The organism is Spiroplasma endosymbiont of Dasysyrphus albostriatus, assembly GCF_964019495.1.
Classification (GTDB): Bacteria; Bacillota_I; Bacilli_A; order Mycoplasmatales; family VBWQ01; genus Spiroplasma_E.
The window spans coordinates 57,672-288,357 of sequence record NZ_OZ026447.1; the positions used below are offsets into that span (position 1 = coordinate 57,672).

Consider the following 230,686-nt stretch of genomic DNA (forward strand, 5'->3'; position numbering starts at 1 on the left):
TAAATTATCAATATTTTCATAACTTAATAATGTCACTAACTGCTCTTTTATTTTTCTAACATTAGTTTGTAACACATTTTCATCTAATAAATTACGTTCTTTATTTTTACCACTTGGATCACCAATCATTGCTGTTGTACCACCAATAACAGCAATTGGTTGAAAACCAAATATAGCAAAACGATGCAATAAAATAATTTGTAGTAAATTACCTAAATGTAATGAATCATTACTTGGATCAAAACCACAATATATTCCTTTTCCTAATTTTCCTGCATTAATTACTTTATCTATGCTACTAATATCTTTTAAGATATTACGTCATTTTAATTCGTCAATAATATTGGATTTTATTATATTATTCATAGCATCTCCTATTTATTTTCATCTAAAATATCATCAACTAACAAATCAATAGTTGTAATAACTGTATCGTTATTATTACTTGCATTATTGTAATTAATAGATGTAGTTTCTTTAAATATTTTATCGCGAAATTCTAGATAGCGCGATGGTAAACTATCATATATTTGTTGTTGTTCTCTATTTTTTTTAATTTGTGCAATTCTAGTATTATCAAGATTACTAGAATTATTATACGCTACTTCTTTTTCACGAAAAATATTTTCTTTAGTTTTTTTATCAACATATTGCTCAATAGCGCTAGAACTACTATCGGCTTTTTTAATATTAATTGGAATCGTAGTTATTTTTTGATGATTAAGACCAAATATAGGTGAAATAATACTACTTAATTGATAAGGCTCTTTTTTAGCATTATCAACATTAGTAGTAACATTTTCAATTTCAACTTCTGTATTTTCTATTGTCATAATAACTCCTTAATGATAATCAATAATTAAATTATAACATTTTAATGATTAATTATTCCTAATATAAGGTGAATAATTTTCATAATCTTCATTAAGATAAAAAATTACTAGTGAATATCAATTAATTTTATAAAAAGTACTAATACTTTTCTCAAATTTATTTTTAATAAAAAATAAAATAATAAAAAAGTAGTACTTATTTATAAAGTACTACTAAAAGTGTATTAAATTGATTTTATTCAACACTAAATGTGTCATATAAATTTAAAGTATCAATATTATCAAACCCTACAGCAAAAAACTCACTAATAGATGAATCCAACCCATTAATTATTTTTAAGATTGCAACTAAAGATACGTTTCTTGTTCCTCTTTCAGCATCAGAAATATAATTACGATGTAGGCCGCTTGCTTCTCCAAGTTTCTCTTGTGAAAATTTTCTACCTTTTTGATTACGTAAAGTTTTCATTCGTTTTCCAAAAGCATTCAATAAATCTTGACGACCTTTGCTTAAAATTTCTTTCTTTTTCATTGTATGGCCTCCTCTTATACTTTTTATTATTAACTTACAATGTTTCTTGATACTTTTTCTTAATTTCGCGAATTAAATGATTAACCCCAGACTTAGTAATGACAAAATCAGTTTCTTGATAGTAAAGTTCACCCAATTCTGAAAGTGATGCTTCAGGATTTTTTAATCTTAAATTTGAAATAATTTGAGCTTTTAATGACAACGCTTTGAAAAGTTTTTTATCCTTTAAAACAGAAATCATTATAACTTGCTGGTCTCCAGCATTTAAAATTTTTTGTTGATTAGAAATATCAATATTATTAAAACGATTAATATTATTAAATAATTCTCGTGAAATGCGTTTATCTTCAAAAGCGAAAACTGCTTGTGGACAATCAATTATTTTTAAAAAGTCAGAAATTACATTAGATTTTTTTAGATAAAGCACCGTTTTATTACGACGTTTTATTGTTTTAAAGTTTAATTTAAAAATTTGTAATAAAATATTTTTAATTTTTTTAGCCAACATATCATTATGAAATTGTAATTCCAAATGGTAGTTAGGTGTTGAAGGAGAATTGATACTGCCAACTACAAGGAAGATTCCTGCGATATACGCTCTTATACAATGCTCTTTTATTATATGCTGGTGCATAGCTTCTTTCTCAATAAAAAGATATTTATCTTGAAGCATTAAATCATTAATAATAAAATCAATTTTATTATTAATACGAATATTATACACCTTTGGACGCTCAAATTTATTTAAAACATCCACCATAACTATCAATTTTACGTCTTTATATTGATTTTTTAAAAATTTATATATTAACCTAGTGGTTTTGTTATGAAAACTATGAATAATAATCTCATTATTTATTTTATCTGAATTTGTAATCTTACCATTAATAAGCGAATATGCTGATAGCAAAGATTTCTGACAACAATTTTTAAAACTTTTTTGACAGATTTCATCTTTTACACTTGTTGTAAATGATATCATTACTATCACCTCAATTGTACACTTTATTCATTAAAATTATCAATAAAATTTATTAAATATTGTGCTGCAATCGCTCCATCGTTAACAGCAGTTACTATTTGTCTTAAATTTTTAGCAATTACATCACCAGCTGCATATAATCCTGGGATTTTAGTTTGACACTTATCATTAACTATAATATAACCATTGCTATCACAAATATCTAAATCTTTAACAAATTTTGTAACAGGATCAGAACCAATATAAGGAAATAAGGCATCAGTAGTAATTTCACTAATTTCCTTAGTTTTAATATTTTGAATTTCTAATTTACCTACTTTTTTCTTATCCTCAGTACCTAATACTTTTAATACAACATGATCAGTTATTAAATTAATATTTTCATTATTTTTAACTTTATTAACAGTTTTATCATCAGCACGAAATTGATCACGACGATGAATAAGATTAACTTTATTAGTAAATCTTGTTAAATATAAAGATTCTTCACAAGCAGCATAACCACCGCCAACTACACTAATAATTTTATTCTTAAATAAAGCACCATCACAAACAGCACAATAAGAAACACCACGATTAGCATATTCTTCTTCACCAAGAACACCAATTTTACGTTCTAATGAACCAGTAGCTATAATTACTCCTTTAGCAATAAGAACATCACCACTACTTAAAAGGACTGTTTTAATTTTATGATTTTCACTATCTGTAATTTTAATAACCTCATCAGTAACAAATTCAACTTGTAGTTTCTCAACTTGCTTTTGCATTTTTTCTGATAATTCAGGCCCTAAAATATAATCATAACCTGGATAATTTTCAATTTCAGAAGTTTTAATCATTTTTCCACCAACAATATATTTTTCAATAATCACAGTTTTAAGATTTGCTCTTTGTGCATAAATAGCAGCTGTCATTCCTGCTGGACCACCACCAATAACTACTAAATCATAATCATATTTATTTTCTTTATTAGTATGATTTTTCATATAATCATTCTCCTTTACGAAATCTTGATGGTGCAATAATTTGTGCAAATATTACTAAAATAACACCTAAAATAATTCACATTCCAGAAACTATCATTGAAGTTGAAACATTGGCTATTTTCATAATGTCTCTATTATCACGAAGTGGTTCTAAAATCATTCTAATAATACCATAAAAGACAAAGTATAAACTACCTGATACTCCTGCATACGTTACTCGATAATTATTAGGATTATACATAGTATTTAAAGATTTAGAATGTGGTTGCATATTATATTTAATCTTTAAATATCATTTTTTTATCTTTGATTTAACTTTTGAATGTGTTTTAACATCTTTTCAAGGTATTTTTTCAAAACTTTTAACACTATTCTTATTGGGTGTAAAATCAAAATATGCTTGTTTTCAACTTTCATATTTAAATTTACGATATCCATGAATTTTTTTAATAACCGTTCAAGGTTTTAAAAAATCTTTTCCAACAATTGGATTAGTCTTTAAAGGCGAAATAAATTGCGAAGAATCTAATTTTCATGGTTTTTTACTAAATATTTGTCCTGTTTTTGGTACAAAAAACGTTAAAAAGAATCAACCAAATAATGAAGATAATGACTCATATAAAAATAAAGGTTGACGATAAACAGCAACAGGATCTGGTTTATCGCTATTAAAACCATAATGTAAATGATTATTTATTCATGTTGGTAATCAACTGAAAGGATGACCAACATCAGTTCCTAGTAATTCTTGATTAAAAAAATTACCTCATCTACCAATTGCTTGACCTAATAAAATATTTGGAACAATACAATCAATAAAAACTCACATTGAAATTTGTAACTGTTTTGAAGTACGATAAAAAATAAAGAACCCCACTATCATTCCAACTGTAACGCCTCCTTCAATTGCCATACCGCCTCTTCAAACGGCAACTACATCAAGTGCATTTTCAATTGTGCTAGTATTATTAAGAACATATCATGCTCTTGCTCCTATTAATCCTGCTAATGCAATAACTAATGTTCCTCATTCTAAAGTTTTAGTTGGAATATTACGACGATATAATTTTATTCATGAAGCAATGACAGCAGTTAAAAAACCTATTGCCATTAATACTGAATAAATATGAATTCCCGTTCCCGGAATATCGGTAATTAAACTATTGTATCCATCATCATTAATCATATTTTTTCCTTTTTGATAATTTAATAATTAAATTATTTCTTTTTTGTTAAATTTCTAATTATTTGTTTTTGAAAACTAGCAGTAGCGTCTTGACCTTCATCTTTTAACTTTAAACTAATAACTGCTGCTTCAATTAAATCAGCTAAATTTCTTCCTGGACTAACAGGAATAATTATTTTAGGCACTTTAATTTCAAAAAAAACATCAAAGTTATTATGATCACCAAGTCGATCAACTTTAGTTCAACCATCATTTTCAATTCTAATTAAATTAATAATTAAATTTACTTGACTCTCATGCATTATAACATGATATCCATACATTTTGGTAATATCTAGGATACCTATTCCTCTAATTTCAATTAAATTTTTAATAATCGGATTAACTTTTCCTACAATTTTATTATTGACTTTTAAAATATCAATACTATCATCACCAACAAATAAGTGCCCATTACGTAATAAATCTAATGTTGTTTCTGATTTACCAATACCACTTTCACCTGTAATTAGGACACCATAACCAAAAATATTTACTAGAGTACCATGTAAACGTTTAGATTCAGATAAACGTTCAACAATATACGTAGAAACTGTTGCTGCAAATTCAGAAGTAAAAAATAATACTTCAATAATTGGAACTGTTGAATTAATCGCTTTAGCACAGTCACATAATTCTTTTTTAAATTTAAAATTAGGTGTTACAAAAATAGCAGGAATATGATCTTCTAAAATATTACTAAAATGGTTCTTAAATTCTGTTTTTGGTAAAGAGGAAATATATTCGCTTTCTTTACTGCTTAATAAAATTATACGACGACTACGTGAGATTTGTTTAGTTTTAAATCCTGTTAACTCTAAACCACCACGATTAGTACCAATATTAGTAATAATTCTTTTTTCAATTGGAATTTTGGGATTAATATATAAAATTGTTAAATTAAATTTTGTTATTATTTCGCCAACACTAAGGTTTTCCATACTTAATTTCCTGCCTTTTATAATTAAAATTTTTGATTAATTTTAAACATAATATAATTATATATAATATATCAACAGAAAGTTTATTATTAACAAAAAATATACATAAGTTTCTAAAAACATTAAAAAAACTATTGAATAATATAATAAAAAATTATTAAACATTTCATTATCAAATAAAATTATTATGATATAATTTTTTAAAAATTGTTAAAAATTAAAATATTAGAAATTGGTGTTAACTTTTTATGAATAGCAACTATATTCCTTTTGAATTAGTATTAAAAAATATTATCTCATCATCTATCAATCAAAATTTAAATCATATTTATGAAACTATTGATAAAAATAAAAGGGAGCGTGTCGAAGATGTCGGTAACTAATCATTTTTAAAAATAAATACTTTCTTTTTTTACCCTTGAATTAAAAATAAATGACAAAAGACGAGAATAAAAATCTCGTCTTTTTTTTGTAATTGTAAAATTTTAAAATTTTTAATAACCGTCTTTAACGCTATTATCAACACGTGTTAGGGAACTAAAAAAGTGAACTACAACACAGTTGTTAAAAATAGTAGCTAGCATGTGGACTTGCATGGATAAATAAAAAGTGGAGTGATACCTAATAAAATATACTAACCAGTAAATGGTAATTCTTGGGGTGGGAGCGAATTGGAAACTAGTATATATAGACCTGCTTAGGGAACCTACTATGTTAATTCTATTCTTTATTTAACCAACCTTGCCACTTCCCAGTGAGCAAGTGTTGGTTTTATTTTTTATTTTTTTTGAAAAAATTTTTTTTGGGCGAGAAAATAAATTTCAAACTTGTAAAAAAAATTGAGCGGTGCCGGTTCAATTAAAATATTAATTTGCTAAACGCAAATTAAATAAATATTGAATCAAATGCCTCAATGTTTTTTAAAATTTCACAATTTATTTTTGAGCCCAGTTTTCATGGAATTAATAAAACTAATAGTAGTATTATTAATAATCTAAAAATCAAATTATATGTTCTTTATGCTAGAAGCAACAGAACATATTAGAAAAGGATTATTATGCAAATAGAATTTAAAAAAGAACAAATTGTTAAAGATAAACCACAATCTATTCTTATTGATTATGTTGAATATAAATTATCACTTCCAAAATGAATGATTAAAAATAATTCTTTTATTATTGATAATAGTTACACATATTGAGTTTTTAATTTAGAAAATATTAAAAGAGAATTAAGTGGTAATGAATTAATAAAATTATTAGAACCATATATTAAAGACCAAAAAATAACTGTTAATAAACCAATTGCTCCAAAAGAATATTATCTTAATGATATAAAACTTGAACCATTAACATTTTATGAACAGCATAATAGTTGATTTATGGGTGAAATAACAGATAACAAAACTAAAATTACTAATCCTTGTTTTAAATATAACATTACCTGAGAAGAAAACAGAAAAGATTTTAAAATAAATAATCCATATAAACATGATGATTTACCAATTAATTATATAGTTACTTCTTATAAGGAAATTTTAACTCATAATGAAAAAGTATTTTTGTTGAACATGTAAACAAAATAAATTAAATTTGGAATGGGCCACTTGCCACTTAGCCCTTTTTACTAGACCATTAATTTAAAAAATCTGAATGTATTCTAAAAACAATTGTGTTATATAATGAACACTAATTTTGACCTGAAAGGATTTTTATTAATGGATAAAATTAAACAAATAGCATTAATAATTAACAAATTAAATATCAAAGAAAAAATTAAAATTATCGATGATTGCAAAAATCAATATTCAATTAGAAACTTATGTCAATATCTTCAATTAAACAGATCAACATATTACTTTTTAAAAAATAAACAAAAACTTATTAAAAAAGAAAAAAATCATATTATTAATTGCAATCATAAATATCAAGAATTATGCCAACTTTTAATCGAATTTCATTCTACAAGAAAAGGTAGAATTTATGGATATTTAAGAATTTTTTCAGCTTTTAAAGAGTGATTAAAACAAGAGAAAAATATCATTTTAAATATAGAATTATCAACAAAACAAATGCGAAAAATTATGAAAAAACACAATATTCAAGGATTAAAACAAACTAAAAATAACTATCCTAAAAACAAAAAAAATCCAAATAAGTGAATACCTACAATGGATAAAGTAAACAAAGATTACAAAAGTACAACCGCTTCAAATCAAATTTGATCAATGGATACTAAACAAATAAACACCAAAGAAGGTTGACTATATCTTTTTGTAATTATTGATTTTTATTCAAATAATGTTGTTAGTTATAATACATTTTCAAATAAATCATATCAAGATTTAATTCTTCCTGCACTTGAAAAAATAAACAACCAATTTTCTTGAAATCAAATAAAAAACGTTATTTTACATTCAGATAACGCCAACGAATTTTATTGTCAAGAAATTACAAAATGAGCAAAAAACAAACAAATAATTTTAAGCAAAAAACAACCATATGATATTGGCGGTAATGTCATATCTGAAAATTGATTTTCACATTTATCTCAAGAATGATTGCCTAAAGACTCAAATCAATATTTAACAATCAATGAAGCTATTAATGATGTAAATCAATATGTTATGTTTTATAATTATGAAAGAATACATTCTAAATTTTTAAAACCACCAATATTACAAATAAAAATTTAGAAATATCTATCAAAATATGGTCCAGTAATTAGGGCTAACCACCGTTTTAAGTGAATTTAAAATACTATTTTTGAGTTTCACTTTCATATATTTTTTTTGTTTGCTTGCATAATTTAAAATAATCCTTTTTTTATTAATTTTAGATGTTCATTATCTACAACCTCACTATCCAAAACTAAAGTGTTACAGTAAAGTCATCAAAATATACTTGAGCTCAAACATGATAAACTGCAGTATAAGAACTAGTTTTTATGTCAAAGATACCAAAAATAGTTTCACTTTCTTTGTTTTTATCTACATAGGGAACTACATAAATTTCTGCTTTTTGATCTGTACCTCAGAAGTTATCATATTTATAATTTATAAGTCAAACTATTCTATGATAATTATTATCATCGGTTACATCACTGGTTTTAACTAAAAAATTTTCCTTTTCAACTGTATCACCTTGCCCTCCAGCACTGGCTTTTCCTAGAAACAAAAGATTTTTATATGTTTGTTTAAATTCTTCAAGTGAAGAAGCAAAATTTGTTCATTTAATTAATGGGATTCTTTTATCGTCATGGGTCTCACCTGAAGTTATAGCACCTGTAATTTTGAATTCAAATTTATGTTTATTTACTATACCTTTTTTAGCATCACTAACAAATTGTTTAATTTCCTCATTTTTACTATTTTCTATTTGTGTAAAAATATCAGTATATGTTATTCATTCAAATAATGATAAACCTACAGCAAATATTGCAGCACCCGCAGCAAAAATAACTGATGTTGTTCCTATAGTAACAAGAGAAAATTGTATTATTAAATATAAATCTCTAAAAAAAGAATAGACTAAACCTGCAGCATTAACACCAATTTCAATATTTTTATCTATTTTGTTCAGTAAAGGATTATTCATTGTTGTATAAATACTTATTCCTTCTGCAACAGCAGCACACGCTACTGAAATTATTGTTGCAGAAACAGCTCATGGTATACTTATTCCACCTAATCAAGCAGTTGTTCACAGTCCTGCTGCTAGTATAGCAAAAATTGCTGCTGAAGTAATAAAACCAATTTTAACTTCATTTAATTTATTTCAGAATTCTAATGCTTCTTTTTTTGTTTTTGATTCATCAATAAATCGTATAATATTATTAATTTTTAAATCACTTCTCATATTTGAGAATTCTTTTTTAAAATTTTTTTTGAAAACTTTATTTATTTCTCTGTCATATACTGTTTTAAATTTTGGAATTTCATTTTTAAATTTGCTTATCATTTGATTAAAAGACAGGTTTTTTTGTTTAATTTCATTTGTATAATCTAATGCTTTTTCAAATGCTATATCAATTCGGTTTTTTGAATCCAAATTTGTTGGTGATGATATACTTATTCCGTTATATTTATTATTAGTTTTATTTTTTTCATCTTTAAAATAATTTTCAACCTTATTAAAATCAATTTGTGGTTCATCATTAAGTTGTGTAAATTCTTTTAAATCTAGTTTTTCATTTTTTGCTATCGGTTTTAAAATATTTGTTGAAATCATACCTTCAATTAATTGATTTGTAGAAACCGTTGTAAGTACAAATGCACTTATCATAACTAATAATTTTTTCATGCTTTATCATCCTTTCAATTAAAAAATAAAAAACACCTAAAATTTGGTGCTTTTGTGATTAAAAAAGTAAATCCTAAAATAATAAATATAAAATTAAATATTAAAAAAACAATAATTTTATAAATTAACTATACATTAAATATTTGAGTTTTGCAATGATTTTAGTTGTACCAGATGAAAAAATGGCTAAATTCATACAAGAACAAATTAATAATTATAATTGATATCAAGAAGCTCATGAAATTTAAATATTTAATGACATAAATAAGTGTTAAAATATGAAATAAAACATAACAAAAAGTAAATATTAAGTAATTTATAATTCAATTTATATTGACATAACAATTAACTAATTGTAAAATACACAAAATTTGATAACATATAGCTATTATTCAATATATAAGTTTTAACCCATTACTTTATTTTAAAAGTAAATGGGTTTTAATGTTAAAAGGAGATATTAACATGACTGACAAAACAAAATCACAAACATATAATTTTCTATCAGAAAATAAATCAATAGAAGAAATTAAAAAACAGGAAAACATTGATGTTATAGAAAAAACAAGACATGGTGGAAAAACATTTAAAATTATTGAAAAAAATGTTAATAATCAGCTAGTTAATGATGACTTATCAGAAAATGAAATATTTTATGATAGTTATGATACTGTAGATAATTTAAATAATATTTCTACAGAAGAAATATCACAATTCCAAACAACAATTCAAGAACAAGCAAAGGAAATTCAGAAACTTAAAAAAGAAAATGAAGAATTAAAACTAAAACAAAGCAATACAAATTTAAATAAGTTTAAATATAATGCTGTAACAATTTATAATGAAAAACAAAGAAAAAATTCACGAAGAAATTTTACCAATTAAAGATGAAATAATTTTTGTAACTACTCTTGTACATATTAATAATTCTATTACCGAAGAAGTGATTGATTTTCAAGAACTTACAAACGGTAATATTGAAGTCATGAAACAATTGAAAAAATATGAAAATATCAATAAATATAAAGATGATCTTCTCTTAATTGAACCAAATTCAAATTATGAAAAAAATATTAAAATTGAACCTGTATCAATTAAAAAATTTTTAAGTGAACAAGAAAAAATATCAAACTGAAAAATATCAAAATTAGAATTAATAATATTTATTTCTCTTTCATTATTAAGTATTACACTTTTAGCAATACCTGTTGTTGTACCAGCATTAGTCCCTATTATATCAACAATATTATGAGAAAAAACTTTAGTATCAATAGTAGGTATTGGAATTGCTTGAATTGTTAATAAAGGAATATGAACTATTGCAACAGAAAAAACAAAAAAAGTTGAATCATGAATGAAACAAAAATTTTATTCATTAATTCGTAAAATACCATTTGTAAACAAAAGAAATCTTGGTAAAACTAAAGAAGAACTAGAAATTAAAAAAAATGTTGAAAAAAATATAGAAAATTTAACTAGTAATAAGTTAGAAACAAAATTAAAAACTCAATATGATATTTTAAAACAAGAATTAGATAATAGAAAAGATAAAAAACTAGACGAAATAATAAGTAATGAAACAATAAATCATAAATCAAATAGTGTTCTAGAAAATTCAAGTATTGAATCAGAAAATAATCAAAATTTTGATTCATCTATACGAAATACAATTAATCACCAAAACCAACAACCTTCAACAATTTCAACTAAAACTTGAAATAAAGTAAAATGTTTATTAACATAAGCAATAAGTAAATATTAAAGTCTTAATCACTATTTTTTAAAAATAGTGATTTTTTATTATTTTTTACACATTTTTTGTTTTAAAAATATATACTTTTCTTGGATATTTTAGATATTTTAAGGGTAGAAAAAAAATATTCAAAAATATTGAAGAGAGGAATTTTACAATATGGAAAAATGAAGTCAAGCAGATAAAGATAAACGTGCAAAAGACGCTGAAAGAATAAACAAAGCATGAGGAGAAAAAAACGAACGTGAAAGGCGAGAAAGAGTTGCTAATGCTCTTGGATTTGAAAAAGACAAATCAAAAGTAAACAGCGAAGCTTCAACAAGTAAAAGTCAAAGTTCTAGTAGTAAATCACCAAAAATGTAAATATAACTATTAAAAACCTCATAATGAGGTTTTTTTAAAACCTGAATTGTAAATATAAATGGGACAGTTTTTTAAAATAAGAGGCTTTTATGTAATCTGTGTAACTTACAAAAATAACTATGTTTAATTAACTCTAGTAAATATAATTAAATGACTAGAAAGAGTGAGTTACAGATGGCTAAAAAGCAAAATATTAATAATAATGATCCAATATCAAAAGCAGTAGATTTATTATTAGAAAATACTGAAGATTTAACAACAGTTTTTAAAGAGGGAGGATTATATAAAGAATTAACAAAAAGATTAGTAGAAAAAATGTTGAATTCTGAGATGCAAAATTATTTAGGATATGATAAGAATCAACATAGTAATAGTGACAATGCTCGTAATGGTATAAGTTCAAAAAAATTAATAACTCAACAAGGTAAAATTGAGATTGATGTACCGCGAGATCGCAATAGTAATTTTAATCCTGTAATAGTTGCAAAAAGACAAAGAAGATTTGATGGTTTTGATCAACAAGTTCTTTCTTTATATGCAAAAGGTATGACATTATCAGATATTAGAATGCAATTACAAGAGTTATATCATGGTGCTGATATTAGTGAAAGTGTTATTAGTCAAATTACTGATGATGTTATTGATGACGTCAAAGCATGGCAAAATCGACCATTGGAAAGTGTCTATCCGATTGTTTATTTTGATTGCATAGTAGTGAAAGTACGACAAGATAAAAGGATTATTAATAAATCAGTTTATATAGCTTTAGGAGTTGATTTAGAAGGTAAAAAAGATGTTTTAGGTTTATGAATTAGTGAAAATGAAGGTGCTAAATTTTGATTAGCAAATTTAACAGAAATGAAAAATCGTGGCTTAAATGATATTCTTATTGCCTGCAGTGATAATTTAACAGGCATGTCAGAAGCAATACAATCAGTTTATCTTAAAACAGAACATCAATTATGCATAGTTCATCAAATTAGAAATAGTTTGAAATATGTCTCATATAAGCATAGAAAATCTCTAGTTGCAGATTTAAAACCAATTTATACTGCATGTAGTGAAGAACAAGCAATGCAGGCTTTAGAATCCTTTGAAAATAAGTGAAATAAACAATATCCTCAAATTGCTAAATCTTGATATAAAAATTGAGATAATTTAATGGTTTTTATTAGTTATCCTGCAGAAATTAAAAGAGTGATTTATACAACAAATGCTATTGAATCTGTAAATAGTCAATTACGAAAAGTTATCAGAAATAAAAAAGTTTTTCCTAATGATATGGCAGTTTTTAAAATATTTTATTTAGCAATTGAAAATATAACAAAAAAATGAACAATGCCCATTCAAAATTGAAATACAGCAATTGCTCATTTTATGATAAAATTTGAAGATAGAATTAATCTAAACTAGTACTTTGTAAAACAAAGATACACAGATTACATAAAAGCCTCCAAATTTACTTTTCTTTATAGTACCAAATTCTTCATAATTATTAGCTATACCCAAAATAAAAATATTTCTCTTCAAATTATTATTAGTTGCAGAATTAAATATTTCTGCTTTTGAATCGCAATAATTGTTTAATAATAATGTTTTAAAATTAATGTTTTTAAAACAATTGTGACTTATAGAATTGAATAACTTACCATAAATTGTCAGAGAAAAAGAATCGTTTGAAAACCGTAATTCTGTTTCAGGAATAAATTTACTATATAAACTATTTTCTCCTATTGTTCCATCACCAACACCATAATATTTATCATTAATATCCAAATTAAGTGCAGTTAAATCAAGTGCATAATAATATCATACTTTAGTGCTTATTTTTGAAGCATAATGAGTACCCAAAAAGTAAATAGGTGTATCTTTTGTTAAAAAAATACCAGTTTCTTCTCTCATTTCATTATAAACTGTTTCCAAAGGATTATTATTTTCCACTCCACCAGTAATTGAACTATATTTACCCAACTTATTTTTATTAAATAAAGGATTACTCTCACATGTTTGCATAAAATAACGACTACCATCATCTTTAATTATAAATGGTAATATTGCAACACCTTTGTTATTACATCAAGGTTCTTCAACACCATGCATAAAGCCTACTTTAATTAATTTAACTCATTCTTTTTTCATATTTATTTTTTTCCTTTATAACAAAATTATAACTCTTATAAATAAATATTTCTAATTAATTCTTATTATCATTTATTAATTTAATTAATTCTTGAGCCATAATATTATGTGCTCATTTATTAGGGTAATGCTATCAAAAAAGAAATAATTATTAATATTTTCTTCATTAACACCTTCATTGAAATGAGGAACAATAATACCATTATTAATTATTTCACTAAAATCAGTAGTAACTGCTGCATCAATAATATTGTTATTAATATTCAAGCTTTTAAACTTATTAATAGCATTTGTTATCGCTGCAAACATATCATATTTAATAATATTTTTTTTATTTTTAAATAAAGGGATAATACTCATATTAGGAACATTACATAATAAAATACGTTGAGCACCCTTATTTATCAATTTAGTTAAAGCATTTTTTATTAACTCAACTGCTTTATTAATAATTTCTTCTTGGTCGTTTAATAATGATTGTTTAAAAGCATATAAAATATCATTACCACCAAACTCTACTAAAATTATATCATTACTATTAATATGATGCTGACTAATTAAAGCATCTACTTGATGAGTAATATCAAAATGATTAATAACAAAACTTTCTACTGTTAATTCTTTTTTTCTACTAGCTAAAGCTCCACTAACTGCATAATTATTACCAATTTGCTCATCAGCAAATAAAAAAAGGTCAAATCTTCAAGCAGAAGTTAAATTTATATGCAAATAATCGGCAATAATTTGTGCTGCCACAGGACCATTAGAAAAAGAATTTTTATAAAATGGTGGTAACATTTTAACTATTTTAGGTATTTTTAAATGCTTAAAAAGAGCTGTAAAACCACTTACTAATGCTCCTGTGTCTGATAAACTATCTCCTAGAACATAAAAATTACCTTTTATTTTTTGATTATCATTCATGACTTCTCCTTCTAACAATAAACTTAAACTGAAAATATCTTAACATAATTGATTTAGCTTGTCATAGTACAAAAAATAATTATGCTAAAAGTGGACATTATCATATTTAAATAATAGAATTTCCTCTTTGTTTATAATTTTTAATAATATTAATACTAATTAATGTTGCCATTAAACAAGTAATACAACTAATAATATTTAAAACAACACCAACAATAGTAATTTGATATGAAAAAACTTTATTATCATTAAATTGAGGTAAAAGCACAATAACACTAATAATTTCGCAACTTGTTCCAATAATACCTAAACAAAAACTAAGAAAATCAAGCGAAATACTAAATTGATCTTTTCGATATAATTTCATATTTTGTTTTATCAAAGTTTTCTTTAATCTAATTAAACGGAACATTAAGAAAAAAGGTAGAAAAGCTAAAGTAAAACTAGTAATATCAAAAAAAATTGCAACAACAGTTATTCAAAGTGATGCTTTATCATTATCTCAAAAAGGTTGTAATGCTAAAATACTTAGAATTCCCAAAAAAATACCTATTAAACCAGTTCCAAAACTTATTAAATCCATTTTAAGAATTTTTTTATTAAACTTTAAAAAATATACTCTTTTTTCCAAAGTGACAAATCCTTTCATGTATATATATAAGTAAAATTTTATCATATAAATGGAAATAATTTTCTCCAATTTTAGATTACAAATAAAAAGAATAACTATAGTTGTGTTATTAATCTATTGTTTGTTGAAATTTCAGTATTTTGTACATTAATTGAATTTATTTCCTTAACAAGAGAGACAATATTTTCTTTAAATAAATTAAGTCTTTGTCTTTTTTTTCTAATTTTTATTTCAACTTTATTCAAACTTTTTTTTGATATTACAAATTTTTAATCCAATTTTATAAAGTTGCTCTTTTTGATTATTTAAAACAACTTTTTCACATTCTATTCTATTAACTAATCTTATTTCAAAATTATAATAACCAAAAGTGAAAAACTTAACTAATTTACTTTTAAATTTAAAAATCTTACTTGTTTTCTGTTTTTGAAAAACTTCTAATTTTTTAAGACTATTATTATGAAAATTTAAAATAATTTCTTGTTGATTATTAATTTTATATAATTTTTCTTTTAATTCTCATTTTTTACTACTTAATTTACAATTTAATTCTATTTTTAATGCTGTAATTTTATCAATAAGTTTACCCTTTTCCTTCTGTTTTTGTTCCTCTCACATTAAAGTAAATTCAAGTAATTCAAACTCTAATTCTTTATCTCATGGAAAAAAATTTTCTTTTTCAAACTTAAAAGAAAGAAATTCAAGTTCTTTTCTTTCATCATTAAATACTTCATCTTTTACTTTCACTAAAAATTTTGCATTCATTGATACTGTTTTTCCATTATTTTTAAATTTTTTTTAAAAAAATCTTTTTCAAAAAAAATAAATCAATATTCTAAGTATTGTATATTAGAAGAAGTGCTAAAAACTTCTTTTAACTTTATTATATTACTTTTAACATTTTGTATAGTTGAATTTATAAGTATTTCTTTTAAATTTGGTACTACTTCTAAAGACATTTTATTTCTCCACTTCTTTTGTTAAAATTCAAGAATACTACAGAAAATATTTTAATTATTTTCTATTCAAATCGCGATTAATAACTGCTTTTAAATATTGTCCAGTATAAGACTTAGGATTTGTTATTACTTGTTCTGGTGTTCCTGTAGCAATGATTTCACCACCAAATTTACCACCCTCAGGTCCTAGATCAATAATGTAATCAGCAACTTTAATAACTTCTAAGTTATGTTCAATTACAACAACAGTATCACCATGATTAACAATTTTATTTAAAACTTCAATTAACCTTTTAATATCATCAACGTGTAAACCAGTAGTTGGTTCATCTAAAATATACATAGTTTTGCCAGTAGCACGTTTTTGTAATTCTTTAGCTAGTTTCACTCTTTGTGCTTCACCACCAGATAATTCAGTAGCGGGTTGTCCTAATTTTACATATCCTAATCCCACTTCTTGTATCATTGCTAACTTTTTATGGATTTTTGGATGATTAGCAAAAAAAGTTAATGCTAAATCAACAGGCAGTTCTAGTACATCATAAATATTTTTACCTTTATATTTAACTTGTAATGTTTCACTATTATAACGTTTTCCTTCACAAATTTCGCAAGTTACATAAACATCAGGTAAAAAATGCATCGCAATTTTAATAACACCATCACCAGAACAACGTTCACATCTTCCTCCTGGTACATTAAATGAAAATCTACCTTTAGCATATCCTCTAATTTTTGCTTCTGGTGTTTGTGTAAATAAATCACGAATATCATCAAAAACTGAAGTATAAGTAGCAGGATTACTCCTTGGTGTTCTGCCAATCGGTTCTTGCGAAATAGCAACAATTTTATCAATAAATTCAATCCCTTTTATTGCTTTATGTTTTCCTGGTCGTTGTCCCTTTAAACCTAAATACTTTTGAATACTAGTATATAAAATATCATTAACAAGCGTTGATTTACCACTTCCTGAAACACCAGTAACACAAATAAATTTACCTAAAGGTAATTTAACATTTATTTTACGTAAATTATTAGCTTGTGCTTCTTGAATTTCAATAACTTTGCCATTACCACTTCTTCTTGATTTAGGTAATGCAATAAATTTTTCACCATTTAAATATTGTCCAGTAATTGAATTAGGATTATTAGCAACTTGCTGTGGTGTACCTTCAGCAATTACTTCACCACCATAAATTCCAGCTTTTGGACCAATATCAATTAATCAATCTGCTGCTCACATTGTATCTTCATCGTGTTCTACTACTAATAATGTATTATCAAGATCTCGCATTTGTTTTAAAGTTTCAATTAACTTAACATTATCACGTTGATGTAAACCAATTGAAGGTTCATCAAGAACATACAATACTCCCGTTAATTGTGAACCAATTTGAGTTGCTAATCGAATTCGTTGTGATTCACCACCAGATAAAGTTTGTGCCATTCGTGATAAGTTTAAATATCCTAAACCAACATTAGTTAAAAAACTTAAACGATTAATGATTTCTACTAATATTAATTTAGCAATTTCTTGTTGATAAGGTAATAATTTAATATTTAACATAAATGTTAAACTTTCTTCGATGTCTAAATTAGTATATTGACTAATATTCATTTCTTTATTATTTTCATCTTTAATTTTAACTGCTAGTGCAAATTCATTTAATCTTGTTCCTTGACAAGTTAAACAAGTACGTTCACTCATAAATTTACGATAATAATCACGGGCAAAATCACTAGTTGTTTCTAAAAAACGTCTTTCAATTAAAGTGGCAATACCTTCAATATAATCATGATTAGGATATTTACGACCATTTGCCGAAGTAATACTGAAAGTAATAGCTTCATCACTACCACGCATAATATAATTAAGTTGTGCTTTTGTTAAATTTTTTAATGGCTGATTCAAATCAATTAAATAATGATAACAAAGAACTTTTAATTTTTGTCATTCTAAATTACTAGTACCAACTAAGTTTTTATAATACTCAATGCCACCATCATTAATTGATAATTTTAAATCTGGCATTAATAATTCTTCGTCAACTTCTAATTTTACTCCCAAACCTTTACAATCAAAACACGCTCCACTGGGTGCATTAAAAGAAAATAAACGCGGTTCTAAACTGGGAATTGAAAATCCACAAATTTTACAAGCATACTTTTGAGAAAATAATCACGTTTCATTTGTTTGCGATAAAATAACCTTTGCTAAACCATTACTATGATTTAAAGCAACTTCTAAAGCATCATGAATTCGTGAAATAGTATTATAATCATTGGTAAATTTAATACGATCAATAACAATATCAATATCATGACGTAATGATTTATTCAATTCAATTGGTTCATCTAAACTATATATTTTATTATTAATTTTAACTCGCAAAAAATTTTCTTGTTTTAATTTTGCTAATAAATCTTGATGACTACCTTTTTTAGCATTAATAACTGGTGCTAAAATTTCAATATTAGTATTATCTTCTAACGTTTTAATTTTATTAACCATTTCTTTTAAAGTTTGCGTGCTAATTGGACCATGACCCTTATTACAATAAGGAGTTCCAATCCGTGCATAAAGTAAACGCAAATAATCATAAATTTCAGTAACAGTACCAACAGTACTGCGAGGATTATTACTTGTAGTTTTTTGATCAATAGAAATTGCTGGTGCTAAACCATCAATAGCATCAACATCAGGTTTTTCACTGTTTCCTAAAAATTGACGAGCATAGGCTGAAAGTGATTCAACATATCTTCGCCTTCCTTCTGCATAAATTGTATTAAAAGCTAATGATGATTTACCACTTCCTGAGACACCAGTAATAACTACTAACTTATACTTTGGAATTTTAATATTAACATTTTTTAAATTATGTTCACGTGCACCTTTAACAGTAATATATTTTTGATTATCTGTCATTTATTCCTCCACTTATATGCTCTTTCTAATTAATTATATACTATATATAGTTAACTTTAATAGCATTATTGCTAATTAATACTAAAGAATATCAATTATAATTATTTTAAAATATTATCTAAATCAATATTTAAAATTTTAAAATTATTTAGTGCAAAAAAAGTATATAAAAACTTAAATTACAAAAAAATGAACAATATATATTCAAAAATGAAATACAGCAATTGCTCATTTTATAATAAAATTTAAAAAATAGAATTAATTATTACTAAAAAATGTTATATTCCAATATTTTTTTCTAATAAAAAATAATTGGAATAATTTTATTTACTTAAATTATATAAATTTATGGGAGCGTACCGATGTTGTCAATAATATTCAAATTTGTCTTAAAATTATAAAGTTAGACGAGAATAATTTTGACTTTAATATGCAATTGTATATTAATCTTAACACTTGAAAAATATTAGTCAACAATAATACTTATTTTTATAACTCAAAAATTCTTATTAAAGTTTACTTTAATAAGTTTTATTTTATTTTTGGTTTTTTAAAATCTTTAATTTTAATTTATAATAACTGGATGGCGGTATTTATTTGATAGCATTTAAAATTAACCATTTTTGTATACATATCAATGTTATAGGTTCTATCACCAATCATTTTTTTTAAAATTTGTTTAATATTAGTTTCAGTAAAGCAACCAATATTTTCAACTAGTGCTTGGTTTAATACACCATCTTTTGCATTAATAAAATAACCAACTTTTAATTTTTTATATTGCAAAGTTAATGATTGTAAAAAATCAATTAATTCATAATATTGACCTTTTTCAAATAAAGTTATTGCATTTTGATAGTGTAATTTAGCAATTTTATTTTTTCTTCTTCCAGCCATTATTCCAAGAAATAAAACATGAAAAGCATGGAATTTATCTAAAATAAATTTAGCATTTAAAATTGGAATGGGCCACTTAGCCCTTTTTACTAGACCATTAATTTAAAAAATCTGAATGTATTCTAAAAACAATTGTGTTATATAATGAACACTAATTTTGACCTGAAAGGATTTTTATTAATGGATAAAATTAAACAAATAGCATTAATAATTAACAAATTAAATATCAAAGAAAAAATTAAAATTATCGATGATTGCAAAAATCAATATTCAATTAGAAACTTATGTCAATATCTTCAATTAAACAGATCAACATATTACTTTTTAAAAAATAAACAAAAACTTATTAAAAAAGAAAAAAATCATATTATTAATTGCAATCATAAATATCAAGAATTATGCCAACTTTTAATCGAATTTCATTCTACAAGAAAAGGTAGAATTTATGGATATTTAAGAATTTTTTCAGCTTTTAAAGAGTGATTAAAACAAGAGAAAAATATCATTTTAAATATAGAATTATCAACAAAACAAATGCGAAAAATTATGAAAAAACACAATATTCAAGGATTAAAACAAACTAAAAATAACTATCCTAAAAACAAAAAAAATCCAAATAAGTGAATACCTACAATGGATAAAGTAAACAAAGATTACAAAAGTACAACCGCTTCAAATCAAATTTGATCAATGGATACTAAACAAATAAACACCAAAGAAGGTTGACTATATCTTTTTGTAATTATTGATTTTTATTCAAATAATGTTGTTAGTTATAATACATTTTCAAATAAATCATATCAAGATTTAATTCTTCCTGCACTTGAAAAAATAAACAACCAATTTTCTTGAAATCAAATAAAAAACGTTATTTTACATTCAGATAACGCCAACGAATTTTATTGTCAAGAAATTACAAAATGAGCAAAAAACAAACAAATAATTTTAAGCAAAAAACAACCATATGATATTGGCGGTAATGTCATATCTGAAAATTGATTTTCACATTTATCTCAAGAATGATTGCCTAAAGACTCAAATCAATATTTAACAATCAATGAAGCTATTAATGATGTAAATCAATATGTTATGTTTTATAATTATGAAAGAATACATTCTAAATTTTTAAAACCACCAATATTACAAATAAAAATTTAGAAATATCTATCAAAATATGGTCCAGTAATTAGGGCTAACCACCCCCATCCAACTGATGATTTAGATATTCCAAATAAGAAATATATAGATGAAAAAATAGATAAAAAGCAAGATAAAGAAAATTGAGTTGTAATAGGAAATAGAGTTGATAATAGAACATGAGATAATTTTGATATTCAACTTAATAAAACATATCGGGTATTTATAACATGACACAGAAATGCACCTGAACAAAATGGTTATCCATTAATGTTATTGTTTAAATCAGCAAAAGCAGTTGGAACTGGTACATGAACTCTTTTAATTGGTAAAATTGATAATAAAGATGCTTCTTTAATTCTTAAGGCTGATTATACTAAATCTAATAAGTGAAGTTTATTTATTAAATGTGAAATTGATGGTGGTGCTATATTTAGTTTTGAAGAATTAAAAGAAAATACTTATCAAATTAAAAGCAATACATTAGATATTACTTCACCAAATGTAATTAATATATAGCTAACGAAAGTAATGTTTACTCATAAATAATGTAAAATAATAATATGTAATTTAAACAATTCTTGCACTTACAAGTATAATTCAGCAATAATTAAAATAGATTAGGAAGATTAAATTATGCCAAAACCATACAGTGAGGACTTACGAAGAAAAGTAATAGAAGTTTATGAAAGTAAAAACATGAAAATTAAAGAAATTTGTAAAGTGTTCAATATCACTAGAAAGACTTTATTTTTATGAAGAAAAAGAAAGCAAAAAACCGGAAATATAAAACCAATTTTGAATTATCAAAAAGGACATAGCCACAAAATAAAGGATTTAGATGAATTAAAAAATTATTTAGCAGAAAATAAAGATGTTACAGTTCAAAAAGTAATTGAAAAATTTGGTGATATGACAAAAGAAACAGTTTATAACTATTTCAAAAAACTAAATTATACATATAAAAAAAACTTTTCTATATGAACAAAGAGATAAAAATAAACAAGAAGATTTTTTAAAAGAAATAGCGAAAATAATGAATGAAGATTTGGTATATATTGATGAATCTGGAATTGATGATAATGAATTTTATAAATATGGTTGGTCTGAAAAAGGTAAAAGATTATTTGATAATAAACCTGCATATAAAATAAAGAGAATGAGTATAATTGGTGCACTAAATAAAGGTAAATTAAAAGCTCTATGAGCATTTGAAGGACATTGCAATAGTAAAATTTTTGAATCATATGTTAAAAATATACTAATTCCAGTATTAAAGTGTGGACAAATTATAGTTTTAGATAATGCGACGTTTCATAAATCTAAAGCAACAAAACAATTAATTGAAAATGCTGGATGCAAACTATTATTTCTTCCACCATATTCTCCTAATTTAAATCCAATTGAACATTTTTGATTTGCTATAAAACATAATATAAGAAAAATATTACCAAATTATTGACCAAATATTAAAAACGCGATTGATTTTGTTTTTCAAGATATGAGTAAACATTACTTTAGTTAGCTATAGATAAACCAATTAAAATTAGTTCAAAAAGTTTAGAAACTAATGAAATAGAAGAAAATATTTGAGATATTGAATTAAAAAATAATCCAACACCAATTCCAAGTGGTTCAAATTGAAAAGAAGTAGGAACAAGAGAAAAAAATAAATGAGATAATTGACAAATTACTTATGATTTTCAAGAGAATAAACATTATAGAGTTTATTATTCTTGAAGTATATATAATCCAGTTTATACTATTCAAGAATTTATTATAACTGATAAAAAAATTGCTGGTGTACAAATACAAACCTTTAATGATAGTGCTAATATAGTAATTTTATCAGTTCAACATGCAAAATTGATTACTATTTATACTGTAAAAGGTAATTTAAAAGGTAATGTATGAAAATTAGAAGAATTACACGAATAATATTATGTTTTTTAAAATAATAAAAATTATTTTAGGTTTAATAGGAGTTTTATTATCTTCTGCAACTGCTGGTTTAATTATATTTATTATAGTAAAAATTGTATTAAAAATTAATCAAATATTTTAGAAAGGAGAAATAATATGAAATCTCTTTGACAAAGAAAAGATAAAAATAATAATAATGAAGAAAAAACTAAATTAACTTTTTTAAAAGGTAAAAGTACACATGCTTCTATTTTAAGTTATTTTGGTTTTAATGATTTTAACCATGAAACTTATTTTACTGATTTTGTAGCAGAAAATAATGCTAATTTATATAATGCTCCACTAGATATTAACAATGAAACTATTAAGCAATATTTAATTCAACAAGAATTTTATAGAAAAAATTGAAATTCTATTTTTAAATTAAGCAAATTAGGAATTAGTGGTTATTTAATTTTTATTGCAAATGATGACTTATATTTTCAAGTAGTTGATATACAACAAAGAGTTTATGATATTACTGGTAAATTAATTCAATGTACTATTTTTTATGATAGTTATGAACAAAATGCACAAATTGTAAGATTATTTGAAGTTTATACATTAAATAATGAACAAGTAACTATTAATCGTGCAATTTATAGTGTTAATGATAGTAAAAAACAATTTCCACTAGATTTTAAATCATTCATTAATAACCCTAATTTAGCACAAGAACAAACACTAAATATTAACTATATATAGCTAACGAAAGTAATGTTTACTCATAAATAATGTAAAATAATAATATGTAATTTAAACAATTCTTGCACTTACAAGTATAATTCAGCAATAATTAAAATAGATTAGGAAGATTAAATTATGCCAAAACCATACAGTGAGGACTTACGAAGAAAAGTAATAGAAGTTTATGAAAGTAAAAACATGAAAATTAAAGAAATTTGTAAAGTGTTCAATATCACTAGAAAGACTTTATTTTTATGAAGAAAAAGAAAGCAAAAAACCGGAAATATAAAACCAATTTTGAATTATCAAAAAGGACATAGCCACAAAATAAAGGATTTAGATGAATTAAAAAATTATTTAGCAGAAAATAAAGATGTTACAGTTCAAAAAGTAATTGAAAAATTTGGTGATATGACAAAAGAAACAGTTTATAACTATTTCAAAAAACTAAATTATACATATAAAAAAAACTTTTCTATATGAACAAAGAGATAAAAATAAACAAGAAGATTTTTTAAAAGAAATAGCGAAAATAATGAATGAAGATTTGGTATATATTGATGAATCTGGAATTGATGATAATGAATTTTATAAATATGGTTGGTCTGAAAAAGGTAAAAGATTATTTGATAATAAACCTGCATATAAAATAAAGAGAATGAGTATAATTGGTGCACTAAATAAAGGTAAATTAAAAGCTCTATGAGCATTTGAAGGACATTGCAATAGTAAAATTTTTGAATCATATGTTAAAAATATACTAATTCCAGTATTAAAGTGTGGACAAATTATAGTTTTAGATAATGCGACGTTTCATAAATCTAAAGCAACAAAACAATTAATTGAAAATGCTGGATGCAAACTATTATTTCTTCCACCATATTCTCCTAATTTAAATCCAATTGAACATTTTTGATTTGCTATAAAACATAATATAAGAAAAATATTACCAAATTATTGACCAAATATTAAAAACGCGATTGATTTTGTTTTTCAAGATATGAGTAAACATTACTTTAGTTAGCTATACCAATAGCAATTATGAGAAATAAAGCAAATGAATTAGCAGATTGTAATAAAGTAATGGATAAAATTAAAGCATTAGATGTTATTTATGAACAAATTGTTTTAGATACAATTTTAAACTCACCAAAATTTATTTTTAATTCAACTTATGGTAATGTAAAAGATTCATTAGAAGATGCTGTAAGAATATTGGTTACTAAAAATTATATTTTTAAAAATGCTGGTGATAATAACGAACAAAATGAAAATATTAATATGACTAGCAGTAATTTTAAAGGTAAAAATTTAACAGATATATATGATTGAAATGTTAATGAAATATTTAAACGTTGTGGTATTCATATACCAAGTCAAAAGAAGTCAGCACAACAATCAGTTCCCGAAAGTACAGCAGTAAATATTTCAACTATTAATTATATTGAACAAAAATTATGGCAATTTAATATTGATATTCTTAAATTTATTCAAGTATTAGTACGTTTAGATAAAGATTTATTAAATAGTAAAACATTTAATATTAATGATGAACAAGAAATTAATAATTTAACAGTTAAATTAAAATTATTTAATCCCGAAAATAACCAATTAATAGGAGAAAACAATGGAAAACAACAACAAACCACAAACGAAGTTTCCACAGAAACAGAAACAAACTAAACTTAATCAAGCAGAAGTAGAAAATGATTATTTAATTGATAATATTCCTTATGAATTTACTAATATGATGAGAGCAACTAGTGACCCAGATATTAATAGAGCATACGATGAATTTAAAAAAAGAACAATTTATATTTATGAAATTGAACGTTTATTTAAAAATAATGAAAATAATAGTTTAAGATTTTCAGCAAATACTATTAAAATTGGTTTTATTGACATTGAAAAAGTATTAAAAACTATTGCTGCTGAAACATCTGATTTTACTATGCAATTAAATCAAAGAGCAAGTACTAATATTAATGATAATACTATTGAATATAGTATGACTGATATTAAAAATTTAATATTTCAAGAAATAAATTTATTAAATCAATTTAAGTTATATGCTGTATCTATTAATGAACCTTTAAGTGAAAATAATATTGATAATTTATATATTATTAATAATTATTCACAACCTTATCAAAATCCAAAAACTAGAAGTACTAAAAGTATTACTATTATTAAAATTAAAGATTTTAAAACAAGAGATGGTTATCCAATCATTATTAAATTACAAAAACCATTAGATAAAGATGCAAAAGTTACTGGTTTAAAAATTAAAGCACCTAGAAGCATGATTTTTGGCAATATAAAGGTACTTGGTGAAGTTGATAATATGGAAGTATACCCTAAGTTATTTGTCAAAGATAAGATAGCATTTCCGCTATTATCAATGCCTATTGAAACTCAACCAAAAGTTAGAATATTACAACAATGATTTAGTGAACAAATATTACCTTGAAATTTAGCAAAACAATTTATAGGACAAGAAAAATCAATTTTAGATTTAATTGCTATTGGTGGTGGTACTGAAACAAGAAAAGAAATTATTAATAATGCAAGAGTAAATAATGCTAAAATAGGTTATGATGTTACTAAAAATTCAAAAGTATGACCATTATCTGATGAACTAGAATTAAAAGATACAAAATTAGAGTCATGATTTTTAGTAGGTAACAATAATCTATTTATTTCTACAACTAATAAATTTCATGATGTTGAATTAGAAATAAAAGATAGACCACCAATTGATAGTTTACAAAAAGTATTATTAGATATGCTAACTTATACATATACTTATAATAGAAATTTTGATGGAGCGAGTTTAGACCCAACAAAAAAACCAAATGAACTAGATAAATTAAGAGCAAAATTTGAGGGGCAAAAACCCGAAGAAGTAATTAGCAATTTGTTTAAACAATGAAAATTAGATTATCCAAATTATGTAAATTTATTACAAGTACAAATACTTAAGAAAATAATTATTCTATTATCAAATAATATTTATTCTAATATGTCAATTAATAAAGGTTTAAATGATGATGATAAAATTTTATTACCATATTATTTTGAATTAAAATCTAATCCAATTCATAAGAATTATGATGAAATTTGAGAGTTTAAGGATGCAAAAGTTATATTAAAATCTGAATATTTTGATTTTACAGATATCAATAATATTAAATTAAAAAATAAGGATATTAGCCAAAATGAATTATTTAAACTTGATGATAATCAATTTAACTGATTATCTATTACAAACGAATTAGAAAGTAATAATATTCCTTCATTAATTCCTGCAGATTGAACATTAGGTAATGGTGAATATGGAAAATACTTTACAAGAATAATTATTGAAAAAAATAAAATTGAAAATGCTTTAAATTTATATGGTTCAAATAAATCACAATTATTTTCTAAATTAGAGTTTTATAAAGAAATTTCACAAATTGATAATAATAGTGAATTTGAATTAGAAATTGAAAATCCTATTAATAATTTAAATCGAATTGAAATTAGTGGTATATTTGGTTCTGGAAATTATGATTTAATTTTAATAAATGATAAACAAGAAATAAATTTAAAAAATATTAATTTATTTGATAAATACAATGAAAATATCTCTTATATAAATCTTGAATTATAATAGACTTCTTGCAAAACTGTGATTATTATCATAGTTTTTAAATTTAAAATTTTATTTTAATAACACTTTTAATATTTATTAAAAATTATTATTCAAAATATGTCTTATTTTTTCTTCATTAAAATAGAACAAAAATTATTATTTAAAATAACAAAATTTAAAATATTAAATTTTTGAAGATTTTTAATTTAAAAGTTGTAAATTATAAATTGAAGCTATTAAATTAAATCTTAAAGCAAATCTTTTTCTTCTATTTCGATATTTTTCACTAATAATTTTAAATTTTTTCAGTATAGCAAAAATATTTTCTATAACAACTCTCATTTTTGAAATTTGTTTATTATTTTTCTTTTCTTCTCTAGTTAAAGGAATTTTCTTTGATTTTCTTTTTGGAATTAAAACATTAGGATGTATATTTTGTATTCCTTGATATCCCAAATCCACTAAAATAGTTGTTTGTGATAAAAATTTAACTTTTGAATCTTTTAAAATTTTAAAATCATGGTTTTTACCACAAGAAAAATAAGAACTTATAATTTTTTTACTATCTTGTTCAATTATAATTTGTGTTTTTATTGTGTGTTTTTTCTTTTTTCCTGAATAATATTTCTTTTGTCTTTTTTTGGGCGTTGGATAGCGCTTTCAGTAACATCAATAATAGCTGTTTTATCTTTAAAATTATTATTTAACAATGATTTTGCTCCATTAAGTTGCTGAAAATCAGGATGTTTTATTAAAGTATTTTCTATTCACTTGATATTTCTATAACAATTACTTTCACTAATTCCATAACTTTTAGCAATATGAAAATATGTTCGGTATTCACGTCAATATTCTAACGTCATTAATAATCTATTTTCTAAAGTTAATTTATTAGGTGTACCACCATTTTTAAACTTTTTTAATTCTTCTTTTTTTAAAATTTCTATCATTTTTTTAAAAACAATCTCATTTATACCAGTTAATCTTAATAGTTCTGCATTTTTAATAGCTTTTAATTTATCAAACATCATAAATTACCTATCTTTTTTTAATTTTAATTATATTTTAAAAATGAAAATTTTAATAGATAAGTCTCGCAAGAAGTCTAATGTAATAATATTACAAATATTTAATTTAATAAATTGTTATTATCAAATTCTCCTTTTTTAATTTTTTTAATTAAATCCTTATAAACGTGAATTTCAGCTTCATTACAAACCAACATATGCATTGTATCCATAATAAAATTTTCATCATGATTTTTTTCAAATTCTTTGTCTTCAAGTTCTGTTTGCAAAAATTTTGAAATTTTCTTATTCTCTTTAATTTGTGCTTGTAGTTTTTTAATCATAAATTGTTTACTAATCATTTTTTCAAGTCCTTTAATTTATTTTAATTATCAAAATATCCATTAGGATAATTACCATTTCATTTTTTATCATTATTATTAGCTGGTTTAACTGCAAAATATAAATCTATTTTATAATTGTCGCTTCTTGGACTTTCTCAAATAGAAGCCCCCCCCAGTGCGCATTATAATCATGGTCTAAAAAATAAGTCAAATCATTTGTTTTATTATGTGCTAGTGAACCAATTATTAAACCAGTTACTCCACTGACTGCACCACTTAGTGCTAATGCTAATGTAATTTTACTTAAATTTGTTTTTATTCATGTTTTCATATTAAATTACTCCTTTTTTCCTTGATTTTACTTATAAATTGTACTATTTTTGATTATTTTTACAAGTATGCTTTTAAATGTGTCATTATTTAGTGATAATTTCCCATTGATTATCGAGTAAAAATTTCCCAAAAGTAAAGTTATTTTATACTACCAAATGTTTAATTTAAAACATCTCTAATGAGAGATGTTTATTTTTTGAATACAAAACCATATAAATTTTTAAATCGTTTGTATATAAGCAAATTAGATATCTTAAAATTGATTTTAAATATAAAAGATATTGTAATTACAATATCTTATTTTTTACATTTTTGGTGAGCTTGGTTTAGTGCTACTTGTTAAATATTTAATATTTTTTGATATTTTATTTTCTATTTGGTTAATTTCCAACGCCATTTTTTAAGATTTAAAAGTTTTTTGTCTAAATGTTTTAATCTTTCATTAATTTGTTTATTTTCAACTATAAGATTGTTATTTTTTTTATTTAAATAATTTACTTTTTGATTTATATTTTCTATAAATAAATTGTCATTTCTTTTTTTCGATTTATTAATTTCATCTTTAAAATAATCAAAGGCTTCAATACCAATTTCATTTTTATTAGTATTTATTCTTTTTAATTCAATACTATCTTGTTTTTGTTCTTTATTTTCTAAAAACATTGTTTCTCATTCTGGATTCATTTTCTTTTTGATAATAAGTTCAGTCCTTAATAATTTAAATTTTTACTGAGTTTAATTTAGTACTACTTGTTGAAAGTTGATTTTGCAAATCTATAGAATTTATTTCATTTTTACAATTCAATGAAAAAGTTTCGTTTGATTTTAGAAATTTAGGATTAAAAATGTTTCCTGTTATTAAACAAGGTTTATTTGAAAATAAATTCATCTGTTTTAGTATTTCACTTTTATTAATTAAAAATTTTCTTTCTTGTTTTTTATTTTGAAAAATAGGTGATTGATTAATATAATTTGCACCTAAATTAACAAATTTTTGTTTTTCATCACTTAATCTATCTTTTCACATAAGGCCAAATAACTCTTTAAGAGCTTCTTTATCAAGACCATCAAATTCTGGTTCTCCCTTATCGTTACACTTAAATTTAGACTTTTCTATAAAATCAATCATTTTTTTAGTTTCTATTAGTTCTTTAAATATTACTTTATAAGTATTTTTATACATTTGTCGAAATATAATTTTATTCATAAAATCTTCCTCTCAAATAAAAAAACTCATTTATTTTAAAATAAAATAATGAGTTAAAAACTTATATTAAGTTTAATTAAATTATACAAAAAAAGTTCCTATATGAAAACAAGGAACTAAAATTTTTAAGCATTATTTGAAATTTGTATTTATTTAACACTGTAATTTTCCAAAATAATTTAATTTTTTAATAAATATTTTTGGGAAATTTTCACTCGATATTGACAGTATGCTTTTAAATGCAAAATAACACCTAAATTAAAGGCATTTATTTTGTGAGACCAATAATATTAATGATATTCAACTTGTTTATTATATTTTAAATATGAAAGTGGTTTTTTAAATAATTTTTATTTTATTTAAAATTACACTTATATATTTATATAATATATGCAGTAAATTAATTTTAAAAAAATTTACAATCAATTTAGAATTTTTAAAAAAAATAGTTAGGAGAATAACATGGAATTTAATTATCGATGAAATCATAGAGAACAATATCCTAAAATTGATAAATTAGTTTTAGAAAATTTTAAAAATAAGTGAGAAAAATGAGATAGAAGAATATTTAAAACAAGAGATAAAAAGAAATATAAAATTGTTGATTATCAATATCGAACAAGAAAAACATTATATGGAATGGTAACTTATAAAAGAAGAATTTATGAATATTTTGATGAAAAATTACAAAAATGAGTTCGAGTATGTTTACTTGATGAAATACTAGAATTTCCAAAATATAAAAGAATTGGTGAAGATATTGAAGAAACTATTATTGAAAATTTTGCTGATGGAAAAAGATACAGAGATATTCGTGTTATTTGTAAAAAAGCAGGTATTAGTCTTAGTACTGTTCATAGAGTTTTTAAAAATTTTGAAATAGTTGAAGCAAATCCAGAAAAAGTAAAATTAGAAAAAAATCAACCTATTTTTGTAGCAATTGATGATGGACATCGAAAATTTTGAGATTTTAAACGTAAAGGTACAAAATATTCGATGAGATTAATAGTAACATATACAGATAATATTAATCACAAAGTACAAAATAAAAGAGTAAAGGCAATTATAAGACCAACAAAAACAGCAATTGGAGTTAAAAAAACTGCTGAATTTGTTAAAGAACATTGTCAAAAATTTTATGAAAACATTGAACAAGCAAAAATTATTATTTGTGGTGATAGTGCAGGATGAATTAAAGAAGTTGCTGATTATTTAGGCGCTCAGTTTGTTTTAGATAAATTTCATTTAATTAGAACATTATATCTTGGAATAATGGCTGGCAATAAAGAAAAATATTTAAACGAATATAATCATTGTAAATATTTAATTAATAATGGTCAATATCAACAATTAATTGATTATTTATATAACCAATTAGATAATCATAAAAAATTAAAAAAACAATACTTTAAAAATAATAAAGAAGGTATTGAAAATCAAGGTGCAAAGTGAAATATTGGATGGGTTACAGAAACTAATATTTGACATGTTTTAAAAGAAATGCTTGGTAATAGAACATATAATATTTCAATTTATATTAAAATGGTTATTTTTAAATGTAATAAAATAAATTTAGAAACATAATTCTATATAAAAATTTTTAATTAAAGATATTTTCATAAAAAAATAAGTACTTTACATACACTTAATAAGTTAAGCATTTTTGTTGTCTATAAATATTAAATTTATTTTTTAATTTTTTAGGAATTTTTAAAAATAAGTATTTTAGTTGAAATATTTTTTAAAAAATAGTAAAATGGATATACAATTTCATAAAAATCCAAATTATTTCTTGTCTAAATTTATAATAAGACTATATGATTTAATTTATTCCGGATTTTTGACAATCTCCTTTTTCATTTTTAACTTTCTTTCATAAAGGACTAGTTTCAATATTAAATCAATTATTTTTAACATCATTAATATTTTCATTTGCTTTAATTAATTCAGTATTTAATTTGGTAATTTCATTTTCATTTGTAGTAATTCGTTTTTGTTGTTTAGCAGAAAAATCACAAGTTGGTGCATGTGTATAATCACCAATTTGTGGATTATTTTGTAATGCTTCTGGTGGTAATGTTCCAATTTCATCTGGTCAATCTAAAATCATTGTTTCAGTTTCTTTATCATAATCTGTTGCAACATAACCTTTATTAACAAATTTACTAACAGGACCTCTATATATAGCTAACGAAAGTAATGTTTACTCATAAATAATGTAAAATAATAATATGTAATTTAAACAATTCTTGCACTTACAAGTATAATTCAGCAATAATTAAAATAGATTAGGAAGATTAAATTATGCCAAAACCATACAGTGAGGACTTACGAAGAAAAGTAATAGAAGTTTATGAAAGTAAAAACATGAAAATTAAAAAAATTTGTAAAGTGTTCAATATCACTAGAAAGACTTTATTTTTATGAAGAAAAAGAAAGCAAAAAACCGGAAATATAAAACCAATTTTGAATTATCAAAAAGGACATAGCCACAAAATAAAGGATTTAGATGAATTAAAAAATTATTTAGCAGAAAATAAAGATGTTACAGTTCAAAAAGTAATTGAAAAATTTGGTGATATGACAAAAGAAACAGTTTATAACTATTTCAAAAAACTAAATTATACATATAAAAAAAACTTTTCTATATGAACAAAGAGATAAAAATAAACAAGAAGATTTTTTAAAAGAAATAGCGAAAATAATGAATGAAGATTTGGTATATATTGATGAATCTGGAATTGATGATAATGAATTTTATAAATATGGTTGGTCTGAAAAAGGTAAAAGATTATTTGATAATAAACCTGCATATAAAATAAAGAGAATGAGTATAATTGGTGCACTAAATAAAGGTAAATTAAAAGCTCTATGAGCATTTGAAGGACATTGCAATAGTAAAATTTTTGAATCATATGTTAAAAATATACTAATTCCAGTATTAAAGTGTGGACAAATTATAGTTTTAGATAATGCGACGTTTCATAAATCTAAAGCAACAAAACAATTAATTGAAAATGCTGGATGCAAACTATTATTTCTTCCACCATATTCTCCTAATTTAAATCCAATTGAACATTTTTGATTTGCTATAAAACATAATATAAGAAAAATATTACCAAATTATTGACCAAATATTAAAAACGCGATTGATTTTGTTTTTCAAGATATGAGTAAACATTACTTTAGTTAGCTATATTTCATTTTCATTATCATCAACTAAATCATCATATAATTTAATTTGTTTTGATAATGTAAATTCTTTTTGTTGTTCAATTAATTCATCAACTTGATTTCTAATATAAAATGCTTTTAAGTCAATTTTTTCAATATCTATTTCATCATCATTATAACTTGAAAATATTTGTTTTAATTCTGTTAATCTTGCTCATATTTTCATTCTACTAGGTGCTAAATCTCAAACATTAATCGTAGGAGTACTATTTGCACTAAATTGACTAGCATTATTAAATTGAATAGTAGCATCAACATTAAATTCAATTGGTGTACGATTAAATACTCAATGTTCAACCATTACATAAACCATATCTCTTAATGTTTCTTTAATTAATTCATCTTTAAAACTATCAAAAGGAAATTTAGATAAAATAAAATCAAGATAAGCATTAATATCATTTTGAGCACGAATAGCAAAAGTTTTAAATCAATCATTAACATTAGGTCATGTCTGTATATATTGCTGTGGGGTTTCTGTAATTTTTCCAGTTAATGGATATCAGTTATTATAATTTTCAAGACTGACATCAGTTCAAAGTTTATTAATCATAATTTATCATTCCTTAAAAAATGCTTTTTTATAATGCTTAGTTTTTTGTTTTAGTTTTTCTATGTGATATATGGATAATTTCTTTTTGTAACTTTTTCTTACCTTTTTTTACAACTTGACTATATGCAAATTTTTCTAAATGATGTAATAGTCCAGTGCCAAATAAAGTATTAACTGAAAATTTTAAACCAACACTTTTAAATGATTTATTAATATTTTCAATAGGATTATTAATAACATTTACTACTTTATGATAAGTTCTTACTATTCTAAATATTTCTCTATATACTTTAAAACTATCTCTAATTACTTGTTGAACCACTGGTGGAGCAAATGCTATTGCTTTTAATCATTTATTATGATTAACACCATAACCAATGTATCAACCACTATATCAACGATATCAATGGAATGGATGTATTTGAGTAACAAAAGTTTCTGCTTTAAGAATACTATCAACAACTGTAATTGGTTTATATTTAGTATTGCGATGATAAATAGTAATTGCACATTTATCTAATGATAAAGGTTGAATTTTACAACCCATAAATACTGGTGAATTTAATGGAATTAATTGTGCATGTTTAATTGCTCTTTTTTCTGCACTAGTAAATAAATCAGTTGTTTTTTCTTTTAATTTATTAATTTTTTCAAATGCTTGTTTTTCCAACTTTTCAAATTTTTCTTGTAATTTATATATACTTTCTCGTAATTTTTCAAAATATGGTGTATTTTTTCAAAATTTATTTAAACCTTTTTTTAAATAAAATCTAATATCCAAATATTTAAACAATTTATTTGCATTTAAAACAATCTTATGAATTGAACTTTTTTTAAAATCAAATTTAATAGCATTAGCACGAATTTTTTGTAAATCCAAAATTAAAGTTTTTCCATATCTATTTTCTGTGTGTATTGTATGAACTAAATTTAATCAATCATGTTGGTTCATAGATAATACTTTTTTTAAATCAGTATTATATTTTTTTAAAAAATTATTTGCTTTTTCAATATCTTTAATTTTAAATTTAGGAGTTAATTGTGGACTTAATTTTATTAATGTATTTTGTAATAATAAGTAATTTTTTAACTCCTGTGCTTCTAATTTTTGAAAATTATTTTTATATTGTCTTTCAGCAACATAACCTAAATCTCGTAATACTGTTTCACGATTAGGAGTAAAACTATAATTCATTAAATAACGTTTATTACCAATAATTTTATCTGTTAAAATTTCTTTTCCACTTACTTGACTAATAATTTCTTGTAAGTTTTTTGCTTCTTTAATACCAACTTGTTCTAATGTTTTAGTTTCTTGTGCTAGTTTAATAAATTTAGTTGTGCGATAACCACGACTAATTTTATTAAGTCCTGCAAATGCCGGTAATAAATTAAAGAAAGTATTTAATGATGTTACATTTCCTTTTAAATAATCATAAACTTGATTAATAGTAAAATCAGTTAAAAACTCTACACCAACAGCACTAATACTAGCAATTAAATCACTTGCACCTAATCCAAGTGCAAAACTTTCACTTAATCCACCAGTAAAAGGAGCAAGTGCTACTGCTATAACTTGTACACCAATCATTTCTAAAATTTCTCATCAAAAACTTTTATTTTCTTGTTGTTTACTTGTTCTAGTATGTTTTGGTTTATTTATGTTTAAAAGTATTGCTGTACTAGTTGTACCAATTGGCATGATATTAATTTCCTTTATTTAAGAGTTATTTTAATTGGATTTGTTGAACCTTTATAATTTAAATCATTAACATTTGCAGCAATAGTTATATATAAGTCACCTGCTTTTTGTTTTTGATTACTTACATTAGTTTTTCCTTGTGCATCACTAAAATATTTAATAGTTGGATTTGTTAAATTTGGATTTAATGATTTAAGTTCATTAGTACTTTTTATTTCTGTATTTAATTCATTGTTATTGTTATTAACATTTGCAGTAATATTTGTTGTTAAAACTGTAATTTTAGTTTTTAAATCATTTTTTTCTGTTTTAATAACTCCACATAACATTCATCTTGATGTTGTTTCATTATTAGAAATATATGGGATTGCTTCTCCAACAACTTCACCAGCAACTTTATATGCTCTTCCTGCTTTATCATCTTTAATAAAATCTACATAAATAACTGTATTTTCTATCATGTATCTTTTCATTGCTCTTGGTGTTGCTAAAATAAAGGTCATTAATTGTTGTTCATTTTTATCATTAGTAAAAATCATATAGTCATCAAGAACGATTTCACATAATACGCCTTTTACATATAAATTATTTCCATTTAAACGTAATTGTTGTGCCAACTGATTATCGGTAATTAAACCTTTATTATCTGCTAAATAAACTAAACTATCATAAAGACCATTAGTAATAAAAAATTTACTATTTGCAATATTTCTAAATTGAAACAAAGTATTTCAAGCAGATAACATTGATTTTAAATAGCCTACTGGTGTTGTATCTTCAATATCGATTTTAGTAGCAAATTTTGCAATTGCTTGTGTATCATCAATTGCCAATTTATCTGCTAAATCATTTGCAACTTCATATTGCATACTATCTAATAAATTTTGTCCATTATTTGCTTTTAAATCTACATCTGCAATAATTTCTCCTGCAAGATATTTTTTAGTTATTTTTTTACTAATTTTATCTGTATCAACATATGGTAATTCATATCTTTTACTTTTATCATCCCAAGCAATAATTTTTACTTCCGGTTTTTTTGGTTTTTTAACAATAAACTCAATATTTACTGAGTCAACAATTTCAGTAGGAAAAAAGTTTGCCCATGGACTATTTGAAATTTTAAAAAACTCTATAAATTCTGGTGCTTCTACTAATCTCTCTGTATTGTCTAAATTTTGATTAAATGGTACTGACATTTTATTTCTTCCTTTCGTTTATAAATAATTTTTCTTTTTATAATTAATTAAAAAATTTTCTTTATCATTTGTTTTATTATTAATAATTATTTGTTTATTACCACCTGTATTAATTGTTTGTTTAAATACTGGTTGTTCTTTAATCATTTTTTTAATAGTTTCTTCAATTTTTGAATTTTCTAGATTACTTGTTTTAAATTTTAAAAAATCATAAAATTCAGTTTTAACTTGATATTTTTTAAATATATTAATCATTTCTTTTTCTTTAATTTCTTGATTAAGTTTATTTAACTTATTTTCTGCTTCATTAACTTTATTTTCTATTTCTTGTTGAGCATTATTTTCAGTTAAAGGTTCAGTTGTTTGTTGAACATTATCTTCATTTTCTAACATTTAATATTCTCCTAATCTTATCCCAATAATCAATCTTTAACTAATTGTGGCATTTCACTTATTAGTTTTTTATAATCTTTAACTGCATTTTCTAATATATCAATATCAGAAAATTTAAAACAATTTCCTATATCTAAATCAAAATCTCTATCAATTTTGATATTATTTTTTATATATTTTTCATTAAATTCAATTTTTGTCATATTATTTTTCTCCTTTATTAATCTTTTCATTTAATTTTTCTAATTTTTTTTGATGTTTGATAATTTTATTATTTGCTCTAACATGTTTTGGAGTTGTGATAAATCTTTTTAATAAAACAATAATTTCTCTGCAAATTAATGTTCCAACACTTGTTCCAATAATTATTAATTCATGTAAAAATTCTTTCATTTCAATATTTTCCTTTCAACTATTTATTTTTTTATTTCTAATTATTAATCAAATTGACCACCATTAATTCTTTCAATCATTGATTGTAAATTACTTATAATTTCTACTAATACAGATATTTCTTTATTGAATTCTTCTATTTTTTCTTTATATATTTTTATTTCCTGATTATAATATTCAAGTAATTTTTCTTTATTCATCAATTATTCACCTCCTTTATAAACTCATGTGATTATAATCTCAATTTAATGAAGTATTATCATGATTTAATGGTACTTCACTCATATTATCACTACCATATTGACTAGTTGTTTCACTATTAATTGTGAATCTATTATCATTTATTAATCTTGCAGTTTCATTATTAAATGGTGTTTCTTGCATTTCTTCAATATGATTTGTAGTTTCCATAGGTAGTAAATTATGAATAATTTCACTTGCACCAGCAATTATGGTAGGTATTGCATAAGCATTATTAAAATCATTATTTATACCCATTGCTACACCACTACTAATCAAACATCCACCAGTAGCCATATTACAAACCTTTCTTATTTTTTCAAATCTTATTAGGTATTAACTCAGTTAATCCACTAATAAGATTTGATATACCATAAGCATTTAATGAAATATAAGTATCTCAATCCATTAATGACTGATGTTCTTGTTTATTTAATAATAATCATGGAGGACCTTCTGTTGTAGTTGTAGTAGTTACTGGAATTGGTGTTGTTGGAATAATAGGATTAATATTATTTTCTGTTCATTTACTATAATTTGCTAATCCAATTGTTCCTAAACCTAATAAGATTTTTTTACTACTATTAATTAATTTAGTTTTAGTATTTGGTCTTTGATTTAAATTTCAAATATCTAAACCTAATTTTTTACCAAATAATAAACTATTAATTGAACCTAATACTGGATTTGCAATTACTTGACCATAATAAGCACTTGTACCAATCATTGCACAAATTGGACTTATACCAGTTCTAATTAATTTAGTTAAAGTATAATTTGATTGTGTATTTTCATTTGGCATTATTTAACTTCTCCGTTCGTATTCAATAATTTTTCTAAAACATAATGATTTTTATCAAATTCTTTAATAAGTCATTTTTTTGTTTCTATGTGATTGTTAGTAACAAGAATTAATCTTTCTATTATATAAATTAATTCTTTTTTATCTGCTCTATCAAAAATTACTTTTAAAATTTCATCTAACATAATTTATTCTCCTTTAATTTGTTTTAAATCATTTAATAGTTCTATAAATTTTTTCATCTCTTTTGAATGATAATCAATGCTTCAATAATCATCATTTCAATTAAAAATTATATGTGTATCTGAATGTAAAAATTCAACATTATCAATAAAAAATAATTTTTCATCTACATTTCATTTAATTAAAAATTCGCGTTTAGTCATATTTAATCTCCTTTAATTTCTAATTTTTTAACTGTTACTTTAATTCAACCTTGATAAACATCATTATCACCAACTATTAATGCAACATTACTTTCTGGGTCAGAAACAATTATGTGTTTTGATTTAACATTTGGGTATTGTCTTAAAATAATTGCTCTAATATCATTACTTGTATGAATTGCTTTTGGAAATGGTGATAATATTTCAATTTCATCTTTATTTTCAAATAAAGTAGGCAATATTATCATTAGTCAAATTCACCTTTTTCTATTTTTTCAATTAATAAATTTAAAATATTTTTGTCAAAATCATAGTTTGTATAATTAATTTTTTTAGTTCATTTAATTATATCTTTCATATATTTAAGTAATTTTTCTTTATTCATTATCAAAGTCTCCCTCATTAATATAAATCTGAAGATTAAATAAAACACTTTCTTTTCCTATTTTAAATAAATTACTAGAATTAGATTCTTTATTTTCTTTTAGAGTTGTTATAATAAAATTAATTAATTTTTCTTTATTAATACAATTTTTATGTCTTGATTTATTAATTTCATCAACTTTAATTCTATGTTCTTTACAATATGCTCTTCCATATTCATCAAATTGCTCATCTGTCATATTTTCACATTGTCTTTGTCTTTGTTCATTTTTAATTTCATCATAATATGGTTCATGAATAAATTTTTCAAATGTTATTGTTTCAGTTCATGTACATCTATTCATTATTTATTCTCCTTATTTGATTATTTTTTTTCTAAATTTTTTGCAATTGAATTTAATAATTTTAAAACTTTATATTCATTTTTTAATTCTTTAATAATAAATATTAAAAATATTATTAGTGTTATGCTTGTTATTAATATTGGTACTATTAATAAAATTTTTCATAATATCATTTTTTACTCTTTTCATTTTTTAAATCATTTAACATTGATTGAACAAAATGCACGATTTTTAGGAATATTTAAAGTATTAAAAATTTGACCAGTTACTATAATTTCATCATTTTTGTTTAATAAAATACATCGTCTATAAAATTTTGGGTTGTTAAAAATTAAAGTAACATAGTTTAGACCATTTCATTGACCACGAACACTATAATATAATTCTTTATTACCTTTTTCGTAATATTTTGCTTCAATAGTGTTACTTATTTTTACTGTTAATTTGACATAATTGGCTTTATCTTTCATTTTTATAATTCCTTAAATAGTATTGAATATGCTTATATGCATCTTGTTCATATTTTGTTAATTTTATATTTCCTTTATAATTTTCTATTTTAGTTTTATTTTTTGGTTCACTTTCTAAATAATCTCAATTCATAACATCTTCTACTAATACCATTAATGCACCAATAATTTTAGGTGTTGCTAATGGATTAGTTAATAATTGTTTTGAACTTAAAAAGAAATTTTCTACAATAACTAATATTTTTTTATTAATAAATTGTTTTTGAATTAATTGAAAATATTCTTTATACATATTTTTAGTTCATGAAAATTTTAATACATTAAGTGTTTCATTAAAAACAATATTATTAGTTTCATTTGAATATATAGCTAACTAAAGTAATGTTTACTCATATCTTGAAAAACAAAATCAATCGCGTTTTTAATATTTGGTCAATAATTTGGTAATATTTTTCTTATATTATGTTTTATAGCAAATCAAAAATGTTCAATTGGATTTAAATTAGGAGAATATGGTGGAAGAAATAATAGTTTGCATCCAGCATTTTCAATTAATTGTTTTGTTGCTTTAGATTTATGAAACGTCGCATTATCTAAAACTATAATTTGTCCACACTTTAATACTGGAATTAGTATATTTTTAACATATGATTCAAAAATTTTACTATTGCAATGTCCTTCAAATGCTCATAGAGCTTTTAATTTACCTTTATTTAGTGCACCAATTATACTCATTCTCTTTATTTTATATGCAGGTTTATTATCAAATAATCTTTTACCTTTTTCAGACCAACCATATTTATAAAATTCATTATCATCAATTCCAGATTCATCAATATATACCAAATCTTCATTCATTATTTTCGCTATTTCTTTTAAAAAATCTTCTTGTTTATTTTTATCTCTTTGTTCATATAGAAAAGTTTTTTTTATATGTATAATTTAGTTTTTTGAAATAGTTATAAACTGTTTCTTTTGTCATATCACCAAATTTTTCAATTACTTTTTGAACTGTAACATCTTTATTTTCTGCTAAATAATTTTTTAATTCATCTAAATCCTTTATTTTGTGGCTATGTCTTTTTTGATAATTCAAAATTGGTTTTATATTTCCGGTTTTTTGCTTTCTTTTTCTTCATAAAAATAAAGTCTTTCTAGTGATATTGAACACTTTACAAATTTCTTTAATTTTCATGTTTTTACTTTCATAAACTTCTATTACTTTTCTTCGTAAGTCCTCACTGTATGGTTTTGGCATAATTTAATCTTCCTAATCTATTTTAATTATTGCTGAATTATACTTGTAAGTGCAAGAATTGTTTAAATTACATATTATTATTTTACATTATTTATGAGTAAACATTACTTTCGTTAGCTATATACTAGTTTCCAATTCGCTCCCACCCCAAGAATTACCATTAATGGTTAGTATATTTTATTAGGTATCACTCCACTTTTTATTTATCCATGCAAGTCCACATGTTCTAGCTACTATTTTTAACAACTGTGTTGTAGTTCACTTTTTTAGTTCCCTAAGAACCTGTTTAGAATCTTTTAGAAAATAATGTAAAATTACTATATATTTTAAAATAAGAGGTATATATGCATAAAAATTATCCAAGTCATGTTACTAAAGAACAATTTGAGAACATAAAATCAACTTTAGAAAACAGCAAAAAGAAAACAAAACCAAGAAATTTAGATTTATATGAAGTGTTTTGTGCAGTTTTATATGTATTAAAAAGTGGTTGTCAATGAAGAATGTTACCAAAAAATTTTCCAAAATGACAAACTGTATATTATTATTTCCAAATTTGAAGTAAAAACAATGATAAAGAACCTAGTGTATTGCAATTAATTTTAAAAAAAATTAGTTAAAAAGATTCGTATTAAGAATCATCGAAAAGAAAAAACTAGTTTTTGTATAATTGATTCGCAAAGTGTTAAAAATACAGATACTACTGAAAATAAAGGTTATGATGCTGGTAAAAAGATTTCAGGAATAAAACGTCATATTGCAGTTGATACGCAAGGTTTACCACATGCAATTTACATAACTACAGCAGAAAAAACAGATCGTAATAGTGCTATCATAATGATTAAAAGTGAAAAAGAAAATCTTTCTACAGTTCAAAAAATAATAGTAGATGCTGGCTATACTGGTGAAAAATTTGCTTTTAAAATCAAAACAATCATAAATGCAAATGTTGAAGTTGTAAAACGTAATGAATTACATTCTTTTGTAGTATTGCCAAAAAGATGAGTTGTAGAACGAAGTTTTGCATGATTAGAAAAATGCAGAAGATTATGAAAAAATTGTGAAAGAAAACTAAATACTAGTTTACAAATGGTTGTTCTTTCCTTTATTTCAATTTTATTAAAAAGATTCTAAACAGGTTCTAACACGTGTTGATAATAGCGTTAAAGAGGTTTATTAAAAATTTTAAAATTTTACAATTACAAAAAAAAGACAAGATTTTTATTCTCGTCTTTTGTCATTTATTTTTAATTCAAGGGTAAAAAAAAGAAAGGAGCTATTTTTAAAACTTTTTAGTTACCGACATCTTCGACACGCTCCCTACTGATGATGTTATTGATGACGTCAAAGCATGGCAAAATCGACCATTAGATAGTGTTTATCCGATTGTTTATTTTGATTGTACAGTAGTTAAAGTACGACAAGATAAACGGATTATTAATAAATCAGTTTATATAGCTTTAGGAGTTGATTTAGAAGGTAAAAAAGATGTTTTAGGTTTATGAATTAGTGAAAATGAAGGTTCTAAATTTTGATTAGCCAATTTCACAGAAATGAAAAATCGTGGCTTAAATGATATTCTGATTGCTTGTAGTGATAATTTAACAGGCATGTCAGAAGCAATACAATCAGTTTATCCTAAAACCGAACATCAATTATGCATCGTTCATCAAATTAGAAATAGTTTGAAATATGTCTCATATAAGCATAGAAAATCTCTAGTTGCAGATTTAAAACCAATTTATACTGCATGTAGTGAAGAACAAGCAATGCAAGCTTTAGAATCATTTGAAAATAAATGAACTAAACAATATCCACAAATTGCTAAATCTTGATATAAAAATTGAGATAATTTAATGGTTTTTATTAGTTATCCTGCAGAAATAAAAAGGGTAATTTATACCACAAATGCTATTGAATCTGTTAATAGTCAATTACGAAAAGTCATCAGAAATAAAAAAGTTTTTCCTAACGATATGTCAGTTTTTAAAATATTTTATTTAGCAATTGACAATATAACAAAAAAATGAACAATGCCCATTCAAAATTGAAATACAGCAATTGCTCATTTTATGATAAAATTTGAAGACAGAATTAATCTGAATTAGTAACTTTGTAAAACAAAGAAACACAGATTATTAAAAAGCCTCACACTTCCTGATGTTTTTCCTTCTTTATCACTCTGAACTATTGTTAAACCTTTAGCAAGATCTACTTTTACTCAACCTTCTGGCATTTTTGATCCAACAGGCATTCATTTATATTCACCAGGAATTCATTGTCCTTTACTTTCATCTGATTTTTTATTTTTTTCTTGGCAATCTTTTAACTGTGCTTCTAGTTCTTCTCTTTTTGCTTTACATTCTTTTAATTGTTCTTCCAATTCTTCTCTTTTTGCTTTACATTCTTTTAAATCTTCATCTGATTTTTTATTTTTTTCTTGGCAATCTTTTAACTGTGCTTCTAGTTCTTCTCTTTTTGCTTTACATTCTTTTAATTGATTTTCCAAGTCTTCTCTTTTTGCTTTACATTCTTTTAATTGATTTTCCAAGTCTTCTCTTTTTTCTTTACATTCTTTTAAATCTTCTTCTAATTTTTTAACTTTATCTTCAAGACCTTCTAATTTTTTATTTTTTTCTCTACATGCTTTTAATTGTTCTTCCAATTCATCAATTTTATCTTCTAGTTCTTTAATTTTTTTTTGATTTATCTAATGATTCTTTTACTGATTTTGCATAAAGACTACTTATTTCTTCTAATTCATTAGCTGTTTCTTGCAATTTTTTATTTAATTTTTCCATTTTTGCTTGACAATCGCTATCATCAACATTAACAGTAGTAACACTATCTTCTTCTACTGTCTTATTTTTTCATTTATCATTTTTAAGTATCCTCCTTTTTATTAAAATTCTCGTATACTATTTTTATTAATAATGAAAATTATTGAAAATATTATTTTGTTTCAATTTTAAATAAGATTTATTTAAAGATAATTTTAAATAAATCTCACTTAAAGTTTACAAATGAAAAAATTACTATACAATAAACTTTCCTACAAAGCAATTATTGATAAAATTAAATAAAAAATTTTTATCTCCAACTAACTATAGAAACTTGATTTTTATGTATATGAAAATTGAAAAATAATTAAATTAACATACATTAATATTTTAAACATTTGATAAGATAGTGTAAAATAATTAGTAGTTTAGTAGTTTAGAAAAGGCTTAAAAAATGACAGTAATCAACACGTCTGTGAATCAAAAAATTTTATTAACTGGTTATAAAAAATTTTGTTATTCTTTTAGCAAAATTTTATTAGTTATTCTATTATTTCCTTTTGTTTATTTTTATTCAAAAAAATATCAAAAACAATTTTTAGAATTTTGCTTTTCTTATCAAAAAGAAGGTAAATTTAAAATAAATAACGAACAAACAGTTGATATTAATAGTTTTAATTATCATCAATATGATTGTCAAATTAAAGATCTTAATAAATATGGCTATCCAATTGATTGAAAAAAAGAAAATTATCAAGAATTTACCATTAAAAATGATAATAATCAAAACATTAGTTGTCTAACTGTCATTCAAAAAAAGAAAAGTGATAAATGAGTTATTGGCTTTCATGGTTGAACAGAAAATAAATATTTAGCATTAAGATTAGTGTCATGATTTTATGAAGAAGGATACAATATTTTAACTTTTGATAGTGTTGCTCACGGTAAAACTTATGGCCAATATAGTGACATTGGTCTTACTTGTGCTGAAAATATTAATTGTTTAATTAATTGAATAAAAGATAATTATCAAGTTAGCAGTATTGGTTTAATTGGTAATAGTATGGGTGCATCAACAATTAATTATTACTTATTTAAATATAAAGTAACCAATTTAATTAACTGGGCAATTACTGATTGTGGATTCTCTAATCTACTTGTTCAATTTCGTTACGTCATGCAATACCGTTATAAAAAACCTTGATGATTAATTAGTAATGGTTTAGCCAAAAGATATCAAAAATTTACAAATACAAATATTTTAGAATATGATTTATTAAAAAAAAGCAAAACAGGTTTTCAAGTTCCTACTTTATTAATTCACGGTAAAAAAGATAATTTTGTCCCATTTTTCATGGCTAATGTCATTCATAATTATCAAGTTAAACTCCATTATAAAAATTATGATTATTTATTTTTGGAAAATATTGGTCATATTGAAACCTTACCAAATGCTTATCAAACTTACATTAATAAAATAAAAAATTTTATCAATACATACGAAATAAAAAAATAGAGATAGGAAAAAGACATGAAATTAAAAAAGAAGTATTCGTTTTGAGTAATATTAATGATGGCAATTTCTGCCACAGTTGGATCATCAGTACTAATTTCATTTGGACAAGTAGCGTTTTAAAGTGGATTTAATCCGATTTTAATGATATGTGCCTGAATTTTAGGCGGTATTTTAATTTTGCCAGAAATGTTATTACTAGCAGAAACTGCTATTTCTTTTCCAGGAAATGGAAGTGCTTATTATTGATTAAAAAAAGCAAATTGAATGGCTTGTTCGTTTTGATTGGGATGGATTTTAGTTTTAATGGTAGTGCTACTGCCGTTGGGGCGCATCACTTTAACCCTTAGATTAATAAATGGATAACAAAGAACGATATAACTATCGTTCTTTTTTTGTTAAAAGATTAAAACTTCATAAAACTGTCGTAGAAGTCAAATGGTGAGTACTTTATGTAAATACTTCTATATCAGGATAAAAGCGTGCATTTAAGATGTAAATAGAATTGTTAAGTGAATTTAATTGAGATTAATTTGTAAAAGCAAAAGGAAGCACTTAACCAACAACCCCTGTTTTATCTATATTTTAAATCACTACACCGTAAGGGGGGTTATATATAAATACATACCTCATTAACAATATCATAACACAATAAAAAAAATAAAGGAGAAAAATAAATATGAAATATGTTTACTTATTAAAATATGAAGTTAATTATACTGGTCAAATAAAATATAAGGCTTTTTCAACTGTAGAAAATGCTACTAACTTTCATAGAAATTATAAACATCATTTAATTAAAGATGCTTATATTGAAAAATATGAAATATTAGTAATGGAATTAGACATAAATTTAAATAATAAGGAATTAAATAAAAAACTTAATTAAATTAATGAAAGGTAAAAATATTTATGGAATGTAGAGAATATAGAATGGTTGGTTCTTGTGATAGATGTAGAAAACAATCTTCAATTGGTAATAGATTATGTAATAAATGTTTTTGATTATTAATAGGTAGAAATAAATATGAGTAAATTAATTTTTAAAAAAGAAACTCATCAATATTTTTTAGATGATAAAGAATTAATATCAGTTTCTAGAATTATTGATAATTATTTAGGATTTGGATATAGTCATATCTCAGCAGAAATATTAAAAAATGCTTCAGTTCGTGGTAAATGAGTTCATAAACTTAATGAATTATATTTACAAAATATTAATCAAGAAAATATTATTAATAATTTATTAAAAAAATTAAAACCAATAACAAATTCAATAAATTATTCTTATTGTAAAAAATCACTTATGTTTTTAAAAGAAAAATTTAAAGATAAAAATAATTATGAATTTATTATAGAAAAACCTATTAATGATAGTTTAATTGCTGGAACACCAGATTTAGTTTATTTAGATAAAAAAGAAAATAAATATTATTTAGTTGATTATAAAACATATGCTTGTATTGATGAAGATAAATTAAAAAGAATTAAATTACAATTAAGTGCTTATTTTTGAATATTATTTAAAAGTAATATAGATATATCGACTAAAACCTATATATATTTAACAAATAAAAATATTCAAAAAGAAATTGAAATTGAAATAACAGATGAATTAGTAGATGAATGATTAAAAGCAAAAATAAATTATTTTAAAGGAGAAAATCAAAATGGAATATAAACTAGAATATTGTAAAAATAAAAAATGTAATTTTAATGAATTATTAACGAAAAGTATTAATGCCAGAATTGAATATTTAGAATATCAAATTGAAGAAATTAATTTAAGTCAAATAAATGTATGAGAATTAGATGTTTTAAGAGGTCAAATTAAAGAACTAAATATTTTAAAAACTAATATTAAAGAATGATTAAGAAGAAATAAAAATGATTAATGAAAAATCAATTAAAGAAAAAACTATTTATTCTTGTAATTCAATTGAATTTGAAAAATTACCTAAAAAATTAGATAGTAATCTAAATAATTGAATTGAGATTAATAGTCATTTAGTTATTAATCCTAGTAAAAATATTGAAGTACATTTAGATAATAGATTTAAAGGAGTTAAAAGATGAAAGTAGAAAAGACTAAAAAATTACCAATATGAGCAAAGATATTATTATCACCAATAGCAATATTGTTTATTCCATTATTAATAATTGGTTTTATATTTACTTTCATTGGTGGAATATTAACTTTTATTAGTGGATTTATAAATTGTTTAATATTTGGAAAAATTACAATTACAAAGGAAGCAACTTATGGATAAATCAATTTTAATTTTATTAAAACATTTAGGAAAAATTAATAAAAAATTAGATGAAATTTTAGAATTATTAAATAAAAAAGGAGAAGAAAATAATGAGTAATGATTTAACTAATAATAAAAATTCATTAACTATTGAACAATGATTTAATAAAAAAAATCAAGGTAATATTGATAATAAAGAAATACAAAGATTTAAAAGTAATGCTTTAGCAATTAAAAATCAATTAGGTTTATCAAAAACTAGTTTAACTACAATATTAGAAGCATGTTATCAAGCGACATTATTACAATTACCTTTAGAAAAGAATTTTGGTTATTGTTGAGTTGTACCTTTTAATCGTAAATATAAAGATGAAAAAGGTGATTGAATAACTGTTAAAGAAGCACAGTTTCAAATGGGATATAAAGGTTATATTCAATTAGCGCAAAGAAGTCAACAATATAAAAAAATTAATGTTATTGAAGTTAGAGAAGGAGAATTAAAAAAGATTGATTATTTAAAAGATGAAATAAAATTTAAATTTATTGAAAATCCTATTGAAAGATTAAAATCAAAAATAGTAGGTTATTGTGCTTATTTTAAATTAAAAAATGGTTTTGAAAAAAATTTATATTGAACAAGTGAACAGATAATAGAACATTTTAATAAATATAGTGAAACATATAAAAAAAATAAAAAATTTATTGTTAGTGATTTTGATAGTATGGCTAAAAAAACTGTATTAACTCAATTATTAAGAAAATGGGGAATTATGTCAGTTGACATGCAAACTGCTTATGAAAATGACCAAGCAATTATTACTGAAAATGAAAAAATATATATTGATAATCCAAATAATCATATTATTGATATTATTGATTCAAATCCTAAGTTTAAAGAATATCATGATACTATTGATGCTATTACTAATTCAACTGATAATACTGACTTAAATTCTACTTTATCTAAAATAAAAGAATTAGAAAAAGAAGAAGAAATAATAGAAAATTTTGAAGTTTAATAAGGAGAAATAACTAATGATTACTACCGAATTTATGAATATGATATTAAAAAATGAATATAGACTGAAATTAATTACTTGATTAAATAAACAACTTAGTATTTGCTTATGTGATTCTTTAAAAGAAGCCGGCAAACTTACTGCTTATTATAAAGTACTTGAATTTATAGAAAAGGAAGAATAAATAATGGGATATTGAACAAAGTATAAATGTGTTTTTTGTGGAGAAATAATGATTGGTGATGAAGAAAATATTGAACATGTAAGAGAACATAGAAAGGGTATTAGATAATGAAAAAAGTTGAAATTAATAAAGAAAAATTAATTAAATATTTAAATAATCATTCATGTTTACATATGGAATTAATAATTGAATATTTAGAAAAAGGTTACTTTGATAATGAATAAATGTGAACATGAACAATGTCAAGAAATTGAAGAATTAATAGTTAGATTAAAATTAGGAGACTTTGATAATGAAGAAAAGAGATAATGAAATTTGAGAAGCAATTTGTAATAAACAAGAACTAATAAATTGTATATTTAAAGAAATTTTATCAATTAATAAAGAACTAACTGAAATTAGAAAAGAAATAATTGAAATTAAAGAAAATAATTAATATTTAGGCATTTGACATATACTTTTTACCCGCTCCTTTCTTTATTTTATTTAATATGTCAATGTAAGTCCTAATTAAAATTTTATATCTATACAGAATGAAACTATAGAATTATTACAAATTTGGATAACATTATAATTCTATAGTCCACCGTTTACTACGGTGCTGATGAGTTCATAAAAGGATGTGAAATAATGAGAAACATTAGAACTGAATGATTTTATAATGAAAAAAGTCCTAAAGAGATAAAATGTCCAACAGTTGGACTATTAAAAAATAAAGAAGATGCTTTATGTTATTTATTAGCATTAAATTTATATCCAAAATTATATCCACAATATATTTATTATTCATGAATATTAGAAAATAATCAAACTGGATATTTAATTATTTGTGGTAATAATAGAGATACTATTGGAAATATGCAATTTAAATTTATAAAAGGAGAATAAAATGCCAAACGAAAATACACAATCAAATTATACTTTAACTAAATTAATTAGAACTGGTATAAGTCCAATTTGTGCAATAATTGGTACAAGTGCTTATTATGGTCAAGTAATAGGTAATCCAGTATTAGGTTCAATTAATAGTTTATTATTTGGTAAAAAATTAGGTTTAGATATATGAAATTTAAATCAAAGACCAAATACTAAAACTAAATTAATTAATAGTAGTAAAAAAATATTACTAGGTTTAGGAACAATTGGTTTAGCAAATTATGCAAAATTTACTAATGTAGATATTAATCCAAATCCAACAGAAAGTCCAATAACAACTACTACTGTTGACCCTTTTCCACCAGATTTATTATTTGTAGTAAATAATAACCCTAATAATTTAATGGATTGAGATACATATTTTAGTTTAAATGCTTATGGTATATCAAATCTTATTAGTGGATTAACTGAATTAATACCTAATAAATTTGAAGCAATAAGAAAGATTTGTAATATGGCTACTGGTGGATGTTTAATATCAAGTGGTGTAGCAATGGGTATTAATAATGATTTTAATAATGCTTATGCAGTACCTACAATTGTTGCTGGTGCAAGTGAAATTATCCATAATTTATTACCTATGGAAACTACACATCATAATGAAGAAATGCAAGAAACATCATTTAATGATGAAACTGCAAGATTAATTAATGACAATAGATTTACTATTAATAGTGAAACTGCAAGTCAATATTATGGTAGTGATAATATGAGCGAAGTACCATTAAATCATGATAATGCTTCATTAAATTGAGATTATAATCATATGAGTTTATAAATAAGTAAAAATGCCTTTAATAGGCATTTTTTTAATTAATAAATACTTTTTACTTCTTGTTGTTTATTAATAGAATTTAATTTACTTTGTAATTTATTAATTTTATTTTGTTTTTTAAGTTGTTTTTTATTAGGGTCTGTTAAAGATTTACCAAAAGCAACGAATGCTTTTCCTAATTTAATTAAAACATAACCTCCATTAATACATAAATTAGCAACTATAATAATTGTTGTAGTATCCATATTAATCACCACCTTTCTTAAAATATTTGATTAATTTTTAATATGATTTTTAAAATGATAAATATAATTAAACCTGCTGTTGCTGATGATAAAATTACTCCTATTAAACCTAAAATAATTTTTATAATTTTAAAAAACATAATATTATTCCTGTAATTCTTCTAATTTTCATACATTACCTTTTAATTTACCTTTTCCAGTATAAATAGTAATCCATTTTGCATGTTGAACTGATAAAATTACTATATTAGCACTATCATTAAAGGTTTGTATTTGTACACCAGCAATTTTTTTATTAGTTATAATAAATTCTTGAATAGTATAAACTGGATTATATATACTTCAAGAATAATAAATTCTATAATGTTTATTCTCTTGAAAATCATAAGTAATTTGTCAATTATCTAATTTATTTTTTTCTCTTGTTCCTACTTCTTTTCATTGTGGAATAGTTGGACTTGGTGTTGGAGGATTATTTTTTAATTCAATATCTCAATTATTTTCTTCTATTTCATTTGTTTCTAAACTTTTTGAATTAATTTTTATAGGTTTATCTATATTAATTACACTTGGTGAAGTAATATTTAATGTATTACTAGTAATTTGATAAGTATTTTCTTTTAATTCTTCAAAACTAAATATAGCACCACCATCAATTTCACATTTAATAAATAAACTTCATTTATTAGTAGATTTAGTATAATCAGCCTTAAGAATTAAAGAAGCATCTTTATTATCAATTTTACCAATTAAAAGAGTTCATGTACCAGTTCCAACTGCTTTTGCTGATTTAAACAATAACATTAATGGATAACCATTTTGTTCAGGTGCATTTCTGTGTCATGTTATAAATACACGATATGTTTTATTAAGGTCAATATTAAAATTATCTCATGTTCTATTATCAACTTTCTTTCCTATTACAACTCAATTTTCTTTATCTTGCTTTTTATCTATTTTATCATCTATATATTTTTTATTTGGAATATCTAAATCATCAGTTACAACTGGTTCATTTCTATAAATTAAAGTTTTACCTCCAACATTAGTTTTAATAACTTCATTAACTAATCTTGTAGTACTATTTTTATCATCTTTATTATTAAATATTCTATTTTCATCAACTGAACTACCACCAGTAGCACTAATAGTATTAGTTTTTTCATCAATCTTAATATTTTCACCAGCAGTTAATTTATCTTGTTTTTTATCAACATATTCTTTATTGGTTGCATCACTTAAAAATGTAGGTGTACCAACATCAATAAGTCTTCTTCCATTAGCATCAATACCTTTATTATCTTTGGATTTAATAAAATTAGGATTATCTTTATCAACTTCTCATAATGAATCAATATTACTATCAACATGAATTTTTAATTTAGGAATAGTATCACTAATATCATCTATTTTTATACCAACTCCTGCAGTAATTCCTTCTTTTCGTAAAAAAGTTTTATTACCAGAATCTCAAGTTATAACTCTATTATCACTTTCATCAAAAATATTAGGTGTATTAAAATTATCTGTATTACATGAAATACTATTATTTATTGCTTTTCTTGGTGTATGTAAATTTGCTTGTTGTAATAAATTATATACTTCCATTAATACATAATCTGGTTCACTTGGAGGACTAATACTACTTGATAAACCATTACCACTAATAGATACACTACTTCTTATAAATGCCATTCCATCAGTTAAATAATATATAGTCATTCTTGCTGTTGCTCTTTTAACTAATTGTTGTTGTGTTTCATTAAGATTTTTAAATCCTATGACTTCAATTTGATTACCAGTAATAGTATTAATTCTTTCACTTGATATAGCAATTGCCATAATAGTAAAATCAGTTTTAGTATTATCAGTAGTAGTTTGGTCAGCATCTGGTATAAAACCATATATAGTTTTTAAATCATCTTTTGTAATATAATTTAAATTTACATTTCAATCAATATTATTTTTGTTTTCCATAATCTTTATACCTTCCATATCCTTGTACTGCTTGTGATTTATTAACTGTACTAATAACTGATTTATTAGGTTTAGTTACTGCTATATTTAATTGATTAACATTTTTTCTAACAGTAGCATTCATTTCTTTTCTAGTTTTATTAACTCCACCTAAATATTCTCTTATAAAAACACTATTAGCACCAGTACCATAAGCACCCATAGACTTACACATATCAATTCAAGTTTCTCTTGAAACATTAAAATAATCATATGATTTACTTAAATTAGTTCTATATGTTAATGTAGCAATGCCATAAGTACCAGATTGTGCTTGTATTACTGGAGTTCATATACCACCCGCTAATGCACTACTTGAAAGATTTACATAAATTCCAATCATAGAATCATAATCTTGCTCAGTTAAAGAATTAATAATAATTTCTTTACCTTTATCCATTAATGACTTACCATTTAAATATTGTTTTTGAATATGTTGTAATTTAGCAATATTATTATTAGTAATATGTGTCATTATTTTTTTATGAATTACTGGTAAATTTGTTAATTTTTGTAAAACTTGTTGAAATTCAGATAATTCTTTTTGTGATTTACCTTGACCTAATACTTTTGACATTAATTGATTTTTTAATATTCCTGCTGGATTTTTTAAAAAACTATTAAATAAATTATTATTTTTTTTAAATTTTTCTATTAATTCAGCAGTTTGAATATCACTAACAGCAGTTTCTAATATTATTCTTAAAAGTAAGATAATAGGCATTTAAATTACTTCTTTGTAAAAGTTACTTGTAAAGAACCATCATATAAAGTTTTACCTTCAACATTAGCACTTGTTGCTGTTAAATCTGAAAAATTAGCATTACCTTTTCTATAATTAGGGTTTTTAGCAATAACTGCTTTTTCTACTTCATCTGCAGTTGGTGTTGCTCCCGCCATATCAATTTTTCCTAATTTAGTTCTTTCAATTGCTGTTGCAATATCTACATTTGAACTAACTGTAAATCCTTTAACTAAATCTGGACGTAATGCTTTACCTTCTGAAACTAAAAACTTATGAAAATTTTTAACATTTGAATTTGTTTGTAATAAATAAGTATTATCTAAACCACGATTAAATGGAAATGCTAATGCTTCTTTATGAACTAATACAGCATCACAACCTCTAAAATCAAATGCTTCTTGTTTATCAATAGTATTACCAGCCGGATAATTTCTACCTAATCATGGACATTCTACAATTTTAATTCCACCAATTTCTACAATTTTACCATCTTTTAATGCTTGACTTGCACTATCACTACCTAATGTAGTTGTTGCTAATAATATTAATGGTTTAAAAAAACTAGATACTCATAATGTATAATCTTCTTCATCAGTACCAATATATTCATCATTAATTCTTGATTTTAATGTTGCTAATGTATTTGAAATTTTTAATCATAATAATAATCTATAATCATCTACTTTTGGAGTTTGTGGTAATGCAATTTTAATAATGTCATTATCTTGTGCTGTTTTAACTGCTAATTGCATTAATTTAGCAACTAAATATACTTCTACTGATTTTGCTTTTGCATCAATTCAATCACTAGCAAGACTATCAGCAATAGTAATACCACCATTTTCAAATTTTGCTCCCATTCTTTTTAAGTCAAGAGTTTCAATTTCATAACCAATTTGTTTGCTTTTATTTAATAAAATTTGTTCTGTTCTAAGTGCAGTTACATCATTAGCACCAGCACCAGCAGTATAATCTTCTGTAAGATTTCTTTTAGTAACATTATAAACAGCAGTACCAGCATCTAATTGTTCTCTATTTTCTACTGTTGCATTAATTAATGCTACTCTCTTTGATAATAAAACTTTTAAATTTTTAATATATTTTACAGATAAATCCGCTTTACCACTAGGTGTACTAGGGTCATTAATTGTTGTTGATTGTGTTGTAATAATTGCCATTTTATTTCACCTTTTCTTTTTTTATTTTAATTTCATTAATAATTCAATTAATAAATCTTCTACATGTAATCTTTTTAAATTATTATCATTAATAATAATTAATGATTTTCTTACTAAATCAATTTGACTAAGTAATTCATGCATACTATAATCCATATTTTTAACCTACCATTCCTATTTTTCTAGTATCTACTTCATCTTCTTTAAATTTATCTTTTACATCTAAAGAATTACTAATATTTGTATCTTTTTTATTATTAAATAAATGTGGAAAATCTTTATTTAAATTTGATAATTCTTCATCAATATCTTCTTTATCTCCAAGATATCTTTTTAATAAATTAATATTTTCTTGTGATAAATCATATTTTTTATAACTTTCTGAATGTCTAATTTTTCTATCTTTATCAGTTTTTTCTTTATATAAAGTATTATATTTTTCTTCTAATTCTTTATATTTATCTTCTAAAGTTGGTTCTTTAGATTCTTCTGTTTCTGGTTCCTTTGATTCACTTTTTACTGGTTCTGATTCATTTTCTACTGTTTTTAATTCATTTTCTTCGGGTTTTGATTCATTTTCTTGTTTTTCATCTTTTTCTTTTTCTTCCATATTATTCCCTTCTTTCATTTCATTTTCATTTAACATAATTACCACCACCTTTCTAAGTTGAACTTTTTGGATTTATTACTAATGATGTAGTTTGAAGATTTCAATCTGCTTTTGCTACAAATGTGCTTCCAAGATAACTTCAACTTGTAAGGGTTGAAATAAATTGATATCTTAATACTATAAATTTATTAAAACTAGTATAAGCAACTATTTTAAATCAAACGCTTCCTAATGAATCTATACCAGTTGTAGTTGGTAAATCATTGGTTCATAATAAATTATTAATGTAAGTATTAGAAATACTATCATTAGGAGTTAAAGTTGCTATTTGTTTATTTTTACCTTCATTAATACTATTATTTATATTAAATGTTCAATTATTTGTAGCATCATTATGATTTCCAGAATTATTATTATAATTAATATTATTTGATTCAAATTGAGGATTTTTTTCATTAATATCTTTTAAATCACTTAAATTAATTTTTATAGGTGTAAATCATGATTTTTTATTACCAGTTGTTGATGTTCCTTTCAATGGAAATGAACCACTCATATTAAAATTAAAATTAAATGTCATACTTTCATAATCTTCTTTAAATTTATCAAAATTATCATAACCATAATCTTTAAATGAAAATAATATTGCTCTACCATAACCACTTAATTCTTCATTTATATAAGGTCTCATTTGATAACTATTATTTTCTGGTGTAGTACTAATAATACTATTTGTAATCCCATATTGACTTTGATTACTTAAATCAATAAATATAGGATGTGCTCTTGGTATTAATGGTGGTGGTTGTATTGCTTGTGGATAATTAAATGGTTTGTCAAATTTAAAAGTATTATTTGCTAAAATAAATGTATTTTGAATTAATCTACTATTATTACTTGCTTTACCTACTGTTTGATAAGTACCACTTCAAATACTAAAATTATCATTAACAGCACCATCTCTATTATCTGGCATTGAATAAAATGTTATTTTAAAATTACTTTTTCCTACAACTTTAATATCAATCATATCAATTGCTCATTTTACTATATTAGTATTAGTAAAATTTGGAGCATTTAATAATGGAGTTGAACTCTCTTCTTTTGCTAATAATGAAACTGTATCTTTACCACCACTACCATTTAATTGACCTAAATTTACAGTATCATAAATTCCTTGTGATGATATACTTCCATCATTAATATTAAAATTTTGTAAATTAATCATATCAGTTAAATTAAATGTAAATGATGTCATATGACTTGCTGTTCCTAATACTGATTGAATTGCATCTGGTGTATCATTTCTAAAAACATCAAATGGAATTAATGCAGGATTAGTACTTTGTGAACTATATAATAATGTTGTATAAAAAGTATATAATTCAGCAGATATTAAGCCATTTATATATTGAAATTGAGGTATTAATAAATTACTTACTAATTTAGCACCAATATCTAAACCACCAACAAATACATTCATAAATGAACCAAATACTGGAATAGTATTAAGATTAATTTTAATTGTTTCTCTTGGAGTTAAAGGAATTTCACTAATAGGATTATAAATAAAATAATGTAAAGCATTTATAGTATTTAATTGCTTAAATTTATTATTATTCATATTATAATGAGTATTACCAATAAATTTTTTATTATTTTTATTATAATATTGAAAATATGGATTACCAGCAGTTGCATAATTATAATCTTCTATTTCAGCACCATTTAAAAAATTATTATCTCAATAATTTACTAATCTCTTTGAAACATCAACTTTATTAGTATTTTTAGTTTTTTCAACATTAGTTCTTAAATGTCCCTCATAATGCTTCGTTGCACCATCATCATAATTTGGTGCAATTACTTTTTGTCAATCTTGATAACTATCCATTGTACTTTCACCACGTACAGTTAAAACATAATTAGTTTCTGGTAATGCTTGAAAACTTACTGGGTCATAAGTTGAACATTGATATTAGACTTCTTGCGAGACTTATCTATTAAAATTTTCATTTTTAAAATATAATTAAAATTAAAAAAAGATAGGTAATTTATGATGTTTGATAAATTAAAAGCTATTAAAAATGCAGAACTATTAAGATTAACTGGTATAAATGAGATTGTTTTTAAAAAAATGATAGAAATTTTAAAAAAAGAAGAATTAAAAAAGTTTAAAAATGGTGGTACACCTAATAAATTAACTTTAGAAAATAGATTATTAATGACGTTAGAATATTGACGTGAATACCGAACATATTTTCATATTGCTAAAAGTTATGGAATTAGTGAAAGTAATTGTTATAGAAATATCAAGTGAATAGAAAATACTTTAATAAAACATCCTGATTTTCAGCAACTTAATGGAGCAAAATCATTGTTAAATAATAATTTTAAAGATAAAACAGCTATTATTGATGTTACTGAAAGCGCTATCCAACGCCCAAAAAAAGACAAAAGAAATATTATTCAGGAAAAAAGAAAAAACACACAATAAAAACACAAATTATAATTGAACAAGATAGTAAAAAAATTATAAGTTCTTATTTTTCTTGTGGTAAAAACCATGATTTTAAAATTTTAAAAGATTCAAAAGTTAAATTTTTATCACAAACAACTATTTTAGTGGATTTGGGATATCAAGGAATACAAAATATACATCCTAATGTTTTAATTCCAAAAAGAAAATCAAAGAAAATTCCTTTAACTAGAGAAGAAAAGAAAAATAATAAACAAATTTCAAAAATGAGAGTTGTTATAGAAAATATTTTTGCTATACTGAAAAAATTTAAAATTATTAGTGAAAAATATCGAAATAGAAGAAAAAGATTTGCTTTAAGATTTAATTTAATAGCTTCAATTTATAATTTACAACTTTTAAATTAAAAATCTTCAAAAATTTAATATTTTAAATTTTGTTATTTTAAATAATAATTTTTGTTCTATTTTAATGAAGAAAAAATAAGACATATTTTGAATAATAATTTTTAATAAATATTAAAAGTGTTATTAAAATAAAATTTTAAATTTAAAAACTATGATAATAATCACAGTTTTGCAAGAAGTCTATTGTCATGGAAATAATAATTTAGTTGGATATTGTCTATATTTATGTTCTTTAGTATTATCTGAAATATCAATATCTCTTCCTCATAATGCTATTGAAATAGGTTTTACTGAACCATAAAAAGATACTTGACAATGAGTAACTGGTAATGGAGTTAAATAATTACCATCCAAAACAATATTATTATTTTCATCTAATGCTGGTAATGCAACTGGGTCGCCAGGTGCACCTAATTGTACATATTGATTAATAGCTAATCCACTTGTTGCTAATTTATCATTTAAACTACTAAAAGTACATTGAATATATGCTAATTCTTTATTTTCATTATTATAAGTTTTACTAGCAACTTCTAGAATATATCACTGTCTATCAACTTTAATTGATTTATCAGTATTTATAACTTTATTAATTTCTGGAATCATATATAACTTATATAAATTTGCAACAATATTATTAATAAAATTAAAATTCTTTTTTTCATTTGGAATATTAATAACTACATTTTTAATTGCTTGTTCTTGAATAAAAGCATTATTTGCTGGTGTAGCACTATAAGTAATACCTAATTGGTCACTTAATATATTTCCATAAAATACATCACCAATTTGTAATTGTTTATATGCTAAATCTGGATTATCTTTATCTTGAATAGGATAATAAGAATGGTCTCAAACTGCTTGTATTGCTTCTCTACCAGTGAATATCTTACTAAAACTAGTATAATCATTAGGAATACTAGTTGGTGGTTTATAACCACCATTTGTTGAATTTATAGCACCTAAAATAATAGTAAAAGGACATACACGAAATTGTAAATCTTTATTTTGTGTAAAATCTTTTTCAATTTCACCTGTACTTTTTCAAACTGTTTTAATTAATTGATGATTTATTTTCGGTATCATTTTTAGTTTCTCCTAAAAAAGTATTATTAAATTCAATTTCTTCTTTTTGATATTTTCTATTTTCTTCAATAATTTGTTGTGCTTCTTCTTCACTAACACCATATCTTTTAACAATAATTCTTTTAATATTAGTAATTCCTAATCTTAATTCAACTTCATCAATTTCAAGTGATTTTAATCTATCTGTAATAGTATTTTCTTTAATTTCAAATGTTCATTTAGATTTATCACCATCTAATCCCATTAAAATAAAACATCTTTGAAATATTTCATTTCAATCACTTTGATTTAAAGTTCTTTTAATTCTTGTAGTTTCCATATCTCTACTATTTGTAATTAATACTTCTGCTTCTGTTTTTTGACTTGTAGTATCATTTACTGGACTATATCCACTACCTTCAAACGCTTTATCAATAATAAATTGTATAAAATCTGCATATTTATCTAATACTGGATTACCTTGTATTATGGCAATTGGTGGTGTACCACTAGTACTTCCCGGACTTCTTAAATTTGCTTGTAATACAAAATCACCAAATAATTCATTCATATCAATTGCAGTTGTAGTTTGATTTATTTCTTGTTGAGTAATATCTGCAAATACTCTTGAACGATTATATTTAAGTTCTTTTCAAATAATTTCAAAGGTATGATTTAATAATTTTTGTAAGCCTTTACAAGCAGTCATATCTGGATAATAATCACCAATAACTCCACCAAAGAAATTCTTTTTAGGTAAATTTTGCATAAATTTAACTGGTATAATACCTAAATTATGATTTTCTATTAATGGTAATTTTAAATCTTCACTTATTTTTTCTTGTAAACCATCTAAAGTAACTGTATCACTAGTAAAATATCTAATAATTTGATTTGGAGTATATGTTGTTTTAACATAAATACTTTGGTCATCATATTGTACTCTTGACCATGTTGATGCACTATATTCAGTTTCTAATACTCTAGCTACTCTTGATTGAGCATATGGTTGAGCAAAATTTAATGCTATTCTTCCAGTTTTACTTCTATCAATTTGCACAATACTATAACCATAACCGGATTTAATATGACAATCTTGATAAAATAATGAATCTAAATTATTTCATTCTTTTAATTTTTCAATAGCATTTTTATATTCTGGATGTTCACTTGTTAAAGTATAACCATTACCTCATAATAATTTACTTGCATGATTTGCTATTATTTCTTGAAGATTTATCATACATCACTTAGCAGTTAATATTTCAGTATTATGATTATTCATATGTTACTTCCTTTCAAAATAAGGATTTATATTTGCACTTAAATTTCTAATATATGGTTCTATAGCATAATCAAAAGCATCACGTAAATGGTCGTTACCCGGCAAAGGTATTTGTTTAATACTTTTTTCATCTCATATTGCTAATCTAAATTCATCTAATAATTCTTGTGCATTCATACTTATATTTAAGCGTTCTGAAGCCATTAAAGCCACATTCTTACCTATTCTAAACTCTAACCTTAATTTCACACAATCTTTAAAATAAAGCCATAAATTAACGTTATATTTAATTGCTGTATCATTTAACATTTCAATAAATGTATAATTACTAAAATCACAATATACTGTTAAACCATATTCATATAACAAATTATTTTCTTTTGCTAATTTAATATAAAACTCTACTACTAATCTTGCTAATTGTTTATTATCATAACGTACTAATTTATTTTCTATTTTTAAACAATCAATAACATTAACAAATTTAAAATTATAATCAAAACCTATTAATAAACATGCTAAAGCATCATCTTTAAACCCATAATCTAATCCAGCACTAAATCTATAACTTGGTTGTAATAAACGTGATATCTTATGAATTAAATGTGTATATATTCCACCAGATTCATAACCTACTAAACCATGACTTCTGACTCTTGCAGATATTGGGTCTAGAGCTTCTAATTCTAATAAACTTTCACCTTCATGTTTTGGTAATAAATAATTAAGTTTTCAATTTTGATAATGAACAATTCTTTTATCTTTTTCATTAAAATAAAATTGTTCATATTCATTAATTATTTGTTTTTCATTTTGTGGATAATAAGTAACTACATTTTTAATATAATAATTTAAAATACTTCAAGGATTACAACTATTAATTTCTAGTAATTGACTACAACCACGTATAGCATCTGCCATATCTTGTCAATCTTTTTCAGCAATTTGATGTGCTTCATCAACATGTCTAATTACATAATCATATTTTGAATTATCTGGTAAACCAGTTAATTTAATTTCACTATTATTTTGTTTATATAAAGCACGACATTCAATTTCACTATCTTTATATTTAATAGTTTTACGTGTTTCAGAAAGTGTATAATCTAACCCAATTGCAAATAATACTCATCTATTTTTTAATTGATTTCAAGTATCATATAATTGTTCACTCATATTTCTAAAAACATAAGTTTTAACTTTTGTATTAGGTAATACAGTTGCTTTACATTCAAAATCAAAATCTTGAATAGTTTTACCAGATTTACGACTACCTAATTGGTCAATTCTTTTTACAGTTAAAGATTTTTTATAATACATTTGTTTTAAAATATCATTAAGATAACCAAAATGTTCTAACATTTATTTTTACTCTTATTTTCTAAACTAATTGCTATAGGGGTGGTATTATCATTATTTTTTATATCAATTTTAGTAGATAAGTGATATTTATTAACATATGCTCTTTCTAAATATCATGAAGAATTAGAAGAGTGTGACTTTAAATATCTTTGTAAATTTAAGTGTTCAATTTGAGAATGCGCTCAATTAATTTGTTGTAAAAAAGTATTTCTCTTTTTTTCTTTTCATTTTTTTAAAGTATTTTCAGTTATATCTAAATAAATTAACATTCCTAATTTAGTAGGTATTTCATCAAACTCTTTACAATGAATAAAATAATTTTCTAATGATTCTCTTAATTTTGTAGCATCATTAAAAATTGTTCTTATTTTTATTTTTTCTTCTTGCACATAAAAATCTCCTTTCATATGCTTTAAAAACACAAAAATTTATGATATAATTAATATAATCTTTAAGTTAAGTCTGACAAAAATAACTTATTAACTTTATTAATTACTTCATATATTTTTTTATTTAATTTTTATAATATAATTATAACAAAAAATAGCATTACACTGCTATTTTTTTATTTCTTTTTTTAAATTTAAACATTTTCTTAATTTTATTTCCTAAACTTTTTCAAAATTTAAATTCTGGATTTTGTTTTTTATATATAATCATACAACCAATAAAAGTTCCTATAATATTAAGAAAAATAGTTAAGAATAATACTCCAAAAACTTTATTTTTTTCACATAGATTTCAACCATATAAACCTATAAACCCTAAAATACTAATTATAAATATTCCTAATAATATTCATCATGCAATATATTCCACTTTCATTTTCCTTTTCTATTTATATTTTTCTTTATTGTACATTATTTTATTAAAAAAGAAAAGATAACTAATAAAAGTTATCTTTTAAACGTAAATAGAATTTGCAGTTTATTTTATCGTTCTTTAATATTATACTCTAAAACAAAACATTTTTCAACAATAATTTAGTAAATTTGTTAGAATAGTTAGGAAAAAAAATAAATAGAAAGGTGTTAAAAAATGTTTAGTTTTAAAGAATTTCTAAAATCTGAAATCACTAATATTTTAGCAAAATATTTTCAAAAAATCCATGATTATGATGAATATTTTTTTCTAAATAGAGATAAAAATCAATATAAAGTTGCTTGAACATGTAATAGAACAGTAAATACTCCAATTGGAATGGATACTTTTAAACAAAGAGTTTATTGAGATGAAATAAATAAAAAAACTTATTATCCAATTTATGAAGAATTTGGTATTAAAAAAAGAGCAAGAATTACTAATGATTTATATTTTGCAATATTAGATAATTTAATTGAAAATTTAATATCAAAAAAAGGTTATTTTAATATTCAATCAGAATTTAAATATACTTCTTTTTCTAAAAATCTTATTTCAAGAATTTTTAAAAATGTAAAAATTGAAAAATTTATACCAGAACAAAAATTTAAAGTATTAGATAATGAAAAATTAAATATATGTGCAGATGATGCTTATATAACTTGTTGAGATGAAAATGGTTTAAAACAACAATATTGTTGTAGACTTTTAACTTATAATTTAGGAAGAAAAGAAATTTATTCATATAGAAATCAATTACAAAAGAAAATAACTTCATTTATGTTATTTAAAACTAATAATGCTCCAAAACAAGAAGAATTACATAATTTTACAATGCAAACTATTAATAATTATTATGATATTAAATTAAATATATTTGCTATTAATTGAGAATATAATAATTATAATTTAGTAGTTGCTGGTGATGGTGCATTATGAATTAGAGCAATGGCTAGTTGATTGGGTTGTTATTATATTTTAGATAAATATCATGCTTATAGTTATTTATGAAAATCTTTTGTTAATGTTCGTGGTAAACATCAAAAGAAAGCACTTGATTGAACAAATTATTTAGATGTAACAACTACTTTTTCAAATGGTAGTTATAATCAATTAATTACTATTTTAGAAAATAATCATAATAAAGTTACTAAAAAAACTTATAATTATTTTAAAAATAATGAACAAGGAATTATTAATCAAAATGCTTCATGAAATATAGGATGTAGTGCTGAAAGTGATGTATATCATTTTTTAAAATCTTTAACTAATGGAGCAAAAATATATAATTATCAAACATTAAATAATATGTTAATAGCAAAAGCAAATTATTTAAATACTAGAAGTTATCTTAATAGTACTTAATAAGTTAAAACTTAATATTTTTTATTTCTAATTTTAAGATTAGAATTTTTGTGTTATTTAAATGTAATTTTGAAATTATATATTTTAATATTTTTAAAATATATGTTATAATTAAATTAACAAATCATAGAATTTGCAGTTATATTGTTAATGTTACTCATAATTCTAAGGGTTAATCTCATACGTCCTGCCGGGGCGCATCACTTTAACCCTTAGATTAATAAATGGATAACAAAGAACGATATAACTATCGTTCTTTTTTTGTTAAAAGATTAAAACTTCATAAAACTGTCGTAGAAGTCAAATGGTGAGTACTTTATGTAAATACTTCTATATCAGGATAAAAGCGTGCATTTAAGATGTAAATAGAATTGTTAAGTGAATTTAATTGAGATTAATTTGTAAAAGCAAAAGGAAGCACTTAACCAACAACCCCTGTTTTATCTATATTTTAAATCACTACACCGTAAGGGGGGTTATATATAAATACATACCTCATTAACAATATCATAACACAATAAAAAAAATAAAGGAGAAAAATAAATATGAAATATGTTTACTTATTAAAATATGAAGTTAATTATACTGGTCAAATAAAATATAAGGCTTTTTCAACTGTAGAAAATGCTACTAACTTTCATAGAAATTATAAACATCATTTAATTAAAGATGCTTATATTGAAAAATATGAAATATTAGTAATGGAATTAGACATAAATTTAAATAATAAGGAATTAAATAAAAAACTTAATTAAATTAATGAAAGGTAAAAATATTTATGGAATGTAGAGAATATAGAATGGTTGGTTCTTGTGATAGATGTAGAAAACAATCTTCAATTGGTAATAGATTATGTAATAAATGTTTTTGATTATTAATAGGTAGAAATAAATATGAGTAAATTAATTTTTAAAAAAGAAACTCATCAATATTTTTTAGATGATAAAGAATTAATATCAGTTTCTAGAATTATTGATAATTATTTAGGATTTGGATATAGTCATATCTCAGCAGAAATATTAAAAAATGCTTCAGTTCGTGGTAAATGAGTTCATAAACTTAATGAATTATATTTACAAAATATTAATCAAGAAAATATTATTAATAATTTATTAAAAAAATTAAAACCAATAACAAATTCAATAAATTATTCTTATTGTAAAAAATCACTTATGTTTTTAAAAGAAAAATTTAAAGATAAAAATAATTATGAATTTATTATAGAAAAACCTATTAATGATAGTTTAATTGCTGGAACACCAGATTTAGTTTATTTAGATAAAAAAGAAAATAAATATTATTTAGTTGATTATAAAACATATGCTTGTATTGATGAAGATAAATTAAAAAGAATTAAATTACAATTAAGTGCTTATTTTTGAATATTATTTAAAAGTAATATAGATATATCGACTAAAACCTATATATATTTAACAAATAAAAATATTCAAAAAGAAATTGAAATTGAAATAACAGATGAATTAGTAGATGAATGATTAAAAGCAAAAATAAATTATTTTAAAGGAGAAAATCAAAATGGAATATAAACTAGAATATTGTAAAAATAAAAAATGTAATTTTAATGAATTATTAACGAAAAGTATTAATGCCAGAATTGAATATTTAGAATATCAAATTGAAGAAATTAATTTAAGTCAAATAAATGTATGAGAATTAGATGTTTTAAGAGGTCAAATTAAAGAACTAAATATTTTAAAAACTAATATTAAAGAATGATTAAGAAGAAATAAAAATGATTAATGAAAAATCAATTAAAGAAAAAACTATTTATTCTTGTAATTCAATTGAATTTGAAAAATTACCTAAAAAATTAGATAGTAATCTAAATAATTGAATTGAGATTAATAGTCATTTAGTTATTAATCCTAGTAAAAATATTGAAGTACATTTAGATAATAGATTTAAAGGAGTTAAAAGATGAAAGTAGAAAAGACTAAAAAATTACCAATATGAGCAAAGATATTATTATCACCAATAGCAATATTGTTTATTCCATTATTAATAATTGGTTTTATATTTACTTTCATTGGTGGAATATTAACTTTTATTAGTGGATTTATAAATTGTTTAATATTTGGAAAAATTACAATTACAAAGGAAGCAACTTATGGATAAATCAATTTTAATTTTATTAAAACATTTAGGAAAAATTAATAAAAAATTAGATGAAATTTTAGAATTATTAAATAAAAAAGGAGAAGAAAATAATGAGTAATGATTTAACTAATAATAAAAATTCATTAACTATTGAACAATGATTTAATAAAAAAAATCAAGGTAATATTGATAATAAAGAAATACAAAGATTTAAAAGTAATGCTTTAGCAATTAAAAATCAATTAGGTTTATCAAAAACTAGTTTAACTACAATATTAGAAGCATGTTATCAAGCGACATTATTACAATTACCTTTAGAAAAGAATTTTGGTTATTGTTGAGTTGTACCTTTTAATCGTAAATATAAAGATGAAAAAGGTGATTGAATAACTGTTAAAGAAGCACAGTTTCAAATGGGATATAAAGGTTATATTCAATTAGCGCAAAGAAGTCAACAATATAAAAAAATTAATGTTATTGAAGTTAGAGAAGGAGAATTAAAAAAGATTGATTATTTAAAAGATGAAATAAAATTTAAATTTATTGAAAATCCTATTGAAAGATTAAAATCAAAAATAGTAGGTTATTGTGCTTATTTTAAATTAAAAAATGGTTTTGAAAAAAATTTATATTGAACAAGTGAACAGATAATAGAACATTTTAATAAATATAGTGAAACATATAAAAAAAATAAAAAATTTATTGTTAGTGATTTTGATAGTATGGCTAAAAAAACTGTATTAACTCAATTATTAAGAAAATGGGGAATTATGTCAGTTGACATGCAAACTGCTTATGAAAATGACCAAGCAATTATTACTGAAAATGAAAAAATATATATTGATAATCCAAATAATCATATTATTGATATTATTGATTCAAATCCTAAGTTTAAAGAATATCATGATACTATTGATGCTATTACTAATTCAACTGATAATACTGACTTAAATTCTACTTTATCTAAAATAAAAGAATTAGAAAAAGAAGAAGAAATAATAGAAAATTTTGAAGTTTAATAAGGAGAAATAACTAATGATTACTACCGAATTTATGAATATGATATTAAAAAATGAATATAGACTGAAATTAATTACTTGATTAAATAAACAACTTAGTATTTGCTTATGTGATTCTTTAAAAGAAGCCGGCAAACTTACTGCTTATTATAAAGTACTTGAATTTATAGAAAAGGAAGAATAAATAATGGGATATTGAACAAAGTATAAATGTGTTTTTTGTGGAGAAATAATGATTGGTGATGAAGAAAATATTGAACATGTAAGAGAACATAGAAAGGGTATTAGATAATGAAAAAAGTTGAAATTAATAAAGAAAAATTAATTAAATATTTAAATAATCATTCATGTTTACATATGGAATTAATAATTGAATATTTAGAAAAAGGTTACTTTGATAATGAATAAATGTGAACATGAACAATGTCAAGAAATTGAAGAATTAATAGTTAGATTAAAATTAGGAGACTTTGATAATGAAGAAAAGAGATAATGAAATTTGAGAAGCAATTTGTAATAAACAAGAACTAATAAATTGTATATTTAAAGAAATTTTATCAATTAATAAAGAACTAACTGAAATTAGAAAAGAAATAATTGAAATTAAAGAAAATAATTAATATTTAGGCATTTGACATATACTTTTTACCCGCTCCTTTCTTTATTTTATTTAATATGTCAATGTAAGTCCTAATTAAAATTTTATATCTATACAGAATGAAACTATAGAATTATTACAAATTTGGATAACATTATAATTCTATAGTCCACCGTTTACTACGGTGCTGATGAGTTCATAAAAGGATGTGAAATAATGAGAAACATTAGAACTGAATGATTTTATAATGAAAAAAGTCCTAAAGAGATAAAATGTCCAACAGTTGGACTATTAAAAAATAAAGAAGATGCTTTATGTTATTTATTAGCATTAAATTTATATCCAAAATTATATCCACAATATATTTATTATTCATGAATATTAGAAAATAATCAAACTGGATATTTAATTATTTGTGGTAATAATAGAGATACTATTGGAAATATGCAATTTAAATTTATAAAAGGAGAATAAAATGCCAAACGAAAATACACAATCAAATTATACTTTAACTAAATTAATTAGAACTGGTATAAGTCCAATTTGTGCAATAATTGGTACAAGTGCTTATTATGGTCAAGTAATAGGTAATCCAGTATTAGGTTCAATTAATAGTTTATTATTTGGTAAAAAATTAGGTTTAGATATATGAAATTTAAATCAAAGACCAAATACTAAAACTAAATTAATTAATAGTAGTAAAAAAATATTACTAGGTTTAGGAACAATTGGTTTAGCAAATTATGCAAAATTTACTAATGTAGATATTAATCCAAATCCAACAGAAAGTCCAATAACAACTACTACTGTTGACCCTTTTCCACCAGATTTATTATTTGTAGTAAATAATAACCCTAATAATTTAATGGATTGAGATACATATTTTAGTTTAAATGCTTATGGTATATCAAATCTTATTAGTGGATTAACTGAATTAATACCTAATAAATTTGAAGCAATAAGAAAGATTTGTAATATGGCTACTGGTGGATGTTTAATATCAAGTGGTGTAGCAATGGGTATTAATAATGATTTTAATAATGCTTATGCAGTACCTACAATTGTTGCTGGTGCAAGTGAAATTATCCATAATTTATTACCTATGGAAACTACACATCATAATGAAGAAATGCAAGAAACATCATTTAATGATGAAACTGCAAGATTAATTAATGACAATAGATTTACTATTAATAGTGAAACTGCAAGTCAATATTATGGTAGTGATAATATGAGCGAAGTACCATTAAATCATGATAATGCTTCATTAAATTGAGATTATAATCATATGAGTTTATAAATAAGTAAAAATGCCTTTAATAGGCATTTTTTTAATTAATAAATACTTTTTACTTCTTGTTGTTTATTAATAGAATTTAATTTACTTTGTAATTTATTAATTTTATTTTGTTTTTTAAGTTGTTTTTTATTAGGGTCTGTTAAAGATTTACCAAAAGCAACGAATGCTTTTCCTAATTTAATTAAAACATAACCTCCATTAATACATAAATTAGCAACTATAATAATTGTTGTAGTATCCATATTAATCACCACCTTTCTTAAAATATTTGATTAATTTTTAATATGATTTTTAAAATGATAAATATAATTAAACCTGCTGTTGCTGATGATAAAATTACTCCTATTAAACCTAAAATAATTTTTATAATTTTAAAAAACATAATATTATTCCTGTAATTCTTCTAATTTTCATACATTACCTTTTAATTTACCTTTTCCAGTATAAATAGTAATCCATTTTGCATGTTGAACTGATAAAATTACTATATTAGCACTATCATTAAAGGTTTGTATTTGTACACCAGCAATTTTTTTATTAGTTATAATAAATTCTTGAATAGTATAAACTGGATTATATATACTTCAAGAATAATAAATTCTATAATGTTTATTCTCTTGAAAATCATAAGTAATTTGTCAATTATCTAATTTATTTTTTTCTCTTGTTCCTACTTCTTTTCATTGTGGAATAGTTGGACTTGGTGTTGGAGGATTATTTTTTAATTCAATATCTCAATTATTTTCTTCTATTTCATTTGTTTCTAAACTTTTTGAATTAATTTTTATAGGTTTATCTATATTAATTACACTTGGTGAAGTAATATTTAATGTATTACTAGTAATTTGATAAGTATTTTCTTTTAATTCTTCAAAACTAAATATAGCACCACCATCAATTTCACATTTAATAAATAAACTTCATTTATTAGTAGATTTAGTATAATCAGCCTTAAGAATTAAAGAAGCATCTTTATTATCAATTTTACCAATTAAAAGAGTTCATGTACCAGTTCCAACTGCTTTTGCTGATTTAAACAATAACATTAATGGATAACCATTTTGTTCAGGTGCATTTCTGTGTCATGTTATAAATACACGATATGTTTTATTAAGGTCAATATTAAAATTATCTCATGTTCTATTATCAACTTTCTTTCCTATTACAACTCAATTTTCTTTATCTTGCTTTTTATCTATTTTATCATCTATATATTTTTTATTTGGAATATCTAAATCATCAGTTACAACTGGTTCATTTCTATAAATTAAAGTTTTACCTCCAACATTAGTTTTAATAACTTCATTAACTAATCTTGTAGTACTATTTTTATCATCTTTATTATTAAATATTCTATTTTCATCAACTGAACTACCACCAGTAGCACTAATAGTATTAGTTTTTTCATCAATCTTAATATTTTCACCAGCAGTTAATTTATCTTGTTTTTTATCAACATATTCTTTATTGGTTGCATCACTTAAAAATGTAGGTGTACCAACATCAATAAGTCTTCTTCCATTAGCATCAATACCTTTATTATCTTTGGATTTAATAAAATTAGGATTATCTTTATCAACTTCTCATAATGAATCAATATTACTATCAACATGAATTTTTAATTTAGGAATAGTATCACTAATATCATCTATTTTTATACCAACTCCTGCAGTAATTCCTTCTTTTCGTAAAAAAGTTTTATTACCAGAATCTCAAGTTATAACTCTATTATCACTTTCATCAAAAATATTAGGTGTATTAAAATTATCTGTATTACATGAAATACTATTATTTATTGCTTTTCTTGGTGTATGTAAATTTGCTTGTTGTAATAAATTATATACTTCCATTAATACATAATCTGGTTCACTTGGAGGACTAATACTACTTGATAAACCATTACCACTAATAGATACACTACTTCTTATAAATGCCATTCCATCAGTTAAATAATATATAGTCATTCTTGCTGTTGCTCTTTTAACTAATTGTTGTTGTGTTTCATTAAGATTTTTAAATCCTATGACTTCAATTTGATTACCAGTAATAGTATTAATTCTTTCACTTGATATAGCAATTGCCATAATAGTAAAATCAGTTTTAGTATTATCAGTAGTAGTTTGGTCAGCATCTGGTATAAAACCATATATAGTTTTTAAATCATCTTTTGTAATATAATTTAAATTTACATTTCAATCAATATTATTTTTGTTTTCCATAATCTTTATACCTTCCATATCCTTGTACTGCTTGTGATTTATTAACTGTACTAATAACTGATTTATTAGGTTTAGTTACTGCTATATTTAATTGATTAACATTTTTTCTAACAGTAGCATTCATTTCTTTTCTAGTTTTATTAACTCCACCTAAATATTCTCTTATAAAAACACTATTAGCACCAGTACCATAAGCACCCATAGACTTACACATATCAATTCAAGTTTCTCTTGAAACATTAAAATAATCATATGATTTACTTAAATTAGTTCTATATGTTAATGTAGCAATGCCATAAGTACCAGATTGTGCTTGTATTACTGGAGTTCATATACCACCCGCTAATGCACTACTTGAAAGATTTACATAAATTCCAATCATAGAATCATAATCTTGCTCAGTTAAAGAATTAATAATAATTTCTTTACCTTTATCCATTAATGACTTACCATTTAAATATTGTTTTTGAATATGTTGTAATTTAGCAATATTATTATTAGTAATATGTGTCATTATTTTTTTATGAATTACTGGTAAATTTGTTAATTTTTGTAAAACTTGTTGAAATTCAGATAATTCTTTTTGTGATTTACCTTGACCTAATACTTTTGACATTAATTGATTTTTTAATATTCCTGCTGGATTTTTTAAAAAACTATTAAATAAATTATTATTTTTTTTAAATTTTTCTATTAATTCAGCAGTTTGAATATCACTAACAGCAGTTTCTAATATTATTCTTAAAAGTAAGATAATAGGCATTTAAATTACTTCTTTGTAAAAGTTACTTGTAAAGAACCATCATATAAAGTTTTACCTTCAACATTAGCACTTGTTGCTGTTAAATCTGAAAAATTAGCATTACCTTTTCTATAATTAGGGTTTTTAGCAATAACTGCTTTTTCTACTTCATCTGCAGTTGGTGTTGCTCCCGCCATATCAATTTTTCCTAATTTAGTTCTTTCAATTGCTGTTGCAATATCTACATTTGAACTAACTGTAAATCCTTTAACTAAATCTGGACGTAATGCTTTACCTTCTGAAACTAAAAACTTATGAAAATTTTTAACATTTGAATTTGTTTGTAATAAATAAGTATTATCTAAACCACGATTAAATGGAAATGCTAATGCTTCTTTATGAACTAATACAGCATCACAACCTCTAAAATCAAATGCTTCTTGTTTATCAATAGTATTACCAGCCGGATAATTTCTACCTAATCATGGACATTCTACAATTTTAATTCCACCAATTTCTACAATTTTACCATCTTTTAATGCTTGACTTGCACTATCACTACCTAATGTAGTTGTTGCTAATAATATTAATGGTTTAAAAAAACTAGATACTCATAATGTATAATCTTCTTCATCAGTACCAATATATTCATCATTAATTCTTGATTTTAATGTTGCTAATGTATTTGAAATTTTTAATCATAATAATAATCTATAATCATCTACTTTTGGAGTTTGTGGTAATGCAATTTTAATAATGTCATTATCTTGTGCTGTTTTAACTGCTAATTGCATTAATTTAGCAACTAAATATACTTCTACTGATTTTGCTTTTGCATCAATTCAATCACTAGCAAGACTATCAGCAATAGTAATACCACCATTTTCAAATTTTGCTCCCATTCTTTTTAAGTCAAGAGTTTCAATTTCATAACCAATTTGTTTGCTTTTATTTAATAAAATTTGTTCTGTTCTAAGTGCAGTTACATCATTAGCACCAGCACCAGCAGTATAATCTTCTGTAAGATTTCTTTTAGTAACATTATAAACAGCAGTACCAGCATCTAATTGTTCTCTATTTTCTACTGTTGCATTAATTAATGCTACTCTCTTTGATAATAAAACTTTTAAATTTTTAATATATTTTACAGATAAATCCGCTTTACCACTAGGTGTACTAGGGTCATTAATTGTTGTTGATTGTGTTGTAATAATTGCCATTTTATTTCACCTTTTCTTTTTTTATTTTAATTTCATTAATAATTCAATTAATAAATCTTCTACATGTAATCTTTTTAAATTATTATCATTAATAATAATTAATGATTTTCTTACTAAATCAATTTGACTAAGTAATTCATGCATACTATAATCCATATTTTTAACCTACCATTCCTATTTTTCTAGTATCTACTTCATCTTCTTTAAATTTATCTTTTACATCTAAAGAATTACTAATATTTGTATCTTTTTTATTATTAAATAAATGTGGAAAATCTTTATTTAAATTTGATAATTCTTCATCAATATCTTCTTTATCTCCAAGATATCTTTTTAATAAATTAATATTTTCTTGTGATAAATCATATTTTTTATAACTTTCTGAATGTCTAATTTTTCTATCTTTATCAGTTTTTTCTTTATATAAAGTATTATATTTTTCTTCTAATTCTTTATATTTATCTTCTAAAGTTGGTTCTTTAGATTCTTCTGTTTCTGGTTCCTTTGATTCACTTTTTACTGGTTCTGATTCATTTTCTACTGTTTTTAATTCATTTTCTTCGGGTTTTGATTCATTTTCTTGTTTTTCATCTTTTTCTTTTTCTTCCATATTATTCCCTTCTTTCATTTCATTTTCATTTAACATAATTACCACCACCTTTCTAAGTTGAACTTTTTGGATTTATTACTAATGATGTAGTTTGAAGATTTCAATCTGCTTTTGCTACAAATGTGCTTCCAAGATAACTTCAACTTGTAAGGGTTGAAATAAATTGATATCTTAATACTATAAATTTATTAAAACTAGTATAAGCAACTATTTTAAATCAAACGCTTCCTAATGAATCTATACCAGTTGTAGTTGGTAAATCATTGGTTCATAATAAATTATTAATGTAAGTATTAGAAATACTATCATTAGGAGTTAAAGTTGCTATTTGTTTATTTTTACCTTCATTAATACTATTATTTATATTAAATGTTCAATTATTTGTAGCATCATTATGATTTCCAGAATTATTATTATAATTAATATTATTTGATTCAAATTGAGGATTTTTTTCATTAATATCTTTTAAATCACTTAAATTAATTTTTATAGGTGTAAATCATGATTTTTTATTACCAGTTGTTGATGTTCCTTTCAATGGAAATGAACCACTCATATTAAAATTAAAATTAAATGTCATACTTTCATAATCTTCTTTAAATTTATCAAAATTATCATAACCATAATCTTTAAATGAAAATAATATTGCTCTACCATAACCACTTAATTCTTCATTTATATAAGGTCTCATTTGATAACTATTATTTTCTGGTGTAGTACTAATAATACTATTTGTAATCCCATATTGACTTTGATTACTTAAATCAATAAATATAGGATGTGCTCTTGGTATTAATGGTGGTGGTTGTATTGCTTGTGGATAATTAAATGGTTTGTCAAATTTAAAAGTATTATTTGCTAAAATAAATGTATTTTGAATTAATCTACTATTATTACTTGCTTTACCTACTGTTTGATAAGTACCACTTCAAATACTAAAATTATCATTAACAGCACCATCTCTATTATCTGGCATTGAATAAAATGTTATTTTAAAATTACTTTTTCCTACAACTTTAATATCAATCATATCAATTGCTCATTTTACTATATTAGTATTAGTAAAATTTGGAGCATTTAATAATGGAGTTGAACTCTCTTCTTTTGCTAATAATGAAACTGTATCTTTACCACCACTACCATTTAATTGACCTAAATTTACAGTATCATAAATTCCTTGTGATGATATACTTCCATCATTAATATTAAAATTTTGTAAATTAATCATATCAGTTAAATTAAATGTAAATGATGTCATATGACTTGCTGTTCCTAATACTGATTGAATTGCATCTGGTGTATCATTTCTAAAAACATCAAATGGAATTAATGCAGGATTAGTACTTTGTGAACTATATAATAATGTTGTATAAAAAGTATATAATTCAGCAGATATTAAGCCATTTATATATTGAAATTGAGGTATTAATAAATTACTTACTAATTTAGCACCAATATCTAAACCACCAACAAATACATTCATAAATGAACCAAATACTGGAATAGTATTAAGATTAATTTTAATTGTTTCTCTTGGAGTTAAAGGAATTTCACTAATAGGATTATAAATAAAATAATGTAAAGCATTTATAGTATTTAATTGCTTAAATTTATTATTATTCATATTATAATGAGTATTACCAATAAATTTTTTATTATTTTTATTATAATATTGAAAATATGGATTACCAGCAGTTGCATAATTATAATCTTCTATTTCAGCACCATTTAAAAAATTATTATCTCAATAATTTACTAATCTCTTTGAAACATCAACTTTATTAGTATTTTTAGTTTTTTCAACATTAGTTCTTAAATGTCCCTCATAATGCTTCGTTGCACCATCATCATAATTTGGTGCAATTACTTTTTGTCAATCTTGATAACTATCCATTGTACTTTCACCACGTACAGTTAAAACATAATTAGTTTCTGGTAATGCTTGAAAACTTACTGGGTCATAAGTTGAACATTGATATTAGACTTCTTGCGAGACTTATCTATTAAAATTTTCATTTTTAAAATATAATTAAAATTAAAAAAAGATAGGTAATTTATGATGTTTGATAAATTAAAAGCTATTAAAAATGCAGAACTATTAAGATTAACTGGTATAAATGAGATTGTTTTTAAAAAAATGATAGAAATTTTAAAAAAAGAAGAATTAAAAAAGTTTAAAAATGGTGGTACACCTAATAAATTAACTTTAGAAAATAGATTATTAATGACGTTAGAATATTGACGTGAATACCGAACATATTTTCATATTGCTAAAAGTTATGGAATTAGTGAAAGTAATTGTTATAGAAATATCAAGTGAATAGAAAATACTTTAATAAAACATCCTGATTTTCAGCAACTTAATGGAGCAAAATCATTGTTAAATAATAATTTTAAAGATAAAACAGCTATTATTGATGTTACTGAAAGCGCTATCCAACGCCCAAAAAAAGACAAAAGAAATATTATTCAGGAAAAAAGAAAAAACACACAATAAAAACACAAATTATAATTGAACAAGATAGTAAAAAAATTATAAGTTCTTATTTTTCTTGTGGTAAAAACCATGATTTTAAAATTTTAAAAGATTCAAAAGTTAAATTTTTATCACAAACAACTATTTTAGTGGATTTGGGATATCAAGGAATACAAAATATACATCCTAATGTTTTAATTCCAAAAAGAAAATCAAAGAAAATTCCTTTAACTAGAGAAGAAAAGAAAAATAATAAACAAATTTCAAAAATGAGAGTTGTTATAGAAAATATTTTTGCTATACTGAAAAAATTTAAAATTATTAGTGAAAAATATCGAAATAGAAGAAAAAGATTTGCTTTAAGATTTAATTTAATAGCTTCAATTTATAATTTACAACTTTTAAATTAAAAATCTTCAAAAATTTAATATTTTAAATTTTGTTATTTTAAATAATAATTTTTGTTCTATTTTAATGAAGAAAAAATAAGACATATTTTGAATAATAATTTTTAATAAATATTAAAAGTGTTATTAAAATAAAATTTTAAATTTAAAAACTATGATAATAATCACAGTTTTGCAAGAAGTCTATTGTCATGGAAATAATAATTTAGTTGGATATTGTCTATATTTATGTTCTTTAGTATTATCTGAAATATCAATATCTCTTCCTCATAATGCTATTGAAATAGGTTTTACTGAACCATAAAAAGATACTTGACAATGAGTAACTGGTAATGGAGTTAAATAATTACCATCCAAAACAATATTATTATTTTCATCTAATGCTGGTAATGCAACTGGGTCGCCAGGTGCACCTAATTGTACATATTGATTAATAGCTAATCCACTTGTTGCTAATTTATCATTTAAACTACTAAAAGTACATTGAATATATGCTAATTCTTTATTTTCATTATTATAAGTTTTACTAGCAACTTCTAGAATATATCACTGTCTATCAACTTTAATTGATTTATCAGTATTTATAACTTTATTAATTTCTGGAATCATATATAACTTATATAAATTTGCAACAATATTATTAATAAAATTAAAATTCTTTTTTTCATTTGGAATATTAATAACTACATTTTTAATTGCTTGTTCTTGAATAAAAGCATTATTTGCTGGTGTAGCACTATAAGTAATACCTAATTGGTCACTTAATATATTTCCATAAAATACATCACCAATTTGTAATTGTTTATATGCTAAATCTGGATTATCTTTATCTTGAATAGGATAATAAGAATGGTCTCAAACTGCTTGTATTGCTTCTCTACCAGTGAATATCTTACTAAAACTAGTATAATCATTAGGAATACTAGTTGGTGGTTTATAACCACCATTTGTTGAATTTATAGCACCTAAAATAATAGTAAAAGGACATACACGAAATTGTAAATCTTTATTTTGTGTAAAATCTTTTTCAATTTCACCTGTACTTTTTCAAACTGTTTTAATTAATTGATGATTTATTTTCGGTATCATTTTTAGTTTCTCCTAAAAAAGTATTATTAAATTCAATTTCTTCTTTTTGATATTTTCTATTTTCTTCAATAATTTGTTGTGCTTCTTCTTCACTAACACCATATCTTTTAACAATAATTCTTTTAATATTAGTAATTCCTAATCTTAATTCAACTTCATCAATTTCAAGTGATTTTAATCTATCTGTAATAGTATTTTCTTTAATTTCAAATGTTCATTTAGATTTATCACCATCTAATCCCATTAAAATAAAACATCTTTGAAATATTTCATTTCAATCACTTTGATTTAAAGTTCTTTTAATTCTTGTAGTTTCCATATCTCTACTATTTGTAATTAATACTTCTGCTTCTGTTTTTTGACTTGTAGTATCATTTACTGGACTATATCCACTACCTTCAAACGCTTTATCAATAATAAATTGTATAAAATCTGCATATTTATCTAATACTGGATTACCTTGTATTATGGCAATTGGTGGTGTACCACTAGTACTTCCCGGACTTCTTAAATTTGCTTGTAATACAAAATCACCAAATAATTCATTCATATCAATTGCAGTTGTAGTTTGATTTATTTCTTGTTGAGTAATATCTGCAAATACTCTTGAACGATTATATTTAAGTTCTTTTCAAATAATTTCAAAGGTATGATTTAATAATTTTTGTAAGCCTTTACAAGCAGTCATATCTGGATAATAATCACCAATAACTCCACCAAAGAAATTCTTTTTAGGTAAATTTTGCATAAATTTAACTGGTATAATACCTAAATTATGATTTTCTATTAATGGTAATTTTAAATCTTCACTTATTTTTTCTTGTAAACCATCTAAAGTAACTGTATCACTAGTAAAATATCTAATAATTTGATTTGGAGTATATGTTGTTTTAACATAAATACTTTGGTCATCATATTGTACTCTTGACCATGTTGATGCACTATATTCAGTTTCTAATACTCTAGCTACTCTTGATTGAGCATATGGTTGAGCAAAATTTAATGCTATTCTTCCAGTTTTACTTCTATCAATTTGCACAATACTATAACCATAACCGGATTTAATATGACAATCTTGATAAAATAATGAATCTAAATTATTTCATTCTTTTAATTTTTCAATAGCATTTTTATATTCTGGATGTTCACTTGTTAAAGTATAACCATTACCTCATAATAATTTACTTGCATGATTTGCTATTATTTCTTGAAGATTTATCATACATCACTTAGCAGTTAATATTTCAGTATTATGATTATTCATATGTTACTTCCTTTCAAAATAAGGATTTATATTTGCACTTAAATTTCTAATATATGGTTCTATAGCATAATCAAAAGCATCACGTAAATGGTCGTTACCCGGCAAAGGTATTTGTTTAATACTTTTTTCATCTCATATTGCTAATCTAAATTCATCTAATAATTCTTGTGCATTCATACTTATATTTAAGCGTTCTGAAGCCATTAAAGCCACATTCTTACCTATTCTAAACTCTAACCTTAATTTCACACAATCTTTAAAATAAAGCCATAAATTAACGTTATATTTAATTGCTGTATCATTTAACATTTCAATAAATGTATAATTACTAAAATCACAATATACTGTTAAACCATATTCATATAACAAATTATTTTCTTTTGCTAATTTAATATAAAACTCTACTACTAATCTTGCTAATTGTTTATTATCATAACGTACTAATTTATTTTCTATTTTTAAACAATCAATAACATTAACAAATTTAAAATTATAATCAAAACCTATTAATAAACATGCTAAAGCATCATCTTTAAACCCATAATCTAATCCAGCACTAAATCTATAACTTGGTTGTAATAAACGTGATATCTTATGAATTAAATGTGTATATATTCCACCAGATTCATAACCTACTAAACCATGACTTCTGACTCTTGCAGATATTGGGTCTAGAGCTTCTAATTCTAATAAACTTTCACCTTCATGTTTTGGTAATAAATAATTAAGTTTTCAATTTTGATAATGAACAATTCTTTTATCTTTTTCATTAAAATAAAATTGTTCATATTCATTAATTATTTGTTTTTCATTTTGTGGATAATAAGTAACTACATTTTTAATATAATAATTTAAAATACTTCAAGGATTACAACTATTAATTTCTAGTAATTGACTACAACCACGTATAGCATCTGCCATATCTTGTCAATCTTTTTCAGCAATTTGATGTGCTTCATCAACATGTCTAATTACATAATCATATTTTGAATTATCTGGTAAACCAGTTAATTTAATTTCACTATTATTTTGTTTATATAAAGCACGACATTCAATTTCACTATCTTTATATTTAATAGTTTTACGTGTTTCAGAAAGTGTATAATCTAACCCAATTGCAAATAATACTCATCTATTTTTTAATTGATTTCAAGTATCATATAATTGTTCACTCATATTTCTAAAAACATAAGTTTTAACTTTTGTATTAGGTAATACAGTTGCTTTACATTCAAAATCAAAATCTTGAATAGTTTTACCAGATTTACGACTACCTAATTGGTCAATTCTTTTTACAGTTAAAGATTTTTTATAATACATTTGTTTTAAAATATCATTAAGATAACCAAAATGTTCTAACATTTATTTTTACTCTTATTTTCTAAACTAATTGCTATAGGGGTGGTATTATCATTATTTTTTATATCAATTTTAGTAGATAAGTGATATTTATTAACATATGCTCTTTCTAAATATCATGAAGAATTAGAAGAGTGTGACTTTAAATATCTTTGTAAATTTAAGTGTTCAATTTGAGAATGCGCTCAATTAATTTGTTGTAAAAAAGTATTTCTCTTTTTTTCTTTTCATTTTTTTAAAGTATTTTCAGTTATATCTAAATAAATTAACATTCCTAATTTAGTAGGTATTTCATCAAACTCTTTACAATGAATAAAATAATTTTCTAATGATTCTCTTAATTTTGTAGCATCATTAAAAATTGTTCTTATTTTTATTTTTTCTTCTTGCACATAAAAATCTCCTTTCATATGCTTTAAAAACACAAAAATTTATGATATAATTAATATAATCTTTAAGTTAAGTCTGACAAAAATAACTTATTAACTTTATTAATTACTTCATATATTTTTTTATTTAATTTTTATAATATAATTATAACAAAAAATAGCATTACACTGCTATTTTTTTATTTCTTTTTTTAAATTTAAACATTTTCTTAATTTTATTTCCTAAACTTTTTCAAAATTTAAATTCTGGATTTTGTTTTTTATATATAATCATACAACCAATAAAAGTTCCTATAATATTAAGAAAAATAGTTAAGAATAATACTCCAAAAACTTTATTTTTTTCACATAGATTTCAACCATATAAACCTATAAACCCTAAAATACTAATTATAAATATTCCTAATAATATTCATCATGCAATATATTCCACTTTCATTTTCCTTTTCTATTTATATTTTTCTTTATTGTACATTATTTTATTAAAAAAGAAAAGATAACTAATAAAAGTTATCTTTTAAACGTAAATAGAATTTGCAGTTTATTTTATCGTTCTTTAATATTATACTCTAAAACAAAACATTTTTCAACAATAATTTAGTAAATTTGTTAGAATAGTTAGGAAAAAAAATAAATAGAAAGGTGTTAAAAAATGTTTAGTTTTAAAGAATTTCTAAAATCTGAAATCACTAATATTTTAGCAAAATATTTTCAAAAAATCCATGATTATGATGAATATTTTTTTCTAAATAGAGATAAAAATCAATATAAAGTTGCTTGAACATGTAATAGAACAGTAAATACTCCAATTGGAATGGATACTTTTAAACAAAGAGTTTATTGAGATGAAATAAATAAAAAAACTTATTATCCAATTTATGAAGAATTTGGTATTAAAAAAAGAGCAAGAATTACTAATGATTTATATTTTGCAATATTAGATAATTTAATTGAAAATTTAATATCAAAAAAAGGTTATTTTAATATTCAATCAGAATTTAAATATACTTCTTTTTCTAAAAATCTTATTTCAAGAATTTTTAAAAATGTAAAAATTGAAAAATTTATACCAGAACAAAAATTTAAAGTATTAGATAATGAAAAATTAAATATATGTGCAGATGATGCTTATATAACTTGTTGAGATGAAAATGGTTTAAAACAACAATATTGTTGTAGACTTTTAACTTATAATTTAGGAAGAAAAGAAATTTATTCATATAGAAATCAATTACAAAAGAAAATAACTTCATTTATGTTATTTAAAACTAATAATGCTCCAAAACAAGAAGAATTACATAATTTTACAATGCAAACTATTAATAATTATTATGATATTAAATTAAATATATTTGCTATTAATTGAGAATATAATAATTATAATTTAGTAGTTGCTGGTGATGGTGCATTATGAATTAGAGCAATGGCTAGTTGATTGGGTTGTTATTATATTTTAGATAAATATCATGCTTATAGTTATTTATGAAAATCTTTTGTTAATGTTCGTGGTAAACATCAAAAGAAAGCACTTGATTGAACAAATTATTTAGATGTAACAACTACTTTTTCAAATGGTAGTTATAATCAATTAATTACTATTTTAGAAAATAATCATAATAAAGTTACTAAAAAAACTTATAATTATTTTAAAAATAATGAACAAGGAATTATTAATCAAAATGCTTCATGAAATATAGGATGTAGTGCTGAAAGTGATGTATATCATTTTTTAAAATCTTTAACTAATGGAGCAAAAATATATAATTATCAAACATTAAATAATATGTTAATAGCAAAAGCAAATTATTTAAATACTAGAAGTTATCTTAATAGTACTTAATAAGTTAAAACTTAATATTTTTTATTTCTAATTTTAAGATTAGAATTTTTGTGTTATTTAAATGTAATTTTGAAATTATATATTTTAATATTTTTAAAATATATGTTATAATTAAATTAACAAATCATAGAATTTGCAGTTATATTGTTAATGTTACTCATAATTCTAAGGGTTAATCTCATACGTCCTGCCGTTGCTTCTGCTACTTTAGCATTAGGTAATATTATTGGTACTTTAGCTCATATTACTAACCAATGGTTGATAAAATTATTTGGAATTTTAATTTTATTTGCATTAGCTATAGTCCAAATATTTATTAAAAATAGTTCTGGAAAAACACAAATTATTTTTACAATTTTAAAAGGATTACCAATTACTTTTGTTTTATTTATTGCTATGATTTATGGCAATACAGATAGCTTTAATAGTGAAATAGTTCAAAAAGATTTATCAAAAATTTTTCTTGCAACTTATGTTTTATTACCAGCAACAACAATGACACTATTTGCCTATTCAGGAATTGAAGCAATAACTTATGTTACTGAAGAAGTAGAAAATCCAAGAAAAAATGTACTTTGAGCTTTAATTGTTGCAACAGGACTAATTATCTTTTTATATTTAATACTATTAATTGCTTTGTTAACTATTAATGAACCACTTTCATGATTAGATAAAAATAAAGAATTTAGTAACGTTTGATATTATGCTATTATCAATAATCCTAATATTCCTCGTGTTTTAGCTTATATTTTTTCAGGACTAGCAATTTTATTATTTGTTGGTTCACTAAATGCATTTCTACTTTATCAATCACGTTTAATTTTTAAAATGAGTGAAGAAAAAGATTTGTTTAAATTTTTTCAAAAAACAACTAAAAGAACTAATATACCATGAGCTGCTATGTTACTATTAATATTTGCTGCTTTAATTTATATTTTATGAAATCAATTGTATGAAGTAACTAATTACTTTATTATTGCTATTAGTTTTTTAAAATTAATTGTTAATTCAGTCATTATCTTTTTAAGGCGCAAACATCCAGACTACCAAAAGATTTTTAATAATTTTTCATTATTATTGGTTATTTAGGAGCAATAATTGCTATTGTTGGATCATTTTTAGCAATGTATTATTATGGTACACAAAATAATAATATGTGAGCATTATGAAATTCACTAATTTTAATTGCTGTTATGTTAGCAGGATATCCCGTTTATTATATTAAAAATTATGTAGTTAAAATTGTTAACAATTTTAAAAATCAAAAAAAAGATAATCAATCATAAAAAAATAATCTTATACCTTATTTACTTTCTTGTGCTAATAAAAAATTTTTAATATGAGCACCATAAAGATAATTAACAATATTCTTATTTTTATTAACAACACGATGACAAGGAACAATAATTGCTAATGGATTTTTACTTAAAGCTGAACCCACTGCCCTACTTGCTTTTGGATAACCTATCTTTTGTGCTAATTCTTGATAAGTTAAAGTTGTCCCAAATTGAATAGTACAAGTTTTACTCCATACTAATTCTTGAAAAGGAGTTCCTTTTAAAGCTATTGGTAAGTTAAAATCACTTAATTTTTTATCAAAATACATTGCTAGTTGTTTTAAGCAATTAACTACCACTATATTACTACTATCCTTAGCAACTTGACGAGTATTAACAAAACTAACTTTTACTACTTGTTCTGCAACTACTATGATTTCAATTAAACCTATTTTAGTAGTTAAATAACCATATTTTTTCATATTTTTTATTACTCTTTTATTTTATTTAAACTATTACTTTCTTTTACAAGTTCTTGTAATATTTTATTATCAAAATTTTGTTTTAACAAATCTGAATTTTCAACAATCTTTTCAATAGATCAATCTCACCATTTTATATTTTGTAATTTTTGAACTATTTTTTTAGAAAAACGATATTTTATAATTTTAGCGGGATTACCACCAACAATAGCATAAGGAGGCACATTTTTTGTAACTACACTTTTAGCTGCAATTACTGCCCCATTACCAATAGTTACCCCTCTTAAGATTGTCACATCATGACCAATTCAAACATCATTTTCTATCACTGTTGGTGATTTAATCGGAAATTTATCTAATTTATCTTTTTCTGTAACTTCTGATAAATTTAATGATTTATAAAATAATGGTAAAGGAAATGTTGAAACTGCACAATAATTATGATTGCCACCATTCATTATAAATAAAACACCTTGTGCAATTGAACAAAATTTACCAATAATTAATTCATCATCTATCATATTTGGAAAATGATAAATTATATTTTTATTTTCAAAATCAATAGCTGCTTGCTCACCATTAAAATCATGATAATAAGTATAATCACCAATAAAAATTTTAGGTTTAGTAATATAATTTTTTATTAAAAATATTGTTGGTATATGAGGATTAATTTTAGTATTTGGACTTATCAAAATACCTTTTTGTATTTTATCGATCAACTTATTTTACTCCTTTATTTTTCACTTTCAATATTCAAAATTAAATCACGAAGTGAAGCTGCCTTTTCAAAATTTAAATCTTTAGCTGCTTGTAACATTTCAACTCTTAAATCAGCAATTATCTTTGTTTTAGCAGCTATTTTTGTTTTACCTTTACTTGAATTTAAAATTTTTAAATCAACATCTAATTCTCTAGTACTTACGATTTCACTCAACGGTTTTTTAACAGTAACTGGTACTATATTATGTTTTTTATTATAAGCAAGTTGAATTTCTCTTCTTCTTTGCGTTTCTTCAATTGCTTGTGTCATTGCCTCTGTCTTAATATCTCCATATAGTATAACATGACCATTAACATTTCGTGCTGCACGACCAATAGTTTGGATTAATGATTTAGTATTACGTAAAAAACCAGATTTATCAGCATCCAAAATACAGATTAATGACACTTCTGGTACGTCTAATCCTTCGCGTAATAAATTAATACCAACAATAACATCAAAAACACCTTTTCTTAAATCTAACAAAACTTTAGTACGTTCTAATGTTTTTAATTCATTATGAATATAAGCAACTTTAATTTTTTGTTCTTGTAAAAAATTTGATAATTCTTCTGCCATTCTAATTGTTAAAGTAATAATAAATACTCTTTCATTATTTTTTGTTCGTAATTTTATTTGATTAATAATATCTTCCATTTGATTTTTAGTTGGTTTAATTTCAATTGTTGGATCTAATAAACCCGTGGGACGAATAATTTGTTGAACTGGTACATTAAAGGGTTCAACTTCATTTTTAATTAAAGATAATTCATAATCAGCAGGAGTTGCTGAAGTATAAATAACTTGCTTTAACTTATTAGAAAATTCATTAAAATTTAAAGGACGATTATCCAAAGCACTAGGTAAACGAAAGCCATATTTTACTAATGTTTCTTTTCTGCTACGATCAGTATTATACATTCCTCTAATTTGCGGTAATGTCATATGAGATTCATCAATAATTGTTAAAAAATCATCTGGAAAAAAATCAATTAAAGTATATGGTGCTGAACCCACTTCTCTATTTTCTAAATGACGAGAATAGTTTTCAATACCACTACAAATACCAAATTCTTTTAAGGACTCTAGATCGTGTTCTGTTCTTTGTTCTAATCTTTGCGCTTCTACTAACATATTATTTTTTCTTAGTTGTGCTAATGTTATTTTTAACTCTTCAGTAATTTTAATAACTGCCTGATCAACACGACTTTTACTAGTAATATAATTTTGCGCAGGAAAAATTGTAATAAAGGGAAAACGTTCTAAAACATTAGCGCCTAATGTATCAATACGTGCTATTTCTTCAATTTCATCACCAAATAAACTAATTCTTAAATAAAATTGATCATTTCAAGATGGAGCTAACTTTATTAAATCACCTTTTGCACTAAAACTATTCGGTTCTAATGTAATATCATTACGTACATATCCATTTTTAATTAGTCTTAATAATAAATCTTTTCTATTAATTTTTTGTCCTTTTCTCAATTCAAAAAAGTTATCTTTATATGCTGTTGGTTCTTGTTCACCATAAATTGCTGCTACTGATGCTACAACAATAACATCTTTACTAATAGATAAACCATTTAAAGCACTTAATCTTAACATTTCAATTTCTTGATTTTGTTTAGAATTTTTATCAATATAAGTATCGGTTTTTGGTAAATATGCCTCGGGTTGATAAAAATCAAAATATGAGACAAAATATTCAACGCGATTTTCAGGAAAAAAAGTTTTCAATTCTCCATATAATTGCATAGCTAATGTTTTATTATGTACTAAAATTAAAGTTGGTTTTTGCACTTGCACAATAACATTGGCCATTGTAAAAGTTTTACCCGTACCAGTGGCTCCTAATAATACTTGGTATTTAATATTATTTTTAATAGCTACTACTAATTTTCTAATTGCTTCAGGTTGATCACCTGTTGGTTTATAAGGCGCTTTTAATTTAAACATAACTTTATATTCCTTTAAAACATTCTATATACAATACCATATTATTTTAAATAAAATAATAATAAAACTTTTATATAATTAAAATTATTATAAAACAATATAAATACTATACTTATTTTTTGATTTTTATAAGTATAAAAAATTATAATAAATTTCTTAAAAAATTTAAAGTTTAGTTATCAAATAAATCCAATGTTTAAAATTGACTTATTATCGTTTATATTTTATTTTACTTAGAATATAGTAAAATTTTAAACAGATAATTAAAATAATTTTTATATAAAGTAAAAAAAACTAAAAAGGAGGAATGATTATGAAAACACTATTAACAGCAGTAAGTCTTTTAACAGTTTCATCATCAATTGGAAACTTAAATTCTATTTTAAACACCGAAATTAAAACTACAAATATTTCAAAAAATGAACCAATAAAATATGATGGTGAAAATAAAATTATTACTAACTATGAAAATCAATATGAACTTGCTATATCGTATATATACATTAATAACAGTACTTTAGATACTTGATTTAAACTTTTTTCTTTAAATGACCTTGAAAAATTAAGAGAAAAAATATACTACGATACCATAAAATTTCCTTATCAAGGAAATAATTGACCAAAACCTAATATATATAAATTATCAAAAATGTTAATGAATGTTCTTAATTATTTAACTAGTATACGTGGATACAATACATACGGAGTTGAACTATGTTACTATTTTGGAAGTTTGTTTAGTAAAAAGCCACAATTTTCACCAAATACTCACGATAAAAATATAATAGAAAAATATTATAAATTTTTATGACATGATACTTTAAAAATTGCATTAAGTCGATATGAATGACAAAAAATTTTAAATACTAATAAAAATATAACTGAAATTTTTAATATTATTTCTAGATTTCCCGAATGAGATGCAAGTGGTTGAAAAGGTTATATTTCAAACGAAGATTTATATACTTTATCTGAAAAAATTATTGAGAATTTTAATCAATTAAAAACTAAATTCGAAAATAGTAATACAGGATGAAAAGTAGTAACTAACACTACTGGCTCATGAACAGAACTTGAACAAGAATAAAATAATATTTTATTTTTTTCTAATTAATAATTAAAAAAAGGAGGAATAATTATGAAAACATTATTAACAGCAGTAAGTCTTTTAACATTTGCAACAACCACAGGAAACTTAAATTCTATTTTAAGCACCCAAATTAAAACTACAAATATTTTAAATAATGAACCAATAAAATATGATGGTGAAAATAAAATTATTACTAACTATGAAAATCAATATGAACTTGCTATATCGTATATATACATTAATAACAGTACTTTAGATACTTGATTTAAGCTTTTTTCTTTAAATGACCTTGAAAAATTAAGAGAAAAAATATACTATGATACTTCATCTTTTCCTTATCAAGGTAATGGATGAGAAAAGATTAGCATATATGAATTAACTGAAAAATTAATAAATAATTTTTCATCTTTAATTAATGTACGTGGATATAATACCTATGGAATTATAGTAACTTATCATGAAGCACCTAAGGAATTATTTTTTCTAGCACCACAATTTTCACCAAATACTCACGATAAAAATATAATAGAAAAATATTATAAATTTTTATGACATGATACTTTAAAAATTGCATTAAGTCGATATGAATGACAAAAAATTTTAAATACTAATAAAAATATAACTGAAATTTTTAATATTATTTCTAGATTTCCCGAATGAGATGCAAGTGGTTGAAAAGGTTATATTTCAAACGAAGATTTATATACTTTATCTGAAAAAATTATTGAGAATTTTAATCAATTAAAAACTAAATTCGAAAATAGTAATACAGGATGAAAAGTAGTAACTAACACTACTGGCTCATGAACAGAACTTGAACAAGAATAAAATATACTTACAAAAAAAATAATAAGAAAGAGAGAAAAAATATAATGTTTAAAAAATTTAAAGAAATTTTCAAAAAGAAAAAATGACATTGTGATTATTGTAAAGAAAATTATCCTCTACTTTGTCCAATTAAAGGATTAGAAAAAGATGGAGAAGATTTTGAAAAAAAACCAAAAGATTAATTTTATACTTTAAATAAAAATAGGCATTTGCCTATTTTTATTTTTTTCTGTTTATAAATTGATATAAATTAATAAATTCTTTACTAATTTCAATCATCATTTGTGTTGTTAACAAATGATCTTCAGAATGCATAAACAACACTGAAAAAGATAATTGATAACCTTTACCTTCTTCAACAATGACGCTCATATGTGATTGCAAAGCTTTAGTAATATTATCATTTGCTTCATCAATCATTTTTAATGCTGTTTCAAATTGTCCTTCCTTAGCGAGAGTAATTGCTTCTATTGCTAAAGATTTTGCTTTTCCGGCAGAAGAAATTATTTCAAGTGAAATTTTTTCAAAATCAATATTATTACTTTTCTCTTTTTCTTTAATGCTCATAGTATTATTTTTTAATTTCTAACAAACTCATTGCTAATTCTAACGTTTCTTTACCTTGAACCATCGCATAAACTGCTGCTGGAATAACATTAAGAGCAGCATTTCCAATAATATTAGTAAAATCATTTTTCATATAACTTACTTGTGGTCCTAATAAAACAACATCCCATTTTTCACCTTTAGCAAAAGATGCTTTCGCTTCAGTAGCACCTAATGCTTTCACTTCATAATCTAAATTTAACTCTTTAATATATTCTTTCATATTTGCTTCTAGTCTTAAAGTGCTCATACCAGCTGAACACGTAAGTAATATCTTTATCATCTATTTTCCTCCTAATAAACAAAAATCAAATATACATAACTAAGAATATTATACATTGATATTTTTAAATTTGAATTTTAATGGTTATAAAAAAATATAACTTTTAACTAAAGATTAAAAAATATATTACTAATATATATTGTAACTTTGATTACTATTGTGTAAAATTCATAATACTATCTAAAAATAAAGGGACTGATTATATGAAAGGCAAAAAGAAAAAAAACATAACTACATGAGGATTTATTATGTCAGTACTTGGCGCTGCTGTAGGATTAGGAAGTATTTGGGGATTTCCTAATCAAATGAATAAACATGGTGGTATCTTTTTAATTCCATTCTTTATTGCACTAATTGTCTGTGCTTTACCAATTTTATTAATTGAAATCAATTTAGGTAATAAATATCGTAAAAATCATGTTGAAATTTTTAAAGATTTAGCAAAAACTCCTGGGACTTTCTTTGGATTTTTACAAACTGCAGTTGTTTGAATAATGGGTGTATTTTATAGTGTTCTTGTCGCTTGATCATTATTGGCAATAGTTATGTCTTTTCTTCCTGGTTTAAATCAACAAGGATTTTTCTTAAATAAATTAATTGGTCAAACTTCCAACGATGTACCACAAAATTTTAGTCAATTGGGTAATATTAGTATTTGAGTTTTAATTAGTTTAATTATGCTTTGAATTATTACTGGTGTTATTTTGTTGGGTGGCGTTGTTAGGACGTATGAGATTAATGGATAGAAAGGAACATCAAGAGCGATAAACTGATGTATTTCTATTTTTGTTAATTTAATTATATCATAAAATACCTAAATGTTGAAAAATATAATTATCATTTTTCAACTTAAGTAACACAAAAATACTAATCTTAAAATTAGTTTTTAAAAATATTAAGTTTTAAATTTTTAAGCACTATTAATATAACTTCTAGTATTTAAATAATTTGCTTTTGCTATTAACATATTATTTAATGTTTGAAAATTATATATTTTTGCTCCATTAGTTAAAGATTTTAAAAAATGATATACATCACTTTCAGCACTACATCCTATATTTCATGAAGCATTTTGATTTACAATACCATGAGCATTATTTTTAAAATAATTATATACTTTTTCATTAACATTAGGTTTTAAAAAACTAAGTAATTGATTACAATCTCCACTTGCAAAAGTAGTAGTACCATCAATATATTTAGTTCAATCATGAGATTCTTTTTTCTTAACTTTAACTCCAACAAAAGATTTTCATAAATAACTATAAGCATGATATTTATCTAAAATATAATAACATCCCAATCAAGTAGCCATTGCTTTAATTCATAATGCACCATCACCAGCAACTACTAAATTATAATTATGATATTCTCATTGAACACCTAATATATTTAATTTAATATCATAATGATTAAGAATAGTTTGTGTTGTAAAATTATATAATTGTTCTTGATTTAACCCATTACCACTTTTAAATAATAAAAATGCAGTTATTTTATTTTGTAATTTATTTCTATATGAATAAATTTCTTTTTTACCTTGATTAAAAGTTAAAATTCTACAACAATATTGCTGTTTTAAACCATTTTCATCTCAACAAGTAATAAAAGCATCATCTGCACATATATTTAATTTTTGATTATCTAATACTTTAAATTTTTCTTCTGGTATAAATTTCTCAATTTTTGCATTTTTAAAAAGTCTTGAAATAAAATTTTTAGAAAAATAAGTATATTCATATTCTGATTGAATATGTGTATATGTTTTTTTAGTTATTAAATTTTTTATTAAATTACTAAGTATTTTTAATTTTAAATCTTTAATAACTCTTGCACGTTTTTCAATATTAAATTCTTCATCAGTAAAATATCTAGTTCTTTTTTCTATATTATCTCAATATATTCTTCTATTAAAAGTTGCAAATCCAATTTCAGTATTTACTGTTCTATTACGTTTTTTAGAAACTTTATATCTTTCTTTTTCTTCTGGACTTCTATTTTGAAAAAAATTTTCATCTCAATCCTCGACTTCTTTAACAAACTCTGGTAAAATATCAGTAATTTTATTGTTTAAAAAATTTTGAAAACTAAACATATTTCAACACCTTTCTATTTATTTTTTAACTCCAAGCATTGTATCAAATTTATTAATTTAATGTTGAAAAATATTTAGTTTCATAGTATAATACTAGAGAACGATAAAATTGATAGTGATGTATTTCTAGTTTAACGTTTAAAGATAACTTTTATTAGTTATCTTTTCTTTTTTAATAAAATAATGTACAATAAAGAAAAATATAAATAGAAAAGGAAAATAAAAATGTTAAAATTGGGTGAATGACCACTATTAGCAATAGCGCTTTCAATATATTTAATAATATTTGCACTAGTATTAATAGGTGTAAAAGGAACTGAATTATGTCATAGACAAAAAAAATGGGTATATTTTTTATGTTTATTTCATTGAATATTATTGGTTTATTTTGAGCAAATAAAATATTTAAAAAAGAAAATCCGAATTTTAAATTTTGAAAAACTATAAAAAGCAGTTTTAAAATTAAAAGAAAAAATAAAAAAATAGCAGTATAATGCTATTTTTTGTTATAATTATATTATAAAAATTAAATAAAAAAATATATGAAGTAATTAATAAAGTTCATAAGTTATTTTGTCAAGTTTAACTTAAAGATTATATTAATTATATCATAAATTTTTGTGTTTTTAAAGCATATGAAAGGAGATTTTTATGTGCAAGAAGAAAAAATAAGAACAATTTTTAATGATGCAAAAGTCTTAAAACAAGAATTAATAAATTATTTTACTCATTGTAATGATAATAAAGAAGTTCCTACTAAGTTAGGTATGTTAATTTATTTAGATATAACAGAAAGTACTATTAGGACTTGAAAACAAAAAAAGAGAAATACTTTTTTACAACAAATTAATTGAGCGCATTCTCAAATTGAACACTTAAATTTACAAAGATATTTAACTTCTAATGCTAATACTTCATCATGATATTTAGAAAGAGCATATGTTAATAAATATCATTTATCAACTAAAATTGATATAAAGAATAGCGATAACGTCGCCCCTATAGCAATTAATTTAGATAATAAAGGTAAGAATAAATGTTAAGTAATTTTGGTTATTTATTAGATATTGCTAAAAGAATGTATTTAAAACAACCTTTAAATATTACTAAAATTAAACAATTAGGTAGTCGTAAATCTGGTAAAACATTTAGTGATATTGAATTTCTTGGAATTTTATTAATGTTAGATAATATTAATATTCATGCTTATTTAATTCGTAATATGTCAAAACAATTAAATGATAGTTGACAAGAATTAAAACAAATTATTAGAGCAACTTATCCTAGTATTAATTTTATTATTAGTGAAACTAAAAAAACTATTGAATTTAATGGTAGTAAAATAACTTGTAAATATTTACATTCACAAGATAATAGTAATGTTAAATTAACTGGATTAGCAAGTAATTATTTATATGATTATGTAATTATATGAAGTGATGAAAGATATGAAATTACTGAAAATGATTATCAAGATTTAAAAGATGCTATTCGTGGAGCAAATCAATTATTAGAAATTGAAAGTTGTAATCCTTGAAGTATTTTAAATGAATTTATTAAAAAAACAGTAACAGCATGCCCTCAAAATGAAAAACAAATAATTAATGAATATGAACAATTTACTATTATTGATAATACTATTTATCATTATCAAAATTGAAAATTAAATACTCATTTAAAAGATACTGATAAACAACAATTATTAGAAATTGAAACTCTTGACCCGATATCTGCAAGAGTAAGAAGTCATGGTTTAGTAGGTTATGAATCTGGTGGAATATATTCACATTTACTTCCTAAAATTAGTAGAGTAATACAACCAAGTTATAGATTTAGTGCTGGATTAGATTATGGTTTTAAAGATGATGCTATGGCATGTTTATTAATAGGTTTTGATTATGATTTTAAATTTGTTAATGTTATTGATTGTTTAAAAATAGAAAATAAATTAATACGTTATGATAATAAACAATTAGCAAAATTAGTAGTTGAATTTTATATTAAATTAGCAAAAGAAAATAATTTGTTATATGAATATGGATTAACTGTATATTGTGATTTTAGTAATTATACATTTATTGAAATGTTAAATGATACAGCAATTAAATATAACGTTAATTCATGGCTATATTTTAAAGATTGTGTGAAATTAAGACTTGAATTTAGAATAGGTAAGAATGTGGCTTTAATGGCATCAGAACGCTTAAATATAAACATAAAAAATAATGCTCAATTATTATTAGATGAATTTAGATTAGCTGTATGAGATGAAAAAAGTATTAAACAAATACCTTTGCCGGGCAATGACCACCTCAGAGATGCTTTTGATTATGCTATAGAACCATATATTAGAAATTTAAGTGCAAATATAAATCCTTATTTTGAAAGGAAGTAACATATGAATAATCATAATACTGAAATATTAACTCCTAATTGATGTATGATAAATCTTCAAGAAATAATAGCAAATCATGCTTCAAAATTATTATGAGGTAATGGTTATACTTTAACAAGTGAACATCCAGAATATAAAAATGCTATTGAAAAATTAAAAGAATGAAATAATTTTGATAGTTTATTTTATCAAGATTGTCATATTAAATCTGGTTATGGTTATAGTATTGTTCAAATTGATAGAAGTAAGACTGGAAGAATAGCATTAAATTTTGCTCAACCATATGCTCAATCAAGAGTAGCAAGATTATTAGAAACTGAATATAGTGCATCAACATGGTCAAGAGTACAATATGATGACCAAAGTATTTATAGCTAACGAAAGTAATGTTTACTCATAAATAATGTAAAATAATAATATGTAATTTAAACAATTCTTGCACTTACAAGTATAATTCAGCAATAATTAAAATAGATTAGGAAGATTAAATTATGCCAAAACCATACAGTGAGGACTTACGAAGAAAAGTAATAGAAGTTTATGAAAGTAAAAACATGAAAATTAAAGAAATTTGTAAAGTGTTCAATATCACTAGAAAGACTTTATTTTTATGAAGAAAAAGAAAGCAAAAAACCGGAAATATAAAACCAATTTTGAATTATCAAAAAGGACATAGCCACAAAATAAAGGATTTAGATGAATTAAAAAATTATTTAGCAGAAAATAAAGATGTTACAGTTCAAAAAGTAATTGAAAAATTTGGTGATATGACAAAAGAAACAGTTTATAACTATTTCAAAAAACTAAATTATACATATAAAAAAAACTTTTCTATATGAACAAAGAGATAAAAATAAACAAGAAGATTTTTTAAAAGAAATAGCGAAAATAATGAATGAAGATTTGGTATATATTGATGAATCTGGAATTGATGATAATGAATTTTATAAATATGGTTGGTCTGAAAAAGGTAAAAGATTATTTGATAATAAACCTGCATATAAAATAAAGAGAATGAGTATAATTGGTGCACTAAATAAAGGTAAATTAAAAGCTCTATGAGCATTTGAAGGACATTGCAATAGTAAAATTTTTGAATCATATGTTAAAAATATACTAATTCCAGTATTAAAGTGTGGACAAATTATAGTTTTAGATAATGCGACGTTTCATAAATCTAAAGCAACAAAACAATTAATTGAAAATGCTGGATGCAAACTATTATTTCTTCCACCATATTCTCCTAATTTAAATCCAATTGAACATTTTTGATTTGCTATAAAACATAATATAAGAAAAATATTACCAAATTATTGACCAAATATTAAAAACGCGATTGATTTTGTTTTTCAAGATATGAGTAAACATTACTTTAGTTAGCTATAAGTAATCAAAAACAAAAAGCAGGTGACTTATATATAACTATTGCTGCAAATGTTAATGATTTAAATTATAAAGGTTCAACAAATCCAATTAAAATAACTCTTAAATAAAGGAAATTAATATCATGCCAATTGGTACAACTAGTACAGCAATACTTTTAAACATAAATAAACCAAAACATACTAGAATAAGTAAACAACAAGAAAATAAAAGTTTTTGATGAGAAATTTTAGAAATGATTGGTGTACAAGTTATAGCAGTAGCACTTGCTCCTTTTACTGGTGGATTAAGTGAAAGTTTTGCACTTGGATTAGGTGCTAGTGATTTAGTTGCTAGTATTAGTGCTGTTGGTGTAGAGTTTTTAACTGATTTTACTATTAATCAAGTTTATGATTATTTAAAAGGAAATGTAACAAAATTAAATACTTTCTTTAATATACTTCCTGCATTTGCTGGACTTAATAAAATTAGTCGTGGTTATCGTACAACTAAATTTATTAAATTAGCACAAAAAACTAAAACATTAGAACAAGTTGGAATTAAAGAAGTAAAAAACTTACAAGAAATTATTAGTCAAGTAAGTGGAAAAGAAATTTTAACAGATAAAATTATTGGTAATAAACGTTATTTAATGAATTATAGTTTTACTCCTAATCGTGAAACAGTATTACGAGATTTAGGTTATGTTGCTGAAAGACAATATAAGAATAATTTTCAAAAACTAGAAACAGAAAAATTAATGGAACACTTATTATTACAAAATATATTAATAAAATTAAGTCCACAATTAACTCCTAAATTTAAAATTAAAGATATCGAAAAAGCAAATAACTTTTTAAAAAAATTTAATACTGATTTAAAAAAAGTACTATCTATGAACCAACATGATTGATTAAATTTAGTTCATACAATACATACAGAAAATAGATATGGTAAATCTTTAATTTTGGATTTACAAAAAATTCGTGCAAATGCTATTAAATTTAATTTTAAAAATAATGTTATTCATCAACTTGTTTTAAAAGCAAATAAAACTTTTAAATATTTTGATATTAGATTTTATTTAAAAAAAGGTTTAAATAAATTTTGAAAAGATACACCATATTTTGAAAAAATACGAGAAAGTATATATAAATTACAAGAAAAATTTGAAAAGTTAGAAAAACAAGTATTTGAAAAAATTAATAAATTAAAAGAAAAAGCAACTGATTTATTTACTAGTGCAGAGAAAAGAGCAATTAAACATGCACAATTAATTCCATTAAATTCACCAGTATTTATGGGTTGTAAAATTCAACCTTTATCATTAGATAAATGTGCAATTACTATTTATCATCGTAATCCTAAGTATAAACCAATTACAGTTGTTGATAGTATTCTTAAAGCAAAAACTTTTGTTACTCAAATACATCCATTTCATTGATATCGTTGATATAGTGGTTGATACATTGGTTATGGTGTTAATCATAATAAATGATTAAAAGCAATAGCATTTGCTCCACCAGTGGTTCAACAAGTAATTAGAGATAGTTTTAAAGTATATAGAGAAATATTTAGAATAGTAAGAACTTATCATAAAGTAGTAAATGTTATTAATAATCCTATTGAAAATATTAATAAATCATTTAAAAGTGTTGGTTTAAAATTTTCAGTTAATACTTTATTTGGCACTGGACTATTACATCATTTAGAAAAATTTGCATATAGTCAAGTTGTAAAAAAAGGTAAGAAAAAGTTACAAAAAGAAATTATCCATATATCACATAGAAAAACTAAAACAAAAACTAAGCATTATAAAAAAGCATTTTTTAAGGAATGATAAATTATGATTAATAAACTTTGAACTGATGTCAGTCTTGAAAATTATAATAACTGATATCCATTAACTGGAAAAATTACAGAAACCCCACAGCAATATATACAGACATGACCTAATGTTAATGATTGATTTAAAACTTTTGCTATTCGTGCTCAAAATGATATTAATGCTTATCTTGATTTTATTTTATCTAAATTTCCTTTTGATAGTTTTAAAGATGAATTAATTAAAGAAACATTAAGAGATATGGTTTATGTAATGGTTGAACATTGAGTATTTAATCGTACACCAATTGAATTTAATGTTGATGCTACTATTCAATTTAATAATGGTAGTCAATTTAGTGCAAATAGTACTCCTACGATTAATGTTTGAGATTTAGCACCTAGTAGAATGAAAATATGAGCAAGATTAACAGAATTAAAACAAATATTTTCAAGTTATAATGATGATGAAATAGATATTGAAAAAATTGACTTAAAAGCATTTTATACTAGAAATCAAGTTGATGAATTAATTGAACAACAAAAAGAATTTACATTATCAAAACAAATTAAATTATATGATGATTTAGTTGATGATAATGAAAATGAAATATATAGAGGTCCTGTTAGTAAATTTGTTAATAAAGGTTATGTTGCAACAGATTATGATAAAGAAACTGAAACAATGATTTTAGATTGACCAGATGAAATTGGAACATTACCACCAGAAGCATTACAAAATAATCCACAAATTGGTGATTATACACATGCACCAACTTGTGATTTTTCTGCTAAACAACAAAAACGAATTACTACAAATGAAAATGAAATTACCAAATTAAATACTGAATTAATTAAAGCAAATGAAAATATTAATGATGTTAAAAATAATTGATTTAATATTGAAACTAGTCCTTTATGAAAGAAAGTTAAAAATGAAAATATTAAAACAGATACATGATGTATTATTGATTGAACATATTATTTTATCGATAGTAAACAACTTATTATAAGTAATAATAAATTAACTAAATCTAATATAAGAATTACTAATAGTCAAATAGAACAAAAGCAAATAATAATTGAAAATATTGATGTTAATATTGATAAAGTAACATTATTATATGATGTTGATTTAATAAAGTTTATTGCTACTAATAACACAAAAAAGTATAAACCAATAATTCATAATATATATCAATATCAAGGAATAGGTACACCAACTGAATTTATAGCAGAAGAAAATACTGAACGTGATTATTATACAAAACTAGAAACTAATAATTTATTAGATAAAAAACAAAATAAATTAATTGCTGGTGAAAATATTAAGATTGATGAAAAAACTAATACTATTAGTACTACTGGTGGTAAAGCTGATTTATCTGATTATTATAAAAAAGAAGAAGTAAATAAAAAATTAGAAGATACAAAAGCATTATTTCCAATTGCTTTTTCTATGAATGCTATTGGTCAAGAAATTCCTACTTTAGAAACTGAACATAAAACTATTGTTGATGCTATTAATCAAAATAAAAATAATATTGATAAAAAACAAGATAAAGAAAATTGAGTTGTAATAGGAAAGAAAGTTGATAATAGAACATGAGATAATTTTAATATTGACCTTAATAAAACATATCGTGTATTTATAACATGACACAGAAATGCACCTGAGCAAAATGGTTATCCATTAATGTTATTGTTTAAATCAGCAAAAGCAGTTGGAACTGGTACATGAACTCTTTTAATTGGTAAAATTGATAATAAAGATGCTTCTTTAATTCTTAAGGCTGATTATACTAAATCTACTAATAAATGAAGTTTATTTATTAAATGTGAAATTGATGGTGGTGCTATATTTAGTTTTGAAGAATTAAAAGAAAATACTTATCAAATTACTAGTAATACATTAGATATTACTTCACCAAGTGTAATTAATATAGATAAACCAATTAAAATTAGTTCAAAAAGTTTAGAAACTAATGAAATAGAAGAAAATATTTGAGATATTGAATTAAAAAATAATCCAACACCAATTCCAAGTGGTTCAAATTGAAAAGAAGTAGGAACAAGAGAAAAAAATAAATGAGATAATTGACAAATTACTTATGATTTTCAAGAGAATAAACATTATAGAGTTTATTATTCTTGAAGTATATATAATCCAGTTTATACTATTCAAGAATTTATTATAACTGATAAAAAAATTGCTGGTGTACAAATACAAACCTTTAATGATAGTGCTAATATAGTAATTTTATCAGTTCAACATGCAAAATTGATTACTATTTATACTGTAAAAGGTAATTTAAAAGGTAATGTATGAAAATTAGAAGAATTACAGGAATAATATTATGTTTTTTAAAATTATAAAAATTATTTTAGGTTTAATTGGAGTTTTATTATCTTCTGCAACAGCAGGTTTAATTATATTTATTATAGTAAAAATTGTATTAAAAATTAATCAAATATTTTAGAAGGGTGGTGAATATTATGTTAAATCCATTTAAGAGAAAAGAAAAAAGTAATATTAGTGATAATCAAAATGAAAAAGTAAAATTTTTAAATAATAAAAATAAAAGTACACATGCTTCCATTTTAAATTATTTTGGTTTTAATGATTTTAATCATGAAACTTATTTTACTGATTTTGTAGCAGAAAATAATGCTAATTTATATAATGCTCCATTAGATATTAATAATGAAACTATTAAACAATATTTAATTAAACAAGAGTTTTATAGAAAAAATTGAAATTCTATTTTTAAATTAAGTAAATTAGGAATTAGTGGTTATTTAATTTTTATTGCTAATGATGATTTATATTTTCAAGTAGTAGATATCCAACAAAGAGTTTATGATATTACTGGTAAATTAATTCAATGTACTATTTTTTATGATAGTTATCAACAAAATGCACAAATTGTAAGATTATTTGAAGTTTATACATTAAATAATGAACAAGTAACTATTAATCGTGCAATTTATAGTATTAGTGATAATAAAAAACAATTTCCATTAGATTTTAGAACATATAGTAATAACCCTAATTTAGCACAAGAACAAACACTAAATATTAACTATATACCAATAGCAATTATGCGAAATAAAGCAAATGAGTTAGCAGATTGTGATAAAGTAATGGATAAAATTAAAGCATTAGATGTTATTTATGAACAAATTGTTTTAGATACCATTTTAAATTCACCTAAATTTATATTTAGTCAAACTTATGGTAATGTTCAATCAGCATTAGAAGAAGCAGTAAGAACTTTGGTTACTAAAAACTACATATTTAAAAGTGGTGGAGATAATAATGAACAAAACGAAAATATCAATATGACAAATAGCAACTTTAAAGGTAAAAACTTAACTGATATATAGCTAACTAAAGTAATGTTTACTCATATCTTGAAAAACAAAATCAATCGCGTTTTTAATATTTGGTCAATAATTTGGTAATATTTTTCTTATATTATGTTTTATAGCAAATCAAAAATGTTCAATTGGATTTAAATTAGGAGAATATGGTGGAAGAAATAATAGTTTGCATCCAGCATTTTCAATTAATTGTTTTGTTGCTTTAGATTTATGAAACGTCGCATTATCTAAAACTATAATTTGTCCACACTTTAATACTGGAATTAGTATATTTTTAACATATGATTCAAAAATTTTACTATTGCAATGTCCTTCAAATGCTCATAGAGCTTTTAATTTACCTTTATTTAGTGCACCAATTATACTCATTCTCTTTATTTTATATGCAGGTTTATTATCAAATAATCTTTTACCTTTTTCAGACCAACCATATTTATAAAATTCATTATCATCAATTCCAGATTCATCAATATATACCAAATCTTCATTCATTATTTTCGCTATTTCTTTTAAAAAATCTTCTTGTTTATTTTTATCTCTTTGTTCATATAGAAAAGTTTTTTTTATATGTATAATTTAGTTTTTTGAAATAGTTATAAACTGTTTCTTTTGTCATATCACCAAATTTTTCAATTACTTTTTGAACTGTAACATCTTTATTTTCTGCTAAATAATTTTTTAATTCATCTAAATCCTTTATTTTGTGGCTATGTCCTTTTTGATAATTCAAAATTGGTTTTATATTTCCGGTTTTTTGCTTTCTTTTTCTTCATAAAAATAAAGTCTTTCTAGTGATATTGAACACTTTACAAATTTCTTTAATTTTCATGTTTTTACTTTCATAAACTTCTATTACTTTTCTTCGTAAGTCCTCACTGTATGGTTTTGGCATAATTTAATCTTCCTAATCTATTTTAATTATTGCTGAATTATACTTGTAAGTGCAAGAATTGTTTAAATTACATATTATTATTTTACATTATTTATGAGTAAACATTACTTTCGTTAGCTATATATGATTGAAATGTTAATGAAATATTTAAACGTTGTGGTATTCATATACCAAGTCAAAAGAAATCTGCACAACAATCAGTACCCGAAAGTACAGCAGTAAATATTTCAACCATTAATTATATTGAACAAAAATTATGACAATTTAATATTGATATTCTTAAATTTATTCAAATATTAGTACGTTTAGATAAAGATTTATTAAATAGTAAAACATTTAATATTAATGATGACCAAGAAATTAATAATTTAATAGTTAAATTAAAATTATTTAATCCCGAAAATAACCAATTAATAGGAGAGAACAATGGAAAACAACAACAAACCACAAACGAAGTTTCCACAGAAACAAACTAAACTTAATCAAGCAGAAGTAGAAAATGATTATTTAATTGATAATATTCCTTATGACTTTACTAATATGATGAGTGCTACTAGTGACCCTGATATTAATAGAGCATACGATGAATTTAAAAAAAGAACTTTATATATTTATGAAATTGAACGTTTATTTAAAAATAACGAAAATAATAGTTTAAGATTTTCAGCAAATACTATTAAAATAGGTTTTATTGATATTGATAAAGTATTAAAAACTACTGCTGCTGAAACATCAGACTTTACTATGCAATTAAATCAAAGAGCAAGTACTAATATTAATGATAATACAATTGAATATAGTATGACTGATATTAAAAATTTAATATTTCAAGAAATAAATTTATTAAATCAATTTAAGTTATATGCGGTTAGTATAAATGAACCTTTAACTGAAAATAATATTGATAATTTATATATTATTAATAATTATTCACAGCCTTATCAAAATCCAAAAACAAGAAGTACTAAAAGTATTACTATTATTAAAATTAAAGATTTTAAAACAAGAGATGGTTATCCAATTATTATTAAATTACAAAAACCATTAGATAAAGATACAAAAGTAATTGGTTTAAAAATTAAAGCCCCTAGAAGCATGATTTTTGGCAATATAAAGGTACTTGGTGAAGTTGACAATATGGAAGTATACCCTAAATTATTTGTTAAAGATAAGATAGCATTTCCGCTATTATCAATGCCTATTGAAACTCAACCAAAAGTTAGAATATTACAACAATGATTTAGTGAACAAATTTTACCTTGAAAATTAGCAAAACAATTTATAGAACAAGAAAAATCAGTTTTAGATTTAATTGCTATTGGTGGTGGAAGTGAAACAAGAAAAGAAATTATTAATAATGCAAGAGTTACTAATGCTAAAATAGGTTATGATGTTACTAAAAATTCAAAAATATGACCATTATCTGATGAATTAGAATTAAAAGATAAAAAATTAGAATCATGATTTTTAGTAGGTAACAATAATTTATTTATTTCTACAACCAATAAATTTCATGATGTTGAACTAGAAATAAATGATAAACCACCAATTGATAGCCTACAACAATTATTATTAGATATGCTAAGTTATACATATAACTATAACAGAAACTTTGAAGGTGCAACATATGATGATACAACAGGAAAAGCAAAAAATGATATTGCAAAATTAAAAGAAACATTTACTGGTCAAAAACCTGATGAAATAATTACTAATTTATTTAAACAATGAGAGTTAGATTATCCAAATTATATAAATTTACCACAAATGCAAATATTTAAACAAATATTTATTATGTTATCAAAATATATTTATTCATCATTGTCAATTAATAAAGGCTTAAATGATGATAATAAAATATTATTACCATATTATTTTGAATTAAAATCAAGTCCTATAAAACCAAATGATAAAGAAATTTGAAAATTCAAAGATGCAAAAGTCATATTAAAATCTGTATATTTTAATTTTACAGATATTAATAACATTAAATTAAAGAATAATGATATTAGTCAAAATGAATTATTTAAACTTGATTATAATCAATTTAACTGATTATCTATAACTAATGAATTAGAAAGTAATAATATTCCATCATTAATTCCAGCAGACTGAACATTAGCAAATGGTGAATATGGTAAGTATTTTACAAGATTAATTATTCATAAAAATAAAACTGAAAATGCTTTAAATTTATATGGTTCAAATAAATCTCAATTATTTTCCAAATTAGAACTTTATAAAGAAATATTACAAATTGATAATAATAACGAATTTGAATTACAAATTGAAAACCCGATTAATAATTTAAATCGAGTTGAAATTAATGGAATATTTGGCGCAGGAAATTATGATTTGATTTTAATTACTGATAAACAAGAAATTAATTTAAAAAACATTAATTTATTTGATAAATATAATGAAAATATCTCATATATAAACTTAGAAATTTAGTTATCAAAATATCCATTGGGATACTTACCATTTCATCATATATCTGTTTTTTCAATAGGTTTTCCACCATTATAAAATTTTGTTATTTCAGGAACATCTGAAAAATATATTTTAAATTCATTTTGAAAATCAACTGATGAAATGTTTTTAATATCAGACATTCATATTTTTTGAACACCTCACACAACTTTTTTATTGTGAGTTAAAAAATATTTAACTCCACTAACATTATGGGTAAGCACCCCCCCATGATTAATCCTATTGTTCCAGTTGTAGCACCAGTTAGTGCTAATGCTAATGTTATTTTACTTAAATTTGTTTTTATTCATGTTTTCATCTTAAATTACTCCTTTTTTCCTTGATTTTACTTATAAATTGTACTATTTTTGATTATTTTTACAAGTATGCTTTTAAATGAAAAATAACGCCTAAATACAAGGCGTTTATTTTGTGATACCTATACTATTAATGATATTCAACTTGTTTATTATATAGCAAATGTGAAGATGCTTTTTTTTACACTAGCATTATTTTTACCTCTAATTACATTTTTATATGGATATAGTGCATAAAACAAAGCATCATATGGGTCTTGATACATATTTTTGTCAGGAATGTTAGTTTTTGTTTCATCATAACGTAATTCTTCTAAACATTGAGTAGTTTTTGGTAAATCATCTTTATTAGCATAAAAGTTTCCATAACTCATAATATTTCTCATTCAAACTACTCTATTAGTTAATCCTGCTTCTTGATTTAGATTTGAAGAATGTTTAATTGCAGTTTGCGTTATTAAAATAGTATTATGTTCATCAATTAATTTTTGATTTAATCAATCAATTGCTGTTCTTGCTTTATCATCATAGAAATAAATTGCTTGTTCAAAATTTTCAAAATTATCGATTAATCCTAAAATTTCATTAACATAAGCATTAATTTTTTCATTTTCATTAATAAAATCATTTGGTGTAACAACTAATTCACAAATAATATAAGCATCATAATAACCAGTATTATTATATTCTTTAAAACCAACTATCATAAATACAGTATGGTCTTTTGGTCCCGTAGCTCAATCAATACCAACACTATAAAAATCAAATTTATACATATCTTTTTCTTGATTATAAAATTGGTTGAAATCATATGGTTGTCAATATTTTACTGTTTTTTGAAATGGAAAAATTGTTGCATCACTATCTAAAAATTCAAAACCATAAAAAACAGTATTAAATTCATCAGGATTACTTTTTTTCATTTCTAATAATGTTCTTTTTTGAATGTCTGGTAATTTATTTCAAAATGGTTGAATAGTAAATCTTAAAATAAATAAACCTAAACCACTAAACATTTCTTTATTTTCATAATAAACTTTACCCACTTTTTTAAGATTTTCCATAATTTTATCATTTAATGGTAAAAATGGCGTGCAATACTTTAAATAAAATGGATGATATTTATCATAAGGATTACATGTAAAAGTAATAAAGAAACTTTTATAAAAATAACGAGTAATTAATTTCCCAAAAGTAGGACTATATATATTATTGTCAATAAAGGTTCAACTTCATTCTTTAATTGGTTCATTTGATACTTTAATACGATTACTTCTAAACATAGAGTTTTGTAAACGTTCATATCGATATGTTAATTGCTTTTCAGTTAATGTTTCTTTTTCTTCGGCCATGATTATTTCATCTGTTCTTGAACCTAAAAAACTTGAACCACCTGCTTCTTTTCCAAAAATTTTATTACCATTAGCATAACCAATAAAGTCAATTTGTTGATTATTAGGAAAAATAATACATCCACCATCCTTAGTTATTTTTCATTTAATACCATGTGGATTATTAGGTAATAAATTAAGATTATATGTATCTAATAAAACTTGACAAACATTCATTAAAGCGCCAATTGTAGTTTCACTATGAGTATTTTCATAGCGTCTTACTTCTTGAACACTACTATCACTAAAATTACAACATATAAATAAATCAAATGCTAAGCAGTTTCAAGTTTTTCTTGTTCCACGTGCTGTTGGTATAAAACGATAAAAACAATTAGTAGTAAAATATTCTGCTCATTCATCACCAACAAATGCTTTAAAAATATCTCAACTAAAACCATAATTATTATCACTAAAATTAAGATTATATTTTTTATTTAATTGTGCATAACTAGTGATAAAAGCCATATTTACTCCTTAATTAACATATATAAGTTAAAATTAAATTATTTAAAAAAGAAAGGAACATTAAAAATGTTTATATTACCATTCCCTAATCATTTTGATTGAGACAAACACTATTTTAATCAAGATGAATTAAATTTACAACAAACAGAAGAATTATTTGCAAAAATAGATGATTATTTATGAAGTATATGTGATAAATCTGAATATAAATCATATAGATTTAGAAAAAGAAAATTAAAAACAAAAAAAGGTTTATTAAATTATAAACGACGTATTTGTATACATTATAACCCAAAAACACAAAAAAAGGAATTTGTTTCATTGCTAGATAACTATCTTGGTGTTAAAAAGTATAGTAAATTAGCACCAGATGTTATTAAACAAATTTTAAAATATTTTGCTGATGATAAAAAATATCGTGATGTTTGTGATACTTTTATTGAAGATTTAATAAGTAATAGTACAGTTTGTAGAACATATCAAAAATTTGAATTACCAAAAGCAAATATCCCTAAAATACTATTGCAACCAAATCAAACTTTATATATAAATATTGATGATGGACATAGAAAATTTAAGTTTAATGAAAAACACAATACTAAAAATTGTAAAAAATGTTCTATGAGATTATTAGTATTTTGTACTGGTAAAAAGAAAAATGGAAAATTAATTAATAAAAGAGCAGTTTGTAAAATAAGAGTATCAAAAACAGAAATTGGCGCAGAAAAAACAGCTAAATTTATTCAAAAATATGGTCATTTATATTTTGAAAACTTTGACCAAGCAAATTTAATAGTTTGTGGCGATAGTGCAAAATGAATTAGAAAAACTGCTATAATTTTAAATGCTAAATTTATTTTAGATAAATTCCATGCTTTTCATGTTTTATTTCTTGGGATAATGGCAGGAAGAAAAAAAGATAAAATTGCTAATTTACACTATCAAAATGCAATAAATTTATTTGCAAAAGGTCAATATTATGAATTAATTGAATTTTTACAGTTATTAACTTTAAAATATAAAAAATTAAAAGTTGGTTATTTTATTAATGCCAAAGATGGTGTATTAAACCAAGCATTAGTTGAAAATATTGGTTGCTTTACTGAAACTAATATTAAACAAATTTTAAAGCATATGATTGGTGATAGAACTTATAACATTGATATGTATACAAAAATGGTTAATTTTAAATGCTATCAAATAAACACAGCAGTACAATTATTATAAAATAAAAATCCCTAATTAAGGGATTTGCCTAAGAGACCACGTACTTTACATACGCTTAGTAATCATAACGGTATACGGTTTATCTTAAAGGACTTTATTACATTATAACATATTAAAAACTTATTAAAGTAAACTTTAATAAGAATTTTTGACTTATAAAAGTAAGTATTATTGTTGACTAATATTTTTTCAAGTGTTAAGATTAACATACAATTGCATATTGAAGTCAAAATTATTCTCGTCTAACTTTATAATTTTAAGACAAATTTGAATATTATTGACAACATCGGTACGCTCCCAAATTATTTTTTAACTTGTTTAGTATCAGTTAGTTTTAGAACATCTTTTGCTGTTTCTAATACAATAGTTTTAGTATTTTGTGGTTTTGCTTTGTTTATTTCAACAGTTTTTGATTTTGTTTCAACTTGTTTACTTGCTTTTGTATTAAAGCGTTCAACTCTTCCTTTTGCTGAAACAAATGATTGTTTTCCAGTATAAAATGGATGACAACTTGAACATGTATCAACACGGATTTCTTTACCCTTAGTTGAACCACTTATAAAATTATTGCTACATGTTATACATGTTACTTTAGTTTGAAAATACTCTGGATGGATGCTTGCTTTTGCCATGGTTTCACCTCACTTATAAAATTATTATTAATAAAAAGTACTTAAAAATAATATCATTAACAATATAAAAAAGCAAATAAATATTAATGATAGATAGAGTTTTTATTTTGATAGATTATATTGTAAAAATGTGTTCTAATTCAATTAACTAGATATCATGAATTTTATTTTTTTTAAATTATATATTCTATTGAAATCTAAAACTTAAAAATTGTTTTTATATGAATAAAAAAATATTATTTACACAACTAATATATTTTTCAGTTAATTAAATACAATAAAAAATATTTACTTTCAGTAATTAAAGATAAAATTTTAATTTGTAAATGATTAGTAATGCTTTGATATTTTTTAATACCTAATGTTAAATTAAAAAGATAAACATAATGATATTTATATTTATCTCAATGTTTGGTATTGATAGCACAGATATTATTAATTTTTCTTGTTCTTGTATCATGAGGAATATATAATCTTGATTATCTTCGTATTCAGCTTTTAAATCTTCTAATGCTTTTTTAAAAACATCACTAAATTTTCTCATATAAACTAAATTGATTTTCAATACTAATTTATTCTTGTATTAATACAATTCCCTATTTTGCTTTTAAAAATTAATTAATACTATATTAATTTTACTAACTAAATAAAAATAATTCCCACTTAAAGGTTTAAATCTAAGTGGGGAAAATTATTTATTTTTGATATAACTTTTTTTCATTAAACTTTACAAGAAGTTTATACTTTAAATCATTCTGAAATGTCATATATAGAATAAATGATTATATTTTATATTTATTAAATAAAATTATGAAAATTCCATCAATTTTTTTTGAGAATTAAAATCAAAAACAAAAGAATTATCATTCATATATTTATAGCCTTCTTCTCCAAATATTTTATTAATAATTTTTATACATGTGTCCTTAAATTCTGAATTTTCAATATTTTCTTTAATAATTTTTATTTCTTCTATATATGATAAATAAACTTCTTCTTTAACTATTTTATCTAAATTTTTTTTATTAAATTCATATTTTTCAGAAATTTTATTTGATAAGTCTTTAAAAGATTTTTTTCTTTCTTCTAAAAAAATAATAGTATTATTTCATGTTTCAATTTTCTTTTCTAACTCTAGTTTTTCATCTTCCTTATTATTATCACTAAATTTTCAGGGTTATTAGATTGTAATTCTGATAATTCAGTTAATGCTAAATTACCACTTGTTAATTTTTTAGTTTCTTTTTCAATATTATTATTAATTTTATCTATATTCTATAAAACAAAATATTTTGATCTCATATTGTTTTTTCAATACTATCAATATTCATGATTAAAATTTTACTCTTTCTAATAATTTAACAATTTCTTTAGCTATTTCTCTAACGACTGCTACAGCAACCGAATTTCCAAACTGTTTATAAGATTGATTATCACTAACAATAATTTTAAAATTACTTGGAAATCCTTGCAAATTAGCACACTCTCTTGGAGTTAATTTTCTTGGATTATTATTTTCTTGATATAATAATATTTCTGATCCGTCTTTATAATATCTGGCCGATAAAGTACTTGTATACTCTGAATTTTTATACACCAATGAATAACCAAATCCATTTCCTTTAGACCTATTACGCTCTTTTCTTTCCTGATGACTGTTTCAAAGTTTATCAGAAATTGTATATTTTTTATCAATATTATTTTCTATTATATCGGAAACTGCTGTTGGCTTATTAAAAGAAGTAGGAAACTGAAAATCTATACTATGTTCTAAAAAACCAACTATGTATACTCTTTCTCTATTTTGAGGAAGACCAAAATTTCGAGCATTTAATATCTTATAAGTAACTTTATAACCTAAATCTGTTAGATTATTTAAAATAGTTCTAAAGGTATTACCTTTTTCGTGATTCATTAAACCTTTCACATTTTCTAATAAAAATGCTTTTGGTTTATGAAAAGATAATATTCTAACTATTTCATAAAATAAATTACCACGATCATCGTTAAAACCTTTTCTTTTTCCTGCAATTGAAAAAGCTTGACAAGGAAAACCACCTAATAATAAATCATGATTTGGTATACTTTCTTCAGATATTTCTCTGATATCTCCAAAAGGTATTTCATTAAAATTTTCATTATATGTTTGTACTGCAAATTTATCTATTTCACTACTAAAAACACATTCCATTCCTAATTCTCTAAAAGGTAAACTTAAGCCACCAATTCCAGCAAATAAATCTATAAATTTTAATTTACTCAAAGTAAGACCTCCTTGCTCTTTTTACAAAATTTTTAATTTTACTTCACAAAGAAATTATAACATTCATCCTTATCTTATTTTTTAATAATTGAAAATCATTAAAATATTTAATAACATTGACATTTTTATTTTTAATATCTATACTGTATATAAATCAAATATAGTTTATAACTCAATTACTTTTGAATAAGTAATTGAGTTATTTATATTTTAAAAAAGGAGAAAGTTAAAAATGACTATCAATGATGATTTAATAAATACAATTTATCATGAGGCAGGACATGCTTTTATAAACTTAGCAAAAGGTATTTCATTATCAAAAGAAGGAATTACTATTAAAAATAATGGAGGTGGTCATACAATGATAGAACCATCAGAAAATGTTTCATTATTATCAATGATATCTTCTAATCTTGCGAGAAAAATAGCTGAAAAAATTATGGTAGGAAAATCAATTCCTCAATCAGCCTCACATGACATACAAAATATTTTAGAGTTATTAGATGAACTATCAAAAATAAATTTAAGTCATAAAATACCAAAAATTTTACTAAAACAAACACAAGAAACCGTAAATACATTAATAGAAAATTATAAGACAATACATTTAATTGCAATAATGTGTCTTGTTAAAAATGAAAATAATAAAGAAGAAATAGAATTTATTTATAAATATAAAGAGTTGCCAAAACACATCAAATGTAAAATAGAACAAGATAGAAATTTGAATAATTTTTTAAATTCAGAATTTAATGTTGAAAGTTTTAAAAAATATCAAAATTATAATTTTGAAGACTTTTTTAAATATGAATTGTTTGAATTTAAGACATTATTAAATTTCTATCCAAATTTAAAATCTGAAGCAAATGCTTATGAAAACTTTAGTAATAAAATAATTGATTTGTGTTTGAAAAATGATTCATTGAAATTAAAAATTATTAAAGAATATACAAAAGTAGTTGAGGAAATTGTTAAAAAATCAATAACAGTAGCAGAAGATTGAAATAATGCATCTATAAATTTTACTGAAACTATTTTAAGTAAAATATTATGAAAAGAAATACCATTTTATTCACAATGAAATAAAACAGATATAGATTTTATTAATCAAGAAAATAGCAAAGTTTCAACAAGTAAAGGTCAAGGTTCTAGTAATAAATTATAAAAAATATAAATCTTAGAACCTGTTTGGAATCTTTTATAAAATAACGTAAAATGACTATATATTTTAAGATAAGGGGTATATATGCATAAAAATTATCCAAGTCATGTTACTAAAGAACAATTTGAGAACATAAGATCAATTTTAGAAAATAACAAAAAGAAAACAAAACCAAGAAATTTAGATTTATATGAAGTATTTTGTGCAGTTTTATATGTATTAAAAAGTGGATGTCAATGAAGAATGTTACCAAAAAATTTTCCAAAATGACAAACTGTATATTATTATTTTCAAATTTGAAGTAAAAATAGTGATAAAGAACCTAGCACTTGACAAGTAATTTTAAAAAAAATTAGTTAGAAAAGTTCGTATCAATAATGGTAGAAAAGAACAAACTAGTTTTTGTATAATTGATTCACAAAGTGTTAAAAACACAGATACTGCTAAAAATAAAGGTTATGATGCTGGTAAAAAAATTTCAGGAATAAAGCGTCATATTGCTGTTGATTCTCAAGGCTTACCACATGCAATTTACATAACCACAGCAGAAAAAACAGATCGTAACAGTGCTATAATAATGATTGAAAATGAAAAAGAAAATTTATCTAAAGTTCAAAAAATACTAGTAGATGCTGGTTATAATGGTGAAAAATTTGCTTTTAAAATCAAAACAATCATAAATGCAAATGTTGAAGTTATCAAACGTAATGAATTACATTCTTTTGTAGTATTGCCAAAAAGATGAGTTGTAGAACGAAGTTTTGCATGATTAGAAAAATGCAGAAGATTATGAAAAAATTGTGAAAGAAAATTAAATACTAGCTTACAAATGGTTGTTCTCTCATTTATTTCAATTTTATTAAAAAGATCCTAAACAGATTCTTAGATAGTTTTAAACTTTAGACATATTACGCAACTAATTAATTTTAAAAATTGAAAAAATATTTAATATTTTACTTCATTAATTGATTTATAGTAGTGTTTGGAGAAATTATAAGGTAACGATGTTATTAATTTTTATCCATATATAATTTCACATATCCTTGAAATGAAATGAAATAAATTACCTTTTATACACTGAAAAAAGTTTTAAAAATATTATAATAAATAAATGACATATTTGAATATGTCACCATAAGTTTAAAAATTTTAAAGAGGTATAAAATGAAAAGAATATTAAATATTTTAAGTTGTTTAACATTTAGTGCATTAACTACTATTAACATTAACGCTTGTGACTTTTTTGATAACAATTCTCACAAATCAAAACCTTTGTATGAAAATGAAGAATGATTTAATGGCACAAGTTCTCAATATGAAGGTAATATTGTAGACAATATCAATATAATGTCTTGAAAAAAATATCATTTAAATTGACAATCATTTATTAAAAAGTATCAATTGTTAAATTTTGATGATAAAGCAATTATTAAAGTTGAAACTGCCACATATAAAAACTGTATATGACATAATTTACCATCTCAAATTACAGGACCTAACTTATCAGTTAATACAGCAAAAATTAACACATCAAACAACACAAATGATGAAAAAAACAAAACTTGAAATATAGAATTTATGTATTATTATGGCAGTTGACTTACTCCGTTAGTTTTTATTCACATCTATGCTCAAGCATTTTTTTGATATAGTAATAATGGCAATATATATTTATCTATTCATTTAAAAGAAGAATCAAAAAATGCTGTAGAAGGAGCACACTTTAAACTTCAAATAAATAGTGCATATTTAAGCTAAATTTATTAATTATAATAATAAAAAGGGGACAATATAACAATGAATGATGAAAATGAAAAATGTGACTTAGAAGTTAAATCAATTTTAGAAAAACAATATAAAAATGATCAAATCAAAGAGTTCTTAGTAAAACTTATAAATTCAAAAAAAGAAGAAAATAAATTTTATAGTAACTTAGAATTACTAGCGGATGTTTCACTATATTATAAAAAGATTAAAAAAACTGTTAAAATAACAAATAATACTTTGGAAATAATAAGCAAAATTTTAAAATTAAATGATACTGAAATAAATAATTTTTTAAGTTTAAGTTGAAATAAAATTCAAGAAATAACTACAGAAAAAATCATAAATATCGAAGAAATTAATGATTTATTAAATGAACCTTTTGTAAATACTTGACTATATTTGCCTATTAATAGACCTATTTAACCGCGAAATTATCGGACATAGTGTTGGAGTTAAAAAAGATGCATCATTAGTACATCAAGCATTTATGCAATCAAATCGCTGTTTAAAAGATATTCAAATATTTCATAGTGATCGCGGTAATGAATTTAACAATAAAATTATTGATAAACTTTTACTAGCATTCAACATTAACCGTTCTTTAAGTAAAAAAGGTTGTCCTTATGATAATGCTGTTGCTGAAGCAACTTTTAAAACTTTTAAAACCGAATTTATTAATGATAAAAATTTTACATCATTAATCCAATTAAAATTAGAATTATTTGATTACATCAATTGATATAACAATATAAGAATTCACAGCACTTTAAACTACTTAACTCCAGTTAAATATCAACAACAAATGTCTACCAAAAAATAGTCCTAAAAAGTGTTGCCATTCCAAGCGAAGTTTTAACTCTAGTTAATGACAATAATACAATCTTTGTTGGAACAAAAACTACTGATGGTAAAGGAAGATTATTTAAAGTTGTCTATACAGTAGCAATTGGTATTTTTAGTTGAAGTAGCAGTGGGGGTGAAGTACATAGTTTATTAAATGTCAATGGCACTGTTTACGCTGGAACTAAAATTAGTGATAATAAAGGAAAACTATTTAAAAGTTTAAATCCAGAAGGATAATAAAAACTAATTAATTTAATTTATTAACTTCTTTTAAAAAAACCTAAAATTAAATTTTAGGTTTTTTTGGTAATGTTTAGTAATCTCTGTAACTTACAAAAATAACTATGTTTAATTAGTTCTAGTAAATATAATTAATTTTCTAGAAAGAGTGAGTTACAGATGGCTAAAAAGCAAAATATTAATAACAATGATCCAATATCACAAGCAGTAGATTTATTATTAGAAAATACTGAAGATTTAACAACAGTTTTTAAAGAGGGAGGATTATATAAAGAATTAACAAAAAGATTAGTAGAAAAAATGTTGAATTCTGAGATGCAAAATTATTTAGGATATGATAAGAATCAACATAGTAATAGTGACAATGCTCGTAATGGTATAAGTTCAAAAAAATTAATAACCCAACAAGGTAAAATTGAAATTGATGTACCAAGAGATCGTAATAGTAATTTTAATCCTGTAATAGTTGCAAAAAGACAAAGAAGATTTGATGGTTTTGATCAACAAGTTCTTTCTTTATATGCAAAAGGTATGACATTATCAGATATTAGAATGCAATTACAAGAGTTATATCATGGTGCTGATATTAGTGAAAGTGTTATTAGTCAAATTACTGATGATGTTATTGATGACGTCAAAGCATGGCAAAATCGACCATTAGATAGTGTTTATCCGATTGTTTATTTTGATTGTATAGTAGTTAAAGTACGACAAGATAAACGGATTATTAATAAATCAGTTTATATAGCTTTAGGAGTTGATTTAGAAGGTAAAAAAGATGTTTTAGGTTTATGAATTAGTGAAAATGAAGGTTCTAAATTTTGATTAGCCAATTTCACAGAAATGAAAAATCGTGGCTTAAATGATATTCTGATTGCTTGTAGTGATAATTTAACAGGCATGTCAGAAGCAATACAATCAGTTTATCCTAAAACCGAACATCAATTATGCATCGTTCATCAAATTAGAAATAGTTTGAAATATGTCTCATATAAGCATAGAAAATCTCTAGTTGCAGATTTAAAACCAATTTATACTGCATGTAGTGAAGAACAAGCAATGCAAGCTTTAGAATCATTTGAAAATAAATGAACTAAACAATATCCACAAATTGCTAAATCTTGATATAAAAATTGAGATAATTTAATGGTTTTTATTAGTTATCCTGCAGAAATAAAAAGGGTAATTTATACCACAAATGCTATTGAATCTGTTAATAGTCAATTACGAAAAGTCATCAGAAATAAAAAAGTTTTTCCTAACAATATGTCAGTTTTTAAAATATTTTATTTAGCAATTGACAATATAACAAAAAAATGAACAATGCCCATTCAAAATTGAAATACAGCAATTGCTCATTTTATGATAAAATTTGAAGACAGAATTAATCTGAATTAGTAACTTTGTAAAACAAAGAAACACAGATTATTAAAAAACCTCGTTTTTTATTATTTTTATCCTGTATAATTTTCAAACTTACCTCATTTTGGAATAAAAACAGTTACTACTTTTCCTGTTGGGCCATTTCGATGTTTAGAAATAAGAATTTCAGCAAGATTACTTTCTTGTGAACTTGTTGTTTCTTCACTATTTTTTTCCTTATAATAATCATCACGATATAAAAACATAATTACATCAGCATCTTGTTCAATAGCCCCTGACTCACGTAAATCAGACATTAAAGGACGTTTTTCTTCACGTCTCTCCACCATTCTTGATAATTGTGATAAACAAACAATTGGTACTCTTAATTCTCTTGCCAAAATTTTTAAACTACGAGAAATATTTGAAACTTCTTGTTGACGTGATTCACTATCTCTACCAGTTAATAACTGTAAATAATCAATAATTACTAACTTAATGCTATTTTCACGACTTAATTTTCTTAATTTAGTTTGTAACTCTAAAACTCTTAAACCAGGTGTATCATCAATAATAATTCTTTTTTGTTTCAATTGCTCAGCAGTAGCACTAATACGATTTCAATCAGCCTGTGTAAATTTAGACTTATTACGTAAACGATTAGCATCAAAATGTCCTTGACAAGAAATCATTCTTGTAATTAATTGATCTTTTGGCATTTCTAATGAAAAAATAACAACAACATCGTTTTTATTATCTTGTTCATTAGCAGCATTTAAAGCAAAATTAAGTGCTAAGGCGGTTTTCCCCATTGAAGGTCTAGCTGCTAAAATAATTAAGTCACCTCGCTGAAAACCACTAGTAATCATATCCAAATTGTTAATACCTGAACTTGTACCAGTAATATTAACTGTTGATTTTTGTAGTTGTTCAATTTTAGTTACCACATCATCAATGTGTTCACTAATTGGCAACATCTCTTCATGATTACGTTCACTACTTACTTGTACAATTTGAGCTTCAGCAGCAATTAAAACTTCATTAATTGACTTTTCACTTTGTAACTCTTTACCTATATTTTTTAAAGCATTTTCTAATTGTCGTTTAGTAGTTCTTTCAATCAAAATATCAATGTGTTCTTTTAAATTAGCATCAGTAATATATTGAGCCACTAAAGAAGATAAATATTCAATTCCACCAATTTTATCCAAATTATTTTGCTTAACTAATTCTTCGGCAATAGTTGTTATATCAATACCAGAATTATTTTTATAAAGATTGGTAATTGTTTTAAAAATAATTTGATTAGAATTAATTGTAAAATCATGTGGTGCCAATAAATTTAATGCACTTTCACATGCTGGTGATGATTGAATCATCGCACTTAAAACATTAACTTCTGCATTATTTATATATTGACCATTGTTAGACATAATTATTCTCCTAAAACTTCAACCTTTAATTGTGCAATAATTGTAACATCTAATTTAATATTAATGTTAGTTATACCTAATTCATTAATAGGATTAAATTTAACAAATTTATGTTTATCAATTTTAATGTTAAATTTTTGCACTAGTTGTTCACAAATTTGTTTTGAAGAAATAGCACCAGAAACTTTACCATTATTACTTTTTAATTTAAATTGTAAAGTAATTAAAGCTAATTGTTCTTTAATTTTTTGTAAATCTTCTAATTCCATTTCTCGTTGTATTTTTTTATTTTCAATTACTTTTTGATTAATTTTTAATGCTTCTGATGTAGCAATTACAGCTAATTTTCTTGGTAATAAATAATTTTTACCATAACCATCACTAACACTAACAACTTCACCTTTTTTACCATAATTTTTAACATCCGTTAAAAGGACAACTTTCATTGTAAACATCTCACTTTCTATTTTAATAATTTTAATACCTTTCAGTAGTAGCACTCTCGCTTTGATATACGCCACTTTCAATTAATTTTACCAATTCATCATACAATGCTCTAATTCCCAATTTACTACTTTGGACAGCAGCAGCACTAAAGTGACCACCACCACCTAAGTTTTCACAAATAATTTGAACATTTATTTCACCGTTGCTTCGTGCTGATAAACAAGCACGTCCTTGACGATCATAAGCAATAGTAAATGATGCTTTACAATCACGTAAGTCTAACAACATTTCTGAAATTTGGGCTAAATATGAAGTATGTACTTCTAAGTTTTCATCACCAACAGCAACTAAAAATCCTTTTTTAATTTCTTGGGCGTGACTAATTAAAGCAAATTTATCAATTAGTTCATTTAAACTATTTTTCAATAATCCTTTAACTTTAGAAGGAGAAGCTCCTCAATCAGTTAATAATCCACAGGCTTCAAAAGTTCTTCTTGTTGTTCTTACTTGGAAATTATTAGTATCAATTAAAATACCTGCAAACATTATATTTCATAAAAATTCTGATTCAATATTATTAAAATCATTATAATAAATAATTTCTGTCATTGCTTCAGCTGTTGAAGAAGTTCCTGCATCAATATAAGAAGTAATGGTGCTACTAATTGATTCATCAGAAACACGATGATGATCAATAACAATAATTTTTACAGCTTTACTTAATAAATCAGGACTATCAACACGTTGTGGATTATGAGTATCAACAACAATTAATAAAGTATTTGCATGAAGAAATTTAAGTGCTTGTTTACCTGTAATAAAATTACGACTAATATAACTTTCAGGAACAAGTTCATGAAGAATTTTTAATGTTTTTTCATCAACTTCATTTTGATTAATAACATAATGAGCACTTTTATTTAAGCTTTTAGCAATTTCAATAATAGCTGTTCCTGAAGAAATACTATCAAAATCAGCAGCCGCATGTCCCATAACTAAAATGTTTTCTGCTAATTTTATTTCATTATATAATGATTGTGCAAACATTCTAATATTAATTTTAGATTCTGATTGTTTTGCTTCAATAGTACCTCCAATAAAAACTGTATTACCACCAAATTCACGAATAACTACTTGATCACCACCACGATAAACTGCTAACTCTTTACTTTCAATAGCCAAATCATATAGATCTTTACTAATAGCATTACCATAAGAGAAACCAGCAGATAACGTAATATCTGCTTTAAATTTTTTAACACCTTCTCGAATATTTTTAATAAGTGGAAAGTTATCATTTCTTGCTTTATTAAATTCATTTTGATAAAGTAAAATATTGTAACCATCTTCAATATTACCTAATAATAAACCTGAATAATTATTAGCAAAATCATTTAATTCAGTTTTAATAAATGCTTCAACACGAATTTGATTCTCAACTCTTAATTTTTGTAAAGAATTATAAAAATTATCAATACTAATTACACCAAAAACTAATTTTTCTTGCTGCAATTTATTATATAAGAAATGATATTTAGTTGTTTCTTGTAACAAAATTGTTCTAGTTTGTACTAAATAAATAGCATCATAAAGCATATCTTCAATTTTAAGTGTAATTTGAGTAATATTATTACTAATTAATTGTTCTAAATCTCTTGATAGTTTAACAATTGATTTTCCAATTAATCTACCTAAACCTTTATCTTCTAAAAATTCACTTACTCACATAATTGATAAATCACTATCTAAAACAATCATACCAACACTACCAAAAGTTAAAGCTTGTGCATTATTTAATTTTATGATTTCAGCTGTGTTAATATAACGATGACGAATTCATAAACTAAATAGAAAAATATAAAGACAAACAATAATAAAATTACCTAAAACTAAACTTAAAATTACAGTAATAGTGACCACTTGTTCTGCTGTCTCAATATTAACAATAAAATAAGTCAAGCCAATTAAAATTTCAACTACTAATCAAACAATCATTATTAAATGATAATTTCTTAACGATTTGAACACTTTGTCACTTCCTTCTAATATTATTAATTATACTATAACACTAATATTAAAAACAGCCATTATCTTTTATGTAATATAATACTATTAAAGTTTTTTTATTTTAATTTTAAACTATTATTTAAAATAAAATATTTTTAAGATAAAAATAAATAAAAATTGAGTAAGATTTGTAAACTTACTCAATTTTTTTATCTTGAATATTTTAATAATCCCATGATTTGGGCACGTTTTATATTTTTAGCAATTAAACGTTGATACTTTGGATTAGTACCTGTTGTTCTTGCTGGCAAAATTTTGTTATTATTACCCATAAATTTACTTAGTAATTCAATATCTTTATAATCAATATAAGTAATATTATTTTTAGTAATAAAACAAGATTTTCTTCTTGTAAAATTTCTTGGTTTACCAGTGTTCATAATTATCCTCCTTTAATTATTTAAATCTCAAATGATATCTTCTTCATCAAATTCTATATTTTGAATAGCCGCTTCTTTTTCTTGAAGCTGATTAGTATTAGTAAAGGCAATATCAGTACTATAATTAGGACTTTTAAAAGCATCATCTAAATGAATTTTATTCTCATCTCTTGGTTTTGAATAATTAATATTAGTGTTATTACCACTACTATCTTTTTTACGATTATCTAAAAAAGTAACAGTTTGTGCAACCACTTCAGTAATATATAGTTCTTTTCCATTCTGATCTGTTGATTTTCTTACTGACAGTCTTCCTGAAACTGAAATTAAAGAACCTTTAACTAAATAATTAGTCATATTTTCAGCAACTTTATTTCAAGCCACACACGAAATATAATCAGCTTGATTTTGAATATTATTAACTGCAAGTGTAAAAAAAGTAAAAGGTTTTCCTGTTGAAGTTTGATGTAACTTTAAATCACGAGTGATTCTACCAATTAATGTAACAATATTCATTTTTTATCCTCACTTTTAACTTAGATTTTATTAATCTTTTTGTTCAGTATTCGATGCATTATTATTAGTATTTGTTTTTGAATTTTGGTAATTAGTTTTTGTACGATAAGATGACTCAGTACCAGCGATTGGTCTTGGTTTTCTTTCACCATTTTCATCACGATTATAAGAAGGACGATTTCCTGGTCTTGTTGGTCGAGAGAAAGAACTAGATTCTACTTGGCGTTTTGGTTTAAACTTATTAATTTTTTCACTATCTAAATTAATAACCAAAAAACGCATTACGTCTAATTGTCTTTGTTTATTTAAAGCTACACGATTAAAGTTAGCAATGTTTTCTGGTGAAGTTAACACTTCAATAATAAAATAATGACCCTTAACTTTTTTGTTAATAGGATAAGCAAATTGACGAATAGAATCTTGTTCTTTAGTAATTTTTCCAGCATTTTTAGTTAAAATTTCACAAAATTCTTTTTTAATTAATTGTGCTTTTTCTTGATTTTGATCATCAACGATGTACATAATTTCATAATTATGCTTTTGTTTTAAATCTTCCAATGTTCGAAGACCTCCTTTTGGGCATATGGCTCTGATGAGCAAGGAGTAAATATATTAAGTTTGATTTTTAAATATTTGACTCATACAATATTATAACGTAATTACCTTTAAAGTAAAGGAAAAATAACAATAATTATTAATATAACATGAGAAAAAATGACTAAATAAAAATTTGATTTCAATAAGAAATTTTATTTTATATAATCAATTATTTTTTGCACTATTTCCTTAGGAGTTAAATCATTAGTGTCAATTACTAAAAAATTAAAGTTATTTTTTTCTTTTTCATATCACTGTTCATATTTTTTATTTAATAAACTTCAGTATTCATGAGGTACATGTTTTTCTGATTCACGACCACGAAGGTTTATGCGTTCAATTGTGTTTTCAAGATTTGCTTTTAAATAGACAATTAAATCGGGTTTAATTTGTGGATCAAAATAAAGTGATGAAATAATAACATTATTATAAAAATTTAAATACACTTCATAATCTCTATCATTCATATTGTTTTGAGCTTTTAATACTTCAACGAAAATAGGATCTTCTAAAATACTGCGATCAAAAATAACATTGTTAAAATTTTGTGCTTCTTTTAATTGTTTACTTCGTGCCATCAACATAAATACTTGCATTTTAAAAGCATATTCTAAAGGATTTTGATAAAAATCATCTAAATAGGGATTACTAGTAACTGGCTCGTCCATAATTTTATATTTTAATAATTTTGCTAATTCTCTACTAATAGTGCTCTTACCAACACCAACTACACCAGATAATACAATTTTCATTTTTTGCCTCCCATAATATATGATTACAATTAATTTATCTTAATATATAAATTTTCTCCCTCCAAATAAAAAATTTTAAAAAATATTTAATAAATTAAATTTTACTTTTTTTACTAAAACTTATTCCTTATATTTTCAAAGATTAACGTAATATCAATTGTATTTTTAAAATTATTGATAATACACTTTCTTGATTCTATACACCCTTTAATAACTATATTTATCATAACATATAAATTTTACTCTAACTTAAATCTATTATTTTTAGTTAACTTCCATATTATTATTTTTAAACTTATTTATATATAAAAATTTTTATATTTTTCGAACATAATTTTTAATATATAGATTCCACAAAAAATTTAATAATTAAAAATACTCTAGAAAAAGTATCTCAATTATTTTTTCACTAGAGTATAATTATTACAATTTAAGGAGAATCTTTCTTACAAATAATTTATTTTTTATCTTTTTGTTCTGTAATTTTTTCTTCTAAATCTTGAATCTTTTGTTTCATTGCAGCTAATTCATCATTGTTAGAAGTTTCTGATTTAACTTCAGCATTAACAACAGTTTCATTAGTTGTTTTTGATTCTCAACTCGGAACGTTAAAGTTACGATGAATGAAGTTTTCATCTTGTGATTTTTCAACTTCGTCTTCAAATTTTCCAGTAAAAATTGCAACACCACAGAAAATTCCAATAATTCCAATTCCCAATCCAAGCATAGTTAATACTCCTGGAAGAATAGAACTATTTAATTTTCCCTTAATTAATAATATGTTAGCAATAATTTGCGGTACATTAATTAATGAAATAATTAATGCAAAAAAAGCCATTCCATGAACAATTTTACCAAAAATTGCTGCATTTGAGCATCTCCTGCCCCAGCAATTTGATTAGCAGCAAAGTTTCCAAAAGCAAACATTCCAATTGCTATTAACATTCCTATAACTACAGCAATAGAACCAACTACAAGTGCAGTAATAGCTCCTGATTTCATTGCTGAACCAGGCATTCTTCCTTTTTTAATAATTTGTGTATTCATTGTTTTATATTCTCCTTAAAAGTTTTTTTAAAATTAATTATCAGACTTTTACCAACATGTACTTTTGTATCAATGTTACAAAACATCATGTTCATTTATATGGAAAAGAAAATCATATAAATTAAACAACATATCTAGTTTTAAAACTGTAATGTTATGTTTAATTTAAAAATTGAGAAAAAGTCGATAAATAGATAGATTTTTTTCAGAATTTATATAATAAATTTAATAGTATATAAAGAAAAAAACCTTAATTATTTCTTAATAGAAAATAATCTCTAATATAATAACATATATGTTCTTTTACTATAACATTAATCAAAAAAATCTGAATGTATTCTAAAAGTAATTGTATTATATAATTAACACTAATTTTGATATAAAAGGATTTTATTAATGAATAAAAAAATATAAATTTTTAAATCTAAAAATATTTCTTATATAGTAGGCAATAATAACGTAGAACCACAAACAATAAAATGCATTATTAAAAATAAATTTATAACTAAGAAAAATTAATTTGTAAGATTATTAGCATTGACTATATAATATTAAATTTGAATTTATTTATTTCAAAAAATAAATTTTTAATAAAATAAATTATGATATTATTTTAAAGCGTATTATTTTCTGAAATAAATAATAAGTTACTAACAATGTAAATTTAGACTTTAAATTTATCAATTGTTATAATAAGAATAAATTTGTAAAGGGTCAGGTGAATTTTTATGTACAGTGAAAGTTTAAAAAATAATTTAAATGAAGATATTAGTAAGCATTTTACACACTTAAAAACAATAGAAAAAGATTATAAAATTACTCATGAAGGTGTATCAAGAATGGTAATGCTTGATCGTTATGCACAAAAAGATAAAAATTTAATTTCTTTAAAACCAGGTGATTTGGTAATTAGTATTATCCGTGAAGATGCTATTTTTCCAACTAGAGGAATTGGTTATGTTGTTGAAGAATTAGAAAATCAAGTTTATGCTATCAAAATTGAAGATGAATACCTCGGCTCAATTGATCCTGAACTAATAAAAATTTCTGGTAAAGCTGGCATTATCCACAAACAAAAATATGAACTTGAAAAACCACTAGAGTTATTTTATGAACAAATTGCTTATCGTGTTAGTAAATCATTAACTACAAAAGAATCACCAAAATTAAGATCTGTTTATTTATCCCAATTTTATGAACAATTAAAATCGCTAAATATAGTACCTGCTGGAAGAGTTTTATATGGGGCTGGTAGTGATTCTGATGTTACTTTTTTTAACTGTTTCGTAATGCCTTTTATTCATGATTCACGAAGTGGAATTGCTGCTCATCGTCAAGAAGTTATGGAAATTATGTCACATGGTGGTGGTGTTGGTTCTAATGGTTCAACACTAAGACCAAAAGGTACTGTTGCTAAAACAGTTGGTGGTAAATCTTCAGGAGCTGTTTCTTGATTAAACGATTTATCTACATTAACTCATTTAGTAGAACAAGGTGGATCACGACGTGGCGCACAAATGATTATGCTAGCTGATTGACATCCAGATATTATTGAATTTATTATTTCAAAAATGCAAAATGCAAAAATTTTATTATGGTTAAAAGAAAATTCAAAATCAAGTTTAATTCGTGATGAAGCAAGTAAAAAATTAAAATTTGAAGTACTTAGTGACCAAGATCGTAATATTTTTGAATCAATCTTAAATAATGAACAACTTTTTAATGAAGAAATAATAGAAAATGCTAAAAATAAACTAGCACTTGGTGGATCTTGAGAAGTAATTAAAAGTGATTTTTTAACCGGAACTAATATCTCAGTAACAATTAGTGATGAATTTATGAATGCCGTTGCAATAAATGGTAAATGAAATTTACGTTTCCCTGACTTAGATAATTATACTGTAACTCAAAAACAAGCTTATGACGAACATTGAAATAAAATTGGTGATGTTCATGATTGAGAAAAAATGGGTTACCCAATTAAAACTTATTATACAATTAATGCATCTGACTTATGAGATTTAATTAATTTCTGTGCTACATATTCAGCAGAACCTGGTATTTTTTTCATTGATAGAGCTAATGAAATGACTAATGCTCAAGCATATGGTATGCGTGTTGTTGCTACTAATCCTTGTGGTGAACAACCATTAGCACCCTATTCAGTGTGTAATTTATCAGCAATTAATTTAGCTAATTTTGTTAATAAAAAAACAAGTGAAATTCTTTACGATGAACTAAGTAAATCTGTAACAACTTGTGTTCGTATGCAAGATAATGTTATTGACAGCACTCCATACTTTTTAGAAGCAAATAAAAAACAAGCACTTGGTGAACGAAGAATTGGTCTAGGAGTAATGGGTTTACATGATTTACTAATTTGAAGTAATCTAAAATACGGCTCAAAAGAAGCTAATGAAGTAGTTGATAAAATTTTTGAAACTATTACTACTAGTGCTTATCGTGCATCAATTAATATTGCTAAAGAAAAAGGAAGTTTTCCATTTTTAAAATCACGCGAAGCATTTATTAATAGTGGATTCATGAAAACAATGCCTGAAGACATCAGAAATGATATTCTTACATATGGTATCCGTAACTCACATTTATTAACTGTTGCTCCAACAGGTTCAACTGGAACTATGGTTGGTGTATCAACAGGACTTGAACCATACTTTGCCTTTTCATATTTCCGTTCAGGAAGACTTGGCAAATTTATGGAAGTAAAAGCAAAAATTGTAAATGACTGATTACAGTATCATCCAGAATTTAAAGAAAAACCATTGCCAGATATTTTTGTTTCAGCAATGCAATTAACACCTGAAGATCATGCTAATGTACAATGTATTATTCAACGTTGAGTTGATTCTTCAATTTCAAAAACTGTTAATGCTCCAAAAGGTTACACTGTTAAAAAAGTAGAACAAATATATTACAAATTATATAAAGATGGAGCAAAAGGTGGAACTGTTTATGTTGATGGAAGTAGAGATAGTCAAGTCTTATCTTTATCCGATGATGATAATCAAATGCAAGAGCAAGTTAACTTAAGTGATCTTGGTCTAACTGAAACTTTTGCTGATAGTATTAATGAAACAAAACCAATTAAACCAGGATGACGTAATGATCGTCAAGATCGTAAAATTGGCACTGATTTAGGTGACTTATGTACAATGTGTAAAGAAGGAGTCCTTGTCTTTAGCGCTGGTTGTTATACTTGCAATAATTGTGGTATTCAATCTAAATGCGGATTATAAAAATAAAAAACTACTTAAAATTAATTAAGTAGTTTTTTATTTTTATATTTATTTACATTTTAGATGTTTGATAATTATTAGTTACATCCTGTTGTCCTAAAGATGTTACTGAATGCAATTTATTTACTTCTTCACCTATATTTTTTCCTCACTCTTGAAGTTTTGTTTCAGATTGAAATGATTGATCATCTTCAAAAAATTTTTTTCTACACTCTTCATTGTACAATTTATGTTTTCTTAAAATATCAGATAAATTTTCTTCTCTTAATTCACTGTCAGATTCTATTGTTATAGTATTTTCTTCTTGCAAATTTACTTCTTCTACAATACTTTCTAGTCTTTTCAATAATTTTTCTAGTTTTTTTGTCTTTTTAATTTGGTTATATTTTTCATCAATACTTGGTTTAAATTGAAGAAGTGCACCTTTAAAAACTAGCAATATACCAATAGGTCCTCCCGGAACTCCAATTAAAGCACCAAATAAAGCACCTCCAATCATAGGAACACCACCTTTTATAACCACAATTCCTGATAACTCTAAATTTTTACAAATATCAGGATGTTTTTTTTGATTTTTATTTCAAAATTCTTTTAATTCATTATTTATTTTTTCTATAGTTTCTTTCATCTTTTATTCTCTTTCTATTTTTTGACTACAAAGATGGTTTAAATTTATTTTCTAAAGATAAATTTTGTAATCTTGTTGAATCTTCATCTAAATTTATATCTTGTCAACCATCAGTTTTTATGTTTTCTCTTTCTAAAAATAATTTGTCTCTTGACACGTCTTTATATAAGGTTGTAACTATATCTAATAATGCATCATAACATTTTTTATCACCAATCTTTAATTCTTTAATAGTTTTTTTAAAATTACTTGCATATTCCTCATATTCTTTTAATATAAGTTTCTTATTACTTTTATCTTGAAAATAATTATCTAAAATAATTTTTCATATTTTATTTTCAATATCTCGTATTTCTCTATCTTCTTTTGATAAGAAATTATTTTTCTCATTTTTACTTTTTTCTTCTAATATTTTACATCTTTGTAACTCTAAATCTTTTACTTCTTCTTTTTTATCATCTATAAATAAATGCAAACAAGCGATTTTTTTATTAAGTCTTGCTTTTTCATTCTTTAATTCTACAATTTCTTTTTCATTCTTATTTTTTTTTATTTTTTCTTTATTTTTTGTTTCAATTTTTTCTATTTTTGTTTCAATTTTTTCTATTTTTTTTAATTTTATGTTTATCTTTTTTTCTGCTTTTTCAATTTCTTCAAGTTTTTCATCTTCAACAAAAAACATATATTTAAAAAATATTTCTTTACTGTGTAACTTCATATATTCTGAATTTCTTAATTCTTCTTTTTCAAGTTTTTGTTCAAAAAGAAAAACTCACTCTTCTACTATTTTTGAATTAACTAAATTTTCAATTGCTTCTGCTATATTTCTACTCATTTTTCCTATTCCCTTTCAATATTTTATAAAAAACCCATTTACTTTAAAACAAAGTAAATGGGTAAAAAACCAATCTTTTAATTTAAAATTAACACATTTTATTTTTTTTACAATAAAATTATTTTTAATGTCATTATTTAGTGATAATTTCCTATTAGTTATCGAGTGAAAATTTCCCAAAAAGTGAGGTTAAATATACTTGGTGATAAATATGGAAAGAAGCATGACTATGAAAGAAAAATATAAATATAAAATTATAAATGACATTATTATTAATAAATTATCTAAACATCAGGCCAAGAATAAACTTAACCTAACTATTAGAAGAATTAACCAATTAATTAAAATTTTCAATAGAGAAGGTAAAGTTGGTTTTATTCATAAATCTAGAAATAAAATTTCTAATAAAGTAACAAAAATTGAAATCAAAAATAAAATTATAAACTTATATAAAACAAAATATTATAATTTTAATTTTCAACATTTTCATGAAAAAATAATTAGTGAAGAAAAAATTAAAATTTCATATAGCACACTTTATACTATATTAATCAAAGAAAAAATTATTTCACCAAAAAGACATAAAAATAAAAAAAATAACTTACATCCAACTAGAAATCGTAGAACAAATTTTGGTGAATTAATTCAAATGGATGCAAGTAATCATCATTGATTTGGTAATGATAAACCAAAAGCATTTTTACATGCTGCAATTGATGATGCTACAGGAAATATTGTTGGACTATGATTTGATCATCAAGAAACATTAGATGGTTATTATAATGTTTTTTATCAAATTTTAACTAAATATGGCATACCAAAAACATTTTATACTGATAACAGAACAGTTTTTGGATATAAGAAAAAAATTGATGCAGGAAATATAAATACAGAAAATGATACTTATACTCAATTTCAAAAGTGCTGTAATGATTTAGGTGTTGAAATAATTAGAACTTCAATTCCACAAGCTAAAGGTAGAATCGAACGCTTATTTGGAACGCTTCAAAGTCGATTAATTAGTGAACTTAGACTTAATAAAATTAAAAATTTAAAAGAAGCTAATCAATTTCTTAAAATATACATAAGTATTTTTAATAAACAATTCGGTTTTCCTATTGATGATAATAAATCTGCTATGATTAAAGCTCCTATACAAGAAGAAATAAATATTTATCTTTCAAGATTTTCTAAAAGAAAAACAGATAGTGGTTCAACTATAACATACTATGGTAAAAAGTATTTTTCTTATAAAAATAATAAAGTTCAATATATACAACCCAGAACTGACGTAATTGTACTTAAATCGTTTATTAATGAGTTATATCTTAGTTATAATAATCAAATATATCAACTAAAAGAAATACCACTAAAGCCAATTATCAAAGAAGATTTGATAAAAACTAAAAAAGTTTATATACCAAATAAAGACCATCCTTGAAGATATGGTTATTAATAATACATAATTAAAATTAGGCAAAAAATAGAATTCTATAAGAGATTTTATTTTTTGAATACTAAATCATATAAATTTTTAAATCATTTGTATATGAGCAAATTTGGTGTCTTAAAATTAATTTTAAATATATAAAGATATTACAATTGTAATATCTCGTTTTTAAATTTGTGGCAAGCTTGGTTTATATCCGCTTGTTGAAGATTGAACTTGTAAATCTGTTGAATTTATTTCTGAAATATTTAAATTTGATTCCATTTTGTTATTTAGATTTAATTTTCCATAAATTGCTAAACTTAAGACATCATTACACATATCTAAAATAGTTTTATTAATAAATTTAGCAAAACTTTTTTCTTCTGCAATAGAACCATCACCACTTCCCTTATAAGTTGCATTCAAATCTAAATTCGTATTTGTCAAATCAATTCCATATAAATATCATTCTTTGGTGCTGATTTTGTTTGCATAATGTTTTCCTAAATAGTAAATTTTGTCTTTTTTGTTAGTAACATTAATGCCAGTTTCTTCTCACATTTCATCAATAACTGTTTGATAATGAGTCTTATTTTCAACTCCACCAGTTATAGTGCTATATTCACCTATTTGCTTATTTTTAAATAATGGATTGTATTCTTTATTTAATAAATAATGATATTCATTATCTTTTAAAACATAGGGCAAAATGGCAACTCCTTTATTATTATTTCAAGGTTCTTCAACACCACAGTAAAAGTCTTCTTTAATTAATTTTACAAAAGTAGTTCCTCCATTTGTACATGTACCATTAAAAAATTCTAAATTTTCTAAACCACCATTAACATGTCTTTTTTTATTATACTTTTTATGACGATGTTTATGATTAAAAATTTCAGGTTGTTTTAAATTAATTGGTAGTTGTTGTAAATTAGTTAATGATTCTTGTAAAGTTATTGAGTTAGTTAATGATTTTATTGGCATAGATTGTACTTTTTGTTTTTCATTATGAAATAAAGGAATACTTAATATTCATAATTTAAATAAATAACTTGGATTAAAATATTTCATTTTAATACCTCTTTCAAAATAAGAATTAATAAAAATATATCTAAAATTATATATTGATTTTAACATTTTTTTTAATTTTGTAGAAAAATAGTGATATTGATAAAATTTAATTTTAATTAATGATTTTGGGAAATTTTTACTCAATATTGACATAAAATTATTTTTAAAAATTGCATTAAATTTAATAAATAATTAAATTTATATAGCTAACGAAAGTAATGTTTACTCATAAATAATGTAAAATAATAATATGTAATTTAAACAATTCTTGCACTTACAAGTATAATTCAGCAATAATTAAAATAGATTAGGAAGATTAAATTATGCCAAAACCATACAGTGAGGACTTACGAAGAAAAGTAATAGAAGTTTATGAAAGTAAAAACATGAAAATTAAAGAAATTTGTAAAGTGTTCAATATCACTAGAAAGACTTTATTTTTATGAAGAAAAAGAAAGCAAAAAACCGGAAATATAAAACCAATTTTGAATTATCAAAAAGGACATAGCCACAAAATAAAGGATTTAGATGAATTAAAAAATTATTTAGCAGAAAATAAAGATGTTACAGTTCAAAAAGTAATTGAAAAATTTGGTGATATGACAAAAGAAACAGTTTATAACTATTTCAAAAAACTAAATTATACATATAAAAAAAACTTTTCTATATGAACAAAGAGATAAAAATAAACAAGAAGATTTTTTAAAAGAAATAGCGAAAATAATGAATGAAGATTTGGTATATATTGATGAATCTGGAATTGATGATAATGAATTTTATAAATATGGTTGGTCTGAAAAAGGTAAAAGATTATTTGATAATAAACCTGCATATAAAATAAAGAGAATGAGTATAATTGGTGCACTAAATAAAGGTAAATTAAAAGCTCTATGAGCATTTGAAGGACATTGCAATAGTAAAATTTTTGAATCATATGTTAAAAATATACTAATTCCAGTATTAAAGTGTGGACAAATTATAGTTTTAGATAATGCGACGTTTCATAAATCTAAAGCAACAAAACAATTAATTGAAAATGCTGGATGCAAACTATTATTTCTTCCACCATATTCTCCTAATTTAAATCCAATTGAACATTTTTGATTTGCTATAAAACATAATATAAGAAAAATATTACCAAATTATTGACCAAATATTAAAAACGCGATTGATTTTGTTTTTCAAGATATGAGTAAACATTACTTTCGTTAGCTATATAATCATTCTTTAAAATCAATTTTTATTTTTGTAATAAAACCTTATTTACTCATTACTACTAATATGGTAATATGAAGGTAATAACTTACTATTAAGTTAAGTTATTAATTTTTAAAAGAGAATATAGTTTTCTTTTAAAAATTACCTTCATATTTAAATTTTTAATGAGAAAAGGAATTTATCAAATGAAAACATTTTTAATAAATATCACTCTGACAGCAATAACTTTAACTGCTGGAAATGAAATGATAGCAAAACATTTTAATGAACCAATAAGTGTTAAATAACAATTATATGTCCTTGGTGACAGTTTATCAGATAATGGTAATTTAGCTAATATTTTTACTTATGATACTTGAAATATAGATAAAGTTAAATTTCAAGAACCTTTTTATCATAATTCATTTACTAATGGCGATGTTGCTGCTAGTATTTTAGCGAAAAAACTAGGAACAGAACTATTACCAGCTTGATATCAAAAAGGTAATAACTATGCTGTAGGTGGAGCACAAGCCGGACAAAATCATAGTTGAGAATATCAATTATTCTTAAATCATTATTCTATTGACCACCAAGCTAATCAATTATTAAAAGATCATAAAATACAAAAAAATGATGATATTTTTATTGAAATAGGTGGTAATGATCTGCTTTCTGCTATGGATGAAAATTCAACAGCAAAACAAGAGTCAATTATTAATAATGCAATAACAACTGAATTTGAAACTGTTGATACATTAATTAATGCTGGTGCTCAAAATTTAATAATTGCCAATGTGCCTAACATTAGTAATATTCCAAAATATGTTAATGAAAAACAATCTGTTAAAGAAGTAGCAAATCACTTATCAAATGAATATAATAACAAATGAAATGATAAAATTACTGAATTAATGAAAAATAATTCTGATATTAATATCAGACCGTTTGACTTAGAAACTAATTTTAGTGATTTATTATCTGAAGCACAAGAAATAGGAAAAAATATTACTAATGAATCAATAAAATGATCAATTCCCGGTTTAGCTTTAAATTTAAATCCAAGATATATTGATGGAACAACTCCAGAAACTATTAATAATAATTTTTTCTTTGATTATGTTCCCCAAATAAATGAGCACATGATCAAATTGGTCTTGAACTATTCACTGAACTTACTTCATAAAAAATGTAACACAAACAATTAATTAACAATATTTTTATTCTTAATTTATTTTAATATATATAGTATTAAAGTAGTATAATACATATAAAGCCAAGAAAGAAGGTGTATTTAATGATTAAAAAGATTAACGATGATCTAAATGATTATATTAGTGAACATCTAAAATATCAAATGCTTAGTTTTAAATTAAGTAATGATGCAAATCAAAAAGGATATCCTGGGTTTGCACGCTTCTTCCAAGTAGAAGCAGCTGATGCTGTTGTTCATATTCGTAAAATTTGTAACTATTTAATGGATCAAGATGCTCAAGTTGAAATTAAAGACATTAAAGTTCCAACTTTTACTACAAAAAACATTGAAGAAGCATTAAAAAAATTAAAATCTACTAAAGAAGAATTACTTGATTTTACTAATAAACTTGTTAAAAGTGCTCGTGAAAATAATGATAATTTAACTGCGAAATTTTATGACTGATTCTTAATTGATTTCTATGAAGAAATTGCTTATGAAAAAGACTTATTGGATTGAATTGCAATGTCTAATAGTAACCTTTATAAAATTGACAAACGTTTACTAAAAACTGAAGAGCCAGATACTTTAAAAGTTATTGTTCCATTTTATGAACCCGAATAAATTTCATATTTAACTCTTAATTTTCACCAAAAATGTATAAAAAAATTATACATTTTTTATTTTTTTATAAAAATTTGTTGTATTTTTTTGTTTTTCTTCTACTTGATAGTTTAAACTGTATTTAATATTTCTGCTTTTGTTTCCAAAGGTAATTGAGATTCTATTAAGCCCCTATTCTCTCATTTTTGTTTGCTTGCATTTTTTGATTGTTCTGATAAAGGTTGCTGTAACTCTGGAATTTCAGTACTTATTAATTTTCATACTTCATTTAAAGATGTTAATTTTATTTCTTCTTCATTTAATTTATTTTTAATTTTTTGTTCTTCTTTTTTTTGATCTTGTCAACTAGGTTTCTCATTTTCTTCATTTATTTCGGTTTGGATTTCAATACTTACTAATTTTGATTGATTAATTGTTCTTAAAGTCTCCTAAATTTTTTCCTTTTTTTCTCTAATTGCATTTTCTATTATTTCTTACAGTAATTGGTATTTCTCCAATTCATACAAAATGAATTGAATATTTATTATCTATAACTGGCATTTTTTTAATAACTCTTATATTTTATTTAAATGCATTGTTTAAAAATGATAATTCATCTTCAATATTTAATCTTGGAAATAATAATTCTTTTTTATTAACAGATTTATTAAAAACTTCATTCAAGTTAATATTGACTATTGGTTTAGTAATTTTTAAGACACCCAATTGTTCATGAATTTTTAATGAACTATTAACCAAAATTGGACTTAATAAAGCACTACTAATAATTAAAATATTTGCTAATAAATTTAAAATATTATGTAATTCAATAGTTTTATTATTTTTATGTAAATCTCATGGTTTTGTTAAATCAATTAATTTATTACCACTAGTTATTAATTTAAAAACGACATTAATTGCTTCATGAATTTGATACTCATCCATTTCAATATTAAAATCATTAATAGTACTTTTAATAATTTTAATTATTTCTATTGCTTCTGGTTGTAGCTTATTTAAATTAACTTTGGGAATTTTACCATCACAATATTTAATGATCATTGTAACTGTTCGCGAAAGCAAATTACCTAAATCATTAACAAGATAAGAGTTATAACAATTTAAAAATAATTCATGACTATATTTTGCATCATGACCAATAATAATTTCTTTCATTAAAAAAAACCGTAATCCATCGGCACCATAACGATTTACTAATACTAAAGGATCAATAACATTACCTTTTGATTTTGACATTTTTCCTTCTTCATTAGTAATTCAACCGTGGGCCAAAATTCGATTTGGTTGTCTCAAGTTTAATGCCATTAATAAAATTGGCCAATAAATCATATGAAAACGACTAATTTCTTTACCAACTAAATTCACAATTTCACAATTTGAATCTAGTCAAAATTTTTTAAAATTAATGTCATCATCTTGTAAATAACCTAATCCTGTTAAATAATTACTTAATGCATCAATTCAAACATAAATAACATGTTTTGGATCTTCTAATACTGGTACCCCTCAAGTAAAACTCGTTCTAGTAACACTTAAATTTTCTAAACCTGGCGTAATAAAATTATTAATCATTTCTGTTTTACGATTAAGTGGTCATAAAAATAATGGATGTTCATCATAATATTTTAATAATTGTTTAGTATATTTTTCCAATTTTAAAAAATATGATGGTTCTGATAAAGTAGTAATATTACCTTGACATATTTTACATGTATTATTAGTTTTATTAATTTGGCTATCTGTCAAAAATTCTTCACAAGAAATACAATATGACCCTTCATATTTTCCCAAATAAATATCATTTTGTTTTAATAATTTGCTAAATATTTTTTGAACACTTAAAATATGATTTTTATTAGTTGTTCTAATAAATTTATCATAATCAATATTTAAGTTTTTTCATAAATTCTTAAACCCAACAACAATATCATCAACAAATTTTTGTGGAGTTTGTTTATTTTCATCCGCCTTTTTAGCAATTTTTTGACCATGTTCATCACTTCCAGTTAAAAAGAATACTTCATAACCTTGCATTTTCTTATAGCGAGCTAAAACATCAGCAATAATTGTTGTATAAGCATGTCCCAAGTGTAATTTAGCACTAGGATAATAAATAGGGGTAGTAATATAAAATTTTTTTGTCATTATTTGCTCCTAAATTTAATAATTATAATTTTACATTAAAATATCATTATTTATTGTAATACTTATTTAAATTAATAATATTTTATTAATTTTTATTTTTTTATAAAATGGAACATTTTTGTTGATATTGATTTTCATTAAAACCATTATCAGAGTTAACAGCATCTATATTAACGTTTAAGTAAAACTGATAATCACTATTTACGTGTTAAATAACACTACTTTTTTCATTATCATAATTATTTACTGGTAAATACTGATTACCGTTACTCATTAATGGTTGATTTTGTAATTTTCTTGAACTTGCAAAATCATATCAATGTCTCAAAAGATCATTTTTTTCTCATTGTCTTCTTTTTTCTTTTTCTATTTTTTCTAAAATATTATTAAGTTTTAAAATTTTTAATCCAACCTTTTTCAATTCTTCTTTTTGATTACTTATATTAACTTTTTCACATACTATTTTGTTAATTCGTTTTTTTTCAAAATTATAATAACCAAAAGTTAAAAACTTAACTAATTTATTCTTAAATTTAAAAATTTTACTTGTTTTTTTGTTTTTCGAAAATTTCTAACTTTTTAATACTATTTATATTATAAGAAAGAAATATAGATTGTTTTTTAATATTTGACTGCAATGTTTTTTCACATTTATATTTCTTATTATTAATATAATATAATATTATTTTTATTTTATTAATTTTCTTTTTTAATAAATTAACATCTATTTCTCCATTATCTTTTAAGTATCGATCATCTAAAACATCATAAAAGTGTTCTTCACTATCATATAGCTAACTAAAGTAATGTTTACTCATATCTTGAAAAACAAAATCAATCGCGTTTTTAATATTTGGTCAATAATTTGGTAATATTTTTCTTATATTATGTTTTATAGCAAATCAAAAATGTTCAATTGGATTTAAATTAGGAGAATATGGTGGAAGAAATAATAGTTTGCATCCAGCATTTTCAATTAATTGTTTTGTTGCTTTAGATTTATGAAACGTCGCATTATCTAAAACTATAATTTGTCCACACTTTAATACTGGAATTAGTATATTTTTAACATATGATTCAAAAATTTTACTATTGCAATGTCCTTCAAATGCTCATAGAGCTTTTAATTTACCTTTATTTAGTGCACCAATTATACTCATTCTCTTTATTTTATATGCAGGTTTATTATCAAATAATCTTTTACCTTTTTCAGACCAACCATATTTATAAAATTCATTATCATCAATTCCAGATTCATCAATATATACCAAATCTTCATTCATTATTTTCGCTATTTCTTTTAAAAAATCTTCTTGTTTATTTTTATCTCTTTGTTCATATAGAAAAGTTTTTTTTATATGTATAATTTAGTTTTTTGAAATAGTTATAAACTGTTTCTTTTGTCATATCACCAAATTTTTCAATTACTTTTTGAACTGTAACATCTTTATTTTCTGCTAAATAATTTTTTAATTCATCTAAATCCTTTATTTTGTGGCTATGTCCTTTTTGATAATTCAAAATTGGTTTTATATTTCCGGTTTTTTGCTTTCTTTTTCTTCATAAAAATAAAGTCTTTCTAGTGATATTGAACACTTTACAAATTTCTTTAATTTTCATGTTTTTACTTTCATAAACTTCTATTACTTTTCTTCGTAAGTCCTCACTGTATGGTTTTGGCATAATTTAATCTTCCTAATCTATTTTAATTATTGCTGAATTATACTTGTAAGTGCAAGAATTGTTTAAATTACATATTATTATTTTACATTATTTATGAGTAAACATTACTTTCGTTAGCTATATCTTGTAATAAAATTAAAATCTTGATCTATAAAAGGAAAACTATTATCGATTTTGTATTTCTTCATAATTTTCACTCCTTAAACTTATATAATCTAGTGACTAATTACAATATTTTCTTAATCTTTTATATTTATTGATTATTAGATAAAATAATTTACGAAATAATTTATTCCTATATTAGTAACTTATTTCCAAAATTACCATTTAAAAATGATGATAGACAAATTAAATTCTCTTTTACCCTTAAATTTATATTCGACGTATTTTAAAAAATATACATTTAAAAAAATAAAAATTATTAACAAGGAAAAAGACAAGAAATAATCTTGTCTTTTTTTGTAATTGTAAAATTTTAAAATTTTTATTATTAACATCCTTTAAATATCTACTACACGCAGTGACCAAGTAGGAGAAAGTTAATAATTAATAACCCTCTTTAACGCTATTATCAACACGTGTTAGGGAACTAAAAAAGTGAACTACAACACAGTTGTTAAAAATAGTAGCTAGAACATGTGGACTTGCATGGATAAATAAAAAGTGGAGTGATACCTAATAAATTATACTAACCAGTAATGGTAATTCTTGGGGTGGGAGCGAATTGGAAACTAGTATATATAGACCTGCTTAGGGAACCTACTATATTAATTCTATTCTTTATTTAACCAACCTTGCCACTCCCCAGTGAGCAAGTGTTGGTTTTATTTTTTATTTTTTTTTGAAAATTTTTTTGGGCGAGAAAATAAATTTCAAACTTGTAAAAAAAATTGAGCGGTGCCGGTTCAATTAAAATATTAATTTGTTTAACACAAATTAAATAAATATTGAATCGAATGCCTCAATGTTTTTTAAAATTTCATAATTTATTTTTGAGCCCAGAATTGATGGAATGAATAAAACGAATAGTAGTATTATTAATAATCTAAAAATCAAAATATATGTTCTTTATGCTAGAAGCAACAGGACATATTAGGAAAGGATTATTATGCAAATAGAATTTAAAAAAGAACAAATTGTTAAAGATAAACCACAATCTATTCTTATTGATTATGGTGAATATAAATTACAATGTCCAAAATGAATGGTTAAAAATAATAGTTTTATTGCTGATGATAAATATACATATTGAGTTTTTAATTTAGAAAATATTAAAAGAGAATTAAGCGGTAATGAATTAATAAAATTATTAGAACCATATATTAAAGACCAAAAAATAACTGTTAATAAACCAACTATTCCAAAAGAATATTATATTAATGATATAAAACTTGAACCATTAACATTTTATGAACAGCATAATAGTTGATTTATGGGTGAAATAACAGATAACAAAACTAAAATTACTAATCCTTGTTTTAAATATAACATTACGTGAGAAGAAAACAGAAAAGGTTTTAAAATAAATAATCCATATAATAAAGATGATTTACCAATTAATTACATAGTTACTTCATATAAGGAAATTTCAACTCATAATGAAAAAGTATTTTTGTTGAACATGTAAACAACATAAATTTGATTATTTATTCTTTAATACTAATGATATAAAAACAAGAAAAAACTTTTTAAGAGACAAAAACGGTAAAGCAATTTGTTATGACTGTATCTTAAATGTTAAGTTAAGTAGGGGGTATAAATAATGAATAAAGAAAAACCATTTTCTTATAAAGACCAAGAAATTATTAATGAATATAATAAAAATCGTAGCAAAGAAATAACAGAAGAACATTTAAATAATATAGAAAAATTAAGAAAAGATTTTAAAAAAGAAGTAATTAATCAATATAAGGAAAATTTAATTAATTATCTTGAAAATGAATTTATGGAATTACTTAAAGATGATATGAGTGATGTAATTAAAATTAATATTAGTAATTGAAAACTTAAATTAATAATGAAATTACAAGAAAAAATTCAAAATTGTGACCTTGAATAATGCAATATGACTTAATTATTGGTATTGACCCCGCTGGTATTGGTAATAATGGAATTGTTATATATTCAAATGAAACTAATAATATTGTTTTTAATGAAACATTCAATACATTAACTGTTTTATGAACTAAAAATATTTATAAAGAAAAATTTCAATTAATTAAAGAAAAATTTATTGATAAAAAAATATTAGTTATTGTAGAAAATTTCTTTTTAAGTTCAAAACAATTATTAACTAATCCATTAGCAACCCCTAAAATTATTGGTGCATTAATGGTATTAGTACAAGATGTTATAAATTGAGATTATCTAGAAAGTGAACCAAAAAATAAAACTAAAATAGAAAATTATAAAGGAAATATAAAATTAACAAAACATGAACAAGATGCTTATAAACATATTCAATATTATTTAAAAAATCATAAAAAAATATTAATTTTTGATAATTATTTAAGGAAATTATAAAAATGAAAGATAAAACAAATTATGTCAAATTAACAGTAAAACTTAGTAACACTATTGAAGCAAAATATTACGAAAAAGGTAATAAAGAATTATATTATAGTGTTCGTGGTCAATGAAATGGATTAAACTATGTTACTTTAATTTTTAATAAACCAAAACTTTATAGACGCTGTATTTTATTAAACAAAAACGATGAAATTATAGTAACTGGTGAAATCTTTAATACTTTAAATATTAAAAAAAATCGTGCATTTTGTTCAATTAATGTTAAATGATTTAAAAAATGAAAAGAGTAAAAAATGATATTATGAAAAATTTTATTAATAGTACCAATATTAATAACAAGTATAACACTAATAATAATTTTAATATTTATTATTAAAGAATTAAAAAATGAATATAAAGTATTGAAAATATTAAATGAAATTGCTAATCAAATTGAAAATAAGGAAATAAAATAATGAAATGTTTTCTTTGTATGGATGGAGAAATATATTCCCCAAAAACCTTATATAAAATAAAAAAACTGAAAAATTTAATTTATAAAGATAGAGATATTGATAGTGAAGATTTTAAAAAAAGATATGAATATCTTTTAAAAAAATTAGGTGACATTGATAAACAAATAATTTTAATAAATTTATTAATACATCAAGAAAAAAAATATAGAAAGGAAAGTAAATAATGAATAAAGAAAATATACCATGTTGTTTTAGTGAAGTTAATGAAGTTGGTAAACATATAACTAATTGTACTAATTTACCAACAAAATTAGATAAAGATAATGTTCAAATAAGATATTTTTGTGAAGAACATATGATTAAAGTTGAAAATATAAGAAGAAAAATGGCTCAAAAATATATTAATGAATATAAAGAAAAATTACTTGAACATATTAAAAATATAAATTTTAAAGGAATTTTCGGTTTATTAATTGAAAAAATAGAAAATGGAGAAATTGACTAATGATTATATTACCTACTTTATTTGAAAATAAAGATGAAATTGAAATATTATCACCATTTCCAAAAGCAATTCATACAAGTAATGATATTAGAGCAATTATTTTAAGACAATACCCAAATGTTAAATCAAAACACATAATTGTTTCTGACCCTGAAAGTAATGTTGCATTAATAGTTGGTGATAATGATGTTTATCAAGGTTGAATTAAAGTAACAATTAAACAATTAAAAAATTAAAGGAGAACAAATAAATGCAAAAGGAAAAAATTAAAATTAGAAATTATGAATTTGAATTAAATTCTTATGTAGTAGATTCATTATTAGATGTTATAAGAGAACTGATAAAAACAAATAAAGGAGAATAAAATGCCAAACGAAAATACACAATCAAATTATACTTTAACTAAATTAATTAGAACTGGTATAAGTCCAATTTGTGCAATGATTGGTACAAGTGCTTATTATGGTCAAGTAATAGGTAATCCAGTATTAGGTTCAATTAATAGTTTATTATTTGGTAAAAAATTAGGTTTAGATATTTGAAATTTAAATCAAAGACCAAATACTAAAACTAAATTAATTAATAGTAGTAAAAAAATATTATTAGGATTAGGAACAATTGGATTAGCAAATTATAGTAAATGAACAGAAAATAATATTAGTCCTATTATTCCTACAACACCAACTCCAATAACTACTACAACTACAACTGAAGGTCCTCCATGATTATTATTAAATAAACAAGAAAATCAATTATTAATGGATTGAGATACTTATATTTCATTAAATGCTTATGGTATATCAAATCTTATTAGTGGATTAACTGAGTTAATACCTAATAAATTTGAAACAATAAGAAAGATTTGTAATATGGCTACTGATGGATGTTTAATTTCAAGTGGAGTTACTATGGGTATTAATAATGATTTTAATAATGCTTATGCAGTACCTACCATAATTGCTGGTGCTTCTGAAATTATCAATAATTTATTACCTATGGAAACCACACATCATAATGAAGAAATGCAAGAAACAGCATTTAATAATGAAACTGCAAGATTAATTAATGATAATAGATTCACAATTAATAGTGAAACAACTAGTCAATATGGTAGTGATAATATGAGCGAAGTAGCATTAAATCACGATAATGCTTCATTAAATTGAGATTATAATCACATGAGTTTATAAAGGAGGTGAATAATTTATGAATAAAGATATAGAAAAAGATTTAAAAATTATAAAAGAGAAAAGAGAAACGCTTAAATTTAGTTATGAAAGATTAAATGAAGCATTAGATTTAAGAAATAAATTAGTTAATAGATATGATGGTATTGCAACTCCAAACCAACAAGAATTAAGTAACAAATTAAATAAAAAAATTGATAATCTTATTAGATTTATTTTAAAAAATGAAAGTGAAATGGAAAATAAATAGTTGAAAGGAAAATATTGAAATGAAAGAATTTTTACATGAATTAATAATTATTGGAACAAGTGTTGGAACATTAATTTGCAGAGAAATTATTGTTTTATTAAAAAGATTTATCACAACTCCAAAACATGTTAGAGCAAATAACAAAATTATCAAACATCAAAAAAAATTAGCAAAATTAAACGAAAAAATTAATAAAGGAGAAAAATAATATGACAAAAATTGAATTTAATGAAAAATATAGAAAAGATAATATCAAAATTGATAGAGATTTTGATTTAGATATAGGAAATTGTTTTAAATTTTCTGATATTGAAATATTGGAAAATGCTGTTAATGATTATAAAAAATTAATAAGTGAAATGCCACAATTAGTTAAAGATTGATTATTGGGATAAGATTAGGAAAATGTTAAATGTTAGAACCTGTTTAGGATCTTTTTAATAAAATTGAAATAAAGAAAAGAACAACCATTTGTAAGCTAGTATTTAATTTTCTTTCACAATTTTTTCATAATCTTCTGCATTTTTCTAATCATGCAAAACTTCGTTCTACAACTCATCTTTTTGGTAATACTACAAAAGAATGTAATTCATTACGTTTGATAACTTCAACATTTGCATTTATGATTGTTTTGATTTTAAAAGCAAATTTTTCACCAGTATAACCAGCATCTACTAGTATTTTTTGAACTGCAGAAAGATTATCTTTTTCATTTTCAATCATTATTATAGCACTATTACGATCTGTTTTTTCTGCTGTGGTTATGTAAATTGCATGTGGTAAGCCTTGAGAATCAACAGCAATATGACGCTTTATTCCTGAAATTTTTTTACCAGCATCATAACCTTTATTTTTAGCAGTATCTGTGTTCTTAACACTTTGTGAATCAATTATACAAAAACTAGTTTGTTCTTTTCTGTCATTATTGATACGAACTTTTCTAACTAATTTTTTTTAAAATTAATTGTCAAGTGCTAGGTTTTTGACCATCATTTTTACTTCAAATTTGGAAATAATAATATACAGTTTGTCATTTTGGAAAATTTTTTGGTAACATTCTTCATTGACAACCACTTTTTAATACATATAAAACTGCACAAAATACTTCATATAAATCTAAATTTCTTGGTTTTGTTTTCTTTTTGCTATTTTCTAAAATTAATCTTATGTTCTCAAATTGTTCTTTAGTAACATGACTTGGATAATTTTTATGCATATATACCCCTTATCTTAAAATATATAGTCATTTTACGTTATTTTATAAAAGATTCCAAACAGGTTCTTAAAAAAATAATGGCAATATTAATAAATCTTGCAATTGTTACTTCTTTTCAAGCACGAAATCTTTTTCCTTCATCTTCAATACATCATGCTATTGGTAAGGGTGACATACAAAATAAAATTAAAAGTTCAAATGCATTTCATATCAACATAATACCAATCAAAAACATTGAATAGCAAACAAACAATTCAGCAATAATACAAATTATAAAACTAAAATTATTACTATCTTCAAATTTTCAATCATCTGGAACATAATTAAAATAATGAATACCATTTTTAAATGATGAATTAAAAACAGTAAGTCCTAAGTCAGTTGTAGATAAATTACCACTTTCAGCAATAATTTTTGTTATACCAATAATTAAAGTATTTAAAATAATAAACATTATCGGAATAAATACAACTCCAATCAGAGCAAATAAAATGTTAGTTACTCCACTTTTTAATTTTATTGTTTTAACATTATGTTTAGCATTCATTATTTCAAACATTTTTAAAGTAAAAAATAATGTCATTAATCCAATAGCAATACCACTAACAATTACAAATGGTTTTGGGACATTTAAAAATGTTGAATTATTACCAAATAAAAATTCAGTTAAAAGTCCGCCACTTGCCATATAAACAATAATTACTTGAAAAGAACTTAATACCCATAAAATAGGACTAATAAATATAACATATAAAATTGCACAAACAGCTTCTAAAACAGACTCAACAAATCCTCCAACTAAATTTTTACTTTGTAAATCATTATTAATATTTAAATTATCATAATTTAAAAAATTACTTATGTGCAATAAATCGCTATTTGTAGGATTAAATCAATGTCATACAGCAAAAACAACAGCAAGTATAATAACTAAAATTAAAAATATTGGCAAAAATATAAAAGTGAAAATTTTAAAAATTAATTTTGAAATTTTAAAAAATATTTCTAAATCTTCAACCTGTTTTAAAACTTTTACATCTTTAAATTTACGATTTGTTTTTAAATTTCTTATTTTGGGAAAAAGACCCCTAATTCCTTTCCTTTCTCTGCCTAAAATAAACATAATAAATTAATTAAAGTATTTGTAGAGAAAGAATTAGCAATAGTATGTCTAAGAGCAAGTACAATTACTGGAGCAAGCAATCCAAGTGCCAATGCACATAAATTAAAAATAATAGCGTTTCTTTGCTCTTTTTTTTGCTTCAATAGTTTTTGCAGACATCATAGCAGTAGCATGTGAAATAATACATCAACTTGCTCATGATATAAATATAGTCATAACAATAGGAGTAATTATTAAAATTAATTTATTTACTAATTCAACTGTTTCATTCATTTTTATTCACTCTCACTTTCGTTATTTTCTTGACTTTCTTGTTTGAATTTTTTTCATCTTTTACCTATTTTTTTAGGAAGTATATAAAATTTATAAATACAATATGGCACAACAATAAAAACTAAAATACTTGCTATTATAATTCCAAATCAAACTAAAAATGATAAACCACCATTATTATCTGATTGTTTTTCAATTTTTAGTTCAAAACTTTTTAAACTTTGCACACCATTATAAAAAACTGTCACAGAAACAACATCATTTGGTTTGAATTGATTTGTTGTTATTTTTTTAACTATTTTAAACGTTATTTTTGAAATATCAAAATTATTTGTATATTCATTAGGTATATTTACAAACTTTGGTAACATCATTTTTATTTTGTCTATTAATTCATCTTCACTTATTAAATTTTTAATTTCAATTTTATTATTTTTAGATATATATTCTTCAATTGCATTAGATAATTCCTGATTAGTAGCAAGTTTTTTATTTCAATTAATACTTTGTTTAATAATATTATTTAAAGCTAATGATTTAAAATTTTTAATTTTTTCTTTATCAATTCCATTCAAAAATGCTCAATCATAAAAATAATTTCCTTCATTTGTTATTCAAAAATCAGATATTTTATTATTTTCATCATTTGAAACTACTAAATAATAAAATTGATTATTACCAATATCATCACTAGTTTCAATTAAATATCTACCAAGATAAGCATTTAATTGTGAACCATCAATTTTATACATGCTAGTTAAGTCAAAATTTTTACTTTCTCCATTTTTTTCTCAATTTTGATTTAAACCATATACTATACCAGTCAATGATGTTGTGAGAGTTGGTTTTTCTAATTTTACTTCAACTGCGGTTTTACTATAAAAAACATCATTTGTTAATGGGATATCTCCTATATTTGAAGCATTTGGCAATATTCCTGAATAATCTTTTACACTTCCACCAATTGTTTTATTTATAGAAATTGTAGGAGTAGTTAATAAACTTGAAACAATAATCTCTGAATTATATTTTTTAGAATCAATTGTAAAATAAGTATTAATTTTAAAATCTATATCTTTTTCTTCTTTTAAATCTTTGGGTAAATCAGCAATTCAAATTTTATTTGTATATTCTAAGCTTTGTAAATTAATTTTAACGTCATCAATTTCGTTACCTTCTATTTTTAAATGTAACTGTCCATTAGTAACTATTTGATTATCATTTAATCAATACATACTTTTTGTTTTGTCTTTTAAACTAAAATTAGTTCTGTTTTTAGTTCAATTTAAAATATTTTCTAAAAAATAAAAGCCATTTTTTGTAACAAAATATATATTATTTTTATTATCAACATCAATTCATAAAATATTATTATTAATTTTTTCAAATAGTTTTTTTGGTGTTTGGGAACCATTTTCTAAAATATATAATTCTGATAATTTGTCGAAAACATCAAAAACCCCAAAATAAACATTATTATTTTTATCAATTAAAACATTTTTATCAACTGAATGTGGAATATTGGTATTTTCTGTTGTTTTTATTAAAATAAAATTAACTTTATCAATTGATTTAATTAAACCGTTGTTTGTACCTAAATACATATTGTTTTCACTATCGAAATTAATAGATTCAATGGATGTTTTAGGTTGACCAGGCACACCTAAAATCTTTTCGGGTTTTGTTGCACCACTTTTTAAAACTCATAAATAATCTACATATTCTGCTCCAAAATAAACATTATTATTTTTATCAATATTAATAGATAATATTCGATCTTTTATATCTCTTAACGCAATAGGATTATTAAAATTAAGATTTTTAAAATAAATGCTCCAACTTCACCACCCACAGGAGGATAAGCACCCAAATACATGTTATCGTGACTATCAATAGTTATAGCATTAAATGGTTTACTATCATCATTTAAACATTTTATTGTTTTACTTTCTCCTTTTTTTAAAACATATAAACCAAAAAGAGCAGGAGGGTTTCAATTCGTAACTGCTCCAAAATAAATATTATCCTTACTATCTTTTGCAAGAGAAGTTATACCTCAAGAAGAAGTATCAATAATTTGAATAAAATCTATGCCATTAACACTTTCTCATAATCCATTTTTATGTGTTCCTACAAAAGTTTTATCTTTTGTTTTTAAATAATATTTTGCTTCTTTAAATTCAACTTTTTGTTGTGGGTCAATAAATTCGGTTTTAGAATTTTGATTGTCAAAAATTTCATTTGAATAACTTACAACATCTTTTTGATTATTAAAAATAGTATTTGAAACGAATTGGTTAACTATCGGTGCTATTGAAGTTACTAACATAAAACTAGCAAGTCATATTTTTATTTTTTTCATGATTTTATCTCCTGTTTTATTTTTTCTCTATATTTCCATATAATACTAGTAAATTATACTTATTTTAGGCACAATTACTAGTTCGATTTTCATTAAAACTTTTTAAAATTTCTTTTAAAGAAAAATATTGATTAAACTTCTCACCTAAAGTTTTAATATCAAACTGTCATTTTTTATTATCAGTTTTTAGTCATAAAGTTTCACTAATGATTTCTTCTAAATTTCATGTTTGAAAAACTAGTATAGAATTTGCTTCAATAAAATTAACATTACATTTATCACTTAAATTATTTTCTTTTAATCAATTTTGATAAGTTGATAGAAGCTCTTGCTCTTTATTTGATAACTGCATTATATTCAGCTTCTTTACTTTTATATTTGCTATATTTCATAAAAAATCTTCCTTTCAAATTGGGTTTAAAAATAAAAATCGCAACAAAGTAATAGGTTGCAACGCGTTTATTTTTAAATTTCTTTAGATGAAAGAAAGACAAAAATATATCTTTATAGATAGGTCATAATTTTCAAGTGGTTGTACCTATTTTTAGTATTTAATTTTTATAACTTAACTTTATCATAATTATTTTTAATTGCAAATAAAAATAAAGTGTCATTATTTAGTGATAATTTCCTATTAGTTATCGAGTGAAAATTTCCCAAAAAGTGAGGTTAAATATACTTGGTGATAAATATGGAAAGAAGCATGACTATGAAAGAAAAATATAAATATAAAATTATAAATGACATTATTATTAATAAATTATCTAAACATCAGGCCAAGAATAAACTTAACCTAACTATTAGAACCTGTTTAGAATCTTTTTAATAAAATTGAAATAAAGGAAAGAACAACCATTTGTAAACTAGTATTTAGTTTTCTTTCACAATTTTTTCATAATCTTCTGCATTTTTCTAATCATGCAAAGCTTCGTTCTACAACTCATCTTTTTGGTAGTACTACAAAAGAATGTAATTCATTACGTTTTACAACTTCAACATTTGCATTTATGATTGTTTTGATTGCAGAAGCAAATTTTTCACCAGTATAGCCAGCATCTACTATTATTTTTTGAACTGTAGAAAGATTTTCTTTTTCACTTTTAATCATTATGATAGCACTATTACGATCTGTTTTTTCTGCTGTAGTTATGTAAATTGCATGTGGTAAACCTTGCGTATCAACTGCAATATGACGTTTTATTCCTGAAATCTTTTTACCAGCATCATAACCTTTATTTTCAGTAGTATCTGTATTTTTAACACTTTGCGAATCAATTATACAAAAACTAGTTTTTTCTTTTCGATGATTCTTAATACGAATCTTTTTAACTAATTTTTTTTAAAATTAATTGCAATACACTAGGTTCTTTATCATTGTTTTTACTTCAAATTTGGAAATAATAATATACAGTTTGTCATTTTGGAAAATTTTTTGGTAACATTCTTCATTGACAACCACTTTTTAATACATATAAAACTGCACAAAACACTTCATATAAATCTAAATTTCTTGGTTTTGTTTTCTTTTTGCTGTTTTCTAAAGTTGATTTTATGTTCTCAAATTGTTCTTTAGTAACATGACTTGGATAATTTTTATGCATATATACCTCTTATTTTAAAATATATAGTAATTTTACATTATTTTCTAAAAGATTCTAAACAGGTTCTTAGAAAATGAAAATAATGTTCAACAAACAACTGAACCTTTAACTGAAAACAATGCTTCTTCACAAGAAATAGAAAATAAAGTTAATGAAGCAGAAAACAAGTTAAATAAACTTAATCAAGAAATAAAAGAAAAAGAAATAATTAATATATAGCTAACTAAAGTAATGTTTACTCATATCTTGAAAAACAAAATCAATCGCGTTTTTAATATTTGGTCAATAATTTGGTAATATTTTTCTTATATTATGTTTTATAGCAAATCAAAAATGTTCAATTGGATTTAAATTAGGAGAATATGGTGGAAGAAATAATAGTTTGCATCCAGCATTTTCAATTAATTGTTTTGTTGCTTTAGATTTATGAAACGTCGCATTATCTAAAACTATAATTTGTCCACACTTTAATACTGGAATTAGTATATTTTTAACATATGATTCAAAAATTTTACTATTGCAATGTCCTTCAAATGCTCATAGAGCTTTTAATTTACCTTTATTTAGTGCACCAATTATACTCATTCTCTTTATTTTATATGCAGGTTTATTATCAAATAATCTTTTACCTTTTTCAGACCAACCATATTTATAAAATTCATTATCATCAATTCCAGATTCATCAATATATACCAAATCTTCATTCATTATTTTCGCTATTTCTTTTAAAAAATCTTCTTGTTTATTTTTATCTCTTTGTTCATATAGAAAAGTTTTTTTTATATGTATAATTTAGTTTTTTGAAATAGTTATAAACTGTTTCTTTTGTCATATCACCAAATTTTTCAATTACTTTTTGAACTGTAACATCTTTATTTTCTGCTAAATAATTTTTTAATTCATCTAAATCCTTTATTTTGTGGCTATGTCCTTTTTGATAATTCAAAATTGGTTTTATATTTCCGGTTTTTTGCTTTCTTTTTCTTCATAAAAATAAAGTCTTTCTAGTGATATTGAACACTTTACAAATTTCTTTAATTTTCATGTTTTTACTTTCATAAACTTCTATTACTTTTCTTCGTAAGTCCTCACTGTATGGTTTTGGCATAATTTAATCTTCCTAATCTATTTTAATTATTGCTGAATTATACTTGTAAGTGCAAGAATTGTTTAAATTACATATTATTATTTTACATTATTTATGAGTAAACATTACTTTCGTTAGCTATATTTAAAAAATATCAAGTTAAAAATGAATTTTATGATTATTTAAAATTTAAAACTAATAATTTAGAAAATTCAAAAATTGAAGAAATTATTAAAAAAATGATTAAAGAACAACCAGTATTTAAAGAAACAATTAATACAGGTGGCAAACCACAAACAATAATAACAAATCAACCAAATTCAATAAAAAGTACATTATTGGATTATAAAAATAAAAATAAATTATAAGGAAGGAAAATAAAAAATGGAAGTACCATTCAAACAAAATTTAGATAATACCGAAAAATTAGTAGAAGCACCAGAATTTATAGAATTTTTTAAACAATCAAATAGTCCGTGGGCAAGTTTTTTTCCTATCGAAATGGTTAATTCAACAAGAATTGAATTTATAGTTAAAAAACCAAAAGACCCAAAAGTTAAAGTTCTTCAATGAAATGATAAAAGTAAAAGAATAGATGTTGGATATGCTGATACAGATAAAATTATTAAAGAAATTACAGAAGAAGCCGTTGCTGGCGAAACAATTGCAGCAAAAGATTTATTAGCAGAAAATGGTCAAAATTTATTACAAAGTATGCAATATGAAGTTGCTAATGATTTAGCAGATTATTTAGCTAATAACAATACTAATGTAATTGCAAAATATGCAATTAAATTTATGATTGAAAAATCAACAGAACCAAAAGCACAAGCAATTAAATATGTAGAAGCAATGTTGGGGGCATGAAATACATTATTTCAATATAGAAATATTGCAAATTGTAGATTCTTTATTACTAATTCTCTTTATGATAGTATAGTTTATTTGGCAGATAATAAAGGTTTAATTACTGATAATGAAATTGCACAACAATTAAGATTAAATGGTAATGATTTATATATTAAAGGTGTTTTATGTCAAATTGTAATGGATGACTATATGACTTTTAAAAATGATAAAAATGATGATGAAATTATGTCATTTGTTTTAGCAACACCAAGAGCAATGAAAAAATATATGTTGCAAGATACAATTATTTATGTTCAAGAAGTGGCAGATGGTAAAGTTGGAAGAATGTATTTAGTTGGTGGAGAAGTTACAGGTCAAGCCATACTTTATATTTCTAATAATGAAACAACATCACGTTGAATGGCATGTGGAATTATTAATACTGATAAAACTGATTTAAAAACTAAAATTACAAATTTAACAACTGATATTACTGCAAATGTTAATAACAATAATAGTGAATTAAATACACAAATAAAAAGTACTAATGAACTTAAATCATTAAATCCAAATTTAACAAATCCAACTATTAAATATTTTAGTGACGCACAAGGAAAAACTAATGTAAGTAATCAAAAACAAAAAGCAGGTGACTTATATATAACTATTACTGCAAATGTTAATGACTTAAATTATAAAGGAACAACAAATCCAATTAAAATAACTCTTAAATAAAGGAAATTAATACCATGCCAATTGGTACAACTAGTACAGCAATACTTTTAAACATAAATAAACCAAAACATACTAGAATAAGTAAACAACAAGAAAATAAAAGTTTTTGATGAGAAATTTTAGAAATGATTGGTGTACAAGTAATAGCAGTAGCGCTTGCTCCTTTTACTGGTGGATTAAGTGAAACTTTTGCACTTGGATTAGGTGCAAGTGATTTAATTGCTAGTATTAGTGCTGTTGGTGTAGAATTTTTAACTGATTTTACTATTAATCAAGTTTATGATTATTTAAAAGGAAATGTAACAAAATTAAATACTTTCTTTAATGTATTACCTGCATTTGCTGGACTAAATAAAATTAGTCGTGGTTATCGTACTACTAAATTTATTAAACTAGCAGAAAAAACTAAAACATTAGAACAAATAGGTGTTAAAGAAGCAAAAAATTTACAAGAAATTATTAGTCAAATAAGTGGAAAAGAAATTTTAACAGATAAAATTATTGGTAATAAACGTTATTTAATGAATTATAGTTTTACTCCTAATCGTGAAACAGTATTACGAGATTTAGGTTATGTTGCTGAAAGACAATATAAGAATAATTTTCAAAAATTAGAAGCACAAGAGTTAAAAGATTACTTATTATTACAAAATACATTAATAAAATTAAGTCCACAATTAACTCCTAAATTTAAGATTAAAGATATTGAAAAAGCAAATAATTTTTTAAAAAAATATAATACTGAATTAAAAGAAGTATTAAAAATGAATCAACATGATTGATTAAATTTAGTTCATACAATACATACAGAAAATAGATATGGAAAAACTTTAATTTTGGATTTACAAAAAATTCGTGCCAATGCTATTAAATTTAATTTTAAAAATAGTATTATTCATCAACTTGTTTTAAAAGCAAATCAAACTTTTAAATATTTTGATATTAGATTTTACTTAAAAAAAGGTTTAAATAAATTTTGAAAAGATACACCATATTTTGAAAAAATACGAGAAAGTATATATAAATTACAAGAAAAATTTGAAAAGTTAGAAAAACAAGCATTTGAGAAAATTAAAAAATTAAAAGAAAAAGCAACTGATTTATTTACTAGTGTAGAAAAAAGAGCAATTAAACATGCACAATTAATTCCATTAAATTCCCCAGTATTTATGGGTTGCAAAATTCAACCTTTATCATTAGATAAATGTGCAATTACTATTTATCATCGCAATCCTAAATATAAACCAATTACAGTTGTTGATAGTATTCTTAAAGCAGAAACTTTTGTTACTCAAATACATCCATTCCATTGATATCGTTGATATAGTGGTTGATACATTGGTTATGGTGTTAATCATAATAAATGATTAAAAGCAATAGCATTTGCTCCACCAGTGGTACAACAAGTAATTAGAGATAGTTTTAAAGTATATAGAGAAATATTTAGAACTATTAGAACTTATCATAAATTAGTAAATGTTATTAATAATCCTATGTCAATATCGAGTGAAAATTTCCCAAAAATATTTATCAAAAATTAAATTATTTTGGAAAGTTACACTGTTAAATAAACACAAATTCTAAATAACCCCTAAAAATTTAGTTCCTTGTTTTCATATAGCAACTTTTTTATTTACAAACCAATTTTTAATGAATATAATAAATATGAATTAAAAATAGTTTTAGAAACCTAATTGTTTTATTTTTAAACAATTAGGTTTCTAATTTTGAAAGGATTTTTAATATATGGATAAACAATTACAAGAAATTCAAAATCAAATTTCTAAGTTAAGTAATGAATTTAGAAGTTTGGAGAAAAAGCTAGATAATGAAAAAAGAAAAGAAAAAGAAATAAATAAAAAAATATCTTGTTTAACAAATCAAGATATTAACAATAAAAATGAATTAAAAATAAGAAATGAAATAAGAAAATATGAAAATGAACATAGAATTATTTCTCAAAAAGTAAATTATTTTGAAATTAAATTTAATTCAATAAAAGAAGAATTAAAAAAAATATCAAATTTAAAAATGGAAATTTATAACAAAAATTTAGAAAAGTTAAAAATAAAAAAGTTTGATGAAGTTGAAATTAATAGCTTTGAAAATAAAAATTATAAGGGTTTTAAAATAAACTCACTAAAATTATAAAAAAGATATTGCAATTGCAATATCTTTATATATTTAAAATGAATTTTAAGGCACCAAATTTGCTCATATTCAAACGATTTAAAAATTTATATGGTTTATAGTATTCAAAAAATAAAAAGCCCTAAAAAGGGCTGTTTTAAATCGAATTATTATTAATTATAAGTTATATAAATAACTTCACTTTTGGGAAATTATTACTCGATAACTAATAGGAAATTTTACTAAATAATGACAAGTTAAAGATTATATTGTCAATATCGAGTGAAAATTTCCCAAAAATATTTATCAAAAATTAAATTATTTTGGAAAGTTACACTGTTAAATAAACACAAATTCTAAATAACCCCTAAAAATTTAGTTCCTTGTTTTCATATAGCAACTTTTTTATTTACAAACCAATTTTTAATGAATATAATAAATATGAATTAAAAATAGTTTTAGAAACCTAATTGTTTTATTTTTAAACAATTAGGTTTCTAATTTTGAAAGGATTTTTAATATATGGATAAACAATTACAAGAAATTCAAAATCAAATTTCTAAGTTAAGTAATGAATTTAGAAGTTTGGAGAAAAAGCTAGATAATGAAAAAAGAAAAGAAAAAGAAATAAATAAAAAAATATCTTGTTTAACAAATCAAGATATTAACAATAAAAATGAATTAAAAATAAGAAATGAAATAAGAAAATATGAAAATGAACATAGAATTATTTCTCAAAAAGTAAATTATTTTGAAATTAAATTTAATTCAATAAAAGAAGAATTAAAAAAAATATCAAATTTAAAAATGGAAATTTATAACAAAAATTTAGAAAAGTTAAAAATAAAAAAGTTTGATGAAGTTGAAATTAATAGCTTTGAAAATAAAAATTATAAGGGTTTTAAAATAAACTCACTAAAATTATAAAAAAGATATTGCAATTGCAATATCTTTATATATTTAAAATGAATTTTAAGGCACCAAATTTGCTCATATTCAAACGATTTAAAAATTTATATGGTTTATAGTATTCAAAAAATAAAAAGCCCTAAAAAGGGCTGTTTTAAATCGAATTATTATTAATTATAAGTTATATAAATAACTTCACTTTTGGGAAATTATTACTCGATAACTAATAGGAAATTTTACTAAATAATGACAAGTTAAAGATTATATTTGCAATTTTAATTAAATATGATAAATTTAAATTATAAAAATTCAATATTTAGTATTAGGTACACCTTGCAAGTAATTAAGCCTATCTAGTTTTTTATTTATATTTTTTTTATGCCTTATTAAGGGAATTTAAAAATAAACACGTTGCAACCTAATTACTTTTGGTTGCGATTTTTATTTTTAAATTTGGGAGCGTACCGAAGATGTCAATAATATTCAAATTTGTCTTAAAATTATAAAGTTAGACGAGAATAATTTTGACTTCAATATGCAATTGTATGTTAATCTTAACACTTGTAAAATATTAGTCAACAATAATACTTACTTTTATAACTCAAAAATTCTTATTAAAGTAAACTTTAATAAGTTTTATTTTATTTTTAGTTTTTTTAAATTTAAGTTTTTATTTTATAATAACTGGATGGCAGTATTTATTTGATAGCATTTAAAATTAACCATTTTTGTATACATATCAATATTATAGGTTCTATCACCAATCATATGCTTTAAAATTTGTTTAATATTAGTTTCAGTAAAGCAACCAATATTTTCAACTAATGCTTGGTTTAATACGCCATCTTTTGCATTAATAAAATAACCAACTTTTATTTTTTTATATTGTAAAGTTAGTGATTGTAAAAAATCAATTAATTCATAATATTGACCTTTGGAAAATAAATTTATTGCATTTTCATAATGTAATTTAGCAATTTTATTTTTTCTTCTTCCAGCCATTATACCAAGAAATAAAACATGAAAAGCATGGAATTTATCTAAAATAAATTTAGCATTTAAAATTGTAGCAGTTTTTCTAATTCATTTTGCACTATCTCCACAAACTATTAAATTTGCTTGGTCAAAGTTTTCAAAATATAAATTACCATATGTTTGAATTAATTTTGTTGTTTTTTCTGCACCAATTTCTGTTTTTGATACTCTTATTTTACATACAGCTCTTTTATTAATTAATTTTCCATTTTTCTTTTTACCAGTACAAAATACTAATAATCTCATAGAACATTTTTTACAATTTTTAGTATTATGCTTTTCATTAAACTTAAATTTTCTATGTCCATCATCAATATTTATATATAAAGTGGAAGGTGGTTAGCCCTAATTACTGGACCATATTTTGATAGATATTTCTAAATTTTTATTTGTAATATTGGTGGTTTTAAAAATTTAGAATGTATTCTTTCATAATTATAAAACATAACATATTGATTTACATCATTAATAGCTTCATTGATTGTTAAATATTGATTTGAGTCTTTAGGCAATCATTCTTGAGATAAATGTGAAAATCAATTTTCAGATATGACATTACCGCCAATATCATATGGTTGTTTTTTGCTTAAAATTATTTGTTTGTTTTTTGCTCATTTTGTAATTTCTTGACAATAAAATTCGTTGGCGTTATCTGAATGTAAAATAACGTTTTTTATTTGATTTCAAGAAAATTGGTTGTTTATTTTTTCAAGTGCAGGAAGAATTAAATCTTGATATGATTTATTTGAAAATGTATTATAACTAACAACATTATTTGAATAAAAATCAATAATTACAAAAAGATATAGTCAACCTTCTTTGGTGTTTATTTGTTTAGTATCCATTGATCAAATTTGATTTGAAGCGGTTGTACTTTTGTAATCTTTGTTTACTTTATCCATTGTAGGTATTCACTTATTTGGATTTTTTTTGTTTTTAGGATAGTTATTTTTAGTTTGTTTTAATCCTTGAATATTGTGTTTTTTCATAATTTTTCGCATTTGTTTTGTTGATAATTCTATATTTAAAATGATATTTTTCTCTTGTTTTAATCACTCTTTAAAAGCTGAAAAAATTCTTAAATATCCATAAATTCTACCTTTTCTTGTAGAATGAAATTCGATTAAAAGTTGGCATAATTCTTGATATTTATGATTGCAATTAATAATATGATTTTTTTCTTTTTTAATAAGTTTTTGTTTATTTTTTAAAAAGTAATATGTTGATCTGTTTAATTGAAGATATTGACATAAGTTTCTAATTGAATATTGATTTTTGCAATCATCGATAATTTTAATTTTTTCTTTGATATTTAATTTGTTAATTATTAATGCTATTTGTTTAATTTTATCCATTAATAAAAATCCTTTCAGGTCAAAATTAGTGTTCATTATATAACACAATTGTTTTTAGAATACATTCAGATTTTTTAAATTAATGGTCTAGTAAAAAGGGCTAAGTGGCCCCATCCAAAAGTTTGATTTGGTTGCAATACTATTTTAGGGATATTAGCTTTTGGTAATTCAAATTTTTGATATGTTCTACAAACTGTACTATTACTTATTAAACCTTCAATAAAAGTATCACAAACATCACGATATTTTTTATCATCAGCAAAATATTTTATAATTTGTTTAATAACATTAGGTGCAAGTTTGCTATATTTTTTAACACCAAGATAGTTATCTAATAAAGATACGTATTCAGTTTTTTGTTTTTCTATGTTATAATATGTACAAATACGTCGTTTATAATTTAATAAACCTTTTTTTGCTTTTAATTTTCGTTTTCTGAATCTATATGATTTATATACAGATTTATCACATTCATTTCATAGTTGTTCATCTATTTTTGCAAATAATTCTTCTGTTTGTTTTAAACTTAATTCATCTTGATTAAAATCGTGTTTGTCTCAATCAAAAAGATTAGGGAATGGTAATTTTATCATTTTTAATGTTCCTTTCTTTTAAATAATTTAATTTTAACTTATATATGTTAATAAGGAGTAAATATGGCTTTTATTAATAGTTATGCACAACTAAATAAAAAATATAATCTTAATTTTAGTGATAATAATTATGGTTTTAGTTGAGATATTTTTAAACAATTTGTTGGTGATGAATGAGCAGAATTTTTCACTACTAATTGTTTTTATCGTTTTATACCAACAGCACGTGGAACAAGAAAAACTTGAAACTGCTTAGCATTTGATTTATTTATATGTTGTAATTTTAGTGATAGTAGTGTTCAAGAAGTAAGACGATATGAAAATACTCATAGTGAAACTACAATTGGTGCTTTAATGAATGTTTGTCAAGTTTTATTAGATACATATAATATTAATTTATTACCTAATAATCCACATGGTATTAAATGAAAAATTACTAAGGACGGTGGGTGTATTATTTTTCCTAGTAATCAACAAATTGACTTTATTGGTTATGCTAATGGTAATAAGATTTTTGGAAAAGAAGCCGGTGGTTCAAGTTTTTTAGGTTCAAGAACAGATGAAATTATTATGGCAGAAGAAAAAGAAACATTAACTGATAAAGAATTAACATATCGATATGAACGTTTACAAAACTCTATGTTTAGAAGTAATCGTATTAAAGTATCAAATGAACCTATTAAAGAATGAAGTTGAACTTTTATTGATAAAAATATATATAGTCCTACTTTTGGAAAATTAATTACTCGTTATTTTTATAAAAGTTTCTTTATTACTTTTACATGTAATCCTTATGATAAATATCATCCATTTTATTTAAAATACTGTACGCCATTTTTACCATTAAATGATGAAATAATTAAAAATCTTAAAAAAGTTGGCAAAATTTATTATGAAAATCAAGATATGTTTAGTGGTTTAGGTTTATTTGTTTTAAGATTTACTATTCAACCATTTTGAAATAAATTACCAGATATTCAAAAAAGAACATTATTAGAAATGAAAAAAAGTAATCCTGATAAATTTAATACTGTTTTTTATGGTTTTGAATTTTTAGATAGTGATGCAACAATTTTTCCATTTCAAAAAGTAGTAAAATATTGAAAAAAATATGATTTAAAACAATTTTATAATCAAGAAAAAGATATGTATAAATTTGATTTTTATAGTGTTGGTATTGATTGAGCTACGGGACCAAAAGACCATACTGTATTTATGATAATTGGTTTTAAAGAATATAATAATACTGGATATTATGACCCTTATGTTATTTGTGAATTAGTAGTTACTCCAAATGATTTTATTAATGAAAATGAAAAAATTAATGCTTATGTTAATGAAATTTTAGGATTAATGGATAATTTTGAAAATTTTGAACAAGCAATTTATTTTTATGATGATAAAGCAAGAACAGCAATGGATTGATTAAATCAAAAATTAATAGATGAACATAATATTATTTTAATAACACAAACTGCTATTAAACATGCTTCAAATTTAAATCAAGAAGCAGGATTAACTAATAGAGTAGTTTGAATGAGAAATATTATGAGTTATGGAAACTTTTATGCAAATAAAGATGATTTACCAAAAACTACTCAATGTTTAGAAGAATTACGTTATGATGAAACAAAAACTAACATTCCAGACAAAAATATGTACCAAGACCCATATGATGCTTTGTTTTATGCACTGTATCCATATAAAAATGTAATTAGGGGTAAAAATAATGCTACTGTGAAAAAAAGTATCTTCACATTTGCAATATAATAAACAAGTGACCTATAATTAATATTATAGGTCTCACAAAATAAACGCCTTTAATTTAGGCGTTATTTTGCATTTAAAAGTATATTTGTAAAAATGATGAAAAACAGTATAATTTAAAAGTAAAATCAAGGAAAAAAGGAGAAATTTAGAGGCTTTTTAATAATCTGTGTTTCTTTGTTTTACAAAGTTACTAATTCAGATTAATTCTGTCTTCAAATTTTATCATAAAATGAGCAATTGCTGTATTTCAATTTTGAATGGGCATTGTTCATTTTTTTGTTATATTGTCAATTGCTAAATAAAATATTTTAAAAACTGACATATCGTTAGGAAAAACTTTTTTATTTCTGATGACTTTTCGTAATTGACTATTAACAGATTCAATAGCATTTGTGGTATAAATTACCCTTTTTATTTCTGCAGGATAACTAATAAAAACCATTAAATTATCTCAATTTTTATATCAAGATTTAGCAATTTGTGGATATTGTTTAGTTCATTTATTTTCAAATGATTCTAAAGCTTGCATTGCTTGTTCTTCACTACATGCAGTATAAATTGGTTTTAAATCTGCAACTAGAGATTTTCTATGCTTATATGAGACATATTTCAAACTATTTCTAATTTGATGAACGATGCATAATTGATGTTCGGTTTTAGGATAAACTGATTGTATTGCTTCTGACATGCCTGTTAAATTATCACTACAAGCAATCAGAATATCATTTAAGCCACGATTTTTCATTTCTGTGAAATTGGCTAATCAAAATTTAGAACCTTCATTTTCACTAATTCATAAACCTAAAACATCTTTTTTACCTTCTAAATCAACTCCTAAAGCTATATAAACTGATTTATTAATAATCCGTTTATCTTGTCGTACTTTAACTACTATACAATCAAAATAAACAATCGGATAAACACTATCTAATGGTCGATTTTGCCATGCTTTGACGTCATCAATAACATCATCAGTAATTTGACTAATAACACTTTCACTAATATCAGCACCATGATATAACTCTTGTAATTGCATTCTAATATCTGATAATGTCATACCTTTTGCATATAAAGAAAGAACTTGTTGATCAAAACCATCAAATCTTCTTTGTCTTTTTGCAACTATTACAGGATTAAAATTACTATTACGATCTCTTGGTACATCAATTTCAATTTTACCTTGTTGGGTTATTAATTTTTTTGAACTTATACCATTACGAGCATTGTCACTATTACTATGTTGATTCTTATCATATCCTAAATAATTTTGCATCTCAGAATTCAACATTTTTTCTACTAATCTTTTTGTTAATTCTTTATATAATCCTCCCTCTTTAAAAACTGTTGTTAAATCTTCAGTATTTTCTAATAATAAATCTACTGCTTGTGATATTGGATCATTGTTATTAATATTTTGCTTTTTAGCCATCTGTAACTCACTCTTTCTAGAAAATTAATTATATTTACTAGAACTAATTAAACATAGTTATTTTTGTAAGTTACACAGATTACTAAACATTACCGAAATTTAATATGAAAACATGAATAAAAACAAATTTAAGTAAAATTACATTAGCATTAGCACTAACTGGTGCTACAACTGGAACAATAGGATTAATCATGGGGGGGTGCTTACCCATAATGTAGGTACTAATGTTAAACATTATTTCAAACGAAATGGAGAAATAGTATATGAAACAACTACTATTTGAGTTGATACACATACAAGTAAAGAAATTTTTATATTATATTTTGCTAATAATCCAGAACATACAGATGATATAAAATGAAATGGTAAATATCCAAATTGATATTTTAATTAATAATTTAAATTTCTAAATTTATATAAGAAATATTTTCATTGTATTTATCAAATATAGCTAACGAAAGTAATGTTTACTCATAAATAATGTAAAATAATAATATGTAATTTAAACAATTCTTGCACTTACAAGTATAATTCAGCAATAATTAAAATAGATTAGGAAGATTAAATTATGCCAAAACCATACAGTGAGGACTTACGAAGAAAAGTAATAGAAGTTTATGAAAGTAAAAACATGAAAATTAAAGAAATTTGTAAAGTGTTCAATATCACTAGAAAGACTTTATTTTTATGAAGAAAAAGAAAGCAAAAAACCGGAAATATAAAACCAATTTTGAATTATCAAAAAGGACATAGCCACAAAATAAAGGATTTAGATGAATTAAAAAATTATTTAGCAGAAAATAAAGATGTTACAGTTCAAAAAGTAATTGAAAAATTTGGTGATATGACAAAAGAAACAGTTTATAACTATTTCAAAAAACTAAATTATACATATAAAAAAAACTTTTCTATATGAACAAAGAGATAAAAATAAACAAGAAGATTTTTTAAAAGAAATAGCGAAAATAATGAATGAAGATTTGGTATATATTGATGAATCTGGAATTGATGATAATGAATTTTATAAATATGGTTGGTCTGAAAAAGGTAAAAGATTATTTGATAATAAACCTGCATATAAAATAAAGAGAATGAGTATAATTGGTGCACTAAATAAAGGTAAATTAAAAGCTCTATGAGCATTTGAAGGACATTGCAATAGTAAAATTTTTGAATCATATGTTAAAAATATACTAATTCCAGTATTAAAGTGTGGACAAATTATAGTTTTAGATAATGCGACGTTTCATAAATCTAAAGCAACAAAACAATTAATTGAAAATGCTGGATGCAAACTATTATTTCTTCCACCATATTCTCCTAATTTAAATCCAATTGAACATTTTTGATTTGCTATAAAACATAATATAAGAAAAATATTACCAAATTATTGACCAAATATTAAAAACGCGATTGATTTTGTTTTTCAAGATATGAGTAAACATTACTTTAGTTAGCTATAAATTAATATTAGTTAAGTTTATTTCTTGTTTATCAGTAATTAAAATTAAATCATAATTACCAGCGCCAAATATACCGCTGATTTCAATCCTATTTAAGTTATTAATCGGATTTTCAATTTGCAATTCAAATTCATTATCATTATCAATTTTTGAAATTTCTTTATAAAATTCTAATTTAGAAAATAATTGAGATTTATTTGAACCATATAAGTTTAAAATATTTTCAATCTTATTTTTATTAATAATTATTCTTGTAAAATATTTTCCAAATTCACCATTTGCTAATGTTCACTCAGCAGGAATTAATGATGGAATATTATTGCTTTCTAAATCATTTGCAATAGATAATCAATTAAATTGATTATCATCTAACTTAAATAATTCATTTTGACTAATATCATTATTTTTTAATTTAATATTATTAATATCTGTAAAATCAAAATACATCGATTTTAATATAACTTTTATATCTTTATATTTTCAACTATCATCCTTAGTAGAATGTATAGGATTTGATTTTAATTCAAAATAATATGGCAATAAAATTTTATTATCATCATTTAAACCCTTATTAATTGATAATGATGAATAAATGTATTTCGATAACATAATAAATATTTGCTTAAATATTTGCATTTGCGGTAAATTTATATAATTTGGATAATCTAATTCTCATTTTTTAAATAAATTTGTAATAACTTCGTCAGGTTTTTGTCCTTCAAATTTTGCACGTAATTTTGCAATATCATTTTTAGGTTTACCTTTTTCATCATATTCTGCTCCATCAAAATTTCTATTATAATTATAGGTATAACTTAGCATATCTAATAATAATTGTTGTAAACTATCAATTGGTGGTTTGTCACTTATTTCAACTTCAATATCATCAAATTTATCATATGTAGCAATACTTGTATATTCATTTCCAATTGGACCACTATGAAATTTCCATACTTCTTTATCTTTAAGTTCTTTCTTTTCTTTTAATGGTCATTCTCCAAAAGAGTAAGAACTTAAAAAATATCCTAATCAAGCGTGTGTAACTCTTGCATTTTTGATAATTTCTTTTCTTGTTTCTTTACCACCACCAATAGCAATTAAATCTAAAACTGATTTTTCTTGTCCTATAAATTGTTTTGCTAAATTTCAAGGTAATATTTGTTCACTAAATCATTGTTGTAATATTCTAACTTTTGGTTGAGTTTCAATAGGCATTGATAACAGCGGAAATGCTATCTTATCTTTGACAAATAACTTTGGGTATACTTCCATATTGTCAACTTCACCAAGTACCTTTATATTGCCAAAAATCATGCTTCTAGGAGCTTTAATTTTTAAACCAGTTACTTTTGTATCTTTATCTAATGGTTTTTGTAATTTAATAATGATTGGATAACCATCTCTTGTTTTAAAATCTTTAATTTTAATAATAGTAATACTTTTAGTACTTCTAGTTTTTGGATTTTGATAAGGTTGAGAATAATTATTAATGATATATAAATTATCAATATTATTTTCACTTAAAGGTTCATTAATTGAAACTGCATATAATTTAAATTGATTTAATAAATTTATTTCTTGAAATATTAAATTTTTAATATCAGTCATACTATATTCAATTGTATTATCATTAATATTTGTGCTAGCTCTTTGATTTAATTGCATAGTAAAGTCTGATGTTTCAGCAGCAGTAGTTTTTAATACCTTATCAATATCAATAAAACCTATTTTAATAGTATTTGCTGAAAATTTTAAAGTATTATTTTCATTATTTTTAAATAAACGTTCAATTTCATAAATATATAAAGTTCTTAGTTTAAATTCATCATATGCTCTTTTAAGCTCAGGGTCACCTTTGCTACTCATAAGATTAGTAAAGTCATAAGGAATATTATCAATTAAATAATCATTTTCTACTTCTGCTTGATTAAGTTTAGTTTGTTTCTGTGGAAACTTCGTTTGTGGTTTGTTGTTGTTTTCCATTGTTCTCTCCTATTAATTGGTTATTTTCGGGATTAAATAATTTTAATTTAACTATTAAATTATTAATTTCTTGGTCATCATTAATATTAAATGTTTTACTATTTAATAAATCTTTATCTAAACGTACTAATATTTGAATAAATTTAAGAATATCAATATTAAATTGTCATAATTTTTGTTCAATATAATTAATGGTTGAAATATTTACTGCTGTACTTTCGGGTACTGATTGTTGTGCAGATTTCTTTTGACTTGGTATATGAATACCACAACGTTTAAATATTTCATTAACATTTCAATCATATATATCAGTTAAGTTTTTACCTTTAAAGTTGCTATTTGTCATATTGATATTTTCGTTTTGTTCATTATTATCTCCACCACTTTTAAATATGTAGTTTTTAGTAACCAAAGTTCTTACTGCTTCTTCTAATGCTGATTGAACATTACCATAAGTTTGACTAAATATAAATTTAGGTGAATTTAAAATGGTATCTAAAACAATTTGTTCATAAATAACATCTAATGCTTTAATTTTATCCATTACTTTATCACAATCTGCTAACTCATTTGCTTTATTTCGCATAATTGCTATTGGTATATAGTTAATATTTAGTGTTTGTTCTTGTGCTAAATTAGGGTTATTACTATATGTTCTAAAATCTAATGGAAATTGTTTTTTATTATCACTAATACTATAAATTGCACGATTAATAGTTACTTGTTCATTATTTAATGTATAAACTTCAAATAATCTTACAATTTGTGCATTTTGTTGATAACTATCATAAAAAATAGTACATTGAATTAATTTACCAGTAATATCATAAACTCTTTGTTGGATATCTACTACTTGAAAATATAAATCATCATTAGCAATAAAAATTAAATAACCACTAATTCCTAATTTACTTAATTTAAAAATAGAATTTCAATTTTTTCTATAAAACTCTTGTTTAATTAAATATTGTTTAATAGTTTCATTATTAATATCTAATGGAGCATTATATAAATTAGCATTATTTTCTGCTACAAAATCAGTAAAATAAGTTTCATGATTAAAATCATTAAAACCAAAATAATTTAAAATGGAAGCATGTGTACTTTTATTTTTATTATTTAAAAATTTTACTTTTTCATTTTGATTATCACTAATATTACTTTTTTCTTTTCTCTTAAATGGATTTAACATAATATTCACCACCTTTCTAAAATATTTGATTAATTTTTAATACAATTTTTACTATAATAAATATAATTAAACCTGCTGTTGCAGAAGATAATAAAACTCCTATTAAACCTAAAATAATTTTTATTATTTTAAAAAACATAATATTATTCCTGTAATTCTTCTAATTTTCATACATTACCTTTTAAATTACCTTTTACAGTATAAATAGTAATCAATTTTGCATGTTGAACTGATAAAATTACTATATTAGCACTATCATTAAAGGTTTGTATTTGTACACCAGCAATTTTTTTATCAGTTATAATAAATTCTTGAATAGTATAAACTGGATTATATATACTTCAAGAATAATAAACTCTATAATGTTTATTCTCTTGAAAATCATAAGTAATTTGTCAATTATCTCATTTATTTTTTTCTCTTGTTCCTACTTCTTTTCAATTTGAACCACTTGGAATTGGTGTTGGATTATTTTTTAATTCAATATCTCAAATATTTTCTTCTATTTCATTAGTTTCTAAACTTTTTGAACTAATTTTAATTGGTTTATCTATATTAATTACACTTGGTGAAGTAATATCTAATGTATTACTAGTAATTTGATAAGTATTTTCTTTTAATTCTTCAAAACTAAATATAGCACCACCATCAATTTCACATTTAATAAATAAACTTCACTTATTAGATTTAGTATAATCAGCCTTAAGAATTAAAGAAGCATCTTTATTATCAATTTTACCAATTAAAAGAGTTCATGTACCAGTTCCAACTGCTTTTGCTGATTTAAACAATAACATTAATGGATAACCATTTTGTTCAGGTGCATTTCTGTGTCATGTTATAAATACCCGATATGTTTTATTAAGTTGAATATCAAAATTATCTCATGTTCTATTATCAACTCTATTTCCTATTACAACTCAATTTTCTTTATCTTGCTTTTTATCTATTTTTTCATCTATATATTTCTTATTTGGAATATCTAAATCATCAGTTATAACTGGATTATTTCTATAAATTAAAGTTTTACCACCAACATTAGTTTTAATAACTTCAGTAACTAATCTTGTAGTACTATCTTTATCATCTTTATTATTAAAAATCTTATCTTGTAAATTATCTATTTTATCTTGTTTTTTATTTACACTTTCACTAATTCATTGTTTAATAACTTTATTAGGTGGTATTCCTAAATCATCACCAAATTGACCAGTTGGTAATTTATTATATTTTAATTCTCCATATGTCATATTTTCATTTATCAATAATAATTTATTTTGTTTTTTGTCAATTTTTTCATCAACATATTTTTTTGTAGTTGCATCTTTTTCTTGTTCTGGTTCACCAATATAAACAATTCTTTTATTATTAGCAGTAATTAATCTTTTTTCTTTAGGTTGAATAATATTAGGCGAATTAGAGTCTACTTCTCATAATGATTCACCACTACCACCAGTAGCACTAATTTTATTATTTTCATCAATAGTTATATTAGTACCAGCAATTAATTTATTTTGTTTTTTATCTAAGAACCTGTTTGGAATCTTTTTTGACTAATTTTTAATTAAATTAATATTATAAATTTTATTTTATAGTAAAAAAATAAATTTTTAGTTGACAACTGATTAAATTATAAAATATTTTTAACCAGAAATTAAAAAAGAAAATAAAATGAAAATTAAATAAGTATTTATAAATGATTATTCCTTGTTTTAGCATAATTTTATTAAAAAGATTCCAAACAGGTTCTAATAAATTATTAGTTTCTATTTTTGTATAATAATCACGTTCAGTATTTTCTTCTGCTATAAATTCAGTTGGTGTACCTATTCCTTGATATTGATATATATTATGAATTATTGGTTTATACTTTTTTGTGTTATTAGTAGCAATAAACTTTATTAAATCAACATCATATAATAATGTTACTTTATCAATATTAACATCAATATTTTCAATTATTATTTGCTTTTGTTCTATTTGACTATTAGTAATTCTTATATTAGATTTAGTTAATTTATTATTACTTATAATAAGTTGTTTACTATCGATAAAATAATATGTTCAATCAATAATACATCATGTATCTGTTTTAATATTTTCATTTTTAACTTTCTTTCATAAAGGACTAGTTTCAATATTAAATCAATTATTTTTAACATCATTAATATTTTCATTTGCTTTAATTAATTCAGTATTTAATTTGGTAATTTCATTTTCATTTGTAGTAATTCGTTTTTGTTGTTTAGCAGAAAAATCACAAGTTGGTGCATGTGTATAATCACCAATTTGTGGATTATTTTGTAATGCTTCTGGTGGTAATGTTCCAATTTCATCTGGTCAATCTAAAATCATTGTTTCAGTTTCTTTATCATAATCTGTTGCAACATAACCTTTATTAACAAATTTACTAACAGGACCTCTATATATTTCATTTTCATTATCATCAACTAAATCATCATATAATTTAATTTGTTTTGATAATGTAAATTCTTTTTGTTGTTCAATTAATTCATCAACTTGATTTCTAGTATAAAATGCTTTTAAGTCAATTTTTTCAATATCTATTTCATCATCATTATAACTTGAAAATATTTGTTTTAATTCTGTTAATCTTGCTCATATTTTCATTCTACTAGGTGCTAAATCTCAAACATTAATCGTAGGAGTACTATTTGCACTAAATTGACTACCATTATTAAATTGAATAGTAGCATCAACATTAAATTCAATTGGTGTACGATTAAATACTCAATGTTCAACCATTACATAAACCATATCTCTTAATGTTTCTTTAATTAATTCATCTTTAAAACTATCAAAAGGAAATTTAGATAAAATAAAATCAAGATAAGCATTAATATCATTTTGAGCACGAATAGCAAAAGTTTTAAATCAATCATTAACATTAGGTCATGTCTGTATATATTGCTGTGGGGTTTCTGTAATTTTTCCAGTTAATGGATATCAGTTATTATAATTTTCAAGACTGACATCAGTTCAAAGTTTATTAATCATAATTTATCATTCCTTAAAAAATGCTTTTTTATAATGCTTAGTTTTTGTTTTAGTTTTTCTATGTGATATATGGATAATTTCTTTTTGTAACTTTTTCTTACCTTTTTTTACAACTTGACTATATGCAAATTTTTCTAAATGATGTAATAGTCCAGTGCCAAATAAAGTATTAACTGAAAATTTTAAACCAACACTTTTAAATGATTTATTAATATTTTCAATAGGATTATTAATAACATTTACTACTTTATGATAAGTTCTTACTATTCTAAATATTTCTCTATATACTTTAAAACTATCTCTAATTACTTGTTGAACCACTGGTGGAGCAAATGCTATTGCTTTTAATCATTTATTATGATTAACACCATAACCAATGTATCAACCACTATATCAACGATATCAATGGAATGGATGTATTTGAGTAACAAAAGTTTCTGCTTTAAGAATACTATCAACAACTGTAATTGGTTTATATTTAGTATTGCGATGATAAATAGTAATTGCACATTTATCTAATGATAAAGGTTGAATTTTACAACCCATAAATACTGGTGAATTTAATGGAATTAATTGTGCATGTTTAATTGCTCTTTTTTCTGCACTAGTAAATAAATCAGTTGTTTTTTCTTTTAATTTATTAATTTTTTCAAATGCTTGTTTTTCCAACTTTTCAAATTTTTCTTGTAATTTATATATACTTTCTCGTAATTTTTCAAAATATGGTGTATTTTTTCAAAATTTATTTAAACCTTTTTTTAAATAAAATCTAATATCCAAATATTTAAACAATTTATTTGCATTTAAAACAATCTTATGAATTGAACTTTTTTTAAAATCAAATTTAATAGCATTAGCACGAATTTTTTGTAAATCCAAAATTAAAGTTTTTCCATATCTATTTTCTGTGTGTATTGTATGAACTAAATTTAATCAATCATGTTGGTTCATAGATAATACTTTTTTTAAATCAGTATTATATTTTTTTAAAAAATTATTTGCTTTTTCAATATCTTTAATTTTAAATTTAGGAGTTAATTGTGGACTTAATTTTATTAATGTATTTTGTAATAATAAGTAATTTTTTAACTCCTGTGCTTCTAATTTTTGAAAATTATTTTTATATTGTCTTTCAGCAACATAACCTAAATCTCGTAATACTGTTTCACGATTAGGAGTAAAACTATAATTCATTAAATAACGTTTATTACCAATAATTTTATCTGTTAAAATTTCTTTTCCACTTACTTGACTAATAATTTCTTGTAAGTTTTTTGCTTCTTTAATACCAACTTGTTCTAATGTTTTAGTTTCTTGTGCTAGTTTAATAAATTTAGTTGTGCGATAACCACGACTAATTTTATTAAGTCCTGCAAATGCCGGTAATAAATTAAAGAAAGTATTTAATGATGTTACATTTCCTTTTAAATAATCATAAACTTGATTAATAGTAAAATCAGTTAAAAACTCTACACCAACAGCACTAATACTAGCAATTAAATCACTTGCACCTAATCCAAGTGCAAAACTTTCACTTAATCCACCAGTAAAAGGAGCAAGTGCTACTGCTATAACTTGTACACCAATCATTTCTAAAATTTCTCATCAAAAACTTTTATTTTCTTGTTGTTTACTTGTTCTAGTATGTTTTGGTTTATTTATGTTTAAAAGTATTGCTGTACTAGTTGTACCAATTGGCATGATATTAATTTCCTTTATTTAAGAGTTATTTTAATTGGATTTGTTGAACCTTTATAATTTAAATCATTAACATTTGCAGCAATAGTTATATATAAGTCACCTGCTTTTTGTTTTTGATTACTTACATTAGTTTTTCCTTGTGCATCACTAAAATATTTAATAGTTGGATTTGTTAAATTTGGATTTAATGATTTAAGTTCATTAGTACTTTTTATTTCTGTATTTAATTCATTGTTATTGTTATTAACATTTGCAGTAATATTTGTTGTTAAAACTGTAATTTTAGTTTTTAAATCATTTTTTTCTGTTTTAATAACTCCACATAACATTCATCTTGATGTTGTTTCATTATTAGAAATATATGGGATTGCTTCTCCAACAACTTCACCAGCAACTTTATATGCTCTTCCTGCTTTATCATCTTTAATAAAATCTACATAAATAACTGTATTTTCTATCATGTATCTTTTCATTGCTCTTGGTGTTGCTAAAATAAAGGTCATTAATTGTTGTTCATTTTTATCATTAGTAAAAATCATATAGTCATCAAGAACGATTTCACATAATACGCCTTTTACATATAAATTATTTCCATTTAAACGTAATTGTTGTGCCAACTGATTATCGGTAATTAAACCTTTATTATCTGCTAAATAAACTAAACTATCATAAAGACCATTAGTAATAAAAAATTTACTATTTGCAATATTTCTAAATTGAAACAAAGTATTTCAAGCAGATAACATTGATTTTAAATAGCCTACTGGTGTTGTATCTTCAATATCGATTTTAGTAGCAAATTTTGCAATTGCTTGTGTATCATCAATTGCCAATTTATCTGCTAAATCATTTGCAACTTCATATTGCATACTATCTAATAAATTTTGTCCATTATTTGCTTTTAAATCTACATCTGCAATAATTTCTCCTGCAAGATATTTTTTAGTTATTTTTTTACTAATTTTATCTGTATCAACATATGGTAATTCATATCTTTTACTTTTATCATCCCAAGCAATAATTTTTACTTCCGGTTTTTTTGGTTTTTTAACAATAAACTCAATATTTACTGAGTCAACAATTTCAGTAGGAAAAAAGTTTGCCCATGGACTATTTGAAATTTTAAAAAACTCTATAAATTCTGGTGCTTCTACTAATCTCTCTGTATTGTCTAAATTTTGATTAAATGGTACTGACATTTTATTTCTTCCTTTCGTTTATAAATAATTTTTCTTTTTATAATTAATTAAAAAATTTTCTTTATCATTTGTTTTATTATTAATAATTATTTGTTTATTACCACCTGTATTAATTGTTTGTTTAAATACTGGTTGTTCTTTAATCATTTTTTTAATAGTTTCTTCAATTTTTGAATTTTCTAGATTACTTGTTTTAAATTTTAAAAAATCATAAAATTCAGTTTTAACTTGATATTTTTTAAATATAGCTAACTAAAGTAATGTTTACTCATAAATAATGTAAAATAATAATATGTAATTTAAACAATTCTTGCACTTACAAGTATAATTCAGCAATAATTAAAATAGATTAGGAAGATTAAATTATGCCAAAACCATACAGTGAGGACTTACGAAGAAAAGTAATAGAAGTTTATGAAAGTAAAAACATGAAAATTAAAGAAATTTGTAAAGTGTTCAATATCACTAGAAAGACTTTATTTTTATGAAGAAAAAGAAAGCAAAAAACCGGAAATATAAAACCAATTTTGAATTATCAAAAAGGACATAGCCACAAAATAAAGGATTTAGATGAATTAAAAAATTATTTAGCAGAAAATAAAGATGTTACAGTTCAAAAAGTAATTGAAAAATTTGGTGATATGACAAAAGAAACAGTTTATAACTATTTCAAAAAACTAAATTATACATATAAAAAAAACTTTTCTATATGAACAAAGAGATAAAAATAAACAAGAAGATTTTTTAAAAGAAATAGCGAAAATAATGAATGAAGATTTGGTATATATTGATGAATCTGGAATTGATGATAATGAATTTTATAAATATGGTTGGTCTGAAAAAGGTAAAAGATTATTTGATAATAAACCTGCATATAAAATAAAGAGAATGAGTATAATTGGTGCACTAAATAAAGGTAAATTAAAAGCTCTATGAGCATTTGAAGGACATTGCAATAGTAAAATTTTTGAATCATATGTTAAAAATATACTAATTCCAGTATTAAAGTGTGGACAAATTATAGTTTTAGATAATGCGACGTTTCATAAATCTAAAGCAACAAAACAATTAATTGAAAATGCTGGATGCAAACTATTATTTCTTCCACCATATTCTCCTAATTTAAATCCAATTGAACATTTTTGATTTGCTATAAAACATAATATAAGAACCTGTTTAGAATCTTTTTAATAAAATTGAAATAAAGGAAAGAGCAACCATTTGTAAACTAGTATTTAGTTTTCTTTCACAATTTTTTCATAATCTTCTGCATTTTTCTAATCATGCAAAGCTTCGTTCTACAACTCATCTTTTTGGTAGTACTACAAAAGAATGTAATTCATTACGTTTTACAACTTCAACATTTGCATTTATGATTGTTTTGATTGCAGAAGCAAATTTTTCACCAGTATAGCCAGCATCTACTATTATTTTTTGAACTGTAGAAAGATTTTCTTTTTCACTTTTAATCATTATGATAGCACTATTACGATCTGTTTTTTCTGCTGTAGTTATGTAAATTGCATGTGGTAAACCTTGCGTATCAACTGCAATATGACGTTTTATTCCTGAAATCTTTTTACCAGCATCATAACCTTTATTTTCAGTAGTATCTGTATTTTTAACACTTTGCGAATCAATTATACAAAAACTAGTTTTTTCTTTTCGATGATTCTTAATACGAATCTTTTTAACTAATTTTTTTTAAAATTAATTGCAATACACTAGGTTCTTTATCATTGTTTTTACTTCAAATTTGGAAATAATAATATACAGTTTGTCATTTTGGAAAATTTTTTGGTAACATTCTTCATTGACAACCACTTTTTAATACATATAAAACTGCACAAAACACTTCATATAAATCTAAATTTCTTGGTTTTGTTTTCTTTTTGCTGTTTTCTAAAGTTGATTTTATGTTCTCAAATTGTTCTTTAGTAACATGACTTGGATAATTTTTATGCATATATACCTCTTATTTTAAAATATATAGTAATTTTACATTATTTTCTAAAAGATTCTAAACAGGTTCTAAGAAAAATATTACCAAATTATTGACCAAATATTAAAAACGCGATTGATTTTGTTTTTCAAGATATGAGTAAACATTACTTTAGTTAGCTATATATTAATCATTTCTTTTTCTTTAATTTCTTGATTAAGTTTATTTAACTTATTTTCTGCTTCATTAACTTTATTTTCTATTTCTTGTTGAGCATTATTTTCAGTTAAAGGTTCAGTTGTTTGTTGAACATTATCTTCATTTTCTAACATTTAATATTCTCCTAATCTTATCCCAATAATCAATCTTTAACTAATTGTGGCATTTCACTTATTAGTTTTTTATAATCTTTAACTGCATTTTCTAATATATCAATATCAGAAAATTTAAAACAATTTCCTATATCTAAATCAAAATCTCTATCAATTTTGATATTATTTTTTATATATTTTTCATTAAATTCAATTTTTGTCATATTATTTTTCTCCTTTATTAATCTTTTCATTTAATTTTTCTAATTTTTTTTGATGTTTGATAATTTTATTATTTGCTCTAACATGTTTTGGAGTTGTGATAAATCTTTTTAATAAAACAATAATTTCTCTGCAAATTAATGTTCCAACACTTGTTCCAATAATTATTAATTCATGTAAAAATTCTTTCATTTCAATATTTTCCTTTCAACTATTTATTTTTTTATTTCTAATTATTAATCAAATTGACCACCATTAATTCTTTCAATCATTGATTGTAAATTACTTATAATTTCTACTAATACAGATATTTCTTTATTGAATTCTTCTATTTTTTCTTTATATATAGCTAACTAAAGTAATGTTTACTCATATCTTGAAAAACAAAATCAATCGCGTTTTTAATATTTGGTCAATAATTTGGTAATATTTTTCTTATATTATGTTTTATAGCAAATCAAAAATGTTCAATTGGATTTAAATTAGGAGAATATGGTGGAAGAAATAATAGTTTGCATCCAGCATTTTCAATTAATTGTTTTGTTGCTTTAGATTTATGAAACGTCGCATTATCTAAAACTATAATTTGTCCACACTTTAATACTGGAATTAGTATATTTTTAACATATGATTCAAAAATTTTACTATTGCAATGTCCTTCAAATGCTCATAGAGCTTTTAATTTACCTTTATTTAGTGCACCAATTATACTCATTCTCTTTATTTTATATGCAGGTTTATTATCAAATAATCTTTTACCTTTTTCAGACCAACCATATTTATAAAATTCATTATCATCAATTCCAGATTCATCAATATATACCAAATCTTCATTCATTATTTTCGCTATTTCTTTTAAAAAATCTTCTTGTTTATTTTTATCTCTTTGTTCATATAGAAAAGTTTTTTTTATATGTATAATTTAGTTTTTTGAAATAGTTATAAACTGTTTCTTTTGTCATATCACCAAATTTTTCAATTACTTTTTGAACTGTAACATCTTTATTTTCTGCTAAATAATTTTTTAATTCATCTAAATCCTTTATTTTGTGGCTATGTCCTTTTTGATAATTCAAAATTGGTTTTATATTTCCGGTTTTTTGCTTTCTTTTTCTTCATAAAAATAAAGTCTTTCTAGTGATATTGAACACTTTACAAATTTCTTTAATTTTCATGTTTTTACTTTCATAAACTTCTATTACTTTTCTTCGTAAGTCCTCACTATATGGTTTTGGCATAATTTAATCTTCCTAATCTATTTTAATTATTGCTGAATTATACTTGTAAGTGCAAGAATTGTTTAAATTACATATTATTATTTTACATTATTTATGAGTAAACATTACTTTCGTTAGCTATATTTTTATTTCCTGATTATAATATTCAAGTAATTTTTCTTTATTCATCAATTATTCACCTCCTTTATAAACTCATGTGATTATAATCTCAATTTAATGAAGTATTATCATGATTTAATGGTACTTCACTCATATTATCACTACCATATTGACTAGTTGTTTCACTATTAATTGTGAATCTATTATCATTTATTAATCTTGCAGTTTCATTATTAAATGGTGTTTCTTGCATTTCTTCAATATGATTTGTAGTTTCCATAGGTAGTAAATTATGAATAATTTCACTTGCACCAGCAATTATGGTAGGTATTGCATAAGCATTATTAAAATCATTATTTATACCCATTGCTACACCACTACTAATCAAACATCCACCAGTAGCCATATTACAAACCTTTCTTATTTTTTCAAATTTATTAGGTATTAACTCAGTTAATCCACTAATAAGATTTGATATACCATAAGCATTTAATGAAATATAAGTATCTCAATCCATTAATGACTGATGTTCTTGTTTATTTAATAATAATCATGGAGGACCTTCTGTTGTAGTTGTAGTAGTTACTGGAATTGGTGTTGTTGGAATAATAGGATTAATATTATTTTCTGTTCATTTACTATAATTTGCTAATCCAATTGTTCCTAAACCTAATAAGATTTTTTTACTACTATTAATTAATTTAGTTTTTGTATTTGGTCTTTGATTTAAATTTCAAATATCTAAACCTAATTTTTTACCAAATAATAAACTATTAATTGAACCTAATAATGGATTATCTATTACTTGACCATAATAAGCACTTGTACCAATCATTGCACAAATTGGACTTATACCAGTTCTTATTAACTTAGTTAAAGTATAATTTGATTGTGTATTTTCGTTTGGCATTTTAATCTCCTTTATTTGCTTTTAACATTTCTCTTACAATATCTAATAAAGTATTTACTTGATAATCATATAATTCAAATTCATGAATTCTAATTTTAATTTTTTCTTTATAATCCATTTTTTTCTCCTTGTATTTCTAATTGTAATAATTTTTCTAAAACATAATCATTTTTATCAAATTCTCTAATAATTCATTTTTTTGTTTCTTTTCTATTGTTAGTACAAAGAATTAATCTTTCTATCATATTAATTAATTCTTTTTTATCTGCTCTATCAAAAATTACTTTTAAAATTTCATCTAACATATTTTATTCTCCTTTATTTGTTTTTATCAGTTCTCTTATAACATCTAATAAGGAATCTACTACATAAGAATTTAATTCAAATTCATAATTTCTAATTTTAATTTTTTCCTTTTTCATTTGTTTATTCTCCTTTAATTTGTTTTAAATCATTTAATAGTTCTATAAATTTATTCATGTATTCTGAATAACAATCAATCATTAAATAATTATCATTTCAATTAAACATTACACATGTGTCACTTGTACAAAATTCAACATTATCAATAAAAAATAATTTTTCATCTACATTTCATTTAATTAAAAATTCGCGTTTAGTCATGGTTATTCTCTTTCTATTTCTAATTTTTTAATTGTTACTTTAATTCAACCTTGATAAACATCATTATCACCAACTATTAATGCAACATTACTTTCGGAGTCAGAAACAATTATGTGTTTTGATTTAACATTTGGATATTGTCTTAAAATAATTGCTCTAATATCATTACTTGTATGAATTGCTTTTGGAAATGGTGATAATATTTCAATTTCATCTTTATTTTCAAACAAAGTAGGCAATATTATCATTAATCAAATTCTCCATTTTCAATTAATTCCTTTAAAATAAATAAAGTTACATCAGTTCTACGTTCTGGTTCTAATTTAATTAAATTATTAATATGATTAATTAGTTTTTCTTTATTCATAATTTAATCTCTCTTTCCTAACTCTTTTATTTTGTTTTTGTTTACATAAGTTATTACATTTATGAGCAAAAACTCTACCATAACCACATTTATTATTTTTTTTAATTTTTATTATCATTAGTTTTAAAACAATTTTTACAATTTGGTCAATTATAATTTTCTTTACAATCAATACACATTTTCATTATTTACTCTCCTTTGGATGTTGAAATTGAACAGCTTTACAATTATCACATCTAAATATTAATTCAATACTTACATTTTCATGTTCACATTTATTCATTAGTTATTCCTTTCATTTTTTAAATCATTTAACATTAATTGAACAAAATGCACGATTTTTTTTAATATTTAAAGTATTAAAGATTTCACCAGTTACTATAATTTCATCGTTTTTGTTTAATAAAATACAGCGTCTATAAAGTTTTGGTTTATTAAAAATTAAAGTAACATAGTTTAATCCATTTCATTGACCACGAACACTATAATATAATTCTTTATTACCTTTTTCGTAATATTTTGCTTCAATAGTGTTACTAAGTTTTACTGTTAATTTGACATAATTTGTTTTATCTTTCATTTTTATAATTTCCTTAAATAATTATCAAAAATTAATATTTTTTTATGATTTTTTAAATAATATTGAATATGTTTATAAGCATCTTGTTCATGTTTTGTTAATTTTATATTTCCTTTATAATTTTCTATTTTAGTTTTATTTTTTGGTTCACTTTCTAGATAATCTCAATTTATAACATCTTGTACTAATACCATTAATGCACCAATAATTTTAGGGGTTGCTAATGGATTAGTTAATAATTGTTTTGAACTTAAAAAGAAATTTTCTACAATAACTAATATTTTTTTATCAATAAATTTTTCTTTAATTAATTGAAATTTTTCTTTATAAATATTTTTAGTTCATAAAACAGTTAATGTATTAGACTTCTTGCGAGACTTATCTATTAAAATTTTCATTTTTAAAATATAATTAAAATTAAAAAAAGATAGGTAATTTATGATGTTTGATAAATTAAAAGCTATTAAAAATGCAGAACTATTAAGATTAACTGGTATAAATGAGATTGTTTTTAAAAAAATGATAGAAATTTTAAAAAAAGAAGAATTAAAAAAGTTTAAAAATGGTGGTACACCTAATAAATTAACTTTAGAAAATAGATTATTAATGACGTTAGAATATTGACGTGAATACCGAACATATTTTCATATTGCTAAAAGTTATGGAATTAGTGAAAGTAATTGTTATAGAAATATCAAGTGAATAGAAAATACTTTAATAAAACATCCTGATTTTCAGCAACTTAATGGAGCAAAATCATTGTTAAATAATAATTTTAAAGATAAAACAGCTATTATTGATGTTACTGAAAGCGCTATCCAACGCCCAAAAAAAGACAAAAGAAATATTATTCAGGAAAAAAGAAAAAACACACAATAAAAACACAAATTATAATTGAACAAGATAGTAAAAAAATTATAAGTTCTTATTTTTCTTGTGGTAAAAACCATGATTTTAAAATTTTAAAAGATTCAAAAGTTAAATTTTTATCACAAACAACTATTTTAGTGGATTTGGGATATCAAGGAATACAAAATATACATCCTAATGTTTTAATTCCAAAAAGAAAATCAAAGAAAATTCCTTTAACTAGAGAAGAAAAGAAAAATAATAAACAAATTTCAAAAATGAGAGTTGTTATAGAAAATATTTTTGCTATACTGAAAAAATTTAAAATTATTAGTGAAAAATATCGAAATAGAAGAAAAAGATTTGCTTTAAGATTTAATTTAATAGCTTCAATTTATAATTTACAACTTTTAAATTAAAAATCTTCAAAAATTTAATATTTTAAATTTTGTTATTTTAAATAATAATTTTTGTTCTATTTTAATGAAGAAAAAATAAGACATATTTTGAATAATAATTTTTAATAAATATTAAAAGTGTTATTAAAATAAAATTTTAAATTTAAAAACTATGATAATAATCACAGTTTTGCAAGAAGTCTATTGAATGTTTCATTAAAAACAATATTATTAGTTTCACTTGAATATATAACCATTCCATTATTACCAATTCCAGCAGGGTCAATTCCAATAATTAAGTCATATTGCATTAATTAAGTTAACCTCTAATAACTGTTTTAATAATTTCTAAATCACAATTACATCAACAATATTTACATTCTTCAATAAATTCTTTATGACCACAAACTAAATTATATTTTTGTAAACTATCAATAAGTTTAATTAATCCTACTCTATATTCAATATCATCACTATCCGTTATGCAAATCGTTCCTCTTTTAGTTAAATATTCTTTATCCATACTTATACCTCCTACTTAACCTAATATTTAAAATACAGTCATAACAAATTGCTTTATTATTTTTGTCTCTTAAAAAGTTTTGTCTTGTTTTTATATCATTAGTATTAAAGAATAAATAATCTAATTTATGTTGTTTACATGTTCAACAAAAATACTTTTTCATAATAGTTCTTTCTAATATATTCTTTATGCTACAAGCAACAGAATATATTAGGAAAGGATTATTATGCAAATAGAATTTAAAAAAGAACAAATTGTTAAAGATAAACCACAATCTATTCTTATTGATTATGTTGAATATAAATTATCACTTCCAAAATGAATGATTAAAAATAATTCTTTTATTATTGATAACAGTTACACATATTGAGTTTTTAATTTAGAAAATATTAAAAGAGAACTAAATGGTAATGAATTAATAAAATTATTAGAACCATATATTAAAGACCAAAAAATAACTGTTAATAAACCAACGGCTCCAAAAGAATATTATCTTAATGATATAAAACTTGAACCACTAACATTTTATGAACAGCATAATAGTTGATTTATGGGTGAAATAACTGATAACAAAACTAAAATTACTAATCCTTGTTTTAAATATAACATTACGTGAGAAGAAAACAGAAAAGGTTTTAAAATAAATAATCCATATAATCATAATGATTTACCAATTAATTATATAGTTACTTCTTATAAAGAAATTTCAATTCATAATGAAAAAGTATTTTTGTTGAACATGTAAACAAAATAAATTAGATTATTTATTCTTTAATACTAATGATATAAAAACAAGAAAATATTTTTTAAGAGATAAAAATAGTAAAGCAATTTGTTATGACTGTATTTTAAATGTTAGGTTAAGTAGGAGGTATAAATATGAATAAACAAAAACCATTTTCTTATAAAGACGAAGAAATTATTAATAAATATAATAAAAAACGTAATCAAGAAATAACAAAAGAACATTTAAATAATATAGAAAAATTAAGAGAAATTTTTAAAAAAGAAGTAATTAATCAATATAAGGAAAATTTAATTTGTTCATTAAATATATTTTTGGGTCATTATATAGATGAATTTAAAAAAGAAGAAGATACATTTTATTTAAATAAATTAAAAGGTTCAATTGATATTATTCAAGTTTTAATTAATAAAATAAAATCCAATGAATTTGATTAATAATGCAATATGACTTAATTATTGGAATTGACCCCGCTGGAATTGGTAATAATGGAATTGTTATATATTCAAATGAAACTAATAATATTGTTTTTAATGAAACATTCAAAACTAAAACAGTTTTAGAAAGTAAATATATATATAAAGAATATTTTAAATTAATTAAAAAACAATTTATTAATCAAAAAATATTAGTTATTGTAGAAAATTTCTTTTTAAGCTCAAAACAATTATTAACTAATCCATTAGCAACACCCAAAATTATTGGTGCATTAATGGTATTAGTACAAGATGTTATGAACTGAGATTATTTAGAAAGTGAACCAAAAAATAAAACTAAAATAGAAAATTATAAAGGAAATATAAAATTAACAAAACATGAACAAGATGCTTATAAGCATATTCAATATTATTTAAGGAATTATAAAAATGAAAGATAAAGCAAATTATGTCAAATTAACAGTAAAACTGAGTAACACTATTGAAGCAAAATATTACGAAAAAGGTAATAAAGAATTATATTATAGTGTTCGTGGTCAATGAAATGGATTAAACTACGTTACTTTAATTTTTAATAACCCAAAACTTTATAGACGCTGTATTTTATTAAACAAAAATGATGAAATTATTGTAACTGGTCAAATATTTAACACTTTAAACATTCCTAAAAATCGTGCATTTTGTTCAATAAATGTTAAATGATTTAAAAAATGAAAGGAATAAAAATGAATAAATGTAAACAATGTAAGAAAAGAATATGGTTAAGTAAAAATTGATGTATGAAATGCTTAGAAATAATGGTTAATAATTTAACTAAAAATAAGGAGAATTTGATTAATGAAGTGTAAATTAGATTGTAATAATGAACAATATATATTAGAAAAATACGAAAATGGAAGTCTAGAATCATTGTATTGTCTAAATCATTATATGAAAAAAAATGGTGAATTTGATAATGAATAAAGAAAAATTAATTGAAGATTTAGAAGAACGAATAACATGACTTACAAATGAAATATCTAATGTTAAATATTTTAAACAAATAGAATTTTATATATGAGAAAAAATATGTTTAAAAAATCTATTAATTAAAATTGAACAAGGAGAATTTGAATAATGATAATATTACCTACTTTGTTTGAAAATAAAGATGAAATTGAAATATTATCACCATTTCCAAAAGCAATTCATACAAGTAATGATATTAGAGCAATTATTTTAAGACAATATCCAAATGTTAAATCAAAACACATAATTGTTTCTGACCCCGAAAGTAATGTTGCATTAATAGTTGGTGATAATGATGTTTATCAAGGTTGAATTAAAGTAACAATTAAAAAATTAGAAATAGAAAGAGAATAACCATGACTAAACGCGAATTTTTAATTAAATGAAATGTAGATGAAAAATTATTTTTTATTGATAATGTTGAATTTTGTACAAGTGACACATGTGTAATGTTTAATTGAAATGATAATTATTTAATGATTGATTGTTATTCAGAATACATGAATAAATTTATAGAACTATTAAATGATTTAAAACAAATTAAAGGAGAATAAACAAATGAAAAAGGAAAAAAATAAAATTAGAAATTATGAATTTGAATTAAATTCTTATGTAGTAGATTCCTTATTAGATGTTATAAGAGAACTGATAAAAACAAATAAAGGAGAATAAAATATGTTAGATGAAATTTTAAAAGTAATTTTTGATAGAGCAGATAAAAAAGAATTAATTAATATGATAGAAAGATTAATTCTTTGTACTAACAATAGAAAAGAAACAAAAAAATGAATTATTAGAGAATTTGATAAAAATGATTATGTTTTAGAAAAATTATTACAATTAGAAATACAAGGAGAAAAAAATGGATTATAAAGAAAAAATTAAAATTAGAATTCATGAATTTGAATTATATGATTATCAAGTAAATACTTTATTAGATATTGTAAGAGAAATGTTAAAAGCAAATAAAGGAGATTAAAATGCCAAACGAAAATACACAATCAAATTATACTTTAACTAAGTTAATAAGAACTGGTATAAGTCCAATTTGTGCAATGATTGGTACAAGTGCTTATTATGGTCAAGTAATAGATAATCCATTATTAGGTTCAATTAATAGTTTATTATTTGGTAAAAAATTAGGTTTAGATATTTGAAATTTAAATCAAAGACCAAATACAAAAACTAAATTAATTAATAGTAGTAAAAAAATCTTATTAGGTTTAGGAACAATTGGATTAGCAAATTATAGTAAATGAACAGAAAATAATATTAATCCTATTATTCCAACAACACCAATTCCAGTAACTACTACAACTACAACAGAAGGTCCTCCATGATTATTATTAAATAAACAAGAACATCAGTCATTAATGGATTGAGATACTTATATTTCATTAAATGCTTATGGTATATCAAATCTTATTAGTGGATTAACTGAGTTAATACCTAATAAATTTGAAAAAATAAGAAAGGTTTGTAATATGGCTACTGGTGGATGTTTGATTAGTAGTGGTGTAGCAATGGGTATAAATAATGATTTTAATAATGCTTATGCAATACCTACCATAATTGCTGGTGCAAGTGAAATTATTCATAATTTACTACCTATGGAAACTACAAATCATATTGAAGAAATGCAAGAAACACCATTTAATAATGAAACTGCAAGATTAATAAATGATAATAGATTCACAATTAATAGTGAAACAACTAGTCAATATGGTAGTGATAATATGAGTGAAGTACCATTAAATCATGATAATACTTCATTAAATTGAGATTATAATCACATGAGTTTATAAAGGAGGTGAATAATTGATGAATAAAGAAAAATTACTTGAATATTATAATCAGGAAATAAAAATATATAAAGAAAAAATAGAAGAATTCAATAAAGAAATATCTGTATTAGTAGAAATTATAAGTAATTTACAATCAATGATTGAAAGAATTAATGGTGGTCAATTTGATTAATAATTAGAAATAAAAAAATAAATAGTTGAAAGGAAAATATTGAAATGAAAGAATTTTTACATGAATTAATAATTATTGGAACAAGTGTTGGAACATTAATTTGCAGAGAAATTATTGTTTTATTAAAAAGATTTATCACAACTCCAAAACATGTTAGAGCAAATAATAAAATTATCAAACATCAAAAAAAATTAGAAAAATTAAATGAAAAGATTAATAAAGGAGAAAAATAATATGACAAAAATTGAATTTAATGAAAAATATATAAAAAATAATATCAAAATTGATAGAGATTTTGATTTAGATATAGGAAATTGTTTTAAATTTTCTGATATTGATATATTAGAAAATGCAGTTAAAGATTATAAAAAACTAATAAGTGAAATGCCACAATTAGTTAAAGATTGATTATTGGGATAAGATTAGGAGAATATTAAATGTTAGAAAATGAAGATAATGTTCAACAAACAACTGAACCTTTAACTGAAAATAATGCTCAACAAGAAATAGAAAATAAAGTTAATGAAGCAGAAAATAAGTTAAATAAACTTAATCAAGAAATTAAAGAAAAAGAAATGATTAATATATTTAAAAAATATCAAGTTAAAACTGAATTTTATGATTTTTTAAAATTTAAAACAAGTAATCTAGAAAATTCAAAAATTGAAGAAACTATTAAAAAAATGATTAAAGAACAACCAGTATTTAAACAAACAATTAATACAGGTGGTAATAAACAAATAATTATTAATAATAAAACAAATGATAAAGAAAATTTTTTAATTAATTATAAAAAGAAAAATTATTTATAAACGAAAGGAAGAAATAAAATGTCAGTACCATTTAATCAAAATTTAGACAATACAGAGAGATTAGTAGAAGCACCAGAATTTATAGAGTTTTTTAAAATTTCAAATAGTCCATGGGCAAACTTTTTTCCTACTGAAATTGTTGACTCAGTAAATATTGAGTTTATTGTTAAAAAACCAAAAAAACCGGAAGTAAAAATTATTGCTTGGGATGATAAAAGTAAAAGATATGAATTACCATATGTTGATACAGATAAAATTAGTAAAAAAATAACTAAAAAATATCTTGCAGGAGAAATTATTGCAGATGTAGATTTAAAAGCAAATAATGGACAAAATTTATTAGATAGTATGCAATATGAAGTTGCAAATGATTTAGCAGATAAATTGGCAATTGATGATACACAAGCAATTGCAAAATTTGCTACTAAAATCGATATTGAAGATACAACACCAGTAGGCTATTTAAAATCAATGTTATCTGCTTGAAATACTTTGTTTCAATTTAGAAATATTGCAAATAGTAAATTTTTTATTACTAATGGTCTTTATGATAGTTTAGTTTATTTAGCAGATAATAAAGGTTTAATTACCGATAATCAGTTGGCACAACAATTACGTTTAAATGGAAATAATTTATATGTAAAAGGCGTATTATGTGAAATCGTTCTTGATGACTATATGATTTTTACTAATGATAAAAATGAACAACAATTAATGACCTTTATTTTAGCAACACCAAGAGCAATGAAAAGATACATGATAGAAAATACAGTTATTTATGTAGATTTTATTAAAGATGATAAAGCAGGAAGAGCATATAAAGTTGCTGGTGAAGTTGTTGGAGAAGCAATCCCATATATTTCTAATAATGAAACAACATCAAGATGAATGTTATGTGGAGTTATTAAAACAGAAAAAAATGATTTAAAAACTAAAATTACAGTTTTAACAACAAATATTACTGCAAATGTTAATAACAATAACAATGAATTAAATACAGAAATAAAAAGTACTAATGAACTTAAATCATTAAATCCAAATTTAACAAATCCAACTATTAAATATTTTAGTGATGCACAAGGAAAAACTAATGTAAGTAATCAAAAACAAAAAGCAGGTGACTTATATATAACTATTGCTGCAAATGTTAATGATTTAAATTATAAAGGTTCAACAAATCCAATTAAAATAACTCTTAAATAAAGGAAATTAATATCATGCCAATTGGTACAACTAGTACAGCAATACTTTTAAACATAAATAAACCAAAACATACTAGAACAAGTAAACAACAAGAAAATAAAAGTTTTTGATGAGAAATTTTAGAAATGATTGGTGTACAAGTTATAGCAGTAGCACTTGCTCCTTTTACTGGTGGATTAAGTGAAAGTTTTGCACTTGGATTAGGTGCAAGTGATTTAATTGCTAGTATTAGTGCTGTTGGTGTAGAGTTTTTAACTGATTTTACTATTAATCAAGTTTATGATTATTTAAAAGGAAATGTAACATCATTAAATACTTTCTTTAATTTATTACCGGCATTTGCAGGACTTAATAAAATTAGTCGTGGTTATCGCACAACTAAATTTATTAAACTAGCACAAGAAACTAAAACATTAGAACAAGTTGGTATTAAAGAAGCAAAAAACTTACAAGAAATTATTAGTCAAGTAAGTGGAAAAGAAATTTTAACAGATAAAATTATTGGTAATAAACGTTATTTAATGAATTATAGTTTTACTCCTAATCGTGAAACAGTATTACGAGATTTAGGTTATGTTGCTGAAAGACAATATAAAAATAATTTTCAAAAATTAGAAGCACAGGAGTTAAAAAATTACTTATTATTACAAAATACATTAATAAAATTAAGTCCACAATTAACTCCTAAATTTAAAATTAAAGATATTGAAAAAGCAAATAATTTTTTAAAAAAATATAATACTGATTTAAAAAAAGTATTATCTATGAACCAACATGATTGATTAAATTTAGTTCATACAATACACACAGAAAATAGATATGGAAAAACTTTAATTTTGGATTTACAAAAAATTCGTGCTAATGCTATTAAATTTGATTTTAAAAAAAGTTCAATTCATAAGATTGTTTTAAATGCAAATAAATTGTTTAAATATTTGGATATTAGATTTTATTTAAAAAAAGGTTTAAATAAATTTTGAAAAAATACACCATATTTTGAAAAATTACGAGAAAGTATATATAAATTACAAGAAAAATTTGAAAAGTTGGAAAAACAAGCATTTGAAAAAATTAATAAATTAAAAGAAAAAACAACTGATTTATTTACTAGTGCAGAAAAAAGAGCAATTAAACATGCACAATTAATTCCATTAAATTCACCAGTATTTATGGGTTGTAAAATTCAACCTTTATCATTAGATAAATGTGCAATTACTATTTATCATCGCAATACTAAATATAAACCAATTACAGTTGTTGATAGTATTCTTAAAGCAGAAACTTTTGTTACTCAAATACATCCATTCCATTGATATCGTTGATATAGTGGTTGATACATTGGTTATGGTGTTAATCATAATAAATGATTAAAAGCAATAGCATTTGCTCCACCAGTGGTTCAACAAGTAATTAGAGATAGTTTTAAAGTATATAGAGAAATATTTAGAATAGTAAGAACTTATCATAAAGTAGTAAATGTTATTAATAATCCTATTGAAAATATTAATAAATCATTTAAAAGTGTTGGTTTAAAATTTTCAGTTAATACTTTATTTGGCACTGGACTATTACATCATTTAGAAAAATTTGCATATAGTCAAGTTGTAAAAAAAGGTAAGAAAAAGTTACAAAAAGAAATTATCCATATATCACATAGAAAAACTAAAACAAAAACTAAGCATTATAAAAAAGCATTTTTTAAGGAATGATAAATTATGATTAATAAACTTTGAACTGATGTCAGTCTTGAAAATTATAATAACTGATATCCATTAACTGGAAAAATTACAGAAACCCCACAGCAATATATACAGACATGACCTAATGTTAATGATTGATTTAAAACTTTTGCTATTCGTGCTCAAAATGATATTAATGCTTATCTTGATTTTATTTTATCTAAATTTCCTTTTGATAGTTTTAAAGATGAATTAATTAAAGAAACATTAAGAGATATGGTTTATGTAATGGTTGAACATTGAGTATTTAATCGTACACCAATTGAATTTAATGTTGATGCTACTATTCAATTTAATAATGGTAGTCAATTTAGTGCAAATAGTACTCCTACGATTAATGTTTGAGATTTAGCACCTAGTAGAATGAAAATATGAGCAAGATTAACAGAATTAAAACAAATATTTTCAAGTTATAATGATGATGAAATAGATATTGAAAAAATTGACTTAAAAGCATTTTATACTAGAAATCAAGTTGATGAATTAATTGAACAACAAAAAGAATTTACATTATCAAAACAAATTAAATTATATGATGATTTAGTTGATGATAATGAAAATGAAATATATAGAGGTCCTGTTAGTAAATTTGTTAATAAAGGTTATGTTGCAACAGATTATGATAAAGAAACTGAAACAATGATTTTAGATTGACCAGATGAAATTGGAACATTACCACCAGAAGCATTACAAAATAATCCACAAATTGGTGATTATACACATGCACCAACTTGTGATTTTTCTGCTAAACAACAAAAACGAATTACTACAAATGAAAATGAAATTACCAAATTAAATACTGAATTAATTAAAGCAAATGAAAATATTAATGATGTTAAAAATAATTGATTTAATATTGAAACTAGTCCTTTATGAAAGAAAGTTAAAAATGAAAATATTAAAACAGATACATGATGTATTATTGATTGAACATATTATTTTATCGATAGTAAACAACTTATTATAAGTAATAATAAATTAACTAAATCTAATATAAGAATTACTAATAGTCAAATAGAACAAAAGCAAATAATAATTGAAAATATTGATGTTAATATTGATAAAGTAACATTATTATATGATGTTGATTTAATAAAGTTTATTGCTACTAATAACACAAAAAAGTATAAACCAATAATTCATAATATATATCAATATCAAGGAATAGGTACACCAACTGAATTTATAGCAGAAGAAAATACTGAACGTGATTATTATACAAAACTAGAAACTAATAATTTATTAGATAAAAAACAAAATAAATTAATTGCTGGTGAAAATATTAAGATTGATGAAAAAACTAATACTATTAGTACTACTGGTGGTAAAGCTGATTTATCTGATTATTATAAAAAAGAAGAAGTAAATAAAAAATTAGAAGATACAAAAGCATTATTTCCAATTGCTTTTTCTATGAATGCTATTGGTCAAGAAATTCCTACTTTAGAAACTGAACATAAAACTATTGTTGATGCTATTAATCAAAATAAAAATAATATTGATAAAAAACAAGATAAAGAAAATTGAGTTGTAATAGGAAAGAAAGTTGATAATAGAACATGAGATAATTTTAATATTGACCTTAATAAAACATATCGTGTATTTATAACATGACACAGAAATGCACCTGAGCAAAATGGTTATCCATTAATGTTATTGTTTAAATCAGCAAAAGCAGTTGGAACTGGTACATGAACTCTTTTAATTGGTAAAATTGATAATAAAGATGCTTCTTTAATTCTTAAGGCTGATTATACTAAATCTACTAATAAATGAAGTTTATTTATTAAATGTGAAATTGATGGTGGTGCTATATTTAGTTTTGAAGAATTAAAAGAAAATACTTATCAAATTACTAGTAATACATTAGATATTACTTCACCAAGTGTAATTAATATAGATAAACCAATTAAAATTAGTTCAAAAAGTTTAGAAACTAATGAAATAGAAGAAAATATTTGAGATATTGAATTAAAAAATAATCCAACACCAATTCCAAGTGGTTCAAATTGAAAAGAAGTAGGAACAAGAGAAAAAAATAAATGAGATAATTGACAAATTACTTATGATTTTCAAGAGAATAAACATTATAGAGTTTATTATTCTTGAAGTATATATAGCTAACTAAAGTAATGTTTACTCATATCTTGAAAAACAAAATCAATCGCGTTTTTAATATTTGGTCAATAATTTGGTAATATTTTTCTTATATTATGTTTTATAGCAAATCAAAAATGTTCAATTGGATTTAAATTAGGAGAATATGGTGGAAGAAATAATAGTTTGCATCCAGCATTTTCAATTAATTGTTTTGTTGCTTTAGATTTATGAAACGTCGCATTATCTAAAACTATAATTTGTCCACACTTTAATACTGGAATTAGTATATTTTTAACATATGATTCAAAAATTTTACTATTGCAATGTCCTTCAAATGCTCATAGAGCTTTTAATTTACCTTTATTTAGTGCACCAATTATACTCATTCTCTTTATTTTATATGCAGGTTTATTATCAAATAATCTTTTACCTTTTTCAGACCAACCATATTTATAAAATTCATTATCATCAATTCCAGATTCATCAATATATACCAAATCTTCATTCATTATTTTCGCTATTTCTTTTAAAAAATCTTCTTGTTTATTTTTATCTCTTTGTTCATATAGAAAAGTTTTTTTTATATGTATAATTTAGTTTTTTGAAATAGTTATAAACTGTTTCTTTTGTCATATCACCAAATTTTTCAATTACTTTTTGAACTGTAACATCTTTATTTTCTGCTAAATAATTTTTTAATTCATCTAAATCCTTTATTTTGTGGCTATGTCCTTTTTGATAATTCAAAATTGGTTTTATATTTCCGGTTTTTTGCTTTCTTTTTCTTCATAAAAATAAAGTCTTTCTAGTGATATTGAACACTTTACAAATTTCTTTAATTTTCATGTTTTTACTTTCATAAACTTCTATTACTTTTCTTCGTAAGTCCTCACTGTATGGTTTTGGCATAATTTAATCTTCCTAATCTATTTTAATTATTGCTGAATTATACTTGTAAGTGCAAGAATTGTTTAAATTACATATTATTATTTTACATTATTTATGAGTAAACATTACTTTCGTTAGCTATATAATCCAGTTTATACTATTCAAGAATTTATTATAACTGATAAAAAAATTGCTGGTGTACAAATACAAACCTTTAATGATAGTGCTAATATAGTAATTTTATCAGTTCAACATGCAAAATTGATTACTATTTATACTGTAAAAGGTAATTTAAAAGGTAATGTATGAAAATTAGAAGAATTACAGGAATAATATTATGTTTTTTAAAATTATAAAAATTATTTTAGGTTTAATTGGAGTTTTATTATCTTCTGCAACAGCAGGTTTAATTATATTTATTATAGTAAAAATTGTATTAAAAATTAATCAAATATTTTAGAAAGGTGGTGAATATTATGTTAAATCCATTTAAGAGAAAAGAAAAAAGTAATATTAGTGATAATCAAAATGAAAAAGTAAAATTTTTAAATAATAAAAATAAAAGTACACATGCTTCCATTTTAAATTATTTTGGTTTTAATGATTTTAATCATGAAACTTATTTTACTGATTTTGTAGCAGAAAATAATGCTAATTTATATAATGCTCCATTAGATATTAATAATGAAACTATTAAACAATATTTAATTAAACAAGAGTTTTATAGAAAAAATTGAAATTCTATTTTTAAATTAAGTAAATTAGGAATTAGTGGTTATTTAATTTTTATTGCTAATGATGATTTATATTTTCAAGTAGTAGATATCCAACAAAGAGTTTATGATATTACTGGTAAATTAATTCAATGTACTATTTTTTATGATAGTTATCAACAAAATGCACAAATTGTAAGATTATTTGAAGTTTATACATTAAATAATGAACAAGTAACTATTAATCGTGCAATTTATAGTATTAGTGATAATAAAAAACAATTTCCATTAGATTTTAGAACATATAGTAATAACCCTAATTTAGCACAAGAACAAACACTAAATATTAACTATATACCAATAGCAATTATGCGAAATAAAGCAAATGAGTTAGCAGATTGTGATAAAGTAATGGATAAAATTAAAGCATTAGATGTTATTTATGAACAAATTGTTTTAGAACCTGTTTAGAATCTTTTTAATAAAATTGAAATAAAGGAAAGAACAACCATTTGTAAACTAGTATTTAGTTTTCTTTCACAATTTTTTCATAATCTTCTGCATTTTTCTAATCATGCAAAGCTTCGTTCTACAACTCATCTTTTTGGTAGTACTACAAAAGAATGTAATTCATTACGTTTTACAACTTCAACATTTGCATTTATGATTGTTTTGATTGCAGAAGCAAATTTTTCACCAGTATAGCCAGCATCTACTATTATTTTTTGAACTGTAGAAAGATTTTCTTTTTCACTTTTAATCATTATGATAGCACTATTACGATCTGTTTTTTCTGCTGTAGTTATGTAAATTGCATGTGGTAAACCTTGCGTATCAACTGCAATATGACGTTTTATTCCTGAAATCTTTTTACCAGCATCATAACCTTTATTTTCAGTAGTATCTGTATTTTTAACACTTTGCGAATCAATTATACAAAAACTAGTTTTTTCTTTTCGATGATTCTTAATACGAATCTTTTTAACTAATTTTTTTTAAAATTAATTGCAATACACTAGGTTCTTTATCATTGTTTTTACTTCAAATTTGGAAATAATAATATACAGTTTGTCATTTTGGAAAATTTTTTGGTAACATTCTTCATTGACAACCACTTTTTAATACATATAAAACTGCACAAAACACTTCATATAAATCTAAATTTCTTGGTTTTGTTTTCTTTTTGCTGTTTTCTAAAGTTGATTTTATGTTCTCAAATTGTTCTTTAGTAACATGACTTGGATAATTTTTATGCATATATACCTCTTATTTTAAAATATATAGTAATTTTACATTATTTTCTAAAAGATTCTAAACAGGTTCTTATATTGTTATATCAATTGATGTAATCAAATAATTCTAATTTTAATTGGATTAATGATGTAAAATTTTTATCATTAATAAATTCGGTTTTAAAAGTTTTAAAAGTTGCTTCAGCAACAGCATTATCATAAGGACAACCTTTTTTACTTAAAGAACGGTTAATGTTGAATGCTAGTAAAAGTTTATCAAGAATTTTATTGTTAAATTCATTACCGCGATCACTATGAAATATTTGAATATCTTTTAAACAGCGATTTGATTGCATAAATGCTTGATGTACTAATGATGCATCTTTTTTAACTCCAACACTATGTCCGATAATTTCGCGGTTAAATAGGTCTATTAATAGGCAAATATAGTTTCACCTACCATTAACTTGTACATAAGTTAAATCACTAACAATAACTTCATTTTTAATCCTATTCTTAAATTTTCTATTAACAAGATTAGTTATTTGACTATCGTTAACTTTGTTATTATGATTTTTGAATGATAATTTAGTATATTTTGATATTAAATTATGTTCATTCATAATTTTTTTAATTTTTCTGCGCGATAAATAAATTTCTTGGTTTTCTAGAATTTTTTTTAATCTTCTAGTACCATAAACTTCTTTATTTTCTTTAAAAGCACTAATAACAGCTTCATCATAAATATTATTTTTGATTTTATTTTCTTTTTTCTTTAAATTAAAATAATATGTTGATTTAGATATTTTTAAAAAACGACACATTGTGCGAATTTTATATTTAGCTTTATTTTTGACAATAATTTCTATTTTCTGCCTATTATTAGTGCTGCTTGCTTTAAAATATCATTTTCCATTCGTAATTGCTTTAATTCTTTTCTTAATTTAATTAATTCATTTTCTTCAAAAGAACGATTATCTTTAGTTTTAAAACTTCCTGAATTACTAAATTGCTTAATTCAATTGTAAGTAGCTGCTCTTGTAACATTATATTCTTTAGCAAGGCAAGATACTGATTTGCCACTTTGATATAAAGCTACTATTTGTTTTTTAAATTCATCGGTATATGAGTTAATATTGGCCATAATTATAGTTCCTTTCTTTTAACAAATTTGTTTACTTGTCTACGTAATTAGTGTCCAATAAATTGTAACCCATCCAATAGTTTCTCAATTTAAAGAATATTGACCAACCAGTATCTTTAGTGAAGAATTAGAAAAAAATTATAAATATTGAAAATTTAATTTAAGTATTGAAGAAACAAAATTAGAAATAAATAATTCAACTAAAAAAGGACTTACTAAAGAACTAAAAAATTTACTTTGTACAGCAATTGATACATGAGTTCAAATAGAGGATATTTTTAAGCAAAGACCAAATATTTTATTTTCTAGTAATCTAGAAAAAGACAACAATATATTATTTGAATATCCAATACAAACTGTTAAAAATTCTGAAACTTTAGATCCTACATTTAAAAAGATTTTAAACATGCTTGGTCAAAATACTATTATTGAAATTGAACAAATAATAGATTTATCAATATCTGCTTCTAATAGAACTTTGATTAGAAGTATTAAAGACAATATTACAAGAAGAGCTAAAGAATCTTTTAAAAAAATTTTTAAAAATTTTACTATTAATGTTATTCCAGAAATAATAATTGATGATCAACAATTTCAAATTGTTATAAGAGCAGATGAAAAAAGACATTATGCTACATCAGTAACCAAATATCAAAGTTCTGGATTTAAAGCATTTTTATGACTAGTTATAATGTTAGAAGTTGTAAAGAACTGAGAAAAAAATAAATTTGGAAGAGTTATTTTATTAGTTGATGAGCCAGACAAAAGTTTGCATATAATATTGCAGTATGAATTAGCTAAATATTTAAAAACTAACTTTACAAGTAAAAATGGTTTATTTATTTTGTTAACATCTCATTCTCCTTTTTTAATTCCTAATTTAAAAGAGAATATATATATTGCAGATATGACTGAAAAAGGTTATACTGAGTTAACAAAGGCTGAAAATATTAACAATATTAGAAATGCAGGAATTTTTCCTTTGATTACTTTATTCCATATGGAAAAAATACAAAAGGAAATCTTTTCAACTGGCGAAAATCAAGTTAGAATTTATTATGAACTTAAAATGGATAGATCTAAAGCAATTGAAGAAGCTTTAAATGAAATAATACAAAATAAATTTGAGTACAGTATAGTTCCCATAAATTCTAATGAACGTAAGCATATTTTTGATATTCGCATAAATAATTTCTTTTCAAAACATATATAGCTAACGAAAGTAATGTTTACTCATAAATAATGTAAAATAATAATATGTAATTTAAACAATTCTTGCACTTACAAGTATAATTCAGCAATAATTAAAATAGATTAGGAAGATTAAATTATGCCAAAACCATACAGTGAGGACTTACGAAGAAAAGTAATAGAAGTTTATGAAAGTAAAAACATGAAAATTAAAGAAATTTGTAAAGTGTTCAATATCACTAGAAAGACTTTATTTTTATGAAGAAAAAGAAAGCAAAAAACCGGAAATATAAAACCAATTTTGAATTATCAAAAAGGACATAGCCACAAAATAAAGGATTTAGATGAATTAAAAAATTATTTAGCAGAAAATAAAGATGTTACAGTTCAAAAAGTAATTGAAAAATTTGGTGATATGACAAAAGAAACAGTTTATAACTATTTCAAAAAACTAAATTATACATATAAAAAAAACTTTTCTATATGAACAAAGAGATAAAAATAAACAAGAAGATTTTTTAAAAGAAATAGCGAAAATAATGAATGAAGATTTGGTATATATTGATGAATCTGGAATTGATGATAATGAATTTTATAAATATGGTTGGTCTGAAAAAGGTAAAAGATTATTTGATAATAAACCTGCATATAAAATAAAGAGAATGAGTATAATTGGTGCACTAAATAAAGGTAAATTAAAAGCTCTATGAGCATTTGAAGGACATTGCAATAGTAAAATTTTTGAATCATATGTTAAAAATATACTAATTCCAGTATTAAAGTGTGGACAAATTATAGTTTTAGATAATGCGACGTTTCATAAATCTAAAGCAACAAAACAATTAATTGAAAATGCTGGATGCAAACTATTATTTCTTCCACCATATTCTCCTAATTTAAATCCAATTGAACATTTTTGATTTGCTATAAAACATAATATAAGAAAAATATTACCAAATTATTGACCAAATATTAAAAACGCGATTGATTTTGTTTTTCAAGATATGAGTAAACATTACTTTAGTTAGCTATACATGAAATGAATGAGTTACACCAATTGCTAATTCCAGATAATTATAAAAATAAAAAAGATATTTTTTTAACAGAAAAATTTGTAAAATCTTTATTATCAGATGATATTTTAGAAAATGTTAAAAGAAAGTAAACAGGTGTTATAAGATAATGATTGATAAAGAGTTAATGATTAAAAAATTAAAAAGTCAAATAAAAGATAATGAAGAAATTGCAATTGCTTTGGAATTAGCAATTGAAAAACAACAAAATAAAAAAAGACCAGATGAAAATTTCATTACAAATACAATCAACATATTAATTTGTAATGAAGCTGAAATTCATGTTTATAAAGATTTAATTAAAAGAATTAAAAAAGGAGAATTTGCTAAAAAACAAGTAAAGTTGAATTAAATATAAAAAAACACCTAGCTATTTCTAACTAGGAGATTTGGGAGATATACTCCCTTGCACAGCATTACCCGTACTAACAAATTAATTATATAATCATTTTATAAATATGTCAAATTTGAAAGTTGAAAAAATATGGAACAAAAATATTGATGAAAACTTAAAAAAGGTACAGGAATTCGTGTAAAAATTATTAATGATATTGATAAAGAAACGGGTAAGCAAAAGTATCATCCAGCAATAGTTATTAAGTCTTATCCAAGCCATGTAAAAGTGCAATTATTATCAACTCAACCTAATAAAGATGATTATTACAAAATAATTGCAAATAATAAAATTGCATATGTAAGACCTATATATTATGTAACTGTCTCTTTTAATTTAATTCAAAGTTTATGATTTGAAAAGGGGAAAATAGTATATATAAATCCTAATAGTGTTTTCTTTCAAAAAATTATTGAAATGGAATATAAAGAAATCTTTGATAAAGAATTAAATTTAAAAGAAAAAGAAAATAAAGATTTAGAAACTAAAATTAAAGAATTAGAAAACAAAGTTCAAGAACAAGACAAGGAAATTCAGGAATTGAAAAAGAAAATTTGTATGCAAACTTTAAAGTTGAAAAATCGTAATCATGGATAATTATTTACTTATTTATTGTACATAAGTAAATAATTATTTATTTTAATTGGTCAATAATTTGTTCAATTAAATTACTTACTGATATACCATTTTTTCTAGCAATTATTTTTAGTTTTTCAACTTTTTCATGATTTATAGATAATGATAATTGTACTTTTCTTACTTTTAACTGATTAGTATTAATTTTAAAACCACCTATGTTTTTTACATCACTATTGGTGATTTCGTTAGCAATTTCTTTACCAACAGTTTTTAATTTACTATTATTAAAAATATTATTATTTTCCATGTTATAAAACTCCTTTTTCTTCTAGTTCATTTACAATATTAAAATATGGATTTTCTAATTTTGATATTAATTTTATTGCTGGTTTTCCAGTTATTTCACTGTTTTTAAATTTTTGCTTTTTTCTTATCTCTTGTTTTAAAACAAAATTTTTAAAATTACTATATTCTAAATGTTTTTTAAAATCTTTTGAAATTTTATAATGATCAAAATTAGATAAAACAATCGCTTTTATATTATTTTTAATTTCCATTTTTTGACATAGATTAGTTCATACATCAAATACCATATCTATTGCTCTTAGTGAATGTATAGAATTATCACATAACAATACTATACTATTAGCAATAGCATAAGCATTAGTGTTAGTTATGTTTAAACTAGGATTGGTATCAATTAAAATATAATCATAATTATTTTTTAAATATTCATAATTTTCTCTAAAATAAGATAATAATATTTTTTCTCTGGAAATTTCATTATTTAATTGTATTTCTAATTTTATAGCTTCTATATTAACTGGAATAATTGATAAATTATTTATATGAGTTTCAAAAATAATATTTTTTAGTAATGTATTTTTTTGAAATAAAAACATTGAAAATGGTTTTTCTGGATTTAATTGACAACATTGAGTTAAGTTACCTTGTGGGTCTAAATCAATCAGTAAAACTCGTTTTTCTTTTTCTATGCTTAAAAAAGCACCAAGATTAAAAGTAAAATTCGTTTTTCCAACCCCACCCTTTAATGCTCCAACAGTAATAATCTTCATAATTAACTCCTTATTTAATTTATTTATCTTAATTAATTATAATATTATTTAATTAAAATAAATAAATATTTTTATATTTATTTTACGTATATATTGTACGTATTTATTTATTTGATTTCTTAAAATATTTATTTAAAACAAAGATATAAGCAAAATGTTATAATTTAATTATCATTTGGTAAGGAGTTAAGGAGGATTTTATGGCTATGCGTACATGTAAAAATTGTAAACAAATGGAAAAAGTTGAAAATATGACTTTTATTTGTGAAAATTATTTTTGTTTAAAATGCAAAAATGAGGGTGCAGTAAAGGAATTGTTTAAAATTTTAAAGAAAATTCAATAATAGACTTACTACATAACTATATGTTAAATATTTCAATGTGATGTTGTTCTAATTTTCAATTGTATGCTTTGATTTGTTCATTAACAAATTTTTTCATATTTTCATTTGGAACAAGCCACATGATGTGAATGTTTTGTTTTAAATATTGTCTTAAACCATCAAGTTTATCTTCAAATCGCTTGATGCTTTTTCTAGTTCTTTCAAGTTCAATAATCATGTCTTTGTTTTCATAATGAACTAGCAAGTCAGGGTATCCTTTTTCTCTTGGACTTTCTGTTTTCAGTTCTCGTTCAGTTTGATAAGAAAGTATGTCATGGATGGGGCCACTTAGCCCTTTTTACTAGACCATTAATTTAAAAAATCTGAATGTATTCTAAAAACAATTGTGTTATATAATGAACACTAATTTTGACCTGAAAGGATTTTTATTAATGGATAAAATTAAACAAATAGCATTAATAATTAACAAATTAAATATCAAAGAAAAAATTAAAATTATCGATGATTGCAAAAATCAATATTCAATTAGAAACTTATGTCAATATCTTCAATTAAACAGATCAACATATTACTTTTTAAAAAATAAACAAAAACTTATTAAAAAAGAAAAAAATCATATTATTAATTGCAATCATAAATATCAAGAATTATGCCAACTTTTAATCGAATTTCATTCTACAAGAAAAGGTAGAATTTATGGATATTTAAGAATTTTTTCAGCTTTTAAAGAGTGATTAAAACAAGAGAAAAATATCATTTTAAATATAGAATTATCAACAAAACAAATGCGAAAAATTATGAAAAAACACAATATTCAAGGATTAAAACAAACTAAAAATAACTATCCTAAAAACAAAAAAAATCCAAATAAGTGAATACCTACAATGGATAAAGTAAACAAAGATTACAAAAGTACAACCGCTTCAAATCAAATTTGATCAATGGATACTAAACAAATAAACACCAAAGAAGGTTGACTATATCTTTTTGTAATTATTGATTTTTATTCAAATAATGTTGTTAGTTATAATACATTTTCAAATAAATCATATCAAGATTTAATTCTTCCTGCACTTGAAAAAATAAACAACCAATTTTCTTGAAATCAAATAAAAAACGTTATTTTACATTCAGATAACGCCAACGAATTTTATTGTCAAGAAATTACAAAATGAGCAAAAAACAAACAAATAATTTTAAGCAAAAAACAACCATATGATATTGGCGGTAATGTCATATCTGAAAATTGATTTTCACATTTATCTCAAGAATGATTGCCTAAAGACTCAAATCAATATTTAACAATCAATGAAGCTATTAATGATGTAAATCAATATGTTATGTTTTATAATTATGAAAGAATACATTCTAAATTTTTAAAACCACCAATATTACAAATAAAAATTTAGAAATATCTATCAAAATATGGTCCAGTAATTAGGGCTAACCACCGTGATTTAACTTATGTACAAGTTAATGGTAGGTGAAACTATATTTGCCTATTAATAGACCTATTTAACCGCGAAATTATCGGACATAGTGTTGGAGTTAAAAAAGATGCATCATTAGTACATCAAGCATTTATGCAATCAAATCGCTGTTTAAAAGATATTCAAATATTTCATAGTGATCGCGGTAATGAATTTAACAATAAAATTCTTGATAAACTTTTACTAGCATTCAACATTAACCGTTCTTTAAGTAAAAAAGGTTGTCCTTATGATAATGCTGTTGCTGAAGCAACTTTTAAAACTTTTAAAACCGAATTTATTAATGATAAAAATTTTACATCATTAATCCAATTAAAATTAGAATTATTTGATTACATCAATTGATATAACAATATAAGAATTCACAGCACTTTAAACTACTTAACTCCAGTTAAATATCAACAACAAATGTCTACCAAAAAATAGTCCTAAAAAGTGTTGCCATTCCAACAGACTGAAAAGAAAGAAACTGAAAATACTCTATGTCGTACTTGTTATTATAAAAATAAACATTCTAAGAACCTGTTTAGAATCTTTTAGAAAATAATGTAAAATTACTATATATTTTAAAATAAGAGGTATATATGCATAAAAATTATCCAAGTCATGTTACTAAAGAACAATTTGAGAACATAAAATCAACTTTAGAAAACAGCAAAAAGAAAACAAAACCAAGAAATTTAGATTTATATGAAGTGTTTTGTGCAGTTTTATATGTATTAAAAAGTGGTTGTCAATGAAGAATGTTACCAAAAAATTTTCCAAAATGACAAACTGTATATTATTATTTCCAAATTTGAAGTAAAAACAATGATAAAGAACCTAGTGTATTGCAATTAATTTTAAAAAAAATTAGTTAAAAAGATTCGTATTAAGAATCATCGAAAAGAAAAAACTAGTTTTTGTATAATTGATTCGCAAAGTGTTAAAAATACAGATACTACTGAAAATAAAGGTTATGATGCTGGTAAAAAGATTTCAGGAATAAAACGTCATATTGCAGTTGATACGCAAGGTTTACCACATGCAATTTACATAACTACAGCAGAAAAAACAGATCGTAATAGTGCTATCATAATGATTAAAAGTGAAAAAGAAAATCTTTCTACAGTTCAAAAAATAATAGTAGATGCTGGCTATACTGGTGAAAAATTTGCTTCTGCAATCAAAACAATCATAAATGCAAATGTTGAAGTTGTAAAACGTAATGAATTACATTCTTTTGTAGTACTACCAAAAAGATGAGTTGTAGAACGAAGCTTTGCATGATTAGAAAAATGCAGAAGATTATGAAAAAATTGTGAAAGAAAACTAAATACTAGTTTACAAATGGTTGTTCTTTCCTTTATTTCAATTTTATTAAAAAGATTCTAAACAGGTTCTTACATAAATTTAGAAATTTAGATTTTTTTATTGAAATATCCATCTGGATAAATTCCATCTCATTTTATATCAACATTAGGATAAGAAGGATTAATAGATAAATATAAAGTTATCTTATGAATATCATCTGTTTTTCTTTCTCATATCGTCGTACAAGCCCCCCCCAGTGGACATTACCATCATAATCTAAATAATATTGCAAATCATTAGTTTTATTATGTGCTATTGAACCAATTATTAAACCAGTTACTCCACTTACTGCACCAGTTAGTGCTAATGCTAATGTTATTTTACTTAAATTTGTTTTTATTCATGTTTTCATCTTAAAGTACTTCTTTTTTCCTTGATTTTACCTCTAAATTTTACTATTTTTGATTATTTTTACAAGTATGCTTTAAAAAGAAAAATAACGCCTAAATACAAGGCGTTTATTTTGTGATACCTATACTATTAATTATATTGAAATTGTTTATTATATAGCAAATGTGAAGATACTTTTTTTCACACTAGCATTATTTTTACCCCTAATTACATTTTTATATGGATACAAGGCATAAAACAACGCATCATAAGGGTCTTGATACATATTTTTGTCTGGAATGTTAGTTTTTGTTTCATCATAACGTAATTCTTCTAAACATTGAGTAGTTTTTGGTAAATCATCTTTATTAGCATAAAAGTTTCCATAACTCATAATATTTCTCATTCAAACTACTCTATTAGTTAATCCTGCTTCTTGATTTAAATTTGAAGCATGTTTAATAGCAGTTTGTGTTATTAAAATAGTATTATGTTCATCTATTAATTTTTGATTTAATCAATCCATTGCTGTTCTTGCTTTATCATCATAAAAATAAATTGCTTGTTCAAAATTTTCAAAATTATCCATTAGTCCTAAAATTTCATTAACATAAGCATTAATTTTTTCATTTTCATTAATAAAATCATTTGGTGTAACTACTAATTCACAAATAATATAAGCATCATAATAACCAGTATTATTATATTCTTTAAAACCAACTATCATAAATACAGTATGGTCTTTTGGCCCCGTAGCTCAATCAATACCAACACTATAAAAATCAAATTTATACATTTCTTTTTCTTGATTATAAAATTGTTTTAAATCATATGATTGTCAATATTTTACTGTTTTTTGAAATGGAAAAATTGTTGCATCACTATCTAAAAATTCAAAACCATAAAAAACAGTATTAAATTCATCAGGATTACTTTTTTTCATTTCTAATAATGTCCTTTTTTGAATATCTGGTAATTTATTTCAAAATGGTTGAATAGTAAATCTTAAAACAAATAAACCTAAACCACTAAACATATCTTGATTTTCATAATAAATTTTGCCAACTTTTTTAAGATTTTCTATCACTTTATCATTTAATGGTAAAAATGGCGTACAGTATTTTAAATAAAATGGATGGTATTTATCATAAGGATTACATGTAAAAGTAATAAAGAAACTTTTATAAAAATAGCGAGTAATCTTTTGCCCAAATGTACTACTATATATATTTTTATCAATAAATGTTCAACTTCACTCTTTAATAGGTTCATTTGACACTTTAATTCTGTTGCTTCTAAACATAGAGTTTTGTAATCTTTCATATCGATATGTTAATTGCTTTTCTGTTAAAGTTTCTTTTTCTTCAGCCATTATTATTTCATCTGTTCTTGAACCTAAAAAACTTGAACCACCTGCTTCTTTTCCAAAAATTTTATTACCATTAGCATAACCAATAAAGTCAATTTGTTGATTATTAGGGAAGATAATACAACCACCATCTTTAGTAATTTTTCATTTAATACCATGTGGATTATTAGGTAATAAATTAATATCATATTTATCTAGTAAAACTTGACAAACATTCATTAATGCACCAATTGTAGTCTCGCTATGAGTATTTTCATAGCGTCTTACTTCTTGAACACTACTATCACTAAAATTACAGCATATAAATAAATCAAATGCTAAACAATTTCAAGTTTTTCTTGTACCACGTGCAGTTGGTACAAAACGATAAAAACAGTTGGTTGTAAAAAATTCTGCTCATTCATCACCAACAAATTCTTTAAAAATATCTCAACTAAAACCATAATTATTATCACTAAAATTAAGATTATATTTTTTATTTAATTGTGCATAACTAGTGATAAAAGCCATATTTACTCCTTAATTAACATATATAAGTTAAAATTAAATTATTTAAAAAAGAAAGGAACATTAAAAATGTTTATATTACCATTCCCTAATCATTTTGATTGAGACAAACACTATTTTAATCAAGATGAATTAAATTTACAACAAACAGAAGAATTATTTGCAAAAATAGATGATTATTTATGAAGTATATGTGATAAATCTGAATATAAATCATATAGATTTAGAAAAAGAAAATTAAAAACAAAAAAAGGTTTATTAAATTATAAACGACGTATTTGTATACATTATAACCCAAAAACACAAAAAAAGGAATTTGTTTCATTGCTAGATAACTATCTTGGTGTTAAAAAGTATAGTAAATTAGCACCAGATGTTATTAAACAAATTTTAAAATATTTTGCTGATGATAAAAAATATCGTGATGTTTGTGATACTTTTATTGAAGATTTAATAAGTAATAGTACAGTTTGTAGAACATATCAAAAATTTGAATTACCAAAAGCAAATATCCCTAAAATACTATTGCAACCAAATCAAACTTTATATATAAATATTGATGATGGACATAGAAAATTTAAGTTTAATGAAAAACACAATACTAAAAATTGTAAAAAATGTTCTATGAGATTATTAGTATTTTGTACTGGTAAAAAGAAAAATGGAAAATTAATTAATAAAAGAGCAGTTTGTAAAATAAGAGTATCAAAAACAGAAATTAGCGCAGAAAAAACAGCTAAATTTATTCAAAAATATGGTCATTTATATTTTGAAAACTTTGACGAAGCAAATTTAATAGTTTGTGGCGATAGTGCAAAATGAATTAGAAAAACTGCTATAATTTTAAATGCTAAATTTATTTTAGATAAATTCCATGCTTTTCATGTTTTATTTCTTGGGATAATGGCAGGAAGAAAAAAAGATAAAATTGCTAATTTACACTATCAAAATGCAATAAATTTATTTGCAAAAGGTCAATATTATGAATTAATTGAATTTTTACAGTTATTAACTTTAAAATATAAAAAATTAAAAGTTGGTTATTTTATTAATGCCAAAGATGGTGTATTAAACCAAGCATTAGTTGAAAATATTGGTTGCTTTACTGAAACTAATATTAAACAAATTTTAAAGCATATGATTGGTGATAGAACTTATAACATTGATATGTATACAAAAATGGTTAATTTTAAATGCTATCAAATAAACACAGCAGTACAATTATTATAAAATAAAAATCCCTAATTAAGGGATTTGCCTAAGAGACCACGTACTTTACATACGCTTAGTAATCATAACGGTATACGGTTTATCTTAAAGGACTTTATTACATTATAACATATTAAAAACTTATTAAAGTAAACTTTAATAAGAATTTTTGACTTATAAAAGTAAGTATTATTGTTGACTAATATTTTTCAAGTGTTAAGATTAACATACAATTGCATATTGAAGTCAAAATTATTCTCGTCTAACTTTATAATTTTAAGACAAATTTGAATATTATTGACAACATCGGTACGCTCCCAATATATTTTTCATATTAAATTACTCCTTTTTTCCTTGATTTTACTTATAAATTGTACTATTTTTGATTATTTTTACAAGTATGCTTTTAAATGCAAAATAACGCCTAAATTAAAGGCGTTTATTTTGTGAGACCAATAATATTAATGATATTCAACTTGTTTATTATATTTTAAATATGAAAGTGGTTTTTTAAATAATTTTTATTTTATTTAAAATTACACTTATATATTTATATAATAATTAAGTAAATTAATTTTTTAAATATATTTACAATAAATTTAGTTTTTTTTAAAATAGTTAGGAGAAGTAAATGTGAATTTTAATTATAAATGAAATTTTAGAGAACAAAGTGCAAAAATTGATAAATTAGTTTTAGAACATATAACAAAAAAATGAGAAAAATGAGATTGAAGAATAAAAAATACAAGAGATAAAAAGAAATATAAAATTGTTGATTATCAATATCGAACAAGAAAAATAATGTATGGATTAGTAACTTATAAAAGAAGAATTTATGAATATTTTGATGAAAAATTACAAAAATGAATTCGTGTTTGTTTAGTTGATGAATTACTAGAATTACCTAAATATAAAAGAATTGGTGAAGATATTGAACAAACTATTATTGAATATTTTGCTGATGGAAAAAGATATCATGATATTTGTGCTATTTGTAAAAAAGCAGGTATTAGTGTTAGTACTGTTCATAGAGTTTTTAAAAATTTAGAAGTAATTGAAGCAAATCCAGAAAAAGTAAAATTAGAAAAAAATCAACCTATTTTTGTAGCAATTGATGATGGTCATCGAAAATTTTGAAATTTTAAACGTAAAGGTATAAAACACTCTATGCGATTAATAGTAACATATACAGATAATATTAATCACAAAGTACAAAATAAAAGAGTAAAGGCAATTATAAGACCAACAAGAACAGTAATTGGAGTTAAAAAGACTGCTGAATTTGTTAAAGAGCATTGTCAAAAATTTTATGAAAATATTGAACAAGCAAAAATTATTATTTGTGGTGATAGTGCAGGATGAATTAAAGAAGTTGCTGATTATTTAGGTGCACAGTTTGTTTTAGATAAATTTCATTTAATTAGAACATTATATCTTGGAATAATGGCGGGAAATAAAGGAAAATATTTAAAAGAATATAATCATTGTAAAAATTTAATTAATAATGGTAATTATGAACAATTAATTGATTATTTATATAAAGAATTAGATAATCATAAAAAATTAAAGAAAAAATATTTTAAAAATAATAAACAAGGTATTGAAAATCAAAGTGCAAAGTGAAATATTGGTTGCTTTACAGAAACTAATATTTGACATGTTTTAAAAGAAATGCTTGGTAATAGAACATATAATATTTTAATTTATATTAAAATGGTTATTTTTAAATGTAATAAAATAAATACAGAATAAATACAGAAATATAATTATTATAAATTAAAAATTTAGTTTTTTTTAAAAAGAGCAAAAATAAAATAAAATAAAACTTATTAAAGATACTTTAATAAGCATTTTTGTTGTGTATAAATATTAAATTTATTTTTTAATTTTTTAGGAATTTTTTAAAATAAGTATTTTAGTTGAAATATATTTTAAAAAATAGTAATATAATTGTACAATTTCATAAAAATCCAAATTATTTCTTGTCTAAAATATAATAAGACTATATACATTTAATTTATTCCGGATTTTTGACAATCTCCCAAAATAAAAAAACAAAAATTAATAAATTAAATGCTAATTAAATTTAATATTAAACATTATTTATCTTTAAAAACTTTTTTAAAAATATAATCAACATTTATTAAAAAAATATTATTATTACAACATTCATTTAACTGTTCACTAGTTAAATATTGATTAATATTATTCTTTATTAATACATCTTTAAAATTAATCATTTTATTTTGTGCTTCTAAAGTGCATTTTTGAATAAAATCATAAGCAATTTCACGTGTTATTTTTGGATTATTTTTAATAATAGCCAATAAAACTACTTGTGAAAAATAAAGTTCATTAGCTTTAGCAATATTATTTGCCATGGCACTAGTATTAATTACTAAATTATCTAAAATATTTGTCATTCTATTAATAATAAAATCTAATATATGATAAATATCAGGTAACATAATGCGTTCATTAGAACTATGAGAGATATCACGTTCATACCATAATAAATTATTCTCATATACTATACTATTATAACTTCGAACTAATCTTGCTAAACCACAAATATTTTCAGAACCAATTGGATTTTTTTTATGTGGCATTGAACTTGAACCTTTTTGTGAAATAGAAAATCCCTCTAAAAGTTCATTAACTTCGCTACGTTGACTCAAACGAATTTCTAAAGCTATTTTTTCAATTGTTGTAGCAATTGAACTTAATTGTGTAATTAAAAAAATCAAACGATCACGTTGTACTACCTGCGTAGCAGAACTGTCAACTTCCATTTTTCATTTTTTGGCAATAAATTCACTAACTTTTGGCGAAATATGAACAAAATTACCCATAGCACCCGTAATCTTAATAACTTCAACTTGTTTTCTTGCTAATTCCAACCTTACTAACTGTCTATTTATTTCATCGTATCATAAAGCAAATTTTAATCCTAATGAAGTTGGTTCACCAAAAATACCATGACTGCGACCAATTACTAATTGATCTTTATATTTAAACGCTAACTCTTTTAATTTCAATTGTAAAGTAATTAAAGCTTTTTCAATAATTTCATTTGAAAATTTTATTTGTAGATTTTGGACACTATCAACCATATCAGTTGAAGTTAAACCATAATGAATTCAACGACTTTCAGTTTTTAAGTTAGCACTTAACATTCTAGTAAACGCAACTACATCATGTTTAGTTTCTAATTCTAATTTATTCATTAATTCAATATCTAACTTAGCATTTTTTTTAATTAATTGAAAATCTTTAAAAGGAATTATATTTAAATGTTGTAATGATTCACAAACATCAATTTGAAAATTCATTCATAAGTTTAAACGATTTTTCATATTTCAAATATTAGTCATTGCTTTTGTTTCGTAACGTTCAATCATTTTTACTCCTTAATAAATATAGTTTGTTTACGATCTGGACCAACAGAAAATATTCTAATTGGAACACCCACCAACTCACTAATTTTTTTTAAATAATTTTTAGCATTTTCTGGTAATTCATCATAACTAGTAATATTAGTAATATCTTCATTTCAGCCAGGCATAGTAATAAAATGTGGTTGACATTTATTAAAGTTATTAATTTGAGAAGGTATGTATCTAATTATTTCGCCATTTAAAGTATAATGCGTACAAATGCTTAATGTTTCAATACCAGTAAGCACGTCTAACAACATAATAGCTAAACTAGTAAATCCATTAATTTGGGCACTATACTTAGCAATAACTGCATCAAATCATCCAATTCTTCTTGGTCTTTTTGAAACTGTGCCATATTCATTACCAGTCATACGAATATAATCTGCTAATTTACCAAAAACTTCACTAGGAAACGCACCAGCACCAACTCTTGTACTGTATGCTTTAGTTACACCAATAATTTCATTAATTGCTTTTAAAGAAATACCTGAACCAATAGCAATTGAACTAGCACTTGGATTAGAAGATGTTACAAAAGGATATGTACCATGATCTAAATCTAATAAAGTACCTTGTGCTCCTTCAAATAATATCTTTTTATTTCTAACTAATTGTTCATTTAAAAATTGACCAGTATCAATAATTAAATCTTTAAAGTATGGTAATAATTCTAATAAACGATTATATATTGTTTGCGCATTAAATTCTTTTTCATATCCATAAACATTTTTTAATATTTTATTTTTAATTAACAAATTATCAGTAATCAATTCTAATAGTCGTTCCTTATCTAATAAATCGCCCATTCGAATTCCAATCCGATTAACTTTATCAGCATAACAAGGTCCAATTCCTTTTTTAGTAGTGCCAATAGCTTTATCACCCTTAATTTTTTCTTCATATTCATCAAATGCTAAATGATAAGATAAAATAATATGAGCACGATCAGAAATTCGTAAATTTTGACAACTAAAACCAGCAGCTTTTAAATATTCAATTTCAGAAACTAATTTTTCTGGATTAACAACACAACCATTAGCAATAACACAATATGAATCTTTATTAAAGATACCAGAAGGAATAATACTTAATTTATATTTTTGATGATCAAAAACAATTGTATGTCCGGCATTATCACCACCACTTCAACGAACAATAACATCAGAATTTTGACTATAATAGTCAGTTATTTTACCTTTTCCTTCGTCACCTCATTGACAACCAATAATAGCAGTAGTTTTAAATGGTTTTGGTTGATCAATTTTTGATATTAAAATATTTTTAGTATTGACAATTTTATTAGTAATTTTTTGATTTTCTTCTTTTATTATATGTTTTGACTTTTCAAAATCTACTTTCATCTTATTAATGATTGGCTTAACAGTTTCAGTTTTTATTGATTGCGTTTTTACTTTAGTTGCTTTTTTTACATCTTTAACTTTTGGTTTAATAGTTTTATTAAGTTGTTCAACTTTAGTTTTTGCCTTTTCTATTGTTGGTTTGATTATATTTTTTTTTGCTTTCATATTGTCTCCTTTATACTCAAAAAAAAGTATTTATAAATTTATAAATTAATTATATAATTATTTAATAATGATTATCAAAATATTGTTATTAAAAATAAACTAGTAAAGGAAACTTAAAAAATGAAATGAAATTTTGATAATGACAGTTTTCAAAATGATAATAATGATGATTTTGACAAACTTTGTCCTATTTGTAAGCAGAAATTACTAGAAGCAAAACTTGAAAAAATAAATGAAATAAATCAATATCAGCAAACACAAAATGATATTTTATTAATTGAAGAAATTAAAAAAGAATTAGAAAAAATTAAAAAAGAAAAAGAAACACAACTTTATGTTTACTTATGTAGAAAACATAAAAATGAAAATATTCTTTAATATTTTTATAATATATTAATTATTTTTTATTATATTTATTCATAATATTTTCAAATTTACTATCAGTAATTCAACTACTAATGCTTTCTACAAAAAATTGTTTATGAACGTTTATATTCTTTAACTCATCATTACTAAACTTACTCAAAACTCAATCAGCCGTGTTAAAATTAGGATTTTTACCAACACCAATTCTTAATCTTTGAAAATCTTTACTACCAATTTGATTAAAAATACTTTTAATTCCATTATGACCAGCAGCACTAAATTTTTGTTTATATTGAAATTGACCAAAATTTAAATCAACTTCATCGTGAATAATTAACACATTTTCAATTTTAATTTTAAAATAATTCATAAAATTTGAAACACAAAAACCTGATAAGTTCATAAAAGTTAATGGTTTCAAAAAAATAACATCAGTGCCATTAACAACAGTTTTAACATATTGACCATTAAATTTAGTTTGATTAATTTTTAATTGTAATGTTTCACAAATCATATCAATAACAATAAAACCAATATTATGACGTGTCAATTCATACTCTTTACCTGGGTTTCCTAATCCAATAACTAATTTCATCTACTTTAAATTTCCTCTTTATTATTTTTTACTATTTTTATTATTAATTTTTTTTATTAATTCATTTGTTTTATCATCATAAACTTTTGTTAATGATTTATTATTAATTGAAGCATCAATCATTTTTGCAATAAAATCAGCAATTGAAATAATTTTTAAGCCATTAAATTTTTTTTCTTCAGAAATTTCAATAGTATTAGTAATAACAACTTCCTTAATAATTCCATCAATAACAGCTTGTTTCAAATTTTTTGAAGCTTGCCCACTAAAAATACCATGAGTAGCTAAAATATAAACTGATTTTGCACCATGTTCTTTAATAGCTTTTGCTGCATTAATAATAGTACCACCTGTATCAATCATATCATCAATAATAATAGCATTCTTTTCTTTAACATCTCCTAATACAAACTTAACTTGACTTTGATTAGGAGTTGTTCTTCTTTTATCAATAATTGCCAAAGGTACACTTAAATAATTACCTAATCTTCGAGCACGAGTAACACCACCATGATCTGGAGATACAACAACTAAATTAGTTAAATTTTCTTCAATTAAATAAGATGCTAAATCTTGAGTTGCTCGTAAATCATCAACAGGAACATCAAAAAATCCTTGTTCTTGTGGTGAATGTAAATCAACAGTAATAACACGATCAACACCCGCAACAGTTAATAAATTTGCAACAAGTTTACAAGTAATAGGTTGTCTACCACCTTGTTTTCGATCTTGACGAGCATAACCAAAATAAGGAATTACTACATGAATTTTAGCAGCAGATGCACGAACTAAAGCATCAACAAAAATTAATAATTCCATTAAATTATCATTAGTTGGCGGCGAAGTTGATTGGATAATATATACCACTTTCCCTCGTACTGATGTTATAGATTGAATGTTAAATTCACCATCAGCAAAACGACTAATTTCTGCTTTTCCAGGTTCAATATTAAGTTTTTTACAAACTTCTTGTGTAAATTTTTGACTAGCACTTAAACCAAAAACTACAATGTTTTCTACATTATTCATTAAATCCTCCTTTACATGTTTCTAAAAATTATAATTATAATTTCATTATACAATGTTTATTACAATTTAAGTATATTAAATTTAAAGACTATTAATTAAAAATAATTAATAAAAAGTTATATCTTTTGCAAGAAAAAATAAAATCATTATAATAGTTAACGGATAATAAATATTTAAAAATATGTTTATTAATAAACAAGGATTATTGCTGAGGTGTTTTATATACTTATTATCCACAATCTAATATCATTAATTTTAATAATTATTCTGAAACGTATTTATTATTAATAATAGTAAATAACTGGTAAAACATTGAAAATGTTAATTCTTCAGATCTCATTGTTAATGATCAAGATAAGTCGTTAATTAAATTAACGGCTTTTTCTTTACTATTTAAATAAATACCCAAATTGTTAACTAATGTTTTTCTCTTATTAACAAAGCAACTTCTTACAAATTTTCAAAATAATTGTGGTTCATCAAGTTGAAATTTAGGATTTACTTTAAAATAAACAACACTACTTGTGACATTAGGTATCGGAGTAAAATTATTAGGACTAACATCAAAAATAATTTTAACATCACAATAAAATTGACACATAACAGAAAGATTATTATATACTTTAGTTTTAGGTTTAGCACAAAATCTTTGTGCAACTTCTTTTTGCATCATTAATGTAAATGAATCAAATAATTCAATATTTTCTAATAATTTTAAAACAATTTGTGAGGTAATATAATAAGGCAAATTTGCAATTACATGAATTTTTTGATTTATTGCAAATTCTTCATTAATGATTTTTTTTAAATCTAAATTTAAAAAATCATCATTTATAATTTTTAAATTTTTGTATTCATTTAACTCTTTTTCTAAAACAGGAATTAATTTTTTGTCAATTTCAATTGTCACAACTTTTTGCGCAGTGCTGAGTAATTTATTGGTTAAATGACCAATGCCCGCTCCAATTTCAACAATGCCATCTTCATCTTTAAAATTACTAGTTTTAACAATTTTATCAATTATATTATTATTAATTAAAAAGTTTTGTCCAAACTTTTTAACTGCATGTAAGTCGTATTTTTTCAATATTTTTTTTGGATTTTCCATTATTATTCTCCAATTCACATTTTTAGTTAATTATATACTAGTAATAATTAAACAAATAGTTAGCCAACTAATCATATATGCTAAATTTACTACTAGCAAATCTACATGTGGTAATATTAACATATATCAACTTAATAAATAAATATTAATTTGAGTGGGAAAAGGAGATGATTTTTATATGGCAACAAAAATAGAGGTTGCTAATGACGGACACAATAACCAAGACGTTAATATTGTTTCTCTAGATTTAGGAACAAGAAATTTAATTGTCAGAGTTAATGGAAGGGTTGTTTATAGTCAACCATCAGCAATTGTATTTGATACAGAAAACGGAGAAGTATTCATTGGTGAAGCTGCTTTATTAATGAAAGAAAAAACTCCAGCGAATAAAATTTTCAGAGAACCAATGGCTAATGGTGTTATTAGTGACAATAATGCTTTGATTGCTTTATTAACTGAAATTTTTACACAAATTATTGATGTGAAAGCTGAAAAAATTTGAGAAAATTCAGTAGCACTTGTAGCTATTCCATCTAAGGTTTATAAATTAGATAGAACTGTTTTACGTGAAATTCTACAAGGAAAAAAAGTAGCTAAAATTCCAATTTATAGTGATAAATTTCCCAATAGATATAATGCAAGTAATGAAAGCGTAATGAAAGCTGAAAAAGTTGTTATTGTTCCTGAAGTAAAATTGGCAGCTATTGGTGCTGGGGAAGCACTTTGAGATGCTTCAGGAGTATTTATTCTTGATATTGGTGGTGGAACTTCTGACTGTGCCATTTTATCAAGTGGAGAAGTTATTGTTCAAGATTCAATTCCAATTGCTGGAAATGCTATTGAACGTAGTATTAAAGAACATTTTGAAAAAATGCACTATATATCTCTTAGCTCAATGGAGGCTGAAAAAACAAAAATTAGTGCTGGTATTTGAATAGATGGTGAAAAAGATAGTGAAAATAAAATTACTATCCATGGAAAAAGTACTAAAACTAAAAAACCTGAACAAATTACAGTTCCTAAGCAAGAAGTAGCTAGAGTAGTTACCGAAGCCTTTGAACCAATTGTTGCACTATGTAGTGACATTATCGATAAAGCCGGACCTGCCTTTTCAGAAATGATTATGAAAGACGGTTTAACTATCACTGGTGGGGGTGCTTTGCTTGAAAATATTACAACTTATCTAAAAAAACGACTAAATTTAGAACATGTGGTATCTGCTAATAATCCAAGAGAGTGTGTAATTAGAGGAACTCAAGCCTATGAAACTCATAAACAAGATGTATATGAAAAAGGATTCATTAGACCAAGTAATTAAAATTCCAGGTGTGTAGAAGGAGGAAAAAAAATGGGATTATTTGATAAAAAACCCAAAGAAAACTTAAATAAAAAAAGTAATATTAAGTCTATTAATGACTACCAATGATTAGCTTTAGATGTCGGAACAGAAAACTTTAAAGCAAGGTATGTTAACATTGGACTTACATATGATGCTCCAACTTATCTTGCTGAAGACTATGAAAAAAATGTTATTCTTTATGGTGAAGAAGCTAAAGCTTTAATTGATAAAACAAATGAAAATGTTGTTATTAAGCGTCCAGTTCGTGATGGTAATATTGCTGATCCAGATGCTTTACAACGTATCCTTGCTAAAATTTTTCAAGATTTTAGACTTGAAATTAAAGATTCAAAACAAGCTGATAAAAACCCTAATTTAATTGTTTTAATGGCAACACCAAGTGAAATTAATTCAGTACAAAGAGAAGCACTAGAAAATATAGTTCATCGTTTAGGAGCACTTCGTGGATTTGTTCAAGAAGAAGTTAAAATGGCAGCATTAGGTTCAGGCCAAGATATTTTTGGAACTGCAATTATGTGTGTTGATATTGGTGGGGGAAGTACTGATATTGCCGTAGTTAGCAACGATTCAATCCTATATTCATATACAACACATTGTGCTGGAGACTATTTAACACAAAAAATTCAAGAATACATAGCTAAAAAGCATGCTTTAAAAATTGGTACTAAAGAAGCAGAAGATGTTAAAAAGAACATCGGTTCACTTCTTAAATATCAAGATGAAAAACCATACACTATTTCAGGTGTTTCATTACCTAGATTAGACTCTCAACCAGGAGAAACAATGTCAATTTCTAAAACTATTGAAATTACACCAGAAGAAATTCGTGAAAATGTAATGCAAGTTCAATTTAGAGAACATGTTATTCCATCAATTCGTAGAGTACTAAGAACTTCTGGGGAAAAAGCTGCTGGTAGTGTTAGTGACTTAAAGAAAAAAGGTAAGGGAATCACAATTTCTGGTGGTGGAGCTTACATTAAAAAAATTGATGAATTTATTAAAGAAGAATTGGCTAAGGAATATTTCATCGAAGTTAAAGCTGAAAAAGGTACAAAACCAATTCGTCAAAAATATGAGGGAGATATCTTTGAAGTACGTGTTGCTCAAAATCCTTTAGATAATGTTATTGATGGTTGTGTAAAATATCGTGATACAATTTACAAACAATTAATAGCTGAACAAAATCCTAACCGCGAAATTCTAACAAAAGACGAAGATTTAGGATAAAAAATAAGTTTAAATAAAATGCACTTTTAAAATTTATAGAAGTGCATTTTTTACCTATATAAATAATAAATTACTATATAAAATTAAAAAATTAATAATCACGCTTAAAATATATCATTAACTATTTCAAAAAAAATATCATAAAAATCATATAAAATTATTAATACATCTTAAAAGATTTAAAGATTATAAGAGTATTAAACTAAGATATGAAAAGATTACTAACCATTTTAGGGACACTAATTTTAATTAAGAACAAGTTTAACTATTATGGCATGTAGTGAAACCAAACAATAAATACAATCCTTACCAATACAAGTATCAAAATGAAATGAAAATAATGGTAATGATTTAGTTATCAGTTTCAAAAAAAGCAAACAAAAATATGAAATGCCTAGAAGGTACCAATTAATATTTTTTTCTTTCTGTAATTATTAATTTAAATAAGGAATTTGAAATTATTAATAATAATTTTTTTAAAAGGAGATTTTATGAAAAAATATCGTAAATTTTTTATAATTTTCATAGTTTTATTGGTTACTGGTTTACTTGCTTGAATTATTGTTTGAAGTTGCCAAGCTAATTATAATCGTGATTATTATCTTAGTTTATTACGTTATCGTTGATCATCAGAAATGACTAGTTTTATTAAAGAGAATGAACGAAAAATTAAAAAGCCAGCTAGTCAAATGGCAAATAATGAATTTAATAGTTTTTATGATACTGCTAGTAAACCATTACCTTTTCTTGATTTTAATCAATTAGCACATGATTTAACTAATACACGACTAGGAACTCAAAACAATGATGTTGATTGAGAAAAATTATATAAAGATGTTGGTTTAAGTCAACTTGCTACTGAAACAGGAAAAAAAGAACAATTACGTTTTTATAATATTATGGCAGGAGTATATGGTAAAAATAACATTTTACGTTTAATGCAAAGTGTTACTCAAGCACCAATATCAAATAAAAACGTCATTGCTTATAATCAATATTCTTATCTAATTAATAGTCAACGTCAAATTTATGGTCCAGATTTTGTTAATATTAAAGAAATTATCGCAAACTATCAAGCGGGTTGATGAGCAACTAATAACATAATTAGTGTTAGTAATCATGAATATGGTCATGCTTTCGATAATTTTTTATCATTAACGGATGCTGATCGTAGTACGTTTAATAACAATTGAAATTGACCTAAAAATAATAAAATCGAAAATTGTTTATTTAATAAAAATATTTTTAAAATTAATAATGATTATTCATCTGTTTGAAGAGCACAAAATCACGTGATGAGGCCGCCAATTTCTGATTGTAGTCAATTATTAATGGATTACTTAAATGATAAAGTTAATATTAGTAATAGTGATTATCAAAAAAAAATAGTATTCCCAATGATTATTGTGCAAAGTAATTATGGTCGTATATTTTGAAGCCAAGCAAAACCCTATAAAAAAGGTGAATTTTTTGCCGAAGCCTTTGCTGAATGATTATTAACGCCGCAATCTGGACGAGGGTGAAATTGAGAATTATTAAATGATTTTTTTATTAAAAAATTACCAACTTATTTATAAATTTTTCCATAAAATATTTTAATTAATAAACTTTTTTAATTCTTCTATTTTTAAAATTCCTAGAATTTTATTAAAATTAATATTATTTATATTAGTTAATCTTAATAATCTTGTATTTTTAATAGTTTTTAATTTATCAAATATCATAGATTTCCTATCTTTTTTAATTTTAATATTTTAATCCAAGAAGTCTATTATATAGAGAAACATGAAGCAATATTAATAAAGGAAAATTATATAAAATAATAACCTAAAAATAAAATAATATTTATTTTTTACAAATTAATTATTATTAATAAGTTTTATTAATTTTTTTTGTCTAACAAAATAACCAATTAAAATTAAAACTCCAGGAATAACAAATGTTGTTAAACTAAATAAACCTGTTAAAAATAATCATTTTTCTTCAATAAAATAATTATTTAAACAAAGTAAAAAGGGAATCACTTGAAATAGTCCATAAATAATTATTAAAATAATAACTAGTGAAAAATAATTAAAAAATGTAAATATTCCATAAATAATACAGCTAATAAGTAATATTATTGACATAATCATTCCAATTATTAAACCTATTTTAATAAAATTATTATTATTATTTATCATTTTTTCATTACTCCTTTTTTTACTTTATATAAAATTTTAATATAAAATGTTATAATATTATTATACTACTTATGGGAGAAAGATAATCTAATGCAAAAAATAAATATTTTGTTTAAAAATCAGATTCAAAAGAAAATTAAAGTAAATAATTTATTAAAACATAAAAATCAAATTGTATATTTTTATAATGTAATTGTCTTTAAAACATATATATTAGTTTATTATTATTACTATAAATAAAAAATACAAACTTAAAATACTACCAATTGACTTTACAATTGATAATACTACTACTTTTTCATCTAAAATAATAATTTAACAAGTTAATATTATTATTTTTTTTAAAAGAATACTATAAAAATAGTAGCACTGCTTATAAAAAAATAAATAATATAAAAACTTTTTTCTAACTAAAAGCAGATTGTAATTCAAAGTTTTACACTTCAAATTACAATCTGCTTTAATAATTTTATATTATAACTTTATTTTAAATATTTAATTAATAATCTATTGCAAATTTCAATCCATACCCTAAACTTCTAGTTAAATAGACATTAGAAAATGACATATCGAATGTTAATTTTGCAGGAAATAAAAATTGAATGTGTCAATCAAGATTATCAAAAAATAATGCAGTAGTTATACCTCTAACAACTTCAGCAGTTGCTAAAAAATCTTTATACGATTCTTTAAATGAAAAATTCATTCTATTATATGCTACTTCTTCATCTGTAATTTTTCCCTCATTAATTTTATTAATTTCTTTTCCCATTATTTTTAAAGGAACAGAAAATACATCATAATGTTCTGAACCTCAGTCTATTTTATCTGAACCATTATTTAAAAATCATTCTAATATTCTAAGAACCTGTTTAGAATCTTTTAGAAAATAATGTAAAATTACTATATATTTTAAAATAAGAGGTATATATGCATAAAAATTATCCAAGTCATGTTACTAAAGAACAATTTGAGAACATAAAATCAACTTTAGAAAACAGCAAAAAGAAAACAAAACCAAGAAATTTAGATTTATATGAAGTGTTTTGTGCAGTTTTATATGTATTAAAAAGTGGTTGTCAATGAAGAATGTTACCAAAAAATTTTCCAAAATGACAAACTGTATATTATTATTTCCAAATTTGAAGTAAAAACAATGATAAAGAACCTAGTGTATTGCAATTAATTTTAAAAAAAATTAGTTAAAAAGATTCGTATTAAGAATCATCGAAAAGAAAAAACTAGTTTTTGTATAATTGATTCGCAAAGTGTTAAAAATACAGATACTACTGAAAATAAAGGTTATGATGCTGGTAAAAAGATTTCAGGAATAAAACGTCATATTGCAGTTGATACGCAAGGTTTACCACATGCAATTTACATAACTACAGCAGAAAAAACAGATCGTAATAGTGCTATCATAATGATTAAAAGTGAAAAAGAAAATCTTTCTACAGTTCAAAAAATAATAGTAGATGCTGGCTATACTGGTGAAAAATTTGCTTCTGCAATCAAAACAATCATAAATGCAAATGTTGAAGTTGTAAAACGTAATGAATTACATTCTTTTGTAGTACTACCAAAAAGATGAGTTGTAGAACGAAGCTTTGCATGATTAGAAAAATGCAGAAGATTATGAAAAAATTGTGAAAGAAAACTAAATACTAGTTTACAAATGGTTGTTCTTTCCTTTATTTCAATTTTATTAAAAAGATTCTAAACAGGTTCTAATAGATTTTGGTTTTTGAAAAGATTTTAAACCTGTAGAAACTACAAAATCTCAACTTTCATAAGCTGGATTTGATACTGATGAAGTTTTATAACTATGAACAATATCTTTTTTATTTTCACTAAATTCATAAGTTATTTCTTTAACTTCTTTTGGACTATTATTTATATTTAAAAAATTATTTGCATTTGTAAACGCTAAACCAATCGTTCCTAATAATGTTACTAAAGTTTTCATATATATTTTCCTTTCATAAATTAAAATATTACATTTTTATTTTTATAAATATTCCATAATTTATTTTATTAAACCTCTGGAACTCAATTAACTTTTAAATCGTTATTTTCACCAATAAAATGGTTCTTTCCTTCATCTGTTAATGTTAATTTAACATGTGTATCATGTTCTTTTAAATCTTCTGTAGTTAAAGGATCACCATCTACTTTTACAATATTAATCATATTAATATCTAATTTTGAAAAACCATTTTGTTTTTTTAATTCTTTTACTAAAATAGTTTTAAATTCAGCAATATCTGCTTTACAATTTACAGTTGGAGTTGTTAAAAATTTTAAGTTTTGTTTAACAAATAAATTTAATGAAACATCATATTCAACTGTTTGATCTACTAGTTCAACTTTATTTGTTTCTTGTTTTACTCCTTTATATAAATTTAATTTAACTTTAATTGTAATAAAATTTTCTGAACCAATAATTAAACCTTGTTGATCTTCTGCAGAATATATTGCTACTAATTCATTTTCTTTAACTTCAATATTTTTATCTTTGGAAATTTTTTGAACTGGAACTGTAATTAATTGGTACTATAATAGTTGCTAAATCTACTGTTAATTTTGATCAAACAAAATCATATGTATTATTTTCTTCGTTATATTTAATACCAAAACCTTCTAAATTACTAAAGTCATCAACATTATAACTAGAAGCAAATGATTTACTTAAAATACTTTCTGATGTTTTACAAGCAACTATTGCTGTTGTACTTACTGTTGTAAATCCAATCGTTCCTAAAATATTTAATCATTTTTTCATTTTTATAAAAAAACCCTTTTTTATACACTTATTATATTATTATTTTAAAAAAAATAAAAAAATACATTTTTAAATGTCAACAATATTTTTTATCGATTAAAATGTATTTTTTATATTTAAAATTATTATTTTAACTGTATAAAAAGTATAAGCCATTAACTATTTTAAAAGTAATAACTTTAACTTTATATAAAAAAATACAAATTAAAAAACTAATTGTTTTTTAATTTGTTCACTAATTTCTTTACTTTCTAAAACTTCAATTAACTTTAAACCAAATTCAAATACAGCACCAATTGATTTTCCAGTTATAATATTATTATCAACTACTACTTTTTCATCTAAAATAATACTTTTATTTAAACCAATATTAGTGCCTGGATAATGCGTAATTTTTTTGTTATCTATTAAATTTAATTGCCCTAAAATTTGCGGTGCTGCACAAATAGCAGCAATAAACTTATTACTATCTTTAGCAAAAATAACTAACATTGATTTTAATAATTCATTTTTGCTTAAGTTTTCTACTCCAATTTTACCACCCGGTAAAATTAGCATCTTATAACTTAACAAATCAATATCACTGATTTTCTTTTCACATAAAATAAAAACATTATGACTTGATTTGATTTTTAAGTCATTTTCAATACTTACTAAATCAATAATAATATTAGCCCTTCTTAATAGATCAATAGTAATTATTACTTCACCCATTTCATAGCCTGTTGCTAAAAAAATGGCTACTTTAAACTTCTCATTATTACTCATTATTTCTTTTCAATTCATTATTTAATTTAAAAACATTAATAGCATTTTCCCTAGTTGCATTAATAATACTTTGTTTTGGGATCTTCTTTAATTCAGCTATTTTATTAACTGTAAATATTATATTTTCTGGATGATTAATTGTTAATCCATTTTTGGGATTTTTGCCTCTTTTTGGTTCAGGAGTTAAATATGGCGCATCTGTTTCAACTAATATTTTATTAATTGGTATATTTTTTGCTACCTCTTGTAACTTCAAAGCATTTTTATATGTCACATTACCTGCAAAAGAAATATAAAAACCTTGTTTTATAAATTTTTCAGCTATTACTTTTGTTCCCGTAAAACAATGAAGAACACCATTAGTAATATTTTCTTTTTTAATAATTTCAAAAGCATCTTCAAACGCATTACGAATATGTAATAATACAGGTAATTTATGTTCTTTAGCTAATTTTAGTTGTTCAATAAATCATTTTTTTTGCAATTGTGGTTCTGTAAATTTATGATAATAATCTAATCCAATTTCACCAATAGCAACTACTTTACCGGTTGCTATTAATTTTTTCAATTCTGAAATAGTATTACTATCGCAAGTATTTACTTCTGTTGGATGAATACCTACAGCTGCATAAAGATTAGGAATTTTTTCTTCACTCTCAAATTCATAAATTTGACTAACAGCTTGCTTACTAGTATTTAAGTCAAAACCAACATTACAAATACTACCAATACTATCACCTGCTGAATAAGCATCAGTTAATAATTTTAATATTTCTGTTTCATCATAATGTTTTGACATTAAATGACAATGAGTATCAAAAATTCCATTATTAGCCATATATTTTACCTTCCCTTTTATTTTCCTAAACAAAATCTTTTAAAAATTTCATCTAATAAATCAGTTTCAAATTTTTTACCTTGCATTTCTAAAATCTTATTTCATGCAGTTTGTAAGTGAACAATAATTAAGTCTATCGAAATATTCTTTTTTAAATCTTTTAATGCTTCTGAAATACTAAGTTCAATTTCATCCAAATATGCTAATTGTCTTGTATTCGCAAAAAGTAATTCTTTATCAAAATTAATTTCAGTAGTTATAATTTTATTTTTTATTCCTAAAATTAGATTTTCAATTTCGCCCATTATTGCACTAACTTTTACTACATTAAAATTATTTTTAATGTCTAATTTTAATTTTAACCTTAAATCCGTTTTATTAATAGCAATAAGGTAATTTTTATGTTTTATTTTTTCTAATAATTGTTTATCCTCAATACTTAAATCTTTTGAACCATCTAGTACTAATATTATTAAATCTGCTTCGTTTAAAGCCTTATGTGATTTATTAATACCTGCTTTTTCGATATCATTTAAAGTATGACGTATACCTGCTGTATCAATTAAATTTAAACTAATATCACCCAAATTAATTTTGCCTTCTACCAGATCTCTTGTTGTTCCTTCTTCATTAGAAACAATAGCTTTATCTTCATTTAAAAGCACATTTAATAGGGAAGATTTTCCAACATTAGGTTTTCCAATAATAACTGTATTAATTCCCTCTTTTATAGTTTTAGTAATTTTACTATGTTCTTTAATAACTTTTATTTTATTTAAAAATTTTTCAACTAAAGGAATAACATTATTAATTGTTTTTTCCTCAACCCCATCGTATTCAGGATAATCAATATTAACTGTTATATTAGCAATTAAAGTTAGTAATTCTGAAGATAATTCATCAATTAGTATTCTTGTTTTACCACTTAAACTATTAATAGCGGTTTTTAAAATAGTATTATTTTCAGCCATAATTAAATCATTAATAGCTTCTGCTTCAATTAAATCAATTTTATCATTTAAGTAAGCTCTTCTCGTAAATTCTCCTCTTGTTGCCATTCTCATACCTGTAGATAGTAATAATTGCAAAATTTTTTGTGTTATTAGCACTCCACCATGACAATTAATTTCAATTGTATCTTCACCTGTAAAAGATTTGGGAGCGCGATAACATGCCAAAACAACTTGATCAATTTTATTCTTATTATGATCAATAATATATCCTGTTATTAAAGTGTGACCTTTTTGATTTAAAATATCTTTATCAAAAACCTTATTTAATAGCTCATAAGTATCTTTTCCTGAAATTCTAATAATACTAATTGCTTGATTTAAAGGGGCGGTTGCAATTGCAGTAATAGTATCATTTAACATTTTTTCCTCTTTTCATTTAAACAATCTAAGTGGAATGGCAACACTTTTTAGGACTATTTTTTGGTAGACATTTGTTGTTGATATTTAACTGGAGTTAAGTAGTTTAAAGTGCTGTGAATTCTTATATTGTTAGGTGGTTAGCCCTAATTACTGGACCATATTTTGATAGATATTTCTAAATTTTTATTTGTAATATTGGTGGTTTTAAAAATTTAGAATGTATTCTTTCATAATTATAAAACATAACATATTGATTTACATCATTAATAGCTTCATTGATTGTTAAATATTGATTTGAGTCTTTAGGCAATCATTCTTGAGATAAATGTGAAAATCAATTTTCAGATATGACATTACCGCCAATATCATATGGTTGTTTTTTGCTTAAAATTATTTGTTTGTTTTTTGCTCATTTTGTAATTTCTTGACAATAAAATTCGTTGGCGTTATCTGAATGTAAAATAACGTTTTTTATTTGATTTCAAGAAAATTGGTTGTTTATTTTTTCAAGTGCAGGAAGAATTAAATCTTGATATGATTTATTTGAAAATGTATTATAACTAACAACATTATTTGAATAAAAATCAATAATTACAAAAAGATATAGTCAACCTTCTTTGGTGTTTATTTGTTTAGTATCCATTGATCAAATTTGATTTGAAGCGGTTGTACTTTTGTAATCTTTGTTTACTTTATCCATTGTAGGTATTCACTTATTTGGATTTTTTTTGTTTTTAGGATAGTTATTTTTAGTTTGTTTTAATCCTTGAATATTGTGTTTTTTCATAATTTTTCGCATTTGTTTTGTTGATAATTCTATATTTAAAATGATATTTTTCTCTTGTTTTAATCACTCTTTAAAAGCTGAAAAAATTCTTAAATATCCATAAATTCTACCTTTTCTTGTAGAATGAAATTCGATTAAAAGTTGGCATAATTCTTGATATTTATGATTGCAATTAATAATATGATTTTTTTCTTTTTTAATAAGTTTTTGTTTATTTTTTAAAAAGTAATATGTTGATCTGTTTAATTGAAGATATTGACATAAGTTTCTAATTGAATATTGATTTTTGCAATCATCGATAATTTTAATTTTTTCTTTGATATTTAATTTGTTAATTATTAATGCTATTTGTTTAATTTTATCCATTAATAAAAATCCTTTCAGGTCAAAATTAGTGTTCATTATATAACACAATTGTTTTTAGAATACATTCAGATTTTTTAAATTAATGGTCTAGTAAAAAGGGCTAAGTGGCCCCATCCATTTGTTTCTAAATAAGTAATAAGTAAATTTTGTAAAGCACTAATTGTATAACCTTTTTTGCCAATTAAAATTGAATTTTCATTTTTACAATTAATATTAATATAAAATTTATTGCCATTTAATATTATTTCTTCTTGATAATTTTTTATATTAAAAAGTTCCAATAAATCATGTCATTTATCATTTAAATAATTTTTAAGATCATTTTCGTTAAAAATAAAAATTTTAGTAATGGTTTTAAATAAACGTTTTTCTATACCTAATTTTATATAAAATGTCTTGGGGGGTAAATTTTTGATAGTTTTTTCTAAATCAATATTTTTTTTAAATGATTTAATTTCCATCTTTTTTTCTCCACATTATAATAAATTACTTATTTTTTTTAGGTTGAACAACTATTTCAGATTTTGTAAATATCTTTTTAATCTTACTTGAAAATGGTGTACTAATTGTACCATTTTTTTTATAACGGCTACGTTTATGTTTATTATAGTAATGAAAACCAAGAGTTTGAAATATTTGTAATATTCCAGAAATAATTCAATAAATGCCTAATCCTGAAGGAGCAACACATACATAAAATAAAAACATAAAAATCATAACGCTTTGAATAATAACTTGTTTTTTTAATGCAGCTTTTGCTTCTTTAGTTTTAATCTTCTGTCGTGAACGATTTAAAAACATCGGTAATAACATAGAAACTAATTGTGTTGGTATATATATAACAATAATTATTAAATACATAAATTGGCCATGGGTAACCATAGTTCATGGTTGTTCAACTAAACTAATAGCACCAACAACAGTATTTTTTAATAAATTAGTTGATTTCATAACAGTAAACATAGCTGTTAAGAAAGGAAGTGATAAAAACATTGGAATAAAAGCAGCCATTGGATTTATTCCTTCTTTTTTATAAATAGCCATTAATTCCATTTGTTGTTTTTGTTTTGCACTTGGATCACGTGAATGTTTATATTTGGCTTGAATTTCGGAAGTTTTCATTTGCACTGATTGCATTTTTTCCTGATTTTGTTGGGCTTTAAAAGTAAATACTAATGTAATAAGTTTAATAATTAAGGTTGTAAAAATAATAGCAAAAATAACACTTACTGATCAATATTTTGAATTTACATCAACTCCACCACTTAATCCAGCAGAAATACTAACTAAGATTCAAGCAATTGGATAAACAAACATTCCAAAGAACGGTGATTTAGTTTGCGTTCAAGCTTCACTTCATGTTCTAATCCCTGTAAATCCATATTCATAAATATTATTACCATTAAAATGAAAAATGTGATTTTTTGCTACATCACTGTTACCAATAAGTAATTCAAAAAAAACAGCCGCTACATTATATTTTTGAAAATCATAAGCTGAAATAACATCACTAGTTGCAACATTAGGATCACCCATAGTCTGACCGCAACCTCAAAGTGTTGACATCAATAAAAAAGTCCCTAAAATAATTTTAGTTCATTTTCATGTTATTTTTAATCAAACGTTTTTTTTCTGTTGTTCAGGAAATAAAAACTTTTTATATTGCATTAATTTTACTCTCCTATAATGGGATTTTCATTAAAAGATGTAATAAAGATCTAAGATTTTCTTCATATGTATTAGATAAATAATTTTTTCTAATCATAATTACTATATCTACTGGTCAATCTTTTTTAATATCTACTAACATTCCTCGTACTTGACGTTTAATCTTATTACGTGCAAAAGCAAAACGAACTAGTTTTTTTCCTACTGATACACCTACTCGTATAGCTTCAAAATCTACTCTATTCATATAATAGATAAAAAATTGACCATTTGAAATACTTTTTCCTTCATTAATTAAATATTTAAAATGATGATTTTTCAAAAGGCGGTATTTTTTTTCCATATTTTGTTCACCTTATTTTATTTTTTAAACTATGCTGTTAATTTTTTACGTCCTCTTTGACGTCTTCTTTTAATAACATTAATCCCTGTCGCAGATTTCATTCTTGCAAAAAAACCATGAGTTTTTTGATGTTTTCTCTTACTTGGTTGATATGTCGGTTTCATTTTTTTCTCCTTTTTTTAAAATTCTAATAAAAAATCATTAAGAGTATTCTAACATAATATTTATATCTTAACAAATTATTCTGTTTATTTTTAATAAAAACAATATTAGTTTAACAAAAAAATAAATCATTTATAATATTAAATAATAAATATTATTTTTTTTTTATTTTTTTAAAAAGTATAATACAGATTATAATTATAAAAAAGTTATCAACATTAATCCACAATTTATCCACAATAATTATATTAATTAAAGAGGTTTTTAAAATGAATGACACTGATAATAAACGAGAAAACTTTCAAAATATTTGAAATAAAGTTAGAAATTTTCTTCAATATGATGAAATGATTGATCCAAGTATTTTTAATAACTATATTAAAAAAACTTATATTTATGATATTTTTGAAAATAAATGTTTAATTATTGTTGATTCACTATTTGCAAAAGAAATTTTAACTAAAAATATAACATTTAAAGTTAAAGAAATTTTGGAAAGAATTATTCAACAAAATCTTCAAATTGAATTTTTAGAACTTAATGAAGCAAAGAAACAAAAAATATATGTAGAAAAAGATTTTGTTGAATTTAATAAATTGCAACAAATTAAAAAACAATTTCAATTTAATAACTTTGTTAAAGGTGAATCAAATAACGATGCTTATCAAGCAGCATTTTCAATTACCATAGAACTTGGTAGGTATTGAAATCCCTTATTTATCTATGGTAATTCTGGATTAGGAAAAACACATTTACTTCATGCTATTGAAAATGAAATACTAACAAAATATAATAATCAAAAAAAAGTACTTTACTTATCTTCTGAAGAATTTGGTCGTATGGTACCAGAAATTATTAAACAAAATGTTAATGATATTGAAAAATTTAAAGATTCATTTAATCAATACGATGTTCTTCTAGTTGATGATATTCAATTTTTAGCTAATCGTAGTAAAACAAATGAAATATTTTTTCATATATTTAATAGTTTTGTTAACAAACAAAAACAAATTGTTATTACATCAGATAAACATCCTGATGATTTATATGGTTTTGAAGAAAGAAATGTTTCAAGATTTCAAAGTGGTTTAAGTGTTGGTATTGATTCACCAGATTTTGAAACTTCATTAATTATTTTAAAAGAAAAAATTAAGTCTTTAAATTATGATCCAAGCATTTTTACTGAAGAATCTTTAAGTTTTATTGCTTTAAATTTTAATAGTGATGTTAGAAAATTAGAAGGAGCATTAAATAGATTAATTTTTTATAGCATTTTATATATAAAGCCTAATCATTTAATAGTGCTTGAAGACGTTATGAAAGCTTTTAAAACATCAAATACTTCATTAAAAGAAAAACTAACTATTAAAAAAATTAAAACAATTGTATCTGAATATTATAATATTCCAATCAAATTATTGATTAGTACTTCTAGAGTTAAAACGATAACAATAGCACGCCATGTAGCAATGTATTTAATAAAAACACTTTTAAATGAATCATATACAAAAATTGGTTCTGAATTTGGAGGTAAAGATCATACAACAGTAATGAATGCTTATAACAAAATTAAAAAAAATATTGAAACTAATTATGAATTTAAAAAAAATATTGAAAGATTATCACGTGAATGTTTAAAACACAATTAATCCACTATTTTAATCATAAATTATTAACTTATAAAATCCTGATTTTTTACTGATTTTATAAGTTAAAATTAGTTATTCACATTAATCCACATTGTAATATTATTAATAATTAAATAAATAATAGTAATTAATATATATATATAATATATAATTAATTATTAATGTTTAAAAATGGGAGATATTTATGAAAATCGAAATCAAAAGTTCTATATTATTCAAAATAATAAAAAAAATAATAAAAATAACAATTTCTAATAACAATTATGAAGAATTATCTTGTTTTTTATTAGAAGTTGAAAAAGAAAAAATAATTTTAACCGCATCTAATGGTAATTTATCATTAAAATATGAACTAAATAATAATGAAAAATATTTAAAAATATTAAATATTGGTTCAGTATTAATTAATACTAAAATTATTTATGATATTTTTAGTAAATTAGAAGATGAATGAATTTTATTTGAACTTAAAATTAATAACTTAATCATTAGTAATTTTAAAAATGATAATAATGATTTTATCTTCAAACTAAGTACGTTGACAATTGAAAAATTTCCAAAAATTAACTTTAATAAAAATATTAAAAATAAAGTATCTTTTAATAAAAGTTTGTTACAAAATATAAATGAACAAATTGCTTTTGCAACAAATACAAACAATAATAAACCAGCATTAAGTGGAATTAATTTTAAATTTAATGATCAAAAGTTATTTGTTACAGCAACTGATGGATATTGTTTAGCAAAAAAGTGATTTTCTTTTGAAGAAAAATTAGAATTTAGTAATAAAGAGTTTAATATTCCAGTTCATTTATTAAATGAAATTGATAAAATTACTAGTGATTTAAATTCAAATATAAATTTTTATTTTGAAAATGATTATAATTTAATTATTGAAATTGAAAATTTTTTATTTCAAACACGAATGATTGAAGGTACTTATCCAAATACGGATGATATTATTAAAAATATTATAGAAAAAGAAAAAAATATTATTGAAATTAATAACGTTAGAGAATTTTTAAAAATTATTGAATTATCAATAATTTTAGCAAAAAAAGATACTTCACCTATGATTCAATTTTGAATCAATGTGGAAAAAAATGATTTTAAAATTAATTGTTTATCTAATAATGATAGTATAGGTGAAGTAATTGAACAATTTAAAAAATTTCATATTGTGAAATCTAAAAGTTTAAAAGAAGAAATAAAAGTAGTTTTTAATTCAAAATTAATTATTAATGCTTTAAAATCTTTTAATAAATGTAAAAAAGTAAATTTGAAAATTTCTTGACCAAAAAATTATACAATTATTGATAGTGAAGAAGAAACTGGGTTATTACAACTAGTTTTACCAATTGGAGAAAAATAATATGATATAACTAAAATAGTTATTTTTAATTAATAAGCTAAGAAAAGGTAAAAAATAATGAAGAAGAAATTACAATTGTTAAGTATGTTTACTATTTTAATTTTTACTAATTTAAATATAATTGCTTGTAAAAATAAGCAAGATAGTATTAGTGAATTTTATGTTTTAGGAGATAGTTTATCAGATACTGGTGCAGGAACATTTGCACAAAATCAATATTTAGAAAATAGTAATAGTAAATTTAAACATTTTCAATTAGATAAACCTTATTATAATAATTGTTGAAGTAATAATAAAGTAGCTTCACAATTAATTGCTGAAAAATTAAATATTAA

Annotated in this window: 299 protein-coding genes and 3 pseudogenes (2 of these 302 only partly in view); 142 read left to right on the forward strand and 160 right to left on the reverse strand. The window is 23.0% G+C overall.

Annotation, left to right across the window (positions count from 1 at the left end; translation table 4 throughout):
- The 7 genes from tyrS to hprK form a co-directional block, all read right to left on the reverse strand.
- Positions 1-366: the start of a tyrosine--tRNA ligase gene (gene tyrS / locus AACL11_RS00405; RefSeq protein ID WP_338987790.1), read on the reverse strand. Its footprint begins 1,251 nt before the window's first position; the window shows 366 of its 1,617 coding nt (coding positions 1-366); it begins with the start codon at positions 364-366; the stop codon falls past the left edge of the window.
- Positions 367-374: 8 nt separating this feature from the next.
- Positions 375-833, reverse strand: coding sequence for a hypothetical protein (locus AACL11_RS00410; RefSeq protein ID WP_252319894.1), 459 nt, complete (start codon positions 831-833; stop codon positions 375-377).
- 235 nt (positions 834-1,068) lie between these two features.
- Positions 1,069-1,365: a helix-turn-helix transcriptional regulator gene (locus AACL11_RS00415; protein WP_338987791.1), complete on the reverse strand. Its 297-nt coding sequence runs from the start codon at positions 1,363-1,365 to the stop codon at positions 1,069-1,071.
- 34 nt (positions 1,366-1,399) lie between these two features.
- Complete coding sequence (gene whiA / locus AACL11_RS00420; RefSeq protein ID WP_338987792.1) at positions 1,400-2,347, reverse strand: DNA-binding protein WhiA; 948 nt, start codon at positions 2,345-2,347, stop codon at positions 1,400-1,402.
- A gap of 23 nt (positions 2,348-2,370) precedes the next feature.
- Complete coding sequence (trxB, locus tag AACL11_RS00425; protein WP_338987793.1) at positions 2,371-3,336, reverse strand: thioredoxin-disulfide reductase; 966 nt, start codon at positions 3,334-3,336, stop codon at positions 2,371-2,373.
- On the reverse strand, positions 3,320-4,522 hold the full coding sequence (locus AACL11_RS00430) for a prolipoprotein diacylglyceryl transferase (protein WP_252319902.1): 1,203 nt from the start codon (positions 4,520-4,522) through the stop codon (positions 3,320-3,322). The genes trxB and AACL11_RS00430 overlap by 17 nt, the downstream gene beginning before the upstream one ends.
- A gap of 32 nt (positions 4,523-4,554) precedes the next feature.
- Complete coding sequence (hprK, locus tag AACL11_RS00435) at positions 4,555-5,502, reverse strand: HPr(Ser) kinase/phosphatase (RefSeq protein WP_338987795.1); 948 nt, start codon at positions 5,500-5,502, stop codon at positions 4,555-4,557.
- Positions 5,503-6,559: 1,057 nt separating this feature from the next.
- Between hprK and AACL11_RS00440 the strand changes: the two genes are divergently transcribed.
- Both AACL11_RS00440 and AACL11_RS00445 read left to right on the forward strand, forming a co-directional pair.
- Positions 6,560-7,078, forward strand: a complete 519-nt coding sequence (locus AACL11_RS00440; protein WP_338987796.1) for a hypothetical protein — start codon at positions 6,560-6,562, stop codon at positions 7,076-7,078.
- Between the two features lie 105 nt (positions 7,079-7,183).
- Positions 7,184-8,197, forward strand: coding sequence for an IS3 family transposase (locus AACL11_RS00445; RefSeq protein WP_338986622.1), 1,014 nt, complete (start codon positions 7,184-7,186; stop codon positions 8,195-8,197).
- A gap of 175 nt (positions 8,198-8,372) precedes the next feature.
- Here AACL11_RS00445 and AACL11_RS00450 read toward each other — a convergent pair whose 3' ends face one another.
- Positions 8,373-9,803, reverse strand: coding sequence for a hypothetical protein (locus AACL11_RS00450; RefSeq protein WP_338987797.1), 1,431 nt, complete (start codon positions 9,801-9,803; stop codon positions 8,373-8,375).
- Positions 9,804-10,268: 465 nt separating this feature from the next.
- Between AACL11_RS00450 and AACL11_RS00455 the strand changes: the two genes are divergently transcribed.
- From AACL11_RS00455 to AACL11_RS00470, 4 genes are all read left to right on the forward strand, one after another.
- The gene (locus tag AACL11_RS00455; protein ID WP_338987475.1) at positions 10,269-10,688 is read left to right on the forward strand and encodes a hypothetical protein; all 420 of its coding nucleotides are present in this window, start codon (positions 10,269-10,271) and stop codon (positions 10,686-10,688) included.
- The gene (locus tag AACL11_RS00460) at positions 10,645-11,547 is read left to right on the forward strand and encodes a hypothetical protein (protein ID WP_338987473.1); all 903 of its coding nucleotides are present in this window, start codon (positions 10,645-10,647) and stop codon (positions 11,545-11,547) included. The genes AACL11_RS00455 and AACL11_RS00460 overlap by 44 nt, the downstream gene beginning before the upstream one ends.
- A 168-nt stretch (positions 11,548-11,715) precedes the next feature.
- The gene (locus tag AACL11_RS00465) at positions 11,716-11,919 is read left to right on the forward strand and encodes a hypothetical protein (protein ID WP_338987472.1); all 204 of its coding nucleotides are present in this window, start codon (positions 11,716-11,718) and stop codon (positions 11,917-11,919) included.
- 174 nt (positions 11,920-12,093) lie between these two features.
- Positions 12,094-13,332 carry an IS256 family transposase gene (locus AACL11_RS00470; protein ID WP_338987798.1) on the forward strand — a complete coding sequence of 413 codons (1,239 nt, stop codon included), beginning with the start codon at positions 12,094-12,096 and terminating at the stop codon, positions 13,330-13,332.
- Here the strand turns inward: AACL11_RS00470 and AACL11_RS00475 are convergent.
- From AACL11_RS00475 to AACL11_RS00505, 7 genes are all read right to left on the reverse strand, one after another.
- The gene (locus AACL11_RS00475) at positions 13,324-14,058 is read right to left on the reverse strand and encodes a hypothetical protein (RefSeq protein WP_338987799.1); all 735 of its coding nucleotides are present in this window, start codon (positions 14,056-14,058) and stop codon (positions 13,324-13,326) included. The genes AACL11_RS00470 and AACL11_RS00475 overlap by 9 nt on opposite strands.
- A gap of 84 nt (positions 14,059-14,142) precedes the next feature.
- Positions 14,143-14,982: an SGNH/GDSL hydrolase family protein gene (locus AACL11_RS00480; RefSeq protein WP_338987800.1), complete on the reverse strand. Its 840-nt coding sequence runs from the start codon at positions 14,980-14,982 to the stop codon at positions 14,143-14,145.
- Between the two features lie 106 nt (positions 14,983-15,088).
- A complete protein-coding gene (locus AACL11_RS00485; protein ID WP_338987801.1) occupies positions 15,089-15,565 on the reverse strand; it encodes a hypothetical protein in 477 nt (158 codons plus the stop codon).
- Between the two features lie 143 nt (positions 15,566-15,708).
- Positions 15,709-15,858 carry a hypothetical protein gene (locus AACL11_RS00490; RefSeq protein ID WP_338987802.1) on the reverse strand — a complete coding sequence of 50 codons (150 nt, stop codon included), beginning with the start codon at positions 15,856-15,858 and terminating at the stop codon, positions 15,709-15,711.
- On the reverse strand, positions 15,851-16,378 hold the full coding sequence (locus tag AACL11_RS00495) for a hypothetical protein (RefSeq protein ID WP_338987803.1): 528 nt from the start codon (positions 16,376-16,378) through the stop codon (positions 15,851-15,853). Before AACL11_RS00495 ends, AACL11_RS00490 begins: the two co-directional genes overlap by 8 nt.
- A gap of 249 nt (positions 16,379-16,627) precedes the next feature.
- On the reverse strand, positions 16,628-19,498 hold the full coding sequence (gene uvrA / locus AACL11_RS00500) for an excinuclease ABC subunit UvrA (protein ID WP_338987804.1): 2,871 nt from the start codon (positions 19,496-19,498) through the stop codon (positions 16,628-16,630).
- Positions 19,499-20,068: 570 nt separating this feature from the next.
- Positions 20,069-20,395: a hypothetical protein gene (locus tag AACL11_RS00505; RefSeq protein WP_338987805.1), complete on the reverse strand. Its 327-nt coding sequence runs from the start codon at positions 20,393-20,395 to the stop codon at positions 20,069-20,071.
- Positions 20,396-20,539: 144 nt separating this feature from the next.
- Here AACL11_RS00505 and AACL11_RS00510 point away from each other — a divergent pair, with 144 nt between their 5' ends.
- The 9 genes from AACL11_RS00510 (at position 20,540) to AACL11_RS00550 (ending at position 27,836) form a co-directional block, all read left to right on the forward strand.
- Positions 20,540-21,553, forward strand: a complete 1,014-nt coding sequence (locus tag AACL11_RS00510) for an IS3 family transposase (RefSeq protein ID WP_338986622.1) — start codon at positions 20,540-20,542, stop codon at positions 21,551-21,553.
- Positions 21,554-21,802: 249 nt separating this feature from the next.
- A complete protein-coding gene (locus tag AACL11_RS00515; RefSeq protein WP_338987806.1) occupies positions 21,803-22,051 on the forward strand; it encodes a hypothetical protein in 249 nt (82 codons plus the stop codon).
- A gap of 117 nt (positions 22,052-22,168) precedes the next feature.
- Entirely contained in the window at positions 22,169-22,528 is a 360-nt protein-coding gene (locus AACL11_RS00520; protein ID WP_338973555.1) for a helix-turn-helix domain-containing protein, read from the forward strand.
- Between the two features lie 28 nt (positions 22,529-22,556).
- Entirely contained in the window at positions 22,557-23,057 is a 501-nt protein-coding gene (locus tag AACL11_RS00525; protein WP_338988468.1) for an IS630 family transposase, read from the forward strand.
- 554 nt (positions 23,058-23,611) lie between these two features.
- Entirely contained in the window at positions 23,612-24,199 is a 588-nt protein-coding gene (locus AACL11_RS00530) for a hypothetical protein (protein ID WP_338987807.1), read from the forward strand.
- A 117-nt stretch (positions 24,200-24,316) separates the two neighbouring features.
- On the forward strand, positions 24,317-24,676 hold the full coding sequence (locus AACL11_RS00535) for a helix-turn-helix domain-containing protein (RefSeq protein ID WP_338973555.1): 360 nt from the start codon (positions 24,317-24,319) through the stop codon (positions 24,674-24,676).
- Between the two features lie 28 nt (positions 24,677-24,704).
- Complete coding sequence (locus tag AACL11_RS00540; protein ID WP_338988468.1) at positions 24,705-25,205, forward strand: IS630 family transposase; 501 nt, start codon at positions 24,705-24,707, stop codon at positions 25,203-25,205.
- A gap of 17 nt (positions 25,206-25,222) precedes the next feature.
- Positions 25,223-25,864 (forward strand): hypothetical protein, encoded by a 642-nt coding sequence (locus AACL11_RS00545; RefSeq protein WP_338987808.1) that lies wholly within the window; start codon positions 25,223-25,225, stop codon positions 25,862-25,864.
- Positions 25,809-27,836: a hypothetical protein gene (locus AACL11_RS00550; protein ID WP_338987810.1), complete on the forward strand. Its 2,028-nt coding sequence runs from the start codon at positions 25,809-25,811 to the stop codon at positions 27,834-27,836. The genes AACL11_RS00545 and AACL11_RS00550 overlap by 56 nt, the downstream gene beginning before the upstream one ends.
- Before the next feature lie 183 nt (positions 27,837-28,019).
- On the opposite strand, the gene AACL11_RS00555 is transcribed toward AACL11_RS00550, so the two are convergent.
- From AACL11_RS00555 to AACL11_RS00575, 5 genes are all read right to left on the reverse strand, one after another.
- A protein-coding gene (locus tag AACL11_RS00555) for an IS5 family transposase (protein WP_338986605.1) occupies positions 28,020-28,849 on the reverse strand; the annotation gives its coding sequence in 2 pieces (ribosomal slippage) (positions 28,020-28,453 and positions 28,453-28,849; 831 coding nt in all).
- Between the two features lie 98 nt (positions 28,850-28,947).
- Positions 28,948-29,187, reverse strand: coding sequence for a hypothetical protein (locus AACL11_RS00560; RefSeq protein WP_338987811.1), 240 nt, complete (start codon positions 29,185-29,187; stop codon positions 28,948-28,950).
- 106 nt (positions 29,188-29,293) lie between these two features.
- Complete coding sequence (locus AACL11_RS00565) at positions 29,294-29,500, reverse strand: hypothetical protein (protein WP_338987812.1); 207 nt, start codon at positions 29,498-29,500, stop codon at positions 29,294-29,296.
- Positions 29,501-29,874: 374 nt separating this feature from the next.
- The gene (locus AACL11_RS00570) at positions 29,875-30,186 is read right to left on the reverse strand and encodes a hypothetical protein (protein ID WP_338987219.1); all 312 of its coding nucleotides are present in this window, start codon (positions 30,184-30,186) and stop codon (positions 29,875-29,877) included.
- 34 nt (positions 30,187-30,220) lie between these two features.
- Positions 30,221-30,709: a hypothetical protein gene (locus AACL11_RS00575; RefSeq protein WP_338987217.1), complete on the reverse strand. Its 489-nt coding sequence runs from the start codon at positions 30,707-30,709 to the stop codon at positions 30,221-30,223.
- A 462-nt stretch (positions 30,710-31,171) separates the two neighbouring features.
- On the opposite strand from AACL11_RS00575, the gene AACL11_RS00580 reads away from it, so the two are divergent.
- Positions 31,172-32,293: an Mbov_0401 family ICE element transposase-like protein gene (locus tag AACL11_RS00580; protein WP_338987813.1), complete on the forward strand. Its 1,122-nt coding sequence runs from the start codon at positions 31,172-31,174 to the stop codon at positions 32,291-32,293.
- A gap of 238 nt (positions 32,294-32,531) precedes the next feature.
- Here the strand turns inward: AACL11_RS00580 and AACL11_RS00585 are convergent, their stop codons facing one another.
- Positions 32,532-32,819 carry a hypothetical protein gene (locus AACL11_RS00585; RefSeq protein ID WP_338987814.1) on the reverse strand — a complete coding sequence of 96 codons (288 nt, stop codon included), beginning with the start codon at positions 32,817-32,819 and terminating at the stop codon, positions 32,532-32,534.
- Between the two features lie 194 nt (positions 32,820-33,013).
- Here AACL11_RS00585 and AACL11_RS00590 point away from each other — a divergent pair, with 194 nt between their 5' ends.
- Both AACL11_RS00590 and AACL11_RS00595 read left to right on the forward strand, forming a co-directional pair.
- A complete protein-coding gene (locus AACL11_RS00590) occupies positions 33,014-33,373 on the forward strand; it encodes an IS630 transposase-related protein (protein ID WP_338987815.1) in 360 nt (119 codons plus the stop codon).
- A gap of 28 nt (positions 33,374-33,401) precedes the next feature.
- Positions 33,402-33,902 carry an IS630 family transposase gene (locus AACL11_RS00595; protein ID WP_338988468.1) on the forward strand — a complete coding sequence of 167 codons (501 nt, stop codon included), beginning with the start codon at positions 33,402-33,404 and terminating at the stop codon, positions 33,900-33,902.
- Here AACL11_RS00595 and AACL11_RS00600 read toward each other — a convergent pair whose 3' ends face one another.
- From AACL11_RS00600 to AACL11_RS00690, 19 genes are all read right to left on the reverse strand, one after another.
- The gene (locus tag AACL11_RS00600; RefSeq protein ID WP_338987816.1) at positions 33,903-34,496 is read right to left on the reverse strand and encodes a hypothetical protein; all 594 of its coding nucleotides are present in this window, start codon (positions 34,494-34,496) and stop codon (positions 33,903-33,905) included.
- 37 nt (positions 34,497-34,533) lie between these two features.
- A complete protein-coding gene (locus AACL11_RS00605) occupies positions 34,534-36,198 on the reverse strand; it encodes a hypothetical protein (RefSeq protein ID WP_338987817.1) in 1,665 nt (554 codons plus the stop codon).
- Positions 36,199-36,212: 14 nt separating this feature from the next.
- Positions 36,213-37,397: a hypothetical protein gene (locus tag AACL11_RS00610; RefSeq protein WP_338987616.1), complete on the reverse strand. Its 1,185-nt coding sequence runs from the start codon at positions 37,395-37,397 to the stop codon at positions 36,213-36,215.
- Positions 37,398-37,415: 18 nt separating this feature from the next.
- Positions 37,416-37,790 (reverse strand): hypothetical protein, encoded by a 375-nt coding sequence (locus tag AACL11_RS00615; protein ID WP_338987615.1) that lies wholly within the window; start codon positions 37,788-37,790, stop codon positions 37,416-37,418.
- A gap of 17 nt (positions 37,791-37,807) precedes the next feature.
- Positions 37,808-37,993 (reverse strand): hypothetical protein, encoded by a 186-nt coding sequence (locus AACL11_RS00620; RefSeq protein WP_338987779.1) that lies wholly within the window; start codon positions 37,991-37,993, stop codon positions 37,808-37,810.
- Between the two features lies 1 nt (position 37,994).
- Positions 37,995-38,183: a hypothetical protein gene (locus AACL11_RS00625; RefSeq protein WP_338987613.1), complete on the reverse strand. Its 189-nt coding sequence runs from the start codon at positions 38,181-38,183 to the stop codon at positions 37,995-37,997.
- A gap of 44 nt (positions 38,184-38,227) precedes the next feature.
- Entirely contained in the window at positions 38,228-38,383 is a 156-nt protein-coding gene (locus AACL11_RS00630; protein ID WP_338987612.1) for a hypothetical protein, read from the reverse strand.
- 16 nt (positions 38,384-38,399) lie between these two features.
- A complete protein-coding gene (locus tag AACL11_RS00635; protein ID WP_338987818.1) occupies positions 38,400-38,720 on the reverse strand; it encodes a hypothetical protein in 321 nt (106 codons plus the stop codon).
- Position 38,721: 1 nt separating this feature from the next.
- Positions 38,722-39,225, reverse strand: a complete 504-nt coding sequence (locus AACL11_RS00640) for a hypothetical protein (RefSeq protein ID WP_338987819.1) — start codon at positions 39,223-39,225, stop codon at positions 38,722-38,724.
- On the reverse strand, positions 39,225-39,410 hold the full coding sequence (locus AACL11_RS00645) for a hypothetical protein (protein WP_338987820.1): 186 nt from the start codon (positions 39,408-39,410) through the stop codon (positions 39,225-39,227). The genes AACL11_RS00640 and AACL11_RS00645 overlap by 1 nt, the downstream gene beginning before the upstream one ends.
- 3 nt (positions 39,411-39,413) lie before the next feature.
- The gene (locus AACL11_RS00650) at positions 39,414-39,611 is read right to left on the reverse strand and encodes a hypothetical protein (protein ID WP_338979823.1); all 198 of its coding nucleotides are present in this window, start codon (positions 39,609-39,611) and stop codon (positions 39,414-39,416) included.
- Between the two features lie 2 nt (positions 39,612-39,613).
- Positions 39,614-39,859: a hypothetical protein gene (locus tag AACL11_RS00655; protein ID WP_338987821.1), complete on the reverse strand. Its 246-nt coding sequence runs from the start codon at positions 39,857-39,859 to the stop codon at positions 39,614-39,616.
- Positions 39,859-39,996: a hypothetical protein gene (locus AACL11_RS00660; protein WP_338986728.1), complete on the reverse strand. Its 138-nt coding sequence runs from the start codon at positions 39,994-39,996 to the stop codon at positions 39,859-39,861. The genes AACL11_RS00655 and AACL11_RS00660 overlap by 1 nt, the downstream gene beginning before the upstream one ends.
- Complete coding sequence (locus AACL11_RS00665) at positions 39,989-40,339, reverse strand: hypothetical protein (protein ID WP_338957301.1); 351 nt, start codon at positions 40,337-40,339, stop codon at positions 39,989-39,991. The genes AACL11_RS00660 and AACL11_RS00665 overlap by 8 nt, the downstream gene beginning before the upstream one ends.
- Positions 40,340-40,359: 20 nt before the next feature.
- The gene (locus AACL11_RS00670; RefSeq protein WP_338957299.1) at positions 40,360-40,512 is read right to left on the reverse strand and encodes a hypothetical protein; all 153 of its coding nucleotides are present in this window, start codon (positions 40,510-40,512) and stop codon (positions 40,360-40,362) included.
- A gap of 3 nt (positions 40,513-40,515) precedes the next feature.
- Positions 40,516-40,809 carry a hypothetical protein gene (locus tag AACL11_RS00675; RefSeq protein ID WP_338987822.1) on the reverse strand — a complete coding sequence of 98 codons (294 nt, stop codon included), beginning with the start codon at positions 40,807-40,809 and terminating at the stop codon, positions 40,516-40,518.
- The gene (locus AACL11_RS00680) at positions 40,799-41,101 is read right to left on the reverse strand and encodes a hypothetical protein (RefSeq protein ID WP_338987823.1); all 303 of its coding nucleotides are present in this window, start codon (positions 41,099-41,101) and stop codon (positions 40,799-40,801) included. The genes AACL11_RS00675 and AACL11_RS00680 overlap by 11 nt, the downstream gene beginning before the upstream one ends.
- Positions 41,102-41,178: 77 nt before the next feature.
- Positions 41,179-41,751, reverse strand: a complete 573-nt coding sequence (locus AACL11_RS00685) for an IS630 family transposase (RefSeq protein ID WP_338988471.1) — start codon at positions 41,749-41,751, stop codon at positions 41,179-41,181.
- The gene (locus AACL11_RS00690; protein ID WP_338987824.1) at positions 41,708-42,067 is read right to left on the reverse strand and encodes an IS630 transposase-related protein; all 360 of its coding nucleotides are present in this window, start codon (positions 42,065-42,067) and stop codon (positions 41,708-41,710) included. Before AACL11_RS00690 ends, AACL11_RS00685 begins: the two co-directional genes overlap by 44 nt.
- Before the next feature lie 344 nt (positions 42,068-42,411).
- Between AACL11_RS00690 and AACL11_RS00695 the strand changes: the two genes are divergently transcribed.
- Both AACL11_RS00695 and AACL11_RS00700 read left to right on the forward strand, forming a co-directional pair.
- Positions 42,412-43,201, forward strand: a protein-coding gene (locus AACL11_RS00695) for an IS5 family transposase (RefSeq protein WP_338986592.1) whose coding sequence is annotated in 2 segments (ribosomal slippage) — positions 42,412-42,672 and positions 42,674-43,201 — 789 coding nt in all. Because the reading frame shifts where the segments join, the coding sequence is not laid out codon by codon here.
- Between the two features lie 188 nt (positions 43,202-43,389).
- Positions 43,390-44,175: pseudogene (locus AACL11_RS00700) on the forward strand (IS256 family transposase); the annotation flags it as partial.
- Here AACL11_RS00700 and AACL11_RS00705 read toward each other — a convergent pair.
- Entirely contained in the window at positions 44,172-44,732 is a 561-nt protein-coding gene (locus AACL11_RS00705) for a hypothetical protein (protein WP_338987825.1), read from the reverse strand. The pseudogene AACL11_RS00700 and the gene AACL11_RS00705 overlap by 4 nt on opposite strands.
- A 569-nt stretch (positions 44,733-45,301) precedes the next feature.
- Here AACL11_RS00705 and AACL11_RS00710 point away from each other — a divergent pair.
- The 13 genes from AACL11_RS00710 (at position 45,302) to AACL11_RS00770 (ending at position 51,529) form a co-directional block, all read left to right on the forward strand.
- Positions 45,302-46,363: an alpha/beta hydrolase gene (locus AACL11_RS00710; RefSeq protein ID WP_338987826.1), complete on the forward strand. Its 1,062-nt coding sequence runs from the start codon at positions 45,302-45,304 to the stop codon at positions 46,361-46,363.
- 177 nt (positions 46,364-46,540) lie between these two features.
- Positions 46,541-46,726: a hypothetical protein gene (locus tag AACL11_RS00715; protein WP_338987827.1), complete on the forward strand. Its 186-nt coding sequence runs from the start codon at positions 46,541-46,543 to the stop codon at positions 46,724-46,726.
- Positions 46,727-47,039: 313 nt separating this feature from the next.
- Complete coding sequence (locus AACL11_RS00720; RefSeq protein WP_338986911.1) at positions 47,040-47,249, forward strand: hypothetical protein; 210 nt, start codon at positions 47,040-47,042, stop codon at positions 47,247-47,249.
- Between the two features lie 23 nt (positions 47,250-47,272).
- Positions 47,273-47,395 (forward strand): hypothetical protein, encoded by a 123-nt coding sequence (locus AACL11_RS00725; protein ID WP_338986909.1) that lies wholly within the window; start codon positions 47,273-47,275, stop codon positions 47,393-47,395.
- Entirely contained in the window at positions 47,388-48,041 is a 654-nt protein-coding gene (locus AACL11_RS00730; RefSeq protein ID WP_338987828.1) for a PD-(D/E)XK nuclease family protein, read from the forward strand. The genes AACL11_RS00725 and AACL11_RS00730 overlap by 8 nt, the downstream gene beginning before the upstream one ends.
- The gene (locus AACL11_RS00735; protein WP_338986906.1) at positions 48,031-48,255 is read left to right on the forward strand and encodes a hypothetical protein; all 225 of its coding nucleotides are present in this window, start codon (positions 48,031-48,033) and stop codon (positions 48,253-48,255) included. Before AACL11_RS00730 ends, AACL11_RS00735 begins: the two co-directional genes overlap by 11 nt.
- A complete protein-coding gene (locus tag AACL11_RS00740; RefSeq protein WP_338986904.1) occupies positions 48,248-48,442 on the forward strand; it encodes a hypothetical protein in 195 nt (64 codons plus the stop codon). The genes AACL11_RS00735 and AACL11_RS00740 overlap by 8 nt, the downstream gene beginning before the upstream one ends.
- Complete coding sequence (locus AACL11_RS00745) at positions 48,433-48,630, forward strand: hypothetical protein (protein ID WP_338986901.1); 198 nt, start codon at positions 48,433-48,435, stop codon at positions 48,628-48,630. The genes AACL11_RS00740 and AACL11_RS00745 overlap by 10 nt, the downstream gene beginning before the upstream one ends.
- Before the next feature lie 92 nt (positions 48,631-48,722).
- Entirely contained in the window at positions 48,723-49,631 is a 909-nt protein-coding gene (locus tag AACL11_RS00750) for a recombinase RecT (protein WP_338986898.1), read from the forward strand.
- Positions 49,632-49,647: 16 nt separating this feature from the next.
- Positions 49,648-49,815, forward strand: coding sequence for a hypothetical protein (locus AACL11_RS00755; RefSeq protein ID WP_338986895.1), 168 nt, complete (start codon positions 49,648-49,650; stop codon positions 49,813-49,815).
- A 292-nt stretch (positions 49,816-50,107) separates the two neighbouring features.
- Entirely contained in the window at positions 50,108-50,251 is a 144-nt protein-coding gene (locus AACL11_RS00760; RefSeq protein WP_338986892.1) for a hypothetical protein, read from the forward strand.
- Positions 50,252-50,445: 194 nt separating this feature from the next.
- Positions 50,446-50,703, forward strand: coding sequence for a hypothetical protein (locus AACL11_RS00765; RefSeq protein WP_338986890.1), 258 nt, complete (start codon positions 50,446-50,448; stop codon positions 50,701-50,703).
- A gap of 1 nt (position 50,704) precedes the next feature.
- Complete coding sequence (locus AACL11_RS00770; protein WP_338987829.1) at positions 50,705-51,529, forward strand: hypothetical protein; 825 nt, start codon at positions 50,705-50,707, stop codon at positions 51,527-51,529.
- 35 nt (positions 51,530-51,564) lie between these two features.
- Here the strand turns inward: AACL11_RS00770 and AACL11_RS00775 are convergent, their stop codons facing one another.
- From AACL11_RS00775 to AACL11_RS00810, 8 genes are read right to left on the reverse strand one after another with little or no spacing between them, the layout of a single operon-like run.
- Positions 51,565-51,771, reverse strand: coding sequence for a hypothetical protein (locus AACL11_RS00775; protein ID WP_338986885.1), 207 nt, complete (start codon positions 51,769-51,771; stop codon positions 51,565-51,567).
- Between the two features lie 17 nt (positions 51,772-51,788).
- Positions 51,789-51,911, reverse strand: a complete 123-nt coding sequence (locus AACL11_RS00780; protein ID WP_338986882.1) for a hypothetical protein — start codon at positions 51,909-51,911, stop codon at positions 51,789-51,791.
- A gap of 4 nt (positions 51,912-51,915) precedes the next feature.
- Positions 51,916-53,748 (reverse strand): hypothetical protein, encoded by a 1,833-nt coding sequence (locus tag AACL11_RS00785; protein ID WP_338987831.1) that lies wholly within the window; start codon positions 53,746-53,748, stop codon positions 51,916-51,918.
- Positions 53,732-54,511 (reverse strand): hypothetical protein, encoded by a 780-nt coding sequence (locus AACL11_RS00790; RefSeq protein ID WP_338986877.1) that lies wholly within the window; start codon positions 54,509-54,511, stop codon positions 53,732-53,734. The genes AACL11_RS00785 and AACL11_RS00790 overlap by 17 nt, the downstream gene beginning before the upstream one ends.
- A gap of 5 nt (positions 54,512-54,516) precedes the next feature.
- Entirely contained in the window at positions 54,517-55,710 is a 1,194-nt protein-coding gene (locus tag AACL11_RS00795; RefSeq protein ID WP_338986874.1) for a hypothetical protein, read from the reverse strand.
- Positions 55,711-55,731: 21 nt separating this feature from the next.
- Entirely contained in the window at positions 55,732-55,854 is a 123-nt protein-coding gene (locus AACL11_RS00800; protein ID WP_338987833.1) for a hypothetical protein, read from the reverse strand.
- Between the two features lie 16 nt (positions 55,855-55,870).
- Positions 55,871-56,356, reverse strand: coding sequence for a hypothetical protein (locus AACL11_RS00805; RefSeq protein WP_338987834.1), 486 nt, complete (start codon positions 56,354-56,356; stop codon positions 55,871-55,873).
- A gap of 16 nt (positions 56,357-56,372) precedes the next feature.
- The gene (locus tag AACL11_RS00810; RefSeq protein ID WP_338987835.1) at positions 56,373-58,214 is read right to left on the reverse strand and encodes a hypothetical protein; all 1,842 of its coding nucleotides are present in this window, start codon (positions 58,212-58,214) and stop codon (positions 56,373-56,375) included.
- 162 nt (positions 58,215-58,376) lie between these two features.
- Here AACL11_RS00810 and AACL11_RS00815 point away from each other — a divergent pair.
- A protein-coding gene (locus tag AACL11_RS00815; RefSeq protein WP_338986605.1) for an IS5 family transposase occupies positions 58,377-59,206 on the forward strand; the annotation gives its coding sequence in 2 pieces (ribosomal slippage) (positions 58,377-58,773 and positions 58,773-59,206; 831 coding nt in all).
- A gap of 180 nt (positions 59,207-59,386) precedes the next feature.
- Here the strand turns inward: AACL11_RS00815 and AACL11_RS00820 are convergent.
- The 5 genes from AACL11_RS00820 to AACL11_RS00840 form a co-directional block, all read right to left on the reverse strand.
- Entirely contained in the window at positions 59,387-60,292 is a 906-nt protein-coding gene (locus AACL11_RS00820; RefSeq protein WP_338987836.1) for a hypothetical protein, read from the reverse strand.
- The gene (locus tag AACL11_RS00825; protein WP_338986865.1) at positions 60,261-61,556 is read right to left on the reverse strand and encodes a hypothetical protein; all 1,296 of its coding nucleotides are present in this window, start codon (positions 61,554-61,556) and stop codon (positions 60,261-60,263) included. Before AACL11_RS00825 ends, AACL11_RS00820 begins: the two co-directional genes overlap by 32 nt.
- A gap of 3 nt (positions 61,557-61,559) precedes the next feature.
- Positions 61,560-62,918 carry a hypothetical protein gene (locus tag AACL11_RS00830; RefSeq protein WP_338987837.1) on the reverse strand — a complete coding sequence of 453 codons (1,359 nt, stop codon included), beginning with the start codon at positions 62,916-62,918 and terminating at the stop codon, positions 61,560-61,562.
- Entirely contained in the window at positions 62,912-63,307 is a 396-nt protein-coding gene (locus AACL11_RS00835) for a terminase small subunit (RefSeq protein WP_338987838.1), read from the reverse strand. The genes AACL11_RS00830 and AACL11_RS00835 overlap by 7 nt, the downstream gene beginning before the upstream one ends.
- A 160-nt stretch (positions 63,308-63,467) precedes the next feature.
- Positions 63,468-63,743, reverse strand: a complete 276-nt coding sequence (locus tag AACL11_RS00840; protein ID WP_338987839.1) for a hypothetical protein — start codon at positions 63,741-63,743, stop codon at positions 63,468-63,470.
- A 213-nt stretch (positions 63,744-63,956) separates the two neighbouring features.
- On the opposite strand from AACL11_RS00840, the gene AACL11_RS00845 reads away from it, so the two are divergent.
- The 12 genes from AACL11_RS00845 to AACL11_RS00900 all read left to right on the forward strand — a co-directional run bounded on the left by AACL11_RS00845 (position 63,957) and on the right by AACL11_RS00900 (position 70,179).
- The gene (locus tag AACL11_RS00845; protein ID WP_338987840.1) at positions 63,957-65,144 is read left to right on the forward strand and encodes an Mbov_0401 family ICE element transposase-like protein; all 1,188 of its coding nucleotides are present in this window, start codon (positions 63,957-63,959) and stop codon (positions 65,142-65,144) included.
- A gap of 545 nt (positions 65,145-65,689) precedes the next feature.
- Entirely contained in the window at positions 65,690-65,899 is a 210-nt protein-coding gene (locus AACL11_RS00850) for a hypothetical protein (RefSeq protein ID WP_338986911.1), read from the forward strand.
- A 23-nt stretch (positions 65,900-65,922) separates the two neighbouring features.
- Positions 65,923-66,045: a hypothetical protein gene (locus AACL11_RS00855; RefSeq protein WP_338986909.1), complete on the forward strand. Its 123-nt coding sequence runs from the start codon at positions 65,923-65,925 to the stop codon at positions 66,043-66,045.
- Positions 66,038-66,691, forward strand: coding sequence for a PD-(D/E)XK nuclease family protein (locus AACL11_RS00860; protein ID WP_338987828.1), 654 nt, complete (start codon positions 66,038-66,040; stop codon positions 66,689-66,691). Before AACL11_RS00855 ends, AACL11_RS00860 begins: the two co-directional genes overlap by 8 nt.
- Complete coding sequence (locus AACL11_RS00865; protein ID WP_338986906.1) at positions 66,681-66,905, forward strand: hypothetical protein; 225 nt, start codon at positions 66,681-66,683, stop codon at positions 66,903-66,905. The genes AACL11_RS00860 and AACL11_RS00865 overlap by 11 nt, the downstream gene beginning before the upstream one ends.
- Positions 66,898-67,092: a hypothetical protein gene (locus tag AACL11_RS00870; protein WP_338986904.1), complete on the forward strand. Its 195-nt coding sequence runs from the start codon at positions 66,898-66,900 to the stop codon at positions 67,090-67,092. Before AACL11_RS00865 ends, AACL11_RS00870 begins: the two co-directional genes overlap by 8 nt.
- The gene (locus tag AACL11_RS00875) at positions 67,083-67,280 is read left to right on the forward strand and encodes a hypothetical protein (RefSeq protein WP_338986901.1); all 198 of its coding nucleotides are present in this window, start codon (positions 67,083-67,085) and stop codon (positions 67,278-67,280) included. The genes AACL11_RS00870 and AACL11_RS00875 overlap by 10 nt, the downstream gene beginning before the upstream one ends.
- A gap of 92 nt (positions 67,281-67,372) precedes the next feature.
- Complete coding sequence (locus AACL11_RS00880) at positions 67,373-68,281, forward strand: recombinase RecT (protein ID WP_338986898.1); 909 nt, start codon at positions 67,373-67,375, stop codon at positions 68,279-68,281.
- Positions 68,282-68,297: 16 nt separating this feature from the next.
- Positions 68,298-68,465, forward strand: a complete 168-nt coding sequence (locus AACL11_RS00885) for a hypothetical protein (RefSeq protein ID WP_338986895.1) — start codon at positions 68,298-68,300, stop codon at positions 68,463-68,465.
- Between the two features lie 292 nt (positions 68,466-68,757).
- On the forward strand, positions 68,758-68,901 hold the full coding sequence (locus AACL11_RS00890) for a hypothetical protein (RefSeq protein WP_338986892.1): 144 nt from the start codon (positions 68,758-68,760) through the stop codon (positions 68,899-68,901).
- 194 nt (positions 68,902-69,095) lie between these two features.
- Complete coding sequence (locus tag AACL11_RS00895; protein WP_338986890.1) at positions 69,096-69,353, forward strand: hypothetical protein; 258 nt, start codon at positions 69,096-69,098, stop codon at positions 69,351-69,353.
- Position 69,354: 1 nt separating this feature from the next.
- Positions 69,355-70,179 carry a hypothetical protein gene (locus AACL11_RS00900; protein ID WP_338987829.1) on the forward strand — a complete coding sequence of 275 codons (825 nt, stop codon included), beginning with the start codon at positions 69,355-69,357 and terminating at the stop codon, positions 70,177-70,179.
- 35 nt (positions 70,180-70,214) lie between these two features.
- Here AACL11_RS00900 and AACL11_RS00905 read toward each other — a convergent pair whose 3' ends face one another.
- From AACL11_RS00905 to AACL11_RS00940, 8 genes are read right to left on the reverse strand one after another with little or no spacing between them, the layout of a single operon-like run.
- On the reverse strand, positions 70,215-70,421 hold the full coding sequence (locus tag AACL11_RS00905; protein ID WP_338986885.1) for a hypothetical protein: 207 nt from the start codon (positions 70,419-70,421) through the stop codon (positions 70,215-70,217).
- Positions 70,422-70,438: 17 nt separating this feature from the next.
- Positions 70,439-70,561 (reverse strand): hypothetical protein, encoded by a 123-nt coding sequence (locus AACL11_RS00910; RefSeq protein ID WP_338986882.1) that lies wholly within the window; start codon positions 70,559-70,561, stop codon positions 70,439-70,441.
- A gap of 4 nt (positions 70,562-70,565) precedes the next feature.
- Positions 70,566-72,398 (reverse strand): hypothetical protein, encoded by a 1,833-nt coding sequence (locus AACL11_RS00915; protein WP_338987831.1) that lies wholly within the window; start codon positions 72,396-72,398, stop codon positions 70,566-70,568.
- Positions 72,382-73,161, reverse strand: a complete 780-nt coding sequence (locus tag AACL11_RS00920) for a hypothetical protein (protein WP_338986877.1) — start codon at positions 73,159-73,161, stop codon at positions 72,382-72,384. The genes AACL11_RS00915 and AACL11_RS00920 overlap by 17 nt, the downstream gene beginning before the upstream one ends.
- A gap of 5 nt (positions 73,162-73,166) precedes the next feature.
- The gene (locus AACL11_RS00925; protein ID WP_338986874.1) at positions 73,167-74,360 is read right to left on the reverse strand and encodes a hypothetical protein; all 1,194 of its coding nucleotides are present in this window, start codon (positions 74,358-74,360) and stop codon (positions 73,167-73,169) included.
- Between the two features lie 21 nt (positions 74,361-74,381).
- On the reverse strand, positions 74,382-74,504 hold the full coding sequence (locus AACL11_RS00930; RefSeq protein WP_338987833.1) for a hypothetical protein: 123 nt from the start codon (positions 74,502-74,504) through the stop codon (positions 74,382-74,384).
- Positions 74,505-74,520: 16 nt separating this feature from the next.
- Positions 74,521-75,006 (reverse strand): hypothetical protein, encoded by a 486-nt coding sequence (locus AACL11_RS00935; protein ID WP_338987834.1) that lies wholly within the window; start codon positions 75,004-75,006, stop codon positions 74,521-74,523.
- A 16-nt stretch (positions 75,007-75,022) separates the two neighbouring features.
- Complete coding sequence (locus AACL11_RS00940) at positions 75,023-76,864, reverse strand: hypothetical protein (RefSeq protein ID WP_338987835.1); 1,842 nt, start codon at positions 76,862-76,864, stop codon at positions 75,023-75,025.
- Positions 76,865-77,026: 162 nt separating this feature from the next.
- On the opposite strand from AACL11_RS00940, the gene AACL11_RS00945 reads away from it, so the two are divergent.
- A protein-coding gene (locus AACL11_RS00945) for an IS5 family transposase (RefSeq protein ID WP_338986605.1) occupies positions 77,027-77,856 on the forward strand; the annotation gives its coding sequence in 2 pieces (ribosomal slippage) (positions 77,027-77,423 and positions 77,423-77,856; 831 coding nt in all).
- A 180-nt stretch (positions 77,857-78,036) separates the two neighbouring features.
- Here AACL11_RS00945 and AACL11_RS00950 read toward each other — a convergent pair.
- From AACL11_RS00950 to AACL11_RS00970, 5 genes are all read right to left on the reverse strand, one after another.
- Positions 78,037-78,942 carry a hypothetical protein gene (locus AACL11_RS00950; protein ID WP_338987836.1) on the reverse strand — a complete coding sequence of 302 codons (906 nt, stop codon included), beginning with the start codon at positions 78,940-78,942 and terminating at the stop codon, positions 78,037-78,039.
- Positions 78,911-80,206, reverse strand: coding sequence for a hypothetical protein (locus AACL11_RS00955; RefSeq protein WP_338986865.1), 1,296 nt, complete (start codon positions 80,204-80,206; stop codon positions 78,911-78,913). The genes AACL11_RS00950 and AACL11_RS00955 overlap by 32 nt, the downstream gene beginning before the upstream one ends.
- A gap of 3 nt (positions 80,207-80,209) precedes the next feature.
- Positions 80,210-81,568 carry a hypothetical protein gene (locus AACL11_RS00960; protein WP_338987837.1) on the reverse strand — a complete coding sequence of 453 codons (1,359 nt, stop codon included), beginning with the start codon at positions 81,566-81,568 and terminating at the stop codon, positions 80,210-80,212.
- Entirely contained in the window at positions 81,562-81,957 is a 396-nt protein-coding gene (locus AACL11_RS00965) for a terminase small subunit (RefSeq protein ID WP_338987838.1), read from the reverse strand. The genes AACL11_RS00960 and AACL11_RS00965 overlap by 7 nt, the downstream gene beginning before the upstream one ends.
- Before the next feature lie 160 nt (positions 81,958-82,117).
- Complete coding sequence (locus AACL11_RS00970; protein ID WP_338987839.1) at positions 82,118-82,393, reverse strand: hypothetical protein; 276 nt, start codon at positions 82,391-82,393, stop codon at positions 82,118-82,120.
- A gap of 213 nt (positions 82,394-82,606) precedes the next feature.
- On the opposite strand from AACL11_RS00970, the gene AACL11_RS00975 reads away from it, so the two are divergent.
- The 3 genes from AACL11_RS00975 to AACL11_RS00985 all read left to right on the forward strand — a co-directional run bounded on the left by AACL11_RS00975 (position 82,607) and on the right by AACL11_RS00985 (position 85,080).
- Positions 82,607-83,794 carry an Mbov_0401 family ICE element transposase-like protein gene (locus tag AACL11_RS00975; protein WP_338987840.1) on the forward strand — a complete coding sequence of 396 codons (1,188 nt, stop codon included), beginning with the start codon at positions 82,607-82,609 and terminating at the stop codon, positions 83,792-83,794.
- Between the two features lie 144 nt (positions 83,795-83,938).
- Positions 83,939-84,883 carry an APC family permease gene (locus AACL11_RS00980; RefSeq protein ID WP_422397934.1) on the forward strand — a complete coding sequence of 315 codons (945 nt, stop codon included), beginning with the start codon at positions 83,939-83,941 and terminating at the stop codon, positions 84,881-84,883.
- Between the two features lie 35 nt (positions 84,884-84,918).
- On the forward strand, positions 84,919-85,080 hold the full coding sequence (locus AACL11_RS00985; protein ID WP_338987842.1) for a hypothetical protein: 162 nt from the start codon (positions 84,919-84,921) through the stop codon (positions 85,078-85,080).
- Between the two features lie 17 nt (positions 85,081-85,097).
- On the opposite strand, the gene AACL11_RS00990 is transcribed toward AACL11_RS00985, so the two are convergent.
- Genes AACL11_RS00990 through uvrB form a run of 3 tightly spaced genes read right to left on the reverse strand, consistent with a single transcriptional unit; the run spans position 85,098 to position 88,275 of the window.
- Entirely contained in the window at positions 85,098-85,553 is a 456-nt protein-coding gene (locus AACL11_RS00990; protein ID WP_174481403.1) for a methylated-DNA--[protein]-cysteine S-methyltransferase, read from the reverse strand.
- An 8-nt stretch (positions 85,554-85,561) separates the two neighbouring features.
- Positions 85,562-86,272: a CatB-related O-acetyltransferase gene (locus AACL11_RS00995; RefSeq protein WP_422397959.1), complete on the reverse strand. Its 711-nt coding sequence runs from the start codon at positions 86,270-86,272 to the stop codon at positions 85,562-85,564.
- Positions 86,273-86,289: 17 nt separating this feature from the next.
- Complete coding sequence (uvrB, locus tag AACL11_RS01000; RefSeq protein WP_338987844.1) at positions 86,290-88,275, reverse strand: excinuclease ABC subunit UvrB; 1,986 nt, start codon at positions 88,273-88,275, stop codon at positions 86,290-86,292.
- Between the two features lie 313 nt (positions 88,276-88,588).
- On the opposite strand from uvrB, the gene AACL11_RS01005 reads away from it, so the two are divergent.
- From AACL11_RS01005 to AACL11_RS01015, 3 genes are read left to right on the forward strand one after another with little or no spacing between them, the layout of a single operon-like run.
- A complete protein-coding gene (locus AACL11_RS01005; RefSeq protein WP_338987845.1) occupies positions 88,589-89,362 on the forward strand; it encodes a hypothetical protein in 774 nt (257 codons plus the stop codon).
- 51 nt (positions 89,363-89,413) lie between these two features.
- Positions 89,414-90,193 carry a hypothetical protein gene (locus AACL11_RS01010; protein ID WP_338987846.1) on the forward strand — a complete coding sequence of 260 codons (780 nt, stop codon included), beginning with the start codon at positions 89,414-89,416 and terminating at the stop codon, positions 90,191-90,193.
- Positions 90,194-90,237: 44 nt separating this feature from the next.
- Entirely contained in the window at positions 90,238-90,375 is a 138-nt protein-coding gene (locus AACL11_RS01015) for a hypothetical protein (protein WP_252320481.1), read from the forward strand.
- Positions 90,376-90,412: 37 nt separating this feature from the next.
- Here AACL11_RS01015 and AACL11_RS01020 read toward each other — a convergent pair whose 3' ends face one another.
- Positions 90,413-90,760 (reverse strand): PTS lactose/cellobiose transporter subunit IIA, encoded by a 348-nt coding sequence (locus AACL11_RS01020; protein ID WP_252320479.1) that lies wholly within the window; start codon positions 90,758-90,760, stop codon positions 90,413-90,415.
- A 4-nt stretch (positions 90,761-90,764) separates the two neighbouring features.
- Positions 90,765-91,082 carry a PTS sugar transporter subunit IIB gene (locus AACL11_RS01025; RefSeq protein ID WP_252320477.1) on the reverse strand — a complete coding sequence of 106 codons (318 nt, stop codon included), beginning with the start codon at positions 91,080-91,082 and terminating at the stop codon, positions 90,765-90,767.
- 203 nt (positions 91,083-91,285) lie between these two features.
- Here AACL11_RS01025 and AACL11_RS01030 point away from each other — a divergent pair, with 203 nt between their 5' ends.
- Positions 91,286-91,828: a hypothetical protein gene (locus AACL11_RS01030; protein WP_338987847.1), complete on the forward strand. Its 543-nt coding sequence runs from the start codon at positions 91,286-91,288 to the stop codon at positions 91,826-91,828.
- Positions 91,829-91,992: 164 nt separating this feature from the next.
- Here AACL11_RS01030 and AACL11_RS01035 read toward each other — a convergent pair whose 3' ends face one another.
- Positions 91,993-93,177: an Mbov_0401 family ICE element transposase-like protein gene (locus AACL11_RS01035; RefSeq protein WP_338987848.1), complete on the reverse strand. Its 1,185-nt coding sequence runs from the start codon at positions 93,175-93,177 to the stop codon at positions 91,993-91,995.
- A gap of 653 nt (positions 93,178-93,830) precedes the next feature.
- On the opposite strand from AACL11_RS01035, the gene AACL11_RS01040 reads away from it, so the two are divergent.
- From AACL11_RS01040 to AACL11_RS01080, 9 genes are all read left to right on the forward strand, one after another.
- Positions 93,831-94,220, forward strand: coding sequence for a terminase small subunit (locus tag AACL11_RS01040; RefSeq protein WP_338987849.1), 390 nt, complete (start codon positions 93,831-93,833; stop codon positions 94,218-94,220).
- Positions 94,214-95,572, forward strand: a complete 1,359-nt coding sequence (locus AACL11_RS01045; protein ID WP_338987850.1) for a phage terminase large subunit — start codon at positions 94,214-94,216, stop codon at positions 95,570-95,572. Before AACL11_RS01040 ends, AACL11_RS01045 begins: the two co-directional genes overlap by 7 nt.
- 3 nt (positions 95,573-95,575) lie before the next feature.
- Positions 95,576-95,950, forward strand: a complete 375-nt coding sequence (locus tag AACL11_RS01050; RefSeq protein ID WP_338987851.1) for a hypothetical protein — start codon at positions 95,576-95,578, stop codon at positions 95,948-95,950.
- 113 nt (positions 95,951-96,063) lie between these two features.
- The gene (locus tag AACL11_RS01055) at positions 96,064-96,423 is read left to right on the forward strand and encodes a helix-turn-helix domain-containing protein (protein ID WP_338973555.1); all 360 of its coding nucleotides are present in this window, start codon (positions 96,064-96,066) and stop codon (positions 96,421-96,423) included.
- A 28-nt stretch (positions 96,424-96,451) separates the two neighbouring features.
- Entirely contained in the window at positions 96,452-96,952 is a 501-nt protein-coding gene (locus AACL11_RS01060) for an IS630 family transposase (protein WP_338988468.1), read from the forward strand.
- A 127-nt stretch (positions 96,953-97,079) separates the two neighbouring features.
- Positions 97,080-98,777, forward strand: a complete 1,698-nt coding sequence (locus AACL11_RS01065; RefSeq protein ID WP_338987852.1) for a hypothetical protein — start codon at positions 97,080-97,082, stop codon at positions 98,775-98,777.
- Positions 98,778-98,780: 3 nt separating this feature from the next.
- Positions 98,781-101,111 carry a hypothetical protein gene (locus tag AACL11_RS01070; RefSeq protein ID WP_338987853.1) on the forward strand — a complete coding sequence of 777 codons (2,331 nt, stop codon included), beginning with the start codon at positions 98,781-98,783 and terminating at the stop codon, positions 101,109-101,111.
- A gap of 4 nt (positions 101,112-101,115) precedes the next feature.
- Positions 101,116-101,238 (forward strand): hypothetical protein, encoded by a 123-nt coding sequence (locus tag AACL11_RS01075; protein WP_338973392.1) that lies wholly within the window; start codon positions 101,116-101,118, stop codon positions 101,236-101,238.
- A 16-nt stretch (positions 101,239-101,254) separates the two neighbouring features.
- The gene (locus AACL11_RS01080) at positions 101,255-102,145 is read left to right on the forward strand and encodes a hypothetical protein (protein WP_338987854.1); all 891 of its coding nucleotides are present in this window, start codon (positions 101,255-101,257) and stop codon (positions 102,143-102,145) included.
- Here AACL11_RS01080 and AACL11_RS01085 read toward each other — a convergent pair whose 3' ends face one another.
- Both AACL11_RS01085 and AACL11_RS01090 read right to left on the reverse strand, forming a co-directional pair.
- Positions 102,146-102,718, reverse strand: coding sequence for an IS630 family transposase (locus AACL11_RS01085; RefSeq protein WP_338988471.1), 573 nt, complete (start codon positions 102,716-102,718; stop codon positions 102,146-102,148). It lies immediately after the preceding gene.
- Complete coding sequence (locus AACL11_RS01090; RefSeq protein ID WP_338973555.1) at positions 102,675-103,034, reverse strand: helix-turn-helix domain-containing protein; 360 nt, start codon at positions 103,032-103,034, stop codon at positions 102,675-102,677. The genes AACL11_RS01085 and AACL11_RS01090 overlap by 44 nt, the downstream gene beginning before the upstream one ends.
- Before the next feature lie 426 nt (positions 103,035-103,460).
- On the opposite strand from AACL11_RS01090, the gene AACL11_RS01095 reads away from it, so the two are divergent.
- Positions 103,461-105,488, forward strand: coding sequence for a hypothetical protein (locus tag AACL11_RS01095; RefSeq protein ID WP_338987855.1), 2,028 nt, complete (start codon positions 103,461-103,463; stop codon positions 105,486-105,488).
- On the opposite strand, the gene AACL11_RS01100 is transcribed toward AACL11_RS01095, so the two are convergent.
- From AACL11_RS01100 to AACL11_RS01110, 3 genes are all read right to left on the reverse strand, one after another.
- A complete protein-coding gene (locus AACL11_RS01100; RefSeq protein ID WP_338987856.1) occupies positions 105,485-105,649 on the reverse strand; it encodes a hypothetical protein in 165 nt (54 codons plus the stop codon). The genes AACL11_RS01095 and AACL11_RS01100 overlap by 4 nt on opposite strands.
- 41 nt (positions 105,650-105,690) lie before the next feature.
- Positions 105,691-105,825, reverse strand: a complete 135-nt coding sequence (locus AACL11_RS01105) for a hypothetical protein (RefSeq protein ID WP_338987858.1) — start codon at positions 105,823-105,825, stop codon at positions 105,691-105,693.
- 150 nt (positions 105,826-105,975) lie between these two features.
- Positions 105,976-107,682 carry a hypothetical protein gene (locus tag AACL11_RS01110; RefSeq protein WP_338987859.1) on the reverse strand — a complete coding sequence of 569 codons (1,707 nt, stop codon included), beginning with the start codon at positions 107,680-107,682 and terminating at the stop codon, positions 105,976-105,978.
- A 66-nt stretch (positions 107,683-107,748) separates the two neighbouring features.
- Here AACL11_RS01110 and AACL11_RS01115 point away from each other — a divergent pair, with 66 nt between their 5' ends.
- Positions 107,749-108,909, forward strand: a complete 1,161-nt coding sequence (locus tag AACL11_RS01115) for an Mbov_0401 family ICE element transposase-like protein (RefSeq protein ID WP_338987860.1) — start codon at positions 107,749-107,751, stop codon at positions 108,907-108,909.
- 302 nt (positions 108,910-109,211) lie between these two features.
- On the opposite strand, the gene rpmE is transcribed toward AACL11_RS01115, so the two are convergent.
- Positions 109,212-109,541, reverse strand: coding sequence for a 50S ribosomal protein L31 (gene rpmE, locus AACL11_RS10505; RefSeq protein ID WP_368862541.1), 330 nt, complete (start codon positions 109,539-109,541; stop codon positions 109,212-109,214).
- 1,333 nt (positions 109,542-110,874) lie between these two features.
- Positions 110,875-111,804: a DNA cytosine methyltransferase gene (locus tag AACL11_RS01125; protein WP_338975668.1), complete on the reverse strand. Its 930-nt coding sequence runs from the start codon at positions 111,802-111,804 to the stop codon at positions 110,875-110,877.
- Between the two features lie 232 nt (positions 111,805-112,036).
- Here AACL11_RS01125 and AACL11_RS01130 point away from each other — a divergent pair, with 232 nt between their 5' ends.
- From AACL11_RS01130 to AACL11_RS01150, 6 genes and pseudogenes are all read left to right on the forward strand, one after another.
- Complete coding sequence (locus AACL11_RS01130) at positions 112,037-112,969, forward strand: hypothetical protein (RefSeq protein WP_338987861.1); 933 nt, start codon at positions 112,037-112,039, stop codon at positions 112,967-112,969.
- Between the two features lie 81 nt (positions 112,970-113,050).
- Positions 113,051-113,840, forward strand: a protein-coding gene (locus AACL11_RS01135) for an IS5 family transposase (protein WP_422397935.1) whose coding sequence is annotated in 2 segments (ribosomal slippage) — positions 113,051-113,319 and positions 113,318-113,840 — 792 coding nt in all. Because the reading frame shifts where the segments join, the coding sequence is not laid out codon by codon here.
- Between the two features lie 290 nt (positions 113,841-114,130).
- Positions 114,131-114,724 (forward strand): hypothetical protein, encoded by a 594-nt coding sequence (locus AACL11_RS01140; protein ID WP_338987863.1) that lies wholly within the window; start codon positions 114,131-114,133, stop codon positions 114,722-114,724.
- A 39-nt stretch (positions 114,725-114,763) separates the two neighbouring features.
- A complete protein-coding gene (locus AACL11_RS10510; RefSeq protein WP_422397936.1) occupies positions 114,764-115,156 on the forward strand; it encodes a hypothetical protein in 393 nt (130 codons plus the stop codon).
- Positions 115,125-115,553, forward strand: a pseudogene (locus tag AACL11_RS01145) (transposase); the annotation flags it as partial. The gene AACL11_RS10510 and the pseudogene AACL11_RS01145, both read left to right, overlap by 32 nt.
- 422 nt (positions 115,554-115,975) lie before the next feature.
- Positions 115,976-117,214, forward strand: coding sequence for an IS256 family transposase (locus AACL11_RS01150; RefSeq protein ID WP_338987249.1), 1,239 nt, complete (start codon positions 115,976-115,978; stop codon positions 117,212-117,214).
- 56 nt (positions 117,215-117,270) lie between these two features.
- On the opposite strand, the gene dnaB is transcribed toward AACL11_RS01150, so the two are convergent.
- From dnaB to AACL11_RS01195, 9 genes are all read right to left on the reverse strand, one after another.
- Entirely contained in the window at positions 117,271-118,611 is a 1,341-nt protein-coding gene (gene dnaB, locus AACL11_RS01155) for a replicative DNA helicase (RefSeq protein ID WP_252320077.1), read from the reverse strand.
- 2 nt (positions 118,612-118,613) lie between these two features.
- On the reverse strand, positions 118,614-119,057 hold the full coding sequence (gene rplI / locus AACL11_RS01160; RefSeq protein ID WP_338987864.1) for a 50S ribosomal protein L9: 444 nt from the start codon (positions 119,055-119,057) through the stop codon (positions 118,614-118,616).
- A 31-nt stretch (positions 119,058-119,088) separates the two neighbouring features.
- The gene (locus AACL11_RS01165; RefSeq protein ID WP_252320081.1) at positions 119,089-121,086 is read right to left on the reverse strand and encodes a DHH family phosphoesterase; all 1,998 of its coding nucleotides are present in this window, start codon (positions 121,084-121,086) and stop codon (positions 119,089-119,091) included.
- Between the two features lie 188 nt (positions 121,087-121,274).
- On the reverse strand, positions 121,275-121,505 hold the full coding sequence (rpsR, locus tag AACL11_RS01170; protein WP_252320083.1) for a 30S ribosomal protein S18: 231 nt from the start codon (positions 121,503-121,505) through the stop codon (positions 121,275-121,277).
- Between the two features lie 12 nt (positions 121,506-121,517).
- A complete protein-coding gene (locus AACL11_RS01175; RefSeq protein WP_174481286.1) occupies positions 121,518-122,021 on the reverse strand; it encodes a single-stranded DNA-binding protein in 504 nt (167 codons plus the stop codon).
- 30 nt (positions 122,022-122,051) lie between these two features.
- Positions 122,052-122,579 (reverse strand): 30S ribosomal protein S6, encoded by a 528-nt coding sequence (gene rpsF, locus AACL11_RS01180; RefSeq protein WP_174481287.1) that lies wholly within the window; start codon positions 122,577-122,579, stop codon positions 122,052-122,054.
- Positions 122,580-122,770: 191 nt separating this feature from the next.
- Positions 122,771-123,370, reverse strand: a complete 600-nt coding sequence (locus tag AACL11_RS01185) for a deoxynucleoside kinase (protein ID WP_252320085.1) — start codon at positions 123,368-123,370, stop codon at positions 122,771-122,773.
- A gap of 457 nt (positions 123,371-123,827) precedes the next feature.
- Complete coding sequence (locus tag AACL11_RS01190) at positions 123,828-124,208, reverse strand: hypothetical protein (protein WP_338987865.1); 381 nt, start codon at positions 124,206-124,208, stop codon at positions 123,828-123,830.
- Entirely contained in the window at positions 124,190-124,417 is a 228-nt protein-coding gene (locus AACL11_RS01195; protein ID WP_338987866.1) for a hypothetical protein, read from the reverse strand. Before AACL11_RS01195 ends, AACL11_RS01190 begins: the two co-directional genes overlap by 19 nt.
- 728 nt (positions 124,418-125,145) lie before the next feature.
- On the opposite strand from AACL11_RS01195, the gene AACL11_RS01200 reads away from it, so the two are divergent.
- Complete coding sequence (locus AACL11_RS01200) at positions 125,146-127,674, forward strand: vitamin B12-dependent ribonucleotide reductase (RefSeq protein WP_338987867.1); 2,529 nt, start codon at positions 125,146-125,148, stop codon at positions 127,672-127,674.
- 52 nt (positions 127,675-127,726) lie between these two features.
- Here the strand turns inward: AACL11_RS01200 and AACL11_RS01205 are convergent, their stop codons facing one another.
- Together AACL11_RS01205 and AACL11_RS01210 are read right to left on the reverse strand one after the other, a co-directional pair.
- The gene (locus tag AACL11_RS01205) at positions 127,727-128,302 is read right to left on the reverse strand and encodes a hypothetical protein (protein ID WP_338987868.1); all 576 of its coding nucleotides are present in this window, start codon (positions 128,300-128,302) and stop codon (positions 127,727-127,729) included.
- 25 nt (positions 128,303-128,327) lie between these two features.
- Positions 128,328-129,137: a hypothetical protein gene (locus tag AACL11_RS01210; protein WP_338987869.1), complete on the reverse strand. Its 810-nt coding sequence runs from the start codon at positions 129,135-129,137 to the stop codon at positions 128,328-128,330.
- A gap of 211 nt (positions 129,138-129,348) precedes the next feature.
- On the opposite strand from AACL11_RS01210, the gene AACL11_RS01215 reads away from it, so the two are divergent.
- Entirely contained in the window at positions 129,349-130,593 is a 1,245-nt protein-coding gene (locus AACL11_RS01215; protein WP_252319108.1) for an ISNCY family transposase, read from the forward strand.
- A gap of 162 nt (positions 130,594-130,755) precedes the next feature.
- Here the strand turns inward: AACL11_RS01215 and AACL11_RS01220 are convergent, their stop codons facing one another.
- Positions 130,756-131,640: a hypothetical protein gene (locus AACL11_RS01220; RefSeq protein WP_338986545.1), complete on the reverse strand. Its 885-nt coding sequence runs from the start codon at positions 131,638-131,640 to the stop codon at positions 130,756-130,758.
- A gap of 323 nt (positions 131,641-131,963) precedes the next feature.
- On the opposite strand from AACL11_RS01220, the gene AACL11_RS01225 reads away from it, so the two are divergent.
- The 4 genes from AACL11_RS01225 (at position 131,964) to AACL11_RS01240 (ending at position 134,656) form a co-directional block, all read left to right on the forward strand.
- Positions 131,964-132,323 carry a helix-turn-helix domain-containing protein gene (locus AACL11_RS01225; protein WP_338973555.1) on the forward strand — a complete coding sequence of 120 codons (360 nt, stop codon included), beginning with the start codon at positions 131,964-131,966 and terminating at the stop codon, positions 132,321-132,323.
- Between the two features lie 28 nt (positions 132,324-132,351).
- Positions 132,352-132,852, forward strand: coding sequence for an IS630 family transposase (locus tag AACL11_RS01230; protein ID WP_338988531.1), 501 nt, complete (start codon positions 132,352-132,354; stop codon positions 132,850-132,852).
- Between the two features lie 296 nt (positions 132,853-133,148).
- Positions 133,149-134,045, forward strand: coding sequence for an SGNH/GDSL hydrolase family protein (locus tag AACL11_RS01235; protein ID WP_338988532.1), 897 nt, complete (start codon positions 133,149-133,151; stop codon positions 134,043-134,045).
- An 89-nt stretch (positions 134,046-134,134) separates the two neighbouring features.
- Positions 134,135-134,656, forward strand: coding sequence for a ferritin-like domain-containing protein (locus tag AACL11_RS01240; RefSeq protein ID WP_174481292.1), 522 nt, complete (start codon positions 134,135-134,137; stop codon positions 134,654-134,656).
- Between the two features lie 561 nt (positions 134,657-135,217).
- Here AACL11_RS01240 and metG read toward each other — a convergent pair.
- The 4 genes from metG to AACL11_RS01260 all read right to left on the reverse strand — a co-directional run bounded on the left by metG (position 135,218) and on the right by AACL11_RS01260 (position 138,484).
- A complete protein-coding gene (metG, locus tag AACL11_RS01245) occupies positions 135,218-136,801 on the reverse strand; it encodes a methionine--tRNA ligase (protein WP_338987870.1) in 1,584 nt (527 codons plus the stop codon).
- Positions 136,802-137,009: 208 nt separating this feature from the next.
- Positions 137,010-137,222 (reverse strand): hypothetical protein, encoded by a 213-nt coding sequence (locus AACL11_RS01250; RefSeq protein ID WP_338987871.1) that lies wholly within the window; start codon positions 137,220-137,222, stop codon positions 137,010-137,012.
- A gap of 373 nt (positions 137,223-137,595) precedes the next feature.
- Positions 137,596-138,168: an IS630 family transposase gene (locus AACL11_RS01255; protein ID WP_338988471.1), complete on the reverse strand. Its 573-nt coding sequence runs from the start codon at positions 138,166-138,168 to the stop codon at positions 137,596-137,598.
- Positions 138,125-138,484 (reverse strand): helix-turn-helix domain-containing protein, encoded by a 360-nt coding sequence (locus AACL11_RS01260; RefSeq protein ID WP_338973555.1) that lies wholly within the window; start codon positions 138,482-138,484, stop codon positions 138,125-138,127. Before AACL11_RS01260 ends, AACL11_RS01255 begins: the two co-directional genes overlap by 44 nt.
- A 1,108-nt stretch (positions 138,485-139,592) precedes the next feature.
- Here AACL11_RS01260 and AACL11_RS01265 point away from each other — a divergent pair.
- The 12 genes from AACL11_RS01265 to AACL11_RS01320 all read left to right on the forward strand — a co-directional run bounded on the left by AACL11_RS01265 (position 139,593) and on the right by AACL11_RS01320 (position 143,805).
- Entirely contained in the window at positions 139,593-140,111 is a 519-nt protein-coding gene (locus tag AACL11_RS01265) for a hypothetical protein (RefSeq protein ID WP_338987696.1), read from the forward strand.
- 135 nt (positions 140,112-140,246) lie between these two features.
- The gene (locus AACL11_RS01270) at positions 140,247-140,543 is read left to right on the forward strand and encodes a hypothetical protein (RefSeq protein ID WP_338987872.1); all 297 of its coding nucleotides are present in this window, start codon (positions 140,247-140,249) and stop codon (positions 140,541-140,543) included.
- Positions 140,543-141,007 carry a hypothetical protein gene (locus AACL11_RS01275; RefSeq protein ID WP_338987873.1) on the forward strand — a complete coding sequence of 155 codons (465 nt, stop codon included), beginning with the start codon at positions 140,543-140,545 and terminating at the stop codon, positions 141,005-141,007. The genes AACL11_RS01270 and AACL11_RS01275 overlap by 1 nt, the downstream gene beginning before the upstream one ends.
- A gap of 2 nt (positions 141,008-141,009) precedes the next feature.
- Positions 141,010-141,303 (forward strand): hypothetical protein, encoded by a 294-nt coding sequence (locus AACL11_RS01280; protein WP_338986729.1) that lies wholly within the window; start codon positions 141,010-141,012, stop codon positions 141,301-141,303.
- A gap of 3 nt (positions 141,304-141,306) precedes the next feature.
- Complete coding sequence (locus AACL11_RS01285; protein WP_338975126.1) at positions 141,307-141,468, forward strand: hypothetical protein; 162 nt, start codon at positions 141,307-141,309, stop codon at positions 141,466-141,468.
- Between the two features lie 17 nt (positions 141,469-141,485).
- Complete coding sequence (locus AACL11_RS01290) at positions 141,486-141,692, forward strand: hypothetical protein (protein ID WP_338987700.1); 207 nt, start codon at positions 141,486-141,488, stop codon at positions 141,690-141,692.
- Complete coding sequence (locus tag AACL11_RS01295) at positions 141,692-141,973, forward strand: hypothetical protein (protein ID WP_338987645.1); 282 nt, start codon at positions 141,692-141,694, stop codon at positions 141,971-141,973. Before AACL11_RS01290 ends, AACL11_RS01295 begins: the two co-directional genes overlap by 1 nt.
- Positions 141,973-142,209 (forward strand): hypothetical protein, encoded by a 237-nt coding sequence (locus AACL11_RS01300; protein WP_338987874.1) that lies wholly within the window; start codon positions 141,973-141,975, stop codon positions 142,207-142,209. Before AACL11_RS01295 ends, AACL11_RS01300 begins: the two co-directional genes overlap by 1 nt.
- 129 nt (positions 142,210-142,338) lie before the next feature.
- Positions 142,339-143,163 carry a hypothetical protein gene (locus AACL11_RS01305; protein WP_338987875.1) on the forward strand — a complete coding sequence of 275 codons (825 nt, stop codon included), beginning with the start codon at positions 142,339-142,341 and terminating at the stop codon, positions 143,161-143,163.
- A 16-nt stretch (positions 143,164-143,179) separates the two neighbouring features.
- Positions 143,180-143,410 (forward strand): hypothetical protein, encoded by a 231-nt coding sequence (locus AACL11_RS01310; RefSeq protein ID WP_338987876.1) that lies wholly within the window; start codon positions 143,180-143,182, stop codon positions 143,408-143,410.
- A 19-nt stretch (positions 143,411-143,429) separates the two neighbouring features.
- Positions 143,430-143,618 carry a hypothetical protein gene (locus tag AACL11_RS01315; RefSeq protein ID WP_174481134.1) on the forward strand — a complete coding sequence of 63 codons (189 nt, stop codon included), beginning with the start codon at positions 143,430-143,432 and terminating at the stop codon, positions 143,616-143,618.
- Between the two features lies 1 nt (position 143,619).
- A complete protein-coding gene (locus AACL11_RS01320) occupies positions 143,620-143,805 on the forward strand; it encodes a hypothetical protein (protein WP_338987877.1) in 186 nt (61 codons plus the stop codon).
- A gap of 31 nt (positions 143,806-143,836) precedes the next feature.
- On the opposite strand, the gene AACL11_RS01325 is transcribed toward AACL11_RS01320, so the two are convergent.
- From AACL11_RS01325 to AACL11_RS01350, 6 genes are all read right to left on the reverse strand, one after another.
- A protein-coding gene (locus AACL11_RS01325) for an IS5 family transposase (protein WP_422397937.1) occupies positions 143,837-144,626 on the reverse strand; the annotation gives its coding sequence in 2 pieces (ribosomal slippage) (positions 143,837-144,359 and positions 144,358-144,626; 792 coding nt in all).
- Between the two features lie 37 nt (positions 144,627-144,663).
- Positions 144,664-145,578, reverse strand: a complete 915-nt coding sequence (locus AACL11_RS01330) for an Mbov_0396 family ICE element transmembrane protein (protein ID WP_338987879.1) — start codon at positions 145,576-145,578, stop codon at positions 144,664-144,666.
- Between the two features lie 273 nt (positions 145,579-145,851).
- On the reverse strand, positions 145,852-146,022 hold the full coding sequence (locus tag AACL11_RS01335) for a hypothetical protein (RefSeq protein ID WP_338987880.1): 171 nt from the start codon (positions 146,020-146,022) through the stop codon (positions 145,852-145,854).
- A 2-nt stretch (positions 146,023-146,024) separates the two neighbouring features.
- A complete protein-coding gene (locus AACL11_RS01340) occupies positions 146,025-147,683 on the reverse strand; it encodes a hypothetical protein (RefSeq protein WP_338987881.1) in 1,659 nt (552 codons plus the stop codon).
- Between the two features lie 128 nt (positions 147,684-147,811).
- The gene (locus AACL11_RS01345; protein ID WP_338987882.1) at positions 147,812-148,384 is read right to left on the reverse strand and encodes a hypothetical protein; all 573 of its coding nucleotides are present in this window, start codon (positions 148,382-148,384) and stop codon (positions 147,812-147,814) included.
- A gap of 64 nt (positions 148,385-148,448) precedes the next feature.
- Positions 148,449-148,736, reverse strand: a complete 288-nt coding sequence (locus tag AACL11_RS01350) for a hypothetical protein (RefSeq protein ID WP_338987883.1) — start codon at positions 148,734-148,736, stop codon at positions 148,449-148,451.
- Positions 148,737-149,075: 339 nt separating this feature from the next.
- Here AACL11_RS01350 and AACL11_RS01355 point away from each other — a divergent pair, with 339 nt between their 5' ends.
- Positions 149,076-149,210: a hypothetical protein gene (locus AACL11_RS01355; protein WP_338987884.1), complete on the forward strand. Its 135-nt coding sequence runs from the start codon at positions 149,076-149,078 to the stop codon at positions 149,208-149,210.
- Here the strand turns inward: AACL11_RS01355 and AACL11_RS01360 are convergent.
- From AACL11_RS01360 to AACL11_RS01370, 3 genes are all read right to left on the reverse strand, one after another.
- Positions 149,196-149,985, reverse strand: a protein-coding gene (locus AACL11_RS01360) for an IS5 family transposase (RefSeq protein WP_281747819.1) whose coding sequence is annotated in 2 segments (ribosomal slippage) — positions 149,196-149,723 and positions 149,725-149,985 — 789 coding nt in all. Because the reading frame shifts where the segments join, the coding sequence is not laid out codon by codon here. The genes AACL11_RS01355 and AACL11_RS01360 overlap by 15 nt on opposite strands.
- 219 nt (positions 149,986-150,204) lie before the next feature.
- On the reverse strand, positions 150,205-150,777 hold the full coding sequence (locus AACL11_RS01365) for an IS630 family transposase (RefSeq protein WP_338988471.1): 573 nt from the start codon (positions 150,775-150,777) through the stop codon (positions 150,205-150,207).
- Complete coding sequence (locus AACL11_RS01370) at positions 150,734-151,093, reverse strand: helix-turn-helix domain-containing protein (protein ID WP_338973555.1); 360 nt, start codon at positions 151,091-151,093, stop codon at positions 150,734-150,736. Before AACL11_RS01370 ends, AACL11_RS01365 begins: the two co-directional genes overlap by 44 nt.
- A gap of 218 nt (positions 151,094-151,311) precedes the next feature.
- Between AACL11_RS01370 and AACL11_RS01375 the strand changes: the two genes are divergently transcribed.
- The 5 genes from AACL11_RS01375 (at position 151,312) to AACL11_RS01395 (ending at position 155,713) form a co-directional block, all read left to right on the forward strand.
- Positions 151,312-151,440, forward strand: coding sequence for a hypothetical protein (locus AACL11_RS01375; RefSeq protein WP_338987885.1), 129 nt, complete (start codon positions 151,312-151,314; stop codon positions 151,438-151,440).
- A gap of 16 nt (positions 151,441-151,456) precedes the next feature.
- Entirely contained in the window at positions 151,457-152,656 is a 1,200-nt protein-coding gene (locus tag AACL11_RS01380) for a hypothetical protein (RefSeq protein ID WP_338987886.1), read from the forward strand.
- A 14-nt stretch (positions 152,657-152,670) separates the two neighbouring features.
- Entirely contained in the window at positions 152,671-154,197 is a 1,527-nt protein-coding gene (locus tag AACL11_RS01385; protein WP_338987887.1) for a hypothetical protein, read from the forward strand.
- A 205-nt stretch (positions 154,198-154,402) separates the two neighbouring features.
- Positions 154,403-154,807: a hypothetical protein gene (locus AACL11_RS01390; RefSeq protein ID WP_338987888.1), complete on the forward strand. Its 405-nt coding sequence runs from the start codon at positions 154,403-154,405 to the stop codon at positions 154,805-154,807.
- Between the two features lie 501 nt (positions 154,808-155,308).
- The gene (locus tag AACL11_RS01395; protein WP_338987888.1) at positions 155,309-155,713 is read left to right on the forward strand and encodes a hypothetical protein; all 405 of its coding nucleotides are present in this window, start codon (positions 155,309-155,311) and stop codon (positions 155,711-155,713) included.
- A 657-nt stretch (positions 155,714-156,370) separates the two neighbouring features.
- Here the strand turns inward: AACL11_RS01395 and AACL11_RS01400 are convergent.
- The 3 genes from AACL11_RS01400 to AACL11_RS01410 all read right to left on the reverse strand — a co-directional run bounded on the left by AACL11_RS01400 (position 156,371) and on the right by AACL11_RS01410 (position 158,678).
- Positions 156,371-156,976, reverse strand: coding sequence for a hypothetical protein (locus AACL11_RS01400; RefSeq protein ID WP_338987889.1), 606 nt, complete (start codon positions 156,974-156,976; stop codon positions 156,371-156,373).
- Positions 156,977-157,107: 131 nt separating this feature from the next.
- Entirely contained in the window at positions 157,108-158,121 is a 1,014-nt protein-coding gene (locus tag AACL11_RS01405) for an IS3 family transposase (protein ID WP_338986622.1), read from the reverse strand.
- Positions 158,122-158,159: 38 nt separating this feature from the next.
- The gene (locus AACL11_RS01410) at positions 158,160-158,678 is read right to left on the reverse strand and encodes a UPF0236 family transposase-like protein (RefSeq protein ID WP_338987890.1); all 519 of its coding nucleotides are present in this window, start codon (positions 158,676-158,678) and stop codon (positions 158,160-158,162) included.
- 63 nt (positions 158,679-158,741) lie between these two features.
- Between AACL11_RS01410 and AACL11_RS01415 the strand changes: the two genes are divergently transcribed.
- The gene (locus tag AACL11_RS01415; RefSeq protein ID WP_338987891.1) at positions 158,742-160,448 is read left to right on the forward strand and encodes a hypothetical protein; all 1,707 of its coding nucleotides are present in this window, start codon (positions 158,742-158,744) and stop codon (positions 160,446-160,448) included.
- Between the two features lie 190 nt (positions 160,449-160,638).
- On the opposite strand, the gene AACL11_RS01420 is transcribed toward AACL11_RS01415, so the two are convergent.
- A complete protein-coding gene (locus AACL11_RS01420) occupies positions 160,639-161,877 on the reverse strand; it encodes an IS256 family transposase (protein WP_338986680.1) in 1,239 nt (412 codons plus the stop codon).
- 199 nt (positions 161,878-162,076) lie between these two features.
- Here AACL11_RS01420 and AACL11_RS01425 point away from each other — a divergent pair, with 199 nt between their 5' ends.
- The 3 genes from AACL11_RS01425 to AACL11_RS01435 all read left to right on the forward strand — a co-directional run bounded on the left by AACL11_RS01425 (position 162,077) and on the right by AACL11_RS01435 (position 163,334).
- Positions 162,077-162,271 (forward strand): hypothetical protein, encoded by a 195-nt coding sequence (locus tag AACL11_RS01425; RefSeq protein WP_338987892.1) that lies wholly within the window; start codon positions 162,077-162,079, stop codon positions 162,269-162,271.
- Between the two features lie 174 nt (positions 162,272-162,445).
- Positions 162,446-162,805 carry a helix-turn-helix domain-containing protein gene (locus AACL11_RS01430; RefSeq protein ID WP_338973555.1) on the forward strand — a complete coding sequence of 120 codons (360 nt, stop codon included), beginning with the start codon at positions 162,446-162,448 and terminating at the stop codon, positions 162,803-162,805.
- Between the two features lie 28 nt (positions 162,806-162,833).
- Positions 162,834-163,334 (forward strand): IS630 family transposase, encoded by a 501-nt coding sequence (locus AACL11_RS01435; protein ID WP_338988468.1) that lies wholly within the window; start codon positions 162,834-162,836, stop codon positions 163,332-163,334.
- Here AACL11_RS01435 and AACL11_RS01440 read toward each other — a convergent pair whose 3' ends face one another.
- The 8 genes from AACL11_RS01440 to AACL11_RS01475 all read right to left on the reverse strand — a co-directional run bounded on the left by AACL11_RS01440 (position 163,335) and on the right by AACL11_RS01475 (position 172,580).
- The gene (locus AACL11_RS01440) at positions 163,335-165,323 is read right to left on the reverse strand and encodes a hypothetical protein (protein ID WP_338987893.1); all 1,989 of its coding nucleotides are present in this window, start codon (positions 165,321-165,323) and stop codon (positions 163,335-163,337) included.
- The gene (locus tag AACL11_RS01445; RefSeq protein WP_338986711.1) at positions 165,274-166,515 is read right to left on the reverse strand and encodes a hypothetical protein; all 1,242 of its coding nucleotides are present in this window, start codon (positions 166,513-166,515) and stop codon (positions 165,274-165,276) included. The genes AACL11_RS01440 and AACL11_RS01445 overlap by 50 nt, the downstream gene beginning before the upstream one ends.
- 16 nt (positions 166,516-166,531) lie before the next feature.
- Positions 166,532-166,654: a hypothetical protein gene (locus AACL11_RS01450; protein WP_338973392.1), complete on the reverse strand. Its 123-nt coding sequence runs from the start codon at positions 166,652-166,654 to the stop codon at positions 166,532-166,534.
- A gap of 4 nt (positions 166,655-166,658) precedes the next feature.
- Complete coding sequence (locus AACL11_RS01455; protein ID WP_338987894.1) at positions 166,659-167,765, reverse strand: hypothetical protein; 1,107 nt, start codon at positions 167,763-167,765, stop codon at positions 166,659-166,661.
- A gap of 334 nt (positions 167,766-168,099) precedes the next feature.
- Entirely contained in the window at positions 168,100-169,533 is a 1,434-nt protein-coding gene (locus AACL11_RS01460; RefSeq protein WP_338987895.1) for a hypothetical protein, read from the reverse strand.
- A 3-nt stretch (positions 169,534-169,536) separates the two neighbouring features.
- Entirely contained in the window at positions 169,537-171,234 is a 1,698-nt protein-coding gene (locus tag AACL11_RS01465) for a hypothetical protein (protein WP_338987617.1), read from the reverse strand.
- 14 nt (positions 171,235-171,248) lie between these two features.
- Complete coding sequence (locus tag AACL11_RS01470) at positions 171,249-172,433, reverse strand: hypothetical protein (protein ID WP_338987616.1); 1,185 nt, start codon at positions 172,431-172,433, stop codon at positions 171,249-171,251.
- An 18-nt stretch (positions 172,434-172,451) separates the two neighbouring features.
- Complete coding sequence (locus tag AACL11_RS01475; protein ID WP_338987896.1) at positions 172,452-172,580, reverse strand: hypothetical protein; 129 nt, start codon at positions 172,578-172,580, stop codon at positions 172,452-172,454.
- Between the two features lie 218 nt (positions 172,581-172,798).
- On the opposite strand from AACL11_RS01475, the gene AACL11_RS01480 reads away from it, so the two are divergent.
- Together AACL11_RS01480 and AACL11_RS01485 are read left to right on the forward strand one after the other, a co-directional pair.
- Positions 172,799-173,158 (forward strand): helix-turn-helix domain-containing protein, encoded by a 360-nt coding sequence (locus AACL11_RS01480; RefSeq protein ID WP_338973555.1) that lies wholly within the window; start codon positions 172,799-172,801, stop codon positions 173,156-173,158.
- A 28-nt stretch (positions 173,159-173,186) separates the two neighbouring features.
- Positions 173,187-173,624 carry an IS630 family transposase gene (locus tag AACL11_RS01485; RefSeq protein ID WP_338988489.1) on the forward strand — a complete coding sequence of 146 codons (438 nt, stop codon included), beginning with the start codon at positions 173,187-173,189 and terminating at the stop codon, positions 173,622-173,624.
- On the opposite strand, the gene AACL11_RS01490 is transcribed toward AACL11_RS01485, so the two are convergent.
- A protein-coding gene (locus AACL11_RS01490; protein WP_338987897.1) for an IS5 family transposase occupies positions 173,610-174,399 on the reverse strand; the annotation gives its coding sequence in 2 pieces (ribosomal slippage) (positions 173,610-174,137 and positions 174,139-174,399; 789 coding nt in all). The genes AACL11_RS01485 and AACL11_RS01490 overlap by 15 nt on opposite strands.
- Between AACL11_RS01490 and AACL11_RS01495 the strand changes: the two genes are divergently transcribed.
- Entirely contained in the window at positions 174,381-174,554 is a 174-nt protein-coding gene (locus AACL11_RS01495; RefSeq protein ID WP_338987898.1) for a hypothetical protein, read from the forward strand. The two genes, AACL11_RS01490 and AACL11_RS01495, sit on opposite strands and share 19 nt — an antisense overlap.
- Here the strand turns inward: AACL11_RS01495 and AACL11_RS01500 are convergent, their stop codons facing one another.
- The 11 genes from AACL11_RS01500 to AACL11_RS01550 all read right to left on the reverse strand — a co-directional run bounded on the left by AACL11_RS01500 (position 174,555) and on the right by AACL11_RS01550 (position 179,124).
- A complete protein-coding gene (locus AACL11_RS01500; protein ID WP_338987899.1) occupies positions 174,555-174,707 on the reverse strand; it encodes a hypothetical protein in 153 nt (50 codons plus the stop codon).
- A 17-nt stretch (positions 174,708-174,724) separates the two neighbouring features.
- Positions 174,725-174,910 carry a hypothetical protein gene (locus tag AACL11_RS01505; protein WP_338987779.1) on the reverse strand — a complete coding sequence of 62 codons (186 nt, stop codon included), beginning with the start codon at positions 174,908-174,910 and terminating at the stop codon, positions 174,725-174,727.
- Between the two features lies 1 nt (position 174,911).
- Positions 174,912-175,100: a hypothetical protein gene (locus AACL11_RS01510; RefSeq protein WP_338987613.1), complete on the reverse strand. Its 189-nt coding sequence runs from the start codon at positions 175,098-175,100 to the stop codon at positions 174,912-174,914.
- A gap of 157 nt (positions 175,101-175,257) precedes the next feature.
- A complete protein-coding gene (locus AACL11_RS01515) occupies positions 175,258-175,830 on the reverse strand; it encodes an IS630 family transposase (RefSeq protein WP_338988471.1) in 573 nt (190 codons plus the stop codon).
- Positions 175,787-176,146: a helix-turn-helix domain-containing protein gene (locus AACL11_RS01520; protein ID WP_338973555.1), complete on the reverse strand. Its 360-nt coding sequence runs from the start codon at positions 176,144-176,146 to the stop codon at positions 175,787-175,789. Before AACL11_RS01520 ends, AACL11_RS01515 begins: the two co-directional genes overlap by 44 nt.
- A gap of 184 nt (positions 176,147-176,330) precedes the next feature.
- A complete protein-coding gene (locus tag AACL11_RS01525) occupies positions 176,331-177,155 on the reverse strand; it encodes a hypothetical protein (protein ID WP_338987611.1) in 825 nt (274 codons plus the stop codon).
- 107 nt (positions 177,156-177,262) lie between these two features.
- Entirely contained in the window at positions 177,263-177,460 is a 198-nt protein-coding gene (locus AACL11_RS01530; protein WP_338986580.1) for a hypothetical protein, read from the reverse strand.
- 121 nt (positions 177,461-177,581) lie between these two features.
- A complete protein-coding gene (locus tag AACL11_RS01535; protein WP_338986578.1) occupies positions 177,582-177,779 on the reverse strand; it encodes a hypothetical protein in 198 nt (65 codons plus the stop codon).
- Between the two features lie 2 nt (positions 177,780-177,781).
- Complete coding sequence (locus AACL11_RS01540; protein ID WP_338987900.1) at positions 177,782-178,027, reverse strand: hypothetical protein; 246 nt, start codon at positions 178,025-178,027, stop codon at positions 177,782-177,784.
- 405 nt (positions 178,028-178,432) lie between these two features.
- On the reverse strand, positions 178,433-178,726 hold the full coding sequence (locus AACL11_RS01545) for a hypothetical protein (protein WP_338986729.1): 294 nt from the start codon (positions 178,724-178,726) through the stop codon (positions 178,433-178,435).
- A 2-nt stretch (positions 178,727-178,728) separates the two neighbouring features.
- The gene (locus AACL11_RS01550) at positions 178,729-179,124 is read right to left on the reverse strand and encodes a hypothetical protein (protein ID WP_338987901.1); all 396 of its coding nucleotides are present in this window, start codon (positions 179,122-179,124) and stop codon (positions 178,729-178,731) included.
- A gap of 40 nt (positions 179,125-179,164) precedes the next feature.
- Here AACL11_RS01550 and AACL11_RS01555 point away from each other — a divergent pair.
- A protein-coding gene (locus AACL11_RS01555) for an IS5 family transposase (protein WP_338986605.1) occupies positions 179,165-179,994 on the forward strand; the annotation gives its coding sequence in 2 pieces (ribosomal slippage) (positions 179,165-179,561 and positions 179,561-179,994; 831 coding nt in all).
- A gap of 149 nt (positions 179,995-180,143) precedes the next feature.
- On the opposite strand, the gene AACL11_RS01560 is transcribed toward AACL11_RS01555, so the two are convergent.
- Positions 180,144-180,284: a hypothetical protein gene (locus AACL11_RS01560; RefSeq protein WP_338987902.1), complete on the reverse strand. Its 141-nt coding sequence runs from the start codon at positions 180,282-180,284 to the stop codon at positions 180,144-180,146.
- Between the two features lie 8 nt (positions 180,285-180,292).
- Positions 180,293-180,496 (reverse strand): hypothetical protein, encoded by a 204-nt coding sequence (locus AACL11_RS01565; RefSeq protein WP_338987426.1) that lies wholly within the window; start codon positions 180,494-180,496, stop codon positions 180,293-180,295.
- Positions 180,497-180,722: 226 nt separating this feature from the next.
- Between AACL11_RS01565 and AACL11_RS01570 the strand changes: the two genes are divergently transcribed.
- The 17 genes from AACL11_RS01570 to AACL11_RS01650 all read left to right on the forward strand — a co-directional run bounded on the left by AACL11_RS01570 (position 180,723) and on the right by AACL11_RS01650 (position 190,541).
- Positions 180,723-181,241 (forward strand): hypothetical protein, encoded by a 519-nt coding sequence (locus tag AACL11_RS01570; protein WP_338987903.1) that lies wholly within the window; start codon positions 180,723-180,725, stop codon positions 181,239-181,241.
- 134 nt (positions 181,242-181,375) lie between these two features.
- Positions 181,376-181,678 carry a hypothetical protein gene (locus AACL11_RS01575; RefSeq protein WP_338987904.1) on the forward strand — a complete coding sequence of 101 codons (303 nt, stop codon included), beginning with the start codon at positions 181,376-181,378 and terminating at the stop codon, positions 181,676-181,678.
- Between the two features lie 2 nt (positions 181,679-181,680).
- Entirely contained in the window at positions 181,681-182,118 is a 438-nt protein-coding gene (locus AACL11_RS01580) for a hypothetical protein (RefSeq protein WP_338987905.1), read from the forward strand.
- A complete protein-coding gene (locus AACL11_RS01585; protein WP_338961240.1) occupies positions 182,108-182,401 on the forward strand; it encodes a hypothetical protein in 294 nt (97 codons plus the stop codon). Before AACL11_RS01580 ends, AACL11_RS01585 begins: the two co-directional genes overlap by 11 nt.
- 114 nt (positions 182,402-182,515) lie before the next feature.
- Complete coding sequence (locus AACL11_RS01590) at positions 182,516-182,641, forward strand: hypothetical protein (RefSeq protein ID WP_338986573.1); 126 nt, start codon at positions 182,516-182,518, stop codon at positions 182,639-182,641.
- Entirely contained in the window at positions 182,634-182,795 is a 162-nt protein-coding gene (locus tag AACL11_RS01595; protein ID WP_338986574.1) for a hypothetical protein, read from the forward strand. The genes AACL11_RS01590 and AACL11_RS01595 overlap by 8 nt, the downstream gene beginning before the upstream one ends.
- Positions 182,795-183,040, forward strand: coding sequence for a hypothetical protein (locus tag AACL11_RS01600; protein WP_338987609.1), 246 nt, complete (start codon positions 182,795-182,797; stop codon positions 183,038-183,040). The genes AACL11_RS01595 and AACL11_RS01600 overlap by 1 nt, the downstream gene beginning before the upstream one ends.
- 2 nt (positions 183,041-183,042) lie before the next feature.
- Positions 183,043-183,240 carry a hypothetical protein gene (locus AACL11_RS01605; protein ID WP_338986578.1) on the forward strand — a complete coding sequence of 66 codons (198 nt, stop codon included), beginning with the start codon at positions 183,043-183,045 and terminating at the stop codon, positions 183,238-183,240.
- A 121-nt stretch (positions 183,241-183,361) separates the two neighbouring features.
- Entirely contained in the window at positions 183,362-183,559 is a 198-nt protein-coding gene (locus AACL11_RS01610) for a hypothetical protein (RefSeq protein ID WP_338986580.1), read from the forward strand.
- Positions 183,560-183,666: 107 nt separating this feature from the next.
- Positions 183,667-184,491 carry a hypothetical protein gene (locus AACL11_RS01615; protein WP_338987611.1) on the forward strand — a complete coding sequence of 275 codons (825 nt, stop codon included), beginning with the start codon at positions 183,667-183,669 and terminating at the stop codon, positions 184,489-184,491.
- 16 nt (positions 184,492-184,507) lie between these two features.
- Complete coding sequence (locus tag AACL11_RS01620; RefSeq protein WP_338987612.1) at positions 184,508-184,663, forward strand: hypothetical protein; 156 nt, start codon at positions 184,508-184,510, stop codon at positions 184,661-184,663.
- 44 nt (positions 184,664-184,707) lie between these two features.
- Positions 184,708-184,896, forward strand: a complete 189-nt coding sequence (locus AACL11_RS01625) for a hypothetical protein (protein WP_338987613.1) — start codon at positions 184,708-184,710, stop codon at positions 184,894-184,896.
- 1 nt (position 184,897) lies between these two features.
- On the forward strand, positions 184,898-185,083 hold the full coding sequence (locus AACL11_RS01630; protein WP_338987779.1) for a hypothetical protein: 186 nt from the start codon (positions 184,898-184,900) through the stop codon (positions 185,081-185,083).
- A 17-nt stretch (positions 185,084-185,100) separates the two neighbouring features.
- Complete coding sequence (locus AACL11_RS01635; RefSeq protein ID WP_338987615.1) at positions 185,101-185,475, forward strand: hypothetical protein; 375 nt, start codon at positions 185,101-185,103, stop codon at positions 185,473-185,475.
- Positions 185,476-185,493: 18 nt separating this feature from the next.
- Entirely contained in the window at positions 185,494-186,678 is a 1,185-nt protein-coding gene (locus tag AACL11_RS01640; protein WP_338987616.1) for a hypothetical protein, read from the forward strand.
- Positions 186,679-186,692: 14 nt separating this feature from the next.
- Positions 186,693-188,390: a hypothetical protein gene (locus AACL11_RS01645; RefSeq protein WP_338987617.1), complete on the forward strand. Its 1,698-nt coding sequence runs from the start codon at positions 186,693-186,695 to the stop codon at positions 188,388-188,390.
- Between the two features lie 3 nt (positions 188,391-188,393).
- The gene (locus AACL11_RS01650) at positions 188,394-190,541 is read left to right on the forward strand and encodes a hypothetical protein (RefSeq protein WP_338987906.1); all 2,148 of its coding nucleotides are present in this window, start codon (positions 188,394-188,396) and stop codon (positions 190,539-190,541) included.
- Here AACL11_RS01650 and AACL11_RS01655 read toward each other — a convergent pair.
- Together AACL11_RS01655 and AACL11_RS01660 are read right to left on the reverse strand one after the other, a co-directional pair.
- Positions 190,538-191,110 carry an IS630 family transposase gene (locus tag AACL11_RS01655; protein ID WP_338988471.1) on the reverse strand — a complete coding sequence of 191 codons (573 nt, stop codon included), beginning with the start codon at positions 191,108-191,110 and terminating at the stop codon, positions 190,538-190,540. The two genes, AACL11_RS01650 and AACL11_RS01655, sit on opposite strands and share 4 nt — an antisense overlap.
- Complete coding sequence (locus AACL11_RS01660; RefSeq protein ID WP_338973555.1) at positions 191,067-191,426, reverse strand: helix-turn-helix domain-containing protein; 360 nt, start codon at positions 191,424-191,426, stop codon at positions 191,067-191,069. Before AACL11_RS01660 ends, AACL11_RS01655 begins: the two co-directional genes overlap by 44 nt.
- Before the next feature lie 316 nt (positions 191,427-191,742).
- On the opposite strand from AACL11_RS01660, the gene AACL11_RS01665 reads away from it, so the two are divergent.
- Complete coding sequence (locus AACL11_RS01665) at positions 191,743-191,865, forward strand: hypothetical protein (protein ID WP_338973392.1); 123 nt, start codon at positions 191,743-191,745, stop codon at positions 191,863-191,865.
- 16 nt (positions 191,866-191,881) lie between these two features.
- Positions 191,882-192,589 carry a hypothetical protein gene (locus AACL11_RS01670; RefSeq protein WP_338987907.1) on the forward strand — a complete coding sequence of 236 codons (708 nt, stop codon included), beginning with the start codon at positions 191,882-191,884 and terminating at the stop codon, positions 192,587-192,589.
- On the opposite strand, the gene AACL11_RS01675 is transcribed toward AACL11_RS01670, so the two are convergent.
- The 3 genes from AACL11_RS01675 to AACL11_RS01685 all read right to left on the reverse strand — a co-directional run bounded on the left by AACL11_RS01675 (position 192,586) and on the right by AACL11_RS01685 (position 194,494).
- Positions 192,586-193,375, reverse strand: a protein-coding gene (locus tag AACL11_RS01675) for an IS5 family transposase (RefSeq protein WP_281747819.1) whose coding sequence is annotated in 2 segments (ribosomal slippage) — positions 192,586-193,113 and positions 193,115-193,375 — 789 coding nt in all. Because the reading frame shifts where the segments join, the coding sequence is not laid out codon by codon here. The two genes, AACL11_RS01670 and AACL11_RS01675, sit on opposite strands and share 4 nt — an antisense overlap.
- A gap of 37 nt (positions 193,376-193,412) precedes the next feature.
- Entirely contained in the window at positions 193,413-194,294 is an 882-nt protein-coding gene (locus AACL11_RS01680) for an IS3 family transposase (RefSeq protein ID WP_338988533.1), read from the reverse strand.
- Entirely contained in the window at positions 194,216-194,494 is a 279-nt protein-coding gene (locus AACL11_RS01685) for a transposase (protein ID WP_338987908.1), read from the reverse strand. Before AACL11_RS01685 ends, AACL11_RS01680 begins: the two co-directional genes overlap by 79 nt.
- Before the next feature lie 406 nt (positions 194,495-194,900).
- Here AACL11_RS01685 and AACL11_RS01690 point away from each other — a divergent pair, with 406 nt between their 5' ends.
- The 6 genes from AACL11_RS01690 to AACL11_RS01715 all read left to right on the forward strand — a co-directional run bounded on the left by AACL11_RS01690 (position 194,901) and on the right by AACL11_RS01715 (position 197,749).
- Positions 194,901-195,707, forward strand: a complete 807-nt coding sequence (locus AACL11_RS01690; RefSeq protein WP_338986970.1) for an AAA family ATPase — start codon at positions 194,901-194,903, stop codon at positions 195,705-195,707.
- A gap of 117 nt (positions 195,708-195,824) precedes the next feature.
- Positions 195,825-196,184 (forward strand): helix-turn-helix domain-containing protein, encoded by a 360-nt coding sequence (locus AACL11_RS01695; RefSeq protein WP_338973555.1) that lies wholly within the window; start codon positions 195,825-195,827, stop codon positions 196,182-196,184.
- Positions 196,185-196,212: 28 nt separating this feature from the next.
- Positions 196,213-196,713, forward strand: a complete 501-nt coding sequence (locus tag AACL11_RS01700; protein WP_338988468.1) for an IS630 family transposase — start codon at positions 196,213-196,215, stop codon at positions 196,711-196,713.
- Between the two features lie 11 nt (positions 196,714-196,724).
- Entirely contained in the window at positions 196,725-196,850 is a 126-nt protein-coding gene (locus tag AACL11_RS01705; protein WP_338986973.1) for a hypothetical protein, read from the forward strand.
- A 17-nt stretch (positions 196,851-196,867) separates the two neighbouring features.
- Complete coding sequence (locus AACL11_RS01710) at positions 196,868-197,110, forward strand: hypothetical protein (RefSeq protein WP_338986976.1); 243 nt, start codon at positions 196,868-196,870, stop codon at positions 197,108-197,110.
- Positions 197,111-197,242: 132 nt separating this feature from the next.
- On the forward strand, positions 197,243-197,749 hold the full coding sequence (locus AACL11_RS01715; RefSeq protein ID WP_338986979.1) for a hypothetical protein: 507 nt from the start codon (positions 197,243-197,245) through the stop codon (positions 197,747-197,749).
- Positions 197,750-197,786: 37 nt separating this feature from the next.
- Here AACL11_RS01715 and AACL11_RS01720 read toward each other — a convergent pair whose 3' ends face one another.
- Positions 197,787-198,038, reverse strand: a complete 252-nt coding sequence (locus AACL11_RS01720; protein ID WP_338986981.1) for a DUF6364 family protein — start codon at positions 198,036-198,038, stop codon at positions 197,787-197,789.
- Between the two features lies 1 nt (position 198,039).
- On the reverse strand, positions 198,040-198,807 hold the full coding sequence (locus tag AACL11_RS01725) for a ParA family protein (protein ID WP_338987909.1): 768 nt from the start codon (positions 198,805-198,807) through the stop codon (positions 198,040-198,042).
- Between the two features lie 200 nt (positions 198,808-199,007).
- On the opposite strand from AACL11_RS01725, the gene AACL11_RS01730 reads away from it, so the two are divergent.
- Positions 199,008-199,151, forward strand: coding sequence for a hypothetical protein (locus AACL11_RS01730; RefSeq protein ID WP_338987910.1), 144 nt, complete (start codon positions 199,008-199,010; stop codon positions 199,149-199,151).
- Positions 199,152-199,167: 16 nt separating this feature from the next.
- On the opposite strand, the gene AACL11_RS01735 is transcribed toward AACL11_RS01730, so the two are convergent.
- On the reverse strand, positions 199,168-199,395 hold the full coding sequence (locus AACL11_RS01735) for a hypothetical protein (RefSeq protein ID WP_338987911.1): 228 nt from the start codon (positions 199,393-199,395) through the stop codon (positions 199,168-199,170).
- A gap of 151 nt (positions 199,396-199,546) precedes the next feature.
- Here AACL11_RS01735 and AACL11_RS01740 point away from each other — a divergent pair, with 151 nt between their 5' ends.
- The 3 genes and pseudogenes from AACL11_RS01740 (at position 199,547) to AACL11_RS01750 (ending at position 202,015) form a co-directional block, all read left to right on the forward strand.
- Positions 199,547-200,560: an IS3 family transposase gene (locus AACL11_RS01740; RefSeq protein WP_338986622.1), complete on the forward strand. Its 1,014-nt coding sequence runs from the start codon at positions 199,547-199,549 to the stop codon at positions 200,558-200,560.
- A gap of 45 nt (positions 200,561-200,605) precedes the next feature.
- Positions 200,606-201,067: pseudogene (locus AACL11_RS01745) on the forward strand (IS3 family transposase); the annotation flags it as partial.
- A 158-nt stretch (positions 201,068-201,225) separates the two neighbouring features.
- A protein-coding gene (locus tag AACL11_RS01750; protein WP_281747819.1) for an IS5 family transposase occupies positions 201,226-202,015 on the forward strand; the annotation gives its coding sequence in 2 pieces (ribosomal slippage) (positions 201,226-201,486 and positions 201,488-202,015; 789 coding nt in all).
- A gap of 118 nt (positions 202,016-202,133) precedes the next feature.
- Here the strand turns inward: AACL11_RS01750 and AACL11_RS01755 are convergent.
- A complete protein-coding gene (locus AACL11_RS01755) occupies positions 202,134-202,346 on the reverse strand; it encodes a hypothetical protein (RefSeq protein WP_338987912.1) in 213 nt (70 codons plus the stop codon).
- 150 nt (positions 202,347-202,496) lie between these two features.
- Complete coding sequence (locus AACL11_RS01760) at positions 202,497-204,203, reverse strand: hypothetical protein (RefSeq protein ID WP_338987913.1); 1,707 nt, start codon at positions 204,201-204,203, stop codon at positions 202,497-202,499.
- Between the two features lie 66 nt (positions 204,204-204,269).
- Here AACL11_RS01760 and AACL11_RS01765 point away from each other — a divergent pair, with 66 nt between their 5' ends.
- Positions 204,270-205,430, forward strand: coding sequence for an Mbov_0401 family ICE element transposase-like protein (locus tag AACL11_RS01765; protein WP_338987914.1), 1,161 nt, complete (start codon positions 204,270-204,272; stop codon positions 205,428-205,430).
- Between the two features lie 612 nt (positions 205,431-206,042).
- Complete coding sequence (locus AACL11_RS01770) at positions 206,043-207,161, forward strand: Mbov_0401 family ICE element transposase-like protein (RefSeq protein ID WP_338987915.1); 1,119 nt, start codon at positions 206,043-206,045, stop codon at positions 207,159-207,161.
- A 347-nt stretch (positions 207,162-207,508) separates the two neighbouring features.
- On the opposite strand, the gene purB is transcribed toward AACL11_RS01770, so the two are convergent.
- Together purB and AACL11_RS01780 are read right to left on the reverse strand one after the other, a co-directional pair.
- Positions 207,509-208,810: an adenylosuccinate lyase gene (gene purB / locus AACL11_RS01775; protein WP_252320738.1), complete on the reverse strand. Its 1,302-nt coding sequence runs from the start codon at positions 208,808-208,810 to the stop codon at positions 207,509-207,511.
- Positions 208,811-208,812: 2 nt separating this feature from the next.
- Positions 208,813-210,375 (reverse strand): adenylosuccinate synthase, encoded by a 1,563-nt coding sequence (locus tag AACL11_RS01780; protein ID WP_338987916.1) that lies wholly within the window; start codon positions 210,373-210,375, stop codon positions 208,813-208,815.
- A 120-nt stretch (positions 210,376-210,495) separates the two neighbouring features.
- Here AACL11_RS01780 and AACL11_RS01785 point away from each other — a divergent pair, with 120 nt between their 5' ends.
- Positions 210,496-210,753 carry a hypothetical protein gene (locus AACL11_RS01785; RefSeq protein ID WP_252320612.1) on the forward strand — a complete coding sequence of 86 codons (258 nt, stop codon included), beginning with the start codon at positions 210,496-210,498 and terminating at the stop codon, positions 210,751-210,753.
- 19 nt (positions 210,754-210,772) lie between these two features.
- Here the strand turns inward: AACL11_RS01785 and pth are convergent, their stop codons facing one another.
- The 3 genes from pth to rsmA all read right to left on the reverse strand — a co-directional run bounded on the left by pth (position 210,773) and on the right by rsmA (position 213,473).
- Positions 210,773-211,336: an aminoacyl-tRNA hydrolase gene (pth, locus tag AACL11_RS01790; protein ID WP_338987917.1), complete on the reverse strand. Its 564-nt coding sequence runs from the start codon at positions 211,334-211,336 to the stop codon at positions 210,773-210,775.
- Between the two features lie 21 nt (positions 211,337-211,357).
- On the reverse strand, positions 211,358-212,365 hold the full coding sequence (locus AACL11_RS01795) for a ribose-phosphate diphosphokinase (protein ID WP_286641660.1): 1,008 nt from the start codon (positions 212,363-212,365) through the stop codon (positions 211,358-211,360).
- A 262-nt stretch (positions 212,366-212,627) separates the two neighbouring features.
- Positions 212,628-213,473 carry a 16S rRNA (adenine(1518)-N(6)/adenine(1519)-N(6))-dimethyltransferase RsmA gene (rsmA, locus tag AACL11_RS01800; RefSeq protein ID WP_338987918.1) on the reverse strand — a complete coding sequence of 282 codons (846 nt, stop codon included), beginning with the start codon at positions 213,471-213,473 and terminating at the stop codon, positions 212,628-212,630.
- A gap of 178 nt (positions 213,474-213,651) precedes the next feature.
- On the opposite strand from rsmA, the gene AACL11_RS01805 reads away from it, so the two are divergent.
- From AACL11_RS01805 to AACL11_RS01815, 3 genes are all read left to right on the forward strand, one after another.
- On the forward strand, positions 213,652-214,791 hold the full coding sequence (locus AACL11_RS01805) for a rod shape-determining protein (RefSeq protein WP_338987919.1): 1,140 nt from the start codon (positions 213,652-213,654) through the stop codon (positions 214,789-214,791).
- Positions 214,792-214,821: 30 nt separating this feature from the next.
- Positions 214,822-216,060, forward strand: coding sequence for a rod shape-determining protein (locus tag AACL11_RS01810; protein WP_338987920.1), 1,239 nt, complete (start codon positions 214,822-214,824; stop codon positions 216,058-216,060).
- 491 nt (positions 216,061-216,551) lie between these two features.
- On the forward strand, positions 216,552-217,637 hold the full coding sequence (locus AACL11_RS01815; RefSeq protein ID WP_338987921.1) for a hypothetical protein: 1,086 nt from the start codon (positions 216,552-216,554) through the stop codon (positions 217,635-217,637).
- Between the two features lie 18 nt (positions 217,638-217,655).
- Here AACL11_RS01815 and AACL11_RS01820 read toward each other — a convergent pair whose 3' ends face one another.
- From AACL11_RS01820 to AACL11_RS01830, 3 genes are all read right to left on the reverse strand, one after another.
- A complete protein-coding gene (locus AACL11_RS01820; protein ID WP_338987922.1) occupies positions 217,656-217,784 on the reverse strand; it encodes a hypothetical protein in 129 nt (42 codons plus the stop codon).
- Positions 217,785-217,919: 135 nt separating this feature from the next.
- The gene (locus AACL11_RS01825; RefSeq protein WP_338987923.1) at positions 217,920-218,243 is read right to left on the reverse strand and encodes a hypothetical protein; all 324 of its coding nucleotides are present in this window, start codon (positions 218,241-218,243) and stop codon (positions 217,920-217,922) included.
- 499 nt (positions 218,244-218,742) lie between these two features.
- Positions 218,743-219,192, reverse strand: a complete 450-nt coding sequence (locus AACL11_RS01830; RefSeq protein ID WP_338987924.1) for a hypothetical protein — start codon at positions 219,190-219,192, stop codon at positions 218,743-218,745.
- Between AACL11_RS01830 and AACL11_RS01835 the strand changes: the two genes are divergently transcribed.
- Positions 219,174-219,963, forward strand: a protein-coding gene (locus AACL11_RS01835; protein WP_281747819.1) for an IS5 family transposase whose coding sequence is annotated in 2 segments (ribosomal slippage) — positions 219,174-219,434 and positions 219,436-219,963 — 789 coding nt in all. Because the reading frame shifts where the segments join, the coding sequence is not laid out codon by codon here. The two genes, AACL11_RS01830 and AACL11_RS01835, sit on opposite strands and share 19 nt — an antisense overlap.
- Here the strand turns inward: AACL11_RS01835 and AACL11_RS01840 are convergent.
- From AACL11_RS01840 to rpmH, 11 genes are all read right to left on the reverse strand, one after another.
- Positions 219,949-220,209: a hypothetical protein gene (locus AACL11_RS01840; RefSeq protein WP_338987925.1), complete on the reverse strand. Its 261-nt coding sequence runs from the start codon at positions 220,207-220,209 to the stop codon at positions 219,949-219,951. The genes AACL11_RS01835 and AACL11_RS01840 overlap by 15 nt on opposite strands.
- Positions 220,210-220,277: 68 nt before the next feature.
- On the reverse strand, positions 220,278-220,433 hold the full coding sequence (locus AACL11_RS01845; protein WP_338987926.1) for a hypothetical protein: 156 nt from the start codon (positions 220,431-220,433) through the stop codon (positions 220,278-220,280).
- Positions 220,434-220,752: 319 nt separating this feature from the next.
- Positions 220,753-221,025 (reverse strand): lipoprotein, encoded by a 273-nt coding sequence (locus tag AACL11_RS01850; protein WP_338987927.1) that lies wholly within the window; start codon positions 221,023-221,025, stop codon positions 220,753-220,755.
- 204 nt (positions 221,026-221,229) lie between these two features.
- On the reverse strand, positions 221,230-221,811 hold the full coding sequence (locus tag AACL11_RS01855) for a DJ-1 family glyoxalase III (RefSeq protein ID WP_252319031.1): 582 nt from the start codon (positions 221,809-221,811) through the stop codon (positions 221,230-221,232).
- On the reverse strand, positions 221,786-222,631 hold the full coding sequence (locus tag AACL11_RS01860; protein WP_174481418.1) for a TatD family hydrolase: 846 nt from the start codon (positions 222,629-222,631) through the stop codon (positions 221,786-221,788). The genes AACL11_RS01855 and AACL11_RS01860 overlap by 26 nt, the downstream gene beginning before the upstream one ends.
- A gap of 17 nt (positions 222,632-222,648) precedes the next feature.
- Positions 222,649-224,004, reverse strand: coding sequence for a tRNA uridine-5-carboxymethylaminomethyl(34) synthesis GTPase MnmE (gene mnmE / locus AACL11_RS01865; protein ID WP_338987928.1), 1,356 nt, complete (start codon positions 224,002-224,004; stop codon positions 222,649-222,651).
- Between the two features lie 175 nt (positions 224,005-224,179).
- Entirely contained in the window at positions 224,180-225,193 is a 1,014-nt protein-coding gene (locus tag AACL11_RS01870; RefSeq protein ID WP_338986622.1) for an IS3 family transposase, read from the reverse strand.
- Between the two features lie 38 nt (positions 225,194-225,231).
- Positions 225,232-225,618: a hypothetical protein gene (locus tag AACL11_RS01875; RefSeq protein WP_338987929.1), complete on the reverse strand. Its 387-nt coding sequence runs from the start codon at positions 225,616-225,618 to the stop codon at positions 225,232-225,234.
- A 25-nt stretch (positions 225,619-225,643) separates the two neighbouring features.
- Entirely contained in the window at positions 225,644-226,825 is a 1,182-nt protein-coding gene (gene yidC, locus AACL11_RS01880; RefSeq protein ID WP_338987930.1) for a membrane protein insertase YidC, read from the reverse strand.
- Between the two features lie 13 nt (positions 226,826-226,838).
- Positions 226,839-227,168, reverse strand: coding sequence for a ribonuclease P protein component (gene rnpA, locus AACL11_RS01885; protein ID WP_338987931.1), 330 nt, complete (start codon positions 227,166-227,168; stop codon positions 226,839-226,841).
- A gap of 29 nt (positions 227,169-227,197) precedes the next feature.
- Positions 227,198-227,332 carry a 50S ribosomal protein L34 gene (gene rpmH, locus AACL11_RS01890; protein WP_174481423.1) on the reverse strand — a complete coding sequence of 45 codons (135 nt, stop codon included), beginning with the start codon at positions 227,330-227,332 and terminating at the stop codon, positions 227,198-227,200.
- 267 nt (positions 227,333-227,599) lie between these two features.
- On the opposite strand from rpmH, the gene dnaA reads away from it, so the two are divergent.
- The 3 genes from dnaA to AACL11_RS01905 all read left to right on the forward strand — a co-directional run.
- A complete protein-coding gene (dnaA, locus tag AACL11_RS01895) occupies positions 227,600-228,979 on the forward strand; it encodes a chromosomal replication initiator protein DnaA (protein WP_338987932.1) in 1,380 nt (459 codons plus the stop codon).
- Between the two features lie 184 nt (positions 228,980-229,163).
- Positions 229,164-230,351: a DNA polymerase III subunit beta gene (gene dnaN, locus AACL11_RS01900; protein WP_252319050.1), complete on the forward strand. Its 1,188-nt coding sequence runs from the start codon at positions 229,164-229,166 to the stop codon at positions 230,349-230,351.
- A 57-nt stretch (positions 230,352-230,408) separates the two neighbouring features.
- A protein-coding gene (locus AACL11_RS01905) for an SGNH/GDSL hydrolase family protein (protein ID WP_338987933.1) crosses the window boundary here: on the forward strand, positions 230,409-230,686 show its beginning. 754 nt of this gene lie beyond the right edge of the window; the window shows 278 of its 1,032 coding nt (coding positions 1-278); its start codon is at positions 230,409-230,411; its stop codon lies beyond the right edge, outside the window.